At 60.0% G+C, this 165,152-nt stretch carries 131 protein-coding genes; 72 read left to right on the top strand and 59 right to left on the bottom strand.

Features of this window, described 5'->3' with window-relative positions; genetic code table 11:
• Positions 1-411, top strand: a 411-nt coding sequence (locus ACIQY3_RS12855; protein ID WP_403019798.1) for a superoxide dismutase, incomplete at its 5' end; no start/stop codon positions are given.
• 245 nt (positions 412-656) lie between these two features.
• Here ACIQY3_RS12855 and ACIQY3_RS12860 read toward each other — a convergent pair.
• Positions 657-905, bottom strand: coding sequence for a DUF6124 family protein (locus ACIQY3_RS12860; protein ID WP_403019799.1), 249 nt, complete (start codon positions 903-905; stop codon positions 657-659).
• Between the two features lie 732 nt (positions 906-1,637).
• Between ACIQY3_RS12860 and ACIQY3_RS12865 the strand changes: the two genes are divergently transcribed.
• The 7 genes from ACIQY3_RS12865 (at position 1,638) to ACIQY3_RS12895 (ending at position 13,551) form a co-directional block, all read left to right on the top strand.
• Positions 1,638-3,689 (top strand): bifunctional diguanylate cyclase/phosphodiesterase, encoded by a 2,052-nt coding sequence (locus tag ACIQY3_RS12865; protein ID WP_054045139.1) that lies wholly within the window; start codon positions 1,638-1,640, stop codon positions 3,687-3,689.
• A gap of 162 nt (positions 3,690-3,851) precedes the next feature.
• The gene (locus tag ACIQY3_RS12870; protein ID WP_403019801.1) at positions 3,852-5,204 is read left to right on the top strand and encodes an imelysin family protein; all 1,353 of its coding nucleotides are present in this window, start codon (positions 3,852-3,854) and stop codon (positions 5,202-5,204) included.
• Between the two features lie 284 nt (positions 5,205-5,488).
• Positions 5,489-6,916 (top strand): di-heme oxidoredictase family protein, encoded by a 1,428-nt coding sequence (locus ACIQY3_RS12875; RefSeq protein ID WP_403019803.1) that lies wholly within the window; start codon positions 5,489-5,491, stop codon positions 6,914-6,916.
• A gap of 26 nt (positions 6,917-6,942) precedes the next feature.
• Positions 6,943-8,007: an imelysin family protein gene (locus ACIQY3_RS12880; RefSeq protein WP_403019804.1), complete on the top strand. Its 1,065-nt coding sequence runs from the start codon at positions 6,943-6,945 to the stop codon at positions 8,005-8,007.
• 14 nt (positions 8,008-8,021) lie between these two features.
• Positions 8,022-9,119: a DUF1513 domain-containing protein gene (locus ACIQY3_RS12885; RefSeq protein ID WP_403019806.1), complete on the top strand. Its 1,098-nt coding sequence runs from the start codon at positions 8,022-8,024 to the stop codon at positions 9,117-9,119.
• 234 nt (positions 9,120-9,353) lie between these two features.
• Entirely contained in the window at positions 9,354-10,502 is a 1,149-nt protein-coding gene (locus tag ACIQY3_RS12890) for an efflux RND transporter periplasmic adaptor subunit (RefSeq protein WP_403019807.1), read from the top strand.
• Between the two features lie 13 nt (positions 10,503-10,515).
• The gene (locus ACIQY3_RS12895) at positions 10,516-13,551 is read left to right on the top strand and encodes a multidrug efflux RND transporter permease subunit (RefSeq protein WP_403019808.1); all 3,036 of its coding nucleotides are present in this window, start codon (positions 10,516-10,518) and stop codon (positions 13,549-13,551) included.
• A 160-nt stretch (positions 13,552-13,711) separates the two neighbouring features.
• Here the strand turns inward: ACIQY3_RS12895 and ACIQY3_RS12900 are convergent, their stop codons facing one another.
• The 5 genes from ACIQY3_RS12900 to colR all read right to left on the bottom strand — a co-directional run bounded on the left by ACIQY3_RS12900 (position 13,712) and on the right by colR (position 17,471).
• Positions 13,712-13,939: a hypothetical protein gene (locus ACIQY3_RS12900; RefSeq protein ID WP_082356595.1), complete on the bottom strand. Its 228-nt coding sequence runs from the start codon at positions 13,937-13,939 to the stop codon at positions 13,712-13,714.
• Between the two features lie 2 nt (positions 13,940-13,941).
• Positions 13,942-14,655, bottom strand: a complete 714-nt coding sequence (locus ACIQY3_RS12905; protein WP_403019810.1) for a lipopolysaccharide kinase InaA family protein — start codon at positions 14,653-14,655, stop codon at positions 13,942-13,944.
• 4 nt (positions 14,656-14,659) lie between these two features.
• Positions 14,660-15,328: a class I SAM-dependent methyltransferase gene (locus ACIQY3_RS12910; RefSeq protein ID WP_403019980.1), complete on the bottom strand. Its 669-nt coding sequence runs from the start codon at positions 15,326-15,328 to the stop codon at positions 14,660-14,662.
• A 189-nt stretch (positions 15,329-15,517) separates the two neighbouring features.
• Complete coding sequence (locus ACIQY3_RS12915; protein ID WP_403019811.1) at positions 15,518-16,798, bottom strand: sensor histidine kinase; 1,281 nt, start codon at positions 16,796-16,798, stop codon at positions 15,518-15,520.
• Positions 16,788-17,471, bottom strand: coding sequence for a two-component system response regulator ColR (gene colR, locus ACIQY3_RS12920; RefSeq protein WP_054045155.1), 684 nt, complete (start codon positions 17,469-17,471; stop codon positions 16,788-16,790). Before colR ends, ACIQY3_RS12915 begins: the two co-directional genes overlap by 11 nt.
• Positions 17,472-17,673: 202 nt before the next feature.
• Here colR and ACIQY3_RS12925 point away from each other — a divergent pair, with 202 nt between their 5' ends.
• Together ACIQY3_RS12925 and ACIQY3_RS12930 are read left to right on the top strand one after the other, a co-directional pair.
• On the top strand, positions 17,674-19,623 hold the full coding sequence (locus tag ACIQY3_RS12925; protein ID WP_403019812.1) for an LTA synthase family protein: 1,950 nt from the start codon (positions 17,674-17,676) through the stop codon (positions 19,621-19,623).
• 54 nt (positions 19,624-19,677) lie between these two features.
• Positions 19,678-20,421, top strand: a complete 744-nt coding sequence (locus ACIQY3_RS12930; protein ID WP_403019813.1) for a phosphatase PAP2 family protein — start codon at positions 19,678-19,680, stop codon at positions 20,419-20,421.
• Between the two features lie 187 nt (positions 20,422-20,608).
• Here ACIQY3_RS12930 and groL read toward each other — a convergent pair whose 3' ends face one another.
• From groL to ACIQY3_RS12950, 4 genes are all read right to left on the bottom strand, one after another.
• Positions 20,609-22,252 carry a chaperonin GroEL gene (gene groL / locus ACIQY3_RS12935; protein ID WP_403019814.1) on the bottom strand — a complete coding sequence of 548 codons (1,644 nt, stop codon included), beginning with the start codon at positions 22,250-22,252 and terminating at the stop codon, positions 20,609-20,611.
• A 49-nt stretch (positions 22,253-22,301) separates the two neighbouring features.
• Entirely contained in the window at positions 22,302-22,595 is a 294-nt protein-coding gene (locus ACIQY3_RS12940) for a co-chaperone GroES (protein ID WP_054045166.1), read from the bottom strand.
• Between the two features lie 247 nt (positions 22,596-22,842).
• Positions 22,843-23,322, bottom strand: a complete 480-nt coding sequence (locus ACIQY3_RS12945; protein WP_054045168.1) for an FxsA family protein — start codon at positions 23,320-23,322, stop codon at positions 22,843-22,845.
• Between the two features lie 66 nt (positions 23,323-23,388).
• The gene (locus tag ACIQY3_RS12950; protein WP_403019815.1) at positions 23,389-24,120 is read right to left on the bottom strand and encodes a HugZ family protein; all 732 of its coding nucleotides are present in this window, start codon (positions 24,118-24,120) and stop codon (positions 23,389-23,391) included.
• Between the two features lie 166 nt (positions 24,121-24,286).
• Between ACIQY3_RS12950 and ACIQY3_RS12955 the strand changes: the two genes are divergently transcribed.
• Entirely contained in the window at positions 24,287-25,045 is a 759-nt protein-coding gene (locus ACIQY3_RS12955; protein ID WP_054045171.1) for an SDR family oxidoreductase, read from the top strand.
• Positions 25,046-25,174: 129 nt separating this feature from the next.
• Here ACIQY3_RS12955 and apbC read toward each other — a convergent pair whose 3' ends face one another.
• Positions 25,175-26,269, bottom strand: coding sequence for an iron-sulfur cluster carrier protein ApbC (gene apbC / locus ACIQY3_RS12960; RefSeq protein ID WP_403019816.1), 1,095 nt, complete (start codon positions 26,267-26,269; stop codon positions 25,175-25,177).
• A 328-nt stretch (positions 26,270-26,597) separates the two neighbouring features.
• On the opposite strand from apbC, the gene metG reads away from it, so the two are divergent.
• The 8 genes from metG (at position 26,598) to ACIQY3_RS13000 (ending at position 33,693) form a co-directional block, all read left to right on the top strand.
• Positions 26,598-28,649 carry a methionine--tRNA ligase gene (gene metG / locus ACIQY3_RS12965; RefSeq protein WP_403019818.1) on the top strand — a complete coding sequence of 684 codons (2,052 nt, stop codon included), beginning with the start codon at positions 26,598-26,600 and terminating at the stop codon, positions 28,647-28,649.
• Between the two features lie 164 nt (positions 28,650-28,813).
• Positions 28,814-29,383 carry an Rnf-Nqr domain containing protein gene (locus ACIQY3_RS12970; protein WP_403019819.1) on the top strand — a complete coding sequence of 190 codons (570 nt, stop codon included), beginning with the start codon at positions 28,814-28,816 and terminating at the stop codon, positions 29,381-29,383.
• The gene (rsxB, locus tag ACIQY3_RS12975) at positions 29,380-30,591 is read left to right on the top strand and encodes an electron transport complex subunit RsxB (RefSeq protein WP_403019821.1); all 1,212 of its coding nucleotides are present in this window, start codon (positions 29,380-29,382) and stop codon (positions 30,589-30,591) included. Before ACIQY3_RS12970 ends, rsxB begins: the two co-directional genes overlap by 4 nt.
• Positions 30,578-31,570, top strand: coding sequence for an RnfABCDGE type electron transport complex subunit D (locus ACIQY3_RS12980; RefSeq protein ID WP_403019822.1), 993 nt, complete (start codon positions 30,578-30,580; stop codon positions 31,568-31,570). Before rsxB ends, ACIQY3_RS12980 begins: the two co-directional genes overlap by 14 nt.
• Positions 31,567-32,178, top strand: coding sequence for an RnfABCDGE type electron transport complex subunit G (locus ACIQY3_RS12985; protein WP_403019824.1), 612 nt, complete (start codon positions 31,567-31,569; stop codon positions 32,176-32,178). Before ACIQY3_RS12980 ends, ACIQY3_RS12985 begins: the two co-directional genes overlap by 4 nt.
• Entirely contained in the window at positions 32,171-32,743 is a 573-nt protein-coding gene (locus ACIQY3_RS12990) for an Rnf-Nqr domain containing protein (RefSeq protein WP_403019825.1), read from the top strand. The genes ACIQY3_RS12985 and ACIQY3_RS12990 overlap by 8 nt, the downstream gene beginning before the upstream one ends.
• Before the next feature lie 25 nt (positions 32,744-32,768).
• A complete protein-coding gene (gene nth / locus ACIQY3_RS12995) occupies positions 32,769-33,407 on the top strand; it encodes an endonuclease III (RefSeq protein ID WP_054613670.1) in 639 nt (212 codons plus the stop codon).
• A gap of 106 nt (positions 33,408-33,513) precedes the next feature.
• A complete protein-coding gene (locus ACIQY3_RS13000; protein WP_007898493.1) occupies positions 33,514-33,693 on the top strand; it encodes a PA3496 family putative envelope integrity protein in 180 nt (59 codons plus the stop codon).
• Between the two features lie 43 nt (positions 33,694-33,736).
• On the opposite strand, the gene ACIQY3_RS13005 is transcribed toward ACIQY3_RS13000, so the two are convergent.
• Positions 33,737-34,363, bottom strand: a complete 627-nt coding sequence (locus ACIQY3_RS13005) for a response regulator transcription factor (protein WP_123515084.1) — start codon at positions 34,361-34,363, stop codon at positions 33,737-33,739.
• A gap of 563 nt (positions 34,364-34,926) precedes the next feature.
• Between ACIQY3_RS13005 and ACIQY3_RS13010 the strand changes: the two genes are divergently transcribed.
• Positions 34,927-35,586, top strand: a complete 660-nt coding sequence (locus ACIQY3_RS13010; protein ID WP_403019827.1) for a hypothetical protein — start codon at positions 34,927-34,929, stop codon at positions 35,584-35,586.
• Positions 35,587-35,673: 87 nt separating this feature from the next.
• Here the strand turns inward: ACIQY3_RS13010 and ACIQY3_RS13015 are convergent, their stop codons facing one another.
• Positions 35,674-36,891 carry an argininosuccinate synthase gene (locus ACIQY3_RS13015; RefSeq protein ID WP_088422930.1) on the bottom strand — a complete coding sequence of 406 codons (1,218 nt, stop codon included), beginning with the start codon at positions 36,889-36,891 and terminating at the stop codon, positions 35,674-35,676.
• A 128-nt stretch (positions 36,892-37,019) separates the two neighbouring features.
• The gene (locus tag ACIQY3_RS13020) at positions 37,020-37,928 is read right to left on the bottom strand and encodes an OmpA family protein (protein ID WP_403019828.1); all 909 of its coding nucleotides are present in this window, start codon (positions 37,926-37,928) and stop codon (positions 37,020-37,022) included.
• A 157-nt stretch (positions 37,929-38,085) separates the two neighbouring features.
• Here ACIQY3_RS13020 and pyrC point away from each other — a divergent pair, with 157 nt between their 5' ends.
• The gene (gene pyrC, locus ACIQY3_RS13025) at positions 38,086-39,132 is read left to right on the top strand and encodes a dihydroorotase (protein ID WP_403019829.1); all 1,047 of its coding nucleotides are present in this window, start codon (positions 38,086-38,088) and stop codon (positions 39,130-39,132) included.
• Positions 39,129-39,806 carry a ribonuclease T gene (rnt, locus tag ACIQY3_RS13030; protein WP_054045196.1) on the top strand — a complete coding sequence of 226 codons (678 nt, stop codon included), beginning with the start codon at positions 39,129-39,131 and terminating at the stop codon, positions 39,804-39,806. Before pyrC ends, rnt begins: the two co-directional genes overlap by 4 nt.
• Before the next feature lie 75 nt (positions 39,807-39,881).
• Here the strand turns inward: rnt and ACIQY3_RS13035 are convergent, their stop codons facing one another.
• Positions 39,882-40,484: a peroxiredoxin gene (locus tag ACIQY3_RS13035; protein WP_054045198.1), complete on the bottom strand. Its 603-nt coding sequence runs from the start codon at positions 40,482-40,484 to the stop codon at positions 39,882-39,884.
• A 313-nt stretch (positions 40,485-40,797) separates the two neighbouring features.
• Between ACIQY3_RS13035 and ACIQY3_RS13040 the strand changes: the two genes are divergently transcribed.
• A complete protein-coding gene (locus tag ACIQY3_RS13040; protein ID WP_008057530.1) occupies positions 40,798-41,016 on the top strand; it encodes a bacterioferritin-associated ferredoxin in 219 nt (72 codons plus the stop codon).
• A 198-nt stretch (positions 41,017-41,214) separates the two neighbouring features.
• Positions 41,215-41,688 carry a bacterioferritin gene (gene bfr / locus ACIQY3_RS13045; protein WP_017340571.1) on the top strand — a complete coding sequence of 158 codons (474 nt, stop codon included), beginning with the start codon at positions 41,215-41,217 and terminating at the stop codon, positions 41,686-41,688.
• Positions 41,689-41,877: 189 nt separating this feature from the next.
• Here bfr and grxD read toward each other — a convergent pair whose 3' ends face one another.
• From grxD to ACIQY3_RS13070, 5 genes are all read right to left on the bottom strand, one after another.
• Positions 41,878-42,219: a Grx4 family monothiol glutaredoxin gene (grxD, locus tag ACIQY3_RS13050; RefSeq protein ID WP_054045200.1), complete on the bottom strand. Its 342-nt coding sequence runs from the start codon at positions 42,217-42,219 to the stop codon at positions 41,878-41,880.
• Positions 42,220-42,316: 97 nt separating this feature from the next.
• Positions 42,317-44,422, bottom strand: coding sequence for a molybdopterin oxidoreductase family protein (locus ACIQY3_RS13055; protein WP_403019832.1), 2,106 nt, complete (start codon positions 44,420-44,422; stop codon positions 42,317-42,319).
• A 134-nt stretch (positions 44,423-44,556) separates the two neighbouring features.
• A complete protein-coding gene (locus ACIQY3_RS13060) occupies positions 44,557-44,847 on the bottom strand; it encodes a hypothetical protein (protein WP_403019833.1) in 291 nt (96 codons plus the stop codon).
• Between the two features lie 102 nt (positions 44,848-44,949).
• The gene (locus ACIQY3_RS13065) at positions 44,950-45,276 is read right to left on the bottom strand and encodes a hypothetical protein (protein ID WP_403019834.1); all 327 of its coding nucleotides are present in this window, start codon (positions 45,274-45,276) and stop codon (positions 44,950-44,952) included.
• A complete protein-coding gene (locus ACIQY3_RS13070) occupies positions 45,266-45,472 on the bottom strand; it encodes a hypothetical protein (protein WP_403019836.1) in 207 nt (68 codons plus the stop codon). The genes ACIQY3_RS13065 and ACIQY3_RS13070 overlap by 11 nt, the downstream gene beginning before the upstream one ends.
• Positions 45,473-45,864: 392 nt before the next feature.
• Here ACIQY3_RS13070 and argF point away from each other — a divergent pair, with 392 nt between their 5' ends.
• Entirely contained in the window at positions 45,865-46,785 is a 921-nt protein-coding gene (gene argF, locus ACIQY3_RS13075; RefSeq protein ID WP_123515094.1) for an ornithine carbamoyltransferase, read from the top strand.
• The gene (locus tag ACIQY3_RS13080; protein ID WP_403019837.1) at positions 46,782-47,891 is read left to right on the top strand and encodes an ABC transporter ATP-binding protein; all 1,110 of its coding nucleotides are present in this window, start codon (positions 46,782-46,784) and stop codon (positions 47,889-47,891) included. Before argF ends, ACIQY3_RS13080 begins: the two co-directional genes overlap by 4 nt.
• Before the next feature lie 114 nt (positions 47,892-48,005).
• On the opposite strand, the gene ACIQY3_RS13085 is transcribed toward ACIQY3_RS13080, so the two are convergent.
• Entirely contained in the window at positions 48,006-48,788 is a 783-nt protein-coding gene (locus ACIQY3_RS13085; protein WP_403019838.1) for a PhzF family phenazine biosynthesis protein, read from the bottom strand.
• Positions 48,789-48,893: 105 nt separating this feature from the next.
• Positions 48,894-49,364, bottom strand: coding sequence for a Cys-tRNA(Pro) deacylase (ybaK, locus tag ACIQY3_RS13090; protein WP_403019839.1), 471 nt, complete (start codon positions 49,362-49,364; stop codon positions 48,894-48,896).
• Between the two features lie 370 nt (positions 49,365-49,734).
• Between ybaK and ACIQY3_RS13095 the strand changes: the two genes are divergently transcribed.
• The 11 genes from ACIQY3_RS13095 to ACIQY3_RS13145 all read left to right on the top strand — a co-directional run bounded on the left by ACIQY3_RS13095 (position 49,735) and on the right by ACIQY3_RS13145 (position 62,280).
• Entirely contained in the window at positions 49,735-50,586 is an 852-nt protein-coding gene (locus tag ACIQY3_RS13095; RefSeq protein WP_054045218.1) for an MIP/aquaporin family protein, read from the top strand.
• Positions 50,587-50,659: 73 nt separating this feature from the next.
• Positions 50,660-52,165 carry a glycerol kinase GlpK gene (gene glpK, locus ACIQY3_RS13100; RefSeq protein WP_403019840.1) on the top strand — a complete coding sequence of 502 codons (1,506 nt, stop codon included), beginning with the start codon at positions 50,660-50,662 and terminating at the stop codon, positions 52,163-52,165.
• Between the two features lie 95 nt (positions 52,166-52,260).
• Positions 52,261-53,016: a DeoR/GlpR family transcriptional regulator gene (locus tag ACIQY3_RS13105; protein ID WP_007916700.1), complete on the top strand. Its 756-nt coding sequence runs from the start codon at positions 52,261-52,263 to the stop codon at positions 53,014-53,016.
• A 297-nt stretch (positions 53,017-53,313) separates the two neighbouring features.
• Entirely contained in the window at positions 53,314-54,852 is a 1,539-nt protein-coding gene (gene glpD, locus ACIQY3_RS13110) for a glycerol-3-phosphate dehydrogenase (protein WP_403019842.1), read from the top strand.
• A gap of 444 nt (positions 54,853-55,296) precedes the next feature.
• The gene (locus tag ACIQY3_RS13115) at positions 55,297-56,211 is read left to right on the top strand and encodes a glutamate/aspartate ABC transporter substrate-binding protein (RefSeq protein WP_403019844.1); all 915 of its coding nucleotides are present in this window, start codon (positions 55,297-55,299) and stop codon (positions 56,209-56,211) included.
• Between the two features lie 193 nt (positions 56,212-56,404).
• A complete protein-coding gene (locus ACIQY3_RS13120; RefSeq protein WP_265040648.1) occupies positions 56,405-57,151 on the top strand; it encodes an amino acid ABC transporter permease in 747 nt (248 codons plus the stop codon).
• Positions 57,151-57,822, top strand: coding sequence for an amino acid ABC transporter permease (locus tag ACIQY3_RS13125; protein WP_403019846.1), 672 nt, complete (start codon positions 57,151-57,153; stop codon positions 57,820-57,822). Before ACIQY3_RS13120 ends, ACIQY3_RS13125 begins: the two co-directional genes overlap by 1 nt.
• Positions 57,819-58,553: an amino acid ABC transporter ATP-binding protein gene (locus ACIQY3_RS13130; protein ID WP_403019847.1), complete on the top strand. Its 735-nt coding sequence runs from the start codon at positions 57,819-57,821 to the stop codon at positions 58,551-58,553. Before ACIQY3_RS13125 ends, ACIQY3_RS13130 begins: the two co-directional genes overlap by 4 nt.
• Before the next feature lie 162 nt (positions 58,554-58,715).
• Complete coding sequence (locus ACIQY3_RS13135) at positions 58,716-60,617, top strand: ATP-binding protein (RefSeq protein WP_403019850.1); 1,902 nt, start codon at positions 58,716-58,718, stop codon at positions 60,615-60,617.
• A complete protein-coding gene (locus ACIQY3_RS13140; protein WP_054045232.1) occupies positions 60,614-61,942 on the top strand; it encodes a sigma-54 dependent transcriptional regulator in 1,329 nt (442 codons plus the stop codon). Before ACIQY3_RS13135 ends, ACIQY3_RS13140 begins: the two co-directional genes overlap by 4 nt.
• Positions 61,943-61,950: 8 nt before the next feature.
• Positions 61,951-62,280: a GlpM family protein gene (locus tag ACIQY3_RS13145; RefSeq protein WP_403019983.1), complete on the top strand. Its 330-nt coding sequence runs from the start codon at positions 61,951-61,953 to the stop codon at positions 62,278-62,280.
• Positions 62,281-62,290: 10 nt separating this feature from the next.
• Here the strand turns inward: ACIQY3_RS13145 and ACIQY3_RS13150 are convergent, their stop codons facing one another.
• Together ACIQY3_RS13150 and ACIQY3_RS13155 are read right to left on the bottom strand one after the other, a co-directional pair.
• The gene (locus tag ACIQY3_RS13150; protein ID WP_403019851.1) at positions 62,291-66,427 is read right to left on the bottom strand and encodes a dermonecrotic toxin domain-containing protein; all 4,137 of its coding nucleotides are present in this window, start codon (positions 66,425-66,427) and stop codon (positions 62,291-62,293) included.
• A complete protein-coding gene (locus tag ACIQY3_RS13155) occupies positions 66,375-67,385 on the bottom strand; it encodes a hypothetical protein (protein WP_403019852.1) in 1,011 nt (336 codons plus the stop codon). Before ACIQY3_RS13155 ends, ACIQY3_RS13150 begins: the two co-directional genes overlap by 53 nt.
• Before the next feature lie 249 nt (positions 67,386-67,634).
• On the opposite strand from ACIQY3_RS13155, the gene ACIQY3_RS13160 reads away from it, so the two are divergent.
• Together ACIQY3_RS13160 and ACIQY3_RS13165 are read left to right on the top strand one after the other, a co-directional pair.
• A complete protein-coding gene (locus ACIQY3_RS13160) occupies positions 67,635-68,009 on the top strand; it encodes a transporter (RefSeq protein ID WP_054045237.1) in 375 nt (124 codons plus the stop codon).
• Positions 68,002-68,403: an EamA family transporter gene (locus ACIQY3_RS13165; protein WP_403019855.1), complete on the top strand. Its 402-nt coding sequence runs from the start codon at positions 68,002-68,004 to the stop codon at positions 68,401-68,403. Before ACIQY3_RS13160 ends, ACIQY3_RS13165 begins: the two co-directional genes overlap by 8 nt.
• Positions 68,404-68,517: 114 nt before the next feature.
• Here ACIQY3_RS13165 and ACIQY3_RS13170 read toward each other — a convergent pair whose 3' ends face one another.
• On the bottom strand, positions 68,518-69,270 hold the full coding sequence (locus tag ACIQY3_RS13170; RefSeq protein ID WP_403019856.1) for a MipA/OmpV family protein: 753 nt from the start codon (positions 69,268-69,270) through the stop codon (positions 68,518-68,520).
• Positions 69,271-69,489: 219 nt separating this feature from the next.
• Between ACIQY3_RS13170 and ACIQY3_RS13175 the strand changes: the two genes are divergently transcribed.
• The 5 genes from ACIQY3_RS13175 to ACIQY3_RS13195 all read left to right on the top strand — a co-directional run bounded on the left by ACIQY3_RS13175 (position 69,490) and on the right by ACIQY3_RS13195 (position 75,714).
• Positions 69,490-70,188 carry an HAD-IB family phosphatase gene (locus tag ACIQY3_RS13175; protein ID WP_403019857.1) on the top strand — a complete coding sequence of 233 codons (699 nt, stop codon included), beginning with the start codon at positions 69,490-69,492 and terminating at the stop codon, positions 70,186-70,188.
• Positions 70,181-71,575, top strand: a complete 1,395-nt coding sequence (locus tag ACIQY3_RS13180) for an aspartate aminotransferase family protein (RefSeq protein ID WP_054045244.1) — start codon at positions 70,181-70,183, stop codon at positions 71,573-71,575. The genes ACIQY3_RS13175 and ACIQY3_RS13180 overlap by 8 nt, the downstream gene beginning before the upstream one ends.
• Positions 71,572-72,450 carry an alpha/beta hydrolase gene (locus tag ACIQY3_RS13185; protein ID WP_403019859.1) on the top strand — a complete coding sequence of 293 codons (879 nt, stop codon included), beginning with the start codon at positions 71,572-71,574 and terminating at the stop codon, positions 72,448-72,450. Before ACIQY3_RS13180 ends, ACIQY3_RS13185 begins: the two co-directional genes overlap by 4 nt.
• Before the next feature lie 113 nt (positions 72,451-72,563).
• A complete protein-coding gene (locus ACIQY3_RS13190) occupies positions 72,564-74,336 on the top strand; it encodes an ATP-binding protein (RefSeq protein ID WP_403019861.1) in 1,773 nt (590 codons plus the stop codon).
• Positions 74,326-75,714, top strand: a complete 1,389-nt coding sequence (locus ACIQY3_RS13195; RefSeq protein WP_403019863.1) for a sigma-54-dependent transcriptional regulator — start codon at positions 74,326-74,328, stop codon at positions 75,712-75,714. Before ACIQY3_RS13190 ends, ACIQY3_RS13195 begins: the two co-directional genes overlap by 11 nt.
• Before the next feature lie 133 nt (positions 75,715-75,847).
• On the opposite strand, the gene ACIQY3_RS13200 is transcribed toward ACIQY3_RS13195, so the two are convergent.
• Both ACIQY3_RS13200 and ACIQY3_RS13205 read right to left on the bottom strand, forming a co-directional pair.
• On the bottom strand, positions 75,848-76,513 hold the full coding sequence (locus tag ACIQY3_RS13200; protein WP_403019865.1) for a DsbA family oxidoreductase: 666 nt from the start codon (positions 76,511-76,513) through the stop codon (positions 75,848-75,850).
• A gap of 202 nt (positions 76,514-76,715) precedes the next feature.
• Positions 76,716-77,735: an alpha/beta fold hydrolase gene (locus ACIQY3_RS13205; protein ID WP_403019867.1), complete on the bottom strand. Its 1,020-nt coding sequence runs from the start codon at positions 77,733-77,735 to the stop codon at positions 76,716-76,718.
• A gap of 260 nt (positions 77,736-77,995) precedes the next feature.
• Between ACIQY3_RS13205 and ACIQY3_RS13210 the strand changes: the two genes are divergently transcribed.
• Positions 77,996-80,647, top strand: a complete 2,652-nt coding sequence (locus tag ACIQY3_RS13210; protein WP_403019870.1) for a hypothetical protein — start codon at positions 77,996-77,998, stop codon at positions 80,645-80,647.
• 143 nt (positions 80,648-80,790) lie between these two features.
• On the top strand, positions 80,791-84,054 hold the full coding sequence (locus ACIQY3_RS13215; RefSeq protein ID WP_403019871.1) for a hypothetical protein: 3,264 nt from the start codon (positions 80,791-80,793) through the stop codon (positions 84,052-84,054).
• A 59-nt stretch (positions 84,055-84,113) separates the two neighbouring features.
• Here the strand turns inward: ACIQY3_RS13215 and metE are convergent, their stop codons facing one another.
• Positions 84,114-86,426: a 5-methyltetrahydropteroyltriglutamate--homocysteine S-methyltransferase gene (gene metE, locus ACIQY3_RS13220; protein WP_403019873.1), complete on the bottom strand. Its 2,313-nt coding sequence runs from the start codon at positions 86,424-86,426 to the stop codon at positions 84,114-84,116.
• 119 nt (positions 86,427-86,545) lie between these two features.
• On the opposite strand from metE, the gene metR reads away from it, so the two are divergent.
• Entirely contained in the window at positions 86,546-87,463 is a 918-nt protein-coding gene (gene metR, locus ACIQY3_RS13225; protein WP_403019875.1) for a transcriptional regulator MetR, read from the top strand.
• Between the two features lie 122 nt (positions 87,464-87,585).
• Here metR and ACIQY3_RS13230 read toward each other — a convergent pair whose 3' ends face one another.
• The 4 genes from ACIQY3_RS13230 to ACIQY3_RS13245 form a co-directional block, all read right to left on the bottom strand.
• On the bottom strand, positions 87,586-88,083 hold the full coding sequence (locus ACIQY3_RS13230; RefSeq protein WP_403019878.1) for a GNAT family N-acetyltransferase: 498 nt from the start codon (positions 88,081-88,083) through the stop codon (positions 87,586-87,588).
• Positions 88,084-88,085: 2 nt separating this feature from the next.
• A complete protein-coding gene (locus ACIQY3_RS13235; protein WP_403019880.1) occupies positions 88,086-88,724 on the bottom strand; it encodes a LysE family translocator in 639 nt (212 codons plus the stop codon).
• A gap of 25 nt (positions 88,725-88,749) precedes the next feature.
• A complete protein-coding gene (locus ACIQY3_RS13240; protein ID WP_403019881.1) occupies positions 88,750-89,172 on the bottom strand; it encodes an NUDIX domain-containing protein in 423 nt (140 codons plus the stop codon).
• Between the two features lie 160 nt (positions 89,173-89,332).
• Complete coding sequence (locus ACIQY3_RS13245) at positions 89,333-90,694, bottom strand: HD domain-containing phosphohydrolase (RefSeq protein ID WP_403019883.1); 1,362 nt, start codon at positions 90,692-90,694, stop codon at positions 89,333-89,335.
• A gap of 257 nt (positions 90,695-90,951) precedes the next feature.
• Between ACIQY3_RS13245 and ACIQY3_RS13250 the strand changes: the two genes are divergently transcribed.
• Genes ACIQY3_RS13250 through ACIQY3_RS13270 form a run of 5 tightly spaced genes read left to right on the top strand, consistent with a single transcriptional unit; the run spans position 90,952 to position 99,344 of the window.
• The gene (locus ACIQY3_RS13250; RefSeq protein ID WP_403019886.1) at positions 90,952-93,258 is read left to right on the top strand and encodes an EAL domain-containing protein; all 2,307 of its coding nucleotides are present in this window, start codon (positions 90,952-90,954) and stop codon (positions 93,256-93,258) included.
• Entirely contained in the window at positions 93,255-95,129 is a 1,875-nt protein-coding gene (locus tag ACIQY3_RS13255) for a putative bifunctional diguanylate cyclase/phosphodiesterase (RefSeq protein WP_403019888.1), read from the top strand. Before ACIQY3_RS13250 ends, ACIQY3_RS13255 begins: the two co-directional genes overlap by 4 nt.
• Positions 95,130-95,173: 44 nt before the next feature.
• Positions 95,174-96,133, top strand: coding sequence for a cytochrome-c peroxidase (locus ACIQY3_RS13260; RefSeq protein WP_403019889.1), 960 nt, complete (start codon positions 95,174-95,176; stop codon positions 96,131-96,133).
• Positions 96,130-97,941, top strand: coding sequence for a DAHL domain-containing protein (locus ACIQY3_RS13265; RefSeq protein WP_403019890.1), 1,812 nt, complete (start codon positions 96,130-96,132; stop codon positions 97,939-97,941). Before ACIQY3_RS13260 ends, ACIQY3_RS13265 begins: the two co-directional genes overlap by 4 nt.
• On the top strand, positions 97,938-99,344 hold the full coding sequence (locus tag ACIQY3_RS13270; RefSeq protein WP_403019892.1) for an ATP-binding protein: 1,407 nt from the start codon (positions 97,938-97,940) through the stop codon (positions 99,342-99,344). Before ACIQY3_RS13265 ends, ACIQY3_RS13270 begins: the two co-directional genes overlap by 4 nt.
• A 142-nt stretch (positions 99,345-99,486) precedes the next feature.
• Here ACIQY3_RS13270 and ACIQY3_RS13275 read toward each other — a convergent pair whose 3' ends face one another.
• Both ACIQY3_RS13275 and ACIQY3_RS13280 read right to left on the bottom strand, forming a co-directional pair.
• A complete protein-coding gene (locus ACIQY3_RS13275; RefSeq protein WP_403019894.1) occupies positions 99,487-100,812 on the bottom strand; it encodes an APC family permease in 1,326 nt (441 codons plus the stop codon).
• A 214-nt stretch (positions 100,813-101,026) separates the two neighbouring features.
• Entirely contained in the window at positions 101,027-101,848 is an 822-nt protein-coding gene (locus tag ACIQY3_RS13280) for a carbon-nitrogen hydrolase family protein (protein WP_403019895.1), read from the bottom strand.
• Positions 101,849-101,974: 126 nt separating this feature from the next.
• Between ACIQY3_RS13280 and ACIQY3_RS13285 the strand changes: the two genes are divergently transcribed.
• Positions 101,975-102,775 (top strand): response regulator transcription factor, encoded by an 801-nt coding sequence (locus ACIQY3_RS13285; protein WP_403019896.1) that lies wholly within the window; start codon positions 101,975-101,977, stop codon positions 102,773-102,775.
• A gap of 158 nt (positions 102,776-102,933) precedes the next feature.
• Positions 102,934-104,553 (top strand): FMN-binding glutamate synthase family protein, encoded by a 1,620-nt coding sequence (locus ACIQY3_RS13290; protein WP_403019899.1) that lies wholly within the window; start codon positions 102,934-102,936, stop codon positions 104,551-104,553.
• Between the two features lie 127 nt (positions 104,554-104,680).
• On the opposite strand, the gene ACIQY3_RS13295 is transcribed toward ACIQY3_RS13290, so the two are convergent.
• Both ACIQY3_RS13295 and ACIQY3_RS13300 read right to left on the bottom strand, forming a co-directional pair.
• The gene (locus ACIQY3_RS13295) at positions 104,681-105,055 is read right to left on the bottom strand and encodes a GtrA family protein (RefSeq protein WP_403019903.1); all 375 of its coding nucleotides are present in this window, start codon (positions 105,053-105,055) and stop codon (positions 104,681-104,683) included.
• 104 nt (positions 105,056-105,159) lie between these two features.
• Positions 105,160-106,665 carry a glucosyltransferase domain-containing protein gene (locus ACIQY3_RS13300; RefSeq protein ID WP_403019905.1) on the bottom strand — a complete coding sequence of 502 codons (1,506 nt, stop codon included), beginning with the start codon at positions 106,663-106,665 and terminating at the stop codon, positions 105,160-105,162.
• A gap of 222 nt (positions 106,666-106,887) precedes the next feature.
• Between ACIQY3_RS13300 and ACIQY3_RS13305 the strand changes: the two genes are divergently transcribed.
• Entirely contained in the window at positions 106,888-108,012 is a 1,125-nt protein-coding gene (locus ACIQY3_RS13305; RefSeq protein ID WP_403019906.1) for an OpgC family protein, read from the top strand.
• 164 nt (positions 108,013-108,176) lie between these two features.
• Here the strand turns inward: ACIQY3_RS13305 and ACIQY3_RS13310 are convergent, their stop codons facing one another.
• Positions 108,177-109,598, bottom strand: a complete 1,422-nt coding sequence (locus ACIQY3_RS13310; RefSeq protein ID WP_403019907.1) for an amino acid permease — start codon at positions 109,596-109,598, stop codon at positions 108,177-108,179.
• Positions 109,599-110,255: 657 nt separating this feature from the next.
• Between ACIQY3_RS13310 and ACIQY3_RS13315 the strand changes: the two genes are divergently transcribed.
• Together ACIQY3_RS13315 and ACIQY3_RS13320 are read left to right on the top strand one after the other, a co-directional pair.
• Positions 110,256-113,366, top strand: coding sequence for a transglycosylase domain-containing protein (locus tag ACIQY3_RS13315; protein ID WP_403019909.1), 3,111 nt, complete (start codon positions 110,256-110,258; stop codon positions 113,364-113,366).
• Positions 113,367-113,792: 426 nt separating this feature from the next.
• Complete coding sequence (locus ACIQY3_RS13320; protein ID WP_403019911.1) at positions 113,793-118,553, top strand: NEL-type E3 ubiquitin ligase domain-containing protein; 4,761 nt, start codon at positions 113,793-113,795, stop codon at positions 118,551-118,553.
• Here the strand turns inward: ACIQY3_RS13320 and ACIQY3_RS13325 are convergent.
• The 5 genes from ACIQY3_RS13325 to ACIQY3_RS13345 all read right to left on the bottom strand — a co-directional run bounded on the left by ACIQY3_RS13325 (position 118,528) and on the right by ACIQY3_RS13345 (position 124,158).
• Complete coding sequence (locus tag ACIQY3_RS13325) at positions 118,528-119,028, bottom strand: CS1 type fimbrial major subunit (RefSeq protein ID WP_403019912.1); 501 nt, start codon at positions 119,026-119,028, stop codon at positions 118,528-118,530. The two genes, ACIQY3_RS13320 and ACIQY3_RS13325, sit on opposite strands and share 26 nt — an antisense overlap.
• A 34-nt stretch (positions 119,029-119,062) precedes the next feature.
• A complete protein-coding gene (locus tag ACIQY3_RS13330; protein ID WP_403019913.1) occupies positions 119,063-119,806 on the bottom strand; it encodes a molecular chaperone in 744 nt (247 codons plus the stop codon).
• A gap of 37 nt (positions 119,807-119,843) precedes the next feature.
• Entirely contained in the window at positions 119,844-121,061 is a 1,218-nt protein-coding gene (locus tag ACIQY3_RS13335) for a hypothetical protein (RefSeq protein WP_403019914.1), read from the bottom strand.
• A 5-nt stretch (positions 121,062-121,066) separates the two neighbouring features.
• The gene (locus ACIQY3_RS13340) at positions 121,067-123,589 is read right to left on the bottom strand and encodes a CS1-pili formation C-terminal domain-containing protein (RefSeq protein WP_403019915.1); all 2,523 of its coding nucleotides are present in this window, start codon (positions 123,587-123,589) and stop codon (positions 121,067-121,069) included.
• 83 nt (positions 123,590-123,672) lie between these two features.
• Positions 123,673-124,158 (bottom strand): CS1 type fimbrial major subunit, encoded by a 486-nt coding sequence (locus ACIQY3_RS13345; protein WP_403019916.1) that lies wholly within the window; start codon positions 124,156-124,158, stop codon positions 123,673-123,675.
• A gap of 510 nt (positions 124,159-124,668) precedes the next feature.
• Between ACIQY3_RS13345 and ACIQY3_RS13350 the strand changes: the two genes are divergently transcribed.
• Positions 124,669-125,241, top strand: a complete 573-nt coding sequence (locus tag ACIQY3_RS13350) for a PadR family transcriptional regulator (protein WP_403019917.1) — start codon at positions 124,669-124,671, stop codon at positions 125,239-125,241.
• Positions 125,238-126,026: a siderophore-interacting protein gene (locus ACIQY3_RS13355; RefSeq protein ID WP_403019919.1), complete on the top strand. Its 789-nt coding sequence runs from the start codon at positions 125,238-125,240 to the stop codon at positions 126,024-126,026. Before ACIQY3_RS13350 ends, ACIQY3_RS13355 begins: the two co-directional genes overlap by 4 nt.
• Positions 126,027-126,150: 124 nt before the next feature.
• Here ACIQY3_RS13355 and ACIQY3_RS13360 read toward each other — a convergent pair whose 3' ends face one another.
• The 3 genes from ACIQY3_RS13360 to ACIQY3_RS13370 all read right to left on the bottom strand — a co-directional run bounded on the left by ACIQY3_RS13360 (position 126,151) and on the right by ACIQY3_RS13370 (position 128,583).
• Positions 126,151-126,795 (bottom strand): Pr6Pr family membrane protein, encoded by a 645-nt coding sequence (locus ACIQY3_RS13360; RefSeq protein ID WP_403019922.1) that lies wholly within the window; start codon positions 126,793-126,795, stop codon positions 126,151-126,153.
• Positions 126,796-126,797: 2 nt separating this feature from the next.
• Positions 126,798-127,028, bottom strand: coding sequence for a VF530 family DNA-binding protein (locus tag ACIQY3_RS13365; RefSeq protein WP_403019924.1), 231 nt, complete (start codon positions 127,026-127,028; stop codon positions 126,798-126,800).
• Between the two features lie 166 nt (positions 127,029-127,194).
• Positions 127,195-128,583 (bottom strand): PLP-dependent aminotransferase family protein, encoded by a 1,389-nt coding sequence (locus tag ACIQY3_RS13370; RefSeq protein WP_403019925.1) that lies wholly within the window; start codon positions 128,581-128,583, stop codon positions 127,195-127,197.
• Between the two features lie 311 nt (positions 128,584-128,894).
• Here ACIQY3_RS13370 and ACIQY3_RS13375 point away from each other — a divergent pair, with 311 nt between their 5' ends.
• From ACIQY3_RS13375 to cmoB, 8 genes are all read left to right on the top strand, one after another.
• The gene (locus tag ACIQY3_RS13375) at positions 128,895-130,094 is read left to right on the top strand and encodes a benzoate/H(+) symporter BenE family transporter (RefSeq protein WP_403019927.1); all 1,200 of its coding nucleotides are present in this window, start codon (positions 128,895-128,897) and stop codon (positions 130,092-130,094) included.
• Positions 130,095-130,416: 322 nt separating this feature from the next.
• The gene (locus ACIQY3_RS13380) at positions 130,417-131,799 is read left to right on the top strand and encodes a carbohydrate porin (RefSeq protein WP_403019928.1); all 1,383 of its coding nucleotides are present in this window, start codon (positions 130,417-130,419) and stop codon (positions 131,797-131,799) included.
• Between the two features lie 128 nt (positions 131,800-131,927).
• Positions 131,928-134,339: a glucose/quinate/shikimate family membrane-bound PQQ-dependent dehydrogenase gene (locus tag ACIQY3_RS13385; RefSeq protein WP_403019929.1), complete on the top strand. Its 2,412-nt coding sequence runs from the start codon at positions 131,928-131,930 to the stop codon at positions 134,337-134,339.
• 291 nt (positions 134,340-134,630) lie between these two features.
• Positions 134,631-137,048: an endopeptidase La gene (gene lon, locus ACIQY3_RS13390; protein ID WP_403019931.1), complete on the top strand. Its 2,418-nt coding sequence runs from the start codon at positions 134,631-134,633 to the stop codon at positions 137,046-137,048.
• A 206-nt stretch (positions 137,049-137,254) separates the two neighbouring features.
• A complete protein-coding gene (locus tag ACIQY3_RS13395) occupies positions 137,255-137,647 on the top strand; it encodes a protease inhibitor I42 family protein (protein WP_403019933.1) in 393 nt (130 codons plus the stop codon).
• A gap of 2 nt (positions 137,648-137,649) precedes the next feature.
• Positions 137,650-138,294 carry a lysoplasmalogenase gene (locus tag ACIQY3_RS13400; protein ID WP_403019935.1) on the top strand — a complete coding sequence of 215 codons (645 nt, stop codon included), beginning with the start codon at positions 137,650-137,652 and terminating at the stop codon, positions 138,292-138,294.
• A gap of 166 nt (positions 138,295-138,460) precedes the next feature.
• On the top strand, positions 138,461-139,240 hold the full coding sequence (gene cmoA, locus ACIQY3_RS13405) for a carboxy-S-adenosyl-L-methionine synthase CmoA (protein ID WP_403019936.1): 780 nt from the start codon (positions 138,461-138,463) through the stop codon (positions 139,238-139,240).
• Positions 139,237-140,193, top strand: a complete 957-nt coding sequence (gene cmoB / locus ACIQY3_RS13410; RefSeq protein ID WP_403019938.1) for a tRNA 5-methoxyuridine(34)/uridine 5-oxyacetic acid(34) synthase CmoB — start codon at positions 139,237-139,239, stop codon at positions 140,191-140,193. The genes cmoA and cmoB overlap by 4 nt, the downstream gene beginning before the upstream one ends.
• Positions 140,194-140,463: 270 nt before the next feature.
• Here the strand turns inward: cmoB and tadA are convergent, their stop codons facing one another.
• The 7 genes from tadA to treP all read right to left on the bottom strand — a co-directional run bounded on the left by tadA (position 140,464) and on the right by treP (position 150,095).
• Positions 140,464-140,961, bottom strand: a complete 498-nt coding sequence (gene tadA / locus ACIQY3_RS13415; protein WP_403019940.1) for a tRNA adenosine(34) deaminase TadA — start codon at positions 140,959-140,961, stop codon at positions 140,464-140,466.
• Complete coding sequence (locus ACIQY3_RS13420) at positions 140,961-142,337, bottom strand: multicopper oxidase family protein (protein WP_403019941.1); 1,377 nt, start codon at positions 142,335-142,337, stop codon at positions 140,961-140,963. The genes tadA and ACIQY3_RS13420 overlap by 1 nt, the downstream gene beginning before the upstream one ends.
• A 335-nt stretch (positions 142,338-142,672) precedes the next feature.
• Complete coding sequence (locus ACIQY3_RS13425) at positions 142,673-142,972, bottom strand: PTS glucose transporter subunit IIB (RefSeq protein ID WP_403019942.1); 300 nt, start codon at positions 142,970-142,972, stop codon at positions 142,673-142,675.
• A 2-nt stretch (positions 142,973-142,974) separates the two neighbouring features.
• Positions 142,975-145,503: a phosphoenolpyruvate--protein phosphotransferase gene (gene ptsP / locus ACIQY3_RS13430; protein ID WP_403019943.1), complete on the bottom strand. Its 2,529-nt coding sequence runs from the start codon at positions 145,501-145,503 to the stop codon at positions 142,975-142,977.
• 62 nt (positions 145,504-145,565) lie between these two features.
• Positions 145,566-146,789 (bottom strand): maltoporin, encoded by a 1,224-nt coding sequence (locus ACIQY3_RS13435; protein WP_403019944.1) that lies wholly within the window; start codon positions 146,787-146,789, stop codon positions 145,566-145,568.
• 95 nt (positions 146,790-146,884) lie between these two features.
• Positions 146,885-148,534 (bottom strand): alpha,alpha-phosphotrehalase, encoded by a 1,650-nt coding sequence (gene treC / locus ACIQY3_RS13440; RefSeq protein WP_403019945.1) that lies wholly within the window; start codon positions 148,532-148,534, stop codon positions 146,885-146,887.
• Positions 148,535-148,652: 118 nt separating this feature from the next.
• The gene (gene treP / locus ACIQY3_RS13445; RefSeq protein WP_403019946.1) at positions 148,653-150,095 is read right to left on the bottom strand and encodes a PTS system trehalose-specific EIIBC component; all 1,443 of its coding nucleotides are present in this window, start codon (positions 150,093-150,095) and stop codon (positions 148,653-148,655) included.
• 237 nt (positions 150,096-150,332) lie between these two features.
• On the opposite strand from treP, the gene treR reads away from it, so the two are divergent.
• Complete coding sequence (gene treR, locus ACIQY3_RS13450; protein ID WP_403019947.1) at positions 150,333-151,037, top strand: trehalose operon repressor; 705 nt, start codon at positions 150,333-150,335, stop codon at positions 151,035-151,037.
• Positions 151,038-151,109: 72 nt separating this feature from the next.
• Here the strand turns inward: treR and guaA are convergent, their stop codons facing one another.
• From guaA to ACIQY3_RS13470, 4 genes are all read right to left on the bottom strand, one after another.
• Positions 151,110-152,687 (bottom strand): glutamine-hydrolyzing GMP synthase, encoded by a 1,578-nt coding sequence (gene guaA / locus ACIQY3_RS13455; RefSeq protein WP_027922773.1) that lies wholly within the window; start codon positions 152,685-152,687, stop codon positions 151,110-151,112.
• Between the two features lie 83 nt (positions 152,688-152,770).
• Positions 152,771-154,240: an IMP dehydrogenase gene (gene guaB / locus ACIQY3_RS13460; protein WP_403019949.1), complete on the bottom strand. Its 1,470-nt coding sequence runs from the start codon at positions 154,238-154,240 to the stop codon at positions 152,771-152,773.
• A 221-nt stretch (positions 154,241-154,461) separates the two neighbouring features.
• On the bottom strand, positions 154,462-155,010 hold the full coding sequence (locus tag ACIQY3_RS13465) for a sugar ABC transporter ATPase (protein ID WP_403019951.1): 549 nt from the start codon (positions 155,008-155,010) through the stop codon (positions 154,462-154,464).
• A 165-nt stretch (positions 155,011-155,175) separates the two neighbouring features.
• Positions 155,176-155,943 (bottom strand): sulfite exporter TauE/SafE family protein, encoded by a 768-nt coding sequence (locus ACIQY3_RS13470; RefSeq protein WP_403019953.1) that lies wholly within the window; start codon positions 155,941-155,943, stop codon positions 155,176-155,178.
• A gap of 101 nt (positions 155,944-156,044) precedes the next feature.
• Here ACIQY3_RS13470 and ACIQY3_RS13475 point away from each other — a divergent pair, with 101 nt between their 5' ends.
• From ACIQY3_RS13475 to leuA, 4 genes are all read left to right on the top strand, one after another.
• On the top strand, positions 156,045-156,995 hold the full coding sequence (locus tag ACIQY3_RS13475; RefSeq protein WP_403019956.1) for a LysR family transcriptional regulator: 951 nt from the start codon (positions 156,045-156,047) through the stop codon (positions 156,993-156,995).
• Positions 156,996-157,084: 89 nt separating this feature from the next.
• Positions 157,085-158,464 carry an exodeoxyribonuclease VII large subunit gene (xseA, locus tag ACIQY3_RS13480; RefSeq protein WP_403019960.1) on the top strand — a complete coding sequence of 460 codons (1,380 nt, stop codon included), beginning with the start codon at positions 157,085-157,087 and terminating at the stop codon, positions 158,462-158,464.
• Between the two features lie 3 nt (positions 158,465-158,467).
• On the top strand, positions 158,468-159,289 hold the full coding sequence (locus ACIQY3_RS13485) for a peptidoglycan DD-metalloendopeptidase family protein (protein ID WP_054613622.1): 822 nt from the start codon (positions 158,468-158,470) through the stop codon (positions 159,287-159,289).
• Positions 159,290-159,769: 480 nt separating this feature from the next.
• A complete protein-coding gene (gene leuA, locus ACIQY3_RS13490; protein ID WP_054045357.1) occupies positions 159,770-161,452 on the top strand; it encodes a 2-isopropylmalate synthase in 1,683 nt (560 codons plus the stop codon).
• A gap of 180 nt (positions 161,453-161,632) precedes the next feature.
• On the opposite strand, the gene ACIQY3_RS13495 is transcribed toward leuA, so the two are convergent.
• From ACIQY3_RS13495 to der, 3 genes are all read right to left on the bottom strand, one after another.
• Positions 161,633-162,424 (bottom strand): amidohydrolase, encoded by a 792-nt coding sequence (locus tag ACIQY3_RS13495; RefSeq protein WP_403019966.1) that lies wholly within the window; start codon positions 162,422-162,424, stop codon positions 161,633-161,635.
• A complete protein-coding gene (locus ACIQY3_RS13500) occupies positions 162,412-163,560 on the bottom strand; it encodes a pyridoxal phosphate-dependent aminotransferase (protein ID WP_403019969.1) in 1,149 nt (382 codons plus the stop codon). Before ACIQY3_RS13500 ends, ACIQY3_RS13495 begins: the two co-directional genes overlap by 13 nt.
• Positions 163,561-163,803: 243 nt before the next feature.
• A partial coding sequence (der, locus tag ACIQY3_RS13505; RefSeq protein ID WP_403019972.1) for a ribosome biogenesis GTPase Der occupies positions 163,804-165,152 on the bottom strand: 1,349 nt, incomplete at its 5' end.

Genomic DNA, 165,152 nt, shown 5'->3' on the forward strand with positions numbered 1-165,152 from the left:
GGTATCTTCAACAACGCCGCTCAGGTCTGGAACCACACCTTCTACTGGAACTGCCTGGCGCCAAACGCCGGCGGTCAACCTACCGGCGCGCTGGCTGAAGCCATCAACGCTTCGTTCGGTTCGTTCGACAAGTTCAAAGAAGAATTCAGCAAAACCTCGATCGGCACCTTCGGTTCCGGCTGGGGCTGGCTGGTGAAAAAGGCTGACGGTTCCCTGGCCCTGGCCAGCACCATCGGCGCCGGCAACCCGCTGACCAACGGCGACACCCCGCTGCTGACCTGCGACGTCTGGGAACACGCTTACTACATCGACTACCGCAACGTTCGTCCGAAGTATGTCGAAGCGTTCTGGAACCTGGTCAACTGGAAATTCGTGGCTGAGCAGTTCGAAGGCAAAACCTTCACCGCTTAAGATCGATGCCCAAGAAAAAACCCCGGCTTTTATGCCGGGGTTTTTTTATGGGCGCTGGGCAACACCACTGCCCCGTAGGAGCGAGGCTTGCCCGCGAAGCTTTTAGCGTTAGTGATGACGCCTTCGCGAGCAAGCCCGCTCCCACATTGGATCTGTGCCATACACAAAGTCCATTTGCACCCTCAATCCCTGTGGGAGCGGGCTTGCTCGCGAAGAACGATAACGCGGTCTACCTGACGGAATGCCTAACCCTGCGGATCGACAATATCCAACGCCCGGTTAACCGCCAGTTGCGCCAGCATGACCACCTGCGCAATCGCCATTGCCGTACTGCGCTGGGAGCCGCTCAGGTAGGTGGCAAAATCACTGGCCAGGACATTCGCCGAGGCTAACGATTCACAGGCGTGGGCCAGGAGGGATTCGATGTTCTTGTCCAGGGAGACATTGAACATGGTGTCGGGTTTGTAGGGTGGGTCTGGGATTAATTTATCCATAAAAATTCCTCACGCGTTGAGGGCCACCACTTACCGTTCTCACGCGGTAGAGAGGTGGCAGCTATGTGCGGGGTGAGAAACCGGTTATGGACACCCGGGCCAGACCGAAGTCTGCCCGCACACAGCCGCCATAACGCATTTACGACAGGATAAGCTGGCGGCAATTATGCGTGTACGGGTGCTGTATGACCATAAGTTGCCGGGTTCTCACACCCGATCACTGAGTTTTCAGCGACACCCAAAAGGTTATTGAACCCGCTTCCTACGGGCAACCTGAAAACCTCGTGGGAAAGGTCTGGTTTTTTCATCGCTGTTTAAACAGACCTATTCGTTATCTGTGCGGACGCCTTCGCGAGCAAGCCCGCTCCCACATTTTGGAATGCATTCCCCCTGTGGGAGCGGGCTTGCTCGCGAAGACGGCAGCCCAGGCAACAATGATTTTGACCGAACCGCTCAAATCGCATTTTCCTACGATGAAACAAGCCAACACCCCCTTGCCCCAACGCCACAGCGGACTAACATCAACCCAAAGGAAAAATAGTCCCGATCCCCCTCAAGTTGAAGGCCAAAACTACCGACACAGTACAAATAGGACAAATACTCGAAACCCCAGCATATTGGCCAAGCTACAGGCAAAATCCCCTGAGCTGAATTGTCCCTTTGACTGCCATCACGGGATTGCCAATACTCATGGCAACTTGATGCTACCCGCACGGAACAAGGAATAACCCTTTGAAGCTGGAACTCAAGAACAGCTTGTCGGTGAAGTTGCTCCGGGTCGTGCTCCTGTCGGCATTGATCGTCGGCGTGGTCTTGAGCTGCGCGCAGATCGTTTTCGATGCCTATAAAACACGCCAGGCCGTGGCCGGTGATGCCCAGCGCATCCTCGACATGTTCCGCGACCCCTCGACCCAGGCCGTCTACAGCCTGGACCGGGAGATGGGTATGCAGGTAATCGAAGGCCTGTTCCAGGACGATGCCGTGCGCCAGGCCTCCATTGGTCATCCCAATGAAGCCATGCTCGCGCAGAAATCCCGCGAGTTGCAGCATTCCAACAGCCGCTGGCTGACCGACCTGATCCTCGGCCAGGAACGCACCTTCACCACCCAACTGGTGGGTCGCGGGCCCTACAGCGAGTATTACGGCGACCTGAGCATCACCCTCGACACCGCCACTTATGGCCAGGGGTTCATTGTCAGCTCGGTGATCATCTTCATTTCCGGGGTGTTGCGCGCCCTCGCCATGGGCCTGGTGCTGTACCTGGTTTACCACTGGCTGCTGACCAAGCCGCTGTCGCGGATCATCGAGCACCTGACCGAAATCAACCCCGACCGCCCCAGCGAACACAAGATTCCGCAGCTCAAGGGCCACGAAAAGAACGAACTGGGGATCTGGATCAACACCGCCAACCAGTTGCTCGAGTCCATCGAGCGCAACACGCATCTGCGCCACGAAGCGGAAAACAGCCTGCTGCGCATGGCCCAGTACGATTTCCTCACCGGCCTGCCGAACCGCCAGCAATTGCAGCAACAACTGGACAAGATCCTGGTGGACGCCGGCAAGTTGCAGCGTCGGGTCGCGGTGCTGGTCGTCGGCCTCGACGACTTCAAGGGCATCAACGAACAATTCAGCTACCAGACCGGCGACCAATTGTTGCTGGCCCTGGCCGATCGCCTGCGCGCCCACAGTGGTCGCCTCGGCGCCCTCGCCCGCCTCGGTGGCGATCAGTTCGCGCTGGTCCAGGCCGACATCGAACAACCTTACGAAGCGGCTGAACTGGCGCAAAGCATTCTCGATGACCTGGAAGCGGCGTTTGCCCTCGATCATCAGGAAATCCGCCTGCGCGCCACCATCGGCATCACCCTGTTCCCCGAGGACGGTGACAGTACCGAGAAGCTGCTGCAAAAAGCCGAGCAGACCATGACCCTGGCCAAGACTCGCTCGCGCAACCGCTATCAGTTCTATATCGCCAGCGTCGACAGCGAGATGCGCCGTCGCCGCGAACTGGAAAAAGACCTGCGCGATGCCCTGATCCGCGACCAGTTCTACCTCGTCTACCAACCGCAGATCAGCTACCGCGATCACCGGGTGGTCGGCGTCGAGGCCTTGATTCGCTGGCAACACCCCGAACACGGGCTGGTGCCGCCGGACCTGTTCATCCCCCTGGCCGAGCAGAACGGCACCATCATTGCCATTGGCGAGTGGGTGCTGGATCAGGCCTGCAAACAATTGCGCGACTGGCATGACCAGGGTTTCGCCGACCTGCGCATGGCGGTAAACCTGTCCACCGTGCAACTGCACCACGCGGAGTTGCCACGGGTGGTTAACAACCTGTTGCAAATCTACCGCCTGCCGCCCCGCAGCCTGGAGCTGGAAGTCACCGAAACCGGCCTGATGGAAGACATCAGCACCGCCGCCCAGCACTTGCTGAGCCTGCGTCGCTCCGGCGCGCTGATCGCCATCGACGACTTCGGCACCGGCTACTCGTCGCTGAGTTATCTGAAAAGCCTGCCGCTGGACAAGATCAAGATCGACAAGAGCTTCGTTCAAGATCTGCTGGATGACGACGACGATGCCACCATCGTTCGAGCCATCATCCAATTGGGCAAAAGCTTGGGCATGCAGGTAATTGCCGAAGGCGTGGAGACCGCCGAGCAAGAGGCCTACATCATTTCCGAAGGCTGCCACGAAGGTCAGGGTTACCACTACAGCAAACCGCTGCCAGCGCGGGAGTTGAGCGCTTATTTAAAGCAGGCCCAGCGCAGTAACGCGGCCATCCTCTGAAACGACGGTTGCGTCTGGAACCTTGATCCAGCGCAACCGCTCGCTAAATACGAAATATTTCCAAGCACAACCCTTTACACATAATGCGAAAGATTTGCATTATGTCGCAGTTTTGCGCGCCCACAGCGCCATTCCACCCCCTATCGAAGCAGGATGTTCGCCATGATTCGTATGCCTCTGGCTACCGCCAGTCTGTTGGCCATCGCTATTTCCCTCGCCGGTTGCGGTGAAGGCAAAGACAAGACCGCCGCTGCGCCAACGCCTGCGCCGGCCGCCAGCACCACTGCTGCGGCCCCGGCTGCTGCGCCAGCCGCCGCCGGTAAAGTCGACGAAGCCGCCGCCAAAGCCGTGGTCGCGCATTACGCCGACATGGTCTTCGCCGTTTACAGCGATGCCGAATCTACCGCGAAAACCCTGCAAACCGCCGTCGACGCCTTCCTCGCCAAGCCGGACGCCGAGACCCTGAAAGCCGCCAAGGCTGCCTGGGTCGCCGCTCGCGTTCCTTACCTGCAGAGCGAAGTGTTCCGCTTCGGCAACACCATCATCGACGACTGGGAAGGTCAGGTGAACGCCTGGCCACTGGACGAAGGCCTGATCGACTACGTCGACAAGTCCTACGAACACGCACTGGGTAACCCGGGCGCTACCGCCAACATCATCGCCAACACCGAAGTCCAGGTCGGCGAAGACAAGGTCGACGTCAAAGACATCACCCCGGAAAAACTCGCCAGCCTGAACGAACTGGGCGGTGCCGAAGCCAACGTCGCCACCGGCTACCACGCCATCGAATTCCTGCTGTGGGGCCAGGACCTGAACGGCACCGGCCCTGGCGCCGGCAACCGTCCTGCTTCCGACTACCTGGAAGGCAAAGGCGCAACGGGCGGTCACAACGATCGTCGCCGTGCCTACCTGAAATCCGTGACCCAACTGCTGGTCAGCGACCTGGAAGAAATGGTCGGTAACTGGAAGCCGAACGTGGCCGACAACTACCGCGCCACCCTGGAAGCCGAGCCTGCTGAAACCGGCCTGCGCAAAATGCTGTTCGGCATGGGCAGCCTGTCCTTGGGCGAACTGGCGGGCGAGCGCATGAAGGTTTCCCTGGAAGCCAACTCTCCGGAAGACGAACAGGATTGCTTCAGCGACAACACCCACAACTCGCACTTCTACGATGCCAAAGGCGTGCGTAACGTGTACCTGGGCGAATACACCCGCGTCGACGGCACCAAAATGACCGGCGCGAGCCTGTCGTCCCTGGTGGCCAAAGCCGACCCGGCTGCCGACACCGCCCTGAAAGCCGACCTGGCCGCCACCGAAGCCAAGATCCAGGTCATGGTCGATCACGCCAACAAGGGTGAGCACTACGACCAGTTGATCGCCGCCGGCAACACCGCCGGCAACCAGATCGTGCGTGACGCCATCGCGTCGCTGGTCAAGCAGACCGGCTCGATCGAACAAGCCGCTGGCAAATTGGGCATCAGCGACCTGAACCCGGACAACGCTGATCACGAATTCTGATCAACGCGGGCTGAGTGACAAAAAAAGGCGACCTTCGGGTCGCCTTTTTCATGCCTGCCCGAACACAATCCCTGTGGGAGCGGGCTTGCTCGCGAAAGCGGTGTATCAGTCACCAAATATGTTGGATGTGATGGCGCCTTCGCGAGCAAGCCCGCTCCCACAGGGGAACTGTGGTGTGCAGGAAAACCATGTCCCACATCAACCAAACGATAATTCCTCTTATTCAATTTCCCCCGCCCTGTTAGACTTTGCGCCCTTGTTTTGCTCGTCTTTCAGGAAACCTGATGCCGTCGTTGCCTCTTCGTTGGTGCACCCTGTTCATGGCCCTGGGCCTGAGTGCCTGCGATGACGCCCCGCGTTTTACCCAGGCCGATCCCGGTGAAGCGCGGTCCGGTGGCAGCGCGACGGTGCGCAAGACCGATCAGAACGCATTTTCCCTGCCCTCGGCCAATCTGCCGCCGTCACGGCGGGTGGATTTCAGCGTCGGCAACAGCTTTTTCCGCAGCCCCTGGGTGATCGCCCCGTCGACCACCACCGCCCGGGATGGCCTCGGCCCATTGTTCAACACCAACGCTTGCCAGAACTGCCACATCAAGGACGGTCGCGGTCATCCGCCGACACCGAACGCCAACAATGCGGTGTCGATGCTGGTACGCCTGTCGATCCCCGATGCACCGACCTACGCCAAAGTCATCGAGCACCTGGGCGTGGTGCCCGAGCCGGTCTACGGCGGTCAGTTGCAGGACATGTCGGTGCCCGGCGTCGCGCCGGAAGGCAAGGTGCGGGTCGACTACACGCCCGTGCCGGTTCGCTTCAAGGACGGCACCGAAGTCGAGCTGCGCAAGCCGACCTTACAGATCACCCAACTGGGCTACGGCCCGATGCACCCGGACACCCGCTTCTCGGCACGGGTTGCTCCGCCGATGATCGGCCTGGGCCTGCTCGAAGCGATCCCCGACGAAGCGATCCTGGCCAACGTCGAGGCCCAGGCCAAAGAAAAGAACGGCATCGCCGGTCGCCCGAACAAAGTCTGGGATGACGTCCAACAGAAAACCGTCCTCGGCCGCTTCGGCTGGAAGGCCGGGCAGCCCAACCTCAATCAACAGAATGTTCACGCGTTCTCGGGTGATATGGGCCTGACCACCAGCCTGCGGCCCTTCGATGACTGCACCGACGCGCAAACCGCCTGCAAGCAAGCACCCAACGGCAATGGCCCGAACGGCGAGCCGGAAGTCAGCGACAACATTCTGCGACTGGTGCTGTTTTACAGCCGTAACCTCGCCGTCCCGGCCCGCCGCGATGTCGGCACGCCGCAAGTACTAGCGGGCAAGAATCTGTTTTTCCAGGCCGGCTGCCAGTCCTGTCACACCCCGAAATACACCACCGCCGCCAATGCCGCAGAGCCTGAACTGGCCAATCAGGTGATTCGCCCCTACAGCGATCTGCTGCTGCATGACATGGGCGACGGCCTGGCGGATAACCGCACCGAGTTCCAGGCCAGTGGCCGCGACTGGCGCACCCCGCCGTTGTGGGGCATCGGCCTGACGCAAGCGGTCAGTGGCCACACCCAGTTCTTGCACGATGGCCGTGCGCGCAATCTGCTTGAAGCCGTGCTCTGGCATGGCGGCGAAGCGAGCGCGGCGCAGCAACAGGTTTTGTCTTTCAATGCCGAGCAGCGCGCTGCGTTGCTGGCGTTTTTGAATTCTCTCTAAGCACTTAAAAGAATCGGGAGCCCGACATGTTCCGTCCCAAATTGTTGTTCACCAGCCTTGCAGCGCTCGCCCTCGGCGCCTGTTCGCCCCAGGACCCGCAAGCCGTTACGTCGGCGGCCATCGCCAAGCAAGTGATTCTGCCGACCTACAGCCGCTGGGTGGAAGCCGACCGCCAACTCGCCGTCAGCGCCCTCGCCTACTGCGAAGGCAAGGAAGACCTCGACACCGCTCGCAAGGACTTCCTGCACGCGCAGAAAGCCTGGGCCGAGCTGCAACCGTTGCTGATCGGGCCGCTGGCCGAGGGCAATCGTGCGTGGCAGGTGCAGTTCTGGCCGGACAAGAAAAACCTGGTGGGCCGTCAGGTCGAGCAACTGGTCACCGCCCAGCCGCAGATCGATGCGGCAGCCCTGGCCAAATCGAGCGTGGTGGTTCAGGGCCTGTCGGCCTACGAATACATCCTGTTCGACAGCAAGGTCGACCTGGCCGACGCCGCCCAGAAAGCCAAATACTGCCCACTCCTGACCGCCATCGGCGAACGCCAGAAGCAATTGGCTGAAGAGATCCTGTCGCGCTGGAACACCAACGACGGCATGCTCGCGCAGATGAGCAAATTCCCGAACCAGCGCTACGCCGATTCCCACGAAGCGATCGCCGATCTGCTGCGGGTACAGGTCACCGCGCTGGACACCCTGAAGAAAAAACTCGGCACGCCGATGGGTCGCCAGACCAAGGGCATTCCGCAGCCATTCCAGGCTGATGCGTGGCGCAGCCAGTCGTCGTTGCAGGGTCTGGAAGCCAGCCTGGCCGCGGCGCAAACCGTTTGGGTCGGGGTCGACAACAAAGGCCTGCGCGGCCTGTTGCCGAGCGATCAGAAACCGTTGGCCGACAAGATCGACGTCGCCTACGCCGCCTCGCTGAAACTGTTCGCCAGCAACCAGCGCTCGCTGACCGAAATGCTCAACGACGATGCCGGTCGCCAGCAACTCAACGATATCTACGACAGCCTCAACGTCGTCCATCGCCTGCACGAAGGCGAACTGGCCAAGGCGCTGGGCATCCAACTGGGCTTCAACGCCAACGACGGTGACTGATGAGGGCGAGTGCCATGCTGCGACGTCAGGCTCTGACTTTAGGTAGTTTGCTGCTGGGAGCAGTGACACTGGGCGGCTGGACGCTGTTCAAGCACAAGGATAAGAGCCCGCTGCTGCTGTCGGCGCGGGACGATACCGACGGCAAGCATTACGCCGTCGGCTATCGGCTGGACGGCACCCGGGTGTTCGCCACCCAGGTCGGCCAGCGTTGCCACGACATCATCAATCACCCGACGCTGGCGATTGCGCTGTTTGTCGCCCGGCGTCCGGGCACCGAGAGTTACCTGATCGACCTGCGTGACGGCACGCTGCTGCAAACCGTAACGTCCCAGCCGAACCGGCATTTCTACGGGCACGCGGTGATTCACAAGGATGGCGAGTTCTTGTACGCCACCGAGAACGACACCAGCGATCCGGGTCGTGGCTTGCTGGGTGTGTATAAGTTCGAAGGTGAGCGACTTATCCACAGCGGTGAGATTCCAACCCATGGCGTCGGCCCGCATCAGGTGTCGTGGATGCCCGACGGCGAAACCCTGGTGGTGGCCAACGGCGGGATTCGCACCGAGGCCGAAAGCCGGGTCGAGATGAACCTCAACGCGATGGAACCGAGCCTGGTGTTGATGCAGCGCGACGGTACGTTGCTGAGCAAGGAAACCCTCGCCCAGCAGATGAACAGCGTGCGTCACCTGGGGGTTGCCAGCGACGGCACCATCCTCGCCAGCCAGCAATTCATGGGGCCGTCCCATGAGTCGTCGGAGTTGCTGGCGATCAAGCGTCCGGGCCAGCCGTTCGTGGCGTTCCCGGTGCCGGAGCACCAGTTGCAGGCCATGGGGCACTACACCGCCAGCGTCGCGGTGCACAGCGAACTGCGGCTGGTCGCGCTGACCGCGCCACGGGGTAATCGCTTTTTCATCTGGGACCTGGACAGCGGCGAAGTGCGCCTGGATGCGCCGTTGCCGGATTGTGCCGGGGTTGGTGCGGTGGCGGACGGGTTTGTCGTGACCTCGGGTCAGGGACGTTGCCGGTACTACGATTGCCGTCAGACAGATTTGGTTGCAAAACCGCTGGAGCTGCCGGCGGGGCTTTGGGATAACCACCTGCACCTGATCTGATTCTCCTCTTGCGGGTGATGGACTTACCCTGTGGCGAGTGAGCTTGCTCCCGCTGGGCTGCGAAGCGGCCCTAAAAAATGGGACTGCTACGCAGTCCAGCGGGAGCAAGCTCCCTCGCCACAGGTTTTATATTCCTCCCATTACAGACTGTAATAAGTGGCAGTTGGATTCCCCTTCCCACTCGGAGTAATGTTCCCGCCTGTCTCGCCTGATTTTCTCCAAGGAAGTGGAAATATGCTGCGTCGCCGCATGCTGATCATGTTGGGTGTTGTGTTGCTGATCGTGCTGGCCCTGGGCGGTTACAAGGCCTTTTCGATTTACACGATGATCCAGGGTTTTTCCAAGCCGAAACCGCCCATCAGCGTCGCCGTGGCCACGGCCGCCGAACAGCCATGGCAAATGCGCTTGCCCACCGTGGGCACGCTCAAGGCATTGCAAGGGGTGAACCTGAGTCTGGAGATCTCGGGTACGGTCAAGGACCTGATGTTCCAGTCGGGGCAGAAGGTCAAGGCCGGGCAACCGCTGCTGCAACTGGACAGCGCCGTCGAAAGCGCGCTGCTCGAAACCGCCCAGGCTGACCTCGGGCTGGCGCAGCTGGATTTCGGTCGTGGCAGCCAATTGGTCGACAGCCGGGCCATCTCCAAAGGTGAGTACGACCGGCTCTCGGCGCAACTGCAAAAGAACAAGGCGACGGTCAATCAACTCAAGGCGTCCCTGGCGAAGAAACGCATCCTCGCGCCCTTCAGCGGCACCATCGGCATTCGTCAGGTGGACGTCGGCGACTACCTCGCCAGCGGTACGATGATTGCCACCCTGCAAGACCTCAGCAGTCTCTATGTCGACTTCTTCCTGCCCGAGCAATCGGTGCCTAAAATCGGCCTCGGCCAACCGGTGCAGGTCATCGTCTCAGCCTACCCGACGCAAAACTTCCCCGGCACCATTAGCGCGATCAACCCCAAGGTCGAAAACACCACACGCAACATTCTCGTGCGCGCAACCCTGGCCAACCCGGATGGCAAGTTATTGCCGGGCATGTTCGCCAGCCTGCAAGTTATGCTGCCGGACCCGCAACAACACATCGTCGTGCCGGAAAGCGCGATCACCTACACCCTCTACGGCAACTCGCTGTACGTGGTCGGGCAGAAGAAAGCCGAGGATGGCAGTGTCGAAAAAGACGACAAGGGCCAGCCGGTCCTGATCGCCGAACGACGGTTCATCGAAACCGGCGAACGCCGTGATGGCCTGGTGATGATCAACAAAGGCGTGCAGAGCGGCGAACAAGTGGTCACGGCCGGCCAGATCAAACTGGACAACGGCGCGCACATTGCCATCAGCGAAGACAAGACCCTGACCGATAAGAACAGTCAGCCACGCACTGACTGATCAAGGAATCCTCATGGCTTTTACCGATCCGTTCATCCGCCGCCCGGTGCTCGCCACCGTGGTCAGCCTGTTGATTGTGCTGCTGGGCTTCCAGGCTTGGAGCAAGCTGCCGCTGCGCCAATACCCGCAAATGGAAAACGCCCTGATCACGGTGACCACCGCCTACCCCGGGGCCAACGCCGAAACCATCCAGGGCTACATCACCCAACCGATGCAGCAGAGCCTGGCCAGCGCCGAGGGCATCGACTACATGACCTCGGTCAGTCGCCAGAACTTCTCGGTGATCTCGATCTACGCGCGCATCGGTTCCAACAGCGACCGCTTGTTCACCGAGTTGCTGGCCAAGGCCAACGAGGTGAAGAACAAGCTGCCCCAGGACGCCGAAGACCCGGTGCTGAGCAAGGAAGCCGCTGACGCCTCGGCGCTGATGTACATCAGTTTCTTCAGCAAGGAATTGAACAACCCGCAGATTACTGACTACCTGTCCCGGGTGATCCAGCCAAAACTCGCGACACTGCCCGGCATGGCCGAAGCCGAGATTCTCGGCAACCAGGTGTTCGCCATGCGCCTGTGGCTCGACCCGGTGAAGCTCGCCGGTTTTGGCTTGAGCGCCAGCGATGTGACCAACGCGGTGCGCCAGTACAACTTCCTCTCCGCCGCCGGCGAAGTGAAAGGCGAGTACGTGGTCACCAGCATCAACGCCAACACTGAACTCAAGTCTGCCGAGGCTTTTGCCGCGATTCCGCTCAAGGTGTCGGGTGACAGCCGCGTGCTGCTCAGCGATGTGGCGCGGGTCGAGATGGGTGCCGAAAACTACAACGCCATCAGCTCTTTCGGTGGCACGCCGTCGGTGTACATCGGCATCAAGGCCACCCCCGGCGCCAACCCGCTGGACGTGATCAAGGAAGTGCGCAAGATCATGCCGGAGCTGGAAGCCCAGCTGCCGCCCAACCTGAAAAGCGAAATTGCCTACGACGCCACGCTGTTTATCCAGGCCTCGATCAACGAGGTGATCAAGACCCTGTTCGAAGCGGTGCTGATCGTGATTGTGGTGGTGTTCCTGTTCCTCGGGGCCCTGCGTTCGGTGGTGATCCCGGTAGTGACCATCCCACTGTCGATGATCGGCGTGATGTTCTTCATGCAGATGATGGGTTACTCGATCAACCTGCTGACCCTGCTGGCGATGGTGCTGGCCATCGGGCTGGTGGTGGACGATGCCATCGTGGTGGTGGAAAACATTCACCGGCACATCGAGGAAGGCAAGACACCGCTGGACGCGGCCCTTGAAGGCGCCCGGGAAATCGCCATGCCGGTGGTGTCCATGACCATCACCCTGGCGGCGGTGTATGCGCCGATTGGTTTTCTCACCGGGCTGACGGGGGCGTTGTTCAAGGAGTTTGCCCTGACGCTGGCCGGCGCGGTGGTGATCTCGGGTGTCGTCGCCCTCACGCTGTCACCCATGATGTGCGCCTTTTTGCTGCGCCACGACGAAAACCCCAGTGGCCTGGCCCATCGCCTGGACCTGATTTTCGAAGGCCTCAAGCGCCGCTACCAGCGCATGCTCCACGGCACGCTCAATACCCGGCCGGTGGTGCTGGTGTTCGCGGTGATCGTGCTGTGCCTGATCCCGGTGTTTCTCAAGTTTGCCAAGTCGGAACTGGCGCCGGACGAGGACCAGGGCATCATTTTCATGATGGCCAACGCCCCGCAGCCCACCAACCTCGATTACCTGAACGCTTACACCGATGAGTTCATCCAGATCTTCAAGGAGTTTCCCGAGTACTACTCCTCGTTCCAGATCAATGGTTTCAACGGCGTGCAATCGGGTATCGGCGGTTTCCTGCTCAAACCGTGGAACGAGCGCAGCCGTACGCAAATGCAGATCCTGCCCGAGGTCCAGGCCAGGCTGGGGAACATTCCCGGTTTGCAGATTTTCGGCTTCAACCTGCCCTCCCTGCCGGGCACCGGTGAAGGCTTGCCGTTCCAGTTCATCATCAACACCGCCAACGATTACGCGTCGCTGCTGGACGTGGCCGACCGGGTGAAAAAACGGGCGCTGGAGTCCGGCAAGTTCGCTTTCGTCGACATCGACCTCGCATTCGATAAACCGGAAATCGTGGTGGACATCGACCGCGCCAAAGCGGCGCAGATGGGCGTGTCGATGCAAGATCTGGGCGGTACCTTGGCGACGTTGCTGGGTGAGGCGGAGATCAACCGGTTCACCATTGAAGGGCGCAGTTACAAAGTCATCGCCCAGGTCGAGCGGGCGTATCGGGACAACCCGGACTGGCTGAACAATTACTACGTCAAGAACACCGCGGGCGAACTGCTGCCCCTGTCGACCCTGATCAAGGTCACCGACCGGGCGCGGCCACGGCAGTTGAACCAGTTCCAGCAACTCAACGCGGCAGCCGTGACCGGGTTCCCGCTGGTCAGCATGGGTGAGGCCATCGACACCGTGCGCCAGATCGCCCAGGAAGAGGCGCCGGCGGGTTTTGCCTTCGACTACGGCGGCACGTCACGGCAATTCGTCCAGGAAGGCAGCGCGCTGTGGGTGACGTTTGCCCTGGCGCTGGCGATCATTTTCCTGGTGCTGGCAGCGCAGTTCGAAAGCTTCCGCGATCCGCTGGTGATTCTGGTGACCGTGCCGCTGTCGATCTGCGGCGCATTGATTCCGCTGTTCCTCGGTTGGTCGAGCATGAACATCTACACCCAGGTCGGGCTGGTGACGCTGATCGGGTTGATCAGCAAGCACGGGATCCTGATCGTCGAGTTCGCCAACACGCTGCGCAAGGAAAAGGGTTTGAGCCCGCGCGAAGCGGTAGAAGAAGCGGCGGCCATTCGCCTGCGGCCGGTGTTGATGACCACCGCGGCGATGGTGTTTGGCATGGTGCCGTTGATTCTCGCCAGCGGCGCGGGCGCGGTCAGCCGGTTCGATATCGGCACGGTGATCGCCACGGGGATGTCGATCGGGACATTATTTACCTTGTTCGTGTTGCCGTGCATTTACACGCTACTGGCCAAACCCGATAAACCCTCCCCGCCCTGATCGTTCCCACGCTCCGCGTGGGAATGCCTCTTGTGACGCTCTGCGTCACGCTTTGGGACGCAGAGCGTCCCTGGCTGCATTCCCACGCGGGAGCGTGGGAACGATCAGGCAAAAAAAAGACCCCGCATCCGCGAGGCCTTTTATTTTGGCTTCAATCTGTTCAACTTTGCGGCCTCAATCCTTGTGATAGTCCGAACATGAACAGTAACAAGTCATGATCAGGTTGTGTGGCCACGGTTGCTTTGGCAACCCGTGGCAACGGGCAGTGAGCGTCACCGTTCACTGCACTGAGGACTTGCGTGCGGGGCTGCTCCCAAGCCGCCACCGCCAATGAAGCAACTGCCAAGGCTCCTAGAAGAAACACACCTCGTGCAATTTCGAGTTTCATCGCTATAAACCCTTGATAGCGCTGCCAAACGCCGTCTCATAAAAATAGACCAGATTCTTCCAGTCTGTATCGCTGAACGACGAGTGGCGACGCAATTGCTTCATGTCATGGGCAGCAGCGCGCTGGGCGGTCAGGCGCTGGCGGCATTTCTCCAGATCGATCAACGCCACTTCAACGGTGGCGGCCTCGCCTTCACCGACAACCCGCACGAAAACGTGCTTGATGTAGATGCAGCTATGCTGCCAGCGGCCCTTGTGCATGCGGGCCAGGTTCTCGGCCAGTTCCTTGAGGACGCGCTCGTGCACAGCCTCGCCATGACGCTCGCGACCGCCACCGGCGTACCAGTGTTCGATTTCTTCGAAACCGTCCAGGGACTTGGTGACCAGCAACGCACGCCATTTGTGCACCGGGTCGCGCTGAGCGCCGCAGAACACCATTTCCGGTACGCGCACACCCAGTGCGGTCAAGCCGATCAGCGCATCACGCTCGCGCAACACCGTCGGCCGGCCAAAGGGGTGTAGCCAACTGCGATAGATATGCCCGGTCTGGCGCTTGGCATACAGCAGTTGCCCGTCACTGCTCCGGACGCGCTGCACGCCACTTTCACCACCGCGACGAACGTTGGGTTCTTCTACCCATTCACCGCGCTGATTCCAGAAATAGTCGAAGCGGTCCTGGGGAGCGACTTCCGTTTCTGCTGCATATTGCACTGCCATCCTGTTACCTCTTGCGTAATACGTAAACCCGCCACATGGCATACAGCGGTATGAAGTCCAGTTGTTCCTGAATACGGAAACCCGCTTGCTCGAATTCCTTTTCAACCGTAGCCGCTGGTAACACAAAGCGATTTTGGTAACCCTCTTGCCCACGCGCTTTCTCGGCGCGCTTGCGCTTCCAGGCCTTGAAATTTCCATCCACCCACAACGAAAGGATCACGCTGTCGCGGGTGACACGCTCAAATTCGCGCAAGATAGCCAGTCGATGCTCGGCTTCACCGATGTGATGGAGCAAACGCATGCAGAAAATGCTGTCGACGGCGTTATCAGGTAAAGCAATGTCGAATGCAGAAGTGTGCAAGGGTTGTACCCGTTTTACCACTTCGGCAGATTGTGCCTGGGTAGCAATCTTCAGCATCGACTCGGAGTTGTCGGCTCCGATGATCACGCGGTTGTGCTTTTCTGCCAGTAAAGGCCAGAAACGCCCCGCGCCGCATGGCAAATCGAGGACCAGCCCGGGATCACCCGCCAGAGTCAGCGCCTTGCGGGCCAACTGCTCGTCACGCCAATGGGACAATCGACGGCCGAGACCGTCCTGATGCTTGCGCAAATATTTTTGCGCATGTTGATCATCATACTTCTCGGAAAAATCCAGTTTGATCGGGCCTGCCATCATCAAAGTCTCCTGAATTGCTGATGACACCTACGTTAGGTAGCGCCGTGTCAGCGTCAGGTCATGACTTTGTGAAAACTTCGTTGTGTAAAACAGCGAAGTATTTCAACGTTTTACAGGGGGCCGACAGTAGCGCAGGGCCACCATTCAAAGATCGCAGCCGCCGAAGGCTGCGATCTTTTCGCATCATCAGACCCGAGGCTTACCCAACTCCACCTCGAAGCGGCAGCCATTGGGCTCCATGGTGGTCAGGCTGACGGTCCAGCCCTGGTTCTCACAGATGCGCTGTACCAGCGACAGGCCCAGTCCCAGGCCTTCGCCGCGCTTCTCGTTGCCCCGCACGAAAGGCTCGAACATCGCCTCGCGTTTCTCCTCAGGAATGCCGACGCCGCTGTCCTCGACCATAAACCCGGTGTGGGTCAGCGTCAGGCGAATAAAGCCGGTTTCGGTGTAGTGCAGCGCATTGCGCAACAGGTTGCCCATCACTGCATGCAGCAAGGTCGCGTTGTAGCGGTTGTTCGACGGAGTGCCAGGTTCGAAATTCAGGGCCAGGCCCTTGCACTCGATCGGCTCACGCCACAGGCTGAGCAGCCCGTCGGCGACCTGACTGACAGTCTGCTGCGGCGCCATGCTGGCGTCTTCCCGCTGGGCGCGGGCGAGCATCAGGAAGGTTTGCACCAGTTCGCGCATTTCCTCACAGGCCCGGGCGATACGCTCGACCTGGGCCCGACCGCGCTGGTCGATGCCAGGGTTTTCCAGCAGCAACTCGCAGGAGCTGGCCAGGACCATCAGCGGCGTGCGCAACTCATGACTGACGTCACTGGTGAACAAGCGCTCACGGGTCAAAGCCTGGCGCAAACGGCCGAGGGTGGCGTCGAAGGCCACAGCCAATTCGCCCACTTCATCCGCGGCATAATCCGGCGCCAATGGCGGTGCCAGACCTAATAACTGATCGCGATGCCGCACTTGCCGGGCCAGTCGCACCACGGGCGCCATGACTTTGCGCGCCAGGATCCAGCCAAGAAATACCGCCAATGCCAGGCTCAGTACGAAGCCCACCAGCACCACGGCAAACAGCACGCGCTCACGCTCTTCGAAATCACTTTGGTCCTGCAACAGCACGTAGCGCCGGCCGTCGACGATTTCGACCATCGCGTGGTACGACAGATTTTCACGAAAGACCTCGTGGAAACCGGAGTCCAGATGACGCAGATCCTTGGGCAGCTCGAAGTCCCCCGGCCCGCCGCTGAAATAAAACAACTGATCCGGTTCCGGGCGATGGCTCCAGTCCGTGACGCTGTCCATCAGCAACAGGCGTTGTAAATCGCCGCCCAGGCCAGCCGAAATCAGCTTCTCTTCCACCAGGTGCACGGTCGCCACGATCCCCATGGCGAAGGCCCCTGCCACCAGTGCGCTCATCAGCGCAAAGGCGATGATGATCCGTTGAGCAAGGCTCTGCTTAAACTCCATCACGGCCCTCGGCCAAGCGATAACCCACACCGTGCACGGTTTGCAGAAGAGGCTTGGCGAATGGTTTGTCGATCACCTGGCGCAGTTGGTGAACGTGGCTGCGCAGGCTGTCACTGTCCGGGCAATCATCGCCCCACAGGGCTTCTTCGAGGATTTCGCGGCGCAGCACATGGGGGCTTTTCTGCATCAGCACCGCCAGCAACTTGAGGCCGACCGGGTTGAGCTTGAGCAAACGGCCTTCGCGGGTCACTTCCAGGGTATCAAGGTCGTAACTCAAGTCGCCGACCTGCAAGGCACGCCGCCCGCCGCCCTGGGCACGACGCATAACCGCTTCGATGCGCGCGGCCAGTTCGGACAAGGCAAACGGCTTGATCAGGTAGTCGTCGGCGCCGGACTTGAAGCCCTGCAACCGGTCATCCAGTTGATCCCGGGCCGTCAGCATGATCACCGGCGTATCGCGGCGAGCGTCTTCACGCAGGCGTTTGCACAGGGTGTAGCCGTCGATGCCGGGCAGCATGATGTCGAGCACGATCAAGTCGTAATGCTCGGTCGCCGCCAGGTGCAGCCCCGACAAGCCGTCCTGCGCGCAATCCACGGTGTAACCCTTAAGCCCCAGGTAATCCGCCAGATTGGCGAGGATATCGCGGTTGTCTTCAACCAATAAAATTCGCATGGGCACTCCTCCGCACACAGTAACGGCCATCTTCGGCTCGCGCAGCTTACGGCCAAGCAGAGCGCACGGCTAGGCCCGAAGACCGCATCCATCCATTCGTTCAACCAACTGACCGAGTTAACAAGTTTTTCACTATCGGTTCACAACCTGACTACAGTGGCCGGCTCAAACTCCCGCGCCATTGATATAAGGAATGTAGCCAATGGACTTCTTCAAGACTGCGCCTATGCGCTTTCTGCTGCTTGTCACCATCACCTGGCTGGTGATTTTCTTTCTGACCCGAACCGTTCTGCTGCTCACTCACCTGGATGAGGCCGGTAGCGGTTTTGTGTCGGTTTTTGCCATCGGCTTTCTGTACGACCTGGGTTTCATTGCCTATGCGGCTTTGCCGATGGGCCTCTACTTGCTGCTTTGCCCGCCCGCCTTGTGGCGTCGCCGGGGCCATCGCTGGTTTCTGCAAGGGCTGCTGACCGTCAGCCTGTTTGCGATGCTGTTCACCTCCGTCGCCGAATGGTTGTTCTGGGACGAGTTCGGCGTGCGTTTCAACTTCATCGCCGTTGATTACCTGGTGTACTCCGACGAAGTCTTGAACAACCTGCTGGAGTCTTACCCGATCGGCACGTTGCTGAGCGCTCTCGCCGTGCTGGCCGTGGCGCTGAGCCTGGTGCTGCGCAAGCCGTTCAATGCGGCGCTGGACGCCCCGCTGCCACCGCTTCGCCGACGCCTGCTCAACGCCCTGGGCTTGCTGATCGTCGGGGGCTTGAGCCTGCAACTGCTCAGCCAGGACGCCCCGCGCGCCCAGGGCGGCAATGCCTATCAGAACGAACTGGCGAGCAATGGCCCGTACCAGTTCTTCGCCGCGTTCCGTAACAACGAACTGGATTACCCGCAGTTCTATAAAAGCCTGCCGCCCGCCACCGTCGCGGGGCAGATCCGCGCCGAACTCAGCGAGCCGAACGCACGCTTTATCGGCGAAGACCCGCAAGACATCCGCCGCATGATCGATAACCCTGGCACTCAACGCACACCCAACATTGTGCTGGTGACCATCGAAAGTTTCAGCGCCAAGTACATGGGCAGCAACGGCGACGGGCGCAACCTGACGCCGAACCTGGACGCCTTGCGCAAGCAGAGCCTGTACTTCAATAACTTCTACGCCACCGGCACCCGCACCGACCGTGGTCTGGAAGCCATTACCCTGGCCATCCCGCCGACGCCGGGCCGTTCGATCGTCAAGCGCGTGGGCCGTGAGAGCGGGTTCGCCAGCCTCGGCCAACAACTCGGTGCCGTGGGTTATGACAGTGTGTTCGTGTATGGCGGGCGCGGTTACTTCGACAACATGAACGCGTTCTTCAGCGGCAACGGTTATCGCGTGGTCGATCAGAGCAGCGTCGATGAATCGGAGATTCACTTCAAGAACGCCTGGGGCATGGCGGATGAAGACCTCTATAACCAGACCCTGAAACTGGCCGACGCCGACTACGCCAAGCAGCAGCCGTTCTTGCTGCAACTGATGACCACGTCCAACCATCGTCCTTATACCTACCCGGACAACCGGATCGACATCAAGTCCGGCAACGGTCGCGACGGCGCGGTGAAGTACACCGACTACGCCATCGGCCAGTTCCTTGAGCAGGCGCGGCAAAAACCGTGGTTCGACAATACGATTTTCGTGTTCGTCGCCGACCACACGGCGGGCAGCGCCGGCAAGGAAGACTTGCCGATCAGCAACTATCAGATTCCATTGTTCATCTATGCGCCGAAGCTGATCGAGGCCCGGGAAACCGCACAACTGGCCAGCCAGATTGATCTGGCGCCGACGCTGCTGGGTTTGCTGAACATGGACTACCAATCGACATTTTTTGGCCGCAATCTGTTGCAGGACAATCCATTGCCACCGCGGGTGGTTGTCGGCAACTATCAGCATTTGGGGCTGTTCGATGGCAAGGACCTGGCAATCCTGAGTCCGCGCCAGGGTCTGCGTCGGCATGACGACGCGCTGACCGAGAGCCGCGAATCGAAGGCCCAGGCCAGCGATCCATTGATCACCCGTGCCATCACCTATTACCAAACCGCCAGTTATGGCTTCAAGCAACAGCTGCTTGGCTGGAAAGCGCCCAAGGAGGGCACGCCCCAGGTCAGCGTACGTTAACCGAATCGCCCCGGGCTGATGCCCCGGGGCTTTTTCCCATGCTCAGGATCCACCATGTCATCAACCGCTGTTCGCCCCGTCTCCCGGCCGCTCAATTTCTGGGTATGCCTCGGGGTTCCCGCCATTGCGGCGATCGTTCTGGTGCTGCTCGAACTGACCGACCTGGACATGGACCTGGCCAGGTACTTTTATGACCCGGTGGCCGGTGATTTCATCGGCCGGCACAGTTACTTCCTGGAAAACATCCTGCACGACAAGGCCAAGCAAGTGGTCATCGCTTTCTCGGTGTTTGCGGTGATCGGGTTTATCTGCTCGTTTTTTGTCGAGAAACTCAAACCGTTCAAACGGGAGCTGGGTTGCCTGGTGCTCTCCCTGGGCCTGGCCACCTCTTTTGTCACCCCGGTCAAGGTTGTGACCTCGGTGCAATGCCCGTGGAGCCTTGAGCAATTCGGCGGCCACGAAACCTACAGCGAACTGCTTAGCCCGCGTCCGCACACCGACAAACCTGGCCGCTGCTGGCCGGGTGGTCATGCGGCGACCGGTTTTACGTTGTTTGCGCTGTTCTTTGTGCTGCGTGATCGTCGTCCCCGGCTGGCGCGCAAGGCGTTTATCTTTGCCGCGGCCCTGGGCACGGTGTTTTCCATCAGCCGGATGATGCAGGGTGCGCACTTCTTTTCGCACAACGTGTGGACGGCGATTTTCTGCTGGCTGATTTGCCTGGGGTCGTATTACTACATCCTGTATCGACCGGCGTCCAAGGCTGAGCGGGTTGGCAAGGCAGAACCGGTCAACGCCTGACACACACAGATCCAAATGTGGGAGCGGGCTTGCTCGCGAATGCGGCGTATCAGTCGACATTGATGTTGTCTGACACACCGCATTCGCGAGCAAGCCCGCTCCCACAGTTGATTGGGGTGAATCGGCTGGCAATAAAAAGCCCCGCCTGCTTTCGCAGGCGGGGCTTTTTTATAGGGGTAAGGCTGGCTTACATCATGCCGCCCATGCCACCCATACCGCCCATGTCTGGCATACCGCCGCCAGCGCCGCCTTCTTCCTTGATCTCGGCGATCATGGCTTCGGTCGTGATCATCAGGCTGGCGATGGAAGCCGCTGCCTGCAGAGCCGAACGAGTCACTTTAGCCGGGTCCAGGATACCCATTTCGATCATGTCGCCGTATTCGCCGGTAGCAGCGTTGTAACCGTAGTTACCCGAACCCTGCTTAACCTTGTCGACTACTACGCTTGGCTCGTCGCCGGAGTTGGCAACGATCTGGCGCAGTGGCGCTTCAACAGCGCGACGCAGCAACTGGATGCCCACGTCTTGATCGGCGTTGTCGCCTTTCAGTTCGGAGATAGCCTGCAGAGCGCGAACCAGTGCCACGCCACCGCCAGGTACCACGCCTTCTTCAACGGCTGCACGGGTAGCGTGCAGGGCGTCTTCAACGCGGGCTTTCTTCTCTTTCATTTCAACTTCGGAACCAGCGCCAACCTTGATCACTGCAACGCCGCCGGACAGCTTGGCCAGACGCTCTTGCAGTTTTTCACGGTCGTAGTCGGACGAAGTGTCGGCCACTTGCTGACGGATTTGCAGAACGCGAGCCTGGATATCAGCTTCAACGCCGGCGCCGTCGATCACGGTGGTGTTTTCTTTGGACAGGATCACGCGCTTGGCATTACCCAGGTGTTCCAGGGTAGTGCTTTCCAGGCTCAGACCGATCTCTTCGGAGATAACGGTACCGCCAGTCAGGACAGCGATGTCCTGCAGCATGGCCTTGCGACGGTCGCCGAAGCCTGGAGCCTTGACGGCTGCGACTTTGACGATGCCACGCATGTTGTTCACAACCAGAGTCGCCAGGGCTTCGCCTTCAACGTCTTCGGCCACGATCAGCAGTGGACGTCCGGCTTTGGCAACGGCTTCCAGCACTGGCAACATTTCGCGGATGTTGGAGATTTTTTTGTCGACCAGCAGGATCAGCGGACCGTCGAGCTCGGCAGTCATGGTCTCTGGCTTGTTGACGAAGTACGGGGACAGGTAGCCACGGTCGAACTGCATGCCTTCAACAACCCACAGTTCGTTTTCCAGGCCCGAGCCTTCTTCAACGGTGATCACGCCTTCTTTACCGACTTTTTCAATGGCTTCGGCAATGATGTCGCCGATGGAGTTGTCGGAGTTGGCCGAGATGGTGCCGACCTGAGCGATGGCCTTGGTGTCAGCGCAAGGCTTGGACAGGGCTTTCAGCTCTTTGACGATAGCGATGGTCGCTTTGTCGATGCCGCGCTTCAGGTCCATCGGGTTCATGCCGGCAGCGACGGCTTTCAGGCCTTCGTTGACGATCGATTGAGCCAGAACGGTAGCGGTGGTGGTGCCGTCGCCTGCGTCATCGTTGGCACGGGAGGCAACGTCTTTGACCAGCTGCGCGCCCATGTTTTCGAAACGGTCTTTCAGTTCGATTTCTTTGGCTACGGAAACGCCGTCCTTGGTGATGGTCGGAGCGCCGAAGCTCTTCTCGATGATCACGTTACGGCCTTTAGGGCCCAGGGTCGCTTTTACTGCGTCAGCCAGGACGTTTACACCGGCGAGCATTTTCTTGCGGGCGGAGTCGCCGAATTTAACTTCTTTAGCAGCCATGATCGATATTCCTTAAATACTTTGTAGTAGCGGGAAAATGAGCGGGGAATCAGCCTTCGATGACAGCGAGAATCTCGTTCTCAGCCATTACCAGCAGGTCTTCGCCGTCAACTTTCACAGTGTTGCTGCCGGAGTACGGGCCGAACACAACCTTGTCACCCACTTTTACGGCCAGTGCACGCACTTCACCGTTTTCCAGCACGCGGCCGGTACCGACAGCGAGGATCTCGCCGCTGTTGGCTTTTTCAGCAGCCGAACCTGGCAGGACGATACCGCCAGCGGTTTTCTTTTCTTCTTCGCTGCGACGGATGACGACGCGGTCATGCAGAGGACGAAGCTTCATTGTCGATCTCTCCTAATTGTGGTTTTCATCGGCCGGTGTATTCCCGGCGGGTTTAACAAATCCGGCGGTGCCGGGTGCGGTTCGTCAAGCGAACCGCGGAAGTCTGTCTGGCATGATCGCCAGAAACCTTGCGGTGACCGTTACATAAGGGCGCATAAGCTTATTACAAGGGCGAGCAAGCAAATTTTTTCATGTGACTGCCCGCAAACGAACACGGCACCCGAAGGTGCCGTGCAGCTGAAACGCTTTACTTGGGATCGTGGTGTTCGAACTCGCCTTCGATCACGTTGGGCTCGCGGCCCAGCGGTTGCTGTCGTGGAGCAGGACCGCCCCGGGACTGCAGGTCATCGGCGAATGCACGCTGACGGATCGCCTGTTCTTCGGCGCGCTGGCGCATCTTGTTCGCCAACAGACGACGAGAGATGGGCATCAGCATGATCAGGCCCAGCACGTCAGTGACGAAGCCCGGCAGGATCAACAGACCGCCCGCCAGTGCCAGCATCAAGCCTTCCAGCATGGTCTGGGCCGGCAGTTCGCCGCGGTTCAGGCTTTCACGGGCACGCAGTGCAGTGGCCAGACCGGCGATGCGCAGCACGAACACGCCGAGCATCGAGCCGAGAATGATCAGCAGCAGGGCCGGGAAAAACCCGATCGCCCCGCTGACCTTGACGAATACGAACAGCTCCAACACCGGAAACAGTACAAAGAGCAATAAAAAAGGGCGCATCAAATGGTTCCTCAACGCAAGAATGCCTTGCCAGTAAGCCTTAGATGACGTCGCCGTATCGTGAATTCAAGCGTCGGCTACTTCATTTTTTGGCCAATGCTCGGCGTGAGCCAGGAAAACCAAGGCTTCCCGCACTTGTGTCGGCGTATTACATGGCGCTTGAAACGGCAGCCAGTACAGCGCCTGACCAATGCGCAGGTGCATGCCTTCGGTGTCGATGCCGGCCAGTTGCGCCGGCTCGGTTTTCGGCAGACCGGCCAGTTCGACGTAATGGGCAATGGCTTTGGTGTGGTGGGTATTCATGTGCTCGACCATGCTCACTTCGGCCTTGCCAGCGAACGGATTGGCCAGGGTCAGTTGATCGACCCAGTGGATCGCGCCGAAGCCACCGATGTAACGGTGACGTACCGGCTTGAGCACCCAGAAATCGAAATCGTGGGCCTTGTGGTAGTTCTGCGAATCCGGGAAGTAGCGGTAATAACGCTCGGCAGCCGTGTCGATGGCAGCGGTGTCTTCGAGTTTTTCAGCTTCGGCCAGGTAGGTCAGGCGACCAACGGCTTGCACGTCCTCGGCCCCGCGCTCGCCCACGAACAGTGAGCATTTCGGATCTTTTTGCAGATTGTGGGTGTGCTGGGCGATGCGGCTGATCAGGATCAGCGGCCGGCCCTGCTCGTCCAGGCAGTACGGAACCACCGAGCCGAAAGGGAAACCGGGCATGGCCTTGGAGTGCGTCGAAAGCACTCCGCGGTATTCCTTGAGAAGCAATTCTCGGGCATTCTTGGCCGCTTCAACGCTCAATTTATGACTCCTTATATAGAATCCGTCGAAAAAACGGACAGGCGCCTGGGGATAAGTATCCAGCACGCCATCGGGGCAGTTCTCATGTGCAACCAGGCCACATCAGGTGCAGATCGAGAGGCCCTCTACAAGGATCACCACTGCGACCTGCTATTGGGGCATGCGAATGCAACTCACTGACAAAGTAATCATTATCACTGGCGGTTGCCAGGGTTTAGGCCGTTCGATGGCCGAGTATTTCGCCGGCAAGGGCGCGAAACTGGCGCTGGTCGATCTAAACCAGGAAAAGCTCGACGACACCGTCGCCGCGTGCAAGGCCAAAGGCGTCGAGGCCCGCGCCTATCTGTGCAACGTCGCCAATGAAGAACAAGTGACGCACATGGTCGCCCAAGTGGCCGAAGACTTTGGCGCGATCCATGGCTTGATCAACAACGCCGGGATCCTGCGCGACGGCCTGCTGCTGAAGGTCAAGGACGGCGAAATGACGAAGATGAGCCTGGCCCAGTGGCAGGCGGTGATCGACGTCAACCTGACCGGCGTGTTCCTGTGCACCCGTGAAGTCGCGGCGAAAATGGTCGAGCTGAAAAACAGCGGCGCGATCATCAATATTTCGTCGATTTCCCGGGCCGGTAACGTTGGCCAGACCAACTACTCCGCCGCCAAGGCTGGCGTGGCAGCGGCCACCGTGACCTGGGCCAAGGAACTGGCGCGCTACGGTATTCGTGTGGCGGGCATTGCGCCGGGCTTCATCGAAACCGAGATGACCCTGGGCATGAAGCCGGAAGCGCTGGAGAAAATGACCGCCGGGATTCCGCTCAAGCGCATGGGCAAACCGGATGAGATCGCCCATTCGGCGGCGTACATTTTCGAGAACGACTACTACACCGGCCGGATTCTGGAGATGGATGGCGGGTTGCGGATCTAAGTCCACCGCATAACCCATGTGGGAGCGGGCTTGCTCGCGAATGCGGTAGACCAGTCAACTTATCTGTTGAATGACACACCGCTTTCGCGAGCAAGCCCGCTCCCACAGGGGATTGTGTTTCTTCTGTGATTAATCGTCGCTCACGGTGATAGTCGGCATCGCCGGGGTCGCCGCTTCCTGCAACACAATCCGCGCGCCGACATGGCGGGCGAGTTCCTGGTAGACCATCGCAATCGGGCTGTCCGGCTCGGCGATCACCGTTGGCTTGCCGCCATCGGCCTGTTCGCGAATCGCCATCGCCAGCGGCAACGAGGCCAGCAGTTCGACGCCGTACTGAGTCGCCAGTTTTACCCCGCCGCCCTCACCGAACAGATGCTCCGCATGCCCGCAGTTCGAGCAGATGTGCACGGCCATGTTTTCCACCACGCCCAGCACCGGAATGTTGACCTTGCGGAACATTTCGACGCCTTTGCGTGCGTCCAGCAACGCCAGGTCCTGGGGCGTGGTGACGATCACCGCACCGGCCACCGGGACTTTCTGTGCCAGGGTCAGCTGGATGTCGCCGGTGCCTGGCGGCATGTCGATGACCAGGTAATCGAGATCGCCCCACGCGGTTTGTGTGACCAGTTGCAACAACGCACCGGAGACCATCGGACCGCGCCAGACCATCGGCGTGTTGTCGTCGGTCAGGAACGCCATGGACATCACTTCGACGCCATGGGACTCGATCGGCACGAACCACTTCTGATCCTTGACCTTCGGTCGGGTGCCTTCGGGAATGCCAAACATGATGCCCTGGCTCGGACCATAGATGTCCGCGTCGAGAATCCCGACCTTGGCGCCTTCACGGGCCAATGCCAGCGCCAGGTTGGCGGCGGTGGTGGACTTGCCCACGCCGCCCTTGCCGGAAGCCACGGCTACCACGTTCTTGACGTTGGCCAGGCCCGGGATCTGCGCCTGGGCCTTGTGCGCAGCGATGACACTGGTGATTTCGACGCGAGCACTCGCCACACCGTCCAGGCCCTGGATCGCCATTTCCAGCATCTGTGCCCAGCCCGTCTTGAACAGACCGGCGGCGTAACCGAGTTCCAGCTGGACGCTGACTCCATCACCCTGGATGTCGATGTTGCGCACGCACCCGGCGCTGACCGGGTCCTGGTTCAGGTAAGGGTCGGTGTATTGGCGAAGGACGGCTTCCACCGCTGCGCGATTGACGGCGCTCATGGGCAACTCCGATAGCAAGACTGGAAAATCAGGCGGGTATCCTACGCCGGACATACATTTGTGGCGAACAGATTACTGTGGCTGGAATGCATCCTGTGGCGAGGGGGCTTGCCCTCGTTGGGTGGCGAAGCCGCCCCGAAACCAGCACACGCAATCCGGCAGATACACCGCAATCGCCGGTTTTACGACTGCTGCGCAGCCGAACGGGGGCAACCCCCCTCGCCACAAAAGCTCTTTTGTAACAGTAAGCCCTCAGGCCTCGGGGGTGAAAAATATGCGCCAGCGCTTTATAGTGGCCGACCTCCGTTTCATCAAGTAGCCGAGCCCCATGTCCGAGCCACGCAAGATCCTCGTCACCAGCGCCCTGCCCTATGCCAATGGTTCGATCCATCTTGGCCACATGCTGGAATATATCCAGACCGACATGTGGGTGCGCTTCCAGAAGCACCGCGGCAATCAATGCATCTATGTCTGCGCCGACGACGCTCACGGCTCGGCCATCATGCTGCGCGCGGAAAAGGAAGGCATCACCCCGGAACAACTGATCGCCAACGTCCAGGCTGAACACAGCGCCGACTTTGCCGACTTCCTGGTGGACTTCGACAATTTCCACTCCACTCACGCCGAAGAAAACCGTGAGCTGTCGAGCCAGATCTACCTGAAGCTGCGCGACGCCGGGCACATTGCCCAGCGCTCGATCACGCAATACTTCGACCCGGAAAAGAAAATGTTCCTGGCCGACCGCTTCATCAAGGGCACCTGCCCGAAATGCGGCACTGAAGACCAGTACGGCGACAACTGCGAAAAATGCGGTGCGACCTACGCCCCTACCGACCTGAAGGATCCGAAGTCGGCCATCTCTGGCGCCACTCCGGTGCTCAAGGATTCCCAGCACTTCTTCTTCAAACTGCCGGACTTCCAGGAAATGCTCCAGGCCTGGACCCGCAGCGGCACCCTGCAAGACGCCGTGGCCAACAAGATCGCCGAGTGGCTGGACGCGGGCCTGCAACAGTGGGACATCTCCCGCGATGCGCCGTACTTCGGTTTCGAGATCCCGGGCGAGCCTGGCAAGTATTTCTACGTGTGGCTGGACGCGCCGATCGGCTACATGGCCAGTTTCAAGAACCTTTGTGCCCGTCGTCCGGACCTGGATTTCGACGCGTTCTGGGCCAAGGATTCCACCGCCGAGCTGTATCACTTCATCGGCAAGGACATCGTCAACTTCCACGCGCTGTTCTGGCCAGCGATGCTTGAAGGCGCGGGTTTCCGCAAGCCGACCGGCATCAACGTGCACGGCTACCTGACCGTCAACGGTCAGAAAATGTCCAAGTCCCGGGGCACTTTCGTCAAGGCGCGGACCTACCTGGATCACCTGTCGCCGGAATACCTGCGCTACTACTACGCGGCCAAGCTGGGCCGTGGCGTCGACGACCTCGACCTGAACCTCGAAGACTTCGTGCAGAAGGTCAACTCCGACCTGGTGGGCAAAGTCGTCAACATCGCCAGCCGTTGCGCCGGTTTCATCCAGAAAGGCAACGCCGGTGTGCTGGTGGCGGGTAACGCCGCGCCGGAACTGACCGACGCGTTCCTGGCCGCCGCGCCAGGCATCGCCGAAGCCTACGAGGCTCGTGACTTTGCCCGCGCCATGCGCGAGATCATGGGCCTGGCCGACCGCGCAAACGCCTGGATCGCCGACAAGGCACCGTGGTCGCTGAACAAACAGGAAGGCAAGCACGATGAAGTCCAGGCCATCTGCGCCCTGGGCATCAACCTGTTCCGCCAACTGGTGATCTTCCTCAAACCGGTGCTGCCGCTGCTGGCCGCCGACGCCGAGGCGTTCCTCAATGTCGCACCGCTGACCTGGAACGACCACGCCACCCTGCTGAGCAATCATCAGTTGAACGAGTTCAAACCGTTGATGACCCGCATCGACCCGGTAAAAGTGCAAGCCATGACCGACGCCTCGAAAGAAGACCTGACCGCCAGCGCCACCGATACCGGTGAAACTGCACCGGCCGGCAACGGTGAACTGGTCAAGGAACCGCTGTCCCCGGAAATCGAGTTCGACGCCTTTGCTGCCGTCGACCTGCGGGTTGCGCTGATCCTCAAGGCCGAAGCCGTGGAAGGTGCCGACAAGCTGCTGCGCCTGACCCTGGACATTGGTGATGAGCAACGCAACGTGCTGTCCGGGATCAAGAGCGCTTACCCGGATCCGTCCAAGCTCGAAGGTCGCCTGACCATGATGATCGCCAACCTCAAGCCTCGCAAAATGAAGTTCGGGATCTCCGAAGGCATGGTGATGGCAGCCGGCCCTGGCGGTGCAGAAATCTACCTGCTGAGCCCCGACAGCGGCGCCAAGCCGGGTCAGCGCATCAAGTAAGCACTTTGCTGAACAAATCCCACAGTCGTGCCTGGCGTGACTGTGGGATTTTCATGTCTGGCCCATAATTACACTCATGTATGGTCACACCGTGTAGGAGCTGCCGAAGGCTGCTCCTACGCAGTTATTCAGCAGTCAGTAACAATGTGTGGATACGGACGATCATGACCGAACTGCTTCTCACGCTTATCAGCGCCGCCCTGATCAACAACCTTGTGTTGCAGTGGCCGCTGGGCGTCGATCCGCTGTTGGGGTCAGAACAGCGGCAGGTCCACGCACTGGGCATTGCCACGGCGAGCCTGATGCTGATCGTCGGTATGCTCGGCTACGCGCTCTACCACTGGCTTTTGGTGCCACTGGAGCTGACGAGTCTGCGTCTGTTTGTGTTTCTGCCGCTGAGCGTTCTGCTGATCGCACCGCTGCTGAAACTGCTGTCGCGATTACTTCCAAAACTTTCGTTCGAAGGCCTCTGGCCGTTGCTGCTGGGTAACGCCGGTGTGCTCGGGCTGACCTTGCTCAACGCCCGGGACGACCAGGGCTTTTTCCACGCCACGGCCCTGAGTCTCGGCGGCGGGTTGGGGTTCTGGCTGGTGCTGAGCCTGTTCAACGATTTGAGCCAGCGCACACGTGACAACGATGTTCCCCTGTCCTTTCGTGGCTTGCCGATCCAGTTGATCGGCGCCGGACTGATCGCAGTGGCCTTTCTCGGATTCAGTGGACTGATCAAAACATGAGTCTGATTCAACGCATCGATGCCCTCCTGCCCCAGACCCAATGCGGCAAGTGTGGCCACCCCGGATGCAAGCCTTACGCCGAAGGCATCGCCAGCGGCGAGTCGATCAACAAATGCCCGCCGGGCGGCAGCGAAACCATCGCCGCCCTGGCCGAACTGCTGAAAGTGCCGGTGCTGGAACTGGACACCAGTCGCGGTTCGGCACCGGCGCAGATTGCCTACATTCGCGAAGCCGAATGCATTGGCTGCACCAAGTGCATCCAGGCCTGCCCGGTGGATGCCATCGTTGGCGCGGCGAAACTGATGCACACCGTGATCGTCGATGAATGCACCGGTTGCGACCTGTGCGTGGCGCCGTGCCCGGTGGACTGCATCGAAATGCGCCCGTTGCCCCTGGCCACGGTGCTGCCGATTGTCGGCGGCCTGGCGTTCAGCCTTGAAGAACAACGGGCCCGGGCCAGCAAACGCAACCGTGCGCGGCACCGGTTCGAACAGCGCAACGCCCGGCTGCAACGGGAAGAACAACAGAAAATCGCCGAGCGCCAGGCCCGTGCTCAACGGGCTGCGCAACCCAGCGAAACGACGGTCAATCCGGTACAGGCTGCCCTTGAGCGGGTTCGAGCGCAGAAAGCGGCGACGGCGGACGCGGCGTTGAAAAAAGCCAAGATCGATGTGGCGATGAGTCGGGCGCAATTGAACAAATCGCTCAAGGCGTTCGGGCATCCGCCGACCTTCGAGCAGCAGTCGCAACTGATCGTGCTGCAACAACAGTTCGAAGCCGCCGAGCAGGCGCTGGCGCAACTGGAAAGCGCCGCGCCACCCGCCCCGGCACCCATTGCCCCGGCGAAAGACGCAGAGATGAAACGGGCAAAAATCCAGCTGGCCATGCGCCGCGCCGAACTGAAAAAAGCGCAAACCAGCGAAGCGCCGGCGGATCAGATGGAAGCGTTGGAGCAGGCATTGAAAGATGCCGAACAGGCCCTTCACGACGCTGAAGCGGTCAGCGAGCAACCGTTGCCTGACTTGCAACGCGTCGAAAAACGCCCGATCAACCACCAACTTCGACAACTGAAAACCGAATTGGCCTACGCCCGCGCGGACGTCAGCAAACTTGAACGACTCCCCGACGCGTCACCCGAGCTGATGGACAAGGCCCGCGCCCGACTTATGGAAGCCGAACGTCTGGTGGAGGCTTATGTCACCCCTTGAATCGGTAGACGAACGCCTTCAGCAGGCCATGAAGCTGGTATTGCTGGCCACCGTGCCGGGAGCACTGGCGTTGTTTTGGCTGTACGGCTGGGGTGTTTTGATCAATCTGATTCTGACGGTGATAACTGCGCTGGCCGTGGAAGCCGCCGTGCTGAAGCTGCGCCAGCGTCCGCTGAAACCCACGTTGAGTGACGGCAGTGCCTTGGTCACCGCGACGCTGTTGGCGCTGGCCTTGCCGCCTTATTGCCCGTGGTGGCTGACGGTCAGTGCGGCCGCCGCCGCGATGCTGTTCGGCAAGCACCTGTATGGCGGCGTCGGCAAAAATCCGTTCAACCCGGCCATGCTCGGTTTCGCCTTGGTGTTGGTGAGCTTTCCCCAACCTATGACCCATTGGCCGTCCGCCCATGGCATGGACTTGCTCGGCGTTCTGCAACAGGTCTTCGGCTTCAGTTTCAGCCAGACGCCGGATGCCTGGGTCCAGGCCACGGCGCTGGACAGCCTGCGCATCAATAAAAGCCTGACCATGGATGAGCTGTTCGCGAGCAATTCGGCATTCGGCCATTTCGGCGGACGCGGAGTGGAATGGGTCAACCTGGCGTTTCTGGCCGGTGGCGCCTTTCTGCTCCAGCAACGGGTGTTCAGTTGGCACGCACCGGTGGGCATGCTCGCCAGCCTGTTTATCATCAGCCTGCTGTGCTGGAACGGCTCGGGCTCGGACTCCCATGGTTCGCCGCTGTTTCATTTGCTCACGGGCGCGAGCATGTTGGGCGCGTTCTTTATCGTCACGGAGCCGGTGTCCGGCGCCAAAAGTGCTGGCGCCCGGCTGATGTTCGGTGCGGGTGTCGGGCTGCTGACTTACCTGATTCGAACCTGGGGCGGCTACCCGGACGGCGTGGCGTTTGCCGTGTTGCTGATGAACCTTTGTGTACCGGCGCTGGAACGGTTTGTCGCCGCCCGGCAGGAGCAAAGCGCACCATGAACCGGGCGACCAGCGTTGCGACATTGGTGTTATTGGCCAGCCTGGGAATCGGCGCAACCTACCTTGTGCATCACACCAGCGCGGCGCGAATTGCCACCGAACAACGCTTGATCGATAGCCGCACGCTGCTGGATATGTTGGCGCCGGGCAGCTACGACAACCAGCCGCTGGAACAGCCATTGGCCCTCGACAACATTGCGCTGACCAACAGCACGTTGCTGACGGGTTACCTGGCCACCAAGGCCGGCCAACCCAGCGCCGTGTTGCTGCGCAGCCAGACCGTGGGCTACACCAGCACCATCGAGTTACTGATCGCCATCGATGCCAACGGCAAACTGCTCGGCGTCAAAACCCTCAAGCAGGCGGAAACACCGGGTCTGGGCGGTCGTCTCGCCGACTGGCCGAACGCCTGGCTGCACCTTTTCACCGGCAAGTCGCGCACCGACCCCGCTGACACTGGCTGGGCGCTGAAAAAGGATCAGGGACAATTCGACCAAATGGCCGGCGCGACCACGACCTCAAGAGCCGTGATCAACGCCATTCATGATGCGTTGCGCTACTTTGATGAGCATCGGCAACAGCTGATCGGGAGCAGCGCCCATGAATAAGGCCACCGTGCAGAACTCGCTGATGCTGGCACCACTGATCGGCGCGACCGATTCCCTGATGACCGCCCTGGGCCTGTGGCTGATGTTCGTGGCGGTGACGGCAACCTATGGCGCGGGAATGGGGCCCTTGCGCGCCCGACTCGTCCGGTGGGCCCGCGTGCCGGCCGGCGTTGTGCTGGCGGCCACGCTGACCAGTTGCGCAGAGCTCGCCGGGCAAGCCTGGTCGCTGCAATGGCAGCAACATTTGGGGCTGTATGCCGGACTGATCGCCTTGCAATGCGTCGTGTTGGACAGCAATGACTTTTTCCAGAGCCCATGGCGTGATCGCTTGCGCCTGTGTGGGCTGTTTGGCGCACTTATGATGAGTCTGGGTCTGCTGCGCGAGCTGATCGGCAGCGGCACCCTTGGCGCCCATCTGTCCTGGCTGGCCGGCGGATTGGATTGGCCAGGCCGGGTGCTGACCACCGACGGTGGCTTGCGCCTGGCCACGCTGGTCCCCGGTGGATTTATTCTGCTGGGACTGCTGATCGCTGCGAAACAGGCCTGGCTTCGCCCCTCAAACTGACCGCTTTCGAGGAAACGCATCACCCATGAATGCCGCAAAACGTTACGAAATCTTCCGCAGGTTGCACGAAGACAACCCGGAACCAAAGACCGAACTGGCCTATTCCTCAGCGTTCGAACTGCTGATCGCAGTGATTCTGTCGGCGCAATCCACCGACGTCGGGGTCAACAAGGCCACGGCGAAGCTGTATCCAGTGGCCAATACCCCCGCCGCGATTTATGCCTTGGGCGTCGAAGGGCTGACGGAGTACATCAAGACCATCGGCCTGTTCAACAGCAAGGCCAAGAACGTGATCGAAACCTGTCGCCTGCTGGTGGAAAAACACGGCGGCGAAGTGCCTCAGACCCGTGAAGAGCTGGAGGCCTTGCCCGGCGTCGGTCGCAAGACCGCCAACGTGGTGCTCAATACGGCGTTCCGTCAGCTGACCATGGCCGTGGACACCCACATTTTCCGAGTCAGCAACCGCACCGGCATTGCCCCAGGCAAGAATGTGGTCGAGGTGGAAAACAAGCTGATGAAATTCGTGCCCAAGGAATTTCTGCTCGATTCCCATCACTGGCTGATCCTCCACGGGCGCTACGTGTGCCTGGCCCGCAAGCCCCGCTGCGGCAGTTGCCGGATCGAGGACTTGTGCGAATACAAGCAAAAGACCTCGGACGATTGAGGCGCTATTAGAATTATTGATTTACCGATTGAAAAAATCTTTTTTACCCGCCGGGAGAATGTCGATATAAGGGGCGCCAAAGGCAGTCTTAGCCTGGAGTAACAAAATGAGCACTGGCAAAGAGCAATTGGACGTAGAAGACGACTTCACCCCCGTTGAGGCCGATGACGCTGAACCGGTGGTTGAGGTGGCAAAAACCAACCTGAGCAAGCGCCGCACCATCGACAACCTGCTGGAGGAGCGCCGACTGCAAAAGCAATTGGCCGATTACGATTTTGATCTATGACACCTAAAAGCCTCCCGGAACGGAGGCTTTTTACTAGATGCCGTCAAACCAGGCCATTGCGCTGGGCCAGTTCGATCAAGTCCACCAGCGAGCGCGCATTGAGCTTCAACAGCAACCGGGTCTTGTAAGTGCTGACAGTCTTGTTGCTGAGGAACATACCATCGGCAATCTCCTTGTTTGTCTTTCCCCGCGCCAGTTGTTGCAACACCATCATTTCCCGTCCCGACAAACGATCCACCATATCGGCTTCACTGGCATTGCCAAGACTGGCCCGAACGGTATGCAAGGCTTGATTGGGAAAGTAACTGTAGCCTGACAATACAGCTTTTATCGCACTGAGCAATTCAGTGAGGTCCTGTTGCTTGCAAACATAACCGGCGGCCCCCGATTGCATGCAACGCATTGAAAAATGCCCCGGTGCCTGGGAGGTCAGCACTAATACTTTTAAAGGCAACGCAACCGATGTCAGGCGCGCGATGACTTCGAGGCCGTCCAGTTTCGGTATTCCAATATCCAGAATGACAATATCCGGCATATGTTCACGAGCAAGTTGCAATGCATCCACACCATTGTCTGTTTCTGCGATGACTTCGTAGCCATGACGTTCCATTAGCAAACGCACCGCAAGACGAATGACAGGGTGATCATCCACGATCAGCACTTTATTCATGGGCAAGTCCAATTTTCGCTGTTCGAATTTTTAGAGCCCGCACAATAGCCTAGTCGTTTCACCCGTGGCATGCCGTACCCCTCGGGCACCCGCACCGAGAGACATTCCCTACAAGCAACGCGGATGATTCCTACAAAAAAACCTTGAATGCAATGAGTTTCAAACCATGAGATTTTAAGAACGACCGACTTTAGCTGGATTTTTTGTATCGGCTTACAACCAATACCACGCATAACCGACATCCTTGCAACACATCCCGCACTCATTGCCTGAAGGCCTGCGCTGAAAGGTAACCGATATTGTCACCTTCAAAATCCATACCAGAACACACGACGTTAAACAGGCAGCCTTATATATAGATCGCATGCACTACACACTAAAAAACTTTTGAAACAAGAACACCCAACATATAAAAACAATGAGAATTACAGTTACCACCTATAACCGCCATTATTTATGCCGAACGCACACACTAACAAGAAGCATTAAAAACACTAAAGCCCTTACACCACCAGATACTTTATCCACACGAGTAAATACAATTACCTTACGAGCTAAAAAACATGAAAAAACTCAAGAAAAGAATTTCGAACCCGATGACCATTATTGCGATTTTTGCAGCGCTTTCCGAAACGTCTGCAGCGATCTCCCTGCCCTTTCTTGACAATGATGAACGGGAAATCTATGTTTGGTTTTTAATCAGCTTTCCGTTTTACTTGCTCTTCCTTTTTTTTCTCACGCTCAACTTCAACTATCGATCGCTTTACGCCCCCTCTGACTTTGATAAAGACAAATACTTCATAAAAGTCATTGATAACGCCGAGCGCCCGCCCGCCCCAGGTTTTTCAACCAGAGTCAGGGGGTTTCGTTGTCGGTTCTGGAGTGCGCAAGGCCCACCGACTCCTCTCCGTCTGCACACAGGCATCCAGGCGCAACATAGCGTCTATTTGCCGGGGCGATTGAAGGAGCTGAGCATCGTCGATACTCGCGGGATAAACACGCCGGTGGGCTACACCACCTTAATGGAGGCAATCCGCAATCCACCGAGTCACCCTAAAAAGGTGATCGTGTTTCTTGCTTGCAGCGAGTCGGAGAAATTACTGAAGGAAGGCACGCTCAAGCATTCAAAGCACAAAAGGAAAGGCACTGGCGAATCCTTCTGCATTGTCTACAACTTGAGTTCACGGGGCACGACGGTGCTGGATCAGACGTTCGATGAGTGATCAGGAAAGTATTGGTGTGAATGAAATCGAGAGCGCTGTGGCCCTGTCAACGACAGGGCCACAGCGTCATTTACCACAACAAAGGTCTCAGAACAGCTTGCGACCCTTGTTGGCGGCAATACGCATGCGCAAGGCGTTTAGCTTGATGAAGCCCGCCGCATCGGCCTGGTTGTAAGCGCCGCCATCTTCTTCGAAGGTGGCGATGTTGGCGTCGAACAACGATTCGTCGGACTTGCGGCCGGTGACGATCACGTTGCCTTTGTACAGTTTCAGGCGAACGACACCGTTCACGTGAGCCTGGGAAGCGTCGATCATCTGTTGCAGCATCAGACGCTCAGGGCTCCACCAGTAACCGGTGTAGATCAGGCTGGCGTATTTCGGCATCAGCTCGTCTTTGAGGTGAGCCACTTCGCGGTCCAGGGTGATCGATTCGATCGCACGGTGAGCGCGCAGCATGATGGTGCCGCCAGGGGTTTCGTAGCAGCCGCGGGACTTCATGCCCACGTAGCGGTTCTCGACGATGTCGAGACGGCCGATACCGTGTTCGCCACCGATACGGTTCAGGGTCGCCAGCACGGTGGCCGGGGTCATTTCGACGCCGTCCAGCGCGACGATATCGCCGTTGCGGTAGGTCAGCTCGAGGTACTGGGCCTTGTCTGGAGCGTTCTCCGGGGAGACGGTCCATTTCCACATGTCTTCTTCGTGCTCGGTCCAGGTGTCTTCCAGCACGCCGCCTTCATAGGAGATGTGCAGCAGGTTGGCATCCATCGAGTACGGGGATTTTTTCTTGCCGTGGCGCTCGATCGGGATGTTGTGCTTTTCAGCGTAATCCATCAGCTTTTCACGGGAGAGCAGGTCCCACTCGCGCCAAGGGGCGATGACTTTCACGCCTGGCTTGAGTGCGTAGGCGCCCAGTTCGAAACGAACCTGATCGTTGCCCTTGCCGGTGGCGCCGTGGGAAATGGCGTCAGCGCCGGTTTCGTTGGCGATTTCGATCAGGCGTTTGGCGATCAACGGACGAGCGATGGAAGTACCCAGCAGGTACTCGCCTTCGTAAACGGTGTTGGCACGGAACATCGGGAACACGAAATCACGCACGAATTCTTCGCGCAGATCGTCGATGTAGATTTCTTTTACGCCCATGGCCTGAGCCTTGGCGCGGGCCGGTTCGACCTCTTCGCCCTGACCCAGGTCAGCGGTGAAGGTCACTACTTCACAGTTATAAGTATCCTGCAGCCACTTGAGGATCACCGAAGTGTCCAGGCCGCCGGAATACGCCAGAACGACCTTGTTTACGTCCGCCATGCCATCACTCCACGGGGTTTACGGAAAGCCGAGAAGTCTACCGCTCATGCGGAATAATTTACAGAGGCGCGACAGCTAATGACGACGAAGCGACAGATTATGTCGAGCGAGCGACGATTACAGCGGGTTCAGGAGGTCGTCGCAGCGCTCGCCGAAGAGGCCGACTGAGGAGCCGGTTTGTCGGTAGGCGCAACCCGTTCAAGGCGCACCGCGACCCGGCGATTCTTGGCCCGGTTGGCTGCATTGGTGTTCGGCGCCAGCGGGTAGCGTTCGCCGTGGAAACGCATGGTGATCTGCGATTCCTGGATGCCATTGGCCTTGAAAAAGTCCATCACCGCCAGTGCCCGGCGACGTGACAGCTCGCGGTTGGTCAGGCGATTGCCGCTGTTGTCGGAATGGCCGTCGAGTTCGATGTGATTAACCGTCGGATCGGCTTTCATGAACTCCAGCATGACCTGCAACTTGGCCTTGGCTTGGGGATCCAGATCGACACTTTCACCGGGGAAACCAACTTCGGATTGCTTCACCTGCTCGAAATTCTGCGGCAACAGTTTTGCCACACAACCCTGATAATCATTGAAGGCCTTGCTGAACTTGACCGGCAGCAGGCGAACTTCAGACACCCGACCATCGCCCGAAGCACGCCGGATAACCGGGCTGCGACCGTCCATCAAACCACTGATCAGGCGCCCGGCCTGGACTTGCGAACTGTTGAACAGCACGTTGCCGCTGCCGATGTTGACTGACCCCAGGTTGATGTCGCCACGCCCCGGTTGCCATGGTGCAGCCGCTGCCAGCAGCGTCGCCGAGCCGCCGCCGATCACCGAGTTGTAGGCTTTGAGACGAAAAATCGCCTGCTCACCCGCGCGACGCACGAACTCGCCAGAACCGAAATCGGTAATCGGCTGGGCCAGTCGGCATTCGAACTTGTCACCTTCGACCGTCCACTCAATGCTCTCCAGACGGGTCTGGAAAGTGAGCGCCATCGCGGGAAGGCTGGCAAACACACTGAGCAAGGCTAAATAACGCTGGCGCACGGGAGGCTCCACTGGCTTCTACAACAAAAAGACCGACACATACGTTTACGGCATACCTAATGGATATCGGAAGCTTGCTGCAAAACTTGATAGCGAGTGCCTGAGAGAGTCTTTTCCGGTAGCATTCCCCTCAGTTTGACCCGCCTGGAATCCCCTCATGTCCGACCGCCTGACCCTGCTGCGTCCCGACGACTGGCATATTCATCTTCGCGATGGTGCTGTTTTGTCCAATACCGTTGCGGATGTCGCGCGCACCTTTGGTCGCGCCCTCATCATGCCCAACCTGGTACCTCCGGTGCGCAACGCCGCTGAAGCCGACGGCTATCGCCAGCGGATTCTCGCTGCACGCCCGGCCGGCAGTCGTTTCGAACCGCTGATGGTGCTGTACCTGACCAACCGCACCCAGCCCGAAGAAATTCGTGAGGCCAAGGCCAGCGGTTTCGTTCACGCCGCCAAGCTGTACCCGGCCGGCGCCACCACCAACTCGGATTCTGGCGTCACCAGCATCGACAAGATCTTCCCGACGATCGAGGCCATGGCCGAAGTCGGGATGCCGTTGTTGATCCACGGTGAAGTCACCCGTGGCGATGTCGACGTGTTCGATCGCGAAAAGATCTTCATCGATGAGCACATGCGTCGTGTGGTCGAGCGTTTCCCGACGCTCAAAGTGGTGTTCGAACACATCACCACCGCTGACGCCGTGCAGTTCGTCAACGCGGCTCCGGCCAACGTTGGCGCGACCATCACCGCGCATCACTTGCTGTACAACCGCAACCACATGCTGGTGGGCGGGATTCGGCCGCATTTCTACTGCCTGCCGATTCTCAAGCGCAACACGCACCAGGAAGCCCTGCTCGACGCCGCCACCAGTGGCAGCGAGAAGTTCTTCCTCGGCACCGACTCGGCGCCGCATGCCCAGCACGCAAAAGAAGCCGCTTGCGGCTGTGCCGGTTGCTACACCGCTTATGCTGCGATCGAGATGTACGCCGAGGCCTTCGAACAGCGCAATGCGCTGGACAAGCTCGAAGCCTTCGCCAGCCTGAACGGCCCGCGCTTCTATGGCCTGCCGGTGAACACCGATCGCATTACCCTGGTCCGCGAAGAGTGGACCGCCCCAACCAGCCTGCCATTTGGCGAGCTGACCGTAATCCCGCTGCGCGCCGGTGAAAAACTGCGCTGGCGCCTGCTGGAGGAACACGCGTGAGTGAAGACCATTTCGACGACGAACAGGACGGTCAAGGCGGTGGAGGCGGTCCTCGTCATCCAATGGCTGCCAGATTCCGTGGTTACCTGCCGGTTGTCGTCGACGTAGAAACCGGTGGTTTCAACTCGGCCACCGACGCCCTGCTGGAAATTGCCGCGACCACCATCGCCATGGATGAAAAAGGGTTTGTGTACCCCGATCACACCTACTTCTTTCGCGTAGAACCGTTTGAGGGCGCGAACATCGAAGCGGCCGCCCTGGAATTCACCGGGATCAAGCTCGATCACCCGCTGCGCATGGCCGTGAGTGAAGAAACCGCCCTGACCGATATCTTCCGCGGCATCCGCAAGGCCCTCAAAGCCAACGGTTGCAAACGGGCGATCCTGGTCGGGCACAACAGCAGCTTCGACCTGGGCTTCCTCAACGCCGCTGTCGCGCGCCTGGACATGAAACGCAACCCGTTCCATCCGTTCTCCAGCTTCGACACGGCCACCCTCGCTGGCCTGGCTTACGGTCAAACCGTACTGGCCAAGGCCTGCCAGGCAGCCGATATCGACTTCGACGGTCGCGAGGCTCACTCGGCTCGTTACGACACCGAGAAGACCGCCGAGCTGTTCTGCGGCATCGTCAATCGCTGGAAACAAATGGGCGGCTGGGAAGACTTCAACGACTGATCCGGTCGCAGGGTTTTATCCCGCCCACAAAAAAACCGGCCTCGCGGCCGGTTTTTTTATGCCTGACGCTTGGGCTTACAGCGCCGCAGCGTGCTCGGTCAGGTAAGCCGCAACACCTTCGGTGGAAGCGGTCATGCCTTTGTCGCCTTTTTTCCAGTTGGCAGGGCAAACTTCGCCGTGCTCTTCGTGGAATTGCAGCGCGTCGACCAGACGGATCAACTCTTCCATGTTACGGCCCAGTGGCAGGTCATTGATGATCTGCGAACGGACAACGCCTTTGTCGTCGATCAGGAACGCGCCACGGAAAGCAACGCCGTCAGCGGACTGAACGTCGTAGGCCTTCATGATTTCCTGCTTGATGTCGGCAGCCATGGTGTAGCGAACCTGGCCGATACCGCCATTGTTCACCGGGGTGTTGCGCCATGCGTTGTGGGTGAAGTGCGAGTCGATCGACACGGCGACCACTTCAACGTTGCGCGCCTTGAAGTCAGCCATGCGGTTGTCCAGAGCGATCAGCTCGGACGGGCAAACGAAGGTGAAGTCCAGTGGGTAGAAGAACACCAGGCCGTATTTGCCTTTGATGGCCGACGACAGGGTGAAGCTGTCTACGATTTCGCCGTTGCCGAGGACGGCCGGTACGGTGAAGTCTGGAGCTTGTTTGCCTACGAGTACGCTCATTGAATATCTCCTGGTCTATTAACGTGAAGAACTGGATTCGCATCAGCCTGCCACCCTCAGGCGACAGCCCTGTGACACGATCCCCTTCGCAAGGACCGACCATCATACACGGCGTTTTTGAGCTGTCCTCAACGGATTTTCAGCGGCGCGCAAAATTCGGACTGTTACGGTTACTGTCGCAATGCCATGTCGAAAACCGTTCGTCAGCCATCGGCGCTTATAACGCGAAGCTTTCAGAAAGCACTTTGACAATCATTCTCGTTAACATTAAGATCCATCGCAATTGAGTCACAACCAGCGACGGTTCTCACTTATGTATGTCTGCCTCTGCACTGGCGTCACCGACGGTCAAATCCGCGATGCAATCTATGAAGGTTGCTGCAGCTATAAAGAAGTCCGTCAGGCCACCGGCGTAGCTAGTCAATGCGGTAAATGCGCCTGCCTTGCCAAGGAAGTGGTGCGTGAAACCCTGACCAAGCTGCAAACCGCCCAGGCCGCGATTCCATTTCCTGTTGAATTTACTGCCGCGTAACTACCGTATTTCAAAGAACCGGACTAATGTCCGGTTTTTTTATGCCCGTAAATCAACCGCTTAGGCTCTAGACGCGGAACACAAACATTCTTATTCCGATTAATTTTCATATAACTTTCAATAACTTAGGTTTGACACTCTTAATTACGCGGCTCAAACTCTGCCTTATAGTCAGTTAATACAGGGCAGGACCCCATCATGAAAGGCGACATTACAGTCATCCAGCATCTCAACAAGATCCTTGCCAATGAGCTGGTCGCGATCAATCAATACTTTTTGCATGCGCGCATGTATGAAGATTGGGGTCTGAACAAGCTCGGCAAGCACGAATACCACGAATCCATCGACGAGATGAAACACGCGGACAAGCTGATCAAGCGCATCCTGTTCCTCGAAGGCCTGCCGAACGTCCAGGACCTCGGCAAGCTGCAGATCGGCGAGCACACCCAGGAAATGCTTGAGTGTGACCTGCGTATCGAACGCACCGGTCACGCGGACCTCAAGGTCGCGATCGCCCATTGCGAAACCGTCGGCGACTTCGGCAGCCGTGAACTGCTTGAAGACATCCTTGAATCCGAGGAAGAACATATCGACTGGCTGGAAACCCAACTGGGCCTGATCGATAAAGTCGGTCTTGAGAACTATCTGCAATCGCAGATGGGCGAAGAGTAAGAGCTGTGTAGGAGCTGTCGAGTGCAACGAGGCTGCGATCCTGGCGATGGCAGCGGCGACATCTCAACAACTTACATAGCGCAATAAAAAGCCCCGCCTTCTTTCGAGAGGCGGGGCTTTTTAGTTGCTGAAGATCAAAAGATCGCAGCCTCGTTGCACTCGACAGCTCCTACAGGGGAGCCAATCGACTTAGGCTTCGGTCTTGGCAGCCGCTGCTTTTTCAACAGCCGCTTTGATCGTGGCCTGCAACGAACCGTCAGCAGCCATTTCAGTCATGATGTCGCTACCGCCGACCAGCTCACCGCCGACCCACAGTTGCGGGAAGGTTGGCCAGTTGGCGTATTTTGGCAGGTTGGCGCGAATTTCCGGGTTCTGCAGGATGTCCACGTACGCGAACTTTTCACCACAAGCCATGACGGACTGCGCGGCTTTCGCGGAGAAGCCACACTGCGGGGCATTCGGCGAGCCTTTCATGTAAAGCAGAATGGTGTTGTTAGCAATCTGCTCTTTAATCGTTTCGATGATATCCATGGAGCACCTCGGCTGAACTTTCCGACTCAAGGGTCGGCACGGTGGCGCATTGTAACGGAAACCCGAGCGCCATGCTCGGTCTCCCCGACAGACTCGATCAAGCCGCCGCCACGGTCACCGGCACGCCGTTCAACGCCGCATTCCCCGACAACTCATCGAGCTGACATTCGTCGGTCAGGTCATTGGCGCTGGACCCCGGCTGGCTGCTGGCGATTGTCATCTGCACACCCGGCCGCGCGTGGCCCCAACCGTGCGGAAGACTGACCACGCCTTTCATCATATCCAGACTGCCAAGCACCTCAACTTCGATCACCCCGACCCGCGAGCTGACCCGCACCCGCTGCCCATCGTTGAGCCCGCGGCTGGCCAGGTCGTCCGGATGCATTAACAACTGGTGCCGCGGCTTGCCCTTCACCAGACGGTGGTAGTTGTGCATCCACGAATTGTTACTGCGCACATGCCGGCGGCCAATCATCAGCAACTCGTCGGCGGCCGGCGCCTGCAGGGCGGCGAAACGGGCCAGGTCAGCGAGGATCGGCGCCGGTGCGGCCTGAACATGCTGGTTCGGGGTCTTGAGCCGTGACGCCAGATTAGACTTGAGCGCCCCCAGATCAACACCGTGAGGATGATCGAACAGGGTCGCCAGCGACAGCTTGTGCTCGGATGCATCGCCATACAGCCCCATGCGCAAGCCACGGTCGATCATTTGCGCCGGAGCGATGGTTGGCTTGAGTTCCTTGCCGGTCTTCGCCGCAAACGCCTGGGCCAGGCCGACGAAAATTTCCCAGTCGTGCAACGCGCCTTCCGGCTTGGCCAGGATCGCCCGGTTGAAGCGCGAGACGTTACGCACGGCAAACATGTTGAACGTGGTGTCGTAGTGATCGTTTTCCAGGGCAGAGGTGGACGGCAGGATCAAGTCGGCATAACGGGTGGTTTCGTTGATGTACAGGTCGATACTGACCATGAACTCCAGCCCGTCCAGCGCTTGCTCCAGTTGTCGGCCGTTCGGCGTGGACAGAACCGGATTGCCGGCCACGGTGATCAGTGCCCGCACCTGCCCTTCCCCGCCGGTGAGCATCTCTTCGGCCAGGGCCGACACCGGCAATTCGCCGCTGTATTCAGGACGCCCGGACACCCGGCTCTGCCAAAGATTGAAATGCCCGCCCGAGGTGGACGCCACCAAATCCACCGCCGGTTCGGTGCACAACGCACCGCCCACACGGTCGAGGTTGCCGGTGACCAGGTTGATCAACTGCACGACCCAATGGCACAACGTGCCGAAGGCCTGGGTCGAGACCCCCATGCGGCCGTAGCACACCGCCGTCGGCGCTGCGGCAAAGTCCCGGGCCAGTTGGCGGATCTGTTCGGCGGGCACCGCGCACAACGGGCTCATCACCTCAGCGGTGAAACCCGCGACCGCCTCACGCACTTCATCCAGACCGTCCACCGGCAAATGACTGTCCCGGGTCAGGCCTTCGGCGAACAGGGTATTGAGCAGCCCGAACAACAGCGCCGCATCGCCGCCGGGGCGCACGAACAAATGCTGATCGGCAATCGCGGCCGTTTCGCTTCGGCGTGGATCGACCACCACCACTTTGCCGCCCCGGGCCTGAATTGCCTTCAGGCGTTTCTCGACATCCGGCACGGTCATGATGCTGCCGTTGGACGCCAGCGGATTGCCGCCCAGGATCAGCATGAAATCGGTGTGATCGATGTCCGGGATCGGCAACAGCAAGCCGTGGCCGTACATCAGATGGCTGGTCAGGTGATGGGGCAACTGATCGACCGAGGTCGCGGAAAACCGATTACGGGTTTTCAGCAGGCCTAGAAAGTAATTGCTGTGGGTCATCAGCCCATAGTTGTGCACGCTGGGGTTGCCTTGATAGACCGCCACCGCATTCTGCCCGTGACGTTCTTGAATCCCTGCCAGACGCTCGGCTACGAGATTAAAGGCGTCTTCCCACGCAATCGGCTGCCATTCGCTGCCCACGCGCTGCATCGGCTGGTGCAGGCGGTCCGGATCATTCTGGATGTCTTGCAGGGCCACAGCCTTGGGACAGATGTGCCCGCGACTGAACGTATCCTGGGGATCACCCTTGATCGAAGTGATCTGCACCCGGCCTTCGGCCTCGGTGGTTTCGATGGTCAGGCCGCAAATGGCCTCGCACAGGTGGCAGGCACGGTGATGGAGAGTCTTGGTCATGGCCAGTCTCTGTCTTGTTCTGGGCGGGCAATGTCTGCCACGGGAACAAAACTATGGCGCGCGAACCGTCACTGCGCCAGCGACGTTCGTCTTGTGAATCGGTGGCCATCAGGCCAGCCGATGGCCGTGCGGATTCAGTTCGGCGGCAACCGGGGCGGCGCCTGCAACTGGATCTCCTGGATGGTTTCAATCTGCTCGTGGGCGACATGCACACCAGTGAGCTCGCCGATCAATCGCCAGTGCTCATCGAGCCCGGCACTGATGGTGGCCATGCGGTCGATCATCCGCCGACCGGCGGCCTTGGTCACATCGTCTTCACTGCGCATCAACTCGAAGGACATCGAGGTCATGGACGCGGTGAGATGGGTCAGGGAGCGGGCGGTGAGGCCAAGTAATTCCATTAGTTGCTGTTCTTTCGAATCCATTCCGGAGGCTTCCTGCGTCGTCGTGAGGTAGTTATAACCCAGCACTTTGCATTAGCAAATGTTTCAGACGAGACACATTGCCCAGACAGACCGAGAAAAACTTCACTGGGCCTGGGAAACCTTCAGCACTTTCTTTTTGAATGGTGAGGTAAGCGCCGTCCATATACCGCCAATGGCCAGCCAAAGCATGACGCCAGACCCGATCAGGATGATCGCTTTTTGGTTAGCCAGGATGCCCAATTGATGGGGTTCGGCTTGATAGACCTGTAACGCGATATCCAAAACGCTCACAACGGTAAACCAGGCGACCACCAATGCAGCACCGTGCTTGAGGTCAGGCGTGGATCGAGCCAGTAGCGAAGTCCCCAGGTAGATTCCAATCGCGATCAATCCGCCAATTACCAATAATTGGGTCGAATCAATCTGCAATCGCATCATCCTTGAAATTCTTTACGCCGATAAAAGCGCCAACGATGGCGCCTACTACCGCGCTCGGAATGCCTGGGTAAAGGGTCGTCGCGATAATTGCGAAACCCATTACAGTGGACAGCACTGCCATATCAAACGCCGGAGAGACACGACGCAAACGTGTCAGGCTACCGATTCCAGTTTTATCGAGCGACATACCGGGTTCCCTCCTTGGGGGTGTTTGACTGGGTTGAATCGCAAATACGCAACGACGCCGATGATACCGGACGGTAGCTCCACTACTGGCACGCAAAACCGTAACAGCAAGCAACGTGCCCCCTTGAAACCGGGCCTTTAATGGCGTGTCACGCTGCACCTGATTTGCAAACCCGCTTCGCCACCGTGTACAAATGCGGCTCGCTTGTGAATCTCGAAACAGGTCAGAAGCCGTAAAAATAAGCCTCCTATTGGTAAGACGCGACATTTAATTATAAGATCGCGCCTTCCCCTATTTCGTCGCCCCGTGCGGCTTACGCCGCAGGTCTCGCCCGTTTTTCAGTTAAACAAGGCTTTGAGTATCTGCGGTCTGTTGCAAAAAGGTAGTCAATGATGAGCGCAAGGCACTTTCTCTCCCTGATGGATTGCACGCCCGAAGAGCTGGTCAGCGTGATCCGTCGAGGCGTTGAGCTCAAGGACCTGCGTAACCGCGGCGTACTGTTCGAGCCTTTGAAAAACCGCGTCCTGGGGATGATTTTCGAGAAGTCCTCGACCCGCACCCGCATCTCGTTCGAAGCCGGCATGATCCAGCTCGGCGGCCAGGCGATCTTCCTTTCGCCCCGGGATACCCAACTGGGTCGCGGCGAGCCGATCGGTGACGCCGCCATTGTCATGTCGAGCATGCTCGATGCGGTGATGATCCGTACGTTTTCCCACAGCACACTGACTGAATTCGCCGCCAATTCGCGCGTTCCGCTGATCAACGGCCTGTCCGATGATCTGCACCCGTGCCAGTTGCTGGCCGACATGCAAACTTTCCTCGAACACCGCGGCTCGATCCAGGGCAAGACCGTGGCCTGGATCGGCGACGGCAATAACATGTGCAACAGCTATATAGAAGCGGCGATCCAGTTCGACTTCCAGTTGCGCATTGCCTGCCCGGAAGGTTATGAGCCAAACCCTGAATTCGTGGCCAAGGCCGGCGATCGTGTGACCATCGTCCGCGATCCACAGGATGCCGTGCGCGGCGCTCACCTGGTCAGCACCGACGTCTGGACCTCCATGGGCCAGGAAGAAGAAACCGCCAAGCGCCTGAAGCTGTTCGCTCCGTTCCAGGTCAATCGCGCCCTGCTCGACCAGGCAGCGCCGGACGTGTTGTTCATGCATTGCCTGCCCGCTCACCGTGGCGAAGAGATCAGCCTCGACCTGTTGGACGACCCGCGCTCCGTGGCCTGGGACCAGGCGGAAAACCGTCTGCACGCGCAAAAAGCCCTGCTGGAGTTTCTCGTGATGCCGGCGTACCACCACGCATGAGCCAGCCATTACTGCTCAAGCTGCGCAACCTTGCCTGCGGTTACCAGGACCAGCGGGTCGTACAGAACCTCAACCTGCATTTGAATGCCGGCGACATCGGTTGCCTGCTGGGCTCTTCGGGCTGCGGCAAGACCACCACCCTGCGGGCCATTGCCGGTTTCGAACCAGTACACGAAGGTGAAATCCAGCTCGCCTGCGAAACCATCTCCAGCGCCGGATTCACCCTCGCCCCGGAGAAACGCCGGATCGGCATGGTCTTTCAGGACTACGCCCTGTTTCCACATTTGAGCGTGGCCGAGAACATCGCTTTCGGGATCCGCAAGCATCCGCAGAAGGACCGCGTCACCGAAGAGTTGCTCGAACTGGTCAACCTGAAGAACCTCGGCAAACGCTTCCCCCATGAGTTGTCCGGTGGCCAGCAGCAACGCGTCGCCCTGGCCCGCGCCCTGGCGCCGGAGCCGCAACTGTTGCTGCTCGACGAACCGTTCTCCAACCTCGATGGCGAACTGCGGCGCAAGCTCAGCCATGAAGTCCGCGACATTCTCAAGGCTCGTGGCACCAGTGCGATTCTGGTGACCCACGACCAGGAAGAAGCCTTCGCCGTCAGCGATCACGTGGGGGTTTTCAAGGAAGGTCGCCTGGAACAGTGGGATACGCCCTACAACCTGTATCACGAACCTCTGACACAGTTTGTGGCCAGTTTCATTGGCCAGGGCTACTTCATTCGCGGCCAGTTGAACACGCCGGAATCGGTGCAGACCGAGTTGGGCGAATTACGCGGCAATCGTGCCTATACGTGGCCGACAGGGGGCGCGGTGGATGTGTTGCTGCGACCGGATGACATCGTTTACGCACCGGATAGCGCACTGAAGGCCCGGATTGTCGGCAAGACGTTCCTCGGCGCCTCGACGTTGTATCGCTTGCAGATGCCGACAGGTGCGCAGCTGGAGTCGATCTTCCCGAGCCATGCCGATCACCAGATCGGTGCGCAGGTGGGGATTCGAGTGGCGGCGGAGCATTTGGTGTTGTTCCAGGCTTCTGGAAGCACGGCGGCGCAGATTCCGACAGTTGAGTCCGGTGTTCGCCGGTACAGCACCGCCAGCTGACAAACTGGATTAAATGTGGGAGCGGGCTTGCTCGCGAAGGCGGCGTCTCAGTCACCATCATCGTTGACTGTTACACCCCCTTCGCGAGCAAGCCCGCTCCCACATTGGTATTTCTCAACCCAACATAAACGTTCCGCTCGCGACCAGCGTCGCATTCCCGCCGATCTTCACCCGCTCCCCTTCCAGCCGACAGAACAACTCCCCACCACGGGCCGAGCACTGATACGCCGTCAGGCTCGATTTGCCCAAGCGTTTCGACCAGTACGGAATCAAGCTGCAATGGGTTGATCCGGTCACCGGATCTTCATTGATGCCAATCGCCGGCGCGAAGTACCGGGACACGAAATCATGCTTGCTGCCCTTGGCCGTGACGATTGCACCCGGCCACGGCAGTTTCGCCAGCGCCGTCATATCAGGTTTGCAATCGAGCACGGCCTGCTCGGATTCCAGCACCACCAACAGTTCATTCGAACCCAGCACATCGACCGCTTCCACACCCAAGGCACGCTCGACATCCAGGGTCACGCCGACTTCCGACGGAACGATCGCCGGGAAATCCAGCCACAACCGCCCGCCTTCACGGCTGACGCTCAATGGGCCAGACTTGCAGATGAAATCCAGGCGCTCAGCCGGCTCCTTATGGATGTCGAACAGTACGAACGCGCTGGCCAGGGTAGCGTGCCCGCACAGCGGCACTTCGATCGTCGGGGTAAACCAGCGGATATGCCAGGCCTGACCTTCACGCACCACGAAAGCGGTTTCGGCAAGGTTGTGCTCGGCGGCAATCTTCTGCATCAATTCATCGGCGAGCCAGGCATCGAGCCGATACACCATCGCCGGATTGCCACTGAACGGTCGATCACTGAACGCATCGACCTGATGAAATTCAAGCTGCATAACCTTCTCCCTAAGTTCGGCCGCCGAGCATGAAGCCGCGACTTTTCCGGCGCCAGTGACAGTGAAGTCCAATTTTCACCATACACCCCGGGCCGACAGTGCTCGTCAGACGCGAGCGATATCGGCGAACGTCGCCTGGGTGTGCTCGGCCAATACGGCGGGCGCCAATTCCACCTCCAGACCACGTCGCCCCGCACTGACAAAAATGCTGGCGAAGGGCTGTGCCGAACTGTCGATAAAAGTGCGCAGACGTTTCTTTTGCCCCAACGGACTGATGCCGCCCAACAGGTAGCCGGTCGCCCGCTGTGCTGCCGCCGGGTCTGCCATTTCGACTTTTTTCACGCCGGCCGCATGGGCCAGGTGCTTTAAATCGAGACTTCCGACGACCGGCACCACCGCCACCAATAATTCACCTTTCTCACTGGCCGCCAGCAACGTCTTGAATACCTGCGCCGGGTCCAGGCCCAGTTTTTCCGCTGCCTCCAGGCCATAGGACGCCGCCTTCGGATCATGTTCGTAACTGTGCACACGATGTTCGGCGCGAACTTTTTTCAACAAATCCAATGCGGGGGTCATGGCAGCTCCAGGCTTGGCGGCAGAAGAAAAATACTGCGCTGGATTCTAGGTCATTGATCAGCAAAAGGCTCTATTGCGGAGCTATTTCAAAGGCTTGGCGGAGCCCCGCTGCACGGGTTTTCACGCAACTCAAAACGCCATCAACACGATCATTCACACGACGAATAGTTTAAATATGACTGACGGTTCACTTTCGACCTTTGACAGCGGCGTTTCTTGTCTATATTTTTTCGTTTGCGAATACTGTAGGAATGATCCCGAAGTAGTACTCGGCAGTAAACCAAAATCAGGATGGGGATCCTGACGCGGTGAAAATCGCGCCTTGACCAAGATGACAAGGCGCCAGACAACAACAAAAAAGAGGTTTTCGATGACAACTGCTTTGAAACAACCGCCACTCTCGAGCCAATGCATGGCCGAATTCCTGGGCACTGCACTGTTGATCTTTTTCGGGACGGGTTGCGTTGCTGCGCTCAAGGTCGCGGGTGCCAGCTTCGGGCTTTGGGAAATCAGTATCATCTGGGGCGTTGGCGTCAGCATGGCGATCTACCTGACCGCCGGTGTGTCCGGGGCTCACCTCAATCCTGCCGTCAGTATCGCGTTGAGCATTTTCGCCGATTTCGAAAAACGCAAACTGCCCTTCTACATCCTCGCCCAGGTCGCTGGCGCGTTCTGCGGAGCGTTGTTGGTTTACACGCTCTACAGCAATTTATTCTTCGATTACGAACAAACTCACCATATGGTTCGTGGCACCCAGGCAAGCCTTGAGCTGGCGTCGGTGTTCTCCACCTTCCCGCACCCGGCCCTGTCCACGGCCCAGGCGTTCCTGGTCGAAGTGATCATCACCGCCATCCTGATGGGCGTGATCATGTCCCTGACCGACGACAACAACGGCCTGCCGAAGGGTCCGCTGGCGCCACTGCTGATCGGCCTGCTGATTGCGGTGATTGGCAGCTCCATGGGCCCACTGACCGGTTTCGCGATGAACCCAGCGCGTGATTTCGGTCCTAAGCTGATGACTTTCTTTACTGGCTGGGGTGAAATTTCCTTCACCGGCGGGCGCGATATCCCGTATTTCCTGATTCCGATTTTTGCACCGATTGTCGGTGCCTGCCTCGGCGCTGCTGCATATCGCGGGCTGATTGCCCGTCATCTGCCAGGCACCGAACCTGCTACAAAGGACGCAACACCGGCCATTGACGGCAAACCAAGAACTTCTTGATACCGTTGGCGCGTGATCCTGCCCTTTGATCCCGCGCCTGACCTCACTCCTTATTTCGTCCAAGGCAATCGACATGACCGATATTCAGAATAAGAACTACATCATTGCCCTCGATCAGGGTACGACCAGCTCCCGCGCGATCATTTTCGACCGTGACGCGAACGTGGTCTGCACTGCACAACGCGAGTTCGTGCAGCATTACCCGCAAGCCGGTTGGGTCGAACATGACCCGATGGAAATCTTCGCGACCCAAAGCGCCGTGATGGTCGAGGCCCTGGCTCAAGCCGGCCTGCATCACGACCAGGTTGCCGCCATCGGCATCACCAACCAGCGTGAAACCACCGTGGTCTGGGACAAGACCACCGGCCGCCCGATCTACAACGCGATCGTCTGGCAGTGCCGCCGCAGCACCGAGATCTGCCAACAGCTCAAGCGCGATGGCCACGAGCAATACATCAGCGAAACCACTGGTCTTGTGACTGACCCGTACTTCTCCGGCACCAAGCTCAAGTGGATCCTCGACAACGTCGAAGGCAGCCGCGAACGTGCGCGCAACGGCGAACTGCTGTTCGGCACCGTCGACAGCTGGCTGATCTGGAAATTTACCGGCGGCAAAGTCCACGTTACCGACTACACCAACGCCTCGCGCACCATGCTCTTCAACATCCACTCGCTGGAGTGGGACGCGAAGATGCTGGAGATCCTCGACATCCCCCGTGAGATGTTGCCGGAAGTTAAATCGTCGTCGGAAATCTACGGCCACACCAAAAGCGGCATTGCCATCGGCGGTATCGCCGGCGACCAGCAAGCGGCGCTGTTCGGTCAGATGTGCGTCGAGCCCGGCCAGGCGAAAAACACCTACGGCACCGGCTGCTTCCTGCTGATGAACACCGGCGACAAAGCCGTGAAGTCCAAGCACGGGATGCTGACCACCATCGCTTGCGGCCCGAAAGGCGAAGTGGCCTACGCGCTGGAAGGCGCAGTGTTCAACGGCGGTTCCACCGTGCAGTGGCTGCGTGACGAACTGAAGATCATTGCCGATGCCACCGACACCGAATACTTCGCCAGCAAGGTCAAGGACAGCAACGGCGTGTATCTGGTGCCGGCCTTCACCGGTCTGGGCGCGCCGTACTGGGACCCGTATGCCCGTGGCGCTTTGTTCGGCCTGACCCGTGGCGTGCGCGTGGATCACATCATTCGTGCCGCGCTGGAATCGATCGCTTATCAAACCCGTGACGTGCTCGACGCCATGCAACAGGACTCCGGCGAACGCCTCAAGTCCCTGCGTGTGGACGGCGGTGCGGTGGCGAACAACTTCCTCATGCAGTTCCAGGCCGACATCCTCGGCACCCAGGTCGAGCGTCCGCAAATGCGCGAAACCACGGCACTGGGCGCCGCTTACCTGGCCGGCCTGGCGTGCGGCTTCTGGGGCAGCCTGGACGAGTTGCGCGGCAAGGCAGTGATCGAGCGCGAGTTCGAACCGGCCCTGGAAGAAAGCGCGAAGGAAAAACTCTACGCCGGCTGGAAAAAAGCCGTCAGCCGCACCCGCGATTGGGAGCCGCACGAAGGGGCTGAATAAGCCAAGGACCGGACTCGTATCCGGTTGTAACTGGTAGGGAGCGGATTCCTGCGGCATCATGGGCAAATTTTGCACGGCAGCCCAAAGGAAGCCCCATGAATCTGCCTCCCCGTCAGCAGCAAATCCTCGAACTGGTCCGCGAACGCGGCTATGTCAGCATCGAGGAAATGGCTACGCTGTTCGTCGTTACACCGCAAACCATCCGCCGCGATATCAATCAGCTCGCGGAAGCCAATTTGTTGCGTCGCTACCACGGCGGCGCGGCCTACGATTCCAGTGTCGAGAACACCGCCTACGCCATGCGTGCCGACCAGATGCGCGATGAAAAGCAGCGTATCGGCGAAGCCATTGCGGCACAGATTCCCGACCATGCCTCGCTGTTCATCAATATCGGCACCACCACCGAATCGATTGCCCGGGCGTTGCTCAACCACAATCACCTGAAAATCATCACCAACAACCTGCACGTGGCCTCGATGCTCAGCGCCAAGGACGACTTTGACGTTCTGTTGACCGGTGGCAATGTGCGGCGTGACGGCGGCGTGGTGGGTCAGGCGAGTGTCGATTTCATTAACCAGTTCAAAGTGGATTTTGCTCTGGTTGGCATCAGCGGTATCGATGAAGACGGCAGCCTGCTCGACTTCGATTATCAGGAAGTGCGGGTGTCCCAGGCGATTATTGCCAATGCGCGACAAGTAATTCTGGCAGCGGACTCCAGCAAATTCGGGCGCAACGCCATGATTCGTTTGGGGCCGATCAGCCTGATCGACTGTCTCGTGACCGATCAGCAACCCGTGCCGGCGTTGGCGCAGTTGTTGAGTCAGCACAAGATTCGGCTCGAAGTGGTTTAAGCCGCTCCTCCTTATTCGGCGTCTGCACTGGCGCCTTCGCGAGCAAGCCCGCTCCCACAGGTTCCGCGCAACCCTTGTGGGAGCGGGCTTGCTCGCGAATACGCGCGCCCAGGCGACACACCGTCTGCGGCTTTCCGCACATCTAAATGTTCGTAAATTTTCCTTTAACCGCCCTTCGATCAGTATTTTCAATCGAAGTTGACTGGCTGTGGGCGGCTTTATGGGCTACCATTTTCGCAAATGAACATTAATGTTCGAATTCCAATATCGAAAATCATAAAAGCCCGAGGCCAGCCGATGCCCACTTCTACCTTGCCTACGCCCCCTCTCGCCGAGGTCTACGATATCGCCGTCATCGGTGGTGGGATCAATGGCGTGGGGATCGCAGCGGATGCCGCCGGTCGCGGCCTTTCGGTGTTCCTTTGTGAAAAAGACGATCTGGCCAGCCACACCTCGTCGGCCAGCAGCAAGCTGATCCACGGCGGCCTGCGCTACCTAGAACATTACGAATTCCGCCTGGTGCGCGAAGCCCTGGCCGAACGCGAAGTGCTGTTGGCCAAGGCCCCGCACATCGTCAAGCAGATGCGCTTCGTGTTGCCGCACCGCCCGCACCTGCGTCCAGCGTGGATGATCCGCGCCGGCCTGTTCCTTTATGACCACTTGGGCAAGCGGGAAAAACTGGAAGGCTCGAAAAGCCTGAAGTTCGGCCCGAACAGCCCGTTGAAAAGCGAAATCACCAAAGGCTTCGAATATTCCGATTGCTGGGTCGACGATGCCCGCCTCGTGGTCCTGAACGCCATGGCCGCTCGCGAGAAAGGCGCCCACGTTCACACACAGACCCGTTGCGTCAGCGCCCGTCGCGCCAAAGGCCTGTGGCACCTGAACCTGGAACGTGCCGATGGCAGCCTGTTTTCGATTCGCGCCAAGGCGCTGGTGAACGCCGCCGGCCCATGGGTCGCCAAGTTCATTCGTGACGACTTGAAAATGGATTCGCCTTACGGCATCCGCCTGATCCAGGGCAGCCACCTGATCGTGCCGAAACTGTACGAAGGCGAACACGCACACATTCTGCAAAACGAAGATCAGCGCATCGTCTTCACCATTCCGTACCTGAACCACTTCACCCTGATCGGCACCACCGACCGCGAATACACCGGCGACCCGGCAAAAGTGGCGATCACCGAAGGCGAAACCGATTACCTGCTCAAAGTGGTCAATGCCCACTTCAAGAAGCAAGTCAGCCGCGACGACATCCTGCACAGCTATTCCGGTGTACGTCCGCTGTGCAACGACGAATCCGACAACCCGTCGGCCGTGACCCGCGACTACACCCTGGCGTTGTCCGGCAGTGGTGAAGAAGCCCCGTTGTTGTCGGTGTTCGGCGGCAAGCTGACCACCTACCGCAAACTGGCTGAATCGGCGCTGGCGCAACTGGCCCCGTACTTCACCCAGATCAAGCCAAGCTGGACCGCGACCGCCACCCTGCCCGGCGGCGAAGACATGACCACGCCACAAGCCTTGTGCGCGAAGATCCGTGACACCTTCGATTGGGTGCCTACCGAGATCGCCCGCCGCTGGGCCACCACCTACGGCAGCCGCACCTGGCGCATGCTCGAAGGCGTGCAGAACCTCAGCGACTTGGGCGAACACATCGGCGGCGGGCTCTACACCCGCGAAGTCGATTACCTGTGCAGCGAAGAATGGGCCACCACCGCCCACGACATCCTGTGGCGTCGCAGCAAACTCGGGTTGTTCACCACTCCGGACGAACAGCAGAAGCTGGTGGATTACCTGAGCAAGGTTGTTCAGAACCGCAGCAAGATCGAAGCGGCCTGATCGGGAAACCGGTTAAACAAAAGCCCCTGAATCGTGAGATTCAGGGGCTTTTTGCATTCTTGAACCCAACACAGATCCCCTGTGGGAGCGGGCTTGCTCGCGAACGCGGTGTGTCAGTCGACATTGATTTAGATGACACACCGCATTCGCGAGCAAGCCCGCTCCCACAGGGTTATGTGCAAGGCATGGCATTCGGTTTTCCGAACACGACCCGTCGGTCGATTCGGTTTACCGGATTACTCGGCGGTAGATTCAACGCCACAAATATTTAATACCCTTATAAATCAATGATTTGACTCATACCGCCTGGCCTGGCACGAGTCATGCTCTACACTCTTGGACGAATGTATTGTCGTGCCGACCCTCCGGGTGCCGCCACGCATTCGAAGCACAAAAGGGCCGACGAACTGGCTCCATAAAAAAAACAATGTCGAGGAAAATTTGATGCGCATCGTTCCCCATATCCTGGGCGCAGCCATTGCTGCCGCTCTGATTAGCACTCCAGTTTTCGCTGCCGAACTCACCGGCACACTGAAGAAGATCAAAGAGTCCGGTGTGATCACCCTCGGGCATCGTGACGCTTCCATTCCGTTTTCCTATATCGCGGACGCCTCCGGCAAGCCGATGGGCTACTCCCACGATATCCAGCTGAAAATCGTCGAAGCCATCAAGAAAGACCTCGACTTGCCGAACCTGCAGGTCAAATACAACCTGGTCACCTCGCAAACCCGTATCCCGCTGGTGCAGAACGGCACCGTGGACGTCGAGTGCGGCTCCACCACCAACAACGTAGAACGTCAGCAGCAAGTTGACTTCTCCGTCGGCATCTTCGAAATCGGTACCCGCCTGCTGTCCAAGAAAGGCTCCGCGTACAAAGACTTCGACGACCTGAAAGGCAAAAACGTCGTGACCACCGCGGGCACCACGTCCGAGCGCATCCTCAAGTCGATGAACGCCGACAAGCAGATGGGCATGAACGTCATCTCCGCCAAAGACCACGGCGAGTCCTTCCAGATGCTGGAATCGGGCCGCGCTGTTGCCTTCATGATGGACGACGCCTTGCTGGCCGGTGAAGCCGCCAAAGCCAAGAAGGCTGATGACTGGGCCGTTACCGGCACTCCACAGTCCTACGAAATCTACGGCTGCATGGTTCGCAAGGGCGACGAGCCGTTCAAGAAGGCCGTGGATGACGCCATCAAGGCCACCTACGCTTCGGGCGAGATCAACAAGATCTACGACAAGTGGTTCATGCAGCCAATTCCGCCAAAAGGCCTGAACCTGAACTTCCCGATGAGCGACGAGCTCAAGGCCCTGATCGCCAATCCGACCGACAAAGCGGCTGACGACAAGAAATCCTGATTCCTGACTAACCTTATCTCCTGAAAGGGCCACTGCCCTTTCAGGGGTTTGTCACTCCCTGCTGGCATTTTTTGGAAACACTCGAACCGGTGGCTGTCGAGCCGATCGCGTGTGCCTGACCTTCAAGATCAGGCGGGAACGGAGCTTCCCCAGGCGGGCACTTGTACATTGATCGATCCGAGGGGAGACCCTAATGAATTACAACTGGGACTGGGGCGTGTTCTTCAAGTCCACCGGCGTGGGCAGCGAGACTTATCTCGACTGGTTCATCTCCGGCTTGGGCTGGACCATCGCCATCGCCGTCGTGGCCTGGATTATCGCGCTGACGCTGGGCTCGATCCTGGGTGTCATGCGTACCGTGCCGAACCGCGTCGTATCGGGCATCGCGACCTGCTACGTCGAACTCTTCCGTAACGTGCCGCTGCTGGTTCAGCTGTTCATCTGGTACTTCCTGGTGCCCGACCTGCTGCCGCAAAACCTGCAGGACTGGTACAAACAAGACCTGAACCCGACCACCTCGGCCTACCTGAGCGTTGTCGTGTGCCTGGGTCTGTTCACTGCAGCTCGGGTCTGCGAACAAGTGCGCACCGGCATCCAGGCGCTGCCCCGCGGCCAGGAATCCGCCGCCCGCGCCATGGGCTTCAAGCTGCCGCAGATCTACTGGAACGTGCTGCTGCCCCAGGCCTACCGGATCATTATTCCGCCGCTTACCTCGGAATTTTTGAACGTGTTCAAGAACTCGTCCGTGGCCTCGTTGATCGGCCTGATGGAGCTGCTCGCGCAGACCAAGCAGACCGCCGAGTTCTCCGCCAACCTGTTCGAAGCGTTCACCCTGGCCACGCTGATCTACTTCACCCTGAACATGAGCCTGATGTTGCTGATGCGCCTGGTCGAGAAGAAAGTCGCCGTACCGGGCCTGATCTCCCTAGGGGGTAAATGATGGAATTCGACTTCTCGGGCATCGTTCCGTCCCTGCCGGGCATGTGGAACGGCATGGTCATGACCCTGCAATTGATGGCACTGGGCGTGGTCGGCGGGATCATCCTCGGCACGATCCTGGCGCTGATGCGCCTGTCCCACAACAAACTGCTGTCGAACGTTGCTGGCGCCTACGTTAACTATTTTCGTTCGATCCCGTTGCTGCTGGTGATCACCTGGTTCTACCTGGCGGTACCGTTCGTGCTGCGCTGGATCACCGGCGAAGACACGCCGATCGGGGCGTTCGCCTCGTGCATCGTGGCGTTCATGATGTTCGAAGCCGCGTACTTCTGCGAAATCGTCCGGGCTGGCGTGCAGTCGATTTCCAAGGGCCAGATGGGCGCTGCTCAGGCCTTGGGCATGACCTACGGCCAGATGATGCGCTTGATCATCCTGCCGCAAGCGTTTCGCAAGATGACCCCGCTGTTGCTGCAACAGAGCATCATCCTGTTCCAGGACACCTCGCTGGTGTACGCGGTCGGCCTGGTGGACTTCCTCAATGCCTCCCGCGCCAGTGGCGACATCATCGGTCGCTCCAACGAGTTCCTGATCTTCGCAGGGCTTACGTACTTCACAATCAGCTTTGCCGCCTCGCTGCTGGTCAAGCGTCTGCAAAAAAGGTTTGCCGTATGATCTCTATCAAGAACATCAACAAGTGGTATGGCGACTTCCAGGTGCTGACTGATTGCAGCACCGAGGTCAAAAAAGGCGAAGTGATCGTGGTGTGCGGGCCTTCCGGCTCGGGCAAATCGACCCTGATCAAATGCGTCAACGCCCTGGAACCGTTCCAGAAAGGCGACGTGGTAGTCGATGGCACGTCCATCGCCGACCCGAAGACCGACCTGCCGAAATTGCGTTCGCGCGTTGGCATGGTGTTCCAGCATTTCGAACTGTTCCCGCACCTGTCCATCACCGAAAACCTGACCATCGCGCAGATCAAGGTGTTGGGCCGCAGCAAGGAAGAAGCCACCAAGAAAGGCCTGCAACTGCTGGAGCGCGTCGGCTTGTCGGCCCACGCCCACAAGCACCCCGGCCAACTCTCCGGTGGTCAGCAACAGCGTGTGGCGATTGCCCGTGCGCTGGCGATGGACCCGATCGTCATGCTGTTCGACGAACCGACCTCGGCGCTGGACCCGGAAATGGTCAACGAAGTGCTCGACGTGATGGTGCACCTGGCCCACGAAGGCATGACCATGATGTGCGTGACCCACGAAATGGGCTTCGCCCGCAAAGTGGCCGACCGCGTGATCTTCATGGACCAGGGCAAGATCATCGAAGACTGTCCGAAAGAAGAGTTCTTCGGCGACATCAGCGCCCGCTCCGAACGTGCGCAGCACTTCCTTGAGAAGATTTTGCAGCACTAAGAAAGGCACCGCTCCCCACCTGTGGGAGCGGGCTTGCTCGCGAAGACGGCGGCACATTCGACATCGATGTGACAGATACACCGCTTTCGCGAGCAAGCCCGCTCCCACAAGGGACTGCGGCGATTCACAAGCAAGTGTTGTGGTTGACCCAAGGCATCTGTGATGAAATGCGACCCCACTCTCTATCGCGCAGCGCCGCCATCACTCGCCGTGAAACCCCGTCTGATTCGCCATCTGTTCCTGCCGCCGCTGGTCATCGCCCTGATGATCGGGTTGGGTTATATCGGCTTCTGGGTCAGTGAACACTACGGGATCCGCAGCCTCAGCGAGAACGGCCAGCGTCAGTTGGAACTGCACGCCCGCGCCGTCGAGAGCGAGATCAGCAAGTACACCTACCTGCCCAGCCTGCTGGAACTCGAATCGAGTGTTTCACAGCTGCTGGACGACCCGACCCCGGAAACCCGGCAAACGGTCAACGATTACCTCGAAGGCCTGAACCGGCGCAGCCGCAGTCGGGCCATCTACGTCATGGACACTACCGGCCGCGTGCTGGCCACCAGCAACTGGCGCGATGTCGACAGTTACCTCGGTGAAGACCTGTCCTTCCGCGCCTATTTCCAGAACGCCGTGCGCGGTCAGCCGGGGCGCTTCTACGGCATCGGCAGCACCAACGGCGAACCCGGTTATTACCTGGCCCACGGCCTGGAAGAACACGGCAAGATCATCGGCGTCGCCGTGGTCAAGGTTCGGCTGGAAGCCATGGAGGAACGCTGGCAGCGTGCCCGCCTCGAGGCCTTCGTCAGCGACGAGAACGGCATCATCATTCTCTCCAGCGATCCGGCACGGCGGCTCAAATCCGTGGTGCCGCTGAGCGACGAAACCAAGGAAAAACTCGCCCGCAGCCTGCAGTACTACTGGTTCCCGCTGAACGAATTGCAACCGCTGGCCCGGGAAACCCTGGCTGAAGGCGTGGAGAAACTGACCTTCCCCGCCAACAGTGAACTGGCCTCCGACGAACAGGACATCACCTACCTGGCCCAGACCCGGCCCTTGAGCGACACACCGTGGAATTTCACCCTGCTCACGCCCCTGGCGGATTTGCGCCGGGAGGCGGTTAATCAGGGGATTCTGGTGGCGGTGGCGTTTGCCCTGGTGGCGTTCCTGCTGATCGCCTGGAACGAGCGGCGCAAGGTTATCGCCACCCGCCTCGCCGCCCGGGAAGCCTTGCAGGAAGCCAACAATCAACTGGAGCGTCGGATTACCGAACGCACCACTGACCTGCGCGCCAGCAACGAACGGCTCAAGGGCCAGATCCGCGAAAGGCGCCAGGCCGAAGAGACGTTGCGCCGGGCCCAGGATGAACTGGTCCAGGCCGGCAAACTGGCGGCCATCGGCCAAATGTCGACCAGTATCGCCCACGAATTGAACCAGCCACTGGCCGCGCTGCGGACCTTGTCCGGCAACACCGTGCGCTTCCTGGAGCGCGGTCAACTGGACGTCGCCAGCACCAACCTGAAAACCATCAACGAATTGATCGACCGCATGGGCCGCATCACCGCCAGCCTGCGCTCCTTCGCCAAGCGCGGTGATGACAAGGGCCAGGCCAGTCTCGGCAAAGCCGTGGACGCGGCGTTGCAGTTGCTCGGCAGCCGCATGGAAAGCGCGCATCTGGACCTGCATCGCGATTTCAAAGACGTGCAAGTGCAGATCGATCAGACCCGGTTGGAGCAAATCCTGGTCAACCTGATCGGCAACGCCCTCGACGCCATGCAAGCCCAACCACTGCCGGCGCTATGGCTGGAAGGCGAAGAGTACGACGGCAAATATCGCCTGCGGGTACGCGACAACGGCCACGGTATCGACGCCGAAGCGCGCAAGCATCTGTTTGAACCGTTCTTCACCACCAAACCCGGCGAACAGGGCCTGGGCCTCGGCCTGACCCTCTCCGCCAGCCTGGCCGCGGCCACCGGCGGTCACTTGGGTGTCGAGCACCCGGCCAGCGGTGGTACCACCTTCGTCCTCAGTTTACCGTTGGTAAGCCCCACTCCCGCCGAGCCAATATGAACAACGACCTTAGTGTACTGATCGTCGAAGACGACCCCCATGTGCTGCTCGGCTGCCAACAGGCGCTGACCCTGGAAGACATTCCCTGCGTCGGCGTCGGCAGTGCCGAAGAAGCCCTGGAGCGGGTCGGCGACAACTTTGCCGGGATCGTCATCAGCGACATCCGCCTGCCGGGCATCGATGGCCTCGAACTGCTGACCCGCCTCAAGGCGCGCGACCGCAGTCTGCCGGTGGTGCTGATCACCGGTCATGGCGACATCTCCATGGCGGTCGGCGCGATGCAGAAAGGCGCCTACGATTTCATGGAGAAACCCTTCTCCCCGGAACGCCTGGTGGACGTGGCCCGCCGCGCCCTGGAGCAACGCAGCCTGGCTCGGGAAGTCTCGTCGCTGCGTCGGCAACTGGCGGAGCGGGATTCCCTGGAAGGCCGGATCATCGGTCGTTCGCCGGCCATGCAGAACCTGCGGGAACTGATCGCCAACGTCGCCGACACATCGGCCAACGTGCTGATCGAAGGCGAAACCGGCACCGGCAAGGAACTGGTCGCCCGCTGCCTGCATGATTTCAGTCGGCGCCACACCAAACAGTTTGTCGCGCTGAACTGCGGCGGCCTCCCGGAAAACCTGTTCGAAAGCGAAATCTTCGGCCACGAAGCCAATGCTTTTACCGGCGCCGGCAAACGGCGGATCGGCAAGATCGAACACGCCGATGGCGGAACGCTGTTCCTCGATGAAGTGGAAAGCATGCCCCTGCCATTGCAGATCAAACTGCTGCGGGTGTTGCAGGAACGCACCCTCGAACGCCTCGGTTCGAACCAGAGCGTAGCCGTGGATTGCCGGGTGATTGCGGCGACCAAGTCCGACCTGGACGAGTCGAGCAAAAAGGGCGAATTCCGCAGCGACCTGTATTACCGCCTCAACGTGGTGACCCTGGAATTGCCACCGCTGCGGGAACGTCGCGAAGACATCCTGCAACTGTTCGAACACTTCCTGCAGCAGTCATCCCTGCGCTTCGACCGCGCGGTGCCGGAGCTGGATAACCAGACCCTCTCCAACCTGATGAGCCACGACTGGCCGGGCAACGTGCGGGAATTGCGCAACGTCGCCGAGCGTTTCGCCCTCGGCTTGCCGGCCTTCAAAAAGTCCGGCGCCAGCGGCAGCAATCAGGGCCTGGCTTTCGCCGAAGCGGTGGAAGCCTTTGAACGCAACTTGCTGAACGACGCCTTGCAGCGCAGCGGCGGCAACCTGACCCAGGCCAGCCTGGAACTGGGAATGGCCAAGACCACGCTGTTCGACAAAGTCAAAAAGTACGGGCTGAGCCACTGATGGACCTGATACTCAAAGCCGCCCTCGGCGCGGCGGTGGTGCTGATCCTCGCCGCGCTGGCCAAGACCAAAAACTATTACATCGCCGGGTTGGTGCCGCTGTTCCCGACCTTCGCCCTGATCGCGCACTACATCGTCGGCAAGGGCCGTTCGCTGGACGACTTGAAGACCACCATCGTGTTTGGCATGTGGTCGATCATCCCGTACTTCGTGTACCTGGCCACGTTGTATGTGATGGTCGACCGCATGCGCCTGGAAGCTTCGCTGGCCGTGGCGGCGGTGGCCTGGTTGATGGCGGCCAGCGTGCTGGTGTCGGTGTGGGTCAGGTTGCACAGCTGACCCACCACATTTAGAACACCCCCTCGAAATACTGGATCGCCAACGGCTTGCTGATCGGTCCGCGCCAGATCGGATCGACCACCGCTCCGCTTTCGGCCTGTTTTTGCTGCCACTTCAAACCGAGGTTGCGCTGCTCGGGGGTTTTCAAGTGCGCCTTTTCAAACCGGTTGAACACCGGGTTGGCCGATCCGTAATGAAAATGCGCATACCACACGGGGCGTGGCGCGCTCTGGGTCAAATCGAGTATTTCGAATTCTTGCAAAAAGTCCGGTCGGCCATCGGCACGCCTGCCCAGGTCAACCAAGGTACCGACCTTGCGGATTTCAATCAGGGGTTCTCCGGGAATCGCCGCTTGCTGCAAATAGTCCAGGTAGCCCTCGGTTGGCGTCCTGCTTTTCAATGTTTGCGAAATCCGCATCTCACGTCCTTTCTGGATCAAGCCCTGCGCCTTGGCATTCAGTTGCGCGATGAGCGGGTCCTGCGCCGCCACCCGGCCGATCCGCTGTGCGCGCAAGCGCAATTCCGCCGCTTCGCTGGTCAGCATGTATTCAAGGTCGACCGGCAACATGTTCTGACGCGCATAACCATCGACCTTCAACCGGTACTCATCCAGCGCCGCCAGACGCTGCCGCGCTTCGGCCAGCACCACCTGACGGCTGACGAAGGTGTCTGGCTGCAGAGGGCTCGCTGGCACCTGGCGTCGGTACTTGCCGGCGCTCGAAGGCAACCAGTGCTCAACCTGTCCGTCTTCGCCGGCAATCGTAAAGCGGGTCTGCCGGGTCATCAGATCGACCTCTTTGGTGCCGACCAGCAGGCGATTGCCATCGGTTTCAAAGATTTCCTTGCCACTGTTTTTCGCATTCGCGGACGGCTTGATGCCGTTCTTGATGCCGTGGCGCGCATGGCGGCTCATCTTGTTCAACTGGTCCAGCGTCGGCGCCACCCACGTCAAGTCGAAGTGCTGCCCATAACCCGCCGTCCACACTCTGAGGTCGCGGGCAAACTGTTCGTACACCTCCAGGCACTCGTTCAATATCTGGTTGCGCCGATGCACATTGGCCAGGACATCCGGCAGGCTGTTTTGCGTGTTCAGCGCCTCGAAAACCTTGGCCCGGGCCAGTCCCACCCGCTCATGCAGGTACGCCCACGACGGGTCGAACATCCGGTCGTAGCGAGTGACCATGGGCAAATGGTTCAGGGTCTTGATGTAATCACGCTGGGCTTCGGACAACAGCGTGTCCATTCGTTCCAGGTCTTCGGCAACCTTGGACTTGTCCGCGCGAACTTTCATCCGCCGACGCCACAGATCGAGCTGCTCCATGTGGGCGTCAATCTGTTGCATTTCGTGGATCATCTTCGTGCGCAACAACCTTATTTGCCGGCCAAAGTGCAAGGTGGCCTGGACGCTGCCGGCCGGCAAATGACTCATCTGTTCGGTAATGGCGTTGATGTCGGCCAAGTAAAACAGGCATCGATCCCGGGACAGATCGGTGCGGTGCAGGGTCCGTTCGACCACCACCATCGCCGACTGGCTTAAAATTTCCTGGGTGCCCTGGCGTCGATTACCACGGCTCAGGGGCAGCAACTCACTGGCCTGGGTATAACGCTGGGTGGCCAGTGCAATATCGCTGGCACATCCCGCGTCGATCGCATCCCGGGTCAAGCGACGACCAGCATCATCACTGTCAAAATAGCGCTGGAGGGCCGCATTGTGGTTTCGATGCTGGCCGTCGATTTGCAGCGACAGGCCATCAATCGTATTTTCCAGCCGGCGCTGATGCCGGGCAGCCTGATCCGTCAACCAGCGCGGCAACCATCGACGAATGAACGCAGGCCAGATCGGCGCAACGCTGTCGGCCAGATGCCCGGCCAGATTGCCGCCTCCCGCCAGTCCCTGATCGAACAACGTGCCGTGTACGGCGAAATAAGTGTCCCAGCGCCCCGCCTCGTTCAGGGCGATCGGCTGCTGGTAGGCACGGCGCCGGGTGCCGAACAGGCGCAGGGTGCGGTCCAGCAACCGCACCTGATAAATCCGCCCCTGATGAATAATGAAGTCGCCGAGGGGGTGCCGGAACACATTGCGATAAAGGCCTTCGCTCGCCGACTGCAGGCCGGCCAGGGAAATCTCCCCCTCGTATTCATAGCCCTCGAACCGGTCCTGCAGCCGCCGGGCCTTGCGCAAGGTCGGGCGATGGAACGTGGCGACGCGGTTCGCCTGACGTTGCCGGGTCAATCCTCGGGCCAGGCTCGGCCCCGCGGCAACACCGGGCAAGATGTCCATGGCCGCGTCGATCAGCGACAACAGCACCGATTCAAGTTGCGCCAGGCCATGCCCCACTTCGCCACGCAAGAACGCCGCGACCGCCTGATTGGCGCTGTCCCAGGCGTCGTAAAGGGCAATCGCGCCGCCCACGAACGGCACCATGCCCATGGCCATTTTCAGGTAATTGAACATTACCCCTCCCTGCAAAGCGTAGTGCTCCAGGTACAACGCGGTGTTGGAGCGCGACGTCGCACGGTGCGCTTCGATCAGACGGCCCATGTGGGCGTTGAGCAGATGCGCCGCCAGCGAGGTGGTCGCCGGCCACGGCTCGGCTGCGCCGATCAAGGCGTCGTAATTGATCTTGCGCGCCTGGTTGATTCGACTGAGATGACGGCTGTGATCGCCCTTCAAGGCGCGGCCCGCCAGGTAATCGACCATCTCCGGGCGCAGGCACAGGTTGAACAGCAGCTCACGGGCCAATTCCAGTGTGGCGCGCTGATAGAAAAACCGATTGTCAGGACTGTCGGGCAGGTACAGCAACGTCACCCCGCTAACCTGTTCTTCGATAAACGTCACCCCCGACAATCCGGTCGCGCCGTCCTGGGTATCGGCCCCGCCGACGGTCAGGCTGGCCGGGCGCAACACAATGCGTTGGCCATTGGCGGCGAACGCTTGCGCGGAACTGGCGTCGATAGCGGTGCGCAGAATCTGCCAGCCGTCCGCTTCAATATGACGTTGCAACAGGACCGAATCGCCGCGCAGGTTCAGCATCAGGCGGAAGGGTTCGACCAGGCATTCACGGCGATACTCGTTACTGAATGCGGTCGCCGTCGACGAGCCCATGAACGCGCGGTAAATCAGCCCCTCGTAGTGCCCGGCCAGGTCCAAGTCGGTCGCCAGTGCGCGCAGGTATGACGGTGTGATGCCGTAGATCAGTGCGGCGCGTTCAGCTGTCGAATCGTTTCTGACCTCGACCTTCATGAACGTCATTCGCCACCACAGCGCCTGATCGATATTGATGTTCGCCAGTTGGGCAATCGATAACCGGCTGCGCTGGGCACTGGCAATCAAAATACTCTTCTGCGGCGTACCTGGCGCCGCCCCCTCCACCACGATCCTTTGCCAAGTGGTCGAGTCCGGCAGGTCGAGGGTGATGCTGAAGTCGTGCTTGAGCGAAAAGTCCTGGCGCAGACGTTCATCCACGCGCTTGCGATTGAAATCATCGCGGTGCGGCAGGTCGCGCTCGATCAGTTCATGGGAGCGTTTCATCGCCGCGATAAATGCCTTGATCGACGCCTTGAGCCGCGAGCGTTCAGGGGCGGACGCGCGACCGAGCCATTGCGGCAAGTGCCCGGCCAGGGCGTGGGTCTGCTGCAGTTCGAGGATGTCCGCGTAGGCCTGTTCGCGAATTTCATGCACCGACACGCCAAGTGCATCGACGGTTTCCAGTACGCATTTTTCCAGTTCGACCCGGCGCTGTTCCGAATGGGATGGCGCCGGGTAGTCGGTCAGTAATGCGGCGACTTGCTGTTCACAGGCATACAACTGGTTCTGCAAGCCCTGCTCGAAGGGATCGCTGTCCACGGGTGTCAGGTGCAAGGTCAGCCCGGGGTCGATGGCGTGCAGTTTGAAGACGGCCTGTTCCAGTGCCCGACGGGATTCAAACCGTTGCAACCCACCAGAACTGCCGGGCCAGTAAAGCAGCAAGCTGTGGCCCGAACCTTCACGGGTGATGACCAACGGTCCGTCCAGCGCGCCATGCTCCGCGTCACCGAGTGACAGGCTCAAACGGGCGGCGGTCACGGTCAACGTACGGTCGGCGCGCTTGGGGTTATCCAGTACGGCCTCGAGCCAAGCGTGTTCTTCGTCGCTGAGGTGCTGCAACAGCCCGTTGCACCGCGGCTTCGGCTCGCAAGCCCGCGAGCCGGGCCTGATACAACGCAGCGTAATGCGCGTTGGGCCGCTGGCGCAGTTCCAGCATTCGCGTGGCCGGGCTGCGGTTGAGCAACGCGGTGGCGGCGGTGTTGGCTTCTTCTTCGGCGCGGTGCAGCGCGTCGAAGTGTTCCTGAAGCGGCAGCAGACGGTTTCGATCCGGTACGCCGTGGGCATCATCGAGCAAGGTTTCGATGGCCAGTCGTTGCTGTTCCAGTGCGCGGCGGCGATCGCCCAAGGTCACGTCGGCATCCAGCGCACCGAACAGCAAGGTGGCGTCCTCATCGTCGTCCGACGCGAACTCTCTGCCACCCGGTGGCGCGGTAAAAAAAACTTGGGTGCGGCGCTGCCGATCCAGTTCATCCGCGTCTTCCAGCGCCGTGGCGACTTGTTCCGCGACGCTGCCTTCACGGGTCCGACGCAGGCGTTCCAGTTGGGCTTCGAGGCAATGCGTACGCCAGCGCGTGACGGCCGCCAGCACTGGATCGTGTTGGGAGCTGTCGGCCAGCGTTTGCTGTGCCTTCAATGGCTCTGCATCCGCCTGCCCTTGTGCGAAGGTCAACTGCGCGGCGGCGTCGAAGTGCGCGCGAAACAATTGCGTCGCCCGCTCCCACCGCGACACCGCCGTGCCTGGCGCCCGCGCTGTCCACCAGGCGTCCCATTGCTGGCTCAGCCGGATTCTCACCTCCAGGCCTTTGAGTTGCTCCAGCAACTGCGCGGGCGCAGCGTTGCGGGAAATCGAACTGCGGACCTGCGGCGAGTCCGCCATGAGTTCAAGTAACTGCTGGCGACAATCTTCCCAGCGCGCCGAAGCGGCCAGAAACAAGCGCTCGTCGCGGCGCGGCCGGTCCTTGAGGGCATCGAAACGTAGGTCGTGGATTGTTGCGAATTTGCCGGGTTGTCTGTCCATCCGTGGGCCTGGTCATGCGCTCGGCGAGGCCGATCCTCACCGTTGATGGCTGCATTAGAAGGATTCGGCGACCACGCCGTGCGGTACATAGTTATCGCACCCGTTACTCGACGTGTCGGCTGGCCCGACGCTTGCATTTACCCCCAATGCCCTCTCCGGCCGGCCTTCATGCTCGATGACGCCGGTGTCCGGGAGGATTTGCCATGGGGAATTCCTGACCGTGAACAGTTTTCAAAAGGCACCGCGCCCATGACCTTCACCGTCATTGTGCTGGTGGCGTTTTCCATCGTGCTGGATGTGATCGGCCAGCTCTGTTTCAAGCTCGGACTCGACCGCTTGCCGGAACTTGAAGGCGGTTTTCGGCTGAACGCGTTCTGGGGCCAGGTGTTCAATGCGCCGCTGCTGTGGTGCGGGATCGGCGCCTATGCCCTGGAGTTTTTCGTCTGGCTCGAAGCCTTGTCGAGGGCGCCGCTGAGCCTGTTATTCCCGGCCGGAGCCCTGGCCTATTGCGGCGTGGTACTGGCGGGCAAAGTGGTGCTCGGCGAAACCGTCAGCCGTCGACGCTGGCTCGCGACGCTGGTGATTACGGTGGGCGTGATGCTCGCGTGTGCCGGCCATGCGTGATTCTGAACCGATGGGTTGGCTGCACGGGCGACTCGGCACGGTGGTGCTCTGGGCGCTGTTGATTACCCTGGAAAGTGCCGGGCAGATTGCGACCAAGGTCGGCGGCGATCAGTTGGGCCAGATGACGTTTACCCTGCATTGGCTGCAAGCCGTGATCGTCGACCCCGGTGTGCTGTTTGCGGTGGGCTGCGGGATCGGTGCGTTCTTTGTGTGGATGCTGATCTTGCGGCGCAGCAGTTTGTCCCTGGCGTTCCCCCTGAGTTCGCTGGTGTTTGTCGGGGTGTTGCTGGGGTCGTGGCTAGGGTTGGGTGAGCAGATCAGCTTGCTGCACTGGATCGGGGTGGCGGTGATTATCGGGGGGATTGCGTTGTTGGCTGAAGGCGAACAAGCCTGAATCTCTGTTGCACTCAAGGGCGCCTTCGCGAGCAAGCCCGCTCCCACATTGGAACGCGACCTCCTGTGGGAGCGGGCTTGCTCGCGAAGACGTCAGCCCGGCCAATGAGATTTCCTAGTCAAACTTATAAGCCACCGCCGCCTGCACTTCCCCCTGATCCTGCTGCCCGACCTGTTTGACAATGCTGCTATCCGCCGCCGAGCCCGTCAGGTGAATCCAACTGGCACTGGTCAACAACGACCAATGGGTTGCCAGCGGAAACTCAAAGCTCTGGGTCAACGCCACATTCTGCAAACCGCCCCCGGCGTTGTACCGGGCGATACCCGACGCTTGCGACTCCGAAGCGCCCACACCAAAAAACGCCTGATTCTGCTGCGCATCGGCAAAGTGTGCAGTCAGGTTGCTGCTGCCGATCACCCCGCCACCCAGTGGATAACCGATCTCGCCACCCAAGCGTCCGACCACGCTCTGAGGCCCGCCAACCGCTTCGCCCACGGTCGCAAACACCCGCCAGAAATCAGCCGGGGCGTACTGCACGAACCCACCGACGACGCCCATGTCCGGCACATCGTGCAAACCCTGCAAACTGCCATTGGCGGTACGCCCCGGCAAATAATTGAGGAACGGCCCGGCGCTGAAACCGTTGGTTTTCAACGCGCTCCAGGTCAGCCCATCATCGGTACTGAGGCTGACATCGCCCCAGTCCAGATCGAGATACGGCACCGGCCGGACTTCATGGCGGCTGCCGGTCGGGTCGTGGGGTTGATAGCTCAGCCCTGCTCCGGCCTCACCGGTGATGCCATCGGCCAGGACATTGGCTGACAAGCACGTCAGCGCCGCAAACAGAGCAACAGTAATCCTCGACATGAGGTCTTTCCTTAACAAGATATGCGCGCATCAATCCTCTTTTCGCCCTCCCTGCGCAAGCACTCATGTTGTTTGTAGCGACCTACAAAAATTGTAGCTTCGCCTAAGCAGATACCCGCCAAAACCCCGTAATCACGGGGCCAAACCCGATTGGCACAGTCCCTGCTCTACCCCTTCTGCAAGCGCAAACAGCGCGCCCTGCCCCAATAGGTAATGCAGATGAATGATTGGCATATCGTGTGTGATTTCGACGGGACCATCACCCGCACCGACGTGATCGACAGCATCCTCCAGCGCTTCGCCGACCCGAGCTGGGAAGCGATCGAAAACGAGTGGCTGCAAGGCGACATCGGTTCCCGTGAATGCCTCAGCCGCCAGCTCTCGCTGGTCAAGGCCACGCCGACCGAACTGCTCGCGTTTTTCGACACGATCGAAATAGACCCGGACTTCCCCGACTTCGTCGACCACGTGATCGGCCTCGGCGCCACTCTCGAAGTGGTCAGCGACGGCATCGAGCAAGGCATTGCGCGGATCCTCGCGCGCAACTACGTGACCCTGCTGCCGATCCTCGCCAACCGCTTGCGCCAACTCGGCCACGAGAGCTGGCGCATCGACTTCCCGTATTCCAGCGACGCCTGCCGCGCCGCGTCCGGCAACTGCAAATGCAAGTCCACGCCCAAGACCAAACGGGTGCTGGTGATCGGTGACGGTCAGTCGGACATGTGCGTGGCCGCCACGGCCGATTTCGTGTTCGCCAAGGATCGCTTGGCCGAGCACTGCGAACGCAACGGCATCGCCTACGCCCGCTTCGACAGCTTCGCCGAACTCCCGGCCCTGCTCGCCAGACTGCCAGTCGCCAGCGCCGCCAACACTACCCCTTTCAACGTCGAAACACAGGAACTCTTCCATCATGTCTGATATTCGAATCGCTACCGCCGAAGACCAGATCCTTCTGGATAAAGAAGCCAAATATTGCTCCTACGGCGACACCGTCCACTACATCGACCCGCCGCGCATCTTCAGCCGCTGCGAAGGCTCGTACGTGTGGGACACCGAAGACCAGGCCTACCTCGACCTGCAAATGTGGTACTCGGCGGTCAACTTCGGCTACGCCAACCCGCGCCTGAACAACGCACTGAAACAGCAGATCGACACCCTGCCGCAGATCGCCAGCCAGTACCTGCACAAAGGCAAGATCGAGCTTTCGGAAATGATCGCCGTTGATGCCAAGAAAAAATTCGGCCTCGACGGTCGCGTGCACTTCAACGTCGGCGGTTCGCAGTCCATCGAGGACTCGCTGAAAGTCGTGCGCAACGCCACCAACGGCAAGAGCCTGATGTTCGCCTTCGAAGGCGGCTACCACGGCCGTACGCTCGGCGCGTCGTCGATCACCTCCAGCTACCGCTATCGCCGTCGCTACGGCCACTTCGGCGAGCGCGCCAACTTCATCCCGTTCCCGTACCACTTCCGTGGCCCGAAAGGCATGACCAAGGAAGAATACGGCAGCCATTGCGTGCAGCAATTCGCCCGCCTGTTCGAGACCGAATACAACGGTGTCTGGGACCCGAAAGTCGGCCAGAGCGAATACGCAGCCTTCTACGTCGAGCCGATCCAGGGCACCGGCGGCTACGTGATCCCGCCGATGAACTTCTACAGCGAACTCAAGCATGTGCTGGACCAGCACGGCATTTTGATGGTGGTCGATGAAATCCAGATGGGCTTCTGGCGCACCGGCAAGCTGTGGTCGATCGAGCACTTCGACGTCAAACCGGACGTGATCGTCTTCGGCAAGGCGCTGACCAACGGCCTCAACCCCCTGGGCGGCATCTGGGCCAAGGAAGAGCTGATCAACCCGAAAATCTTCCCGCCGGGTTCGACGCACTCGACGTTCGCATCGAATCCGCTGGGCACTGCGGTCGGCCTGGAAATGTTCAAGATGACCAGCGAAGTCGATTACGGCGCGATGGTCATGGCCAAGGGCAAATACTTCCTTGAAGGCCTGAAAGACTTGCAGAAACGTTACCCGATCATCGGCGACGTCGACGGCCTGGGCCTGGCCCTGCGCTGCGAAATCTGTGGCCCGGACGGTTTCACCCCGGACAAGGCGACCCTGGATTTCATGGTCGACGAAGGCATGAAGGGCGACATCGAAATCGACGGTAAACGCCTGGGTCTGATCCTCGACGTGGGCGGTTACTACAAGAACGTGATCACCCTGGCCCCGTCGCTGGAAATCAGCTACCCGGAAATTGACCTGGGCCTGGCCCTTCTTGACCGCCTCCTGCATCGGGCCATGAAACGATGAATCACGACGAGATCGACATGGGCGAAGGCAGCGCCGGTTTCGTTCTCGGCTCGGGCGAGGTCGCGGTGCTGTTGATCCACGGCCTCACCGGCACCCCGACGGAACTCCGTCGGGTGGCCATGGGCCTGGCGAAAGCCGGGCACACGGTCTACGTGCCGACCCTGGCCGGCCACTGCGGGGGTAACGCCGACCTGCAAGCCACTGGCTGGCGCGACTGGTACGAAAGCGCGCGCAACACCTTCGTCGGCGTGCGACGCAAGCACGAGCATGTGTTCGTCGGCGGCTTGTCCATGGGCGCGGTGCTGTCGATGTATCTGGCCGCCGAACATCCGGGACAGATCGAAGGCTTGCTGCTGTATTCCACGACCCTGCGCTACGACGGCTGGAGCATCAACAAACTGGCGTTCCTCACGCCGTTGCTGATGCGCATCCCGTTCGGCGTGCACTTGTGCAGCTTCGAAGAAAAACCGCCCTACGGCATCAAGAATGAACGCCTGCGGGCCATCGTCGAGCGGCAGATGAAGGACGGCGAAAGCAGCGAGGCGGGTTTGCTGACCATGGAAGGCGTCACCGTGCGCGAGTTGCACCGCCTCAACGCTGTGGTGAAAAAATGCATGCCGTCGATCACCACCCAGGCGTTGGTGCTGCACTCCATCGAAGACGACATCACCAGCCGCTGGAACGCTGATTATGTCGAGCGCAAACTCGGCGGGCCGGTGGTCAAGGTGTTGCTGGACGACTGCTATCACATGATCACCGTCGACCTGCAATACCGCCGGGTGATCGAACTGAGCGTGGACTTCATCCAGCAACGTTTCATTCAACAGCGAACCACCCCGCAACCTCTACGCCGGGAATATCGACAACTGGCCTGAGCCCGTGGCGAACCCGGTTGCAGACGGGTCGCCACCGGCGGGGCAATGTCGGCTACTGTATTGATCCAGGCCTCACGATTTCTCCCGCCATGGCTTTCGACAAGCGAAACCCGATGACCAAATACCGACCCGCCAACCCCCGCCCTTTCGCCCTCTCCGGCTGGAGCCTGCAACGCAAACTGGTCCTGGCCTTCTGGCTGGTCAGCGTGATCCCGACCATGATCGCCGCGGAACTGGCGGCCACCACCCTGTCGCAGATTTTCGACAGCAACGTGCGCATCTGGCTGCAGGAATCGACCAAGATCGTCGAAGACGAGATCAGCGAAATCCTGCGGGATAACGCCAGGGCCGCGCAGTTGTTTCTGCGCTACACCCAGCCACCCATCGATAAGGTTTCGCTACGCCATGACCGGCTGACCACCGACATTGCCGATTCCATGGGCATCGACGTGGTCGCCCTGGTGCGCAACAGCGATCACAAAGTGGTGTTCAGTACCGCCGCCGATGACATCGTGCGGCAGATCAGCACCGCGCCCAAAGCGGTGATGCAAACCTTGCAAATCGGCGGCGTGGCGACCGGCACCGTGGTGTCGACCTTTGAAACCGCACAGGACGGCGTCGATTACAAACTGGTGATCGCCACCTACCTCGACAACAGCTTCCTGACCAGCGTTTCCGATGTGCACTCGCTGGATTTGCGTTTGTACCTGGCCAAGGGCAATGACTTTTCCGAAATTTTCTCCAGTCAGCGTTTCGAGGATCACCCGGCGGCGGTGCCGGAAAAAATCGAACAGATCCTGCGTACCACCAAGCAGCCGACCGAACAATTCACCAGTCGCTACAGCGGCATCTACCGGCCGATCCTCAATGAAAACGGCGAACTGCAAGGCGTGATTTTCAGTGGTTTGCTGCGCCATACCAGCCTGGTGGGGCTGGTGAACCAGAGCAACCTGTTCATCCTGATTTTCCTGCTCAGCTCAGCCGCGTCCCTCGGTGTCGGCTGGCTGGTTTCACAGCGCCTGACCCAACCGTTGCGCGGTCTGTCCAAAGGCGTGCAAGCGGTGATTGCCGGGGATTATCGCCAGCGCTTGCCAGTCACCGGTGGCGATGAACTGGCCGAGTTGAGCAGCACCTTCAACCACATGAGCGAACGCCTGGGCGAGTTGCAACACCTGGAATCACAACTGCGCCGCCGCGACCGCTTGCATGCACTGGGGGAAGTTGCGATGGGCCTGGCCCATGAAATCCGCAACCCGCTGGGCATCATCAAGACCGCGACCCAACTGCTGCATCGACGTGCGGATTTGCCGGAGACCGACAAGCGGCATCTGGAATACGTGGTCAGCGAGGTCAGCCGCATCAATGACCTGATCACCGATTTCCTCGACTTCGCCAAACCCAGCGCGCCGCTGCGCTCGACACAACCGGCGCGACCGCTGGTGGATGAGCTGGTCGGCTTCTGCGCCCCGGAACTGGCCAGCCACAACATCGAGGTGCACATCGACGATCAGGCGCCGGGCGCGACCCTGTACGCCGATGCGCGCCAGCTCAAGCAAGCCGGGCTGAACCTGATCGTCAACGCCATCGACGCCATGCCCGACGGCGGTCACCTGACCCTGGGCATCCACCGCGACACCACCCACACCATCATCAGCGTCGCGGACACCGGCCAGGGCATCGAGCCGGACATGCTGGAGCGGATCTTCACCCCGTTCGTGACCACCAAGGCGTCCGGCACCGGCCTCGGTCTGGCCAAGGTGTTTTCGATCATGGAAAACCATGACGGGCACATCGAGTGCACCAGCGAAAAAGATGCCGGCGCCACGTTCAGTCTGTACATTCCGACCCATGGCGACGACTTCGACGAGGCGAGCGATGACACATAACGTACTGGTGGTCGACGACGAGCCCAAGCTCTGCGACCTGCTGGCATCGGCCCTGAGTCAGAACGGCATCACCGTGTTCACCGCCGGCAACGGCCTGCACGCGCTCAAGGTGCTGGAGTGCGAGGACATCGACCTGGTGATCAGTGACTGGCGCATGCCCGGCATGGACGGCCCGCAATTGCTCGCGGAAATCAAAAGCCGTTTCCCGCAGTTGCCGGTGATCGTCATGACCGCCTACAGCACGGTGAAAAACGCCGTGCAGTCGATGCGCAACGGTGCGTTCGACTACATCGCCAAGCCATTCGACATCGACGAACTGGACATCACCGTCAGCAAGGCCCTGCAATTTCGCGACATCCTCAAAGACAACCAGCGCATGCGCGCCGAACTCGACGAACACCAGCAGATCGACAGTCTGGTGGGCGACAGTCCGAGTTTCCGCCGAGTGCTGCAAGCGATCGATTCGGTGCGGGAAAGCAACGCAACGATTCTGCTGACCGGCGAAAGCGGCACCGGCAAGGAAATGGTCGCCCGGGCGATCCACAAACACGGCAACCGCGCCGACAAACCGTTCGTGGCGGTCAACTGCGCGGCCATCCCCGAAGGCTTGCTGGAAAGCGAAATGTTCGGCCATCGCAAAGGTGCGTTTACCGGCGCGGTGGCGGATCGGGTCGGACGTTTCCAGCAGGCTGATAAAGGCACGCTGTTTCTGGATGAAATCGGCGAGATGCCATTGGCGTTGCAGGCGAAGATCTTACGCGCGTTGCAGGAACGGGTGATCGAGCCGGTGGGCGATCCACGGGAGCGCAAGGTTGATGTGCGAGTGATCGCCGCGACCAACAAAAATTTGCTGGATGCGGTGGCGAACAAAGAGTTTCGCGAAGATTTGTATTACCGCCTCAACGTGTTCCCGATCCCGCTGCCGGCCCTGCGCGAACGGGTCGAAGACATCGCCCCGCTGGCCCGGCATTTCGCTAATACGCTCGGGGCTGCGGCGGGTAAACGCTTCAGCGGTTTCAGTGCCGCGGCATTGCAGGCCATGGCCAATTATTCGTGGCCGGGGAATATCCGAGAGCTACAAAATTGCGTGGAACGCGCAACGATTGTGGCGAGCGGGTCGGTGATTGAAGAAGATGACTTGCCGGCGTATCTGTTTGCCTCAGGGCCCGCCGACAGTGGCGTGCTGATTGAACACAACGGCGTGCCGGCGGACCTGGAAGCGGCGCTGGCGGAGGTTGAGCGAAGTTATATCCTGGCAGCCTTGCAGCAGAGCAATGGCGTGCAGGCAGCGGCGGCACAGTTGATCGGAATATCCGAGCGCAGCTTCTGGTATCGGCTGAAAAAATTGGGGATTCATGTGGACAAGATTGTGCGGTGATCACGCCATCCCCCAAAACCCACTGTGGGAGCGGGCTTGCTCGCGAAGGCGGTGTGTCAGCTACGTTGATGGTGACTGACACTCCGCCTTCGCGAGCAAGCCCGCTCCCACATTAACCGTGTTCGCCGAAGGATCAGCTCACCGTCCCGCCCTTCGCCTCACTCATGATCTGCCGAATCGCCCCGACAAACGTTTCAACCGGCTGCCCGCCCGTCACCGCGTATTGCCCGTTGAACACCACTGTCGGCACCGAACTTACCCCACGCGATAGCCACAACTGCTCTTCTTCATGAACCTCTTTGGCGTATTCATCCGACGCCAGAATCGCCTCGGCCCGCTGCCGGTCCAGCCCGACGCTTTCGGCAATCTGTGCCAGTTGCGCGGGGTCCGACGGATTACCGCCATCAGTGAAATACGCCTTGAACAGCGCCTCTTTCAAATTGAACTGCAACCCTTCCAGCCCGGCCCAGTAGAGCAAGCGGTGCGCATCGAAGGTGTTGTAGATGCGGCTGTTGCCGTCGGTGCGAAAGGCAAACCCCACATCGGCACCACGGGCGCGGATCATCTCGCGGTTTTTCTGGGATTGCTCCGGGGTGGAACCGTATTTTTCGGCGATGTGTTCGGTGATGTTCTGGCCGTCCGGGCCCATGTTCGGGTTCAGCTCGAACGGCTGGAAGCGGATCTCGGCCTGGACCTCGTCACCCAGCAAATCCAGTGCCTTGGTCAGGCCATACAGACCGACGACGCACCAGGGGCAGGACACGTCGCTGACAAAATCGATTTTCAGGGAGTTACTCATCGCAAACCTCGCAGGCTAATGTCGCGCCGGAAAGCTCGAACAATACACCCGACGGGGCTGGGGTTGCAGTAGATCCCTGTGTCCAACGCAAATCACCCTGTGGGAGCGGGCTTGCTCGCGAAAGCGGTGTGTCAGCTGCATCGATGTCGACTGACACACCGCTTTCGCGAGCAAGCCCGCTCCCACAGTTGGGTTTGCGGCGTTACAGGAGGTTAGGAGCGGCCACCGGCTCAATCTGCGCCCAGTGCGAGGTGTCTTCGCGGTGGGACTGCAAGTATGGCAACACCGCCGCCAGCAGCGGCGCCTTGAACGCTTCCTGGAAACGATGGGCCATGCCCGGGATCAGTTTCAACTGACTGCCGCGAATGTGCGCCGCCAGGTGCACGCCGTGCATCACCGGCAACAACGGGTCCGCCGTGCCGTGCACCACCAGGGTCGGTACGCGTAATTGATTCAGCAGCGCCACCCGGCTCGGCTCCGCAAGGATCGCCATGATCTGGCGCTTCACGCCTTCGGGGTTGAACGCCCGGTCATACGAGGCCGCTGCCTGTTGCAGCAACACTTGCCGATCATCACTCACGGTCGGGCTGCTCAGGGCCGCGAGCAAGTCCGCTTGTTGCTCCAGCGCCACTTCGCGGTTCGGCGCGCCGCGACGCGATAACAATTGCACCAGCGCCGCACTCGGCGCCGGCAAGCCTTCGGCCCCGGAACTGGTCATGATCAACGTCAGGCTCTCGACCCGTTGCGGCGCCATGGCCGCCATGTGCTGGGCGATCATCCCGCCCATGCTCGCGCCCAGCACGTGGAATTGCTCGATGTGCAACGCATCCATCAACCCCAGCGCGTCCTCCGACATGTCGGTCAAGGTGTACGGCGCTGCCACCGGCAATCCGAGTTTGTAGCGCAGCACTTCAAAGGTCAGGTTGGCGTTGGCCGGGGTCTGGCGCCAGGTCGACAACCCGACATCGCGATTGTCATAGCGAATCACCCGAAAACCCTGCTGACACAAGGCAACCACGACTTCGTCCGGCCAGTGGATCAGTTGCCCGCCCAGCCCCATCACCAGCAACAACGCCGGATCGGATGCACGGCCGATGCTCTGGTACGCCAGGCTCACCTGGTCCAGATCGACATGTTCGGTCGGCACATTGACGTCGCAACGCGAAGTCGCAAAGGACGGCAGGCTGAACAACAGCGCTGCCACTAATAAAAATACACGCATGAAAAACACCGAAACGCAGAACCCCAGTAGAGCGCGAGTCTGATGAAGTTTGTTCAAGCGCGCTGCCACAGTTGCGTGACAGTTTGATGAAGATTGCCGAGTGGTCGTATTCTCCCTCGTTTGATCCTCCGGCACTGCCCGGGCGCCTCCTCCTGCAATCACCGATCAACAACCGCGTCAAGCTGCTATTTCTGACAGTAGGCAGCCTCCCCTGTTGCGTATTCAATCGGACCACCCGGGCAAACTCAGAGGCTGCGTTCATGAACACTGGCAATCGCCCCGAAGATCATCAGGCACTGGCCACCCGCCCGGCGCCTGAAATCCCCGGCGCGATCACCCCCGTCGTAGGTGCGGAGGTGGGCGTCAATCAAGCCATGGTCACGGATCGGGGCCTGCAGATCGCCATCGATGCCAACGCCATCAAGCCCGGCGACAGTGTGCTGGTGTATATCGACGCACGGCTGGTGCTGGTATTGCCTGTGAAGAAGGATTACGACGGCCAACCCATCACGCCATCCATCCCGGCGACGCTGATCCCCGAAGGTTTTTTCACCCTGACTTACCGGGTGAACCTTGAGCGATCTGCCCCGCTGAAGGTTCGGGCCAAGACCCGTTTGCCCGGCGGTATCGAGCACCTGCTGGCACCGCACCTCACCTCCACCGCCCTCAATGGCCAACAGGATGAAACGGTAATCGTGCCCGCCTATGAGGGCATGCGCCCGAACGACAAGGTCACGCTAAGGTTCGGCAATTGGGCGTTGCTGCATACCGTAGAGGCCGACGAGGTCGGACAGCCCCTGACGTTTACGCTGTCCCGGGACAAGGTGACCAGCAACGGCGATGGCGCGGTCGTTCTGTATTACACGGTGTGTGACGAGCTGAATAATTGTGCCACCGGACACTCACCAGGTTGTGTGCTGACGATCCAGACCGGCACTGACCAACCGTTACTGCCGACGGTGGAGGGCTGCGACCAGCAGCACATGTTCTACTTGAGCCGACTGGGCAGTCGCTCGGCCAACGTCAGCCTCGACACTCAAGGCTTTGACCCCGGTGACACGCTGACACTGTTCTGGCGAGGCGTGGACCGCAGCGGCAAATCGAAGGTATTGATTCAAGAACAAACCCTGGAAACCGAGTCGAGGCAGGCGTTCAAGATTGCCAATGCCGCCCTGCAGGAATTGGCCGATGGCAGCGCCCGGCTGTTTTTTACCCGCACCGACGCCAATGGCGCGGCGCACGTATTACCGTCAACGGAAATACTCATCGCGGGTCACACGCGCAGGGTCAGTGAAGTGCAACGTCAGCCAGCGGCCGCTCTCGAAAGGCGTGCCTTGCAGATTGACCCACCGATCATTCTGGGCGGGACGGAACCGGTGGAAGGCGCCGACTGCGGAGTGTCGCTACGGATTTACGACGACAGTGGCCTCAACGGTGCCAGGGTCATTATCAATCCGCTGACGGGGGCAGCGGCGTTGGATGTGGTCGATCTCCTGCTCAATGGGCGCATTGTCGACACGCTTATCATCCAGCCTGGCACCGTGAAGGGTCGGCATGAGATGAAGATTCCCAAGCTTGAGCTCAGACCCGACAGGGTCAACCTGCTGGAAGCCACGATCAGCCGGGTCAGCCACGACAGCCAGACGTCCTCCCCGCCATTGAGGGTCGTGTACAACGCCATCCGCCCCGGCAACCGTGACCGCGATTGCAATCCCGGACACTCGGAACTGCAGCTGAAACTGCCGCAAGACATTATCGAAAATGGCCTGAATGCCGAACGTGTCGCGCAGGGTGTCGAGGTGTGTTTTTGCTATCCCTATTGCCGGGCTTACGACGTCATCGAACTGGCCATGGGCAGCCTGATCGTGCGTTTCACGGTCTCGCCCGACGAGCTGCTACCGTTCGTGACGGACGAGCCACAATGCATCGTGCGGACATTGACGGTGCAACAGTTTCGACAGGCCGGCGACAGCCCCCGGTTTACGCTGTTCTATACCGTGCAGGACCAGATCAAAAACGGCCCGGACCCGATGGCGCCCTATTCGGCGCATGTGGTGTTCGATTGCGATCTCGCCGGCGTGCGTCGCTTTGCGCCGATCTCGAAAGCCGCCAAGCCAGAACTTTTCAGCCAAGTACCCAATCTGTTGATCGCCCCCAACGGCGTGCTCTACCCGCAGGCCCCTGCGACGCAGATTCCCATCATCAGCGCCGTCACAACGGGGGACTGCGTGGTCCCCCATAACGGCATGACTTATCACCAGAAAAACATCGTTATTCGCGGCAGGGCTTCACCGGGGCAACCGGTGGTTGTCTATGAGGGGGCGCGTAATCTCGGACGGTTCGCGGTCGATGCCGATGGCGACTGGATCGTGCCTGCGCGAGCCTTTACGGCGGCGCGTCATGTCATCACGGCACGCTCGATCGAGGGCACGCAACCCTCGCTGCCGTACGTCTTCACGGTCCGACCAGGGTTGTTGCTGGACCGGGTCGTGTTCGATTACCCGGACTATCAAGGCTGGATCCCGCACGACCCGGATTTCAACAACGTCTTTTCTTTTTTCCAGGCGCCCGACGGGCGTTATTCCGTGCTCAGGACCGAGACCCTCTCCGGCGCGCACCCCGCCGACATACTGTCCAAATCCTTCAATAACCTCCAACCCGGCGCCACGTATCGGCTCCAGGCCGCCGTGGTTCAGTCGGCGCCCTGCCACCTTTACCCGCTCCTTCGCCTGCGCGCCAGCACCGGCGCCGCCTCGGATTACGTGCGGTTGAACAACCAGGTCCTCGAAGTGCTGAGCCTGCATTTTGTACCGTCCACCCCCGAGGTCACGCTGCATCTGGAAAGCGGTATGGAGGGCGGTCGCGGCAATGCTTTTGATACGGCGTGGGTCACGCTGAGCCAAGAGTTCTGAGCACCGAACCCTCTGACCGCTCATCGAAAACCACTCATCGGATTCCCAAACCAACCTGTTATTTCTGACAGTAGGCAGCCCCCCTCCGTTACGTATTCAATCAGCCTTACCCAGGCACTTGATCCACACACAGGACGGCACTCATGAATACCGACAATCCGCTCGAAGGCTCTCCTCATCTCTCCTTCATCAAACCGACGCGCCCGGCGCTTGAAATCCCCGGGGCGATCACCCCGGTCGAGGGTGCGGAGCTTGGTGTCAATCAGGCCATGCTCAAGGATCAGGGCTTGCCGATCAGCATTGATTCCAGCGACATCAAACCCGGGGACAATGTGTTGGTATACATCGATGGGCGGCTGGTGCTGGTCTTGCCGGTAAAAAATGATTACCGCGGTGAGCCCATCACCCAGTACATCCCGGCGAACCGGGTACCCGAAGGGATAATCACCCTGAGCTACCGGGTGAACGTCGAACAGTCGGCACCCCGCAAGGTACGGGTCAAGACCCGTTTGCCCGGTGGTATGGATCCGGCCCCTGATGCGCCGGGGCATCACCTTCTGGCTGCGCCGCACGTCACCTCGCTCACCCTCAATGGTCAACAGGATGAGACGGTCATTGTGCCGGCCTATGAAGGCATGAGCCCGAATGATGGGGTCACGCTGAAGCTCGGCGATTGGGCTCTGCCCCATACCGTAAAAGCCGAGGAGGTCGGACACACGCTGACGTTTACGCTATCAACGGACATGATTGCCCAAAACGGTGATGGCGAATTCATGTTGTATTACACGCTCTGTGATGAACTGCAAAACCCGGCCTCGGATCACTCACTGGGCCGTGCGCTGACCATTCAGCGTGGTACCAATAAGCCGGTAGGGCCTACGGTGGAGGGCGCCGACGAGCAGCACATCCTTGATTTAAGCCGGTTGGGGAGCCGGTCGGCAAACATCGACCTCGACACTCGGGGCTTTGCTCCCGGGGACACGTTGAAACTTTGCTGTACGGGCCTGGACCGCACAGGTCAGTTGAAGGTGGTCACCGAGGAACAAACCCTGGAAACCGGTTCGACGCCAAACTTCAAGATTGCAAACGCCGTGCTCCAGGAACTGGCTGGCGGCAGCGCACGGCTCTTTTTCACCCACACAGACGCCAGTGGCGCTACAAGGAACCTGCCGTCCACCGAAATATTCATCGTCGGTAATGCGCGCAGGGTCGGTTCCCCGGACGAGTCGGCGAATCAGTCAGCCCCCGTTGATGTACTTGCCGCTCCCGACATCGGTGTCCTGAAGATTGATGTACCGATCATTTTGGGCAGTACCATTCCGGTGGTAGGCGGCGACTGCGGGGTGTCGCTGCGGATTTACGATGACAGCAACCTCAACGGTGCCAGGGTCATCATCGATTCGCTTGAAGGCGGGCAGGAAGATGATGTTATCGATCTCATACTCAATACGGTCATCATCGACACCACCATCGTTGAAAAAGGGACAGAGAACAGCCGTCATGAACTGACAATCTTCAAAGGGCTGCTCAACCCGAACGTAGTCAACCTGCTTCAAGCCTCGGTGACCCGCGTCAGCGGCAACGCAGATATCTCCGAGCCACCGTTGAGGGTGTTGTATAACGCCATCCGCCCAGGGAACAGGGACCGCGATGACGACCCGGGGCACTCCGAGCTGCAACTGAAACTGCCCCAGGACATCCTCGACAATGGCTTGAGTGCCGATCGTGCGGCGCGTGGCGTCGAGGTCAGTTTTTGCTACCCCTATTGCCGGCCTTACGATGTCATCCACCTGACCATGGGTGGCCTGATCGTGCAATTCACGGTCTTGCCGAGCGAACTTCCACCTTTCGTGAGTGACCTGCCTGTTTGCGTCGTGCGGACCTTGACCGCGGAGCAGTTTCGGCAGGCGGGCGACAGTCCGCGGTTCACACTCTTCTATACCGTGCAGGACCAGATCAAAAACGGCCCGGACCCCTTGGCCCCTTATTCCAAGCAAGTGGTCATTGATGTTGATCTCGCTGGCGTTCGTCGTCCCGGGCCGATTTTTGTCGAAGACCCGAACGACACCAGTGATGATCCGTCCACCATCGAGCTGGAGAAGTTGGCCGGCAGAAACCTGATCATGGTGATCATGACCCCTTCGCCTGCATTTGCCATAAACGACACCATCAGGGCGACATACAGAAGCCCGCCCAGCCCGGACTACTTTTTGGACGGGACCGTCAGCGGCCAATTCGGCCAACCCTACCCACTCCTGCTCGAGATACCCAACAATCTCGTCATCTCGGAACGCACGGTGTTCGGCAGCTATGTGCAGTCCAGAAACGGCGTGCCGATTGCCAACTCGCGAGAAACCCAGGCGCGGGTCATTGGCCAGGGCATACCGGATTTACCCGCCCCTCAGGTGATCATCGCACCCAATGGCGTGCTCGACCCCAGAGACAATCCGCTAGGGGCGATCGCTCGCGTCACCGTACCGGGATTCGCCCCCGGCGATCAGGTGCGGTTGCTTGTCCGGGGCACGGCCGGCAATGGTTCGCCCACCTTCAGCCCGGTGCCGCTGAATGCCAGCGGCCAGGCGGAATTCCCTTTGAACGTGGCGTTCATCAACGCCAATCTGGGGCAATTCGTCAGAGTCAGCTATCTGTTTATCCGCGACAGCGTTGAAAAGGAATCGCGCATCCTCGACCTCTCCGTTCTAAACCAGACACAAGCGCCGATTGTCACTTCCATCATCACGGGAGACAGCCTCGTCCCCAATAATGGCGAGACCTATTACCAGAACAACATCATTATTCAAGGCCGGGCGACACCGCAGCAGCAGGTCTTTGTGCTTGATGGCGACCGCAATCTGGGACGCTACGCGGTCGATGACAATGGTGACTGGTTCGTGCCCGAACGAAACTTTGCGGTGGAGCGCCATGTCATCACCGCACAATCGGTCAACGGCGGCCAACCCTCGCAACCGTATAGTTTTACAGTCAGGCAAGGTTTGTTGGCGGATGTTGCAAACTTCGGCGTCGCACAATGGTTTGGCTGGGGCCCGCTTCCTGCAAACAACCCGTTCAGTTTTTCTTTTTACACGCAGACGGGCTGGGGTTATTACGCACTTAAAGTCGTGAGAACCTCGGGGACGGAAATGGCTGTGGCGCTGTACAAAACATTCGATAACCTCCAACCCGGCGCCACCTATGAGTTCAGGGTAGCGGCGATGAGCCAGGGGCCGACCATTCGCCTGAGGCTCAGTACCGGTGAACAATCGGTAGCGATTCGGCCGAACCCTACCGTCTGGCAGGAAACTGCTTTGTCTTTTGTGCCGAAAACGCCTTCCACAACGCTTTACGTCGAAAACGCCCTGGCAGGGTGGATGGGACTTGCCTGGATCAGGATTATAAAAACTCCATAAATACAAAAACCCGCTGACCTTCATCCGGCCAGCGGGTTTTTGACGGGATACCCGTAGGGTCAGGCCAACTGACTGCGCAACTGCCGCGCCGCCGCCACCATGTTCACCAGCGCCGCTTCAGTCTCCGGCCACGCACGGGTTTTCAAGCCGCAATCCGGATTGACCCACAAGCGTTCCGCCGGAATGCGTTTCACAGCCTTGCTCATCAACTTGACCATTTCGGCGGTGTCCGGCACCCGTGGAGAGTGGATGTCATACACACCCGGGCCGATGTCGTTCGGGTAGTCGAACGCCTCGAAAGCTTCCAGCAATTCCATGTCCGAGCGGGAGGTTTCAATGGTGATCACGTCGGCGTCCATGGCCGCGATGGACTTGATCACGTCGTTGAATTCGCTGTAGCACATGTGGGTGTGGATCTGGGTTTCGTCCCGCACACCGCAAGCGCTCAAGCGGAAGGCTTCCACCGCCCAGTCGAGGTATTCCTGCCATTGCGCCCGGCGCAGCGGCAAGCCTTCGCGGAACGCGGCTTCGTCGATCTGCACGATCTTGATGCCGGCGTTTTCCAGGTCCACCACTTCGTCGCGCAACGCCAACGCCAGTTGCTGCGCCTGGATTTTGCGCGACACGTCTTCACGCGGGAACGACCACATCAGCATGGTCACGGGACCGGTGAGCATGCCTTTCATGACCTTGTCGGTGAGGCTTTGCGCGTAGGTGATCCAGTCGACGGTCATCGCGTTCGGTCGACTCAAGTCGCCGTAGATGATCGCCGGTTTCACGCAGCGCGAACCGTAGCTCTGCACCCAGCCAAACCGCGTGAACAGGTAGCCGTCCAGTTGCTCGGCGAAGTACTCGACCATGTCGTTGCGCTCGGCTTCACCGTGCACCAGTACGTCCAGGCCCAGGCGTTCCTGGACTTGCACCGCATGGCGGATTTCGCTGTGCATGGCGTCGGTGTAATCGTTGGCCGACAGCTTGCCTTGCTTGAACGCCTGACGCGCCAGACGGATCGAACCGGTCTGCGGGAATGAGCCGATGGTGGTGGTCGGGAACGCCGGCAATTGCAGGCGTGCACGCTGCTGATCGATGCGCTTGGCGAACGGCGAATGACGCTGGCTATCCTTGGCGCCGATCGCATTGAGGCGGGCCTGGACTTCAGCTTTATGGATACGCGGCGATTGCGCACGGCTGGCCTGAATCGCGCGACTTTCGGCCAACGCGGCTTGCACCTTGGGCGCTTGCGGATCGTTGAGGGCATCACGCAACACGGCGATTTCACCGCACTTCTGCACAGCGAAGGCCAGCCAGGATTTCAGTTCCGGGTCGAGCTTGTCTTCGCGCTCCAGGTCCACCGGGCTGTGCAGCAACGAACAGGAACTGCTGACCCACAGGTTGTCGCCAAAACGCTCTTGCGCCGGTTGCAATTGCGCCAGCACTTGCTCCAGTTCACAGCGCCAGACGTTGCGCCCGTTGACCAGGCCGACCGAGAGAATCTTGTAGGTCGGCAGGCGATCCAGCACTTGGCCGAGTTGATCCGGCGCACGCACCGCATCGATGTGCAGGCCTTGCACCGGCAGGCTGACAGCCAGGCCGAGGTTGTCTTCCAGGCCGCTGAAGTAGGTCGCCACGAGTTTTTTCAGCGGCGAATATTGAAGGATGTGGTAAGCGCGTTCGAAGGCACTTTTCCAGGCTTGCGGCAGGTCGAGGGTCAGGATCGGTTCGTCGATCTGCACCCATTCCACGCCTTGCTCGGCGAGGCGACCGAGGATTTCGTTGTAGACCGGCAGCAGGCGTTCAAGCAGTTCGAGCTTGTCGAAGTCGTTGCCTTTGGCTTTGCCCAGCCACAGATAGGTCAGCGGGCCGATGATCACCGGTTTGACGTTGTGGCCCAGGGCCTTGGCTTCAGCGACTTCGTCGAACAGCTGTTCCCAGCTCAACTTGAACTGTTGGTCAGCGCTGAATTCCGGGACCAGGTAGTGGTAGTTGGTGTCGAACCACTTGGTCAGCTCCTGGGCGTATTGCGCTTTAGTGTGTTCACCGCCGCAGCAGGCCGCAGTGGCACCACGGGCCATGGCGAACAGGGTGTCGAGGGTCGGTTGGCCGCTGGCGTCCAGGGTGCTGTCGAAACGCTCGGGCACCACGCCGAACGCCAGGGAATGGCTCAGCACCTGGTCGTACCAGGCGAAGTCGCCCACCGGCAGCAAATCGATGCCGGCGTCTTTCTGCAATTGCCAATGGGTGGCGCGCAGTTGGCGGCCAACGGCTTTCAAGGCGTCCTGATCGAGATCGCCCTTCCAGAAGGATTCGAGGGCTTTTTTCAGTTCGCGGTCAGCGCCGATGCGCGGGAAACCAAGTGTGTGGGCCAGAGCCATGGTGAGTTTCTCCCTTTAAATGATGTTGTAAAACGTGGGCCTATTGTCGACAGCCAACCCAACATGAGACAAACTCAACCTTTTCGTGTTGATCACAAGTTTTCCTCATGGAGCCCCCGGTGCTTGAAATCCGTCACCTGAAGACCCTGCACGCCTTGCGCGAAGCCGATAGCCTGGTGGATGCGGCCGACCGCCTGCACCTGACGCAGTCCGCCCTGTCCCACCAGTTCAAGGAACTGGAAGAGCGCATGGGCATGCCGTTGTTCGTGCGCAAGACCAAACCGGTGCGTTTCACCAGCGCCGGCCTGCGCCTGCTGCAATTGGCCGACGCCACCCTGCCGCTGCTGCGTGGCGCCGAACGCGATATCGCGCGACTGGCCGGCGGCACTGCCGGGCGTTTGCACATGGCGATCGAGTGCCACAGCTGCTTCCAGTGGCTGATGCCGACCATCGATCAGTTCCGCGATGCCTGGCCGGAAGTCGAACTCGACCTGGCCTCGGGCTTCTCCTTCGCCCCGCTGCCAGCCCTGGCCCGTGGCGATCTGGATCTGGTGGTGACCTCCGATCCGCTGGAACTGGCCGGGATCACCTACGTGCCGCTGTTCACCTACGAAGCGATGCTCGCGGTGGCCAACCAGCACCGATTGGCGAGCAAGGCATACATCGTGCCGGAAGATTTGCTTACGGAAACCTTGATCACCTACCCGGTGGAGCGGGATCGGCTGGACATCTTCACCCGTTTCCTCGAACCCGCCGACGTCGAACCGGCCCAGGTCCGCACCTCGGAACTGACGGTGATGATGATGCAACTGGTGGCCAGCGGACGCGGCGTGTGCGGCATGCCCCATTGGGCGCTGCATGAATACAGTTCACGGTGCTATGTGAAGGCCAAGCGGCTGGGGGAGAAAGGCTTGTTCGCGACGCTGTATGCGGGGATTCGTGCGGACATGCTGGATGCGCCGTATATGCGCGATTTCCTGCTGACGGCGAAGGACACTTCGTTTTCGACGCTGGATGGAGTCAGCGCGGTTCGTTGATTGGAATGCAATCAACTGTGGGAGCGGGCTTGCTCGCGAAGAGGGAGTGTCAGTCGACATTTGTGTAGCTGACACACCGCCTTCGCGAGCAAGCCCGCTCCCACAGGGGATCTCAGCGCCCCTTAGATTTCGCGCCACATATGGATCTTGTCGAAGTAATCCTCGCCGACCCGCACAGCTAAAGGCTCCAGGCCGAACTGGATGAAACCGCAGCGTTGATACAGCTTGAACGCGGCCTCGTTGCCGGCGGTGACGGTCAGCTGAATCAGTTTCAGCCCCGGACGGTTTTTCGCTTCCGTCAGCGCTGCCTGGACCAACTCAAAACCGAGCCCGCTCTGGCGAACTTCGCCAGACACGTACATGCCAAACAGCGTCGCCTTGTGCCGAGCCTTCTCCCGAGGTTCGAAGGCCAGGCCGACGATGCCCGACAACTTGCCTTCCACGAACCCGCCGAACACCACGTCGAGCTTGCTGGTCAGCCGCGATTCCCACCACCCCAGCGGCATCGCGGCGCGTTCGCGCACGCTGGAGGTGAACGCTTGCGGATGCCGGTCGTAGGCTTCGAGCATCAGTTCCCGATAGTCCAGGGCATGGCTGGCATCCAGGCGTTCGATCCACATGGTCACGCCACCTTGCGTTGTTCAAGCATCAGCCGCACCGCCAATGCCGACACCACGAACCCCATGAAATAACGCTGCACCGCCAGCCAGGTCGGATTGCTGACGAACCACGACGCAATGCCGGCGGCGAACAGCGCAATCAGCAGGTTGACGCAGAAACTCACGCTGATCTGGGTCAGGCCGAGAATGATGCTCTGGGTAAACACCGAGCCATGTTCCGGGCTGATGAACTGCGGAAACACCGAGAGGTAGAACACCGCGATCTTCGGGTTCAAGGCGCTGGTGAGAAAGCCCATGGTGATCAGTTTGCGCGACGAATCCGGCGGCAACTGCTGGGCTTCGAACGGCGAACGCGCGCCGGGTTTGACCGCTTGCCAGGCCAGCCACACCAGGTACAGCGCGCCGGCCCATTTCAACACTTCATACGCCATCGGCACCGCCAGGAACACCGCGGTCAAACCGGCCGCGGCGGCGAACAAATGCACGAAAAACCCCGCGACCACGCCGAGCAACGACGTCACCCCGGCCTTGCGCCCCTGGCAGATCGAACGGGAGATCAGGTAAATCATGTTCGGCCCCGGCGTCAGTACCATCAGCAACGCGGCGGCGGCGAAGATCAGCAAGTCTTGAAGCGGGATCATGGGGCAGTCCTGTGTCCAGTGTTGATCAGGCGAGCGTGCTCAGCGAGGCTCGATAAAACGGCAGGATCACGTCCCGTGTCAATGGCGCCAGCGTGAGTTGGCCGTCGGTGGACGGGTCGATCCAGCGCACCTCTTCAATCTCGGCGGCCGGGCAGACGTCTGAATCGATGCTCAGCAGAAAGAGTTCGGCCTGAACGACAAACCCCGGCTCGTTGGCGGCCGGTGCTGAAAACTGGCCCAGAAATGTGGTTTGCGCCGGATCGATGACCAGGCCCAGTTCCTCCTCCAGTTCACGGGCCAGGGCGTGGACCGGTTGCTCATGGGCTTCAATCTTGCCGCCGGGTTGCATGAAGGCCTCGGTGCCGCGTTTGCGAACCAGCAGGGTGCGGCCGTCGGGGCCGATCAGCAGGGCGGCGGCGATGTGGATGATGCGGGGTGGAATAGACATGGATCAGGATTGGCCTTGATTAAAAGGCGCAAGCATAACCTGTGGGAGCGGGCTTGCTCGCGAATGCGGTGGGTCAGTCGACATCAATGTTGAATGACCCACCGCATTCGCGAGCAAGTCGAATCGTCGCACCGCCGCTCCCACAGGGGGATTGCGGTGTTCAGGAGGTTGCGCGCTCCAGCAGCGCTTCCACTTCCTCGGGGACTTTCACAAAGACGCTGTATTTCGCCCCTTCCATGGTTTCAAACGCAATCAGCTTGTCCACCAACGGTGCATTCAACACCTTGCCGGCATTGAGCAGCAGCATGCCATTGTCGGCGTTGAGGTTGCGCGCCAGGATCATGCCCGGCGCCAGGTCCCGGGTGGTCAGCACTTTGACCGACGGATCGGCCAGGGTCACGTCGCTGAGGTACGCGGCACAGACCTGAATGAAATCCTCCACCAGTTCCGGATCGTAGAGCCGCCCGGCGTAGCTGCGGATGTAGACCAGCGCTTCGTCGCTGTTCATCTGCCGTTCCAGGATCAGCCCGCGCTGCAATTCGATGAAATCCACCGCCAGTTTCAGCAACCGCGCGCCGAACGGAATCGCTTCGCCCTTGAGCCGGTCCGGGAAACCGCTGCCGTCCCAGCGTTCCTGGTGGTGCAGGATCAACCGGGCGGCGTCTTTCATCGGGTCGAGGGTCATCAGCAGCGACTCGCTCTGCTTTGGATACTCGCGATAACGGTCGCGGTCGAGGTGATGCAGCATGTCCGACGGCGTGATCATCATGCTGTCGGTCCAGCTCAATTTGCCGATGTTGTACAGCGCGGCAGCCATGGTCAGGTCGCGGCTGGTGCCTTCGTCCAGGCCGTGGAGTTTGCAGTACACCCGCACCAGTTCGATGATCTGGCGGTTGGTCTGCTTGGCCGGCGGCAGGCGCAGGTTGGCCAGCAACGAGAACACCTCGGTGCCGGTGACATAGCTATGTTTGAGTTCTTCATAGGCCAGGTCGAGCATGTCGGCGGTCTGCTGCAACTCCGAGGTGCGCGCCGCGACGTGTTTTTCCAGGGTCGAATTCAGGGTTTTCAACTGGTCGTTCTGCTGGCGGGTCAACTGCACCAGGCGCCGGCGTTCAAGCTCGGAATGATGATGTTCCAGCGCCTGACGCAAGGTCAGTTGCAGTTCTTCGTCGTTCCAGGGCTTGCTGATGTAACGGTGGATCTGCCCGTCGTTGATCGCCTTGATGATCGTCGGCAGGTCCGCGTAACCGGTCAGCAGGATGCGCGTGGTCGTCGGGTAGAGCTGGTGGATGTGGGCCAGCAACGTGGCGCCATCCATATTCGGCATGCGCGCGTCGCTCATCACCAGATCGATGGGCTGTTGCGCCATAATTTCCAGGGCCTGGGCCCCGCTGGTGGCCAGGAGCACGTCGTAAGGCTGGCCGCGCAACAGACGACGCAGGCTGCTGAGGATTGATTCCTCGTCGTCGACCAGCAACACCTTGGGTTTATCGGTCAAAGTCGTAGGGAGTTGCTCTTCCATGGCGTCACCTCGAGTGAAACGGGCATATCGCTGTCAGGCCAGCGGCAAACATCCACTCTTGCCGGAGCCTGACCTACAGGCTAGATGATTTTCAGACACTACCGGCAACTGATTCATTCCATACACCCAAGCGAACTCCAGACAAGGGGACTATGCTCTGGTCACTCGGATCCACATTCTGTGACCGTTCGGCCAGGTGATCAGGGAAAGGATGCCCCTATGAACAGACCGTTTCGAACCGCTGTCGCCCGGGGCGCATGCCTATGAATGCGCTGCTTGCACGGACTAACCGGCGCATCCTCATCGTCGACGATACTGCTTCGATCCATCAGGATTTTGCGAAGATCCTCAGCCCTCAGACCATTGAGGACGACGATCTGGACAGCACCGAAAGGGCTCTTTTCGGATCGACGGCAGCCATTACGTTGCAAAGCTTCACCCTCGACTCGGCTTATCAGGGCCTTGAAGCCCTGAACAAGGTCGAAACGGCGCTGGCCAACGACATGCCCTACGCCATGGCCTTCATCGATATGCGCATGCCGCCGGGCTGGGACGGTCTGGAAACCATCGAACGGCTGTGGCAGGTCGATCCCAAGCTGCAAGTGGCGCTGTGCACGGCGTATTCCGACTATTCCTGGGAAGACATCGACGAACGCCTGGAGCTGGGCGATCGCCTGCTGATCCTGAAAAAACCCTTCGATGCCATCGAAATCCGTCAGATGGCCAGCGCGCTCACCGCCAAATGGCAAATGACCGAAGACGCGGCGCTGAAGATGTCCCTGCTTGAACAAGCCGTGGAAGAACGCACCCTGGAGCTGTCCGACGCCAACATCATCGTGCAGAACAGCCCGACGATTTTGTATCGGCTGCGCGGCGAGCCGTCGTTCCCGCTGATGTACATCTCCCACAACATCACCAAATACGGACACACCGCGGCCAAACTGGTGGCGTCGGCCAATTGGTCCAAGGAGCTGATTCACCCGGACGACCTGTCGAAAGTCGACGACGCCATGGAGCGGGTGCTGGACCGGCATGCCGAGGGCGCGTCCATCGAGTTCCGCATGCGCACCGGCGACGGGGCCTGGCGCTGGGTGGAAAACCGCTACATCCCGGTGCGGGACGCCGAAGGCCGGTTGCTGGAAGTCGAAGGCATCATCCTCGACATTACGGAACGCAGGCTCGCCGAAGAGAAAATCGCCCTGCTCGCCCGCACCGACGGGCTGACCGGGCTGGCCAACCGCGCGACCCTGATCGAGCGCTTGCATCAGGCGTATGCGGCCCATCGGCGTGGCGCCACGGCGTTCGCGATTTTTTACCTGGACCTGGATCACTTCAAACGCATCAACGACACCCTCGGCCACCCGGTGGGCGACCTGTTGCTGCAGGAGGTCGCCCGGCGGATCAAGGCCTGCGTGCGTGAAAACGACGTGGTCGCGCGCCTTGGGGGTGACGAATTCGCAATCCTGCAGCTTGATGTCAACGACCCGACCCAGTCCGCGGCACTGGCGGCCAAGGTCCGCGATTCGCTGGTGCTGCCCTACTCCCTGGGCGGCAACGATGTGCGCGCCTCGGTCAGCATCGGCATCAGCAGTTGCACCCCGGACATCCTCAGTGCCGACAGCCTGCTGACCCAGGCCGACATGGCGCTCTATCGCTCCAAGGAGCAGGGCCGCAACCAGTACCACTTTCATTCCGAGGAGATCAATCAGGAAGTGGTCGAGCGCATGACCATCGCCAGCGACCTGAAAACAGCGATCGAAAACGAAGAACTGGAACTGCATTACTGGCCGGAAGTGGACCTGAGCACCGGCAAGATCCTCGGCATGGAAGCGCAGGTCACCTGGAACCACCCTACCCGCGGCTTGCTCGAAGGCCCGGCGTTCCTGCCGGCGGCGGAAAAAACCGGGACCATTGTCGCCCTCGGCCACTGGGTGCTGGACCAGGCCTGTCGGCAAATGCGTCAGTGGCGTGACGAAGGCATGGCACCACCGGTGATTGCGATCAAGCTGTCCCTGGCCCAGCTCAAGAGCGGCCCCGAACTCATCTATGACGTGCTGCGCACCACCGCGCGCTGGGAACTGTGCCCCTGGGACCTGCGCTTCGACGTCACCGAAGCGACCCTGGCCCAGACCAAATGGACCCACAACGATGTGCTGCCGCGCTTGCGGGAGTTGGGGGTGAAAATCGCCATCGATGATTTCGGCACCGAATATTCTTCGTTCGATTACCTCAAGACCTACCAGGTCAACCACCTGAAACTCGCCCAGGCCTTCATCGACACGGCGGCCCAGGATCCGGCGAGCGCGAACACCTTGCGGGCGATTATTAATTTCGCCCGTGATGTAGGGATCGGAATCATTGCCGAAGGTGTCGAAACCCAGGAGCAACGCAGTTCGTTGATGGCCACGGGTTCGCCGATGAATGCCCAAGGGTACTTCTTCAGCAAAGCGGTCAGCAGCCAACAAGCCGCCGAACTGCTGAAAGCCGGGAGCATCGTGCCCTCGGGCAGCGAAATCGGCCCAAGCCTGGGCAACCCGCCGCGTTCCACGGAGGAAAACGGATGAAGACACCCTTCGTGCGGACCAATCGGCGCATTCTGATCATTGACGACACGCCGTCGATCCATCTGGATTTTCGCAAAATCCTCGACCCCGACGCGGACGAGGAACAGTCCCTGGCCGGCACCGAAGAAGCGCTGTTCGGCACCCTGCAACCGGACCGGCTGACTTTTGAGCTCGACTCCGCGTATCAGGGCCGGGAAGCCCTGGAACTGGTCAAGCGCGCCCGGGCCGAAGGTCGCCCTTATGCCCTGGCGTTCACCGACATGCGCATGCCGCCAGGCTGGGACGGGCTGGAAACCATCGAGGAGTTGTGGAAGGCCGACCCCAGCCTGCAAATCGCCCTGTGCACCGCGTATTCGGATTACAGCTGGGAAGCCATGGCCGAACGACTGGAATTCGGCGATCAGTTGCTGGTGCTGAAAAAACCGTTCGACAGCCTGGAAATCCGCCAGATGGCCAGTGCCCTGACCTGGAAATGGCAGATGGCCCAGGACGCGGCGATGAAAGTGCTGAGCCTGGAGCAGACCATCGAGGCCCGGGTGCATGAGCTGCTGAAAGTCTCGCACCTGCTGCAATACGACATTCTCACCGAGTTGCCCAACAGCACCCTGCTCGGCGATCGCCTGAATCAGTCCCTGGCCTTGTCCCGGCGCCACGACAAACAACTGGCGGTGATGTTTCTCGGGCTGGATCGCTTCAAGCGCATCAACAATGCCCTGGGCCATCCGGCCGGCGACGAAATGCTCAAACGCGTCGGGCAAAGCCTGGTGGCCACGGTACGCGAATCCGACTCGGTGTTTCGCTACGGCTCCGACGAGTTCGTGGTGATCCTGGCCGATATCCGTCATCCCCAGCAGACCAAAGGCATCGCCGAAAAGCTCTTGAATGCCATCCGCGCGCCGCAACACATCGCCGGCCACGACCTGAGCGTGACCGCCAGCCTGGGGATCAGCATTTACCCCGAGGATGGTCTCGACGCCATCGTACTGATCAAGAAAGCCGAAACCGCGATGCGCAACGTCAAGGAAAACGGCCCCAACGATTTCAGCTTTTTCATCGATGAAATGAACCAGCGCGCCCGGGAACAGCAGAGCATCGAGTCAGGGATTCGCCTGGCCCTGGAGCGCAACGAATTTGTCCTGCACTACCAACCGAAAATGGACCTGAGCAATGGCCAGGTGGTGGGTGCCGAAGCATTGATCCGCTGGAAAAAACCGGGACAAGGCTGGGTGTATCCCTCGGATTTCATCGCGGTGGCCGAAGACAGCGGCTTGATTGTGCCGTTGACCAAATGGGTGATGGCCCAGGCCTGTCGCCAGGCGTGTGTCTGGCGCACGGCCGGGTTGCCGGACATTTGCATCTCGGTGAACGTGTCAGCCATCGACTTTCGCCAGCGCGACTTCGTCGAGAGCATCGAGCTGATCCTCAAGCAGACCGGGATGGAGCCGACGTTGCTGGAACTGGAAATTACCGAAGGCGTGTTGATGCAGAACGTCGACGCCACGGTAACGGCGCTGAACCGGATCAAGGCCCTGGGCGTTCGCCTGGCGATCGATGACTTCGGCACCGGTTATTCCAGCCTGAGTTATTTGCGCCGATTCCCCATCGATGTGTTGAAAATCGACCAGTCATTCATTCGCGGCTTGAGCCGTGACAGCAGCGACGCCGCGCTGGTCAGCGCCATCATCAGCCTGGGCAAGAGCCTCAAACTGACCGTGATCGCCGAAGGCATCGAAACCCTCGAACAACTGGATTTCCTCAAGGCCCACCACTGCGAAGAAGGCCAGGGTTATTACTTCAGCAAAGCGGTGGCGCCGGACGCCTTTGCCCATTATCTGATGTCCGTGAAACCCCTGCCTTCAGCCCAGGCATGAGCAGTACGCAACGACACGCAGGCCAACCGCCAAGGAATCACCCGATGTCGCCTAAACCTGCCTTTGCCCTTGCGGTGTTTGCGTTGGCGATCTGCCTGACCGCCACTGGCGCACCGCTGGACGAACCGCTCAAACCGCTACCCGCCGCGCCGCAGCAGAATCCCTTGCGGGTCGAACTCGGTCGCCAGTTATTCAATGAGCCACGCTTGTCGGTCAACAACACGCTGTCGTGCGCCGGTTGCCACCGACTGGAAAGCGGCGGCGCCGACAATAAACCGTTTTCCATCGGCTTCAACGGCCAACCGGTGGCCATCAACACCCCCAGCGTGTTCAACGCCACCCTGAACTTCCGGCAATTCTGGAACGGCCGGGCCGACACCCTGGAAACCCAGGTCCACGAAGTGGTGCAGAGCCCCAGCGAAATGGGCAGCAACTGGGAACACGTGGTGCAAACGCTGAGCGCCGACCCGACCTATAAATCCGCCTTCGCCAACGCCTACCCGGACGGCGTCACCATGAACAATGTGCAAAACGCCCTGGCCAACTACGAACGCACCCTGCTCAGCAGCAACTCGCGCTTCGATCAGTACCTGCAAGGCAATACCGACATCCTCACCCTCGATGAAAAATACGGCTATCAGCGCTTCAAGGACTACGGCTGCATCTCGTGCCACCAAGGGGTGAACATCGGCGGCAACATGTTCCAGAAATTCGGGGTCATGGGCGATTACTTCAAGGCCCGGGGCAATCCCGTCGAAAGCGACCTGGGGCGCTACCTGGTGACCAAGGATGAAGAGGACCGCAACGTGTTCAAGGTCCCGAGCCTGCGCAACGTCGCCGTCACCGCGCCGTACTTTCACGACGCCTCGGCGAAAACCCTCGAAGAAGCCGTGGATGTGATGTTCAAGTTCCAACTCGGCCGTGTGCCCTCCGATGACGACCAGACGCTGATCATCAAATTCCTCAAGACCCTGACCGGTGAATGGGAGGGCAAGCCATTATGAAAATGTCCCGCCGTCGTAGCCTGGCGCTGCTCAGCCTGGTGGCCCTGGCCCTGGCTTCGATCCTGCTGTTCCTGTACCTCAAATCCAGCTCTGACCAGACCTCGACCTACACCGAGTCCCGGGACTTGATTGCGCGGATGAAACAACTCAATGCGCAATGGGAAACCGAAATTCTCAAGGCCCGGGTCGCCATCAGTCATAACTACGATCCGCTGGTGTCACCTATCACCGAAATGACCGAGCTGTGGCAGCGCTTCGACAGCATGGAATCGAACCACGGCCGCAACGACTCACCGGTCTGGAACACCAGCCATGATGCGTACCTGGCCGCCATCGGGGAAAAAACCCGCCTGGTGGAACAGTTCAAGTCCCACAACGCGGTGCTGCGCAATTCCCTGGCGTTCCTGCCCACGGCCGAGGACGACATCCAGCAACCCCTGACCGAAGTGGTGGGTGGCGACCAACTGCAACTGCAGAACATCGCCACCGACACCTACGACTTGCTGCTCAGCGCCCTGGAATTCGCCCAGGTCACCTCGGATGACAAGGCCGCCGACATCCTCGTGGGCCTGAACAAAATGGGGGTCAATAAAACCCGACTGCCGGAGGCGTTCCATAGTCCCATCGACATCCTGAGCAACCACATTGCGCTGATCCTGCGCGAGCAACCGATCGTCAACCGTCTGCTGGAAAACATCGAAGCCGTCCCGGTAGCCCAGCGCCTGGATGACATCACCAGACTGCTGAACCAGGATCAGCAACAGTCCGACGCGATCTATCAGCGCTACCACTTCTACATGCTGGTGTTTTCCGTGCTGCTGGTTTTGGTGCTGGTGTACCTGGCGATCCGGTTGATGCGCAGTTACACCGAGATCAGTCGCGTCAACAAAGCACTGCAAACCGCCAACGATGACCTGGAACTGCGGGTCGAAGAACGCACCCGGGAACTCAAGGACACCCAGAGCGAACTGCTCGACACGGCGCGCCAGGCCGGCATGGCCGAGATCGCCACCAACGTGTTGCACAACGTCGGCAATGTGCTCAACAGCGTGAACATCTCCGCCGACCTGGTGACCCGCAAACTGCGCAGCAGCAAGGCCCTGGGCCTGGGCAAGGCGATGCAGTTGATCAACGAACATCCGACGGACCTGGGCAGTTTTCTGAGCGAGGATGCCAAAGGCAAATTACTGCCCGGCTACCTCAATCAACTGGTGGACGCCATCGCCCTGGAACAACAGGGCATGACTGACGAACTCGCCCAACTGACCAAAAGCGTGGACCACATCAAGGACATCGTCGCCACCCAGCAATCCTACGCGGGCGCCAACAGCCTGATGGAGCCGGTGCAGATCAGCGAATTGCTGGAGGACGCCCTGCGCATGAACTCCGGCGCCCTGACCCGGCACCATGTCACGGTAGTCAAGGAGTACAGCGAAGTGCCAAGGGTGATGGGCGACAAGCACCGCTTGTTGCTGATCCTGATCAACCTGATCAGCAATGCCAAATACGCCATGTCCGATCTCAGCGACCGACCACGCCAGATGACTCTCGGAGTAAAAATCGTCGACGACACTATTCTGCAAGTCAGCGTCAAGGATGACGGCGAAGGCATCCCCGCGGAAAACATGACACGAATCTTTGCTCACGGTTTTACCACCCGCAAGGAAGGCCACGGGTTCGGCCTGCACAGCTGCGCCCTGGCCGCCATCGAGATGAACGGCCACCTCACCGCCCACAGTGACGGGCCGGGCAAAGGCGCACAGTTCACGTTGCAAATCCCCCTGAAAACCGTAGCAGGTGACGCATGAGCAACCCTTCGAATCGACGCATTTTGTTGATCGATGACACACCGTCCATTCATGTGGATTTCCGTAAGATCCTCACCCCGGCACCGCCGCAACACGTGGAGCTGGACGAGATGGAAGCCGCGCTGTTCGGTGCTGAAGCGAAATCCGCCAGCGCACTGTTCGAACTGGATTCGGCATTCGGCGGTCAGGAAGGCCTGGGCAAACTCAAATTCGCCCTGAAGGAACAGCGTCCCTACGCCATGGCGTTCGTCGACATGCGCATGCCCGACGGCTGGGACGGCGCGCAGACCATCGAACACCTGTGGCAGGAAGACCCGCGCCTGCAAGTGGTGGTGTGTACCGCTTACTCCGATTATTCATGGGACGAACTGCTGGACCGTTTGCAGGCCCACGACCGGCTGCTGATCCTGAAAAAGCCCTTCGACAACATCGAAGTCCAGCAAATGGCCAACACCCTGCTGACCAAATGGGACATGACCGAACGGGCCAGTGTGCAGGTGGATCATCTGGGGCAAATGGTCGAACGCCGGACCCGGCAGTTCAAGGAAGCCAGCGTCGAGTTGCAACGGGAAATCGACGAGCGCAAACAGCTGGAATCGCAACTGGTGCAATCGGAGAAACTCGCCTCCCTGGGGCAACTGGCGGCCGGTGTTGCCCATGAAATCAACAACCCCATCGGCTTCATTTCCTCCAACCTCGGTTGCCTGGACGGCTACTTCAAGCAATTGCAGGAAATGCTCGACGCCTATCGCGGTGCCGAAGAGGCGATTACGTCGCCCGAGGTGATCGACCGACTGAATGTGCTGCGCGAACGGGTCGAACTCGAATTCCTGCGCGAAGACATTCCGTTGCTGATCAAGGAATCCAAGGACGGCATCAGCCGCGTCGGGCAGATCGTCAAGGATCTGAAGGACTTCTCCCGGGTGGACTCCAACCAGGAATGGCAGTGGGCCAATCTGCAACAGGGCATCGAATCGACCCTGAACATCGTCGCCAATGAACTCAAGTACAAGGCCGATGTGGTGAAGCAATATCAGGTGCTGCCGGAAATCGAGTGCCTGCCCTCGCAAATCAACCAGGTGATCATGAATCTGATCGTCAACGCGTCGCAGGCGATCGGCACGGAGCGCGGCACCATCACATTAAGCACCGGGCTTGAGGGCGAGACGGTGTGGATCGAGGTGGCGGATACGGGCTCGGGCATTGAGCCGCAGACGTTGCAGAAGATCTTCGACCCGTTCTTCACCACCAAACCGATTGGCCAGGGCACGGGGTTGGGGTTGTCACTGTCGTACGGGATCGTGAAAAAACATCACGGGGATATTTCGGTGCGCAGCGTCGTCGGGACCGGCACGACCTTCAGGGTTGAGTTGCCGGTGCATCAGACCAAGTTGGCGAGCTGAACACCATTTAAATGTTGGAATAAATATCAAATGTGGGAGCGAGCCTGCTCGCGAATGCGGTGGATCAGTCACTGTTAATGTTGACTGATATACCGCTTTCGCGAGCAGGCTCGCTCCCACAGGGTTAAGCGCCAGGCTTGGGTTATGTGGCTTCCTGGAAATCCATTTCCGGCGGCTGGCGGCGGAACCCGCCCGTCAGCACTGCCAGGTACACCACGCCAATCGCCAGCCAGCTCAGGCCCAGGTAAATCGCCAGGTGATCGAGGCTGACCATCAGCCACAGATCCGCTGCCAGGCCAATGAACGGGAACACCAGGAACAGCACCAGTTCACGCGGGCCTTTCTTCTCGCCAGCGATCCAGTAATGGAAGATCACCGAGAGGTTCACCAGACTGAAGGCCAGGAACGCGCCGAAGTTGATGAACGAGGTCGAGGTGGTCACGTCGAGTTTCAGGGCGAGCAAAGCCACGACCGCACACAGCAGGATGCTGTTGACCGGCGTGCCGAACTTCTCGTGCAACGTGCCGAAGAACGACTTCGGCAACACGCCGTCGCGGCCCATGGCGAACAGCAACCGCGAACCGCTGGCCTGGGCCGACAGGCCCGAAGCGAACTGGCCGACGATCAGGCCGATGAGGAAGATCGACACGAACAGGTCGCCGCCGATGTTGCGGGCAATTTCGTAGGCCGCCGAGTCGACGTTATCGAACTGGAACGACGGGTGGGCGATCTGCACGAAGTACGACACGCCGACGAAAATCAAACCGCCGATCAGGGTAATCAGCATGATCGCCCGTGGAATGGTGCGGCGTGGATCGCGGGTTTCTTCGGTCAGGGTGCTGACTGCGTCGAAGCCGAGGAACGAGTAACAGGCGATGGCCGCGCCGCTCATGATCAGCGGCATTTGCATGTCGCCGTTGAAGAACGGTTTGACGGTCCACAGCGGCGTGCTCGCGTCGCCACCGATGTAATGGATGCACAGCGCGACGAAGGCGATCAGCACCAGGAACTGCACGAGCATCAGCAAGGCGTTGATGCCGTTGGCCAGTTTCAGGCCGACGATGTTGATCGCGCTGGTGATGCCGATGAACGCCAGCACCCAGATCCACTGCGGCACCGCCGGGAACGCGGAGTTGAGGTAGGCCGCGCCGATCAGCCAGATCGCCATCGGCAGGAACAGGTAATCGAGCAACACCGCCCAACCGGCGATGAATCCGAGTTTCGGGCTGATGGCTTTGCGCACGTAGCTGTAGGCCGAACCGGCGACCGGGAACGCGGCGGCCATGCGCCCGTAGCTCATGGCGGTGAAGAACATCGCCACCAGCGCCGCCAGGTAAGCGGCCGGGACCATGCCGGCGGTGGATTGAGCGAGGATGCCAAAGGTGCCGAGCACAATGATCGGCGTCATGTAGGCGATGCCGAACAGCACCACCGAACCCAATGACAGGGTGCGTTGTAAACGAGCCATGAGCGACTACTCCGAATTTATTAGATTTATGGCAGAGCCGAGTTCGGCGCAAAACTTCGGGTGTTGCGTTGTTGTTCTTGGTTCAACGGTCAAGCAGGTGTGTCGTCTGTAAGGGCCTCTTCGCGAGCAAGCCCGCTCCCACAGGGGAATGCATTCCAAATGTGGGAGCGGGCTTGCTCGCGAAGGCGTCAGCCCAGTCGACACAAAAACCGGATCAGTTCCTGGGAATCAGTAACTCCCGCAGTCCATTGGCATGTTCAACAATCTCCCCCGGCAACTTCAGCCGCTGGTCATCCAGATACCGATAATCCTGCCGCGCCGCCGCCAACCGGTTCAGGTCCAGCTCAACCGCAAACTGCCCCTCCTCCCGTCCGGCTTCGAACAGCAAGGTGCCCAGCGGATCCACCAGCGCACTGCCGCCAGCAAACAACAGCCCGCCATCACCCGCTTCCACCCGGTTGACCATCAGCGCGAACGCCTGGTTTTCCTGGGCGCGGGCCATGATGGCGGTGCGGTGGGTCGGGCCGTAGGGGTCCATGTTGCCGTTGGTGACGATCAGCACTTCGGCGCCCAGTTGCGCCAGGGCGCGGGCGGTTTCGGGAAATTCGATGTCGTAGCAAATCAGCAGGCCGACCCGCACACCGTTCCACAGGCACGTGGCGTAACGGTCGCCGGGCTCGTAGACCCCTCGGTCCGACGCCCACAAATGCGTCTTGCGATAACGCAGGGCAATGCCTTCAGGGGTAATCAGCAGCGTGGTGTTGTAGAAACGACCGTTGTCGTTCTCGGCCATACCGACCACCACGGCGATATTGCGTGCACGGGCGGCGGCGATCACCGCGCTGACGGTCGGGCCATCCAGCGGCTCGGCGACCTGGGCCACGGACTCTTCCGAGGGAAAGCCCATCAAGTGGCCTTCCGGGAACATGATCAGCTGCGTGTCGGCGGCGCTGGCGGCAATCGCGGCCAGGGCGCGTTCGAGGTTGTAAGCCGTGTCATTGTCACGGCCCGCCAATTGGGCGAGTTCGACCTTCATGGGTATTCCTTATTCTCGTGGCCGGGCGGCAGAAAGATTGCCCGGCCGGTGTCTGTGCGCCAGTATGCGCAGCAAGTAACCGGCCAGGGAATTACGCGGCCGGGGTAACCCGATAGGGGTAGACGCATGACACTCTCGCTGGATGACATCGCCTGGCACCGCTCGGTGGGGCAACTGATCGACGCCCTCGACAAGCCGAATTTCTGGACGCAGCTCGTGCGATTGCTCGATCAATACGTGGATTTCGATAGTTGGGTAGTGCTGCTGTTCAGCGCCGACCAGCACCCGCTGGTGTTCGCCGAATGCCCCGGCGAGGACGGCAGCCCCGATCAGTTGTTCCAGGATTACCTGCGCGGTTTGTACCTGCTCGACCCGTTCTACATCGCCTGCCGCGAACAATCGCGCACCGGGCTCTATCGCCTGTCGGAAGTCGCGCCCGAGCACTTCGAGCTGACCGAGTATTACCAGCGCTACTTTCGTCTGAATGTGGTGGCCGATGAAATCCAGTTCAATTGCCAGCTCGAAGGCGACCGCACGTTATGCCTGTCGTTGGGCAGCAAGCAGCGTTTCAGTGGCCAGCAGATTGCGTTGCTGTCGCTGATCCAGCCGTGGGTGTTGGGCCTGTTGCGCCAGCGCCTGCCCTACGAAATCAACGAAGTCGTGGCCCTGGCCCCCGCTCCACCGCAGGCCGACTGGCGGGTACAGCTGGAAGCCTCGGTGCAGCAACTCAAAGGCGCGCAATTGACCGCCCGGGAACTGGACGTCGGAAGGTTGATGCTCAGCGGTTGCTCCAGTAAAGAAATCGCCCGTAAGCTGGAAATCTCCGTAGAAACCGTGAAAGTCCATAAGAAACACATGTACAGCAAGCTGGGGATCAAGTCCCAGCAGGAGCTGTTTTCGATATTTTTGCAGGCGCAGAATGCCTGATTGCCCAGTGCGGGTGCTTTTCTGTGGGAGCGGGCTTGCTCGCGAACGCGGTGTGTCAGGCAACATCAATGTTGAATGTGCCGACCTCTTCGCGAGCAAGCCCGCTCCCACAGGGGTAGCGTGTTGCACATAACCGAGTCCGAACCCAAGGAAACCGTATGAGCCTGTCACTCCTGAGCCGCTACGCCTTCTTTGCCGCTTGCGTGATATTCACCCTCGCCAGCCTGCCCTTCCTGGAGCACGACTGGCTCTGGCCGATCACCGCCGTCACCGGCGTGCTGAGCCTGATCGGCCTGTTCGACCTGCTGCAAAGCCCCCACGCCGTGCGGCGCAACTACCCGATCCTCGGCAACATTCGTTATCTGGTGGAAGGCATTCGCCCGGAAATCCGCCAGTACCTGCTCGAATCCGACAGCGACGCCCTGCCCTTCTCCCGGGCCCAGCGTTCGCTGGTCTATTCCCGGGCCAAGAATGAAAGCGCCGACAAGCCGTTCGGCACGCTGATCGATGTGTACCAGTCGGGTTTCGAATTCATCGGCCACTCCATGCGCCCGGCGCCGTTGAGCGACCCGAGCGGTTTCCGGGTCATGGTCGGCGGACCGCAGTGCACCCAGCCGTACTCGGCGTCGGTGTTCAACATCTCGGCGATGAGTTTTGGCTCCCTCAGCGCCAATGCGATTCGCGCATTGAACCAAGGCGCCAAACTCGGCAACTTCGCCCACGACACCGGCGAGGGCAGCATCAGCGCCTATCACCGGGAAAACGGCGGTGACCTGACCTGGGAACTGGGCAGCGGCTACTTCGGCTGCCGCACCGCCGATGGCCGCTTCGACCCGGAACGCTTCGCCGCCCAGGCGCAGACGCCGCAAGTGCGGATGATCGAAATCAAGATGAGCCAGGGCGCCAAACCCGGCCACGGCGGGATCCTGCCCAAGCACAAGGTCACCAAGGAAATCGCTGAAACCCGCGGCATCATGATGGGCGAAGACTGCATCTCGCCGTCACGCCACAGCGCGTTTTCCACGCCGATCGAACTGATGCACTTCATCCAGCAACTGCGTGAACTGTCCGGCGGCAAACCGGTGGGCTTCAAGTTCTGCCTGGGCCATCCGTGGGAATTCATGGGCATCGCCAAAGCCATGCTGGAAACCGGCATCCTCCCGGACTTTATCGTCGTCGACGGCAAGGAAGGCGGCACCGGCGCCGCCCCCGTGGAGTTCACCGACCACATCGGCGTGCCGATGCGCGAAGGCTTGTTGTTCGTACACAACACCCTGGTCGGCCTGAACCTGCGGGACAAGATCAAACTCGGTGCCAGCGGCAAAATCGTCAGCGCCTTCGACATCGCCAGCGTCCTGGCCATCGGCGCCGACTGGGCCAACTCGGCCCGCGGCTTCATGTTCGCCATCGGCTGCATCCAGTCGCAAAGCTGCCACACCAACAAATGCCCGACCGGCGTTGCGACCCAGGACGTATTGCGCCAGCGTGCGCTGGTGGTGCCGGACAAGGCTCAGCGCGTGTTCAACTTCCATCGCAATACGCTCAAGGCCTTGGCGGAAATGCTGGCGGCAGCGGGTCTGGATCATCCATCACAACTGTCGGCCAAGCATCTGGTGCGGCGCATGTCGGCGACCGAGATCAAGTTGTTCTCGCAGTTGCATGTGTTCTTGAAGCCGGGGGAGTTGTTGACCGGGGAAGTGAATGGCGAGTTTTACTCGCGGATGTGGCAGATGGCGCGGGCGGATAGTTTTGAGCCTGCTGAAACTGCAGCCGCGTAGTGCAGTTGGGCGTGCATGCCGTATCTGCATGCATGCCCTACTACTTCCAGATCCAGAGCAGCAGTGGATTGCCGATCTGGTGCGCCGCCGGCAACGGCACGAAGATCAGCGGTGACGCACGGGATCTTCATGCCTCACGCCCACGAAACAGCACAAACTTCGAAAAGAAGAACCCGCACACCAGGCTCAACAATGAAAATGAAGCAACGGTGACCAGACCGTGAAGCCGCCACCGATCACCGAGCGTCCCGACGCCATAGCTCATGGCACCCATCAAACCAACGAACAGTAGATACGAGAACACCGAAACTCTGCTATCAAGGGTGTAAAGCGCATTTACGTAGAAGGAAAAGGACGCCGCGACGCAATACGCCGCAAAATTGCTGGAAGCCTGGCTAAGTTCAGCGGCGGCGCAGAGGACATAAAATATCTGCCAATGAATAAGCGTGTTGGCCAATCCAACGATCGCGTAAGTAGAGAATCCTTTCCATAAATCCTTCATACCGGCTCCCGCATTGCTGTTGCAGGTGCCTCTCAAACTAAAATCACGCCCCAGTGCCGTCTACTGTCAGAAACTACAGGTCGGTCGCTATTCCGGACGAGCGGTCACCATTGCAATTCGGCCACCGGCTTCGGCTCTTTCATGACGATAAAACCGTAATCCCCCAGCAGGTAAATGCGGTAGTACTGGCTATCCACCAACGGCACGAATCCCTGATAACCGACCCGGGTTGCATTGCGCCGCTCCCGCTCCGCCATCACATTGGTGATGCCGGCCTTCGGCAGATTCTCGGCCAGCATGTAGTAGTCGGTGTTCAGCAAATAGCGCAGCACCGGCAGTTGCTTGAATGAACCCGCAGCCCCGACCAGCCAGTGATCGGAGTAAGTCACCGACATATAAATACGCTTGGCATCGCGCAGTGCCGGGCGGGAAGCGATGTCGTAGCTCAGGGCATTCAGCGCGTTGTTGGCGAAGGTCTTCTGCACCATCAGAACCCGGCCGTAGGCGAAGGACAGCGAGAGCATCGCCAGCAGCGGGATCAGCAAGAGCAACGGCAGTCGTTGATGCACGGCGGCCAGCGCGAGATGGCTGAGGTAGAACAGCAGCACCAGCAGCACCGAAAACCCCATCAAGGTGCGGGCGCCTTCATTGAAGTCGCGGAAAAACAGTGCGGCGCCGGGCACCAGCAGCACGATCACGGGCACGACCAGCAGGCACAGCACGCCGATCAGCGCTTTTCTCAGCCCGGTCTCCTGACGCTCAAGGATGTGTTGGCCGACGCGGACGCTGCCGGCAACGGCACACAGCAGCAATGCGGCAAACACCCAACCGAATCCGCCATGAAACAACAGCATGACCTTTTCCAGCACTCGGCTGAAATTGGTGCCGAGTTGCTGCCATGGCGCCGCCGATCCGTTGAGTAACAAGGTGCGATTCGGACTCATGTAGGCATACGCGGTGGCGCCGTAGATCAACCAGGCCAGCCCCGTTTGCGCGACTTTCCAGCCGATCATCCGGCCCCACTCGAGCCAGGGCAGCCGGTCGTTCGCGCAGCGCAGCAGCTCCACACAACACAACCCGACAAACACATTGATGCTGACCTGATACAACCCCAGGCCCAGGGCAATCAGCAACGCGGGGACCACCAGTTGTTGCACCCGAGAAACACTGCGAAAGGTGATCGCGAAGATCACCGCCACCAGGCTCAAGGCCATGGCCGGCCCGTCGTATTGATACGACAGGTTTTGCAGGAAGAACGGGTTGTACCAGAACGCGAGCACCACCAGGCAATGGGTGAATGTCGGTTCGGCAAAGTAGTGGAAGGTCAGGCGGGTCAAGGCCCAGGCCATGGCCAGCGTGGCGATCAGCAACGGCAACGGGAAGATGTTCGGCGCAGCGCCGGTGAAGGTCAGCCAGTTGTAGAACAGCTGCGTAAATAGCCGGCCTTCCCCTGACCAGCCCATGCCGGCGGCCAGCGAACGCCAATTGTCATCGATGTAGGGATAGTCGGCGAGAATCAACGGCAAGACGTAGGCAAAGGTGGCCAGCAGAAAACACAGCCAGACCCGTCGGCTGCCGAGTTCTCTGTCGAGCCAATCGCCCATCCGCATGTCGGCACACCTCGGGCTACTGCGTTCAACCCATAAGGTATTGAACTCACCGCAGGCCATAGATCACTGGCTTTTCGACAGACGGTGATGCCGGGCAATATCCCGTAATACCCCGACTTTGCAATTACCGGCCAATCGCGCCACCCTGCGCGCCGCCGATGTGCGGCACTTTTTGCGCCGCGTAACGCTCCTTACTCAACACCCGTTCAAGAGCCCTCAGCCATGACGTCTGAACGCGATCACCGCATCGACTTTTTTCGCGGCCTGGCCCTGATCTTCATTTTCTGGGATCACGTGCCGCACAACCCCCTCGGCCAAATCACCCCGCGTAATTTCGGTTTCAGCGATGCGGCGGAAATTTTCGTGTTTCTGGCCGGGTACGCGGCGGTCCTGGCCTACGGCAAGATCCTCAAGCGCGACGGTTATCTGATCGCGTGCGTAAAAATCCTGCGCCGCGCCTGGGTGCTCTACGTGGTGCATATCTTTTTGTTGGCGATGCTGATGGGCATCGTGTTCTTCGCCAACAGCCATGTGGAAACTCGCGACCTGGTGGAAGAAATGGGCATGCTCCACTTCATCACCAATCCCCAGCAAGCGTTGACGGATGAATTGCTGTTGCGCTTCAAACCGAACCTCATGGACCCGCTGCCGCTGTACATCGTGCTGCTGGCCGGTTTGCCGTTGGTGCTGCCGCTGCTGGTGCGCGCACCGTGGGCGGTGGTGGCGGTGTCGTTGACGGTGTACCTGTTGGCGCCCTGGTTTGGCTGGAACCTGGCGGCCATCAAGGATGGCGTGTGGTACTTCAACCCGGTGGTCTGGCAACTGCTGTTCGTGCTCGGTGGCGCTACCGCGATTCACACGCAGCGACCGCGATTGCCCGACACTCGAGGGCTGATGCGCCAACCGTTGTTTGTCGGTGCGCTGGTGTACGCAGTGCTCGCCGGGGTGATTACGATCTCCTGGCGCTGGCCGGAAATACACGACGCGCTGATGCCCGCGTGGCTGAGCAACCTGCTGTACCCGATCAGCAAGACCGACCTGTCGCCGGTGCGCCTGCTGCACTTCCTCGCGTTGGCCTATGTCACCGCCAAACTCTTGCCCGACAGCGGCTGGACACAAAACTGGCTGGCGCAGCAAAGCTGTCGCATGGGGCGTTATTCGTTGGAGGTTTTCTGCCTGGGGGTGCTGTTGGCGCCGTTGGCGGACATGGTCAATGCCATGACCGACGATGCGTTTGCCATGCAGATCTTCACCGCGCTGGTGGGAGCAGGGTTGATGGCGTTGCTGGGGGTTTGGCTGGATTTCAATAAGCGGCTGAACCGACCCGTTTCGGCGGTGCCGGCTTAACGTCAAAAGATCGCAGCCTGCGGCAGCTCCTACAGGGGAATACGTTCAACCGGTCGACCGCAATCACCTGTAGGAGCTGCCGCAGGCTGCGATCTTTTGATCTTCCAAAACACAAAAGCCCCGATCATCACGACCGGGGCTTTTTGCATTTCAAGCGTTACACCTTACGAAGCCGAACGCACCGCGCCTTGGGTCGCGTTGGTCGGTTGCAACTTGAACACGTAGAACAACACCGTCAGCAGCACCAGGAACGCAGGTCCCACATACAGCGCCACGCGGGTGTCCGGGAAGTACGCCATCAGGCCGACCACCAGCACCAGGAACGCCAGCGCCAGGTACGAGCTGACCGGGTACAGCCACATTTTGTATTTCAGGCCGGCCCGTTCGCTGGCGCTCAGGCCTTTGCGGAATTTGAGCTGGGCCAGCAGGATCATCACCCAGGTCCAGATCGCGCCGAAGGTGGCAATCGCGGTTACCCAGACAAAGACTTTCTCCGGGACCATGTAATTGAGCAGCACGCCCAGCAACAGCACGAAGATCGACAGCAGCAACGCACGACGAGGCACGCCGTTGCTCGAAGTCTTGGCGAAACCGGCCGGGGCCTGGCCATTCTGCGCCAGGCTGTAGAGCATGCGACCGGTGCTGAAGATGCCGCCGTTGCAGGACGACAGCGCAGCCGTGATCACCACGAAGTTGATGATGCCGGCGGCGGTCTTGATGCCCAGACGCTCGAAGGTCATCACAAACGGGCTGCCCTGGGTGCCGATTTCATTCCACGGGTAGATCGACAGGATCACGAACAACGCACCGACGTAGAACAGCAGGATCCGCCAGAACACCGAGCCGATCGCATTGGGAATGGTCTTCTGCGGGTTCTTCGCTTCACCGGCGGTCAGGCCGATCATTTCCACGCCGAGGTAGGCGAACATCACCATTTGCAGGGACATCAACACGCCTTGCACGCCGTTGGGCATGAAGCCACCGTGAGCCCACAGGTTGGAAATCCCCAGGGCCACGCCGTCGTTGCCGAAGCCGAACGCGATCACACCGATACCGCCGATCACCATCGCGATGATGGTGACGATCTTGATCAGGGCGAACCAGAACTCGAACTCACCGAAGGCTTTCACCGCGATCAGGTTGATGGTGCCCATGCTGATCAGCGCCGACAGCGCCCAGATCCAGCGCGGCACGTCGGGGAACCACACGCCCATGTACACCGCTACTGCGGTGATTTCCGCAACGCAGGTCACCAGCCACAGGAACCAGTAATTCCACCCGGTCAGGAAACCGGCCAGGGGGCCGAGGTAATCTTGAGCGTAACGGCTGAAGGAGCCGGCGACCGGGTTGTGCACGGCCATCTCGCCGAGGGCGCGCATGATCACCAGGATCGCCAGACCGCCAATGATGTAGGACAGCATGATGGCGGGGCCGGCCATTTCGATGGCCTTGGCCGACCCGAGGAACAGGCCGACGCCAATACAGGCACCGAGTGCCATCAAGCGAATATGCCGTTCGCCCAGTTCGCGTTTAAGCGGGCCGCCCTGAGCGGTCTCGCCTTGGGGCAGATGATTGCCTGCTGGCATAGGGGTACAACCTCGTCTTGTTATTGGATGTGACCACCGAGTAAACGAAGCGCGGACCGGTAAGCCAACGCTTCCCGATACCGGGCCTGCCTTGTGGGCAAACCCGTCTTGTAGGACAAAACCTGCAAGATCAGCGGGGCGTGCAGTATAAAAAGCTTCGGACAGGGTTTTTCACTCTATACACCACAACATTCAGGCACAACTCTCGCCAAAAGCCCGGTTTACGGAGGGGCATTACCTGAGTTTTGCGGAATTATTTGCGGCTGAAACGGCGGGGAGTATTGCACGGTAATGGTGCGTCGTCATGCCTGGAGGCGACTTTGGTTTATCGCCTCCAAGTGTCTATTTCAGCCTTTACAGACTGACATGACGGCTGAACCCGTCCCTGTGGGAGCGGCGGTGCGACGATTCGACTTGCTCGCGAAGGGGGACTGCCAGTCGATACACCTGTTGAATGTCAGACAGCATTCGCGAGCAAGTCGAATCGTCGCACCGCCGCTCCCACAGGGATTGAGGTGACAGACGGGCATCCCGAGCACAGGACACAACCACTCATACGATTTCGAAATTTCTCTATTCACAATTTTTTCATCATCGCTAACCACCGTCTAAGCTTCAGACAAGTCCGATCAATCTGCGTGAATGGATCAGTCGACTATGGGCGCGTTATGGCAATCCGATTCGAGTAAAACCGTGGTTCCGACTGAACGTGTGGATGATGCGCCTTTACCTGAAAAACCCCGTCGTGCCAAACACGGCTGGAAGGCATTCTGGTTGTTGCTGCTGATTATCCTGATTGTGCTGGGCCTGGCCGCCGCCAAGGAAATGCGCACGTCGAAGTTTCAGGCGCGGGAGGTCAGCAAATTTGCCGCGTCCCTGAGTTATGACATGCAACCCGGCCCCAGCGACGCGATTCGCTACCCCGGTGCGGGGCCGTTCGATTTGCGTTTGGGCTACAGCTCCATGGGGGATTTTCTTACCCGGCTGCTCAAGCGCAACTATGTCATTGCCTCGCAAACCCGTTTTTCCCCGGCGTTGATGAAGTACAGCGACCGGGGCTTTTTCGTGCCCTATTCGGAAAAAATCCAGGCCGGTCTGTCGATCACCGATTGCCGCGCCGCTCCCCTGTACCAGTTCAATTACCCGCAACAGCTCTATTCCAGCTTCGAGTCGATCCCGCCGGTGGTGGTCAGCAGCTTGCTGTTTATCGAAAACCGCTTCCTGCTCGACCCCAAGCAGCCCCTGGCCAACCCAGCGGTGGACTGGCCGCGCTTCGGCATGGCCGCGTGGTCCCAGGTGGCGAAGCTGATGCACTTGCCGGGGCAGTCGGCGGGCGGCAGTACCCTGGCGACGCAGCTTGAAAAATACCGCCACTCCCCCGATGGCTTGACCGTGTCGGGTGCGGAGAAGATCCGGCAGATGATTTCCGCCAGCGTGCGCGCCTATCAGAGCGGGCCGCAAACCTTGCAGGCGCGGCAAAACGTGGTGCGCGACTACCTCAATAGCGTGCCGCTGTCCGCCGTTCCCGGTCACGGTGAAGTGCATGGCATGGCCGAGGGCTTGCGCGTCTGGTACGGCGCCGATTTCAACAAGGCCAATGAAACCCTGGCCAGCACCGCCACGGATCCAAAAACCATGGCCGCCAAAGGCCTGGCCCTGCGTGAAATGCTGTCGCTGATGATCGCCCAGCGTCGCCCTTCCCATTACCTGACCAAAGGTCACGACGAACTGGCCGACCTCACCGACAGCCACATTCGCCTGCTGGCCCAGAACAACGTCATCGACGCGCAGTTCGCCGCCGCCGCACTGGCCAGTAAAGTGACCTACCGTGACTGGCAGACCCAACCGACCATCCAGCCGATCGAAACCAATAAAGGCATCAGCACCGCCCGCAGTCGCCTGGCATCGATGCTCAACCGGCCGCTGTATGACCTCGACCGCCTCGACCTGTCGGCCACCAGCACCTTGCAAAGTGACTTGCAGGCCCAGGCCACCGAATACCTCAAACACCTGGCCGACCCGGTCTTCGCCGGGCAGATCGGCCTGATCGGCGAACGCCTGCTCACCCCCACCAGCACCACGGCGGTGCGCTACAGCTTCACCCTGTTCGAACTGACCCCGGACGGTTCCCGCGTGCGGGTGCAGACCGACAGCACCGACCAACCCTTCGACATCAACGAAGGCAGCAAACTGGAACTCGGCTCCACGGCGAAGATGCGGGTGCTGACCACGTACTTGCAGATCATTTCCGAGCTGCACGACAAGTACGGCGACAAGACCGTGGCCGAGCTGAAAAAAACCGACGTTCCCGATCAGGATCGCCTGAGCCGCTGGGTCGTCGATTACCTGATCCAGAACAGCGACCGCGACCTGTCGAAAATGCTCGGCGCCGCGCTTGATCGCAAATACTCGGCCAGCCCTGGCGAAGCCTTCTTCACCGGTGGCGGACTGCACGTGTTCCACAACTTCCGCAACGAAGACAACGGCCGCATGCCGACCCTGCGCGATGCCATCCGTGAGTCGATCAACCTGCCGTTCATCCGTCTGATGCGTGACATCGTGCGCTACACCACCTATTCCGGCCCCAACAGCAGCGCCGAATTGCTCAAGGACGACCGCGACCCTCGGCGTCAGGAATACCTGGCGTCTTTTGCCGACAAGGAAGGCACGTCGTTCCTGCTCAAGTTCTGGAAAAAATACAGAAACAAGGACACCGACGCGCGCCTCGAAACCTTCCTCGACAGCATGCGCCCGACCCCGATTCGCATGGCCGCCGTGCACCGTTATCTCTACCCGGATGCCGAACAGGCTGCCTTCAACACCTTCGTGCGTGCGCACCTCAAAGGCGCCAAGCTCACCGAAAAACTCACCGACGAACGCCTCGAGCGTCTCTACCTGAGCTACGGCCCCGGTTCCTATGACCTGCCGGACCAGGGCTTTATTGCCAAGGTCCACCCGCTGGACCTTTGGTTGATCGGCTACCTGCTGAACCACCCGGACGCCAAGTGGAGCGAGATCGTCAAGGCCAGCCAGTTCGAACGCCAGGAGGTCTACAGCTGGTTGTTCAAAAGCAAACACAAGGGCGCCCGTGACAGCCGCATTCGCACCATGCTCGAGATCGAAGCCTTCCTCGACATTCACCAGCGCTGGCAAAAAGTCGGCTACCCGTTCGATCACCTGGTGCCGTCGCTGGCCACGGCCATCGGCAGTTCCGGCGACCGGCCGGCGGCATTGGCCGAGCTGATCGGCACCATCCTCAACGACGGCATACGCATGCCAACGCTGCGTATCGACAGCCTGCACTTCGCCGCCAACACGCCGTATGAAACTCAAGTGATCAACGACCCGAACGTCGGCAAACGGGTGATGCCTTCGGAAGTGGCCGCCGCCATGCGCGAAGCCTTGTCCCATGTGGTGGACGCCGGTACGGCCAAACGGGTGTCCGGCAGTTTCAAGACACCGGACGGCACACCCCTGGCGATGGGCGGCAAGACCGGCACCGGGGATAACCGCATCGAAGCCATCGGCGCCGGTGGGCGGATCCTCAGTTCGAAATCAATCAACCGCACCGCGACGTTCGTGTTCTACATCGGCGATCACCACTTCGGCACCTTGACCGCGTTTGTACCGGGCCGCTCCGCCGAAACATTCAAATTCACTTCGGCGTTGCCGGTACAGGTGCTCAAGGGCATGGCACCGATTTTGACCCCGTATTTGCAGCCGGGTCGCAACACGGAATGCCAGGCACCGGTGGTCGTGCAGCGATAATGCCGACCATCGCTGTCGTGATTTCCTACGCAGGAAACGCTATTAGTTGCAGTGGTGGTAAATAAGTATTTTCGGCATTCCAATTCCTGATCATTGACACAACCCCCTCAAACTTCAGGAACAGTCTTTTAGACTTTTAATCTTCACGCCAGCGGATAGTTTTAAGACTTCCCATAAACGTGAAGATCACTCACCATGTTTCAGTTACAAACAGTAAACAACTTGGTTGAATCGGACAACCCCGATAACGATAAAGGTCGCCATTACCCCCTCATCAAAGACTCGATTAACAGTTGTTTTACCCAGGCTTCCGTTGAAAGATCCTGGAGACTGGGTAAGGTCCCACTCACCCGCGAAGGCTGGCACAGCAGCGCCGGGAAGGATCTTGCAAATGCCAACATAGAGGCCTGGAACCATCAGAATGCGGTGGATCGATTACTCGACTCGCTCAAGGATATCCATGGGTTTGCCGAGCCTTTGCTCAGCGCTGCGCTAAAACGGCAATACCGCCTGGATCTGGATGTGCAAGCCACTTGGCTGAAGCTTTATATCCCCAAAGAACATCCCTGGTATGTGATTGATACTTCAGATGGCGTCATCACTCGAACAGTCTCTTTACTGGATGCGGCCTTACATAACTTTTCAAGTTCCGAAACCTTCGAAGTGCAGTCGGAATTTATTACCAGGCCCGACCAACTCGGACACTTCGACGTATTGCCCATCAAACAACAAATGACCCTCAAACAGTTCCAGACACTGTGCCGCGAGTTGAATATCGGCGCCCGTTACCGACGTCATCTTCAACAAGTGCTGCTACCGACCAATCCCGTGGCCGCAGGGGTCTTGCGGCATCTTGTCAGCCGCAACCAAAAGTCCGCACTCAAACTCGCTGCGCACCTTGCACTGAAGACCAAAGACATCAGCCAGCCGACACACGCCAGTTTGCTCGGCCTGCTCCACGGGCTTCCGAACCTGACCCTGGACGGCAACGTCATGCAGGCATGTGACCTGCGTCTGATGGACACCACCCTGACCGGCATCCTGGTGTTCACCCCCGTGCAACAACTGTCGAATCGCGCCGGCAGCCGGATACTGGTGTACGTTCCCCACGACCCGGATCACCCACTCAAGGAGTACCCGTCGGCGACTGCCTGCGTAGTGGAGCTGAGCCGCCAATTGCTCGAAAACAAAATCCTGCCGTCTACCGGAAAAACCTATCGGCAGTTCTTCAGCCAGTTCGTTGACCAGCAACAGCGCGGGCATTTTTTCGCGGGCCTGGAACAACGCCTGAGCCAGGTCAAATGGCACGAGAAGGCACCAACGGACCCAACGCCGAGCTGGCGTGAAACACCGGTATCCAGACCTAACCTGCAGGTTTCCGTGGTGCCGATCAGCGATCCCCTCTGGGAGCATCTGTACCAACAATCACTGAACAAGATCCTCAACGATGGCAGGGAGATCGCGGTCTCCACTGGCGATGCCGACAGCCGCTCGCGCTGGGCCTGGTGGGACAACTTCAAGAAAATCCTTTCGGACATTTTCAACGTCGCGCTGATGGTGCTGGCCCCTTTCGTGCCCGGGTTGGGGGAATTGATGCTGGCCTACACCGCCTATCAACTGACCACGGATGTCATCGAGGGCGTGGTCGACCTGGCCGAAGGTCTGTGGGCCGAAGCCGCCGAACATGTCATCGGCGTGGTGACCGATGTCATTCAACTGGCGACGTTTGGTGTCGGCGGCGCTATTGGCGGCGCGTTCAAGCTCAAGCTTTCACCGTTGATCGAAGGCATGACGCCGGTGCAATTGCCCAGCGGCAAAACCGTGCTGTGGAATCCCGACCTTGGCCCATATGAACAAAAGCAGCTCAGCCTGGGCAACGGCTCGGTGCCCGACCACCTGGGCCTGCACAACATAGAAGGTCAGGACGTCTTGCCGCTGGACCGAAGGTTGTACACGGTCAAAAAAGACCCGGCGACCGGAGACCATCGCATCCTGCACCCCACTCGCCCTGACGCCTACACACCGAAAGTGACCCATAACGGTCACGGCGCCTGGCTGCTTGAAGGAGAAAACCCGCGCAGTTGGGACGCCTACACCCTGATGAAACGTCTGGGTCACCGCACTGATGGTTTCAATGCCGAGCAATTGGACAATATCCGGCGGGTCAGTGGCACGGATGAAGGCGTGCTGCTCCGGATGCACGTGGAGCACACCCCGCCACCGTTGCTGCTGGACGACACCCTCAAACGCTACGGGGCCATCCAGGATGTTGACGCGGTCCGCGAACAAATTCGTTCAGGGACGACCATGGATTCACCGTCCTACTGGTTCGAACAACTGGTCACCGAACTGCCCGGCTGGCCGGCGGATTACACGTTGAACGTCTATGAACGATCCGACCTGACCGGCCTGTTTCGCACCTATGGCAGCCCCCAATCGTCCGCTCGCCAGACGTTGCGTATCAGCCTCGCCGAGGTGATAGCGGGCACGCTCCCGGAGCGGGTAGTGGGCTTTCTGGACGATGCGCAACTGGCCGACCTGCTCGGTGCAAGCCTGCCTTCCGATCAGCGCGTACAAGCGTTGCGCGATCGTCTGGTGGTGCGGGTGGATCAACGCAAGGCAGACCTCGCGGACTACCTGTATCGCGCCAGGGCGATCAGCCACGATGCCAACGTCTGGCGATTGCAGCAGCAGTACCCGGAGCTGCCGACGGATGTCGCTGAAACCCTGCTGGCTGGTGCCGCAAGCGCCGAACTGGAGACGATGACCGAACAGCGGCGCATCCCCTTGCGCCTCAAGGGCCAGGCCCGCGAATGCGCCTTTGAAACCCGCGCGGCCAGAGCTTTTGAAGGTTTCTACCAGGATGACCGAATGACAGCCGATACCGAACGCCTGGCCCTGAATGTGTTGCGGCTCAATAGCGACACCTTCAACGCGCTGCGCATCGAAGTTCGCGATGGCACGTTCGATGGCCCCTTGCGCTGCCAGGTCGGCGCCGATGAGCGCGTCAGAGTCAGGGTGCTGGTACGAGATGAAAACGGGCACTACGAAGTGCGCAGCCCTGAAAATCGCCAGTTGCACCCACCCTTCGACCTGTTCGAGTCGATTCTGCGCGCCATACCCGCGGCGGCGCGCCGCGATCTCGGTTACAGCCCCGGCCAGGGCGCCTGGTTCAAGACGTGGTTGATGGCCAAGGCCGAGGCACCGGCCGAACGGCGCACGGCCTTGCTGGAACCGCCGATCAGGCCGGTGGCGCAGTGGGAGACGATGCTGTTGTTACGCGGTCCTGCGTTGAGCCGGCAAGCCAAAACCCTTGAGCAGCGGGTGCAGGACCTGTACCCGCACCTCAGTGAACGGGAGGTGGATACTTTCATCCGCTCGCTGCCTCGCGACGCCGACCCCGTCCAAGTGGTGAAAACCCTGGAGCGGGAATTGAACAAGCTGCGCAATGTGCTCAAAGTCTGGCAAGAAGAGATGGCGACGCCCCTGCCCGACGACGCCGTCATCCCGCCCGACGCCGTCAGGCATCTGGTCGAACGCCTGGTGGAATGCTTCGAAAGAAAACCACGGGTATTCGATGAGCGCAGCACGCCACTCACCGGTGGTTATGCGCTGGACCTGTCCAGCGATCTACGGCGTTACAACCTGGAGCACTGGTGGAAAAAACTGCCAGACATCAAGACCTGGCTCGATCAGATCATCACTTTGAATCTGGATGGCATGGAGTTCTCGCAACGTTCGGACGGGATGCTGCGCAACTTCACCCAGCTTCGCCAGTTCAGTGCGCGACGCTGCGGCCTGACAGGTCTGCCGGCCGGCGTTGGCAAAATGTCCGGGCTCGAAACCCTGCGTTTGAGCGACAACCGCATCAGGCTGACCGAAGAGGCGGTGGTGCAGCTCGCCAACCTGACCCGGTTGCAAACCCTGCGGCTTGAATACAACGTGTTGGGCCTGACGCCAAATGTCCAGCGCATGCCGCGCCTGAAGGTAGTGAACCTCGCTTACACGGGCATCGACACCTGGCCTGAGGGGTTGCTCGGCAGACCTCGTCCCCGGGGATTTTTCCTTGATCTGTCGGGCAACCCGATCAGAACCATCCCTCGCGCCGTGCGCGGCTCGAATAACGCGTGGACCCTCGCCCGTGCGCGACTGGACGCCCGGCAATTGCTGGACGCCCATCGCCAGGCGCTGCATGAGTACCGCCGCTCGGTGGGGTTGCCCCGGGAAAACATCTACCAACCGCTTGCGCAAAGTGCGCGGGACAAATGGCCGCTGAATGACGACTCGTCACTGTGGGGCAATCGCTCCCCCGGCCTCGGCACCTGGCGCGCCGAAGCCTGGGACAACCTGATGAACGAAGCCAATAGCGAAGGCTTTTTCCGGCTCATCGACAGCCTGACCACTTCCGCTGACTACCGGGCCGGTGGCTGGGTACAGGAACAGTTGTCACGCCGTGTCTGGGAACTGATCGATGCCATGGACCTGGACACGCCGTTGCGCGAAAAGCTGTTCCGCACGGCTGAAAACCCGGAAAACTGCGAGGACGCCAGCTCCGAGATCTTCAATCGCATGGGCGTGCAGGCGTTGGCGTCCCAGGCTTACGCCTATTCGACGTCCGCCGCCGAACTCGAACCTCGGCTGGTCAAGTTGAGCAAAGGTGCCGCGCGCCTGGACCGGGTCAATCAAATAGCTCTGGCAGACTCGCTGTCGCGCCCCAGCAGGGCCGAAGAAGTGGAAATCTACCTGGCTTATCAAACGTCGCTGGCGCCACGCCTCGGCCTGCCCTGGCAGTCCGACTCCATGCTCTACAGAGCCATCGCCGCTGTGTCGGATGATGCTATCGAGCGGGCCTACTCCACCGTGCTCGAGCGAGAGGGCGGCGATGGGCTGGTCAACGGCATGCTCGAACAACCCTTCTGGGAAAACTATTTGCGAGAGACCTACCCCGAGCATTGGCTTGCCAACGACCAAACCTTCGATCAGCAACTGGACGCGCTGGAAGAGTTGCGCAACACCCCCGGCAGCCAGCCACCGATAACCGACCAGGCCTACTCGGTAAAGCTCAATGAACTGGCTTACAACAGACTCGCGCTGGGTCGCCGCCTGACTCGCGATCTGTTGAAAAAATACGCGCTGGACGAAGATTCCCCCGGGGCGAACCTTACGCCCCCGGCGCCCGTGCATTGAACAACAACAGCACATTGCCGTAGTAATCACCCGCCCGATAACCCCCGACAGGCTGCTGCGGTTCGATCTCCAGCAGCACCCGCGAACCCACTGCGGCATCGGCGGCGGTCACGACCAGCCGGGGTTCGATGGCGTGGCTCAGTTCCACGCCATTGAAGCGCACGCGCAAGGCGATATCGTCCGCCGGGCGGCCGTTGGAGAGGTACGCCTGCTCTTCCAGGCGCGCTTCAATGGCGCTGGTGTCGTGCCGCACGTCGAAGTATTTGCGCAGGTTGCCCAATCGGGAAGTCGCGACGTTCCACGGCAGGATCTGCTCGCGATGAATCCAGCCCGTCTCGGCCGGCACGATGTAAAAAGACCGGGTCGGCACCGTCACGGTCACTTCGAAGGTGTGTTCCTCGTGGGCAGCCAGTGCCGAAAGGCTCGTCAGCGCCGTTGCCGTCAGCAGTGCGGCCACCGTGCATTGCTTGATCATGTTTGTTACCCACAGCGTCAATTGGAAGCCGCCACTATCGACTGGCTATTGTCAGCACTTTCTTGCTGTCACCCTCGATCAGGATGAAGCGATGTTCACGGCCCTTTTCCTTGTCGAAGGCGAACGTCTTGCCGGCCATCACGTGATGCTTGGTGGTCGGCCGACAATCGTTTTCATCAGTGATCGAGCAACTCTTGAACTCATCGACCACCACCACGGTGTTGCCGTTGTTGCGCAGTTCATAACGCTCGGCGCTGTCATTGACGGCCGTGTCGAAGCGGGCGTCCTTCGGGCGCACAAAGAAGATCGTACCGAACCCGGTCATCACGTTGACCCCGGCGGACAGACTCTTCTTATAGTCTTCACGCTCTTCATTGGAGACTACGAATTCATCTTCCTTCTCCGGCACGACGGGAATGAAACGCACGCGGAAGTAACGTTCCTTTTCGCGCTCGCCCATGAACAGCAAACGCGTGCCCTGCATGCCTTTGGCCGGCACGATCAACCGCGCCGGGCTGGCCATGATGCCTTGGCGCGAGGCGCCATCCGCCGCGCTTTCGACCGGCACTTCGCGAATCGTGCCGTCGGCGTCGTAGAGGATTTCCAACACATTGATCTTGACGAACGCGGTGCTGTCGCCACTGTTGAATACCCGTTTGAGGTACGTACTTTTATCGCCGTCCAGGTAGTCGTATACCGTGCCGACATTAATCTGCGGCCCGGCCTGCGCCGTCAGGCAAAACAAGCTGCTAACCCACATCAACAACAGACGTTTCATGGTCTTGAACCTCAAATAATGGCGAGTGTGTGTGCCGTCAGACTTCCGAATCCCAGATCACTGTCAGATTCCCCGAATAGTCACCCGCCACACCGGGCTGGAGCATGCTGTTGGTAGAGTCCTTCAGGATTTCGAAATGCAGGATTCCGTTCCCGCGATCCACATAGAAGCTCGGAGCGAAGTACAAGGTTCCGGCGGTTCCGCGCTTCAATGGACGTCGCTTGACGGGGCGCCCCAACGTATCGGTCAGCCCGTTGGGCAACGTCACGCTCAGCTCCACCTTGCCGTACCGGGGCGATTTCGAGTCGTCAATGACGCAATCGGTCATCACATAACGAGGGCAGTTCAACATCATTTTGAATCGCGATGACGCCGAGATATGGAAGATCTGATCACGAAACAGTCGGTTGGGTTTGCGTCCCTCGTTTATCCAGCTTTGCCAGCCACCTTCGGGCACCAACTCGACCTTATTGCCACCGGGCGGGAGGGTAACCTTCAGGGTGTGCTGCACATCCAGGACGAAGTCCAGGGTCAAGTTGCCGTCGTCGGCATTCAACCCCCCGATGTCGAAATCCCCGCCAGGACCGAGGAAGTAGTTCATGGAACCGGTGTACAGCCCGCTCGACATCCCCAATGGGTTCGGCGTTCGTAGCTCATAGGCAAAATCCAGGGTTTCCCAGGACATGTACGGAATCCGGTAAGCCGCCACTTTGGTGCAAGGCGCTTCTACCGGGGTTTTCCAGAAAAAACGATAAGTAGCGCCTGTATAGGCTCCAACTCCGCTGTACACACAGGGAGGCGCCGCGTAAACCCAGGTTTGACCACCCCACAGTTTGACGTGCCCTTCACGCGAATCGGTTACCCCAGTCAGATTCGCGGCGGTATCGCTCAGGATGTAGTTAGACCCGATCCCCGTGATCCGCACTTCGACGGTTTCCGATTCGCCGGTTTCCCGGTTGATCACTGTCAGTTGTCGCCAATTGGCCGGTGCCTTTACAGAAACGCCGGTGCCAGGCGCAATCGCTGAGCTGGGCCCGAAACGTACCGGTATTCGAATGCTGAACATGTTGTTTTGCTTGCACTCGTCCGGATAGGTGGCGCAATACCCACTGTCCGGTGTCTTGTTGATAAATACGTTTCTTTGCGGCTGCGACGGATCCGGCGTGAACAGCGCCCGGATCTCCTGATTAATCGCCTCGGCGGTCGGCACCATCAGCGCCATCATCAGCGCCAACCCGCCCGTTAACTTTTTCATAGGTTTCAACCTGCCTTCTGATCTGTGACGCTGACGTCGGCCAATGTGTCCGGCGTGCACCGCAGGTCACCGATCATCAACACGTTGTTTTCGCTGCGGTGGCGACTGGCATCGAGGCGGAACTGGCAGAGCAACTGATTGCCCCGGCGCACTTCCAGCGTCGGCGAACCGGCGTTCATTTCCATGGAGAAGAAGCCATCGACTTCCGTGACCCCACGACTGGCGTGATTGATCACGTGATGGCCCTTGAGCGGTTGCCCTTGGGGGTCCACCAACCGACCGAGCACGGTCAGGGTTCTCATCACCCGCACCTTGCGATACTCCACGCCGCCCTTGTTCAGGTGATAGCGGGTGCGCGGCGGCTCGATGCTGGCGGCGGGCACGTTATTGCCCTCGAAATCAAAGCTCACCGAGCTGTTCTGGTACGCGGTAATCGGGATGAAATTGCGCCCCGGTTTCAGCGCGGCGCTGCCGCCGCTGAAGTCGTCGGCGCGCAGGGCGATGCCGTCGATATCGGATTCCACATCAACAATCAGCCCCGAGCCTCGCACCTGATGTTCACTGGTCAGGACCATTTGCTGGCCGCCGATGACCAGCGTGCTGTCGACGTTCAGGCCACCGGTAAAGTTGTCGTTGTAGGAGGAGCGCTGGACAAAGCCGTCGCCACTGAGCGCCGCGGTGCGAAAACTGGCCAGGCTCGACAGACCGAGGCCATAGGTGTCGCTGAGCGCGGTGACCGAGACGTTTTGCAGCACGTGATCCTTGAAGTCTTTGCGCCAGCCGAGGGAGGCGTTGTTGTCGCGTCCGCCCTCCCGCGCCGTCCGCGAACCGATGCTGCCGGTGAACTGCTGGCCCGGTGCGCCCAACGCCAGGTTGAGGCTCAGGTCGACCCCGCGATTGCGCTCGTCGCCGCTGCTGAAACTGCCGGGCCGGTCGAACAGCGCCAGCCGCCAGTTGGCATCGTTGCCGAACAATACGGTGCGTTGGGTCCAGCCCAGGTCCACGCCCAAGCCTTCGGTATTGCCCTCGCTGTGGGAAACCCGCGCATTCAGCGAGTTTTTGCTGCTCAGGCGATGATTGAGCGCCAAGGACGAGTTGCTGGTCTCGCCGACAAACACATTGCGCTGCCGCACCCGCGTGCCGTCGGGCAGGGTGTCGTAGGTGTTGGTGGTGTCCAGCCAACTGCGGTTGTGGCTGATGACCACACTGCCGGAGCCGTAGTTGTAAAGGCTTTGCAGGTCGAGGCCGGTGCCGTGGTCCTGGGTCTCGTAGACGTTGGCATACAGGCTGATGTGATTGGCCAGGGTCCAGTCGATGGACGTGCCGTATTGCAGTTTTTCGCGAATCTGCCGCGCCGACAGCCCGAGGATGACCCGGGGATGCATCAGGTAATTGAGCGACGCCCCGGCCGTCGCGCTGCCGCTGGCCTGCTGGTCCCAGTTACTGAGCAGTTTCTGTTCCTGGCCGGCAAACAGGTTGTAGCGCCAGCGCTCATCGAGGTTGCGCCAATTGGTGGGTTTGTAGACCAGTTCCTGGGTGGTGCTGGTGATCTGCCCGTCTTCGATCAGCCGCACTTCGACTTCGTAGATGCCACCGGGCAAGGGCCGGGTGTCGAGGGTCTGCAAACCGGCGGGCACCGATTGGGTATTGATCAGCAAACCGTCGCGCAGGATTTCCACCGAGGCCTGGCGGTTGGCCGTGACGTAGATCGGGTAGACGCTGGGCGTCGGCGTGTTGATCGCCAGGCTGTCGGAACTGCCAAGCATGACGCCGACGGCCGTGTCGGGGCTGGTGCCAAACGTGCGCGGTTGGCGGGTCAGCCCTTCGGAATTGGGGGTGAAGTAACCCAGGCGAAAAAAACGGCCCTCCAATTCGCGCTGGGTGTAGAGCTCGTGTACGGCGTGGTAGAGCTGGTCATCCGGGCCGCCGAGACGGGCCAGTTGCATGTTGAAGGTCTGGCTCCAGCTGCCGAGGCTGCCACTGGCTTCCAGGCCATATCGCCCGCCCAGGTCCTGTCCCTGACCACCGTTGAGGTTGAGCTGATTGCGCAGCATCAGGCCGCTGCTGCCACCTTCGGGCTGGTCGTAGTAGCGCTTGACCTCGGTGTCGCGTTCGGCATTTTCGGTGACGATCGATACCAGCGAGTTTTCCAGGTTGTAGTGCACCGCCAGCATCTGTTCCGGGCATTTCCCTGTGCAATCGCCGAGTGCCACGCCCGGTTTGAGGTAACTGGCCCAGGTCTCGCGCTCGGCGGCGCTGAAGCGGCTGTCGCTGGTGTCGGTAAAGTCGAGCAGGGTGATGCGGTCATCGCGGGACAGCACGATCATCGCCTCCCCCAACGGTTGTTGATCGAGTTCCACGCGAACCGCCAGCGGCACATCAAAAAAATGCTCCTCGAATTCCGCCGGCAGACCTTTGGCCTGGGCCAACAGACTTCGCGGTGTCGAACCGTTGGATACCGGAGCCGCCGCCGCGCTGGCGCAAAACAACAGCGCAAGCGCAGCCGCGATGGGAGTCATCGGGAACATGAACACGTACTCTGATTGCAAACAAATGGAAGTCCGACGAGCCAACTAAGTTGTTGGCCCGTCGGTTGGCGCTAACGGGAAAGTTAGATAACCGGTGGCACGGCATCAAAGATCATGGCCACTTCACCGGTGTAGTCGCCCGGTGCAAACGTGGTGCCGGTGGCGCTGATGCGCAGCGGTGCACGATAGTTCACGTTGGACTCGGTTTCACCGACAATCATTTGCGGCGTGGTGGTCAGTTCCGTGCCATTGATTTCAACTTTCAAGTTGATGCTGCTAGCACCGGACAGCAACCGAGGCGCCGACACGACACTGGCGTGTACCGAACCATTGTTGTTGCGCATATCAAAAAAACCGTTGACTTCACCCATTTGGCCAGTGGTCGGTTGGAAGTCCATGCGCTGATCCTTGTTGATCAGGTCTGGATCGACAGGCACCACGTAGAAGCCATTGGTTGGCACGTGGGCTACGAGGTTGATGGTGTGCTTGGCTTCACCGGCGGCGAACACGACGGAGGAAGTCAGCGCCAGAATCGCCAGGGGAGCAGCAATAGTCAGTTTCTTGAACATCGGTCAGTACCTGTCTTTTCAATATAAAGGGTTCATTGAAAGTTCAAACGACGCCGTGGCGAACACGTCGCGGCGATGTCGGTTGAACTTTCAATGCGGGGCGAATGATCGGCCAATATCTCTGGAAAGTAAGCAGGTAACTTCCGAGGATCGCGTAGTTAAATGCCTCTATAACAAGACAGAAAAAAGAACAAAACTGCGAGTTATTGACGGGCAACTGTCAGCACTGGACTACAGACAGTTTTATCGAAAAAACCATACAGCCTTTTCAACTTTAAACCGCGGGACGAAGAGACACTCAGCCTATAGTCTCGACAACTAATAGAGTTATAACTTTAACTTTCCAGTTATTTCCACTCCCACACACAAACCGGTCCCGAGGTGATGAACCGAGTTGCTGCGCGGACCTCACCGCCCGTCGGTCGAGAGAAACGTCTGAGGAAAAACGCCTTGCCATCGCCTAAAGATATATCTTAAGTTGTATCTAAACACGACGAGAGAAGGCAAAAAATGAGAGACCATCATTCCCACCGCGAACACGGTGACGGCCGCGACGGCTTCGAGAAACGCCCTGGTCGCGAGCGCGGCGGCCGTGGCCCTCGGGTGTTTGCACCCGGTGATTTGAAACTGCTGTTGCTGGCGCTGATCGCCGAACAGCCGTGCCACGGCTACGACTTGATCCGCCAGATCGAAGGCATGTTCGACGGCGCCTACAGCCCCAGCCCCGGCGTGATCTACCCGACCCTGACGTTTCTCGAAGAAAGCGAAATGATCCTGGGCGATGCCGAGGGCGGGAAAAAACGCTACAGCGTGACCGACGCCGGACGCCTGTCCCTGAGTGATCAGGCGATTGCCCTGGAAGGCGTGCGGATGCGCATCGACGTCAGCAAACGCTCGCTGCGCGGCCATGATCGCCCAGCCGAAATCCACGAAGCGGTGCATAACCTGCGTCATGCGCTGCAACTGCATCACGGGCGCTGGAGTGCGGAAGAAATCAACCGCGTCGCCGCCCTGCTCAACAACACCGCCAAAGCCATCGTCGACGGCCCCGCCGTTCAAGCCGCCCAGGAGAACGCCGAATGAATGTCGTTTTTGAAAACCAGACCATTCACCGCGTCATGCACGAAATCAAACGCCGTCGGTTGGAAGTGTTGCGGGTGGTCGACCTGACCCCGCGCATGCGCCGGATTACCCTCGGCGGACCGGAGCTGGCAGGCTTTGTCAGCCTCGGCACGGACGATCACGTGAAATTGCTGTTCCCGCAGAACGCGGCGCAAACGGCGGCGCTGGAAACCCTGGTGCTCGGCTCCGGCAAAACCGACCAGCCGATGCCGGAAATGCGCGACTACACGCCGCGCCGTTATGACCTGGACACCCTGGAACTGGACATCGATTTTGTCCTGCACGGCGACGGCCCTGCCTCGACCTGGGCCGAGCAGGCCAAGCCGGGACAATTCCTGCACATCGGCGGGCCAAGGGGCTCGATGATCGTGCCGGACATCTTCGACAGCTACCTGCTGATCGGCGACGAAACCGCCCTGCCCGCCATCGCCCGACGCCTGGAAGGCCTCGCGGCCAATCGCCGCGCACTGGTGATCATCGAAGTCGAGAACGGCGCCGAACAGCAACGCCTCGAAAGCGCCGCTCAGGTCAATGTGATCTGGGTGCTGCGCGACGGCGGCAAGAACAACCTGCTGAACACCGTCAAACAACTGCAAGTGCCGAGCGGCAATTTGTATGCGTGGGTGGCGACCGAGAGCAAAGTGTCGCGGCAGATCCGCCGGGTGCTGCTCGATGAGCATGGGCTGGATGATCAGTTCGTCAAAGCGGTGGGGTATTGGCGGCTGGGTGACTCTGACGAGGAATAACTTCCGGCAACAATAATCCCCTGTGGGAGCGGGCTTGCTTGCGAAAGCGGTGTGTCATCCAGCATTGATGTGACTGACACACTGCCTTCGCGAGCAAGCCCGCTCCCACATTGATTTTGGGTGTTTACGAAATCGGCTTTCGCCACCGATCCAATCCCACAATCACCAACGCAATCCCGACAAACCCCGCCAATATCCCCCCGGCATTGAGAAACACCTGTGGATAACCCAGCGTGCTCACATCGATGAACGGATACGGATAAGCCCCCAGCAGATGCCCCCGCAACAGCGCATAGGCGAAGTACACCAGCGGATAAATCACCCACAACGGGATGTGCCGCAAGCGCAACGTCCCCTTGGGCACGCAGCACCACCAATAAACCAGAAACAGCAGCGGCAGGATGTCGTGCAGCAATTCATCGGCGAGCAACTGCCAGCCTTCGGGGTGCCACAGATGGCGCAACAATAGGCTGTAGGCGAGCGCGACCACGGCGATGCTCACGGCAATCCCGCTGCTGACCGAGGGCTGCAGAAACCAACGTTTCGCCGCCGACTCCCGCGCCGTCAGCTCACAGGTCAGCACCACGGCCACCAGGGTATTGGTCAGTACGGTAAAGAAGCTGAAAAAACTCACCAACCCACCGAGCAGGCTGGCGCCGATCTCCCAGCGTGTGCCGAGGATCAGGTACATCTGAACAGTCAAACCTGCCCAGCCCAGCACCGCCGCCACGGCGATACAGCGACGCTTCGCGGCAGATGAAATCAGCATGTTCAGACCGGACGCTTGGTGCGCATCAACTTCACGTACAGGCGTTCAACCTTCTCCCGCGCCCATGGGGTTTTGCGCAGGAACGTCAGGCTCGACTTGATGCTCGGGTCACTCTTGAAACAGCGGATATCGATACGCTCGGCCAGCCCCGACCACTCGTAGTGTTCAACCAGGGCGTTGAGGATCTGTTCCAGGGTCACACCGTGCAGCGGGTTGTTGGTCTGTTCGGTCATGCCGGGCCTTTGCGCGAAGAAAGATTGAAGAAGCCGCGCACCTTAGCCGAGGGTTTCGATTGGTGGAAGGACTGTATGCGCTGGTCTGTTAACTGTAGGTGAACCAGAAAAGATCGCAGCCTTCGGCAGCTCCTACAGTTTCGTGTACACATCCGATCGGGGCGACTCAGTAAAACCGTCGCGGATCGGTATCGATCAGGCTGGCCAGTTTGGTCAAGGCGAAGCGCAGTTCATCGTGACTGGTGGGCGACATCAACACCAGACGCACGCAACGGGTCATGCCGCTGCGCTCGGCCTGGAACTGAGAGCCACTGACCACCAGCACACCGTTGGCCCGGGCGAGCATCGTGAATTCGTCGCTGGTCCACGGCTCGGGCAACGTCAGCCACACGTGGTAGGCATACGGCTGGGTCTTGAGTTCGAAACCGGCAAAGATTTCCCGGGCGATGGCTTGCCGCGCGGCGGCTTCGTCGCGCTGGATGCGGATGAGTTTTTTATCCAGGCCTTCGGTAATCACATTGCTCGCCAGTTGCGCGGTCAGCGGCGATGGCATCCAGACGCTGCTGCGCACCATCGACGTCAGGCGCGACAGCAATTTGGGCGGGCTGTACAGATAACCGATGCGCAGCGCCGGCATGATCGACTTCGACAGGCTGGTCAGGTACACCGAACGCTCCGGCGCAAATGCCGACAGCGGTTTGATCGATGGGTCAGTGGCGAGAAAGCCGTAGATGTCATCGTCGAGAATGATGAAGTCGAACTCTTCGGCCAATGCCGCGATTTGCGCCCGACGCTGCTGCGACATGATCGCCGCCGTCGGGTTCTGGCAGGTCGCCACGCACACCAGCATCGCCGGTTTCTCCCGCAGGCACAGTTCGCGCAACGCTTCGGGAATGATTCCTTCATCGTCCATCGCCACACCACCCAGACGCCGCTCCAGCCCATGGGCCAGGGAAATGATGCCGGGGTAACAAAGTTCCTCGCAAAGCACCAGGTCGCCGGCGTTGGTCAGGGCACTCATCGCTACCATCAAGCCATGCTGGGCTCCGGCGGTGATCACCACTTGCTGCCATTGCGCATCGGGCAACCACTGGCGCAGAAACTGCGCACCGGCCTCGCGATGCGCCGGGTGACCACCGTCCGGTGCGTAATCCAGGGCACGGGCGAAATCGGTGCTCTTGGCCATGCCGATCAGGGCATCGCGCAGCCAGTATTCCAAGGTTTCGCTGTAAGGCTTGATGATCGAGAGGTCGAGCAGTTCGGACTGCCCCAGGTTCAGCGCCGTCGGGCCCTGATTCGCGGGCAGTTCAAGCGGCTGCTGGCTCTGCACATAAGTGCCGCGCCCAACTTCCCCCTGCACCAATCCACGCCGATGGGCCTCGCTGTAGGCGCGGCTGATGGTGCCCGGCGTGACGTTCAGCGTGGTGGCCAACTCCCTCAGGGTCGGCAGGCGATCGCCCTGGTTCAACACGCCATTGTTGATGTCCCGTGCCAATGCATCGGCAATCGACAAATACATCGGCTGGTTGAACTCGCTTAGCTGGGGAACCCACATGAATGATTGCTGCCCATCGTAGAAATGAGAAAAATCGGAGCATATCACATCGATACCTGACCCTTTGCGGACTGCCCAATTCGTCAAATTGAGTCTATTGCTACGATCAAAAAACGACCAAACTTCAGATAAAAATAATAAAACTTTATAAATCAATGAGATGAACTCAGATCCATGTAGATTCAGCGCAAGAATTATTTTTCGACATTGAATCAACTCAATCCATTCAAATACACTCGCCACGAATCGAATCAATCGACTCAATCCTTTCCTGATCACTGCGCGCCTGTGCCGCGCCAAGTCGAGACACCATGGACACACTCAGAAAAGATCTATCTCTGTCAGCGGTGATTGCAGGTTTTATCGCCGTGATCATTTCCTACGCCGGCCCCTTGATCATCGTGTTTCAGGCGGCGAAAGAAGCGCATTTGCCCAACGACGTGGTGTCTTCGTGGATCTGGGCGATTTCCATCGGCAGCGGCATCACCGGGCTGTTTCTGAGCTGGCGCCTGCGGGTTCCGGTGATCACTGCGTGGTCGACGCCGGGCGCGGCGTTGCTGGTGTCGATGTTGCCCAGCGTCACCCTGCCCCAAGCCATCGGCGCTTATGTGGTGGCATCGGTGATCACCGCGGTGGTCGGGTTGTCCGGGGCGTTCGACAAACTGATGAGCCGCCTGCCCAAAGCCATCGCCGCCGCCATGCTCGCGGGCATCCTGTTCCGCTTCGGCGCCGAGCTGTTCACTTCGATCAAGCTGCAACCGGCGCTGGTGCTGTCGATGATCGCGGCGTACCTGATCTGTAAACGCCTTTCGCCGCGCTACGCGATTCTGTCGGTGCTGATTGTCGGTTGCGCGGTGGCGGCTTCGTTCGGTGAACTCAACAGCGGTTCGATCACCATCGCAGTGGCCCACCCGGTCTTCACCGCTCCCGAGTGGAGCTGGCACGCGATCATCAACATTGGCCTGCCGCTGGCCCTGGTGACCCTGACCGGTCAATACGTGCCGGGCATGGCGGTACTGCGCACCTCGGGCTACAACACCCCGGCGCGCTCGATCATTTCGGTCACTGCGATTGGCTCGATCCTGATGGCGCCGTTCGGCTCCCACGGTCTTAACCTGGCGGCGATTACGGCGGCGATCTGCACCGGGCGCGAAGCCCACGAAGACCGTGACAAACGCTACATCGCCGGGATCGCCTGCGGGGTGTTCTACATTCTGATGGGCACCTTTGGCGCGACCCTGGCCTCGGTGTTTTCCGCCCTGCCCAAGGAGTTGATTGCCTCCCTCGCCGGCCTGGCCCTGTTCGGCGCGATCAGTGCCGGACTGACCGGCGCCATGGCGGATGAAAAACAGCGGGAAGCGGCGCTGATTACCTTCCTGGTGACCGCTTCGGGCATGAGCTTCCTGGGGTTGGCCGCTGCGTTCTGGGGGTTGATCTTTGGCCTGGTGGCGCACTTCGTGTTGACCTGGACTCGGGAGCTCAACGTCACTGCTATCGCCGAGGGCAAGTAAACGATAGTTGAGCACCACAATTCCTGTGGGAGCGGGCTTGCTCGCGAAAGCGGCAGGTCAGTCGACATTGATGTTGTCTGACACGCCGCCTTCGCGAGCAAGCCCGCTCCCACAAGGTCCACTTTTTTTGCCGGTTAATCCCCTGTGGCAACGGGTCGCAGCCAACTGTTACCAAATCCGAAAAGCTGCATGTCAGTAAAAGCGCTTTCTCTCTTTGTTACAGATCATTATCCTGCCGCCCTTCAGCTGAAACGCTTCACTGCCCGCTCCACCTCGTCGCGTTCAGTTCATCCCCCAGAAAAAGATCAAGAATTTCTACTTTATGCCTGATTTTCCAGCTCCGCGAGACAGCGCTGTCTTCACCCCTGTTGCCCAAAGAAAAACCCTGAACCTGATCAGCGGCCTCGGCGCCTTCGGCCTCGCCACCTGCGTTCACGCGGCCCCGGCGTTCGATAGCGATTCGAAGTGGATGCTCGGCGACTGGAACGGCACGCGCACCGAACTTTCGGAAAAAGGCTACGACTTCAAAGTCGATTACACCGGCGAAATGGGCAGCAACCTGCACGGCGGCTATGACCACGATCGCACCGCGCGCTACAGCGATCAGTTCGCCCTCGGCACGCACCTGGATTTGCAGAAGATCCTCGGCTGGGACGCTGCCGAATTCCAGCTGACCATCACCGAACGCAACGGCAACAACATCAGCAACGACCGGATCAATGATCCACGGGTCGGCGGTTTCACGTCGGCCCAGGAAGTCTGGGGCCGTGGGCAAACCTGGCGTCTGACGCAGATGTGGTATCAGCAGAAATTCTTCGACCAGAAGCTCGACATCAAGGTCGGCCGCTTTGGCGAAGGCGAAGATTTCAACAGCTTCCCCTGCGACTTCCAGAACCTGGCGTTCTGCGGCTCGCAAGTCGGCAACTGGGTCGGTGGCATCTGGTACAACTGGCCGGTCAGCCAGTGGGCGATGCGGGTTAAATATCACCTGACGCCGGAGTTGTATGCGCAGGTTGGCGCTTATGAGCAGAACCCGTCGAACCTCGATCGCGGCAATGGCTTCAAGCTCAGCGGCAGCGGCACACAAGGCGCGATCCTGCCGATTGAACTGGTGTGGACGCCAAAACTGAATGGCCTGCCGGGGGAATACCGCGCCGGTTATTACTACAGCAACGCCAAGGCCACCGACGCCTACAAGGACAGCAATGGCCAACCCGCCGCCCTGAGTGGCGAGGCTTATCGCAGTGCGTCGAGCAAGCACGGCGTATGGCTCGGTGTACAGCAGCAGATCACCAGCCGCGCCAGCGATAATTCCCGGGGCTTGAGCGTGTTTGCCAACGGCACGATGCACGACAAGAAGACCAACGCCATCGACAACTATGTCCAGGCCGGCGTCGTCTACAAAGGCCTGTTCGATGCCCGCGCCAAGGACGATATCGGCTTTGCCCTGGCCCGCGTCCACGTCAACCCGGCCTATCGCAAGAACGCCGAGGCGACCAACCAGGCCCGCGCCGTCTACGACTACGACGACCCGTCGTTCCTGCCGCCGCAAGACACCGAATACAGCGCCGAACTCTATTACGGCGTGCACGTCACCAACTGGCTGACCGTGCGCCCGAACCTGCAATACATCCGCCACCCCGGTGGCGTGGACAAGGTCGATGACGCGCTGATTGGCGGGATCAAGATCACCTCATCCTTCTAACCCACACCACAACCCCCTGTGGGAGCGCATCACAAGTTTCACTTTTATAACTGAACCATGCCCACGCCGGATCGTCATCTACAGTGAACTTGCGCGGGACTACTTAAAACGTCACGGAGAACCACACTATGAGCACTGATGGTGCTTTGAGTCGAAGCCGTCTGCTACCGAGCCTGCTCGGTATCCTGCTTCTGCTAATGGGCCTGGCCATGCTGGCCGGCGGTATCAAGCTGAGCATGCTCGGCGGCTCGCTGTATTACCTGCTGGCCGGTATCGGCCTGGCGCTGAGCGGCGTGCTGCTGATTGCCGCCCGCCGCGCTGCACTGGGCCTGTACGCACTGGTGCTGTTCGCCAGTACCGTGTGGGCATTGTGGGAAGTCGGCCTCGACTGGTGGCAACTGGTGCCGCGCCTGGCGATGCTGTTTGCCCTGGGCATCGTCATGCTGCTGCCGTGGTTCCGCCGTCCGTTGTTGCGCACCGGCCCTGCGCCGATGGGCACTGGCGCGCTGAGCGTCGCGGTTGTTCTCGCGGGCGCCGCTGCTTTGGCCAGCCAATTCACCAGCCCCGGTGAAACCAAGGGTCAACTGGACCGCGACAGCGTGCCGGGCATGACCAACACTGCCCCGGCCATGCCGGACGGTGACTGGAATTCCTACGGCCGCAGCGCCCACGGTGATCGTTACTCGCCACTGGCACAGATCACCCCGGAGAACGCGCACAAGCTGGTTCCGGCCTGGACCTTCCGCACTGGCGACATCCCTGGTCCAAACGATCCGGGCGAAACCACCGCCGAAAACACCCCGCTGAAAGTCAACGGCATGCTCTACGTGTGCACGCCGCACAGCCAGGTGATAGCCCTGGACCCGGACACCGGCAAGGAAATCTGGCGGTTCGATCCGAAGCTCTCCACGCAAAACGCGGCGAACTTCAAGGGTTGGGCGCACATGACTTGCCGTGGCGTGTCGTATCACGATGACGCCGTGTACGCGTCCGCGCAGAGCCCGACCGGCAGCGCCAACCCGGCCGCCGCCAGCAACGCTTGCCCGCGCCGCATCTTCCTGCCGACCGCCGACACCCGTCTGATCGCCCTGAACGCCGACACCGGCAAGATGTGCGAAGACTTCGGCGACAAAGGCCAGATCGACCTGCGCGCCAACATCGGCAGCTTCACCGCCGGCGGCTACTACTCCACTTCGCCTCCAGCGGTCACTAAAGACCTGGTGGTGATTGGCGGCCACGTGACCGACAACGTTTCCACCGACGAGCCAAGCGGCGTGATCCGCGCGTTCGACGTGCACACCGGCAAACTGGTGTGGAACTGGGACAGCGGCAACCCGGACGACACCACGCCGATTGCCGAAGGCAAGACCTACACCCGCAACTCGCCGAACATGTGGTCCATGTTCGCGGTCGACGAAAAACTCGGCATGCTTTACCTGCCGATGGGCAACCAGACCCCGGACCAGTTCGGTGGCGCGCGTACCCCGGAGTCGGAACTGCACGCGGCCGGCCTGACCGCCCTGGACATCAACACCGGGCATGTGAAGTGGCACTTCCAGTTCACTCACCATGACCTGTGGGACATGGACGTCGGCGGCCAGCCAACCCTGATGGACCTGAAAACCGCTGACGGCGTGAAGCCAGCGGTCCTCGCGTCCACCAAGCAAGGCAGCATCTACGTGCTGGATCGCAGCACCGGCCAGGCGATTGTGCCGATCAACGAAGTGCCAGTCCCGCAAGGTGCTGTCGCCGGTGATCACACCTCGCCAACCCAACCGAAATCCGACCTCAACCTCATGCCGCCGCCGTTGAAAGAACGCGACATGTGGGGCGTTACCCCGTTCGACCAACTGATCTGCCGGATCGACTTCAAATCCCTGCGCTACGAAGGCCCGTTCACCCCGCCATCGCTGCAAGGTTCGATCGTTTATCCAGGCAACTTCGGTGTGTTCGACTGGGGCGGCATCTCGGTTGATCCGGTGCGCCAGATCGCTTTCATGAACCCGGACTACATGGCGTTCAAATCGAAACTGATCCCGGCCGCCGAAATCGCAGCCCAAGGCCCGCGTAAAAGCGAAACCGAAGGCGTGCAGCCGAACAAAGGCGCGCCGTACGGCGTGGTTCTGGAACCGCTGCTGTCGCCAATGGGCCTGCCGTGCCAGGCACCGGCCTGGGGTTACGTGACCGCAGTCGACCTGACCACCAGCAAAGTCATCTGGAAACACAAAAATGGCACCGTGCGCGACAGCTCGCCGGTTCCAATCCCGCTGAGCATGGGCGTCCCAAGCCTGGGCGGCACGTTCACCACCGCCGGTGGCGTTGCCTTCCTGAGCGGCACCCTCGACCAGTACCTGCGTGCCTATGACGTGAAAAACGGCAAGCAACTGTGGGAAGGCCGCCTGCCAGCCGGCGCCCAAACCACGCCGATGACCTACACCGGCAAGGACGGCAAGCAATACGTGCTCGTCGTTGCCGGCGGTCACGGTTCGCTGGGCACCAAGCAAGGTGACTATGTGATGGCGTACAAACTGTCCGAGTAAGCTTTAGCGGCGGTTAAATGAAAGGCGACTCCTGTGAGGGGGTCGCCTTTTTTGTGGCCGCTCGGAACCCCTGTGGGAGCGGGCTTGCTCGCGAAAGCGGTGTATCAGTCAACATCATTGCTGAATGACATACCGCTTTCGCGAGCAAGCCCGCTCCCACAATGGTGATCAGTGTTTACAGGGACAATGACCTGTCAAAACCCTGAACACACAACCTGAAATATCCATAGCCATTGAAACCACCCCCCACCTGCCCCATCTAAGACCCATACCCCATTGCGCAGGTGCCCCATGAGCGACCAGCAAGAATTCCCTGAAGACCCGAGCGATTACGCCGAAACAGACCACATCGAACACCACTCCACCGGCAAAGGCCTTGCCCTGCCTGGCCAGAACCTGCCGGACAAGGTTTACATCATCCCGATCCACAATCGCCCGTTCTTCCCGGCCCAAGTGCTGCCGGTCATCGTCAATGAAGAGCCGTGGGCAGAAACACTGGACCTGGTGAGCAAATCCGATCATCACTCCCTGGCCCTGTTCTACATGGACACGCCCCAGGAAGATCCGCGCCATTTCGATACTGGCGCATTGCCGGAGTACGGCACGCTGGTCAAGGTGCACCACGCCAGTCGTGAAAACGGCAAATTACAATTCGTCGCCCAGGGCCTGACCCGCGTGCGGATCAAGACCTGGCTCAAGCACCATCGCCCGCCGTACCTGGTGGAAGTCGAATACCCGCACCAGCCCACCGAGCCAACCGACGAGGTCAAGGCCTACGGCATGGCGCTGATCAACGCGATCAAGGAACTGCTGCCGCTCAACCCGCTGTACAGCGAAGAGCTGAAGAATTACCTCAACCGCTTCAGCCCCAACGATCCGTCGCCGCTGACCGACTTCGCCGCCGCGCTTACGTCCGCCACCGGTGGCGAGCTGCAAGAAGTGCTCGACTGCGTGCCGATGCTCAAGCGCATGGAAAAAGTCCTGCCGATGCTGCGCAAGGAAGTCGAAGTCGCGCGCCTGCAGAAAGAAATTTCCGCCGAAGTGAACCGCAAGATCGGCGAGCATCAGCGCGAGTTCTTCCTCAAGGAGCAACTCAAGGTCATCCAGCAGGAACTGGGGCTGACCAAGGATGATCGCAGCGCCGACATCGAGCAGTTCGAGCAACGCCTGGAAGGCAAAGTGTTGCCGCCCCAGGCGCAAAAACGCATCGAAGAGGAAATGAACAAGCTGTCGATCCTCGAGACCGGTTCGCCGGAGTACGCGGTGACCCGCAACTATCTCGACTGGGCGACCTCGGTGCCGTGGGGCGTGTATGGCGAGGACAAACTCGACCTCAAGCACGCGCGCAAAGTGCTGGACAAACACCACGCTGGCCTCGACGACATCAAGGACCGCATCCTCGAATTCCTCGCGGTCGGTGCCTATAAAGGTGAGATCAGCGGCTCTATCGTGCTGTTAGTGGGTCCGCCGGGTGTGGGCAAGACCAGCGTTGGCAAATCCATCGCCGAATCCCTCGGCCGGCCGTTCTACCGCTTCAGCCTCGGCGGCATGCGCGACGAGGCCGAGATCAAGGGCCATCGCCGCACGTACATCGGCGCGCAACCGGGCAAACTCGTCCAGGCGTTGAAAGACGTCGAAGTGATGAACCCGGTGATCATGCTCGACGAGATCGACAAGATGGGCCAGAGCTACCAGGGCGACCCCGCCTCGGCGCTGCTGGAAACCCTCGACCCGGAACAGAACGTCGAATTCCTCGACCACTATCTGGACTTGCGTCTGGACCTGTCGAAAGTGCTGTTCGTCTGCACCGCCAACACCCTGGACTCGATCCCCGGCCCGTTGCTCGACCGGATGGAAGTGATTCGCCTGTCGGGCTACATCACCGAAGAAAAAATCGCCATCGCCAAGCGTCACCTGTGGCCGAAACAACTGGAAAAGGCCGGCGTGTCCAAAGGCAGCCTGAGCATCAGCGACAGCGCGTTAAAAGCATTGATCGACGGATATGCCCGTGAAGCCGGGGTGCGTCACTTGGAAAAAGAACTGGGCAAACTGGTGCGCAAAGCCGTGGTCAAGCTGATCGACGAGCCGAAAGCGGTGATCAAGATCGGCCCGAAAGACCTTGAAGCTTCACTCGGCCATCCAGTGTTCCGCAACGAGCAAGTGTTGTCCGGCACCGGCGTGATTACCGGGCTGGCCTGGACCAGCATGGGCGGCGCGACCCTGCCGATCGAAGCGACGCGGATTCACACGCTCAACCGTGGCTTCAAACTCACCGGGCAATTGGGCGATGTGATGAAAGAGTCGGCGGAAATTGCCTACAGCTACGTCAGCTCCAACCTGAAGTCGTTTGGCGGTGATCCGAAGTTCTTCGACGAAGCCTTCGTCCACCTCCACGTCCCGGAAGGCGCCACCCCGAAAGACGGCCCGAGCGCCGGTGTGACCATGGCCAGCGCCCTGCTGTCCCTGGCCCGCAACCAGGCGCCGAAAAAAGGCATCGCCATGACCGGCGAACTGACACTGACCGGGCATGTGCTGCCGATCGGCGGGGTACGCGAAAAAGTGATCGCGGCGCGGCGGCAGAAGATCTTCGAACTGATCCTGCCGGAGCCGAATCGCGGCAGCTTTGATGAATTGCCGGATTACCTGAAGGAAGGGATAACCGTGCACTTTGCCAAGCGTTTTGCGGATGTGGCGAAGATATTGTTCTGATAGTCATGTAGCGCCTGCACCACCGCTTTCGCGAGCAAGCCCGCTCCCACATTGAAATGCACTCCCCTGTGGGAGCGGGCTTGCTCGCGAAGGGGCCATCACTCACAACACCTATCCAACGGCCACCTGAAAGGCCCGACTGTCACACTTTGTCTCATCTTCAGTTATGCTCGCCGTTCGTCGTGAATGCCGGAGCCACTGACCTTATGTCCCCCACCCGCCTGTTAGTCCCCCTCGCCCTCTCCCTGCTGGCCGCCTGCGCCACGCAGACGAAACAGAACGTGACCGTGGAAAAACAAAGCGAATGCCCGGCCAGGCTCAACAACGGGCAAAACCTGATCCTGATACTGCCAAGCAACCCGACCACGGGCTATCGTTGGGCGATTCAGGATTCCGCCGGCGGCGTGTTGCGCGCCCTCAGCCCCGAGGTCTACAGCAACCCGGAAGATGCCGGGCTGGTGGGCAGCGCCGGGATTTCGACCTGGCGTTTCCAGTCGTTCGCTACCGGTACTGGCCGTTTGCGCCTGACCTACTCGCAACCGTGGGCCCCGGAAGTCCCGGCGGTGCAAACCTTCGATTGCGCGATCTCGGTTAACTGATCGTGGGCTGGCTGATCCTGGCGCTGATGGGTGCGGTGACCTTTCTTTACGGGTTGAGTGTGCATGCCGCGCTGCTCTGCCTGTTGGTCAAACCGCTGCCCGTATTGGCCCTGCTCGGCTGGTTGCACGACGCGCCGCCCACTGAATACCGGCGCTGGATCAGCTTGGGTTTGATTTTCTCCTTGGTCGGCGATGTGTTGTTGGCGTGGCCGGGGGATTTGTTTGTGTTTGGGTTGGGGGCGTTTTTGGTCGCGCATCTGGCGTACCTGAAGGCGTACCTGAGCGATTGCCGGCGCCTGGCGTTGTTGCCGTTGATCCTGGCGGTGATGGTTGGCGCAGTGCTGTTGGGGATTCTGATTTCCCACGGGTTGGGGCCGTTGCTGCTGCCGGTGATTGTGTACGGCGTGGCGATCAGCGCGATGCTCTGGCGCGCACTGGCCCGACTCGGCAGCGATGTACCCAAGCGCTCGGCGCTGCTGGCGGCGGCGGGTGCGGTGGCGTTTGTGTTTTCTGACAGCGTGATCGGGATTAGCCGTTTTGTGATGCCGTTTGAAGCGGCGCCTTACGTGATCATCCTGAGTTATTGGGTGGGGCAATGGGGGATTACGGCGTCGGCGTTTTCTGAATCCACTCGCCGCCCGGCATAGATCGTTCCCACGCTCCGCGTGGGAATGCATCCTGTGACGCTCTGCGTCACGTCGGCGAGGGGACGCGGAGCGTCCCGGGCAGCATTCCCACGCGGAGCGTGGGAACGATCTGTGGAAAACGCGGTTTATCAGACAACCCGCGCATCCCCCCGTCAATTTGGCTAAAATGCCGGCCTTTTCCACCTACGCCGCTGGAACCGCCGTGAGCAAAGAACCCGATCGCCTTTTCGCCCAGCCCTTGGCCCAGGTGCCTGACTTCGCCTTTAACGAGGATGTGGTGCGGGTGTTCCCGGACATGATCAAGCGCTCGGTGCCGGGTTATCCGACCATCGTCGAAAACCTCGGCGTGCTCGCCGCGCAGTTCGCCCAGCCCAACAGCGTGCTCTACGACCTCGGCTCGTCCCTCGGCGCTGTGACCCAGGCCCTGCGCCGGCATGTGCGCACCGACGGTTGCCGCGTTATCGCTGTGGATAACTCGGCGGCGATGGTCGAGCGTTGCCGCGAATACCTCAACGGTCAGGACTCGATGTTCCAGGAGTTGCTGCCGGTGGAAGTGATCGAAGGCGACATCCTCGCCCTGCAATTCCAGCCTGCCTCGGTGGTGGCGCTGAACTTCACCCTGCAATTCATCGCTCCGGAGCAGCGCACCGCGTTGCTCTCGCGTATTCGCCAATCGTTGTTGCCGGGCGGCGCGCTGATCCTGTCGGAGAAGCTGCGCTTCAATGACTTGGAAGAACACGCGTTGCTCACCGACCTGCACGTCGCGTTCAAACGCGCCAACGGCTACAGCGAACTGGAAATCGCCCAGAAGCGCAGCGCCATCGAAAACGTCATGAAGCCCGACAGCCTCGAAGAACACCGCGAACGCCTGTTGGCCGCCGGGTTCTCGAAAGTCGTGCCGTGGTTCCAGTGTCTTAACTTTGCCTCGTTGATTGCCTTGCCATGATTGATCTGTCCCCCCTCGCCCGCCGTCTGGCCGGCACCCCGCTGGCCGAATGGGCCAACACCCTGCAAGCGCAACTCGACAAGAAAATGGAAAAGGGTCATGGCGACCTGGAGCGCTGGCAAAGTGCGCTGGACGCCTTGCCGAAGATCCAGCCAAGCGAGGTCGACCTGCTCAACGGCCTGACCCTCGACACCGATTGCGACGATGAAACCCGCGCGCAAATGCGTACCGCACTGATGGGCCTGTCGCCATGGCGCAAGGGGCCGTTCGATTTGTTCGGCGTGCACGTCGACACCGAATGGCGCTCGGACTGGAAATGGTCGCGGGTGGCGCCGCATCTGGACCTGAAGGGCAAACGCATCCTCGATGTCGGTTGCGGCAACGGCTACTACATGTGGCGCATGCTCGGTGCCGGGGCTGACAGCGTGATTGGTGTCGATCCTAACTGGCTGTTCTTCTGCCAGTTCCAGGCGGTGCAGCGTTACCTGTCCGAACCGAATGCCTGGCACCTGCCGTTCCCGTTCGAAGACCTGCCGCCGAACATGGAAGGCTTCGACACCGTGTTTTCCATGGGCGTGTTCTATCACCGCCGCTCGCCGATCGAGCATTTGCTGGCGCTGAAGGATTGCCTGGTCAAGGGCGGCGAACTGGTGCTGGAGACGCTGGTGATCGAAGGCGATCAGCAGCAGGTATTGGTGCCGGAAGACCGTTATGCGCAGATGCGCAACGTGTGGTTCCTGCCGTCGGTGCCAGCACTGGAACTGTGGCTGCGGCGAGCCGGGTTCACGGATGTTCGTTGTGTGGATGTGAGCGTGACCACCGTCGAGGAACAACGCGGGACGGAGTGGATGAAATACCAGTCGTTGAGTGACTTCCTCGATCCGCAGGATCACAGCAAAACGATTGAAGGGCTGCCGGCGCCGATGCGGGCCGTCATCGTCGCTCGCAAATAATCCCCCGATCTCCCTACCTGATGGAGATCCAAATGTGGGAGCGAGCCTGCTCGCGAAGACGCCGGTACATCCAGCATTGATGTGACTGACATACCGCTTTCGCGAGCAGGCTCGCTCCCACAATTGATTAGAGTGGCTGCCGATTTTGCGCTCGACGCCAATCTCCTGTGGGAGCGGGCTTGCTCGCGAAAGCGGTGGATCAGTCAACATCTCCGTTGAATGTTAATCCGCCTTCGCGAGCAAGCCCGCTCCCACATTTTTGATCGGCGTTTACTCGGCGGGTTTGGCTCTTCGGGCCTTGAAGAATTCGCTCAGCACCGCGCCACACTCTTCGGCCAACACCCCGCCCTCAAACAACACCCGGTGATTCAAGAAGCCCTGGGTAAAAAACTCCCCCTGACTCTGCACAATCCCGGCCTTGGGCTCCAGGGCGCCGTACACCACTCGCGCGATGCGCGAATGCACGATCAGGCCGGCGCACATGCTGCACGGCTCCAGGGTCACGTAGAGGGTGCTGCCGGGCAGGCGATAGTTGCTGGCGGCCAGGGCGGCGGCGCGGATCGCGACCATTTCGGCGTGGGCGCTGGGGTCATTGCCGCTGATCGGGCAATTGAAGCCGCGCCCGATGATTTCCCCGTCCTGCACCAGCACCGCGCCCACGGGCACTTCGCCGAGGGCCGCGCCTTTGGCGGCGAGGGCCAGGGCTTCGCGCATGAAGTCGCGGTCGCGGCTGCGGTCGATGATCGCGGCGGGACGAATCTGACGCATCACGCTACCTCGATGGCGGCCATCAGGCCGGTTTCCATGTGGTCGATCACATGGCAGTGGAACATCCAGACTCCCGGGTTATCCGCCACCAGCGCCACTTGCGCGCGCTCGTTCTTGCCCAACAGGTAGGTGTCGGTGAAGTACGGGATGACCTTGTGCCGGTTCGAGGCAATCACCTTGAAACTCATGCCGTGCAGGTGAATCGGGTGTTGGTACTGAGTCATGTTCTTCAATTCGAAAATGTAGCTTTTACCCTTCTCAAGCTTGGCAATCGGGCGGTCGGCGCAGGTCTTGTCGGTGATGTCCCAGGCCTTGCCGTTGATCTGCCACAGGCTCGGCGGCTTGCCGTTGTCGACGTTGACCGACACCGAACCCACCCATTCGAAATTGAAGTTGAGTTTCTCGGCATTGGCCAGGTCCGGCTCGGCCACCGGGTTGGCGGGCAATGCTGGCGGCCATTGGGTCGGTGCATCGGTGTTCGCCACTGAACGCAGCGTGCCCAGGCGCACCGGGCCGTTGCGCAAGGATAGCTCTTCACCAGCTGGCGGGGCTTTGATTGCCAGGCAGATGCGCATACCCGGACCGAGCCAATATTCCTTGCCCAACGGGCGCGGTTCGATGGGGTTGCCGTCCAGCGCGTAGATCTGCGCTTCGACACCGGGAATGTTGAGGCGATAGGTCAGGGTGTTGTCGAGGTTGAGCAAACGCACGCGAGTGATCTGCCCGGCGGGCAATTCGATCACCGCTTGCGGCACGCCGTTGATGGTCGACAACCGCCCCGCCGTGCCGCCACGGGCCGCTTCACGCGGAATGCTGAAGGCGACGAACGCGCCTTCTTCATCGACGTGCCAGCTCTTCAGGCTCAGGGTTTTTTCGTACTTGAAACCGGTGGGCTCGCGTTCTTCGATGATCAGCGGGCCGACCAGACCACGGCCGAGTTCTTCGCTGCTGTTTACGTGGGGGTGATACCAGTAGCTGCCGGCGTCGGGCACGCGGAATTTGTAGTCGAAGTATTCACCCGGCAATACCGGCAGTTGCGAGACATAGGGAACGCCGTCCATTTCCAGCGGCAGGCGGATGCCATGCCAGTGGATGGTGGTCGCGACCGGCAGGTGATTGATGAAGCGCACCCGCAGCCATTCGCCCTGTCGCACGCGCAACTCGGTGCCCGGCGCCGACGGGCCGAAGGCCCAGGCTTCGGTCTTGTGCCCGGCGACCAGCTCGACGTCCAGCGGCGCGGCGATCAGCTCATAGTCGTGGCCCGCATCCGCGTCGGCCATCTTGCCCAGCCAGTAACGCGACGCGCCACCGGCCCCCACGCCAACCACCACAAGACCGGCCAGACCACCGAGTATTTGTCGACGGGTAAAGGACATGAACTCAACTACCTCACGTATCAGCGACAGGCCTGGGGCCCGCAAAAGGCGAATACGATACACCTGCGGTTGAGAAACAGTAAGGGCGGGGCGGCGGATGGCCGCAGGCGTCTGCAAGGGCCACCCCTCACCCTAACCCTCTCCCCAGAGGGTAGAGGGGACTGACCGAGTTGATCCTGGAGCTACATCGACCTGAAAAACCGAGTCGAACTCAGGTTTGTCTTCGCGATTTAATGTCGAACTCTGAACCTGAAAACCATGGAGATCGGCTCCCTTTCCCCCTCTCCCCTTTGGGGAGAGGGCTGGGGTGAGGGGTCGCTCTTGACCCTGCCCACCTAACGCCCAGCAACTACCAATCCCATCAACAAATGCACCACCCCATCATCCAGCAGCATAACCCCCGGCACACCGGCCTTATTTAAAGCCTGCCGATCCATCTGCGCCACATCGCGCAACTCCACCCGCACCCGCGTCAGCGCCACGGGCTTCTGCGACTTGAGGTTATCCACCCCGCCCAACGCCGCTACGATATCCCCGGCCAAACCCGCAACCGGTTGAACAACCTGCTTGGGTTCATCCACCACCAGATCCGGGGTCAACGCCTTCCAGAACGCCCGCTGCATTTTCTCGAACATGCTCAGTTCTCCAGAACCAGTGAAGTATCGACCGTCGCCTCGTGATACAGCCGCAACGCCTCGCGCACCTGCTCGGCGCTTTCCAGCCCCAGCACTTGTTGGGCGATGGCCTGGCAGTCCGTCAGATCCACTTCCCGCACCGCCGCTTTCACCGCCGGAATCAGCGGCACACTCACCGACAATTCATCCACCCCCAACCCCAGCAACAACGGCGTCGCCAGGGTTTCCGAGGCCAGGGCGCCACACACGCCGACCCATTTGCCGTGGGCATGGGCCGCTTTGACCGTGCTGGCGATCAAGCGCAACACCGACGGGTGAAAGCTGTCGGCCTGACTGGCCAGGCGTGGGTGATCACGGTCCATGGCCAGGGTGTATTGGGTCAGGTCGTTGGTGCCGATGGAGAAGAATTCCACCTCGGGCGCAAACAGATCCGCCATCAACGCCGCTGCCGGTACTTCGATCATGATCCCCAGTTTCGGCAGCTCCGTGAGGCCCAGGGCCAGTGCCTCTTCTTCCAGCAGTTGCCGGGCCAGACGCAATTCCGAGAGCTGCGCAACCATCGGCAACATGATGTGCAAACGAGCGAGCCCGGCGCTGCTGAGGATCGCCTTGAACTGATCCCGCAGCAGTTGCGGGCGCTCCAGGCACAGGCGAATCCCGCGCATGCCGAGGAACGGATTGGTTTCGGTATCCATCGGCACGTAGGCCAAAGGTTTATCGCCGCCAACATCCAGGGTGCGCACCACCAGATTGCGCGTCGGCCCCAGTGCGCGGGCGATGGCGCTGTAGGTGGACGCCTGTTCGTCATGGCTCGGCGCGTGGTTGCGATCCAGATAAAGAAACTCCGAACGCAACAGCCCGACGCCTTCACCGCCCAGCGTCATGGCCTGCTCGGTTTCGCTCAGCGAGGCGACATTGGCCGTGACCTCGATGTGATGACCGTCGCGGGTGCACGCGGCGAGTGTGGCGTGGGCCAGTTCATGTTGATGGCGTTTCTGTTGTTGCTGACGATTGGCTTGCAGTTGTTCGATAGCCGCCAGATCCGGATCGAGCTGCAACTCGCCCTTGTCGGCATCGAGCAACACTTGCGTACCGTCAGCCAGCGCCAGCACCTGGACCGGCAAACCGCAGATCGCCGGCAGGCCCGCAGCCCGGGCCAGGATCGCGACGTGGCTGGTGGCGCCACCGCCGACCGTGGCGAACCCCAGCACCTTGCGGGTATCGAGCCCGGCAGTCTGGGATGGCGTCAGTTGTTCGGCGATCAGGATCGCGCCTTCCGGCAAGTCGATTGCATGATCCTGCACACCCAGAATCTGTCTGAGCACCCGCTGACCGACGTCCGCCAAGTCTGCCGCGCGCTCGGCCAACAAGGCATTGCCCATGCTTTTGAACAGGGTGGCCGTCGACTCCGTGGCCGCGCGCCAGGCGAACGCCGCGCTTTTGCCTTCGTTGATCAGCACGTGAGCCACTTCCAGCAGACTCGGATCTTCGAGCAGTTCCTGATGCGCCTTGAAGATGTCTGCCTGCGCGTCGCCAGTCGCGTTGTCGCGCAACTGCTGCAAGGCCGCCAAGGCCTCGGCCAAGCCCCGGGCCAGATGATCGCGTTCAGCCTGCGGTGTGGTGCCGAGTTCAATGACCTCCAGTTTTTGGTCAGTGATCTGCACCACTTGGCCAAACGCTGATCCGGCCGATGCGCAAACCCCGCGCAGCACCTTCAGCGATGAAGCCTCGATCTCGTTCACCTCAACCGACGGCGTCACCGCTTCACCGCAGCCCGACGCCAACAACTCGGCCAGGGTCTTGATCGCTTCTTCAGCATCCGGCCCCGCCGCGCTGACTTGCACCACGTCACCGTGAGCGGTCTGCAACGTCATGATCGCCACCAGGGATTTCGCGTTCACGCTGTCCTGCTGTTTGTGCAGGAAAATGCTCGCGGAGAATCTCTTGGCGGCCTGGGCAAACACCGCCGCCGGACGCGCATGCAAGCCGTTCGGGTTGGCCAGGGTTACCGGTTTGGAGAACAGCGCTTCGCCTTCCTCCGCGTTCACTTCATCGGCCGGTTGCCCACCGCTGTTCACTCCCAGCAATGGCTGGCCGGTGTCGACCACGCCCGATTCGGGCACCAGCCAGGTGAACGGCTCACCGCTGACCACCAGCATTAACGTCAGCAGGCTACGGGCGTTCAGCGCGACAAAATCGACATCGAACTCGATCAGCGACTGCCCGACATCCACCTGCTCGCCCTCCTCCACCAACCGGGTGAAGCCCTTGCCGGCCAGGTTCACCGTGTCGAGGCCGATGTGCATCAGCACTTGCACGCCATTCTCCCCGGTGATGCTGATCGCATGCCCACTGGTCTGCACGTTGCTGACCACCCCGGCCAGCGGCGCGCACAAGGTGCTCGAAGTCGGATCGATGCACAGGCCATCGCCGATCACCCGAGTGGAAAACACCGGGTCGGGGACAAGCTCCAGTGGCATCAATACGCCGGACAGTGGCGCATGCAGCTGCAATTGTTGGGATGTGGCCATGACGTCACCTGCTGTTTTGTTCTTTGAAGTGCCGATGGAGCGCGAGGCCCCGACAGCATCGCTTATTTCCACCAGTACTCGACCTGCAATCCGACATTCGCACCGTGGCGCGCCGTGCCGAAGGCGCCGGTGTCGGACAACGCCGAGCCCGACGCCAGTTCATTGGCCGCCCGTTTGGCCGCCTCGTTCCAGCTCGCATAGGTGTAATACAGGCGCACCTCGGGGCGCGCCCAGAATTCCGGGCCCTTGGGCGACCAGGTCGGGGCGAAGGTGAATTTGCTCAACTTGCGCGTCCCGCCGGGGGCATCGACTTGATCGTGACCCAGTTCGGTCACCAGTTTGAACTGCTCGGTGATCGCATAGGCCGGGCGCACGCCGATGGACATCCAGTTCTGGTCGGCGCCGTCCGGGCGAATATCTTTCTGATACACCGCCTCGATCTGCCCACCAAAACGCGGTGTAACCTGCCAGTCGAAAAACTCCACCACGCGATAGCTTTTGTTGCTGTCGTCGAGCTTCACGTTACCGGTATAACCCAACCCGGTGCCGGGGCCTTCGCCGTACTGGAAGGCCAGTTTGTTCTTGCCGCCGAGAAAGCCTTTCTGCACATGCTGGGCAGTGACTGCCCAGCCACGGTGCGCATCGCGGCTGTCGGGTTTGTCGATGTAACTCAGGCCCAGTTCCAGCTCACCGCCGGGGTTGGTGTTGAATCCGGCGACGTTGAAGTCATGCCGATTGATGTAGTCCTTCTGGTACAGGTTGTCCTTGCGCGAGTAGGCGTAGCTGTATTTCAGATCGCCGATCAACACGTCTTCGATACCGCCGCCGGTGGCGCTCTGGTTCCAATAGTAGAAGTCGGAAATGTGGATATCGTTCCGCTTGTAGTAACGCCGACCGGCCCACAGCGAACCGCCATTCAGGCTCGGCATGTTCGACCATTGTGCGTACATCTGCGGCATCCGAACCGAGCCATTGTCGCCGTTGAAGGTCAGGTCCTTGTCGTACTGGTTATACAGCGAAGCCATGCCGTCGACACTGATCACCGAGCCGTCGTCCAGGGTGTAAAGATCCTGGCGCAATTCAAGTTCGGCGTACTGTTCGCATTCGTTGCCCAAACGGTATTTGGTCTGCGCCCCCGGTAATTGAAAACACTGTTGTTTACCGCTGTTGACCGAAGTCCCGACGCCGCTGCGCAAGTAACCGGCGAACTCCAGCGCCTGGGCCGAAAGCGGCAAAGCCAGGCACACGCCTGCTGCGACAAGGCTGCGATTTATTGTTGTTTTCAAGTGCTACCCCATTATTTTTATTGTGTACTGCAGCAAAAACGGCGTGCAAAACTCCCCCGCGCAGCGTTCTGCGTGTTTTTGAAAACGTTGTTTTTTTAGTAGTTAGTCAGGTGCAGCACGAACGACTCAAAGGGCCGTAGAAACACCTGCCGAGTGCGCGGCGGACAGTCCGGGTAGTTGCTGATCACCAACCGTTGCGCCATCGTTTCGCTGATCACTCCATCCGGCAATTCAACTTCGCACGGTGTGCCGTAGAAGTTGTTCAGCACCAGCAATCGCTCGCCGACACCTTCACGCACATACGCCCAGATTTGCGTGTGTTCGGGCAGCAATTGCCGGTACACGCCGTCGGACATCAGGGCTTCGTCACGGCGCAAAGCGATCAGTTGGCGATAGTGATGCAACACCGAATCCGGGTCGTCGAGCTGGCTGGCGACGTTGATCTGCGCGGCGTTGGCCGGCACGCTGATCCACGGTTCGGCCACGCTGAAACCGGCGTTCGGCTCGGCATTCCAGTGCATCGGCGTGCGGCCGTTGTCCCGGGATTTCTGCATGATCGCCGCCATGTTGTCGGCGTCGCTGACACCGGCATCGCGCTTGAGGCGATGGATGTTCAGGGTCTCGACATCGCGGTACTGGTCGATGTGATCGAAGCCCGGATTCGTCATGCCCAGTTCTTCGCCCTGGTACACGAACGGCGTGCCCTGAAGGAAGTGCAGCGCGGTGCCGAGCATCTTCGCCGACACCACCCGATGCTCGCCGTCATGACCAAAACGCGACACCACTCGCGGCTGATCGTGGTTACACCAGAACAACGCATTCCAGCCGCCACCGGCCTGCATGCCGGTCTGCCAATCCGAGAGGATGCGCTTGAGTTGCAGGAAGTCGAAGTCGGCGCGAATCCACTTTTGCAGGTTCGGGTAATCCACTTTCAAGTGATGAAAGTTGAAGGTCATCGACAGTTCTTTCGACTCCGGCCGCGAGTAGCGGATGCAGTGTTCAAGGCTGGTGGAAGACATCTCGCCGACGTTGATCAGGTCGTGGCCTTCAAACACTTCGCGGTGCATCTGCTGCAAGTAGTCGTGGACGTTCGGGCCGTCGGTGTAGAAGCGTCGACCGTCGCTGTTGTCCTCAGGAAAATCCGCTGGTTTGGAGATCAGGTTGATCACGTCCAGACGGAAACCACCGACGCCTTTGTCGCGCCAGAACCGCATCATCTTGAAGACTTCGGCGCGCACCTGCGGGTTGTCCCAATTCAGGTCGGCCTGGGTGTGGTCGAACAGGTGCAGGAAGTACTGGCCGGTTTGGGCTTCGTACTCCCAGGCCGAACCGCCGAACTTGGATTCCCAGTTGTTCGGCTGGTCGCGCCAGATGTAGAAGTCGCGGTACGGGTTGTCGAGGCTGCTGCGGGCCTGCTGGAACCAGGTGTGCTCGATGGAGGTGTGGTTGACCACGATATCGAGCATCAACTTGATCCCGCGCTTGGCGGCCTCGGCGATCAGCAATTCGCAGTCGGCCATGGTCCCGTAGCTCGGGTCGATGGCGTAGTAATCGCTGATGTCGTACCCGTTGTCCCGTTGCGGCGAACGCAGGAACGGCGTGATCCACAGGCAATCGACGCCCAGCCAGTGCAGGTAATCGAGCTTGGCCACGACACCGAGCAAATCACCCGTGGGGTTGCCGGCGTGGCTGTGGAAGCTTTTCGGGTAGATCTGGTAGATCACCGAGCGTTGCCAGTCTTGCATGGCTGGGTTCCTTCAATTGGTTTTGTATTGGCCTTGAGGGCCTCTTCGCGAGCAAGCCCGCTCCCACATTGGAATGCGCTCAACCTGTGGGAGCGAGCCTGCTCGCGAAGGCGATTTTTCAAGCAACCCGATACCCAGGCCGGACAATCTTCATGCTCAACCCACAGGTCAAAACAAACGGCACGACCATGGCGATGATCATCCCGATCACAAACATCGGGATGAATTGCGGAATGACCGAGATAAAACCGGGCAAGCCGCCGACGCCAATCGCCGAGGCCTGGACCTTGTTCAGCGACAGGAAAATGCAGCCCAACGCCGAGCCGATCAGCGCCGAATAAAACGGGAATTTGTAGCGCAGGTTGACGCCGAACATCGCCGGCTCAGTGATGCCGAAATACGCGGAAATCGCTGAGGTCGAGGCCATGCTTTTGTCCCGCACGTTGCGGGTCATGTAGAACACCGCCAGCGCCGCACTGCCTTGGGCGAGGTTGGACATGACGATCATCGGCCAGATAAAAGTGCCGCCCTGAGTGGAGATCAGTTGCAGGTCCACAGCGAGGAACATGTGGTGCATGCCGGTGATCACCAGCGGCGCGTAGAGCATGCCGAAAATCGCCCCGCCGACCATCGGCGCCAAGTCGAACAAGGTGACCACGCCTTCGGTGATCAGGATCCCCAGATGCCGGGTCACCGGACCAATCACCGCCAGTGCCAGCACACCGGTGACGACGATGGTAGTGATCGGCACCACCAGCAATTGCACGGCATTCGGCACCCGCGCCCGCAGCCATTTTTCGATCACGCTCATCACGTAGGCCGCCAGCAGGATCGGCAAGATCTGCCCCTGGTAGCCGACCTTCTCGATCTGGAACAGCCCGAGAATGTCGAAGTATGGCAGGCTCTGGCCATCGAGCCCGGCCACTGCCTTGCCGTAGTTCCAGGCGTTGAGCAGGTCCGGGTGCACCAGCATCAGGCCGAGCACGATGCCAAGGATTTCGCTGCCGCCAAACCGCTTGGCCGCCGACCAGCCCACCAGGGCCGGCAGGAACACGAACGAGGTGTTGGCCATCAGGTTGATCAGGCTCCAGAGCCCGTCCAGTTTCGGGTAGGCGTCCAGCAGGGTCTGGCCCTCGATGAACATGCCCTTGGCGCCGATCAGGTTGTTGACGCCCATCAGCAGGCCGGCGACGACCAGCGCCGGCAGGATCGGCATGAACACATCTGAGAACACCCGCACCAGCCGTTGCATGGCGTTGATCTTGTCCGCGCTCTTTTGTTTAACGTCAGCGATGGTCGACGCGGCGAGACCGGTTTGCCGGCGCAGTTCGGCGTAGACCTTTTCCACTTCGCCGGGGCCGATGACCACCTGGAACAGGCCGCCAGTGAAGAACGAACCCTTGACCAGATCAATCTGGTTCAGCGTGGTGCTGTTGACCAGGCTCGGGTCCTTGAGGGCCAGGCGCAAGCGCGTGACGCAGTGCGCGGCCTGCTCGAGGTTGTCGCTGCCACCGAGGCTGACGAGCAGCTCGCTGGCGATATTCGGGTAGTCGTGGCTCATGCTTGTTCTTCCGCTGTAGTTTTTTGTTATTGGCAGCACGCCGAAACGAAAAGTACTCGTCTGTACGAGTTAAAGCAACAACTCGTACAGACGAGTTTGATTTTGTTTGTCTCGGCGCCGACCGGCGGCGACATTTCCTACCTCTGAAGTCAAAGAAACCTATTGCCGCATGGACAAAGCCCTACCCTGCCCTTAAGGTTCGAAACCTTGAGTACAGCGCGGCATAGAGCCATCCCCATGAGTAAATACAACCAGATCTACACCGATCTGCTTGCCAGCATCACCACCGAACGTCTGGAACGCGGCGCCCGCTTGCCTTCCGAAACCGAATTGATGGACAGCTACCAGGCCAGTCGCGGCACCGTGCGCAAGGCCATCGAGCAGTTGCAGGAGCGCGGTTTCGCCCAGAAAGTCCACGGCAAAGGCACCTTTGTGCTGTCGACCAACCCGATCGAATTCCAGCTCGGCGGCATCGTCAGCTTTCAGGAAACCTATCCGCGGCTGGGCAACGACGTCAGTACCGAAGTGGTAGAGTTCGATCAGATCCCGCTGGAGGGCGCGCTGCTGGAACACATCCAGGCCGACGCCGGCAGCCTGATCACGCGGATCAAGCGGGTGCGGCGCATCGATGGCAAACGGGTGATCCTCGACATCAACCATTTCGTCAGCGATGTGATTCCGGGCCTGTCCCGGGACATCGCCGAGCAATCGATCTACGCCTTCATCGAACAAACCCTGCAACTGCAAATCGCCTACGCCCAGCGCACCATCGAAGCGGTGCCCCGCAGCAAGGACGATCAACTGCTGCTGGACCTCGACGGCCAAAGCCACGTGATCGTGGTGAGTAACCAGACGTTCCTGCAGGATGGCCGCCAGTTCGAGTACACCGAGTCGCGACATACCTTGGACAAGTTTTACTTTTCGGACGTGGCGCGGCGCTGAAACGCAAAAGGCCCCGTGAACTCGCGTTCACGGGGCCTTTCGGGTGTTACGGACGATCAGCTGACGCCGGGATCACTCCCACTCAATCGTCGCTGGCGGCTTGCTCGACACGTCATAGGTGACGCGGGAGATGCCTTCGATTTCATTGATGATGCGGCCGGAAACAGTTTCCAGCAGTTCGTAAGGCAGGTGAGCCCAACGCGCGGTCATGAAGTCGATGGTTTCTACGGCACGCAGGGCCACGACCCAGGCGTAACGACGGCCATCACCCACCACGCCAACCGATTTCACCGGTTGGAACACCACGAAGGCCTGGCTGACTTTGTGATACCAGTCGGCCTTGCGCAGTTCTTCGATGAAGATGTGGTCGGCGCGACGCAGCAGGTCGGCGTATTCCTTCTTCACTTCACCGAGGATCCGCACGCCCAGGCCCGGGCCCGGGAACGGGTGACGGTAGACCATGTCGTACGGCAGGCCGAGTTCCAGGCCCAGACGACGGACTTCGTCCTTGAACAGCTCACGCAGCGGCTCGACCAGCTTCAGGTTCATCTCTTCCGGCAAGCCACCCACGTTGTGGTGCGACTTGATCACGTGAGCCTTGCCGCTTTTGGCGCCAGCCGACTCGATCACGTCCGGGTAGATGGTGCCCTGGGCGAGGTACTTGATGTTGTCCAGTTTGTTGGACTGGGCATCGAAGACGTCGATGAAGGTGCGGCCAATGATTTTGCGTTTCTTCTCTGGGTCGCTTTCGCCAGCCAGGTTGTTCAGGAACTGATCTTCAGCGTTGGCGCGGATCACCTTGACGCCCATGTTCTCGGCGAACATGGCCATCACTTGCTCGCCTTCGTGCAGACGCAGCAGGCCGTTGTCGACGAAGACGCAGGTCAGCTGGTCGCCAATGGCTTTGTGCAGCAGCGCGGCAACCACCGAGGAATCCACACCGCCGGACAGGCCGAGCAGTACGTTGTCGGTGCCGACCTGGGCGCGAATGTTGGCAATGGCGTCTTCGGCAATTTTCGAAGGCGTCCACAGCGCTTCGCAGCCGCAGATGTCGAGGATGAAACGCGAGAGGATGCGACCGCCCTGCTTGGTGTGGGTCACTTCCGGATGGAACTGCACGCCGTAGTAGCCGCGAGCGTCGTTGAACATGCCGGCAATCGGGCAACTCGGGGTGCTGGCCAGGATGTGGAAGTCCTGCGGCATCTTGGTGACTTTGTCACCGTGGCTCATCCACACGTCGAGGCCGAACAGGCCGTCGGCGTCGATGTGGTCTTCGATGCCGTCGAGCAGGCGGCTTTTGCCGACCACGTCAACGCGGGCGTAACCGAACTCACGCAGCTCGGAACCTTCGACCTTGCCACCCAGCTGTTCAGCCATGGTCTGCATGCCGTAGCAGATACCGAAAACCGGCACGCCCAGGTCGAATACCGCTTGCGGGCAACGCGGGCTGTCGGCGACGTGCACGGACTCGGGACCGCCAGCAAGAATGACGCCTTTTGGAGCGAATTCGCGAATCGCTTCGTCGTCCATGTCGAACGGATGCAGTTCGCAGTACACGCCGATTTCACGCACGCGGCGGGCAATCAGCTGGGTGTACTGGGAACCGAAATCGAGGATCAGGATACGGTGGGCGTGAATGTCGAGGGCCATGGAGTCAGTCTCGTCTATGGAATTCAGAAACAACTCGGGGCTGAATAAAACAGCCCCGGTTACTTAACTTTTTGCTGGAAGCCTCAACCTACGCGGTAGTTTGGCGCTTCTTTGGTGATTTGTACGTCGTGCACGTGGGACTCGGCCATGCCAGCACCGGTGATCCGCACGAACTCAGGCTTGGTGCGCATTTCTTCGATGTCGGCGCTGCCGGTGTAGCCCATCGAGGAACGCAGGCCGCCCATCAGTTGATGGATGATGGCGCTCAGGGTGCCTTTGTAAGGAACACGCCCTTCGATACCTTCCGGTACGAGCTTCTCGGCGCCTGCCGAGGAATCCTGGAAGTAACGATCGGAGGAGCCTTGAGCCTGGGACATGGCGCCCAGCGAACCCATGCCGCGGTAAGCCTTGTACGAACGACCCTGGAACAGTTCGATCTCGCCCGGCGCTTCTTCAGTACCGGCGAACATCGAGCCCATCATCACGCAGGAAGCACCGGCTACGATGGCCTTGGACAGGTCACCGGAGAAACGGATGCCGCCGTCGGCGATCAACGGAACGCCAGAGCCTTCAAGGGCCGCGGCGACGTTGGCGATGGCACTGATTTGCGGGACGCCGACACCGGCGACGATACGGGTGGTGCAGATCGAGCCAGGGCCGATACCGACCTTGACGGCATCGGCGCCAGCTTCAACCAGGGCCTTGGCGGCAGCGCCGGTGGCGATGTTGCCGCCGATGACCTGCACGTCAGGGAAATTCTGTTTGACCCAGCGAACGCGGTCGATCACGCCTTTGGAGTGACCGTGTGCGGTGTCGACCACCACCACGTCAACGCCGGCATTGACCAGGGCTGCGACGCGCTCACCGGTGTCTTTACCGGTGCCGACCGCAGCGCCAACGCGCAGACGACCTTGATCGTCCTTGCTGGCCAGCGGGTAAGCCTTGGCTTTTTCGATGTCGTTGACGGTCATCATGCCTTTGAGGGCAAATTTTTCGTCGACGATCAGTACGCGTTCGATACGGTTTTTGTGCAACAACTCGCGGACGTCGTTCTTGTCGGCGCCTTCCTTGACCGTGACCAGACGCTCTTTAGGCGTCATCACTTCACGGACGGTGGCGTCCAGACGGTTTTCGAAACGTACGTCGCGGGAAGTGACGATGCCGACCAGGTCGCCATCGTGCAGGACCGGAACGCCGGAGATGTTGTGCATGCGGGTCAGTTCGAACAGTTCACGAACCGTGGCGTCAGCCTCGATGGTGATCGGGTCCTTGACCACGCCGGCTTCGTAACGCTTAACCTTGCGCACTTCGGCAGCTTGCTGCTCGATGGTCATGTTCTTGTGGATGATGCCGATGCCACCTTCCTGAGCCATGGCAATTGCCAGACGGGCTTCAGTGACGGTGTCCATGGCGGCAGAAACCAGAGGAATATTCAGCTCGATGCCACGGGTTAGGCGGGTCTTGAGACTGACTTCGTTAGGAAGCACCTCGGAATAACCGGGCACTAGGAGAATGTCGTCGAATGTCAGAGCTTCTTGGCTGATACGCAGCATCGCGGGGGCTCCCGAGCGGGAAAATGGAAGCGCGCCATTATAGTCAGACACCCCCTCGGGTTCAATGTAAAACTCTGTCTATTATTGGCATTACTGATATACGGGGATTGAGCCTCTGCGCAGGAGCTGCCGAAGGCTGCGATCGTTTGATCTTCAGCCATTTCAGCAATGCCGAAAATCAAGATCAAAAGATCCCAACCTTCGGCAGCCCCTACAGGTATTCAGAGTTCGACTTTGACCCAACTGACGGGCTGATCCAGCCAATCGGCAAATTCGTCGATAAAGCTCTGCTTGAACCCGGCCTCGCCCCAGTTGTTGAAGATAAAGCCCAGGTTGGAAAAGCCGCATTCCTGCAAGAACAGAAATCCGTTGATGTCGTCTTCATGCCCGCATTCCGGGCAGGTGAAGTTGTCGGTGCGCCCCGGCATCCACTCTTCCAGGCTTTCGAACAGCGCTTCGCCGATTTCCTTGCGGCATTCCGCGCAACCCGCCTCGCCGAGGAAACCCTTGGCCGGGGTATAGATGCAGCGCTTGGTGATGATTTCCAGGCCGTTGACCGCTTCACCGAACGGCAGCGCCTGCGGATGCAGGACCACCGCACGGGCGCCGTCGGCCAGCGCGTACCCCATGCGATTGCCCGTGCGGCCGCAGGTGGTCAGTTCTTCCTTGATGATGTTCTTGCGCACCAGCCACCGCACGATTGCCCGGGCCCGGGGTTCGTGCACCGGTAGCGTGGAGATTTTCGGGACGATGATGCTTTGGGAATTCATGGTGCGCAGGCCTGCAAATACTGAATGATCACCCCTGTGGGAGCGAGCCTGCTCGCGAAAGCGGTGTGACAGTCGACATAAATGTTGAATGTTCAACCGCCTTCGCGAGCAGGCTCGCTCCCACAGGGATCTGCGGCCGGCAGCTTAATCCCTGACACACGCAGGTCAAGTACTCAAATACCGCCCGATCAAGGCAATTCCGCTGGCCAACACCAACCAGGTCACCAGCCGTACGAACGCCTCCCGGGACAATCTCATGGTCAACCGTCGGCCGATCCACAACCCCAGCGCCATGGCCGGTAACAAACACACGGCCAATACCAATAAGGGTAGCTCGGCATACACCCCCGCGACGGCAAACAGGCTCAAACGCACCACGGTGCTGCAACTGATCAGCGCACTTTGCGTCGCCCGGGCAGCCTCCTTGGGCAGGCGACTGTTCAAATAGATCGCATATAAAAAGCCGCCACTGCCAAACAACGCGCCGAACATCCCGCCCACCGTGCCCATCGGCAGCGCCCATGCGGCGGACAATTGCGTCGGACGGGTTTTGACCCACAGGCTGTAAACCGCATAGGCGCTGATAAACAGCCCCATCAACAGCAGCAACAAGTCGGATTTGAGGTTCAGCAGAAAAATCACACCCAACGTGCACCCCACCGCCATGCACGGCAGCAGTCGCAACAGTTCGGGCCTGGCCACGTCCCGCCGCGACGGCAGCAGATTGCCAAACGCCGCGACGAAATCCAGCAGTACCAACAGCGGCACGATCTTCGACAGCGGCATAAACAGAATCAGGATCGGCCCCGCCACCAGCGCGGTGCCGAAACCCGCAATGCCGAACACGATGTACGCCAGGGCGATGCCCAACCCGATCACCAGCCAATCCGTCGCGCTGAACGGCCATTGGCTCAACAACTCAAACACATTCATTTGCAGGGCTTTCCTTGAATACCTGAGATGACTTTAGCCAGCGCCGAGGGTTGCGACTAATATCTTCCAGGCCGCCCACCCATCTCAAAAAGGCATGCCTCGTGCTTTCAACCCGCCAACTGCGTTACTTCGTGGAAATCGCCGAGTGCGGCAGTTTCAGCGCTGCGGCCGAACGCCTGTTTATCGCACAGTCGGCCCTGAGCCGGCAGATCAAGGACATGGAAACCCGCCTGCAAACGCCGTTGTTCGAACGCACCGCGCGCCAACCGCGACTGACCGCTGCTGGTGAAGCGTTTTTGCCCCGAGCAAGGAATCTGTTGCATGAGTTGACCAAGGCCAGCGAAATGGCAACTCAGGTCGGCACTGGCCAACTCGGCATCTTGCGCCTGAGTCATTCCAGCACGGTGCCGATGAGCGGTCGATTGTTGCGGAGTATCAGCACTTATCTGGATCAGCACGCCGGTGTGTCCATGGACATCGTCAAACTGTCCTCCGAAGCGCAGCTGGAAGAATTGGCCGAGGGACGCCTCGATGTCGGCCTGTTGCGTTTGCCAGTGCTGCGCCAGCGTGAAGGAGTGCAGATCACTCCTTTATATAGCGAACGCTTGCTGCTGGCCGTTCCGCCGAATCATCGACTGGCTGTGGATAACTCGGGGCAAGGCATTGATCTGGCGCAGTTGAAGGATGAGGCGTTTATCTCCATTCCGCATCCACAGCGCGGCGGGCTGAGTTATTTGTCGGCCGAGCTGTGCATGCGCCAAGGGTTCTTCCCGAAAGCGGCGCGGGTGGTGTCGCGCAAAACCACGCAACTGCAATTGATCCAGGCCGGGTTCGGCATCGCCCTGCTGCCGGAATCGATGCAGGACATCGCCCCGCCGGATATCCACTTCCTGCCGCTGGCCGACCCGGACTGCCACAGCACCGTGGCCCTTGCCTATCGGCAGAATCCGACGGCACTGGTCCAACAATTCATCAACACCTGCACTCACCCTCCCTGTGGGAGCGGGCTTGCTCGCGAAAGCGGTGGGTCATTAAACAATGATGGCGACTGACACACCGCCTTCGCGAGCAAGCCCGCTCCCACAGGGGATTTGTGTTGATTCATGGAGATTGTTCATCGAATGCCTTTAAACTGCGCCCCATGATTAAAGATCCCTTTGCAAGACTCGGCCTGGACCGTGAAGTCCTGACTGTCAGCCAGCTCAACGGCCGCGCGCGGGTGTTGCTGGAAGACGTGTTCAGCAATATCTGGGTCGAAGGCGAAATCTCCAACCTCGCCCGCCCGGCGTCCGGCCATGTGTATTTCACCCTTAAGGACAGCGGCGCCCAGGTGCGTTGCGCGCTGTTTCGGCAGAACGCCGCGCGGGTGCGGCAGGCATTGAAGGATGGCCTGGCGGTCAAGGTGCGGGGCAAGGTCTCGCTGTTCGAGGGCCGTGGCGACTATCAACTGATCCTCGACACCGTGGAACCGGCCGGCGACGGCGCCCTGCGACTGGCCTTTGATGCGCTGAAAGAAAAACTCAGCTCCGAAGGCTTGTTCAGCGCCGAGCGCAAAGTGCCGCTGCCGGCCCATCCGCAACGCATTGGCATCATCAGTTCGCCGACCGGCGCGGTGATCCGCGACATCATCAGCGTGTTTCGCCGACGGGCGCCGCAAGTGCAACTGACGCTGATCCCCACCGCCGTACAAGGTCGCGAAGCCACCGCGCAGATTGTCCGCGCCCTGAAACTGGCGGATGCCCGGGGCTTTGACGCGCTGATCCTGGCCCGTGGCGGCGGTTCGCTGGAAGACCTCTGGTGCTTCAACGAAGAAGCCGTGGCCCGCGCGGTGGATGCCTGCGTGACGCCGATTGTCAGCGCCGTCGGGCATGAAACCGATGTCTCGATCAGTGACTTCGTAGCCGACGTTCGTGCGCCAACGCCTTCCGCCGCCGCTGAATTGCTGGCACCGGACTCCAGCGACCTGGTGCGCCGGGTCGAAAGCCTGCATCGCCGTTTGGTGATGCGCATCCGCGACCGTTTGATGCGTGATCGCCTGCGCCTGGAAGGCATGTCCCGACGCCTGCGGCATCCCGGCGAACGCCTGCGTCAGCAAGCGCAACGCCTGGACGACCTGGACATGCGCATGCGCCGCGCTTTCGAGCGCAGCCTCAATACTCGCCGCGAACGCTTGATCCGTCTGGAAACCCGCCTCGCCGGGCAACATCCGGGCCGGCAACTGGCGATGTTGCGCCAGCGCCTGGACAGTTTCGCCGAACGCCTGCCCCGAGCCATGCGCGAAAGCCTCAAAAGCCGTCGCCTGCAACTGCAAAGCCAAGTGCAGACGCTGCAAGTGGTCAGCCCGCTGGCGACTCTTGCCCGTGGCTACAGCATTCTGCTGGACGAGCGCGGCAACGCGATTCGCAGCGCCGAACAGACCCACAACGGCCAGCGCCTGAAAGCCAAACTGGGCGAGGGCGAGTTGCAAGTCCGCGTCGAAGATAATCACCTGACGCCTGTCACCCTTTCTCTACTGGATTGATCCATGCCGCGTTTTTTAGCTCCGTTGCTGCTGCTGTGCCTGACCTTCAACGCCCACGCCGACAGTTACATCACGCGTCTGTTGAACAAACCGGTGCCGGGGGGCGTGGCCGTGGTGGATCTGGGCGCCGCAGCCCAGGCGCCGAAAGCCACGTATCAGGGCAAACCGGTGCTGGTGGTTAAGGAACAAAGCAATTGGCTGGCGATTGTCGGCGTGCCGCTCACCGTCAAGCCGGGCACTCAGCAAGTGAGCAGCGGCGGCCGTAACCTGAACTTCACGGTCGGCAATAAGAAATACCCGGAACAGCACATCACGCTGAAGAACACGCAACAGGTCAATCCGAACCCGGAAAACCTCAAGCGCATCGAAGGCGAACTGGCCGAGCAGATCCAGGCTTACCGCAGCTTTAGCCCAGGCACCCCGAGCAACCTGTTGCTGGACAAACCGGTCAACGGACCGCTGTCGAGCAAGTTTGGCGTGCGTCGGTTCTTTAATGGTGAAGAGCGCAATCCTCACGCCGGCCTGGACTTCGCGGTGCCGGCGGGTACGCCGATCAAGACACCGGCGGCGGGCAAGGTGATTTTGATCGGTAACTACTTCTTCAATGGCAACACGGTGTTTGTTGACCATGGCCAGGGCTTTATCAGCATGTTCTGCCACATGTCGAAGATTGACGTGAAGGTTGGGCAGCAATTGGCGCGGGGTGGTGTGGTCGGCAAAGTGGGCTCGACTGGCCGTGCGACCGGGCCGCATATGCATTGGAATATCAGCCTGAACGATGCGCGGGTGGATCCGGCGATTTTTATTGGGGCGTTTCAGCCTTAGATTGTTGTCGGGACTGATGGCCTCTTCGCGGGCAAGCCCGCTCCCACATGGGATTTTGGTGCACACACATTCTGTGTTCACACCGGCCAAAAATGTGGGAGCGGGCTTGCTCGTGAAGGCAGCATCAAATGCACCTCAAAACCCAACTGACTCAAAATTCTCAATTGCGCATCGATCAAACCCCACGCAAACATCCAAACAATCGCCCAACATCACAGCAATAAAATCTCGCCAAAACCGTCTTTTCGAGTATTCCTCTCAATTTTTTTCGACTGCTTGCCATCCTCAACCCCGGCGGTTAGGGTTAAAGCCATGAAAACCTCTCACACCCTCATCCAGCTTCGCCAGCACCGCAGCCTGTGCCTCGTCAGCGCACGACTGCCGGGCTGAATTGCGGTGCCTCGCCTGACACGTTTCCCCCACAACTTTTGATCCACCGGCAGGCCGCCTCTTTTCGGCCCACACAATAAGGATTTCCCGATGAGCATGCTCAAAGACCCGTCTTCGAAATACCGCGCGTTCCCGACTATCGACATTCCGGATCGTACCTGGCCGTCGAAGACCATCACCGCCGCGCCGATCTGGTGCAGCTCGGACTTGCGTGACGGCAACCAGTCGCTGATCGAGCCGATGGACGCGGTGAAAAAGCTGCGCTTCTGGAAAACCCTGGTTCAGGTTGGTGTGAAAGAAATCGAAGCGTCGTTCCCGGCGGCTTCGCAAACTGACTTCGACTTCGTGCGTACCCTGATCGAAGACGGCCACATCCCGGACGACACCACCATCCAGGTGCTGACCCAAGGCCGTGAAGACTTGATCGAGCGCACCTTCGAATCCCTGCGCGGCGCGAAAAAAGCCATCGTTCACCTGTACAACGCGACCTCCCCTTCCTTCCGCCGCATTGTCTTCAATCAGGACAAGGACGGGATCAAGGCCATCGCCGTGAACGCCGCCAAGCTGTTCGTCAAATACGCGGCCCAGCAGCCGGACACCGAGTGGACCTTCGAATACTCGCCGGAAACCTTCAGCGCCACCGAACTCGAGTTCGCCAAAGAAGTGTGCGACGCGGTCATCGAAGTCTGGAACCCGACGCCTGAGCACAAGGTAATCCTCAACCTGCCAGCCACCGTCGAATGTGCGACCCCGAACATCTACGCCGACCAGATCGAATGGTTCGGCCGTCATATCAACCGTCGTGACAGCGTGATCATCAGCCTGCACACCCACAACGACCGTGGCACCGGCGTAGCCGCCACCGAGTTGGGTCTGATGGCCGGCGCCGACCGTGTCGAAGGCTGCCTGTTCGGCAACGGCGAGCGCACCGGTAACGTCGACCTGGTGACCGTGGCGTTGAACCTCTACACCCAGGGCATTCACCCTGAGCTGGACTTCTCCGACATCGACGGCGTGCGCAAAGTCGTCGAAGAGTGCAACCAGATCCAAGTGCACCCGCGTCACCCGTACGTCGGCGACCTGGTTCACACCGCGTTCTCCGGCTCGCACCAGGATGCCATCCGCAAGGGCTTCGCCCAGCAAAAACCGGACACCCTGTGGGAAGTGCCGTACTTGCCGATCGACCCGGCCGACATCGGCCGCAGCTACGAGGCAGTGATCCGCGTCAACAGCCAGTCGGGCAAGGGCGGTATCGCTTACCTGCTGGAACAGGAATACGGCATCAGCTTGCCGCGTCGCATGCAGATCGAGTTCAGCCAGGTTGTACAGCGTGAAACCGATCGCCTCGGCCTGGAAATGACCGCCCAGCAAATCCACGCGCTGCTGCACAGCGAGTACTTGCAGGCCAACACCCCGTACGCGCTGGTCAGCCATCGCTTGCAGGAAGAAAACGGCAACAGCTCGGTGGAAGTGGAAGTCTCCGGCAAAGGCCAGGGCGAAACCAACCTGCACTGGCGCGGCAAGGGCAACGGCGCTCTGGAAGCACTGGTGGCCGGGCTGCCGATCCCGGTGGAAATCATGGACTACAACGAACACGCCATTGGCGCGGGCACCAATGCCAAGGCTGCGGCCTACATTGAACTGCGGGTTGAAGGCCAGCGTGCGGTGCACGGCGTGGGCATCGATGAAAACATCACCACGGCGAGCTTCAAGGCACTGTTCAGCGCGCTGAACCGCTCGTTGAGCCAGCCGGAAGCGAAAGAAGCGGCGTAAGCGTTCGCTGAAATGCAAAAGGCCCCAAGGTGCGAACCTTGGGGCCTTTTTGTTTTCCTGCCTGTTTTAGTGTTGTCTGTCCGGGCCTCTTCGCGAGCAAGCCCGCTCCCACATTTGGAATGCATTCCTCCTGTGGGAGCGGGCTTGCTCGCGAAGGCGCCGGTTCAGTCAGCGAAAATCTCAGGTGAATTCGAAAGTATCCGCATCCAGATTCGCCGGAAACCGCGTGCGATAAGCCGCCAGTTCCGCCGCATCCAGCACCACTTGAAACACCCCATCCGCCTCGCCGGCGCTGAGCAATGTTTCACCCTGGAAATCCAGCACCTGGCTGTCGCCGGTATACGCAAAGCCCTTGCCGTCAGTGCCGATCCGGTTCACCGCCGCCACATAGCACAGGTTTTCAATCGCCCGGGCCGGCAGCAAGCGGTTCCAGTGCTGACGCCGCGCACCCGGCCAGTTGGCGGTGTACAGCAGCAGGTCAGTGTCCTGGGCATCACGGCTCCAGACCGGGAAGCGCAGGTCGTAGCAAATCAGTGGCCGAATCCGCCAGCCCTTGAGCTCGAACTGCACCTGGCGTTCGCCAGGGGTGTAGTGGTTGTGCTCGCCAGCCATGCGGAACAGGTGGCGCTTGTCGTAATGCAACACCTCCCCGTCCGGCCGCGCCCAGAGCAGTCGATTGCGGTGGCTGCCGTCGGCGGCCTGGACGATCACACTGCCGGTGATCACCGCATCCAGCTTCGCCGCCTGCACCCGCAGCCATTTGCCGGTCGGACCGTTTTCCGCCTCAGCCAGCGTCTCGGACTCCATGGAGAAGCCCGTGGTGAACATCTCCGGCAGGATGATCAGGTCCGCGCCGCGTGCCTGTTCCAGCAACTGCTCGAAATGCTCCAGGTTGGCCTGGCGGTCGTGCCAGGCCAGGGTGGTCTGGATCAGCGCGATGTTCAGGTTGGGTAGCGTACTCAGATCACGCATAGTTTTTCCGCTGCTTCACGCAGGGTCTCCTCGCGTTTGGCGAAACACAGGCGCACCAGGCGCTGGCCGGCCGGCGGGTTCTGGTAGAACACCGAGATCGGGATGCTCGCCACGCCGTGCTCGCGGGTCATCCACAGCGCCATCTCGACGTCGTTGAGGTCCGGGCGAATCTGCGAATAATCGACCAATTGGAAATAAGTGCCCGTGACACGGGTCAAGCCGAAGCGCGACGGCGCCAGCAGATCGCAGAACAGATCGCGCTTGGCCTGGTAGAAACCCGGCAGTTCTTCGACGTGTTCCGGGTGCTCGGCCATGAAATCGGCCAGGGCAAATTGCAGCGGAGTCACGCCGCAGAAACTGACGTACTGGTGAACCTTGCGCAGTTCCGCCGTGAGGGCCGGCGGAGCGACGACGTAGCCGGTTTTCCAACCGGTGACGTGGTAAGTCTTGCCGAAGGAGCTGACCACGAAGGCGCGCTGATACAGCTCTTCGTGATTCAACACGCTGACGTGTGGTACGCCGTCGAACACCAGGTGTTCGTAGACTTCGTCACTGACTATGTAGATGTCGCGCTCACGAATCAAATCCGCCAACTGATCCAGTTCGGCCCGGCTGATCAGCGCGCCACTCGGGTTGTGCGGCGTATTGAGCACGATCATCCGCGTGCGCGGGGTAATTGCGTCGGACAACTTCTGGAAGTCGATGGAGAAATCATCCAGGCCCAGTTGCACATGGACGCAGCGGCCACCGGCCAGCTCCACCGACGGCTCGTAGCTGTCGTAGCACGGGTCGAAGACGATCACTTCGTCGCCGCTGTGGATAACCGCCTGAATCGCACAGAAGATCGCCTGAGTGGCGCCGGGGGTAACCGTGACTTCGTTATCCGCATCGACACTGACGCCGTAGCTGCGGGCGATCTTCGCCGCAATCTGCTGCCGCAATGCCGGCAGGCCGGTCATTGGCGAATACTGGTTGTGGCCACTGGCAATGTGCCGGCCGACAGCATCGCACAGCGCCTTCGGGGCATCGAAATCGGGAAACCCCTGGGACAGGTTGATCGCCCCGGTTTGCGCCGCGAGCTGAGACATCTGAGTGAAGATAGTGATGCCGACATTCGGCAGCTTACTGGTGATCATCGGTGGTTCCCTGCTCTACACCCGGCTCTACGGCGGCACGGGAGAGCCCGAGGATAGCCCATCCGGCGCCCATAAAAAAAGGGCGCCTGGTGGCGCCCTCTCTATATTGATCGTTCCCACGCTCTGCGTGGGAATGCCGCCATGGACGCTCTGCGTCCACCGCGAATGTGACGCAGAGCGTCACGAGATGCATTCCCACGCAGGAGCGTGGGAACGATCAAAGCTTGCAGCTTAAAGCTACTTCTATTTCTTATCGCGGCGCTTTTTGTCGGCTTTCTTGTGGTGCGACATCATGCGGCGCTTCTTGTTGACCTGACGGTCGGTGAGCGTGGTCTTTTTGCCTTCGTACGGGTTCTCGCCGCCCTTGAACTCGATGCGGATCGGCGTACCGACCAGCTTCAAGACACGACGGTAAGTGTTTTCCAGATACCGCACGTAAGACTTCGGCACCTTCTCGATCTGGTTACCGTGAATCACGATGATCGGCGGGTTCGCGCCACCCAAGTGGGCATAACGCAGCTTGATCCGGCGATTGTTGACCATCGGCGGCGCGTGCTCGCCGACCGCATCTTCCAGGATCTGGGTGAGGCGGTTGGTCGGCCAGCGGGTGACCGCGGACTTGAACGAGTTCTGTACGGAAGCGTAGAGGTTACCTACGCCAGTGCCGTGCAGAGCCGAGATGAAGTGGATGTCGGCGAAGTCGACGAAGAACAAGCGGCGTTGCAGCTCGACTTTGACGAAGTCGCGCTCGCTCGGCGTCATGCCGTCCCACTTGTTGATCGCGATAACCAGTGCACGACCTGCTTCAAGGGCAAAGCCCAGCAGGTTGAGGTCGTGGTCCACTACGCCTTCGCGGGCGTCCATCACGAAGATCACCACGTTGGCGTCTTTGATCGCTTGCAGGGTTTTGACCACGGAGAATTTTTCAACTTCTTCGTGGATCTTGCCGCGCTTGCGCACACCGGCGGTGTCGATCAGCGTGTACTTCTCGTCGTTACGCTCGAACGGGATGTAGATACTGTCGCGCGTGGTGCCAGGTTCGTCGTACACGATGACCCGGTCTTCACCGAGCATGCGGTTTACCAGAGTCGACTTGCCGACGTTCGGGCGACCGATGATCGCGATCTTGATCCCGTCTTTTTCGCTTGGGCCAGGAATGCGCTTGGCTTCCTCGCCTTCGGCAACGATCTCTTCATCGCCTTCTTCTGGCTCTTCCTCGTCTTTCGGGAAGGTGCTCAGAGCGATTTCGAGCATCTGGGTGATGCCACGACCGTGGGCGCCGGCGATCGGAATCGCGTGGCCCATGCCCAACGGGGCGAACTCGGCGCGGGCCATTTCAGGGTCGATGTTGTCGACCTTGTTGGCAACCACGTAGGAACGCTTGTTACGTTTGCGCAAATGCTCGGCGATCATCTGGTCGGCGGCGGTGAAACCGGCCTTGGCATCTACCAGGAACAGAACGACATCCGCTTCTTCAATGGCCAGCAGCGACTGCTCGGCCATTTTTTCGTCCATACCGTGCTCGTCACCGGAGATACCGCCGGTGTCGACCAGAATGTAGGAACGCCCTTGCCACTTGGCCTCACCGTATT

The sequence above is a fragment of the Pseudomonas sp. NPDC096950 genome, assembly GCF_044762525.1.
Lineage (GTDB): Bacteria > Pseudomonadota > Gammaproteobacteria > Pseudomonadales > Pseudomonadaceae > Aquipseudomonas.

What these genes read in the sequence shown, in the direction of transcription:
- pyrC (WP_403019829.1), top strand. Translation starts at nt 38,086, where the DNA reads ATGTCCGACCGCCTGACCCTGCTGCGTCCCGACGACTGGCATATTCAT.
- ACIQY3_RS12880 (WP_403019804.1), top strand. Translation starts at nt 6,943, where the DNA reads ATGTTCCGTCCCAAATTGTTGTTCACCAGCCTTGCAGCGCTCGCCCTC.
- ACIQY3_RS13345 (WP_403019916.1), bottom strand. Translation starts at nt 124,158, where the DNA reads ATGTTCAAGAAACTGACTATTGCTGCTCCCCTGGCGATTCTGGCGCTG.
- ACIQY3_RS13255 (WP_403019888.1), top strand. Translation starts at nt 93,255, where the DNA reads ATGAAGACACCCTTCGTGCGGACCAATCGGCGCATTCTGATCATTGAC.
- ACIQY3_RS12870 (WP_403019801.1), top strand. Translation starts at nt 3,852, where the DNA reads ATGATTCGTATGCCTCTGGCTACCGCCAGTCTGTTGGCCATCGCTATT.
- ACIQY3_RS13425 (WP_403019942.1), bottom strand. Translation starts at nt 142,972, where the DNA reads ATGTTCGAGAAAATGCAGCGGGCGTTCTGGAAGGCGTTGACCCCGGAT.
- ACIQY3_RS13260 (WP_403019889.1), top strand. Translation starts at nt 95,174, where the DNA reads ATGTCGCCTAAACCTGCCTTTGCCCTTGCGGTGTTTGCGTTGGCGATC.
- cmoB (WP_403019938.1), top strand. Translation starts at nt 139,237, where the DNA reads ATGATTGATCTGTCCCCCCTCGCCCGCCGTCTGGCCGGCACCCCGCTG.
- ACIQY3_RS13300 (WP_403019905.1), bottom strand. Translation starts at nt 106,665, where the DNA reads ATGCGGATGGGCGATTGGCTCGACAGAGAACTCGGCAGCCGACGGGTC.
- ACIQY3_RS13375 (WP_403019927.1), top strand. Translation starts at nt 128,895, where the DNA reads ATGGACACACTCAGAAAAGATCTATCTCTGTCAGCGGTGATTGCAGGT.
- ACIQY3_RS13500 (WP_403019969.1), bottom strand. Translation starts at nt 163,560, where the DNA reads ATGATCACCAGTAAGCTGCCGAATGTCGGCATCACTATCTTCACTCAG.
- treC (WP_403019945.1), bottom strand. Translation starts at nt 148,534, where the DNA reads ATGCAAGACTGGCAACGCTCGGTGATCTACCAGATCTACCCGAAAAGC.
- ACIQY3_RS13195 (WP_403019863.1), top strand. Translation starts at nt 74,326, where the DNA reads ATGACACATAACGTACTGGTGGTCGACGACGAGCCCAAGCTCTGCGAC.
- ACIQY3_RS13040 (WP_008057530.1), top strand. Translation starts at nt 40,798, where the DNA reads ATGTATGTCTGCCTCTGCACTGGCGTCACCGACGGTCAAATCCGCGAT.
- ACIQY3_RS12895 (WP_403019808.1), top strand. Translation starts at nt 10,516, where the DNA reads ATGGCTTTTACCGATCCGTTCATCCGCCGCCCGGTGCTCGCCACCGTG.
- ACIQY3_RS13250 (WP_403019886.1), top strand. Translation starts at nt 90,952, where the DNA reads ATGCCTATGAATGCGCTGCTTGCACGGACTAACCGGCGCATCCTCATC.
- guaA (WP_027922773.1), bottom strand. Translation starts at nt 152,687, where the DNA reads ATGGCCCTCGACATTCACGCCCACCGTATCCTGATCCTCGATTTCGGT.
- ACIQY3_RS13190 (WP_403019861.1), top strand. Translation starts at nt 72,564, where the DNA reads ATGACCAAATACCGACCCGCCAACCCCCGCCCTTTCGCCCTCTCCGGC.
- ACIQY3_RS13005 (WP_123515084.1), bottom strand. Translation starts at nt 34,363, where the DNA reads ATGAATAAAGTGCTGATCGTGGATGATCACCCTGTCATTCGTCTTGCG.
- ACIQY3_RS13085 (WP_403019838.1), bottom strand. Translation starts at nt 48,788, where the DNA reads ATGCAGCTTGAATTTCATCAGGTCGATGCGTTCAGTGATCGACCGTTC.
- ACIQY3_RS13285 (WP_403019896.1), top strand. Translation starts at nt 101,975, where the DNA reads ATGACACTCTCGCTGGATGACATCGCCTGGCACCGCTCGGTGGGGCAA.
- ACIQY3_RS13010 (WP_403019827.1), top strand. Translation starts at nt 34,927, where the DNA reads ATGAAAAAACTCAAGAAAAGAATTTCGAACCCGATGACCATTATTGCG.
- ACIQY3_RS13325 (WP_403019912.1), bottom strand. Translation starts at nt 119,028, where the DNA reads ATGATCAAGCAATGCACGGTGGCCGCACTGCTGACGGCAACGGCGCTG.
- ACIQY3_RS13310 (WP_403019907.1), bottom strand. Translation starts at nt 109,598, where the DNA reads ATGCCAGCAGGCAATCATCTGCCCCAAGGCGAGACCGCTCAGGGCGGC.
- ACIQY3_RS13215 (WP_403019871.1), top strand. Translation starts at nt 80,791, where the DNA reads ATGAATACCGACAATCCGCTCGAAGGCTCTCCTCATCTCTCCTTCATC.
- nth (WP_054613670.1), top strand. Translation starts at nt 32,769, where the DNA reads ATGAATGCCGCAAAACGTTACGAAATCTTCCGCAGGTTGCACGAAGAC.
- ACIQY3_RS12890 (WP_403019807.1), top strand. Translation starts at nt 9,354, where the DNA reads ATGCTGCGTCGCCGCATGCTGATCATGTTGGGTGTTGTGTTGCTGATC.
- ACIQY3_RS12915 (WP_403019811.1), bottom strand. Translation starts at nt 16,798, where the DNA reads ATGGAGTTTAAGCAGAGCCTTGCTCAACGGATCATCATCGCCTTTGCG.
- rsxB (WP_403019821.1), top strand. Translation starts at nt 29,380, where the DNA reads ATGAGTCTGATTCAACGCATCGATGCCCTCCTGCCCCAGACCCAATGC.
- ACIQY3_RS13265 (WP_403019890.1), top strand. Translation starts at nt 96,130, where the DNA reads ATGAAAATGTCCCGCCGTCGTAGCCTGGCGCTGCTCAGCCTGGTGGCC.
- ACIQY3_RS13360 (WP_403019922.1), bottom strand. Translation starts at nt 126,795, where the DNA reads ATGCTGATTTCATCTGCCGCGAAGCGTCGCTGTATCGCCGTGGCGGCG.
- ybaK (WP_403019839.1), bottom strand. Translation starts at nt 49,364, where the DNA reads ATGACCCCCGCATTGGATTTGTTGAAAAAAGTTCGCGCCGAACATCGT.
- ACIQY3_RS12900 (WP_082356595.1), bottom strand. Translation starts at nt 13,939, where the DNA reads ATGAAACTCGAAATTGCACGAGGTGTGTTTCTTCTAGGAGCCTTGGCA.
- bfr (WP_017340571.1), top strand. Translation starts at nt 41,215, where the DNA reads ATGAAAGGCGACATTACAGTCATCCAGCATCTCAACAAGATCCTTGCC.
- ACIQY3_RS13275 (WP_403019894.1), bottom strand. Translation starts at nt 100,812, where the DNA reads ATGGCTCGTTTACAACGCACCCTGTCATTGGGTTCGGTGGTGCTGTTC.
- guaB (WP_403019949.1), bottom strand. Translation starts at nt 154,240, where the DNA reads ATGCTGCGTATCAGCCAAGAAGCTCTGACATTCGACGACATTCTCCTA.
- cmoA (WP_403019936.1), top strand. Translation starts at nt 138,461, where the DNA reads ATGCCGGCCTTTTCCACCTACGCCGCTGGAACCGCCGTGAGCAAAGAA.
- ptsP (WP_403019943.1), bottom strand. Translation starts at nt 145,503, where the DNA reads ATGGCCACATCCCAACAATTGCAGCTGCATGCGCCACTGTCCGGCGTA.
- ACIQY3_RS12930 (WP_403019813.1), top strand. Translation starts at nt 19,678, where the DNA reads ATGTCATCAACCGCTGTTCGCCCCGTCTCCCGGCCGCTCAATTTCTGG.
- ACIQY3_RS12885 (WP_403019806.1), top strand. Translation starts at nt 8,022, where the DNA reads ATGCTGCGACGTCAGGCTCTGACTTTAGGTAGTTTGCTGCTGGGAGCA.
- ACIQY3_RS13095 (WP_054045218.1), top strand. Translation starts at nt 49,735, where the DNA reads ATGACAACTGCTTTGAAACAACCGCCACTCTCGAGCCAATGCATGGCC.
- ACIQY3_RS13380 (WP_403019928.1), top strand. Translation starts at nt 130,417, where the DNA reads ATGCCTGATTTTCCAGCTCCGCGAGACAGCGCTGTCTTCACCCCTGTT.
- ACIQY3_RS13465 (WP_403019951.1), bottom strand. Translation starts at nt 155,010, where the DNA reads ATGAATTCCCAAAGCATCATCGTCCCGAAAATCTCCACGCTACCGGTG.
- ACIQY3_RS13105 (WP_007916700.1), top strand. Translation starts at nt 52,261, where the DNA reads ATGAATCTGCCTCCCCGTCAGCAGCAAATCCTCGAACTGGTCCGCGAA.
- glpK (WP_403019840.1), top strand. Translation starts at nt 50,660, where the DNA reads ATGACCGATATTCAGAATAAGAACTACATCATTGCCCTCGATCAGGGT.
- ACIQY3_RS13070 (WP_403019836.1), bottom strand. Translation starts at nt 45,472, where the DNA reads ATGTCGCTCGATAAAACTGGAATCGGTAGCCTGACACGTTTGCGTCGT.
- tadA (WP_403019940.1), bottom strand. Translation starts at nt 140,961, where the DNA reads ATGCGTCAGATTCGTCCCGCCGCGATCATCGACCGCAGCCGCGACCGC.
- ACIQY3_RS13200 (WP_403019865.1), bottom strand. Translation starts at nt 76,513, where the DNA reads ATGAGTAACTCCCTGAAAATCGATTTTGTCAGCGACGTGTCCTGCCCC.
- ACIQY3_RS13210 (WP_403019870.1), top strand. Translation starts at nt 77,996, where the DNA reads ATGAACACTGGCAATCGCCCCGAAGATCATCAGGCACTGGCCACCCGC.
- ACIQY3_RS13120 (WP_265040648.1), top strand. Translation starts at nt 56,405, where the DNA reads ATGAATTACAACTGGGACTGGGGCGTGTTCTTCAAGTCCACCGGCGTG.
- grxD (WP_054045200.1), bottom strand. Translation starts at nt 42,219, where the DNA reads ATGGATATCATCGAAACGATTAAAGAGCAGATTGCTAACAACACCATT.
- ACIQY3_RS12985 (WP_403019824.1), top strand. Translation starts at nt 31,567, where the DNA reads ATGAACCGGGCGACCAGCGTTGCGACATTGGTGTTATTGGCCAGCCTG.
- ACIQY3_RS13035 (WP_054045198.1), bottom strand. Translation starts at nt 40,484, where the DNA reads ATGAGCGTACTCGTAGGCAAACAAGCTCCAGACTTCACCGTACCGGCC.
- ACIQY3_RS13080 (WP_403019837.1), top strand. Translation starts at nt 46,782, where the DNA reads ATGAGCCAGCCATTACTGCTCAAGCTGCGCAACCTTGCCTGCGGTTAC.
- ACIQY3_RS13170 (WP_403019856.1), bottom strand. Translation starts at nt 69,270, where the DNA reads ATGTCGAGGATTACTGTTGCTCTGTTTGCGGCGCTGACGTGCTTGTCA.
- groL (WP_403019814.1), bottom strand. Translation starts at nt 22,252, where the DNA reads ATGGCTGCTAAAGAAGTTAAATTCGGCGACTCCGCCCGCAAGAAAATG.
- ACIQY3_RS13165 (WP_403019855.1), top strand. Translation starts at nt 68,002, where the DNA reads ATGCGTGATTCTGAACCGATGGGTTGGCTGCACGGGCGACTCGGCACG.
- ACIQY3_RS13295 (WP_403019903.1), bottom strand. Translation starts at nt 105,055, where the DNA reads ATGAAGGATTTATGGAAAGGATTCTCTACTTACGCGATCGTTGGATTG.
- ACIQY3_RS12910 (WP_403019980.1), bottom strand. Translation starts at nt 15,328, where the DNA reads ATGGCAGGCCCGATCAAACTGGATTTTTCCGAGAAGTATGATGATCAA.
- ACIQY3_RS13130 (WP_403019847.1), top strand. Translation starts at nt 57,819, where the DNA reads ATGATCTCTATCAAGAACATCAACAAGTGGTATGGCGACTTCCAGGTG.
- glpD (WP_403019842.1), top strand. Translation starts at nt 53,314, where the DNA reads ATGCCCACTTCTACCTTGCCTACGCCCCCTCTCGCCGAGGTCTACGAT.
- ACIQY3_RS13140 (WP_054045232.1), top strand. Translation starts at nt 60,614, where the DNA reads ATGAACAACGACCTTAGTGTACTGATCGTCGAAGACGACCCCCATGTG.
- ACIQY3_RS13125 (WP_403019846.1), top strand. Translation starts at nt 57,151, where the DNA reads ATGGAATTCGACTTCTCGGGCATCGTTCCGTCCCTGCCGGGCATGTGG.
- ACIQY3_RS13185 (WP_403019859.1), top strand. Translation starts at nt 71,572, where the DNA reads ATGAATCACGACGAGATCGACATGGGCGAAGGCAGCGCCGGTTTCGTT.
- ACIQY3_RS12860 (WP_403019799.1), bottom strand. Translation starts at nt 905, where the DNA reads ATGGATAAATTAATCCCAGACCCACCCTACAAACCCGACACCATGTTC.
- ACIQY3_RS13370 (WP_403019925.1), bottom strand. Translation starts at nt 128,583, where the DNA reads ATGTGGGTTCCCCAGCTAAGCGAGTTCAACCAGCCGATGTATTTGTCG.
- ACIQY3_RS13340 (WP_403019915.1), bottom strand. Translation starts at nt 123,589, where the DNA reads ATGTTCCCGATGACTCCCATCGCGGCTGCGCTTGCGCTGTTGTTTTGC.
- ACIQY3_RS13205 (WP_403019867.1), bottom strand. Translation starts at nt 77,735, where the DNA reads ATGCGTGTATTTTTATTAGTGGCAGCGCTGTTGTTCAGCCTGCCGTCC.
- ACIQY3_RS13055 (WP_403019832.1), bottom strand. Translation starts at nt 44,422, where the DNA reads ATGACCAAGACTCTCCATCACCGTGCCTGCCACCTGTGCGAGGCCATT.
- ACIQY3_RS13330 (WP_403019913.1), bottom strand. Translation starts at nt 119,806, where the DNA reads ATGAAACGTCTGTTGTTGATGTGGGTTAGCAGCTTGTTTTGCCTGACG.
- ACIQY3_RS12945 (WP_054045168.1), bottom strand. Translation starts at nt 23,322, where the DNA reads ATGCGCCCTTTTTTATTGCTCTTTGTACTGTTTCCGGTGTTGGAGCTG.
- ACIQY3_RS13245 (WP_403019883.1), bottom strand. Translation starts at nt 90,694, where the DNA reads ATGGAAGAGCAACTCCCTACGACTTTGACCGATAAACCCAAGGTGTTG.
- apbC (WP_403019816.1), bottom strand. Translation starts at nt 26,269, where the DNA reads ATGAGCGCCGTCAATCGCGCAGCGGTGGAAGCCGTCCTTCGCCAATAC.
- ACIQY3_RS13155 (WP_403019852.1), bottom strand. Translation starts at nt 67,385, where the DNA reads ATGGACAGACAACCCGGCAAATTCGCAACAATCCACGACCTACGTTTC.
- ACIQY3_RS13485 (WP_054613622.1), top strand. Translation starts at nt 158,468, where the DNA reads ATGCCGCGTTTTTTAGCTCCGTTGCTGCTGCTGTGCCTGACCTTCAAC.
- ACIQY3_RS13385 (WP_403019929.1), top strand. Translation starts at nt 131,928, where the DNA reads ATGAGCACTGATGGTGCTTTGAGTCGAAGCCGTCTGCTACCGAGCCTG.
- ACIQY3_RS12955 (WP_054045171.1), top strand. Translation starts at nt 24,287, where the DNA reads ATGCAACTCACTGACAAAGTAATCATTATCACTGGCGGTTGCCAGGGT.
- ACIQY3_RS13315 (WP_403019909.1), top strand. Translation starts at nt 110,256, where the DNA reads ATGGGCGCGTTATGGCAATCCGATTCGAGTAAAACCGTGGTTCCGACT.
- metG (WP_403019818.1), top strand. Translation starts at nt 26,598, where the DNA reads ATGTCCGAGCCACGCAAGATCCTCGTCACCAGCGCCCTGCCCTATGCC.
- treR (WP_403019947.1), top strand. Translation starts at nt 150,333, where the DNA reads ATGAGTAAATACAACCAGATCTACACCGATCTGCTTGCCAGCATCACC.
- ACIQY3_RS13305 (WP_403019906.1), top strand. Translation starts at nt 106,888, where the DNA reads ATGACGTCTGAACGCGATCACCGCATCGACTTTTTTCGCGGCCTGGCC.
- ACIQY3_RS12990 (WP_403019825.1), top strand. Translation starts at nt 32,171, where the DNA reads ATGAATAAGGCCACCGTGCAGAACTCGCTGATGCTGGCACCACTGATC.
- ACIQY3_RS12905 (WP_403019810.1), bottom strand. Translation starts at nt 14,655, where the DNA reads ATGGCAGTGCAATATGCAGCAGAAACGGAAGTCGCTCCCCAGGACCGC.
- ACIQY3_RS13280 (WP_403019895.1), bottom strand. Translation starts at nt 101,848, where the DNA reads ATGAAGGTCGAACTCGCCCAATTGGCGGGCCGTGACAATGACACGGCT.
- ACIQY3_RS13270 (WP_403019892.1), top strand. Translation starts at nt 97,938, where the DNA reads ATGAGCAACCCTTCGAATCGACGCATTTTGTTGATCGATGACACACCG.
- ACIQY3_RS13365 (WP_403019924.1), bottom strand. Translation starts at nt 127,028, where the DNA reads ATGACCGAACAGACCAACAACCCGCTGCACGGTGTGACCCTGGAACAG.
- ACIQY3_RS13230 (WP_403019878.1), bottom strand. Translation starts at nt 88,083, where the DNA reads ATGTGGATCGAACGCCTGGATGCCAGCCATGCCCTGGACTATCGGGAA.
- ACIQY3_RS13355 (WP_403019919.1), top strand. Translation starts at nt 125,238, where the DNA reads ATGAATGTCGTTTTTGAAAACCAGACCATTCACCGCGTCATGCACGAA.
- ACIQY3_RS13060 (WP_403019833.1), bottom strand. Translation starts at nt 44,847, where the DNA reads ATGGATTCGAAAGAACAGCAACTAATGGAATTACTTGGCCTCACCGCC.
- ACIQY3_RS13395 (WP_403019933.1), top strand. Translation starts at nt 137,255, where the DNA reads ATGTCCCCCACCCGCCTGTTAGTCCCCCTCGCCCTCTCCCTGCTGGCC.
- lon (WP_403019931.1), top strand. Translation starts at nt 134,631, where the DNA reads ATGAGCGACCAGCAAGAATTCCCTGAAGACCCGAGCGATTACGCCGAA.
- metE (WP_403019873.1), bottom strand. Translation starts at nt 86,426, where the DNA reads ATGGCTCTGGCCCACACACTTGGTTTCCCGCGCATCGGCGCTGACCGC.
- ACIQY3_RS12970 (WP_403019819.1), top strand. Translation starts at nt 28,814, where the DNA reads ATGACCGAACTGCTTCTCACGCTTATCAGCGCCGCCCTGATCAACAAC.
- ACIQY3_RS13160 (WP_054045237.1), top strand. Translation starts at nt 67,635, where the DNA reads ATGACCTTCACCGTCATTGTGCTGGTGGCGTTTTCCATCGTGCTGGAT.
- ACIQY3_RS12980 (WP_403019822.1), top strand. Translation starts at nt 30,578, where the DNA reads ATGTCACCCCTTGAATCGGTAGACGAACGCCTTCAGCAGGCCATGAAG.
- argF (WP_123515094.1), top strand. Translation starts at nt 45,865, where the DNA reads ATGAGCGCAAGGCACTTTCTCTCCCTGATGGATTGCACGCCCGAAGAG.
- ACIQY3_RS13495 (WP_403019966.1), bottom strand. Translation starts at nt 162,424, where the DNA reads ATGCGTGATCTGAGTACGCTACCCAACCTGAACATCGCGCTGATCCAG.
- ACIQY3_RS13235 (WP_403019880.1), bottom strand. Translation starts at nt 88,724, where the DNA reads ATGATCCCGCTTCAAGACTTGCTGATCTTCGCCGCCGCCGCGTTGCTG.
- ACIQY3_RS13335 (WP_403019914.1), bottom strand. Translation starts at nt 121,061, where the DNA reads ATGAAAAAGTTAACGGGCGGGTTGGCGCTGATGATGGCGCTGATGGTG.
- colR (WP_054045155.1), bottom strand. Translation starts at nt 17,471, where the DNA reads ATGCGAATTTTATTGGTTGAAGACAACCGCGATATCCTCGCCAATCTG.
- xseA (WP_403019960.1), top strand. Translation starts at nt 157,085, where the DNA reads ATGATTAAAGATCCCTTTGCAAGACTCGGCCTGGACCGTGAAGTCCTG.
- ACIQY3_RS12940 (WP_054045166.1), bottom strand. Translation starts at nt 22,595, where the DNA reads ATGAAGCTTCGTCCTCTGCATGACCGCGTCGTCATCCGTCGCAGCGAA.
- ACIQY3_RS13470 (WP_403019953.1), bottom strand. Translation starts at nt 155,943, where the DNA reads ATGAATGTGTTTGAGTTGTTGAGCCAATGGCCGTTCAGCGCGACGGAT.
- ACIQY3_RS12925 (WP_403019812.1), top strand. Translation starts at nt 17,674, where the DNA reads ATGGACTTCTTCAAGACTGCGCCTATGCGCTTTCTGCTGCTTGTCACC.
- ACIQY3_RS13180 (WP_054045244.1), top strand. Translation starts at nt 70,181, where the DNA reads ATGTCTGATATTCGAATCGCTACCGCCGAAGACCAGATCCTTCTGGAT.
- ACIQY3_RS13350 (WP_403019917.1), top strand. Translation starts at nt 124,669, where the DNA reads ATGAGAGACCATCATTCCCACCGCGAACACGGTGACGGCCGCGACGGC.
- ACIQY3_RS13175 (WP_403019857.1), top strand. Translation starts at nt 69,490, where the DNA reads ATGAATGATTGGCATATCGTGTGTGATTTCGACGGGACCATCACCCGC.
- ACIQY3_RS13420 (WP_403019941.1), bottom strand. Translation starts at nt 142,337, where the DNA reads ATGTCCTTTACCCGTCGACAAATACTCGGTGGTCTGGCCGGTCTTGTG.
- ACIQY3_RS13000 (WP_007898493.1), top strand. Translation starts at nt 33,514, where the DNA reads ATGAGCACTGGCAAAGAGCAATTGGACGTAGAAGACGACTTCACCCCC.
- leuA (WP_054045357.1), top strand. Translation starts at nt 159,770, where the DNA reads ATGAGCATGCTCAAAGACCCGTCTTCGAAATACCGCGCGTTCCCGACT.
- ACIQY3_RS13115 (WP_403019844.1), top strand. Translation starts at nt 55,297, where the DNA reads ATGCGCATCGTTCCCCATATCCTGGGCGCAGCCATTGCTGCCGCTCTG.
- ACIQY3_RS13240 (WP_403019881.1), bottom strand. Translation starts at nt 89,172, where the DNA reads ATGTCTATTCCACCCCGCATCATCCACATCGCCGCCGCCCTGCTGATC.
- ACIQY3_RS12875 (WP_403019803.1), top strand. Translation starts at nt 5,489, where the DNA reads ATGCCGTCGTTGCCTCTTCGTTGGTGCACCCTGTTCATGGCCCTGGGC.
- ACIQY3_RS13015 (WP_088422930.1), bottom strand. Translation starts at nt 36,891, where the DNA reads ATGGCGGACGTAAACAAGGTCGTTCTGGCGTATTCCGGCGGCCTGGAC.
- ACIQY3_RS13290 (WP_403019899.1), top strand. Translation starts at nt 102,934, where the DNA reads ATGAGCCTGTCACTCCTGAGCCGCTACGCCTTCTTTGCCGCTTGCGTG.
- treP (WP_403019946.1), bottom strand. Translation starts at nt 150,095, where the DNA reads ATGAGCCACGACTACCCGAATATCGCCAGCGAGCTGCTCGTCAGCCTC.
- ACIQY3_RS13135 (WP_403019850.1), top strand. Translation starts at nt 58,716, where the DNA reads ATGAAATGCGACCCCACTCTCTATCGCGCAGCGCCGCCATCACTCGCC.